At 30.9% G+C, this 230,686-nt stretch carries 173 protein-coding genes, 5 tRNA genes, 3 rRNA genes and 1 riboswitch (1 of these 182 running past the window's edge); of the genes, 90 read left to right on the top strand and 91 right to left on the bottom strand.

All coding sequences use genetic code 11. The features are described 5' to 3' along the window. From WHD07_RS17865 to WHD07_RS17835, 7 genes are all read left to right on the top strand, one after another. Positions 1 to 30 carry the 3' portion of a hypothetical protein gene (locus tag WHD07_RS17865; RefSeq protein WP_343329476.1) on the top strand. It extends 1,362 nt beyond the left edge of the window, so 30 of the gene's 1,392 nt are visible here — the last part of the coding sequence; its start codon lies beyond the left edge, outside the window; the stop codon is at positions 28 to 30. 133 nt (positions 31 to 163) lie between these two features. Beyond that, positions 164 to 1,975: a DEAD/DEAH box helicase gene (locus WHD07_RS17860; RefSeq protein ID WP_105048100.1), complete on the top strand. Its 1,812-nt coding sequence runs from the start codon at positions 164 to 166 to the stop codon at positions 1,973 to 1,975. A 413-nt stretch (positions 1,976 to 2,388) separates the two neighbouring features. Beyond that, positions 2,389 to 2,823 carry a hypothetical protein gene (locus tag WHD07_RS17855; protein ID WP_105048099.1) on the top strand — a complete coding sequence of 145 codons (435 nt, stop codon included), beginning with the start codon at positions 2,389 to 2,391 and terminating at the stop codon, positions 2,821 to 2,823. Between the two features lie 147 nt (positions 2,824 to 2,970). Continuing rightward, complete coding sequence (locus tag WHD07_RS17850; RefSeq protein ID WP_105049340.1) at positions 2,971 to 4,047, top strand: efflux RND transporter periplasmic adaptor subunit; 1,077 nt, start codon at positions 2,971 to 2,973, stop codon at positions 4,045 to 4,047. Positions 4,048 to 4,069: 22 nt separating this feature from the next. Continuing rightward, positions 4,070 to 7,321, top strand: coding sequence for an efflux RND transporter permease subunit (locus WHD07_RS17845; RefSeq protein WP_343329475.1), 3,252 nt, complete (start codon positions 4,070 to 4,072; stop codon positions 7,319 to 7,321). Beyond that, positions 7,311 to 8,747 carry a TolC family protein gene (locus WHD07_RS17840; RefSeq protein ID WP_343331026.1) on the top strand — a complete coding sequence of 479 codons (1,437 nt, stop codon included), beginning with the start codon at positions 7,311 to 7,313 and terminating at the stop codon, positions 8,745 to 8,747. The genes WHD07_RS17845 and WHD07_RS17840 overlap by 11 nt, the downstream gene beginning before the upstream one ends. A gap of 223 nt (positions 8,748 to 8,970) precedes the next feature. Then, positions 8,971 to 9,768: a carbonic anhydrase family protein gene (locus tag WHD07_RS17835; RefSeq protein WP_343329474.1), complete on the top strand. Its 798-nt coding sequence runs from the start codon at positions 8,971 to 8,973 to the stop codon at positions 9,766 to 9,768. Between the two features lie 88 nt (positions 9,769 to 9,856). Here WHD07_RS17835 and WHD07_RS17830 read toward each other — a convergent pair whose 3' ends face one another. From WHD07_RS17830 to WHD07_RS17820, 3 genes are all read right to left on the bottom strand, one after another. Further along, entirely contained in the window at positions 9,857 to 11,104 is a 1,248-nt protein-coding gene (locus WHD07_RS17830; protein ID WP_343329473.1) for an aminotransferase class I/II-fold pyridoxal phosphate-dependent enzyme, read from the bottom strand. A gap of 83 nt (positions 11,105 to 11,187) precedes the next feature. Continuing rightward, entirely contained in the window at positions 11,188 to 12,183 is a 996-nt protein-coding gene (locus WHD07_RS17825) for a cysteine synthase family protein (RefSeq protein ID WP_343329472.1), read from the bottom strand. A gap of 164 nt (positions 12,184 to 12,347) precedes the next feature. Continuing rightward, positions 12,348 to 14,456, bottom strand: a complete 2,109-nt coding sequence (locus WHD07_RS17820) for a S9 family peptidase (protein WP_343331025.1) — start codon at positions 14,454 to 14,456, stop codon at positions 12,348 to 12,350. 138 nt (positions 14,457 to 14,594) lie between these two features. On the opposite strand from WHD07_RS17820, the gene WHD07_RS17815 reads away from it, so the two are divergent. From WHD07_RS17815 to WHD07_RS17800, 4 genes are all read left to right on the top strand, one after another. Continuing rightward, positions 14,595 to 14,918: a YbaB/EbfC family nucleoid-associated protein gene (locus tag WHD07_RS17815; RefSeq protein WP_343329471.1), complete on the top strand. Its 324-nt coding sequence runs from the start codon at positions 14,595 to 14,597 to the stop codon at positions 14,916 to 14,918. Positions 14,919 to 14,923: 5 nt separating this feature from the next. Further along, a complete protein-coding gene (locus WHD07_RS17810; protein ID WP_343329470.1) occupies positions 14,924 to 15,223 on the top strand; it encodes a DUF2752 domain-containing protein in 300 nt (99 codons plus the stop codon). Between the two features lie 8 nt (positions 15,224 to 15,231). After that, a complete protein-coding gene (locus WHD07_RS17805; RefSeq protein ID WP_105048091.1) occupies positions 15,232 to 15,564 on the top strand; it encodes a CCC motif membrane protein in 333 nt (110 codons plus the stop codon). Positions 15,565 to 15,720: 156 nt separating this feature from the next. Then, positions 15,721 to 18,336 (top strand): AsmA-like C-terminal region-containing protein, encoded by a 2,616-nt coding sequence (locus WHD07_RS17800; RefSeq protein WP_343329469.1) that lies wholly within the window; start codon positions 15,721 to 15,723, stop codon positions 18,334 to 18,336. Positions 18,337 to 18,407: 71 nt separating this feature from the next. Here the strand turns inward: WHD07_RS17800 and WHD07_RS17795 are convergent, their stop codons facing one another. After that, positions 18,408 to 18,848 carry a hypothetical protein gene (locus tag WHD07_RS17795; RefSeq protein WP_245893467.1) on the bottom strand — a complete coding sequence of 147 codons (441 nt, stop codon included), beginning with the start codon at positions 18,846 to 18,848 and terminating at the stop codon, positions 18,408 to 18,410. Between the two features lie 139 nt (positions 18,849 to 18,987). Next, positions 18,988 to 20,232 (bottom strand): ornithine--oxo-acid transaminase, encoded by a 1,245-nt coding sequence (gene rocD, locus WHD07_RS17790; protein ID WP_343329468.1) that lies wholly within the window; start codon positions 20,230 to 20,232, stop codon positions 18,988 to 18,990. A 204-nt stretch (positions 20,233 to 20,436) separates the two neighbouring features. Here rocD and WHD07_RS17785 point away from each other — a divergent pair, with 204 nt between their 5' ends. The 5 genes from WHD07_RS17785 (at position 20,437) to WHD07_RS17765 (ending at position 24,068) form a co-directional block, all read left to right on the top strand. After that, positions 20,437 to 20,808, top strand: a complete 372-nt coding sequence (locus WHD07_RS17785; RefSeq protein WP_343329467.1) for a c-type cytochrome — start codon at positions 20,437 to 20,439, stop codon at positions 20,806 to 20,808. A 212-nt stretch (positions 20,809 to 21,020) separates the two neighbouring features. Further along, positions 21,021 to 21,503, top strand: coding sequence for a hypothetical protein (locus tag WHD07_RS17780; RefSeq protein ID WP_343329466.1), 483 nt, complete (start codon positions 21,021 to 21,023; stop codon positions 21,501 to 21,503). Between the two features lie 8 nt (positions 21,504 to 21,511). Continuing rightward, complete coding sequence (locus tag WHD07_RS17775) at positions 21,512 to 22,207, top strand: OmpA family protein (protein ID WP_343329465.1); 696 nt, start codon at positions 21,512 to 21,514, stop codon at positions 22,205 to 22,207. 99 nt (positions 22,208 to 22,306) lie between these two features. Further along, positions 22,307 to 23,758, top strand: a complete 1,452-nt coding sequence (rlmD, locus tag WHD07_RS17770; protein ID WP_343329464.1) for a 23S rRNA (uracil(1939)-C(5))-methyltransferase RlmD — start codon at positions 22,307 to 22,309, stop codon at positions 23,756 to 23,758. Between the two features lie 85 nt (positions 23,759 to 23,843). Then, positions 23,844 to 24,068 (top strand): type II toxin-antitoxin system ParD family antitoxin, encoded by a 225-nt coding sequence (locus WHD07_RS17765; protein ID WP_343329463.1) that lies wholly within the window; start codon positions 23,844 to 23,846, stop codon positions 24,066 to 24,068. 351 nt (positions 24,069 to 24,419) lie between these two features. Here the strand turns inward: WHD07_RS17765 and WHD07_RS17760 are convergent, their stop codons facing one another. After that, a complete protein-coding gene (locus WHD07_RS17760) occupies positions 24,420 to 24,881 on the bottom strand; it encodes a DUF6702 family protein (RefSeq protein WP_343329462.1) in 462 nt (153 codons plus the stop codon). Beyond that, on the bottom strand, positions 24,878 to 27,460 hold the full coding sequence (locus WHD07_RS17755; protein ID WP_343329461.1) for a sulfatase-like hydrolase/transferase: 2,583 nt from the start codon (positions 27,458 to 27,460) through the stop codon (positions 24,878 to 24,880). The genes WHD07_RS17760 and WHD07_RS17755 overlap by 4 nt, the downstream gene beginning before the upstream one ends. A gap of 250 nt (positions 27,461 to 27,710) precedes the next feature. Between WHD07_RS17755 and WHD07_RS17750 the strand changes: the two genes are divergently transcribed. The 11 genes from WHD07_RS17750 (at position 27,711) to WHD07_RS17700 (ending at position 35,824) form a co-directional block, all read left to right on the top strand. Then, positions 27,711 to 28,001 carry a 4a-hydroxytetrahydrobiopterin dehydratase gene (locus WHD07_RS17750; protein ID WP_105048083.1) on the top strand — a complete coding sequence of 97 codons (291 nt, stop codon included), beginning with the start codon at positions 27,711 to 27,713 and terminating at the stop codon, positions 27,999 to 28,001. A gap of 1 nt (position 28,002) precedes the next feature. After that, a complete protein-coding gene (locus tag WHD07_RS17745; RefSeq protein WP_343329460.1) occupies positions 28,003 to 28,491 on the top strand; it encodes a DUF6452 family protein in 489 nt (162 codons plus the stop codon). Then, complete coding sequence (locus tag WHD07_RS17740; protein ID WP_343329459.1) at positions 28,472 to 29,179, top strand: DUF6048 family protein; 708 nt, start codon at positions 28,472 to 28,474, stop codon at positions 29,177 to 29,179. The genes WHD07_RS17745 and WHD07_RS17740 overlap by 20 nt, the downstream gene beginning before the upstream one ends. A gap of 60 nt (positions 29,180 to 29,239) precedes the next feature. Next, positions 29,240 to 30,187, top strand: coding sequence for an isopenicillin N synthase family dioxygenase (locus tag WHD07_RS17735; RefSeq protein WP_343329458.1), 948 nt, complete (start codon positions 29,240 to 29,242; stop codon positions 30,185 to 30,187). A 226-nt stretch (positions 30,188 to 30,413) separates the two neighbouring features. Further along, positions 30,414 to 30,737 carry a translation initiation factor gene (locus WHD07_RS17730; protein WP_105048079.1) on the top strand — a complete coding sequence of 108 codons (324 nt, stop codon included), beginning with the start codon at positions 30,414 to 30,416 and terminating at the stop codon, positions 30,735 to 30,737. A gap of 52 nt (positions 30,738 to 30,789) precedes the next feature. Continuing rightward, positions 30,790 to 31,734 (top strand): DUF1835 domain-containing protein, encoded by a 945-nt coding sequence (locus WHD07_RS17725; RefSeq protein ID WP_343329457.1) that lies wholly within the window; start codon positions 30,790 to 30,792, stop codon positions 31,732 to 31,734. Next, positions 31,735 to 32,604: a nucleoside phosphorylase gene (locus WHD07_RS17720; RefSeq protein ID WP_343329456.1), complete on the top strand. Its 870-nt coding sequence runs from the start codon at positions 31,735 to 31,737 to the stop codon at positions 32,602 to 32,604. Then, positions 32,605 to 33,465 carry a substrate-binding domain-containing protein gene (locus tag WHD07_RS17715; protein WP_105048076.1) on the top strand — a complete coding sequence of 287 codons (861 nt, stop codon included), beginning with the start codon at positions 32,605 to 32,607 and terminating at the stop codon, positions 33,463 to 33,465. Between the two features lie 18 nt (positions 33,466 to 33,483). Beyond that, positions 33,484 to 33,624, top strand: coding sequence for a hypothetical protein (locus tag WHD07_RS17710; protein ID WP_170062861.1), 141 nt, complete (start codon positions 33,484 to 33,486; stop codon positions 33,622 to 33,624). A 302-nt stretch (positions 33,625 to 33,926) separates the two neighbouring features. Then, positions 33,927 to 34,805: a UDP-2,3-diacylglucosamine diphosphatase gene (locus WHD07_RS17705; RefSeq protein WP_105048075.1), complete on the top strand. Its 879-nt coding sequence runs from the start codon at positions 33,927 to 33,929 to the stop codon at positions 34,803 to 34,805. Positions 34,806 to 34,810: 5 nt separating this feature from the next. After that, on the top strand, positions 34,811 to 35,824 hold the full coding sequence (locus WHD07_RS17700) for a glycosyltransferase family protein (protein WP_343329455.1): 1,014 nt from the start codon (positions 34,811 to 34,813) through the stop codon (positions 35,822 to 35,824). Here WHD07_RS17700 and WHD07_RS17695 read toward each other — a convergent pair. Next, on the bottom strand, positions 35,808 to 36,470 hold the full coding sequence (locus WHD07_RS17695; RefSeq protein ID WP_105048073.1) for a uracil-DNA glycosylase: 663 nt from the start codon (positions 36,468 to 36,470) through the stop codon (positions 35,808 to 35,810). The two genes, WHD07_RS17700 and WHD07_RS17695, sit on opposite strands and share 17 nt — an antisense overlap. Before the next feature lie 208 nt (positions 36,471 to 36,678). On the opposite strand from WHD07_RS17695, the gene WHD07_RS17690 reads away from it, so the two are divergent. The 8 genes from WHD07_RS17690 (at position 36,679) to WHD07_RS17655 (ending at position 51,507) form a co-directional block, all read left to right on the top strand. After that, positions 36,679 to 40,041 carry a DUF7619 domain-containing protein gene (locus tag WHD07_RS17690; protein WP_343329454.1) on the top strand — a complete coding sequence of 1,121 codons (3,363 nt, stop codon included), beginning with the start codon at positions 36,679 to 36,681 and terminating at the stop codon, positions 40,039 to 40,041. Positions 40,042 to 40,298: 257 nt separating this feature from the next. Then, positions 40,299 to 42,659 carry a T9SS type A sorting domain-containing protein gene (locus WHD07_RS17685; RefSeq protein WP_343329453.1) on the top strand — a complete coding sequence of 787 codons (2,361 nt, stop codon included), beginning with the start codon at positions 40,299 to 40,301 and terminating at the stop codon, positions 42,657 to 42,659. Positions 42,660 to 42,703: 44 nt separating this feature from the next. Continuing rightward, entirely contained in the window at positions 42,704 to 45,544 is a 2,841-nt protein-coding gene (locus tag WHD07_RS17680) for a sensor histidine kinase (protein WP_343329452.1), read from the top strand. Positions 45,545 to 45,546: 2 nt separating this feature from the next. Then, positions 45,547 to 46,290 carry a LytTR family DNA-binding domain-containing protein gene (locus WHD07_RS17675; protein WP_343329451.1) on the top strand — a complete coding sequence of 248 codons (744 nt, stop codon included), beginning with the start codon at positions 45,547 to 45,549 and terminating at the stop codon, positions 46,288 to 46,290. A 12-nt stretch (positions 46,291 to 46,302) separates the two neighbouring features. Next, positions 46,303 to 48,510, top strand: a complete 2,208-nt coding sequence (locus tag WHD07_RS17670) for an endonuclease MutS2 (protein ID WP_343329450.1) — start codon at positions 46,303 to 46,305, stop codon at positions 48,508 to 48,510. Between the two features lie 307 nt (positions 48,511 to 48,817). Beyond that, positions 48,818 to 49,390 (top strand): Crp/Fnr family transcriptional regulator, encoded by a 573-nt coding sequence (locus tag WHD07_RS17665; RefSeq protein WP_343329449.1) that lies wholly within the window; start codon positions 48,818 to 48,820, stop codon positions 49,388 to 49,390. An 83-nt stretch (positions 49,391 to 49,473) separates the two neighbouring features. Beyond that, complete coding sequence (locus WHD07_RS17660; RefSeq protein WP_343329448.1) at positions 49,474 to 49,962, top strand: heme-binding protein; 489 nt, start codon at positions 49,474 to 49,476, stop codon at positions 49,960 to 49,962. 24 nt (positions 49,963 to 49,986) lie between these two features. Continuing rightward, positions 49,987 to 51,507, top strand: coding sequence for a Dabb family protein (locus WHD07_RS17655; protein WP_343329447.1), 1,521 nt, complete (start codon positions 49,987 to 49,989; stop codon positions 51,505 to 51,507). Between the two features lie 347 nt (positions 51,508 to 51,854). Here the strand turns inward: WHD07_RS17655 and leuB are convergent, their stop codons facing one another. The 4 genes from leuB to leuC form a co-directional block, all read right to left on the bottom strand. Further along, positions 51,855 to 52,910 carry a 3-isopropylmalate dehydrogenase gene (leuB, locus tag WHD07_RS17650; protein WP_105048070.1) on the bottom strand — a complete coding sequence of 352 codons (1,056 nt, stop codon included), beginning with the start codon at positions 52,908 to 52,910 and terminating at the stop codon, positions 51,855 to 51,857. Between the two features lie 101 nt (positions 52,911 to 53,011). Beyond that, positions 53,012 to 54,532 (bottom strand): alpha-isopropylmalate synthase regulatory domain-containing protein, encoded by a 1,521-nt coding sequence (locus tag WHD07_RS17645; protein ID WP_343329446.1) that lies wholly within the window; start codon positions 54,530 to 54,532, stop codon positions 53,012 to 53,014. A 23-nt stretch (positions 54,533 to 54,555) separates the two neighbouring features. Next, positions 54,556 to 55,155, bottom strand: a complete 600-nt coding sequence (gene leuD, locus WHD07_RS17640; protein ID WP_105048068.1) for a 3-isopropylmalate dehydratase small subunit — start codon at positions 55,153 to 55,155, stop codon at positions 54,556 to 54,558. Positions 55,156 to 55,247: 92 nt separating this feature from the next. Next, the gene (gene leuC / locus WHD07_RS17635) at positions 55,248 to 56,645 is read right to left on the bottom strand and encodes a 3-isopropylmalate dehydratase large subunit (protein ID WP_105048067.1); all 1,398 of its coding nucleotides are present in this window, start codon (positions 56,643 to 56,645) and stop codon (positions 55,248 to 55,250) included. Between the two features lie 525 nt (positions 56,646 to 57,170). Here leuC and WHD07_RS17630 point away from each other — a divergent pair. Then, positions 57,171 to 59,474, top strand: a complete 2,304-nt coding sequence (locus tag WHD07_RS17630) for a DUF1566 domain-containing protein (protein ID WP_343329445.1) — start codon at positions 57,171 to 57,173, stop codon at positions 59,472 to 59,474. A 264-nt stretch (positions 59,475 to 59,738) separates the two neighbouring features. Here the strand turns inward: WHD07_RS17630 and WHD07_RS17625 are convergent, their stop codons facing one another. Next, a complete protein-coding gene (locus tag WHD07_RS17625; protein WP_343329444.1) occupies positions 59,739 to 60,659 on the bottom strand; it encodes a 1-phosphofructokinase family hexose kinase in 921 nt (306 codons plus the stop codon). 196 nt (positions 60,660 to 60,855) lie between these two features. On the opposite strand from WHD07_RS17625, the gene WHD07_RS17620 reads away from it, so the two are divergent. The 4 genes from WHD07_RS17620 to WHD07_RS17605 are packed head-to-tail and all read left to right on the top strand — an operon-like array spanning position 60,856 to position 62,937. Beyond that, on the top strand, positions 60,856 to 61,536 hold the full coding sequence (locus tag WHD07_RS17620; protein WP_343329443.1) for a hypothetical protein: 681 nt from the start codon (positions 60,856 to 60,858) through the stop codon (positions 61,534 to 61,536). After that, positions 61,537 to 62,073: a YfiT family bacillithiol transferase gene (locus WHD07_RS17615; RefSeq protein ID WP_343329442.1), complete on the top strand. Its 537-nt coding sequence runs from the start codon at positions 61,537 to 61,539 to the stop codon at positions 62,071 to 62,073. Positions 62,074 to 62,129: 56 nt separating this feature from the next. After that, on the top strand, positions 62,130 to 62,597 hold the full coding sequence (locus tag WHD07_RS17610; protein ID WP_343329441.1) for a DUF962 domain-containing protein: 468 nt from the start codon (positions 62,130 to 62,132) through the stop codon (positions 62,595 to 62,597). Position 62,598: 1 nt separating this feature from the next. Next, positions 62,599 to 62,937, top strand: a complete 339-nt coding sequence (locus tag WHD07_RS17605; RefSeq protein WP_343329440.1) for a tRNA-binding protein — start codon at positions 62,599 to 62,601, stop codon at positions 62,935 to 62,937. Here WHD07_RS17605 and WHD07_RS17600 read toward each other — a convergent pair. From WHD07_RS17600 to WHD07_RS17590, 3 genes are all read right to left on the bottom strand, one after another. Then, positions 62,934 to 63,317, bottom strand: coding sequence for a hypothetical protein (locus tag WHD07_RS17600; protein WP_343329439.1), 384 nt, complete (start codon positions 63,315 to 63,317; stop codon positions 62,934 to 62,936). The two genes, WHD07_RS17605 and WHD07_RS17600, sit on opposite strands and share 4 nt — an antisense overlap. A gap of 29 nt (positions 63,318 to 63,346) precedes the next feature. Continuing rightward, positions 63,347 to 63,505: a YqaE/Pmp3 family membrane protein gene (locus tag WHD07_RS17595; RefSeq protein ID WP_105048061.1), complete on the bottom strand. Its 159-nt coding sequence runs from the start codon at positions 63,503 to 63,505 to the stop codon at positions 63,347 to 63,349. A gap of 161 nt (positions 63,506 to 63,666) precedes the next feature. Then, entirely contained in the window at positions 63,667 to 65,211 is a 1,545-nt protein-coding gene (locus tag WHD07_RS17590; RefSeq protein ID WP_343329438.1) for a hypothetical protein, read from the bottom strand. Between the two features lie 339 nt (positions 65,212 to 65,550). On the opposite strand from WHD07_RS17590, the gene WHD07_RS17585 reads away from it, so the two are divergent. Genes WHD07_RS17585 through WHD07_RS17575 form a run of 3 tightly spaced genes read left to right on the top strand, consistent with a single transcriptional unit; the run spans position 65,551 to position 68,270 of the window. Then, positions 65,551 to 66,216, top strand: a complete 666-nt coding sequence (locus tag WHD07_RS17585; RefSeq protein WP_343329437.1) for a DUF6796 family protein — start codon at positions 65,551 to 65,553, stop codon at positions 66,214 to 66,216. Beyond that, a complete protein-coding gene (locus tag WHD07_RS17580) occupies positions 66,209 to 67,873 on the top strand; it encodes a CRTAC1 family protein (RefSeq protein WP_343329436.1) in 1,665 nt (554 codons plus the stop codon). Before WHD07_RS17585 ends, WHD07_RS17580 begins: the two co-directional genes overlap by 8 nt. Beyond that, entirely contained in the window at positions 67,857 to 68,270 is a 414-nt protein-coding gene (locus WHD07_RS17575) for a hypothetical protein (RefSeq protein WP_343329435.1), read from the top strand. The genes WHD07_RS17580 and WHD07_RS17575 overlap by 17 nt, the downstream gene beginning before the upstream one ends. Before the next feature lie 34 nt (positions 68,271 to 68,304). On the opposite strand, the gene WHD07_RS17570 is transcribed toward WHD07_RS17575, so the two are convergent. Both WHD07_RS17570 and WHD07_RS17565 read right to left on the bottom strand, forming a co-directional pair. Continuing rightward, the gene (locus WHD07_RS17570; RefSeq protein WP_343329434.1) at positions 68,305 to 68,919 is read right to left on the bottom strand and encodes a LysE family translocator; all 615 of its coding nucleotides are present in this window, start codon (positions 68,917 to 68,919) and stop codon (positions 68,305 to 68,307) included. Positions 68,920 to 69,030: 111 nt separating this feature from the next. Further along, positions 69,031 to 70,065 (bottom strand): quinone-dependent dihydroorotate dehydrogenase, encoded by a 1,035-nt coding sequence (locus WHD07_RS17565; protein ID WP_343329433.1) that lies wholly within the window; start codon positions 70,063 to 70,065, stop codon positions 69,031 to 69,033. Between the two features lie 372 nt (positions 70,066 to 70,437). Here WHD07_RS17565 and WHD07_RS17560 point away from each other — a divergent pair, with 372 nt between their 5' ends. Further along, positions 70,438 to 71,331 (top strand): transporter, encoded by an 894-nt coding sequence (locus tag WHD07_RS17560; RefSeq protein ID WP_343329432.1) that lies wholly within the window; start codon positions 70,438 to 70,440, stop codon positions 71,329 to 71,331. 204 nt (positions 71,332 to 71,535) lie between these two features. Here the strand turns inward: WHD07_RS17560 and WHD07_RS17555 are convergent, their stop codons facing one another. Together WHD07_RS17555 and WHD07_RS17550 are read right to left on the bottom strand one after the other, a co-directional pair. Further along, a complete protein-coding gene (locus WHD07_RS17555) occupies positions 71,536 to 71,844 on the bottom strand; it encodes a GIY-YIG nuclease family protein (RefSeq protein ID WP_343329431.1) in 309 nt (102 codons plus the stop codon). A gap of 436 nt (positions 71,845 to 72,280) precedes the next feature. Continuing rightward, complete coding sequence (locus WHD07_RS17550) at positions 72,281 to 73,552, bottom strand: DUF1343 domain-containing protein (protein WP_343329430.1); 1,272 nt, start codon at positions 73,550 to 73,552, stop codon at positions 72,281 to 72,283. A 3-nt stretch (positions 73,553 to 73,555) separates the two neighbouring features. On the opposite strand from WHD07_RS17550, the gene WHD07_RS17545 reads away from it, so the two are divergent. The 5 genes from WHD07_RS17545 (at position 73,556) to WHD07_RS17525 (ending at position 86,196) form a co-directional block, all read left to right on the top strand. Beyond that, positions 73,556 to 74,791 (top strand): ABC transporter permease, encoded by a 1,236-nt coding sequence (locus WHD07_RS17545; protein ID WP_343329429.1) that lies wholly within the window; start codon positions 73,556 to 73,558, stop codon positions 74,789 to 74,791. A 288-nt stretch (positions 74,792 to 75,079) separates the two neighbouring features. Further along, positions 75,080 to 76,438 carry a pyridoxal-phosphate dependent enzyme gene (locus WHD07_RS17540; RefSeq protein WP_343329428.1) on the top strand — a complete coding sequence of 453 codons (1,359 nt, stop codon included), beginning with the start codon at positions 75,080 to 75,082 and terminating at the stop codon, positions 76,436 to 76,438. A 656-nt stretch (positions 76,439 to 77,094) separates the two neighbouring features. Further along, complete coding sequence (locus tag WHD07_RS17535; protein ID WP_343329427.1) at positions 77,095 to 81,216, top strand: hybrid sensor histidine kinase/response regulator transcription factor; 4,122 nt, start codon at positions 77,095 to 77,097, stop codon at positions 81,214 to 81,216. A 391-nt stretch (positions 81,217 to 81,607) separates the two neighbouring features. Continuing rightward, the gene (locus tag WHD07_RS17530; protein WP_343329426.1) at positions 81,608 to 84,640 is read left to right on the top strand and encodes a SusC/RagA family TonB-linked outer membrane protein; all 3,033 of its coding nucleotides are present in this window, start codon (positions 81,608 to 81,610) and stop codon (positions 84,638 to 84,640) included. Between the two features lie 17 nt (positions 84,641 to 84,657). Beyond that, positions 84,658 to 86,196 (top strand): RagB/SusD family nutrient uptake outer membrane protein, encoded by a 1,539-nt coding sequence (locus tag WHD07_RS17525; RefSeq protein WP_343329425.1) that lies wholly within the window; start codon positions 84,658 to 84,660, stop codon positions 86,194 to 86,196. Positions 86,197 to 86,945: 749 nt separating this feature from the next. Here the strand turns inward: WHD07_RS17525 and bglX are convergent. The 3 genes from bglX to WHD07_RS17510 form a co-directional block, all read right to left on the bottom strand. Then, positions 86,946 to 89,198 carry a beta-glucosidase BglX gene (bglX, locus tag WHD07_RS17520; protein WP_343329424.1) on the bottom strand — a complete coding sequence of 751 codons (2,253 nt, stop codon included), beginning with the start codon at positions 89,196 to 89,198 and terminating at the stop codon, positions 86,946 to 86,948. An 8-nt stretch (positions 89,199 to 89,206) separates the two neighbouring features. Next, positions 89,207 to 90,190 (bottom strand): SMP-30/gluconolactonase/LRE family protein, encoded by a 984-nt coding sequence (locus tag WHD07_RS17515; RefSeq protein ID WP_343329423.1) that lies wholly within the window; start codon positions 90,188 to 90,190, stop codon positions 89,207 to 89,209. A 70-nt stretch (positions 90,191 to 90,260) separates the two neighbouring features. Then, positions 90,261 to 92,423 (bottom strand): beta-glucosidase, encoded by a 2,163-nt coding sequence (locus WHD07_RS17510; RefSeq protein ID WP_343329422.1) that lies wholly within the window; start codon positions 92,421 to 92,423, stop codon positions 90,261 to 90,263. Between the two features lie 319 nt (positions 92,424 to 92,742). On the opposite strand from WHD07_RS17510, the gene WHD07_RS17505 reads away from it, so the two are divergent. Next, entirely contained in the window at positions 92,743 to 94,848 is a 2,106-nt protein-coding gene (locus WHD07_RS17505; RefSeq protein ID WP_343329421.1) for a thioredoxin domain-containing protein, read from the top strand. A gap of 170 nt (positions 94,849 to 95,018) precedes the next feature. On the opposite strand, the gene WHD07_RS17500 is transcribed toward WHD07_RS17505, so the two are convergent. Next, a complete protein-coding gene (locus WHD07_RS17500; RefSeq protein WP_105048046.1) occupies positions 95,019 to 95,543 on the bottom strand; it encodes a YkgJ family cysteine cluster protein in 525 nt (174 codons plus the stop codon). 88 nt (positions 95,544 to 95,631) lie between these two features. On the opposite strand from WHD07_RS17500, the gene argS reads away from it, so the two are divergent. From argS to WHD07_RS17485, 3 genes are all read left to right on the top strand, one after another. After that, positions 95,632 to 97,407: an arginine--tRNA ligase gene (gene argS / locus WHD07_RS17495; protein WP_343329420.1), complete on the top strand. Its 1,776-nt coding sequence runs from the start codon at positions 95,632 to 95,634 to the stop codon at positions 97,405 to 97,407. A gap of 157 nt (positions 97,408 to 97,564) precedes the next feature. Further along, a complete protein-coding gene (lpdA, locus tag WHD07_RS17490; protein ID WP_105048043.1) occupies positions 97,565 to 98,953 on the top strand; it encodes a dihydrolipoyl dehydrogenase in 1,389 nt (462 codons plus the stop codon). Positions 98,954 to 99,147: 194 nt separating this feature from the next. Continuing rightward, positions 99,148 to 99,522 (top strand): LysM peptidoglycan-binding domain-containing protein, encoded by a 375-nt coding sequence (locus tag WHD07_RS17485; protein ID WP_211296697.1) that lies wholly within the window; start codon positions 99,148 to 99,150, stop codon positions 99,520 to 99,522. 56 nt (positions 99,523 to 99,578) lie between these two features. On the opposite strand, the gene WHD07_RS17480 is transcribed toward WHD07_RS17485, so the two are convergent. Further along, positions 99,579 to 101,051 (bottom strand): hypothetical protein, encoded by a 1,473-nt coding sequence (locus WHD07_RS17480; RefSeq protein ID WP_343329419.1) that lies wholly within the window; start codon positions 101,049 to 101,051, stop codon positions 99,579 to 99,581. A gap of 191 nt (positions 101,052 to 101,242) precedes the next feature. Here WHD07_RS17480 and WHD07_RS17475 point away from each other — a divergent pair, with 191 nt between their 5' ends. Then, entirely contained in the window at positions 101,243 to 101,911 is a 669-nt protein-coding gene (locus WHD07_RS17475; protein WP_343329418.1) for a hypothetical protein, read from the top strand. 67 nt (positions 101,912 to 101,978) lie between these two features. Continuing rightward, positions 101,979 to 102,581, top strand: coding sequence for a hypothetical protein (locus tag WHD07_RS17470; protein WP_343329417.1), 603 nt, complete (start codon positions 101,979 to 101,981; stop codon positions 102,579 to 102,581). Positions 102,582 to 103,148: 567 nt separating this feature from the next. Here WHD07_RS17470 and rlmF read toward each other — a convergent pair. From rlmF to bshC, 3 genes are all read right to left on the bottom strand, one after another. Continuing rightward, positions 103,149 to 104,003 (bottom strand): 23S rRNA (adenine(1618)-N(6))-methyltransferase RlmF, encoded by an 855-nt coding sequence (gene rlmF, locus WHD07_RS17465; RefSeq protein WP_343329416.1) that lies wholly within the window; start codon positions 104,001 to 104,003, stop codon positions 103,149 to 103,151. A gap of 769 nt (positions 104,004 to 104,772) precedes the next feature. Next, a complete protein-coding gene (locus tag WHD07_RS17460) occupies positions 104,773 to 106,320 on the bottom strand; it encodes a LuxR C-terminal-related transcriptional regulator (protein WP_343329415.1) in 1,548 nt (515 codons plus the stop codon). Positions 106,321 to 106,359: 39 nt separating this feature from the next. Then, on the bottom strand, positions 106,360 to 107,952 hold the full coding sequence (gene bshC, locus WHD07_RS17455; protein WP_343329414.1) for a bacillithiol biosynthesis cysteine-adding enzyme BshC: 1,593 nt from the start codon (positions 107,950 to 107,952) through the stop codon (positions 106,360 to 106,362). Positions 107,953 to 108,150: 198 nt separating this feature from the next. On the opposite strand from bshC, the gene WHD07_RS17450 reads away from it, so the two are divergent. Then, entirely contained in the window at positions 108,151 to 110,628 is a 2,478-nt protein-coding gene (locus WHD07_RS17450) for a M14 family metallopeptidase (RefSeq protein ID WP_343329413.1), read from the top strand. 159 nt (positions 110,629 to 110,787) lie between these two features. On the opposite strand, the gene WHD07_RS17445 is transcribed toward WHD07_RS17450, so the two are convergent. The 4 genes from WHD07_RS17445 to rimO all read right to left on the bottom strand — a co-directional run bounded on the left by WHD07_RS17445 (position 110,788) and on the right by rimO (position 115,381). Further along, entirely contained in the window at positions 110,788 to 111,975 is a 1,188-nt protein-coding gene (locus tag WHD07_RS17445; RefSeq protein ID WP_343329412.1) for an HYR domain-containing protein, read from the bottom strand. Positions 111,976 to 112,394: 419 nt separating this feature from the next. Then, positions 112,395 to 113,120 carry a hypothetical protein gene (locus WHD07_RS17440; RefSeq protein ID WP_343329411.1) on the bottom strand — a complete coding sequence of 242 codons (726 nt, stop codon included), beginning with the start codon at positions 113,118 to 113,120 and terminating at the stop codon, positions 112,395 to 112,397. Positions 113,121 to 113,253: 133 nt separating this feature from the next. Continuing rightward, positions 113,254 to 113,979, bottom strand: coding sequence for a diphthine--ammonia ligase (locus tag WHD07_RS17435; RefSeq protein ID WP_343329410.1), 726 nt, complete (start codon positions 113,977 to 113,979; stop codon positions 113,254 to 113,256). 49 nt (positions 113,980 to 114,028) lie between these two features. Next, on the bottom strand, positions 114,029 to 115,381 hold the full coding sequence (gene rimO, locus WHD07_RS17430; RefSeq protein ID WP_105048033.1) for a 30S ribosomal protein S12 methylthiotransferase RimO: 1,353 nt from the start codon (positions 115,379 to 115,381) through the stop codon (positions 114,029 to 114,031). Between the two features lie 106 nt (positions 115,382 to 115,487). On the opposite strand from rimO, the gene WHD07_RS17425 reads away from it, so the two are divergent. After that, on the top strand, positions 115,488 to 116,561 hold the full coding sequence (locus tag WHD07_RS17425; protein WP_343329409.1) for a serine hydrolase domain-containing protein: 1,074 nt from the start codon (positions 115,488 to 115,490) through the stop codon (positions 116,559 to 116,561). A 13-nt stretch (positions 116,562 to 116,574) separates the two neighbouring features. Here the strand turns inward: WHD07_RS17425 and WHD07_RS17420 are convergent, their stop codons facing one another. Together WHD07_RS17420 and WHD07_RS17415 are read right to left on the bottom strand one after the other, a co-directional pair. Next, positions 116,575 to 117,390 (bottom strand): lysophospholipid acyltransferase family protein, encoded by an 816-nt coding sequence (locus tag WHD07_RS17420; RefSeq protein ID WP_105048031.1) that lies wholly within the window; start codon positions 117,388 to 117,390, stop codon positions 116,575 to 116,577. 53 nt (positions 117,391 to 117,443) lie between these two features. After that, positions 117,444 to 118,070: a CoA pyrophosphatase gene (locus WHD07_RS17415; RefSeq protein WP_343329408.1), complete on the bottom strand. Its 627-nt coding sequence runs from the start codon at positions 118,068 to 118,070 to the stop codon at positions 117,444 to 117,446. A gap of 93 nt (positions 118,071 to 118,163) precedes the next feature. Here WHD07_RS17415 and WHD07_RS17410 point away from each other — a divergent pair, with 93 nt between their 5' ends. Then, positions 118,164 to 118,433, top strand: coding sequence for a hypothetical protein (locus WHD07_RS17410; RefSeq protein WP_105048029.1), 270 nt, complete (start codon positions 118,164 to 118,166; stop codon positions 118,431 to 118,433). Here the strand turns inward: WHD07_RS17410 and WHD07_RS17405 are convergent. The 4 genes from WHD07_RS17405 to cysS form a co-directional block, all read right to left on the bottom strand. Next, positions 118,430 to 118,741, bottom strand: a complete 312-nt coding sequence (locus WHD07_RS17405) for a DUF6787 family protein (RefSeq protein WP_105048028.1) — start codon at positions 118,739 to 118,741, stop codon at positions 118,430 to 118,432. The genes WHD07_RS17410 and WHD07_RS17405 overlap by 4 nt on opposite strands. A gap of 5 nt (positions 118,742 to 118,746) precedes the next feature. After that, entirely contained in the window at positions 118,747 to 119,607 is an 861-nt protein-coding gene (lgt, locus tag WHD07_RS17400) for a prolipoprotein diacylglyceryl transferase (protein WP_343329407.1), read from the bottom strand. 84 nt (positions 119,608 to 119,691) lie between these two features. Further along, entirely contained in the window at positions 119,692 to 119,925 is a 234-nt protein-coding gene (yidD, locus tag WHD07_RS17395) for a membrane protein insertion efficiency factor YidD (RefSeq protein WP_105048026.1), read from the bottom strand. A 117-nt stretch (positions 119,926 to 120,042) separates the two neighbouring features. Next, complete coding sequence (gene cysS, locus WHD07_RS17390) at positions 120,043 to 121,521, bottom strand: cysteine--tRNA ligase (protein WP_343329406.1); 1,479 nt, start codon at positions 121,519 to 121,521, stop codon at positions 120,043 to 120,045. A 199-nt stretch (positions 121,522 to 121,720) separates the two neighbouring features. On the opposite strand from cysS, the gene WHD07_RS17385 reads away from it, so the two are divergent. The 3 genes from WHD07_RS17385 (at position 121,721) to nrdD (ending at position 124,729) form a co-directional block, all read left to right on the top strand. Continuing rightward, positions 121,721 to 122,047, top strand: coding sequence for a DMT family transporter (locus tag WHD07_RS17385; protein ID WP_105048024.1), 327 nt, complete (start codon positions 121,721 to 121,723; stop codon positions 122,045 to 122,047). 116 nt (positions 122,048 to 122,163) lie between these two features. Beyond that, positions 122,164 to 122,363: riboswitch (cobalamin riboswitch) on the top strand. Between the two features lie 119 nt (positions 122,364 to 122,482). Next, complete coding sequence (gene nrdG / locus WHD07_RS17380; RefSeq protein ID WP_343329405.1) at positions 122,483 to 122,935, top strand: anaerobic ribonucleoside-triphosphate reductase activating protein; 453 nt, start codon at positions 122,483 to 122,485, stop codon at positions 122,933 to 122,935. A 3-nt stretch (positions 122,936 to 122,938) separates the two neighbouring features. Then, a complete protein-coding gene (gene nrdD, locus WHD07_RS17375) occupies positions 122,939 to 124,729 on the top strand; it encodes an anaerobic ribonucleoside-triphosphate reductase (RefSeq protein WP_343329404.1) in 1,791 nt (596 codons plus the stop codon). 86 nt (positions 124,730 to 124,815) lie between these two features. On the opposite strand, the gene recG is transcribed toward nrdD, so the two are convergent. Both recG and WHD07_RS17365 read right to left on the bottom strand, forming a co-directional pair. After that, positions 124,816 to 126,912 carry an ATP-dependent DNA helicase RecG gene (gene recG / locus WHD07_RS17370; protein WP_343329403.1) on the bottom strand — a complete coding sequence of 699 codons (2,097 nt, stop codon included), beginning with the start codon at positions 126,910 to 126,912 and terminating at the stop codon, positions 124,816 to 124,818. 220 nt (positions 126,913 to 127,132) lie between these two features. After that, a complete protein-coding gene (locus tag WHD07_RS17365) occupies positions 127,133 to 132,109 on the bottom strand; it encodes a T9SS type A sorting domain-containing protein (RefSeq protein WP_343329402.1) in 4,977 nt (1,658 codons plus the stop codon). A gap of 1,048 nt (positions 132,110 to 133,157) precedes the next feature. Here WHD07_RS17365 and WHD07_RS17360 point away from each other — a divergent pair. The 7 genes from WHD07_RS17360 to WHD07_RS17330 all read left to right on the top strand — a co-directional run bounded on the left by WHD07_RS17360 (position 133,158) and on the right by WHD07_RS17330 (position 153,794). Continuing rightward, positions 133,158 to 133,745, top strand: coding sequence for a hypothetical protein (locus WHD07_RS17360; protein ID WP_343329401.1), 588 nt, complete (start codon positions 133,158 to 133,160; stop codon positions 133,743 to 133,745). Next, positions 133,711 to 142,689 carry a T9SS type A sorting domain-containing protein gene (locus WHD07_RS17355; protein ID WP_343329400.1) on the top strand — a complete coding sequence of 2,993 codons (8,979 nt, stop codon included), beginning with the start codon at positions 133,711 to 133,713 and terminating at the stop codon, positions 142,687 to 142,689. Before WHD07_RS17360 ends, WHD07_RS17355 begins: the two co-directional genes overlap by 35 nt. A gap of 330 nt (positions 142,690 to 143,019) precedes the next feature. After that, positions 143,020 to 144,231, top strand: a complete 1,212-nt coding sequence (locus tag WHD07_RS17350; protein ID WP_105048019.1) for an RsmB/NOP family class I SAM-dependent RNA methyltransferase — start codon at positions 143,020 to 143,022, stop codon at positions 144,229 to 144,231. Between the two features lie 77 nt (positions 144,232 to 144,308). After that, positions 144,309 to 146,519 (top strand): endonuclease, encoded by a 2,211-nt coding sequence (locus WHD07_RS17345; protein ID WP_343329399.1) that lies wholly within the window; start codon positions 144,309 to 144,311, stop codon positions 146,517 to 146,519. A 63-nt stretch (positions 146,520 to 146,582) separates the two neighbouring features. After that, positions 146,583 to 148,631: an endonuclease gene (locus WHD07_RS17340; RefSeq protein WP_343329398.1), complete on the top strand. Its 2,049-nt coding sequence runs from the start codon at positions 146,583 to 146,585 to the stop codon at positions 148,629 to 148,631. Positions 148,632 to 148,802: 171 nt separating this feature from the next. Further along, on the top strand, positions 148,803 to 152,474 hold the full coding sequence (gene purL, locus WHD07_RS17335; RefSeq protein WP_343329397.1) for a phosphoribosylformylglycinamidine synthase: 3,672 nt from the start codon (positions 148,803 to 148,805) through the stop codon (positions 152,472 to 152,474). Between the two features lie 90 nt (positions 152,475 to 152,564). Then, positions 152,565 to 153,794 carry a threonine/serine ThrE exporter family protein gene (locus WHD07_RS17330; RefSeq protein WP_343329396.1) on the top strand — a complete coding sequence of 410 codons (1,230 nt, stop codon included), beginning with the start codon at positions 152,565 to 152,567 and terminating at the stop codon, positions 153,792 to 153,794. A 65-nt stretch (positions 153,795 to 153,859) separates the two neighbouring features. Here the strand turns inward: WHD07_RS17330 and WHD07_RS17325 are convergent, their stop codons facing one another. The 6 genes from WHD07_RS17325 to WHD07_RS17300 form a co-directional block, all read right to left on the bottom strand. Beyond that, on the bottom strand, positions 153,860 to 154,591 hold the full coding sequence (locus tag WHD07_RS17325) for a DUF2971 domain-containing protein (protein WP_343329395.1): 732 nt from the start codon (positions 154,589 to 154,591) through the stop codon (positions 153,860 to 153,862). A 145-nt stretch (positions 154,592 to 154,736) separates the two neighbouring features. Further along, positions 154,737 to 155,105 carry a glyoxalase gene (locus tag WHD07_RS17320; RefSeq protein ID WP_343329394.1) on the bottom strand — a complete coding sequence of 123 codons (369 nt, stop codon included), beginning with the start codon at positions 155,103 to 155,105 and terminating at the stop codon, positions 154,737 to 154,739. Continuing rightward, complete coding sequence (locus WHD07_RS17315) at positions 155,098 to 155,577, bottom strand: hypothetical protein (protein WP_343329393.1); 480 nt, start codon at positions 155,575 to 155,577, stop codon at positions 155,098 to 155,100. The genes WHD07_RS17320 and WHD07_RS17315 overlap by 8 nt, the downstream gene beginning before the upstream one ends. A 95-nt stretch (positions 155,578 to 155,672) precedes the next feature. Further along, the gene (gene fabV / locus WHD07_RS17310; protein ID WP_343329392.1) at positions 155,673 to 156,860 is read right to left on the bottom strand and encodes an enoyl-ACP reductase FabV; all 1,188 of its coding nucleotides are present in this window, start codon (positions 156,858 to 156,860) and stop codon (positions 155,673 to 155,675) included. Between the two features lie 121 nt (positions 156,861 to 156,981). After that, positions 156,982 to 157,926 (bottom strand): phosphoribosylaminoimidazolesuccinocarboxamide synthase, encoded by a 945-nt coding sequence (locus WHD07_RS17305; protein WP_343329391.1) that lies wholly within the window; start codon positions 157,924 to 157,926, stop codon positions 156,982 to 156,984. Between the two features lie 63 nt (positions 157,927 to 157,989). Further along, the gene (locus tag WHD07_RS17300) at positions 157,990 to 158,943 is read right to left on the bottom strand and encodes a PhoH family protein (protein ID WP_343329390.1); all 954 of its coding nucleotides are present in this window, start codon (positions 158,941 to 158,943) and stop codon (positions 157,990 to 157,992) included. A gap of 129 nt (positions 158,944 to 159,072) precedes the next feature. Here WHD07_RS17300 and WHD07_RS17295 point away from each other — a divergent pair, with 129 nt between their 5' ends. From WHD07_RS17295 to gldG, 5 genes are all read left to right on the top strand, one after another. Beyond that, positions 159,073 to 159,933, top strand: a complete 861-nt coding sequence (locus tag WHD07_RS17295) for an SAM-dependent chlorinase/fluorinase (protein ID WP_343329389.1) — start codon at positions 159,073 to 159,075, stop codon at positions 159,931 to 159,933. A gap of 4 nt (positions 159,934 to 159,937) precedes the next feature. After that, a complete protein-coding gene (locus tag WHD07_RS17290) occupies positions 159,938 to 160,234 on the top strand; it encodes a putative quinol monooxygenase (protein WP_105048006.1) in 297 nt (98 codons plus the stop codon). Between the two features lie 27 nt (positions 160,235 to 160,261). Continuing rightward, entirely contained in the window at positions 160,262 to 160,789 is a 528-nt protein-coding gene (locus WHD07_RS17285) for a GNAT family N-acetyltransferase (RefSeq protein WP_105048005.1), read from the top strand. A 136-nt stretch (positions 160,790 to 160,925) separates the two neighbouring features. Then, positions 160,926 to 161,642: a gliding motility-associated ABC transporter permease subunit GldF gene (gldF, locus tag WHD07_RS17280; RefSeq protein WP_343329388.1), complete on the top strand. Its 717-nt coding sequence runs from the start codon at positions 160,926 to 160,928 to the stop codon at positions 161,640 to 161,642. Continuing rightward, positions 161,635 to 163,275: a gliding motility-associated ABC transporter substrate-binding protein GldG gene (gene gldG / locus WHD07_RS17275; protein WP_343329387.1), complete on the top strand. Its 1,641-nt coding sequence runs from the start codon at positions 161,635 to 161,637 to the stop codon at positions 163,273 to 163,275. Before gldF ends, gldG begins: the two co-directional genes overlap by 8 nt. Before the next feature lie 90 nt (positions 163,276 to 163,365). On the opposite strand, the gene WHD07_RS17270 is transcribed toward gldG, so the two are convergent. Next, complete coding sequence (locus WHD07_RS17270; RefSeq protein ID WP_343329386.1) at positions 163,366 to 164,127, bottom strand: NAD(P)-binding domain-containing protein; 762 nt, start codon at positions 164,125 to 164,127, stop codon at positions 163,366 to 163,368. A 114-nt stretch (positions 164,128 to 164,241) separates the two neighbouring features. Here WHD07_RS17270 and WHD07_RS17265 point away from each other — a divergent pair, with 114 nt between their 5' ends. The 3 genes from WHD07_RS17265 to WHD07_RS17255 all read left to right on the top strand — a co-directional run bounded on the left by WHD07_RS17265 (position 164,242) and on the right by WHD07_RS17255 (position 167,390). Then, a complete protein-coding gene (locus WHD07_RS17265; RefSeq protein WP_343329385.1) occupies positions 164,242 to 165,090 on the top strand; it encodes a DUF2911 domain-containing protein in 849 nt (282 codons plus the stop codon). A 116-nt stretch (positions 165,091 to 165,206) separates the two neighbouring features. After that, positions 165,207 to 166,472 (top strand): chloride channel protein, encoded by a 1,266-nt coding sequence (locus WHD07_RS17260; protein ID WP_343329384.1) that lies wholly within the window; start codon positions 165,207 to 165,209, stop codon positions 166,470 to 166,472. Between the two features lie 237 nt (positions 166,473 to 166,709). After that, positions 166,710 to 167,390 carry a hypothetical protein gene (locus WHD07_RS17255; protein WP_343329383.1) on the top strand — a complete coding sequence of 227 codons (681 nt, stop codon included), beginning with the start codon at positions 166,710 to 166,712 and terminating at the stop codon, positions 167,388 to 167,390. 30 nt (positions 167,391 to 167,420) lie between these two features. On the opposite strand, the gene WHD07_RS17250 is transcribed toward WHD07_RS17255, so the two are convergent. After that, on the bottom strand, positions 167,421 to 167,828 hold the full coding sequence (locus WHD07_RS17250; protein WP_343329382.1) for a DUF2721 domain-containing protein: 408 nt from the start codon (positions 167,826 to 167,828) through the stop codon (positions 167,421 to 167,423). Between the two features lie 120 nt (positions 167,829 to 167,948). Between WHD07_RS17250 and trmD the strand changes: the two genes are divergently transcribed. Then, entirely contained in the window at positions 167,949 to 168,635 is a 687-nt protein-coding gene (trmD, locus tag WHD07_RS17245) for a tRNA (guanosine(37)-N1)-methyltransferase TrmD (protein WP_105047998.1), read from the top strand. 33 nt (positions 168,636 to 168,668) lie between these two features. Then, the gene (locus tag WHD07_RS17240; RefSeq protein ID WP_343329381.1) at positions 168,669 to 170,162 is read left to right on the top strand and encodes a glycosyltransferase family 39 protein; all 1,494 of its coding nucleotides are present in this window, start codon (positions 168,669 to 168,671) and stop codon (positions 170,160 to 170,162) included. Here the strand turns inward: WHD07_RS17240 and WHD07_RS17235 are convergent. Beyond that, positions 170,137 to 171,636, bottom strand: a complete 1,500-nt coding sequence (locus WHD07_RS17235) for an ArnT family glycosyltransferase (RefSeq protein ID WP_343329380.1) — start codon at positions 171,634 to 171,636, stop codon at positions 170,137 to 170,139. The two genes, WHD07_RS17240 and WHD07_RS17235, sit on opposite strands and share 26 nt — an antisense overlap. Continuing rightward, a complete protein-coding gene (locus tag WHD07_RS17230) occupies positions 171,636 to 172,337 on the bottom strand; it encodes a phosphatase PAP2 family protein (RefSeq protein WP_343329379.1) in 702 nt (233 codons plus the stop codon). The genes WHD07_RS17235 and WHD07_RS17230 overlap by 1 nt, the downstream gene beginning before the upstream one ends. Before the next feature lie 263 nt (positions 172,338 to 172,600). Between WHD07_RS17230 and rplS the strand changes: the two genes are divergently transcribed. The 7 genes from rplS to WHD07_RS17195 all read left to right on the top strand — a co-directional run bounded on the left by rplS (position 172,601) and on the right by WHD07_RS17195 (position 181,520). Then, the gene (gene rplS, locus WHD07_RS17225) at positions 172,601 to 172,951 is read left to right on the top strand and encodes a 50S ribosomal protein L19 (RefSeq protein WP_105047994.1); all 351 of its coding nucleotides are present in this window, start codon (positions 172,601 to 172,603) and stop codon (positions 172,949 to 172,951) included. A gap of 734 nt (positions 172,952 to 173,685) precedes the next feature. Then, complete coding sequence (locus tag WHD07_RS17220; RefSeq protein ID WP_343329378.1) at positions 173,686 to 175,911, top strand: NADP-dependent isocitrate dehydrogenase; 2,226 nt, start codon at positions 173,686 to 173,688, stop codon at positions 175,909 to 175,911. A gap of 161 nt (positions 175,912 to 176,072) precedes the next feature. Next, on the top strand, positions 176,073 to 178,451 hold the full coding sequence (locus WHD07_RS17215) for a TonB-dependent receptor (protein ID WP_343329377.1): 2,379 nt from the start codon (positions 176,073 to 176,075) through the stop codon (positions 178,449 to 178,451). A gap of 4 nt (positions 178,452 to 178,455) precedes the next feature. After that, positions 178,456 to 179,286, top strand: coding sequence for a DUF4249 family protein (locus WHD07_RS17210; protein ID WP_343329376.1), 831 nt, complete (start codon positions 178,456 to 178,458; stop codon positions 179,284 to 179,286). A gap of 181 nt (positions 179,287 to 179,467) precedes the next feature. Further along, positions 179,468 to 180,280, top strand: a complete 813-nt coding sequence (gene murQ, locus WHD07_RS17205) for an N-acetylmuramic acid 6-phosphate etherase (protein WP_343329375.1) — start codon at positions 179,468 to 179,470, stop codon at positions 180,278 to 180,280. Then, the gene (locus tag WHD07_RS17200; RefSeq protein WP_105047989.1) at positions 180,277 to 180,519 is read left to right on the top strand and encodes a DUF6095 family protein; all 243 of its coding nucleotides are present in this window, start codon (positions 180,277 to 180,279) and stop codon (positions 180,517 to 180,519) included. The genes murQ and WHD07_RS17200 overlap by 4 nt, the downstream gene beginning before the upstream one ends. Beyond that, complete coding sequence (locus tag WHD07_RS17195) at positions 180,519 to 181,520, top strand: DUF6695 family protein (protein ID WP_343329374.1); 1,002 nt, start codon at positions 180,519 to 180,521, stop codon at positions 181,518 to 181,520. The genes WHD07_RS17200 and WHD07_RS17195 overlap by 1 nt, the downstream gene beginning before the upstream one ends. Here WHD07_RS17195 and WHD07_RS17190 read toward each other — a convergent pair. After that, the gene (locus tag WHD07_RS17190) at positions 181,517 to 182,017 is read right to left on the bottom strand and encodes a DinB family protein (protein ID WP_343329373.1); all 501 of its coding nucleotides are present in this window, start codon (positions 182,015 to 182,017) and stop codon (positions 181,517 to 181,519) included. The genes WHD07_RS17195 and WHD07_RS17190 overlap by 4 nt on opposite strands. 238 nt (positions 182,018 to 182,255) lie before the next feature. On the opposite strand from WHD07_RS17190, the gene WHD07_RS17185 reads away from it, so the two are divergent. After that, positions 182,256 to 183,200, top strand: coding sequence for a hypothetical protein (locus WHD07_RS17185; protein ID WP_343329372.1), 945 nt, complete (start codon positions 182,256 to 182,258; stop codon positions 183,198 to 183,200). Positions 183,201 to 183,361: 161 nt separating this feature from the next. Here WHD07_RS17185 and WHD07_RS17180 read toward each other — a convergent pair whose 3' ends face one another. From WHD07_RS17180 to WHD07_RS17165, 4 genes are all read right to left on the bottom strand, one after another. Then, the gene (locus tag WHD07_RS17180) at positions 183,362 to 183,589 is read right to left on the bottom strand and encodes a hypothetical protein (RefSeq protein WP_105047985.1); all 228 of its coding nucleotides are present in this window, start codon (positions 183,587 to 183,589) and stop codon (positions 183,362 to 183,364) included. A gap of 194 nt (positions 183,590 to 183,783) precedes the next feature. After that, complete coding sequence (locus WHD07_RS17175; protein WP_105047984.1) at positions 183,784 to 184,452, bottom strand: response regulator; 669 nt, start codon at positions 184,450 to 184,452, stop codon at positions 183,784 to 183,786. A 2-nt stretch (positions 184,453 to 184,454) separates the two neighbouring features. Continuing rightward, a complete protein-coding gene (locus WHD07_RS17170) occupies positions 184,455 to 186,254 on the bottom strand; it encodes a hypothetical protein (RefSeq protein ID WP_343329371.1) in 1,800 nt (599 codons plus the stop codon). A gap of 36 nt (positions 186,255 to 186,290) precedes the next feature. Next, positions 186,291 to 186,482: a hypothetical protein gene (locus WHD07_RS17165; RefSeq protein WP_343329370.1), complete on the bottom strand. Its 192-nt coding sequence runs from the start codon at positions 186,480 to 186,482 to the stop codon at positions 186,291 to 186,293. Positions 186,483 to 186,900: 418 nt separating this feature from the next. Here WHD07_RS17165 and WHD07_RS17160 point away from each other — a divergent pair, with 418 nt between their 5' ends. Continuing rightward, on the top strand, positions 186,901 to 187,596 hold the full coding sequence (locus WHD07_RS17160; protein ID WP_343329369.1) for a hypothetical protein: 696 nt from the start codon (positions 186,901 to 186,903) through the stop codon (positions 187,594 to 187,596). Positions 187,597 to 187,648: 52 nt separating this feature from the next. Here the strand turns inward: WHD07_RS17160 and ettA are convergent, their stop codons facing one another. From ettA to WHD07_RS17055, 21 genes are all read right to left on the bottom strand, one after another. Next, complete coding sequence (gene ettA / locus WHD07_RS17155) at positions 187,649 to 189,340, bottom strand: energy-dependent translational throttle protein EttA (RefSeq protein ID WP_105047980.1); 1,692 nt, start codon at positions 189,338 to 189,340, stop codon at positions 187,649 to 187,651. Between the two features lie 48 nt (positions 189,341 to 189,388). Further along, the gene (locus tag WHD07_RS17150; RefSeq protein WP_105047979.1) at positions 189,389 to 189,571 is read right to left on the bottom strand and encodes a CAL67264 family membrane protein; all 183 of its coding nucleotides are present in this window, start codon (positions 189,569 to 189,571) and stop codon (positions 189,389 to 189,391) included. Positions 189,572 to 189,683: 112 nt separating this feature from the next. Next, positions 189,684 to 190,676 (bottom strand): UDP-3-O-(3-hydroxymyristoyl)glucosamine N-acyltransferase, encoded by a 993-nt coding sequence (gene lpxD / locus WHD07_RS17145; RefSeq protein WP_343329368.1) that lies wholly within the window; start codon positions 190,674 to 190,676, stop codon positions 189,684 to 189,686. Between the two features lie 144 nt (positions 190,677 to 190,820). Beyond that, the gene (locus WHD07_RS17140) at positions 190,821 to 191,330 is read right to left on the bottom strand and encodes a hypothetical protein (RefSeq protein WP_343329367.1); all 510 of its coding nucleotides are present in this window, start codon (positions 191,328 to 191,330) and stop codon (positions 190,821 to 190,823) included. Positions 191,331 to 191,438: 108 nt separating this feature from the next. Continuing rightward, complete coding sequence (locus WHD07_RS17135) at positions 191,439 to 193,463, bottom strand: NADPH-dependent 2,4-dienoyl-CoA reductase (protein WP_343329366.1); 2,025 nt, start codon at positions 193,461 to 193,463, stop codon at positions 191,439 to 191,441. Positions 193,464 to 193,582: 119 nt separating this feature from the next. Continuing rightward, positions 193,583 to 194,290, bottom strand: a complete 708-nt coding sequence (locus tag WHD07_RS17130) for a pirin family protein (RefSeq protein WP_343329365.1) — start codon at positions 194,288 to 194,290, stop codon at positions 193,583 to 193,585. A 331-nt stretch (positions 194,291 to 194,621) separates the two neighbouring features. Beyond that, on the bottom strand, positions 194,622 to 195,059 hold the full coding sequence (locus WHD07_RS17125; protein WP_105047975.1) for a MarR family winged helix-turn-helix transcriptional regulator: 438 nt from the start codon (positions 195,057 to 195,059) through the stop codon (positions 194,622 to 194,624). A gap of 323 nt (positions 195,060 to 195,382) precedes the next feature. Continuing rightward, positions 195,383 to 195,631 carry a glutaredoxin family protein gene (locus tag WHD07_RS17120; protein WP_105047974.1) on the bottom strand — a complete coding sequence of 83 codons (249 nt, stop codon included), beginning with the start codon at positions 195,629 to 195,631 and terminating at the stop codon, positions 195,383 to 195,385. Between the two features lie 2 nt (positions 195,632 to 195,633). After that, positions 195,634 to 196,167 carry an NAD(P)H-dependent oxidoreductase gene (locus WHD07_RS17115; protein ID WP_343329364.1) on the bottom strand — a complete coding sequence of 178 codons (534 nt, stop codon included), beginning with the start codon at positions 196,165 to 196,167 and terminating at the stop codon, positions 195,634 to 195,636. Between the two features lie 74 nt (positions 196,168 to 196,241). Continuing rightward, on the bottom strand, positions 196,242 to 196,637 hold the full coding sequence (locus WHD07_RS17110) for an OsmC family protein (RefSeq protein ID WP_343329363.1): 396 nt from the start codon (positions 196,635 to 196,637) through the stop codon (positions 196,242 to 196,244). Further along, positions 196,624 to 196,989, bottom strand: a complete 366-nt coding sequence (locus WHD07_RS17105; RefSeq protein WP_343329362.1) for a DoxX family protein — start codon at positions 196,987 to 196,989, stop codon at positions 196,624 to 196,626. Before WHD07_RS17105 ends, WHD07_RS17110 begins: the two co-directional genes overlap by 14 nt. A 121-nt stretch (positions 196,990 to 197,110) precedes the next feature. Further along, on the bottom strand, positions 197,111 to 198,109 hold the full coding sequence (locus WHD07_RS17100; protein ID WP_343329361.1) for a lipoate--protein ligase: 999 nt from the start codon (positions 198,107 to 198,109) through the stop codon (positions 197,111 to 197,113). A gap of 229 nt (positions 198,110 to 198,338) precedes the next feature. Further along, positions 198,339 to 200,078: a hypothetical protein gene (locus WHD07_RS17095; RefSeq protein WP_343329360.1), complete on the bottom strand. Its 1,740-nt coding sequence runs from the start codon at positions 200,076 to 200,078 to the stop codon at positions 198,339 to 198,341. A 110-nt stretch (positions 200,079 to 200,188) separates the two neighbouring features. Beyond that, positions 200,189 to 200,701 carry a hypothetical protein gene (locus tag WHD07_RS17090; RefSeq protein ID WP_343329359.1) on the bottom strand — a complete coding sequence of 171 codons (513 nt, stop codon included), beginning with the start codon at positions 200,699 to 200,701 and terminating at the stop codon, positions 200,189 to 200,191. Between the two features lie 42 nt (positions 200,702 to 200,743). Then, positions 200,744 to 201,979, bottom strand: a complete 1,236-nt coding sequence (locus WHD07_RS17085) for a DUF6638 family protein (RefSeq protein WP_343329358.1) — start codon at positions 201,977 to 201,979, stop codon at positions 200,744 to 200,746. A gap of 99 nt (positions 201,980 to 202,078) precedes the next feature. Then, positions 202,079 to 202,663 (bottom strand): NUDIX domain-containing protein, encoded by a 585-nt coding sequence (locus WHD07_RS17080; RefSeq protein ID WP_343329357.1) that lies wholly within the window; start codon positions 202,661 to 202,663, stop codon positions 202,079 to 202,081. Next, positions 202,656 to 204,614 carry an AAA family ATPase gene (locus WHD07_RS17075; RefSeq protein ID WP_343329356.1) on the bottom strand — a complete coding sequence of 653 codons (1,959 nt, stop codon included), beginning with the start codon at positions 204,612 to 204,614 and terminating at the stop codon, positions 202,656 to 202,658. Before WHD07_RS17075 ends, WHD07_RS17080 begins: the two co-directional genes overlap by 8 nt. A 154-nt stretch (positions 204,615 to 204,768) precedes the next feature. Next, on the bottom strand, positions 204,769 to 205,017 hold the full coding sequence (locus tag WHD07_RS17070) for a four helix bundle protein (RefSeq protein WP_343331024.1): 249 nt from the start codon (positions 205,015 to 205,017) through the stop codon (positions 204,769 to 204,771). Positions 205,018 to 205,247: 230 nt separating this feature from the next. Then, positions 205,248 to 206,273 carry a hypothetical protein gene (locus WHD07_RS17065; RefSeq protein ID WP_343329355.1) on the bottom strand — a complete coding sequence of 342 codons (1,026 nt, stop codon included), beginning with the start codon at positions 206,271 to 206,273 and terminating at the stop codon, positions 205,248 to 205,250. A 204-nt stretch (positions 206,274 to 206,477) separates the two neighbouring features. Continuing rightward, positions 206,478 to 207,818: a microtubule-binding protein gene (locus WHD07_RS17060; RefSeq protein WP_343329354.1), complete on the bottom strand. Its 1,341-nt coding sequence runs from the start codon at positions 207,816 to 207,818 to the stop codon at positions 206,478 to 206,480. A gap of 239 nt (positions 207,819 to 208,057) precedes the next feature. Beyond that, complete coding sequence (locus WHD07_RS17055) at positions 208,058 to 208,714, bottom strand: rhomboid family intramembrane serine protease (RefSeq protein ID WP_343329353.1); 657 nt, start codon at positions 208,712 to 208,714, stop codon at positions 208,058 to 208,060. Between the two features lie 84 nt (positions 208,715 to 208,798). Here WHD07_RS17055 and WHD07_RS17050 point away from each other — a divergent pair, with 84 nt between their 5' ends. Then, complete coding sequence (locus WHD07_RS17050; protein WP_343329352.1) at positions 208,799 to 209,692, top strand: lipid A biosynthesis acyltransferase; 894 nt, start codon at positions 208,799 to 208,801, stop codon at positions 209,690 to 209,692. A 30-nt stretch (positions 209,693 to 209,722) separates the two neighbouring features. Here the strand turns inward: WHD07_RS17050 and WHD07_RS17045 are convergent, their stop codons facing one another. The 3 genes from WHD07_RS17045 to rpsA all read right to left on the bottom strand — a co-directional run bounded on the left by WHD07_RS17045 (position 209,723) and on the right by rpsA (position 214,198). Beyond that, on the bottom strand, positions 209,723 to 210,568 hold the full coding sequence (locus tag WHD07_RS17045; protein WP_422897644.1) for a hypothetical protein: 846 nt from the start codon (positions 210,566 to 210,568) through the stop codon (positions 209,723 to 209,725). Between the two features lie 4 nt (positions 210,569 to 210,572). Then, the gene (gene glmM, locus WHD07_RS17040; RefSeq protein WP_343329351.1) at positions 210,573 to 211,964 is read right to left on the bottom strand and encodes a phosphoglucosamine mutase; all 1,392 of its coding nucleotides are present in this window, start codon (positions 211,962 to 211,964) and stop codon (positions 210,573 to 210,575) included. Between the two features lie 422 nt (positions 211,965 to 212,386). Further along, entirely contained in the window at positions 212,387 to 214,198 is a 1,812-nt protein-coding gene (gene rpsA / locus WHD07_RS17035) for a 30S ribosomal protein S1 (RefSeq protein WP_105047956.1), read from the bottom strand. 244 nt (positions 214,199 to 214,442) lie between these two features. Here rpsA and WHD07_RS17030 point away from each other — a divergent pair, with 244 nt between their 5' ends. Beyond that, positions 214,443 to 215,072 (top strand): 7-carboxy-7-deazaguanine synthase QueE, encoded by a 630-nt coding sequence (locus WHD07_RS17030; protein ID WP_105047955.1) that lies wholly within the window; start codon positions 214,443 to 214,445, stop codon positions 215,070 to 215,072. Between the two features lie 189 nt (positions 215,073 to 215,261). On the opposite strand, the gene cmk is transcribed toward WHD07_RS17030, so the two are convergent. The 12 genes from cmk to WHD07_RS16970 form a co-directional block, all read right to left on the bottom strand. Further along, positions 215,262 to 215,954, bottom strand: coding sequence for a (d)CMP kinase (gene cmk, locus WHD07_RS17025; protein ID WP_343329350.1), 693 nt, complete (start codon positions 215,952 to 215,954; stop codon positions 215,262 to 215,264). A gap of 2 nt (positions 215,955 to 215,956) precedes the next feature. Then, complete coding sequence (gene porQ, locus WHD07_RS17020) at positions 215,957 to 216,985, bottom strand: type IX secretion system protein PorQ (protein ID WP_343329349.1); 1,029 nt, start codon at positions 216,983 to 216,985, stop codon at positions 215,957 to 215,959. A gap of 168 nt (positions 216,986 to 217,153) precedes the next feature. Beyond that, a 5S ribosomal RNA gene (gene rrf / locus WHD07_RS17015) occupies positions 217,154 to 217,263 on the bottom strand. 174 nt (positions 217,264 to 217,437) lie between these two features. Further along, positions 217,438 to 220,323: ribosomal RNA gene (locus WHD07_RS17010) — 23S ribosomal RNA — on the bottom strand. Between the two features lie 184 nt (positions 220,324 to 220,507). Further along, positions 220,508 to 220,581: transfer RNA gene (locus WHD07_RS17005), tRNA-Ala, on the bottom strand. A gap of 83 nt (positions 220,582 to 220,664) precedes the next feature. Beyond that, positions 220,665 to 220,738: transfer RNA gene (locus WHD07_RS17000), tRNA-Ile, on the bottom strand. Between the two features lie 85 nt (positions 220,739 to 220,823). Further along, a 16S ribosomal RNA gene (locus WHD07_RS16995) occupies positions 220,824 to 222,341 on the bottom strand. The 16S, 23S and 5S rRNA genes sit together here with 2 tRNA genes alongside, the layout of an rRNA operon. 1,380 nt (positions 222,342 to 223,721) lie before the next feature. Beyond that, a complete protein-coding gene (locus WHD07_RS16990; protein ID WP_343329348.1) occupies positions 223,722 to 226,700 on the bottom strand; it encodes a DEAD/DEAH box helicase in 2,979 nt (992 codons plus the stop codon). Positions 226,701 to 226,926: 226 nt separating this feature from the next. After that, positions 226,927 to 227,000: transfer RNA gene (locus WHD07_RS16985), tRNA-Arg, on the bottom strand. 30 nt (positions 227,001 to 227,030) lie between these two features. Beyond that, positions 227,031 to 227,105: transfer RNA gene (locus WHD07_RS16980), tRNA-Pro, on the bottom strand. Positions 227,106 to 227,120: 15 nt separating this feature from the next. Further along, positions 227,121 to 227,202 (bottom strand) — tRNA-Ser (locus tag WHD07_RS16975). 104 nt (positions 227,203 to 227,306) lie between these two features. Continuing rightward, a complete protein-coding gene (locus WHD07_RS16970) occupies positions 227,307 to 229,370 on the bottom strand; it encodes an HDIG domain-containing metalloprotein (protein WP_343329347.1) in 2,064 nt (687 codons plus the stop codon). Positions 229,371 to 229,503: 133 nt separating this feature from the next. On the opposite strand from WHD07_RS16970, the gene WHD07_RS16965 reads away from it, so the two are divergent. Continuing rightward, complete coding sequence (locus WHD07_RS16965; RefSeq protein ID WP_343329346.1) at positions 229,504 to 230,682, top strand: acetyl-CoA C-acyltransferase; 1,179 nt, start codon at positions 229,504 to 229,506, stop codon at positions 230,680 to 230,682. Positions 230,683 to 230,686: the final 4 nt, after the last annotated feature.

Raw genomic sequence — 230,686 nt, 5'->3', positions numbered from 1 at the left:
TCAGAACTAAAGAAATTAAATAATCACTAATATTTTGGTTTAATCAATATATTATTTGTAAATTTGCACGATTTTTATTTTGAGTTTAACTCATTAATAATCAGGTCGAATTTTATAATCGGGTTTGCAGGTGGGCGTTCTGTGAATCCAAAAAAACACAGTAATGTCAACATTTTTAGAATTAGGTTTAAAAGAACCGATTAACAAAGCATTGACGGATTTAGGTTACGAAAAACCTACCGTTATTCAGGAAAAAGCAATTCCACAAATTATTTCATCAACAGACGATTTAAAAGCATTTGCACAAACAGGTACAGGTAAAACTGCTGCTTTTAGTTTGCCAATATTAGAGCTTTTAGATACTAGCAGTAAGAACGTACAAGCTATTATTTTATCACCAACAAGAGAACTTGCAGTTCAAATTGGTAATAACATTAAAGATTTTTGTAAATACTTACCAGATGTAAAAGTAACTACCGTTTATGGTGGTTCTAGTATGGAAGATCAAATTAGATCTTTAAAAAGAGGATCTCAGATTGTTGTTGGAACTCCGGGTAGAACCGTAGATTTAATTAACAGAAGAGCCTTAAAATTAGGTAACGTTCAATGGTTAGTCTTAGACGAAGCGGATGAAATGTTAAATATGGGCTTTAAAGACGAGTTAGATAAAGTCTTAGAAGCTACTCCAGACACAAAACAAACCTTATTATTTTCTGCTACATTTCCTAGAGAAGTAGAAGCAATTGCAAGAAACTACATGACCAAACCGGTAGAAATTACTTCTGGTCAAAAGAATTCTGGTTCAGAAAACGTAAGTCATGAGTATTATTCTGTTACAGAAAGAACTCGTTACCCTGCATTAAAAAGAATTGCAGATTTAAACCCTGATATTTATGCCATTATTTTTTGTAGAACTCGTAGAGAAACACAAGAAGTTGCAGACAATTTAATAAAAGATGGGTATAGTGCAGACGCTTTGCATGGAGATTTATCTCAAGCGCAAAGAGACTCTGTAATGGGTAAATTCCGTAAAAAAACAATTCAGATATTAGTAGCTACAGATGTTGCTGCTCGTGGATTGGATGTTACAGAATTAACACACGTATTAAATCATAAATTACCAGATCAAATAGAAAACTACACACACAGAAGTGGTAGAACTGGTAGAGCAGGTAATAAAGGTATTTCTATTGTTTTAGTAAATGGAAAAGAGAAAGGTAAATTACGCCAGATCGAAAAAATCATTCAAAAGAAATTTATAGAAACAAAAGTTCCTTCTGGGAAAGAAATTTGTCAGAATCAATTAATGAACTTAATTGATAAAGTGCAAAATATTGAAGTAAACGAAACTCAAATTAATGAGTTTTTACCAAGTATTTACGAAAAATTAGAAGCTTTAGACAGAGAAGAATTAATTAAAAAATTCGTTTCTTTAGAATTCAATACCATGTTAGCGTATTATGAAAACGCTAAAGATTTAAACGATTTATCTTCTAGAGACAATTCTAGAGCTAGAACGGTTAATGAAAACATGACACGTTTCTTTATCAATATTGGTAGAAAAGACAACTTAAACCCTGGTAAATTAATTGGTTTAATTAACGATCAAAATATTGGAGACAAGATAGAAATAGGCTCTATAGATATCTTAGATACTTTTTCTTTCTTTGAACTTGATAAAAATTTCGAAGACCAAACTTTAGAAGCTTTTGCTAGCAATCAACCAGATTTTGATGGACGCTCTGTAAACATAGAGATTACTAAGAAAGAACGTTCTGGTGGTGGACGAAGAGGTGGTAAAAAACCTTTTGGTAAAAAAGACGGAGGTTTTGGTAGACGTAGAAGCTCTGAAGGTTCTTCTTCTAGAGGAAGATCAGACAGACGTTCTTCTGATAGATCAGATAGAAACTCTGGCGGAGGTTCTGGAGAGAGAAGATCTTCTGGAGGTTTCGGAAGAAAACGTAGAGAAAGCTAAATAGCACAAATACTATACAAAGCCTCATCATTTAAAAATGATGAGGCTTTTTTTTTGGATTATAAAAAGATCTTGCTATTGCTCTTTTAGCTCCACTATCTATAAAAATCATTTTCTTTTACGTAAAATACCTAAAGAACATCAATGTTGATTTTTAACCATGTTAAATAAAAACTAAAGAGCGTTAATAAAGTTAATTATTCTTTAAAAAATCAGAAATTAAAAAGACGAAACAAGAAAAGATTAAAAAAATAAGCCTATTTTTTTTAGAATTACAAGAATCTATCATCACATTTAAAATTTATTATAAAAAAAATCTTAAAAAATAATAGCATTCATAAAACTAAGCCTTTAAACAACTTAGCACTTACTTTGTTTGGTTAAAATATTCCATTCCTATATTTTTGTTCCAAATGAGAAGAAAAATTCAATTTTATTTGTTTTTGGCATTGGCAGCACTTTTAGTTAGTGTTACTAATCTACATGCTCATACTACAAATAAAAATCAAAAAAACACTCATTTTAAACAACAACTCAACGTTGCAACAACCAACTACCTTGCAACAAGCAAAATAGTTAAACACCTATTTTTTAAACCTTCTACAGGTGTAAATACAGATTTACATTTTTCTACAGAAGTAAATATTGAAGAATTTGAAGAAAGTGAAGAGCACGTAACTTTATACAAACAAAAGCCCTGTTTTGATCATAGTATACACACTGTTTCTCATCAATATTTTATTAAAAACAATTCTATAAAAACCCAAGAAAGAACTGTTTATCAAAATTTTAATACAAGAACTACTCATGTAGGTTTGTATGTGAAATTTGAAGTTTTTAGAATTTGATTCTTAAAAATAGACACGCATTTACTTCTGTCTATTAAAAAAAAAATTTAACCATTATTATTTATTTCAGAAAAGACTTCCTTTTAAATATTGGAAGAATTTTCTGCAACCTTTTATTTACAAAACAACCATTATACTATGACACCTATGAAAAAAATTTTCATTGGCTTGTTTATCTTGTCTATATACACAAGCTGCAAACACAAACAAGAAGTACACCACGAAACTGCCAAATACTTAATAACTAGTCCTATAAAACAAGACACCATTATTACAAAAGACTATGTAAGTCAAATTCATTCTATTAAGCACATAGAAATTAGAGCTCTAGAAAGAGGATATTTAAAGCATATATCTGTAGATGAAGGGCAACATCTTAAAAAAGGACAGAAAATGTTTAACATTATGCCCAATGTTTACAAAGCAGAACTACAAAAAGCAAAAGCAGAAGCACAAGTTGCCGAAATAGAATACAAAAACACAAAACTATTAGCCGATGAAAATGTAGTTTCTAAAAATGAACTCGCCATGTCTAAAGCTAATTATGATAAAGAAAAAGCAGAAGTTTCTTTAGCCGAAACTCATTTAGGTTTTACAGATATTAGAGCTCCTTTTGATGGAATAATGGATCACTTACACGTAAGAGAAGGTAGTCTATTAGACGAAGGAGAACTACTAACCACTTTGTCTGATAATAGTAAAATGTGGGTCTACTTTAATGTGCCAGAAGCAGAATATTTAGATTATATAATTAGTACTAAAAGAGATAAAAAAGAAGAAGTATCTCTATTAATGGCCAACAATAAGTTATTTAATCAAAAAGGAATTGTAGAAACTATAGAAGGTGAATTTAATAACGAAACCGGAAACATTGCTTTTAGAGCTACTTTTCCTAATCCTGATGGAATTTTAAGACATGGTGAAACAGGTAGTATTATAATGACCATCCCTTTTAAAGATGCCATTATTATCCCTCAAAAAGTAACCTTTGAAATTTTAAATAAAAAGTATGTCTATATCGTAGATAAAAACAACACCGTTAAACAACATGAAATTGAAATTGGAGCAGAGTTAGAAAACCTTTTTATTGTAAGTAAAGGGCTTTCTAAAGATGATAAAATTTTACTGGAAGGAATTAGAAAAGTAAAAAATAACGAAACCATTGCTACGGAATTTGTAGCTCCAAATTCGGTACTATCAAACTTAGCGCTTTCTGCAGAATAACTAGAATTTAAATTTCAAAAACATGTTTAGTAAATTTATAAAAAGACCCGTTTTAGCAATTGTCATTTCTGTGATGATTGTTTTTATTGGCTTGCTTGCAATTAAGCAATTACCCATATCTCAATTTCCACAAATTGCACCTACCACCGTAAATATATTTATAGCCTACCCTGGTTCTAGTGCAGATGTTTTGGTAAATTCTACCCTTATTCCTTTAGAAACCGCCATTAACGGAGTACAAGGAATGCGTTATATAGCTTCGGATGCTACTAGTGCTGGAGAAGGAACCTTACGCGTAATTTTTGAACCCGGTACAGACCCCAATCAGGCAGTAGTTCGGATAAAAACTAGAGTAGACCAAGTAATGCCCTTACTACCAGAACTGGTGCAGAGAGAAGGTGTTATTATTACACCAGTACAACCGAGTATGTTAATGTATGTAAACCTTTTTAGTAAAGAAAAAAAGAATGACGAAAAGTTTTTATACAATTATGCCTACACCAAAATTATTCCAGAAATACAGCGTATTAATGGTATTGCAAGTGCTAAAATTTTAGGTAGTAGAAAATATGCCATGAGAGTTTGGTTAAAACCAGACAGAATGAGAGCCTATAATATTTCTGCCGAAGAAGTTTTAGAAGCAATGGAAGACCAAAGTATCTTGGCAAGACCTGGTCGTTTAGGTAGAAGTTCTGGTAAAACAGCACAATCATTAGAATATGTTTTAACCTATGAAAACAGGTATAACAAAGCAGACCAATACAAAGAGATTATTGTAAAAGCAAATGAAGATGGTCAACTCGTAAAATTATCTGACATTGCTGATGTAGAACTAGGAAGTGAGTTTTTTGATATTTATTCTAATTTAGATGGTCATCCCTCTGCCTCTATCGTACTAAAACAAACTTTTGGCAGTAATGGTAGCGATGTTATTAAGTCTGTAAAAGAAAAATTAAAAGAGTTAAAAGTTGATTTACCTCCTGGTATAGAATTTAAAATTAGTTACGATGTATCTAACTTTTTGGATGCTTCTGTAGAACAAGTTTTACATACGCTTAGAGATGCATTTATACTGGTAGCTATTGTTGTTTTCTTATTTTTAGGTGATTGGCGCTCTACATTAATTCCTATTATTGCAGTACCTGTTTCTTTAGTTGGCTCCTTTTTTGTGATGCAACTATTCGGGCTTTCTATTAACTTAATTACACTGTTTGCATTGGTATTAGCCATTGGTATTGTAGTAGATAATGCCATTGTTGTTGTAGAAGCTGTTCATGTTAAAATGGAAGAAGAAAATCTTAGTCCATACAAAGCTTCTTACGAGGTATTAAATGAAATTGGAGGGGCAATTATTGCAATTACTTTAGTAATGGTTTCTGTATTTATCCCTATTTCATTTATGACAGGGCCAGTAGGTGTTTTTTATCGTCAATTTTCTATTACCATGGCAGGTTCTATTGTTATTTCTGCAATTGTAGCTTTAACATTAACACCTGTACTTTGTGCAATGATGTTAAAAAATAATCATGGAAAACCAAAAAGTAAATCTCCTATAGATAGATTTATTCGTTGGTTTAATGGTGGTTTCGAAAAACTTACAGGAAAATACGTTCTAATTTTAAATAAAATTGTTGCACGTAGAATTGTAACCTTCGGAATTTTAATTGCTTTTTGTTTGGGTATTTTTATCACCAACAAAACACTACCTGCTGGTTTTATTCCGAATGAAGACCAGGGAATGATTTACGCAATTATACAAACGCCTCCTGGTGCTACTTTAGAAAGAACCAATGAGGTTGCTAAAAAATTACAACAAATCTGCGAAGACACAGAAGGAGTTGCCTCTGTTTCCTCTTTGGCAGGTTATGAAATTATGACAGAAGGTAGAGGATCTAATGCAGGTACTTGTCTTATCAACCTTAAATCTTGGCATGATCGTGAACATTCTGTACATGAAATTATGGAAGAATTAGAAGAAAAAACCAAAGATTTAGGAGCCATAATTGAATATTTTGAACCACCTGCTGTTCCTGGTTTTGGTTCTTCTGGAGGATTTTCTATGCGTTTGTTGGATAAAACAAACTCTACAGATTATCATGAGTTTGAAAGGGTAAATAACGAATTTATGAAAGCCTTATCTAAACGTAAAGAAATTACAGGTTTGTTTACTTTCTTTTCTGCAAATTATCCGCAGTATAAATTAAAAATAAACAACAAAATAGCCATGCAAAAAGGGGTTAGTATTGGTAAAGCCATGGAAAACCTAAATATTTTAATAGGTAGTACTTACGAACAAGGATTTATTCGTTTTGGTCGATTTTTTAAAGTATACACACAAGCTGCACCAGAATACAGAAGGCTGCCAACAGATTTAGATAAATTATATGTAAAAAATGAATCGGGTAAAATGGTACCGTATTCTGCTTTTATGACCATCACAAAAGAATTAGGTCCTAATGAAATTACAAGATATAACTTATACAATTCTGCAGCAATTAGAGGTTTGCCTGCAAAAGGCTTTACCAGTGGAGATGCTATTAAAGCTATAAAAGAAGTTGCTGCTAAAGAATTGCCAAAAGGATATGATATTGGATGGGAAGGTTTAACTTTTGATGAAGCACATAGAGGTAATGAATCTTTATACATTTTTATTGTTGTATTAATATTTGTCTATTTTGTATTAGCTGCGCAATATGAAAGTTTTTTATTGCCATTAGCTGTTATTTTATCTTTACCAGTAGGTGTTTTTGGCTCTTTTTTCTTATTGAAGACAATGGGACTTGCCAATGACGTATATGCACAAATAGGAATTATAATGTTGGTTGGATTACTAGGTAAAAATGCCGTATTAATTGTAGAATTTGCCGTTCAAAAAAGACGACAAGGCGCCACCATTTTAGAGGCAGCCATAGAAGGTTCTAAAGAAAGATTTAGACCTATTTTAATGACTTCTTTTGCGTTTGTGGCTGGTTTAATTCCGTTAGTAGTTGCCACAGGAGCGGGCGCAATTGGTAACAAAACTATTGGAGGGTCTGCACTTGGAGGTATGTTTATTGGTACTGTGTTTGGTGTATTATTAATTCCGGGGCTTTACTATGTATTTGCTAAAATGGCAGATGGTAAAACCCTCATTAAAGACGAATCTAGTCAACCTTTATCCGAAGAATTAATGAAAAATATACAAGAAGATAGTACAAGTAAGTTAAAACTTAGACTCAACGAGATTTCTAAACTATTGAAAAAATTAACAAAAAGAAAAGATGATGAACAATAGTATAAAAAACAGCCAACTCTTTTTAGTAGCTATTTGCGCAGTAATGCTTTTGCATTCCTGCGCGCCTACTAGAAAGATACGTAAAGAAAATACAGTGGTTCCAGAAACGTTTCTGCATAAAAACGTAGACACTTTAAATACAGCAAAAACAGAATGGCGTACTTTTTTTTCTGACCCTTATTTAATTTCTTTAATTGATACTGCACTGGTACACAATCAAGAATTAAATATAATGTTACAAAGTGTAGATATGTTTAAAAATCAGATTCAGGCTAAAAAAGGAGAATACCTTCCTTTTGTAAATATTTTTGCTGGAGCTGAAGTAGAAAAAGTAGGAGAACACACCAGAAATGGTTCAGTAGAAAAACAATTAGAAATTGATGGGAAAGAATTTCCTGAACCTCTAACTAATTATTCTGTAGGTCTCTCTGCTTCATGGGAATTAGATATTTGGAAAAAACTAAGAAACGAAAAAAAAGCGGCTGTATATGAATATTTAGCTTCTGTAGAAGGTAAAAACTTTATGGTTACTACTTTAGTTTCTGAAATAGCAGATACCTATTACGAATTAATGGCCCTAGACAATCAATTAGACATTGTTAATCAAAATTTAGACATTCAAAAAAATGCTTTAAGAATTGTAAAACTACAAAAAGAAGCTGCAAAAACAACGGAGTTGGCAGTGAGACGATTTCAGGCTGAAGTGCTTAAAAATCAAAGTGAAAAATATGAAATAGAGCAAAAAATTGTTGTTACAGAGCATAAAATCAATTTTTTAACTGGACAAAAACCTCAGCATGTACATAGAAAATCGAAAGAGTTTTTAACAACTAAAATAGATACAATGTATACTGGAGTTCCTATTCAATTATTACAAAATAGACCTGATATTAGAAAAGTAGAATTAGAATTAGCTGCTTCTAAATTAAATACAAAAGTAGCAAGAGCCAATTTTTATCCTTCTGTAGGTATCAAAGCAGGTGTAGGTTTAGAATCTTTTAAATCTAAATTTTTAACCAACACTCCAGAATCTCTAGCCTATTCTCTAGTAGGAGATCTTGTTGGTCCTTTAATTAATAGAAATGCAATAAAAGCAGCTTATAAAAACGCAAGTGACCAACAGTTACAAACGATTTTTGAGTATGAAAAAACCATTTTAAGTGCATATATAGAAGTAGAAAATGGTCTTTCTAACATTAAAAATCTAAAAAAGATCTATAATTTAAAAGCCAATCAAGTACAAATGTTAACAGAATCTATAGCCCTTTCTACACGTTTATTTAAATCTGCTAGAGCCGATTATTTAGAAGTTTTATTAACACAAAGAGAAGCCTTAGATGCTAAAATTGCATTAATTGAAACGAAAAAAGAACAATTAATAGCAAATATTCATATTTATAAATCTTTAGGAGGAGGATGGAAATAAAATAATTCTAACTATTCTTTCAATAAAAACACTATAAAAGTAGTTTTTTTTTGATGATTTCCCTATAAATTGAGTACAAAGCCTCATCATTTAAAAATGATGAGGCTTTGTAAATAATAACGAAACCGATTTCTTACTTTTCTTTAAAATATGACCAATGTTATAAAATAAACCTTGCTTCTAGTCCTACTTTTGTTTCTTATAAAAATAAATTATAAAAAACATGTTAAAGTTTATTACACTATGCGCCATTATTACATTGATAAGTTTTACTTCTTGTAAATCCTCTAATAAAGAGAAAGAGTTTCATAAAAAAGAACATCAAACTCATTGGACATATGCCGGAGAAACAGCTCCAGAACACTGGGCAGAAATAGAAAAAAACTCAGATTGTGGTGGTAAAAAACAATCGCCAATTAATATTATTGATGTTGATACAAAACCACAAGTAGAAAAAGAAAATCCATTAAATATTTTATATTCTCCTTCAACAAAATTAAAACAAGCCATTAATAATGGACATTCGATTCAGTTTGATTTTGAAACAGGAGATTCTATACAATATAAAGGAAACACCTATTTTTTATTGCAATTACATTTTCATGAACCCTCAGAACACACTATAAATGGCGTACGATTTCCTTTAGAAATTCACTTAGTACATAAAAGTAAATCTAACAAGTATACAGTAATGAGTATTTTAGCTAAAGAAGGCACAAAAAGTCAGTTATTTGAATTTTTTGAAAGCTTTTTACCTATTAAAGAAAATGAAACGAAAGAAATTCACAAACCTCTAGATTTAAGCACTTTATTTCCAAAAAACACCAATTTTTACTCTTACGGAGGATCTTTAACAACACCTCCATGTACAGAAAGTGTAAATTGGATGGTTTTTAAAGAACCTATAATTATTTCTGTGGATGAAGTATTAAAACTTAAAAGTAATATGCCTAAAGACAATTATAGAAACGAACAACCCTTAAATGACAGAGTAGTTACTTTAAACAAGTTTAATGAGTAAGATTTAAACTTATTATTTTAAATCCTTTAAAAAACAAAAACCTCACATTAATAATGTGAGGTTTTTAAGTTATCGTTTTATTTAAAAATTACACCATTGAAGCTGCAATTTTTTTATACGTACCATTTTCTAACAATTCTCTAATTGCAGAAAAAGCTGTAATTGTTTCATCAATATCTTCTTGCGTGTGTGTTGTAGTTGGTATCAATCTTAAAATGATTAATCCTTTTGGTATTACAGGATAAACTACAATAGAACAGAAAATTCCGTGGTTTTCTCGTAAATCATTTACCATTGCCATAGCCTCTGGTATATCTCCTTTTAAATAAACCGGAGTAATACATGTTTGTGTCGTACCAAGATCGAAACCTGCAGCACGTAAACCAGATTGTAACGCATTAGTGTTTTTCCACAATGTTTCTTTTAACTCTGGCATTGTACGCAACATATCTAAACGTTTTAAAGCTCCTTTAACCATTGCCATTGGTAATGATTTTGCAAACATTTGAGAACGCATATTGTACTGTAAATACTGTATTACTTCTTTGCTACCTGCAAAAAACGCACCAATACCTGCCATTGATTTTGCAAACGTTGCAAAATATACATCTATTTCATCTTGTACACCTTGCTCTACACCTGTTCCTTTACCGTCTTTACCTAAGGTACCAAAACCATGTGCATCATCTACTAACAATCTAAAATTGTATTCCTTTTTAAAAGCAACAATTTCTTTTAAACGACCTTGCTCTCCACGCATACCAAAAACACCTTCAGAAATCACTAAAATTCCTCCACCAGTTTTTTCTGCCATTCTTTGAGCACGCTTAATGTTTTTTTCAAAACTTACCATGTCATTATGCTTATAAACAAAACGCTTACCTGCATGTAAACGAACACCGTCTATAATACATGCATGTGTATCCATATCATAAACAATAACATCGTGTTTTGTAACCAATGCATCAATTGCAGACACCATTCCTTGGTAGCCAAAGTTTACTAAATATGCAGCATCTTTTTCAACAAACTCAGCACATTCTTGCTCTAATTGTTCATGAAATTTAGTATGACCAGACATCATTCTAGCTCCCATGGGGTAAGCCATACCATGCTCTGTAGCTGCGGCTCCATCTACTTTTATAACTTCAGGGTGATTTGCTAAACCTAAATAATCGTTGATACTCCAAGTAACAACTTTCTTACCATTAAAAGACATTCTATTAGAAATTGGTCCTTCTAACTTAGGAAAAACATAATAGCCTTCAGCTTGTTTTGCCCACTTACCTAAGGGACCTTTATCTGCTTCTATTCTTTCAAATAAATCTTTCGTCATGTGCTCTATTTTATATTATTCTTCTAACTGCAAAGTAACCGCTTTTTTTGCAGTTTATCAAATTGTGTACGGTTCTATCCTATTTACAAAAAATCGTTTTGTTTCATCCAATCATCGCTATAAATTTTATTCATATAACGAGATCCGTGATCTGCAAAGATTAATACCACAAAACTATCATCATCAAACATATTTTTTTCTGCATATTGCTTTGTGGCCTGCATTACAGCTCCACTTGTATACCCTGGAAAAATACCTTCTTTCTTTACAATATTTCTTGCTTCTAAAGCAGCTTCTTTGTCTGATACTTTTTCGTAGATATCTATGATATCAAAATCGGTAGCCGTAGGAATTAGGTTTTTACCTAATCCTTCAATTTTATACGGACTTACCTCATCTAAATCTAGTTCTTTAGTTTCGTGGTATTTTTTTAATACAGAACCAATAGCATCTACTCCTAAAATTTTGATATCAGGATTTTGTTCTTTTAAATATTTTCCTGTTCCAGAAATAGTACCTCCTGTTCCACTTGCCACTACTAAATGTGTAATTTTACCGGCAGTTTGTTCCCAAATTTCTGGCCCTGTACTTTTGTAATGAGCTTCTATATTTAACTCATTAAAGTACTGGTTTATATAAACTGAATTCTTTGTTTTTTTATGGATTGTTTTAGCAACTTCATAATAAGATCTGGGGTCGTCTGGAGCTACATTTGCAGGACAAATATGTACTTCTGCTCCCATAGATTTTAGCAAATCAATTTTATCTTTAGAAGATTTATCACTTACCGCTAAAATACACTTGTATCCTTTTACAATACTTATCATTGCCAAACTAAACCCTGTATTACCAGAAGTTGTTTCTACAATAGTAGCACCTTTTTTAAGGATACCTTTTTTTTCTGCGTCTTGTATAATGTGTAATGCAATTCTATCTTTTGCTGAATGACCTGGATTAAAAGCTTCGAATTTTGCGTAATACGAACCAGGTAAATTCTTTGTAATCTTATGAAGTTTTATTAGTGGGGTTTCACCTACTAAATCTAATATTGAATTTGTAATTCCTTTATTTCTAGTCATTCTCTCACTATTCTCAAAGTAAAACTCATTACAAGATAACGTGACGATTTTATTTGTTGCTATAAAAAAATAGCTTCGTTACGCTTGTAATGTTATTTATTTTATCTTTGATTCTTGCGGCAAAAGTACGGTTAATCCTTAAATACTGAAACTGTTTTTAATACTTAATTTTTTTTAACATCTAATTTATCTTCTAAGGCCAAAAAGAAGGTGTACATTTTAGCGGTTTCTTTTAAAGCATCAAAACGCCCAGAAGCACCACCGTGACCTGCCTCCATATTGGTTTCTAATAACAATAAATTAGTATCTGTTTTTAATTCTCGTAATTTTGCAACCCATTTTGCAGGCTCCCAGTATTGTACTTGAGAATCATGAAAACCAGTAGTTACCAAAATATTTGGGTAATCTTTTGCTGTTACTTGGTCATAAGGTGAATACGATTTAATATAATCGTAATATTCCTTATCATTAGGGTTCCCCCACTCATCATATTCTCCCGTAGTAAGAGGAATACTATCATCTAACATGGTAGAAACTACATCAACAAAAGGCACAGAAGCAATAATTCCGTTATACAATTCTGGGTTCATATTTACAATAGCACCCATTAACAATCCTCCTGCAGAACCACCCATAGCATATAAATGTTCTGAACAAGTGTAGTTATTATCTATTAAATATTGAGAACAATCTACAAAATCGTTAAACGTATTTTTTTTGTTTAACATTTTACCATCTTCATACCATTCTCTTCCTAAATACTCACTTCCACGTATGTGAGCTAATGCATACACAAAACCTCTGTCTAATAAACTTAAACGGGTAGACGAAAAACTATCTGGTATGGTATATCCGTAAGAACCATATGCATATTGTAACACAGGCGTAGTATTATTAAGCTCTGTATCTTTATGATACACCAAAGAAATTGCTACTTCTTTACCATCTCTAGTAGTTGCCCAAACACGTTTGCTGATATAATTTTCTTTTTTAAACTTTCCTCCTAAAACTTCTTGCTCTTTTTTTATTTCTTTAGATTGATCTTTCATATTAAAATCAATAACAGAACTAGGTGTTGTAAAAGAATTATATGAATAACGTATAACATCTGTATCAAAATCTGGATTTGCATACACTCCTACAGAATACGTTTCTTCGTTAAAAGGTAAATAGTAATCTTCAGTTTCATCCCAACGTTTAATACGTATTTTATTTAAACCATTGGTACGTTCTTCTAAAACTAAATAATCTTTAAATATTGAAAAATCTTCTAATAAAGTATCATCTCTATGCGGAATAACATCTACCCAATTTTCTTTTGTTGTATTTGTTATTGGTGTTTTCATCAACTTAAAGTTGATTGCATTGTCTTTATTTGTTAACAAGTAAAAATAATCTCCAAAATGTGCAACACTATATTCTAAATCTCTTTCTCTTGGTTGTAGCATTGTAAAGGCTCCTGTAGGATTATCTGCATCTAAATACTGTGCTTCTGTAGAAACCGTATTATAAGAACCAATAATAATATATTTATCTGATTTAGACTTGGTTACATACGTACCGAATGTATCATCTTCCTCATGAAATACCTCTACATCTTCGGATGTTGGCGTCCCCAACACGTGTCTATAAACACTTGAACTACGTAAAGTTACAGGATCTTTTTTTGTGTAAAAAATAGTTTTATTATCATTTGCCCAAACAGAACCTCCTGTAGTATTTTCTATAATATCTTTATAAATTTTGCCTGTTTCTAAGTTTTTAATTCTTAAAAAATACTGTCTTCTACTTACCGTATCGGTGGCAAAAACCATCAATTTATTATCCGAAGAAACATTTAAACCGCCTAATTGATAGTAATCGAAATCTTTTGCCATTTCGTTTACATTAAAAAGCACTTCTTCTTCCGCTTCTAAATTTTCTTTTTTACGGCTATAAATTGGATATTGGTTTCCTATTTCATAACGAGTAATATAAAAATAACCGTTGTCTTTATAAGGCACAGAAGAATCATCTTCTTTTATTCTACCTTTCATTTCTTCGAATAGAGCTTCTTGAAAAGGTTTGGTATAAGCTGTTACTTCTTTGTAATAGGTATTTTCTTCCTCTAAATAATCTACTACTTTTTGAGTATGAGCATCTTTTTCTATTGCATTTTTTTGTTCATCAGATAAACGCATCCAAAAATAATTATCTATTCTAACATCTCCGTGTTTTTCTAACTTAGTAGGTTGTTTTTCTGCTACTGGAGTTTTTGCATCTGTACTTTTCATGGTCTCATTTTTACAAGCGGTTGCAAATGTAAGACTTAAAATAACGAAAGGAATAACAATTTTTCTCATTTTTGGGAGATTTAAATTCTTATAAAAATACTAAATTTGTAGCGAACTAAATTATAATCAAGAAAAACAATGTTTGGAGACCTATCTGGAATGATGAATAAGCTGAAAGAAACACAGCAAAAAGTAGAAGAAACAAAAACAAGATTAAACTCTGTTTTAGTAGATGAAGTTGCTGCAGACGGAAAACTAAAAATAACCCTAACTGCCAATAGAGAAATAAAATCTATTTCTATTGATGATGCTTTACTTTCTGATGCAGAAGAATTAGAAGACTACTTAATTATTGCTTTAAACAAAGCAATTGAAAAAGCCACCAAAATTAACGAAGCAGAAATGGCTGTTGCTGCAAAAAGCGGTATGCCAAACATTCCAGGAATGGATATGTTTAAATAATAGCTATGTTTTTAACAATAAATGATTATTTACTACCGTGTTTAAACAAATCGCTCTTTGGTATCGATTGTTTAGGATGTGGAATTCAAAGAGCTATTGTGTTACTTATAAAAGGTGAGTTTGCCAATGCTTTTAAAATGTATCCTGCTGTTTATACTCTAATTTTATTCGGAATTTTCTTATTGATTAATAATAGACGAAAATTTAAAAACAGTAAAAAAATAATTATTTCTTTTGCTATTATAAACCTTCTAATTATTGTAATTAGTTATGGTATTAAAATGAAACCTATATTTGCACTTTAAAAAACAAAATGGAAAAACAAAATTTACCCAACGCAACCACTTCTTTAGTACTTGGTATTTTATCTTTAGTAACTTGTATTTGTTACGGAATTATTGGATTACCTTTAGGTATTATCGCTTTTATTTTAGGAAACAAAGCAACCAATCTATACAAACAAAACCCAGAAGAATACAACAGTGTAGGCAATGCTACTGCTGGTAAAATAACAGGCCTTATTGGTATTATTTTAAACACTATTTTTATCTTAGTTATGGTATGGTTCTTTTACAAGATTGGGTTAGATGCTTTGCAAGACCCTATTTTGTTAGAACAAAGAGTAAATGAAATATTTGGGCAGTAAATTACCTAAAAAAAATAAGCTCATAAATACTGTAATTCTTACTAAGAGTTACAGTATTTTTTTATGTACGATACTTATATATTTAACGTTCTATAAACATAAACCCAAGTGCCTAAATTGTACTTTTGCAGTTGACACTTAATCAAGTAGAAAAAAATGACAAATACCGAAAAAAAGAAAAAATCAATAGGAAAAAGAATTCTAAAATGGGTTTCTATTGTTGCGTTGCTGCTTATTATAGCCGTAATTTCAATTCCTTTTTTGTTTAAAGATAAAATTGTAGTAATGGTTACCAACACCATTAACAATAATATTAATGCTAACGTAACTTTTAAAGAAGCAGACTTAAGTATTCTTAAAAATTTCCCTTCGGTAAGTTTAACCGTTAATGATTTAGCGGTTGCTAACAAGGCTCCTTTTGTTGGCGATACGTTGTTTAATGCAAAAGAATTAAGTTTAGCTTTAAATATTACAGAACTTTTTAAAAAGTCTGATGAAACACTTGCAATTAAAAGCATTGCTTCTAAAGAAGGAAACATCAATATCATTTTTGACAAAGAAGGTAATGGTAATTTTGATATTGCTAAAGCTACAGAAGAAACCACTACTTCTAGTGATGAGAGTTCTTTTTCTTTAAATATTGATGGGTATGAACTAGAAGATATCAATTTTAATTATCTTGATAGAAGCACCAATACTAAATTAAGTATAGATAGTATTTACCATACTGGTGAAGGAAATTTTGCAGAAGATATTTTTAATTTAGACACCAAAACTACTGGTTTTGTTTCTTTTGATTTAGATAATACTAATTACCTAAATAAAGTAAAAATTTCTTTAGACGCAGTACTTGGTATCGACTTAAAGAATAGTAAATATACTTTTAAAGAAAATACAGGATACATTAATCAATTACCTTTAGAATTCGATGGTTTTATTCAACTAGTGGATGGAAATCAACTGTATGACCTAAAATTTAAAACACCAACATCTTCTTTTAAAAACGCTTTGGCCTTATTGCCAAAACAATATGCAGGTAATTTAGAGTCGATTAAAACAGAAGGTAATTTTGAAGTTAATGGTGTTGTAAAAGGAACTTTATCAGACAACACAATTCCGGCTTTTGATATAGAAATTAGTTCTAAAAACGCATTGTTTAAATATGCCGAATTACCAAAATCGGTTACAAACATAAACATAGACACCAAAATAATTAACAAAACAGGTCTTGTAAAAGACACTTATGTAAGTATTGATAAATTCAACTTTAAAATTGATGAAGATGTTTTTGCTGCCAATGGAAACTTAAAAAGCCTTACCACAAACCCAAGAATTAATATAGCTGCTAAAGGAACTATTAATTTAGCGAATATTGGTAAAGTATACCCTGCTCCTATTCAAAAAGAATTAGCAGGAATTTTAAAAGCAGATATTTCTACAAATTTTGACATGAATTCTGTAGAAAAAGCCAACTATCAAAACATTAAAAACGCTGGAGAAATTACAGTAACTGGTTTTAAATATGATGGTACAGATGTTGCAAATCCTTTTTTTATCAACAAAACCAAAGTTACTTTTAACACCAACGCCATTAAACTTAATGAGTTTGAAGCAAAATCAGGAACATCCGATTTATCGATAAATGGAAACCTAGATAATTTCTATGGATTTATATTTAAAAATGAAGTTTTAAAAGGAAACTTTCTTTTAAGCTCTAATAACCTTAAAGTAGCCGATTTTATTGATGCTGATGAAACGACAACAACGCAAGAAACAAGTACTTCTTCTTTAAAAATTCCTGCTTTTTTAGATGTTAAGTTTACTGCAAATGCTAAAAAAGTGGCTTATGATAATATAAACCTAACAAACATTTCTGGTGATCTTTACATTCATGATGAAACGGTGGATTTAAAAAACCTAAAATCTGATGTATTTGGAGGAAACATTGCTATGAATGGAAATGTTTCTACCAAAGGAAAAAAGGCTAGTTTTAAAATGGATTTAAACCTTTCTAAATTAAATATTGGCGAATCTTTTGGTGCGTTAGATATGTTAAAATCCATTGCTCCAATAGCTAAAACTATTGAAGGTAAAATGAACTCTACTATTACCGTTTCTGGGAACTTAAATGAAGATATGACGCCTAATTTAAAAACCATTTCGGGTGATTTATTAGGACAATTATTAGATACCAAATTAAAGGCGAGTAATTCTAAGATGTTAACTACCTTAAGTGAAAAAGTAAACTTTTTAGATATTAGCAAATTAAATTTACACGAAGCAACAGGGTTATTTTCTTTTAAAGACGGACAAGTAACGGTAAAACCTATTAAACTTAATTACCAAGATATTGGCATGCAAGTATCTGGTAAACATGGTTTTGATCAAACAATGGATTACGATATTGTTTTTGATGTTCCTGTAAAATATTTAGGTGCTGATGTAACTAATTTAATTGCAAAATTAACAGCTAAAGATGCTGCCAGCATTAAAAGTGTGCCTGTAAAAGGAACCTTAACAGGTAGTTTTGGAAGCCCTAGTTTTTCATCAAACATTAAAGATGCCACAGCAAACTTAGTAAAAGACTTAGTAGAAAAACAAAAAAATGCTTTGTTAGATCAAGGAAAAGACAAATTAAAAAACTTAATTGGTATTGATTCTAAAAAAGACACCACCAACCAAGAAGATGCAAAAGACAAAGTTACCGATAAAGTAAAGGATGTTTTAGGTGGCCTTTTCGGAAAAAAGAAAACTACTAAAAAAGAAGAATAATTTTACAGATTTAAGTTCATAAAAAAAGGGAAGCAGTATGCTTCCCTTTTTTTATATAATTAATTTACTTATTAAATTGCACCCAAGGCAGCAACTACAAATAATAAAGCATATAAGGATAAGGTTATAATTGTAAAGACACCAATAAATTTATAATGCGATTTTAGCATTTCTAAAGCTTTTGCTAAAGTTTCATCACTTTTTGTAGCCAATGCTTTTTTCATCTTTATAGAAAATTGTAATAAATAATACACCGGAAAAAAGTAAATAACTGATAAAACCAAGTAAGTAATAGTCATAGTTAACCCTAAACCTTTGGGTATATTTGGTTGCATTTGAGCAGCTAATTCAAAAATAGTAGTCGCAAAAATGGCAAAAATCAACATCAATCCAATTAATATAAAACCAATAATTGATAAAAACTTAGCCCATTTAGCGGTTTCTCTTAAAAAGCTTTTAGATGCACTTGTTATTGTTAATTGCTCTAATTGTGTAATAGGATTGTTTATCATAATTTAAGTTGTATGGTTTCGTTTGTTCAAAAATAAACAAAAAAAAGAAGCCACGAATTCACAATTATAACTTTGTGCATTCGTGACTAAATATTGATTAACTCGGTCTTTTTACTTTTGCAAAAAAACAAACATTGTTTTACTTTTTAAAATCAGAAATAGTTTTTTTAATAATAGCAATACAATCCATTAACTGCTCTTTATTCATCACCAAAGGTGGTGCAAAACGAATAATATTACCATGCGTAGGTTTTGCTAATAAACCATTGTCACGCAATTTTATACAAATATCCCAAGCAGTAGAACTATCTTCTGTATCGTTAATTAAAACAGCATTTAACAAACCTTTACCTCTTACAGATTTTACCAAATCGTTTTCTTTTGCAAAAGCGGACAATTCTGCTCTAAAAACAAGTCCTAAAGCCTCTGCATTATCTGCTAATTTTTCATCGGCAACTACCTCTAAAGCAGCAATAGCCACAGCAGCAGCAATTGGGTTTCCTCCAAAAGTAGAACCATGGTTTCCTGGTTGAATAACATCCATGATGCTATTATTTGCCAAAACAGCAGAAACAGGATACGCCCCACCACTTAATGCTTTACCCAAAATTAAAATATCTGGTTGCACGTTTTCATGATCTACGGCTAACATTTTACCTGTTCTAGCAATTCCTGTTTGTACCTCATCAGCAATAAAAAGTACATTGTAATCTTCACACATTTTTTTAGCAGCTGCTAAATAACCTTCAGACGGTACATAAACACCTGCTTCACCTTGTATAGGTTCTACTAAAAATGCTGCAATATTATTACTACTTTCTAAAACCTCTTGTAATTCTTGTAAATTATCATATTCAATTTTCAGAAACCCTTTGGTATATGGTCCAAAATTTCTTCTTGCAACTGGATCATTAGAAAAAGAAATAATTGTAGTTGTTCTTCCATGAAAATTATTTTCACAAACCACAATTTCTGCCTTATTTTCTTTAATACCTTTTACTTCATACGCCCATTTTCTGGCAATTTTTAAAGCCGTTTCTACAGCCTCTGCACCAGTATTCATTGGTAATAATTTATCAAAACCAAAAAGCTCTGTTGCAAATTTTTCATATTTCCCTAACACATCATTATAAAATGCTCTAGAAGTTAAGGTTAATGTTTTTGCCTGATTTACCATAGCATCCACAATTTTAGGATGACAATGACCTTGATTTACAGCAGAATATGCTGATAAAAAATCATAATATCTTTTTCCTTCTGCATCCCAAACATAAACACCTTCACCTCTACTTAAAACCACAGGAAGTGGATGATAGTTGTGTGCACCATATTTGTCTTCTAATTCGATTGCTTCTTTCGAAGTCAGTTTGTCTAAAACAGTCATTTTTTTTTCGTTTTAAATGTTTATAATTAAATAACCATTCCTGTTCTACCTTTATCCTTTCAGTGAAAACTGAAAATTCAGCGTGGGAAAGAAATCATCCCCGAAGTTTAACAAAAGTAATGAAATATTTTAACCTGACTTTTATCATAATAAAAGAAAAAACATCTAATTATTTTTACTATCGTTTTTAAATTTAAATTCACAATGAAAAAAATTGTATTACCCCTTGTAACTCTCTGTTTTGTTTTATCTAGTTTTACCTTAAAAACCGAGAAAGAAACAATACTTTATACAAAGTCTTCTTTAGAAAACGGAAAAAAACTATTTGCTAGCAAAACATGTAGTGCTTGCCATCAAGAAAAAGTAAAAGTTGTAGGACCTTCTTTAAAAGACATTGCGGCTAAATACAAAGCAAAAAAAGCAAGCATTGTGTTCTTTTTACAAGGTAAAGCAAAACCTATTGTAGAAACTGAATCAGGACAAACAGCAATTATGCAGGCAAGTCTTAGTATTACAAAACCTATGGAAATTGAAGATTTAAAAGACATTTCTGAATACATTATGAGTATTAAATAATAAAAAACCCCTTAATTTTTTAAAGCGTTGCCTCTGTAAAAAGTAGCAACGCTTTTATTTTTTTTTAGATTTTTTAATAAGTATTATTAATGAACATTTACTTAAAAAATAGTGACTATTTACAAGTAAATGTGTCTTATAAACTATAGCATATTAAAAAAGAAAATGCCAACAAGTATTCTTAACTTTACAAAAACTAATTTATATTATTTATGAAAAAAATTTTATGTATTGTCTTATTATTAGCAGCAATGATTGGGTGTAAATCTACATCAACAGTCAATACTAAATTAGACAATAAAACCGAACGTAGTTTAAAAGGAAATTTTACAATTACAGCAGTAAACTATCCAGGATCAGATTATTTAAAAGTAACTTCTTTTAATTTAGCGGACTCAAAATGTTTAATTGGTAGTAACTGGAGCTTTATCTCGAATAACAATAAAGGAGAAATGACACTAAATAGTCCAAGTACTTCTTGTAAAGAATTTAGTTCTCCTATAACTTGGTACGTAAATAAAGAAGGAAATTTTGTTTTAAAAATTATTAATGATTACAAAGCAAAAGAAGTTAACAATGGTTTTGTTTTAAAACTGACAAATTTAACTCCTACAAGTTTTGATTTAGTAGATAAAATTAACGTTGCAGGGCAAGAAAAAAACATTACTTATACATTTCAACAAACTAATCAATAAGAAAAACGATGAAAAAAACAATAATTTATAGTTTAGCAGTATTACTTATATCTTTTGGTACACTTACCTCTTGTGAAGCTGTTAAAAATGCAAATAATACGCAAAAAGGTGCTGGTATTGGTACTGCAGCAGGTGCTATTTTAGGTGCTGTAATTGGTAATAATGTAGGTAACGGTAAAAACTCTGAATTAGGAGCTGTATTAGGTGGTGTTATTGGTGGTGTTGCTGGTGGAGTTATCGGTAATAAAATGGACAAACAAGCTAGAGAAATAGAAGAAGCTTTACCTGGTGCAGAAGTAGAAAGAGTTGGTGAAGGAATTATGTTAACTTTAGGTGAAAATGCGGTTAGATTTGATACAAATAAAGCAACCTTGTCTGCAACTGCAAAAGCAAATTTAGAAAAGTTAGTTCCTATTTTTAATAGTTACGAAAATACTAATATTGTTATTTATGGTTATACAGATAGCACTGGTAGAGTTGAATATAACCAAACTTTATCTGCAAAAAGAGCAAGCTCTGTAAAAGACTTTTTAACAACAAAAGGCTTAAATAATGGAAGAATTGAAACCAAAGGTTTAGGTGTTAATGACCCTATTGCAACAAATGATACTGCAGAAGGAAGAAATAAAAACAGACGTGTAGAATTTGCTATTGTAGCGAACGAACAAATGATTGAAGCAGCTAAAAAAGAAGCTGGAAACTAAATAGAATCTTACATTTATAAAAAGGCTACTCAAATGAGTGGCCTTTTTTGTTTCATCAAACTATATTTTCCCTAATTTTGCAACCATAAACAATTAAGAATGCCACGTAGAGAACGAAATAAATTTGTAAAGAAGAATCAAGTTTTAGAATTAAAAATTGAAGATTACGCTTTTGGCGGAAAAGGAATTGCAAGAATAAAATCTGAAGACGGTAGTTTTGTGATTTTTGTACCCAATACCTTACCTGGTCAATTGGTAAAAGCACAAATAAGTAAGTCTAGCAAGAACTATGCAGAAGCGAAACTAATTGATGTTTTAGTACCATCTGAAGATGAAGTGGAAGTACCTTTTCAAGACATTCCTGGTGCACCTTATATTCAATTACCAATTGATTTACAACATCAATATAAAAAAGAAAGTACTTTAACTTTATTTAAAAAAATAGGAAAAGTAGAAAATATTGAAGATCTTTTTGATGAATTTGTTACCTCACCAAATGTATTTCATTACAGAAATAAAATGGAATATGGATTCTCTGCAATTGGTTACGATAGAGTTGCCAAAAGAGATAAAGACGAGTTTACACTTGGTTTTAAAAGACGTGGTGTTTGGTGGATGGGAGATAATTTAGAAAAAGACTCTGGTTTGTTTGATAAACAACTAGAAGACAATCTAAAAAACATTCGTCAATATTGTATAGATACTGGTTTAGAACCTTGGCACGGACCAAAAAAGACAGGTTTCTTTAGATATTTTGTAGTAAGAAAATCTTTTAAAACAGACGAATTACTTTGTAATTTAGTAACCACTTCTCCTGAGTTATCGAAGTTCGACCTACAAGCTTTTGCAGAATTTTTAAAAAATATTTTTGGCGAAAGATTAGCTGGATTATTACATACAATTAATGATGAAACTGGTGATAGAACTATTGCAACTGCTGGTAGTTTAGATTTGGTATATGGTAAAGATAAAGTTGTAGAAGAATTATTAGGTTTAAACTTTGAAATTAGCATGAAAAGCTTTTTTCAAACCAACCCAAAATGTGCCGAAAAATTATATAACAAAGTTGTTGAATATGTTTTAGAAGATAAAACGAAAGTAGACAATACAGTTGTAATGGATTTATTCTGCGGAACAGGAACAATCGGTCAGATTGTGGCTTCTAAAAGTGAAAACGCAAAAATTGTTGGTGTAGATATTGTTGCTTCTGCGATTGAAGATGCAAAGAAAAATGCCAAAAGAAATAATATTGAGGGCTTACAATTTTATGCTGCCGATGTTGGTAAGTTTTTAATTGCTCATCCTGAGTTTAAAGATAAAATTAAAACTATTATTTTAGATCCTGCTAGAGCAGGAATTGCGCCTAAAACATTGCAGAAAATCATCAACTTAAATGCAGACAGAATGGTGTATGTTTCTTGTAATCCTGCAACGCAAGCTAGAGATACAGAATTATTAGCGGAAGCTGGTTATCAAATTAAAAAAATTAGTTTGGTAGATCAATTTCCTCATACGAGCCATATAGAAACTGTGGTTTTATTTGAGAAATAAAAATAGTTACTTCCTGAATAATTATATCCATATTTGCTCAATATGGATACAATTTGCATTTTTATGTCTTTAAATTAATGAAATTATGAATATTAGTTTTACAAAACAGCAAGAAGAATACATATCTACTCAAGTAAAATCTGGCGAATATCAAAATAATAGCGAAGTTATTAGAGATGCTTTACGTCTTCATACAATTTATAGAAATAAAGTTATAAATGACTTAAGAACCGAAATTGAAAAAGGGTTTGAAAGCGGAATAAGCAAACGTTCGGTTAAGGATATTATAGCCTCTAAACGCAATAAATAGCATGGTTATTATCAAAAATTATGAGTTAACTAATGAAGCTGATGCAGATTTAGAAGCTATTTTTGATGATACAGAAAAAAGCCATAATCAATAACAAGCCATACTATATTTATCAAACATTGAATACTTATTTTTTAAGTTATGTAAACAACCAAAATTAGGTAGATTAAGAAACGATATTAAAGAAAATCTGTATAGTTTCCCTATTCAAAAACATCTTGTTTTTTTATAAAATAGACATCAATAAATTAATAATTATTAGGGTTTTACATGGCAGTAGAGATATGCCAAAACATTTAAAACCTAAATAAAAACCAACACTTATTCCCTACTCTAATTAAGTCTATTATTTTAATTATAACCTACTTTTATTTCTCTTCTTCCTTTATGCAATCTAAAGTCTTTAAACGTATTGTTAATGTCTAATTGAACAATGTTAGAGTGCGATGCTACATTCAATAAAAATTCATTTTTTATGGTAACTGACTTTATATGATCTGGATTTTTAGATAAGAAACAGATTACTTTTGTATGATGTTCTCCTGATTGTATATCTAAAATTTGGGGTATTAACTTTTCACCATCAAACTCCCAACTTGTAGTTTTGTTTAAATAGTTACCAAAATCATCTTTAGAGACATGTAAACTACTAGATTCACCAAACTTGATAAAGTTTTCTTCATCAAACTCAATTTCCAGCATTAAAACGTGTCCTCTTTTTATCACATTAAATGTAGCCGAAATAGATTCGTGCACATCATTTGTCATATTAATGTTTAAGAAAGCAAAACAGATTATTATTAAAATTCTCATTTTACAATAATTTTAGAAGTTCCTAATAGTTTTCCTTCTTTTAGAATACTCAAAACATAAACTCCGGCACCTGTTATGTTATTTATTTCTAAAACACCTATCCCCCTTTTGTCTTGAATTAACTTTCCATTTATGGAAAACAATTTAGCTTGAAACGATTCTGAATTGGTAGATATGATAGCAAAATTACCATTATTAGGGTTTGAGTTGATATAATATCCTAAATCTTTTAAAGCGAGCTCTTTTGTACCTAAAGTAGTACCACAACTTTCATCGAAACTTGTTGTAGGACCGTCTGTTGCAAACGGATTTATATTTGGGTTGGTATCATCACAATCATACGCTTTTACAAAACCATCGCCATCTGCATCCACGTCATTTAAAGCAGAAGAACTACTAATAAAACTATCGTTAAAATTTCCTTTCATACATCTAGAAATCTGAGGAAAATCTTGCGTTACCACATAGTAATATTCAAAAGTTTCTTCACCTTGGGCAGTTGTTAAAGTCACTGACGCTTCAATTCCGTTACATTCGTCTAAATCTCCTTTACCTGCTACGTAACCAAAATCATTCGTGTATTTTCCAGAATACGGACCACAAGGAGCACTAAGCCCGTCTCCTGGTCGTAAACCACTTTTTAATTGAAAACTCGGAAACATTTCTTTAATATTCCCTTCTTTATCCGGACCAAAACGATATAAAATAGGAAACCCATCTGAAGCCCAACCTACTTGTAAAACTTCTGTGGGTGGCGAATCTAATGTAGAAATTCCCGGATCTAATTCTTCTACATACTCAAACATATTTCCATGATAATGATAACCCGAATTAGGATTTACATGAGCAGAAGCGCAATCTAAACCAACAAAATCTCTTCCATCTCCAATATTTGTTGTAGGTTCAAAAACCCAATCCCAATTGTATTCTCCTGTATTTACATCTTCAAAAATAAAAGGTGTAGCTGGTGCAGGCATCATATAAACGCCATTTAAAGCAATCCCAAAAAAGTTAACAGGTCTGCCGTTTGTTCTAGAAATACTAGTAACTTGTTCTGATAATTTAGGTTTTAAATCGAACCTGTAAACCCTGTAATAAGGCTCTGGCGTTCTGTCTGCAACAAAACAAAAATTATGGTTTGGGTAATTGTTAGAATAAACAACTCTTTCGTTTTGTTCTACAAATTCGTAATAAACACTTGGGCTAGATGGTGTGCCACAACAATCTATATTATCATAACTTAAAACATCTGTAGTTCCGCAGGTATTATTACAATCATCAATGGTGGTTTCTGTTCCATTTTTAATTCCGTCGCTACAAGACCAATCATTTCTAATAATTTGAGCTTCTTGCTGCAACATCGTTTTAATAGTTTCTTGCGCTGTAGTTAAACTGCCTATTAAATTGGTTTCTTCTTTAATATCTGTAACAATATTATAAAACTCTTCGTTACCGTTATCATCTTCAATTAATTTATACGTATCGTTTCTTGTTGCCCAATATTGAACACCTCCATTTTCATAATCTGCATAATTTATTTTTTTTGAAACTTGGTTTTCAAATTTTAACGTCGGTTTTAAACTTAAACTATTTTCTGTACCTCCTAATAATTGCACTCCAGCTAACTCTAAAATGGTAGCATGTAAATCGGTAGCTTGCACCAAACTTGTTTCTACTTCATTTACTCTTTCTACAGATTTACCAGTAATAATCATAGGTACACGAATTCCTCCTTCATATATAGAAGCCTTTGCATGTCCTGATGGCCAATAACTATTTGCCTGACCAGGCGTACCATTATCACCAATAAAAATAATTACAGTATTTTCTAAAGTTTCTGCATCCATGCTTTTTATTAGCCTATCTATTTCATAATCCATAGACTCAATCATAGATAAATAAGTAGATCTGCTATCTGTAGGTGTTGTGGTGTAAGTTCCTGTTGGAGGCTCTTGAAAAGGCACATGTGGAGCAACATGAGCTAACCATAAAAACCAAGGTTTTGTTTGATTGTCTATCCAAGAAATTGCGCTATTGGTTAAATGTGTTGTTACATATTCTGTTACTTGCTCTTCATTTCCTTCAGAGTTTACTTTTGTCCAATTATAATAATCAGAAACCTGGCTTGTAAAAAGCCCTTCGTAATAAGGTATTCCAGAATCTTTTGGGTGACTGTAATTACTAACATCATTACCACCAATATGCCATTTGCCAATTAATGCCATGGCATAATCTGTTGTACTTTGTTCTTTTATCTTTGTAAATAATGACGTATGACTTGTATCTAAAATTAAAGGAGGCTTTGTAACTCCCGTTTTAACTCCAAATTTACCACTCATTATTGCTGCACGCGTTGATGTACATTGTGGAGTTGCCCAACAATTGGTAAAAGCAAGTCCTTTTTCTCTAAAAGAATCTAATGTTGGTGTAACAGGTAAATCATCATTTATACCAAATCCAGGAATAGCATCAATACCCATATCATCTGCAATGATTAACAATATGTTAGGAGATTGTTGTTGCCCAAAATAACTAGAAGTTGAAAAAAGTAGTACTAAAACAGGTATTAAAATTCTCATTTTTGTTTATTTTTGGTTGTTGATAAACATCAATTAGTATAAATACATTAAAATACCACTGATGTTAAATTAGTGCAATTACATGTTTAGACCTACTATTACGGCAAAAGTTTAATTGTATGCAGTTTTTTTTATATTTTATATTTCAAAAAGTAAAATTTGCCTTACAAATGTTAAATCGAATCATAATTTCTAAAAAAGTAGGCTTTATCTCTGAAAATGAAACTATTTTAGCACCTAAAACACCGATATGAAAAAACTTACAGATTTCGAAATTAATAGAAAATTAGAAAAACTACAAGATTGGGATTATTATGATGATGCATTGCACACCGATTTTGAGTTTGACAACTTTAAAGATTGTATGTCGGCCATGAATAGAATTGCTTTTGAGTGTGAAGCTTTAAACCATCATCCAGAATGGACAAACAATTACAATACCTTAGATATTAAATTAACTACACATGATGCAGAAGGTGTAACAAAATTAGATTTTAAGTTAGCAAAAGCCATCAATAAAATTGTAGAAGTTGAAGATTAATATGAGAAAAATATTTCTGATTCTAAGTTTCGTTATACTAATAATTACCTCTTGTGAAAAAGATGATTTTTGCTTAAAAAACCCAATAACACCTAATTTAGTATTGCGTTTTTATAATGATACAAGCAAAGAAACACTAAAAAAAGCAAGATTTTTATCTGTTTGGGCAGAAGGAAAAGATACCATAGCTGATTACACAAGTGTAAGTACAGATAGTATTGCCATTCCTTTAAATTCATTAACATCTGAAACTATTTATCATTTAAAAATAAATAATGAAGATGGTGCAAAAGCAGACAATCAGTTCACCACATTTACCATTAAATATACTCCAGAAGAAAAATACGTTTCTAGATCTTGTGGGTATCAAGTTATCTTTAATGATGTTTCTTTCGATTCAGATAACACAAATTGGATTAAAAATTTTACACCAGAAACACTAACCACCATAGACAATCAAAATACAGCACATGTACAAATATTTCATTAACATCTGTTTTCTTTTTGTTTTTGTTAGTGGGTTTTCTCAAGAACAAAAAAAAGATACGCTTATAAACGCCAAAACAGACTCAATTGTATACAAAACCAATTACGGTTTAAGATTGGGTATAGATATTAGCAAACCTATCTTAGCACAATTTAATAGTACGTATAGTGGGTTAGAAATTGTTGGTGATTACAGAATTAAAAAAAACTTATATATTGCTGCAGAGGTAGGTTATGAAGAAGAAACAACAGCAGAAGATTACACAAACTCTACTGCTAAAGGAAGCTATATAAAACTAGGTTTTAACTACAATGCTTACAAAAATTGGTTAGACATGAATAACGAATTATTTTTAGGATATCGTTATGGATTTAGCTTTTTCGATCAAACATTAAATAGCTATACACCAAATGTAAATTCAGTATATTTTCCGGCAAACCAAATTACTACACCGGTTACAACTACTGGTTTAAACGCACATTGGTCTGAATTTGTAATAGGTTTAAAAGTAGAAACTTTTAAAAATTTCTTTATCTCTTTTAGTGGATCTTACAAAGTTTTAATGAGTGTAAAAGAACCCGACAACTTTAAAACATTGTATTCTCCTGGATTTAATAGAATCTTTGAAAGCAGCACAGGTTTTGGTTTTAACTACACACTTACCTACCTAATTCCATTTAAAAAGAAATAAGAATTCCCTTTTATTGAATTTTTACTAACTTTATCGTCCCAATTTTTAAAACAAAATAGCATGAATAAAATACCAAGTGTAAATTTAGCAGATTTTTTATCATCTGATAAAAGCAAAAAACAACAATTTATAGATGAAATTGGTCATGCTTACGAAAACATAGGTTTTGTGGCCTTAAAAGGTCATTTTTTAGATGATAAATTAGTAGAAAGCTTATATACAGAAATAAAAAACTTTTTTGATTTACCTGTAGAAACAAAAGAAAAATACGAAATTCCAGGAATTGGAGGACAACGTGGTTACGTTTCTTTTGGTAAAGAATCTGCAAAAGGTAAAAAAGAGGGAGATTTAAAAGAATTTTGGCATTTTGGTCAATATGTAGATAAAGACTCTAAATACGCAAACGAATATCCAGAAAATGTAATTGTAAAAGAGCTCCCTAAATTTAACGAAGTAGGTAAAAAAACCTATCAAATGTTAGAAAAAACAGCCAAATACGTGTTGCGTTCTTTAGCATTACATTTAGGTTTAGAAGAAACGTATTTTGATAATTATATTAAAAACGGAAATAGTATTCTACGCCCAATTCATTATCCGCCAATACAAACAGAACCTAAAGGAGCAGAAAGAGCAGCAGCGCATGGCGACATTAATTTAATTACTTTATTAATGGGAGCACAAGGAAAAGGATTGCAAGTGCAAAACCACAATGGAGACTGGATTGATGCCATGGCAGAACCAGACGAAATTATGATAAATGTAGGAGATATGTTGTCTCGTCACAGTAATAACAAACTAAAATCTACCATTCACAGAGTCGTAAATCCGACCAAAGAAATGTGGGGTACCTCTCGTTATTCAATTCCATTTTTTATGCATCCAATATCAGACATGAAATTAGATGTTTTAGAAAATTGTATCGATGAAAAGAATCCCAAACAATTTGATGATATTACGGCAGGAGAATTTTTAGACGAACGTTTAAGAGAATTAGGTCTTAAAAAATAAATAAGCAGTCTTCAGTTGCAATTTACAGTACTTAATTAACTAAAAACTGCAACTGTAAACTGTTTTTATTAGAAGCTATTTCCAGCTTTACATTATATCTTTTTGTTGAAAAAACAAAAAGGATGCCATTTCAATCTGGGCTAAACTTGTTTGCCAACAAATAGAATAAAAAAAAGACAGTAAATTAAAGTAACAGCCTAAAAACTGAGAACTGAATACTAAAAAAATGGATTTAAAAGATCAATTAAAAAACTTATTTCCAGAACATCAGGAAACCGTAGAACCAGTAAAAGAAAAATCAGATATTTGGCTACAAGAAGACCCAATTATTTGTAAATACGAAAAACGAAAAGGAAAACCCATCACTATTTTAGAAGGCTACACAGGCGCAACATCAGATTTTAAAAAACTTGCCAAAGAAATTAAAACAAAATTATCTGTTGGTGGTAGTTTTAAAGATGATAAAATTATTATTCAGGGAGACTACAGAGACCGAATAATGACCCTATTAAAAGAAAAAGGATTTAAAGTAAAACGTGTTGGTGGTTAATTTTTTTTATCACCCACAATAAAAAAACAAAACAAACGTTAATACTTAGATTATGAACTCCTTAACACTACATATTACAAACGGAGATAGTACTACAAACTACCTTAAACAACTTCATTTTTCTGGAGACTTTATTACTTGGAGAGAAATGTTATGCGAAGGCAAAACAACAACAGATATAGGAAGTGAAACCTTTTGGAAACACAGGTTCGAATTCTTAAAATCTTCTTACAAAGTAAGTAAACAAAAGTTTATTAACTACACGTTAAAAGAATACAGAAACCTTTGTAAGAAAAAAGAAACCAAAGAAATCGTTTTATGGTTTGACCATGATTTATTTTGTCAAATTAACATGATTGCGGTAATTAGTTGGTTAAAAGTTTACAGAAAAGGATATGCCATTTCTCTAGTTACCAACAATAAACCAAAAGGAACAAAGAAACCAAAAAGTTTATCTGAACTTACCCAAAATCAAGTTCAGCAACACTATAAAAACAGAGTCAGTTTAACACAAGATGATATTGAGTATGCCGATTACATTTGGCAATTGTATTGCTCAGACAGTCCTTTAAGATTAGAGACCGTTTATAAATACAACCCAATGTCTCCTTTTACGCATTTAGCAGACGCTTTAGCCGCACATTTATTAAGATTCCCTTCTATAAAAAACGGGTTAAACCAACTAGAAAACACCATTCTAGAAACAGCAAATACGCATCAATTTTCTTCAAAAAAACAACTGGTACATCAATTAATAGAAACACAAACAACGTACGGGTTTGGAGATATACAATACGACCATCACATAGAACAACTCCATAAATTGTTTACCTCTTTTAACCCCGTAAAATTATCACGAAAGGGAAAAAAAGTACTAGAAAACCAATTAAATTTTTATGGTGAACTTCGTAATGAAAATTTGTATCTTGGTGGAGCAAAAAAATATAGTTTTCTATTCAATAATCAATCAGAAAAACTATTACAAATTACATCTTAAATGTCTATAAAACAATCTGAACTTATCTTAAATCCCGATGGTAGTGTTTATCATCTTAATTTAAGACCAGAACATATTGCCAACACTATTATTTTTGTTGGCGATCAAGATAGAGTTGATAAAATCTCTAAACATTTTGATTCTATTGAGTCTACAACTCAAAAAAGAGAATTTAAAACCACCACAGGTACCTATAAAAACAAGCGTCTTTCTGTTATATCAACAGGTATTGGACCAGATAATATAGATATCGTTTTAAATGAACTAGATGCACTTGTTAATATTGATTTAGAAACAAGAAAACCTAAAGAAAATTTAACTTCTTTAACCATTGTAAGAATAGGAACTTCGGGTTCTTTACAAGCAGATATTCCTGTAGATTCTTTTGTTATTGGTTCTCATGGTTTAGATTTAAACGGTATGCTGCACTCTTATCAAATTGAAACAATTTCTAATCCTGCTATAGAAGATGCCTTTGTAAAACATACCAATTGGAGTGCTAAAAAATCATATCCTATTGTAATAGAAAACAATAAAGAGTTAGCCAATAAATTAAAATCAGAAAAAACACATCTAGGTATAACGGCTACTGCAGGTGGTTTTTACGGCCCTCAAGGAAGAATTTTACGTTTGGCTTTACAAGACCATAACTTAAACCATAAAATTGATAGTTTTAATTTTAATGAACATAGAATTACCAATTTAGAAATGGAAACTTCTGCCATATATGGTTTGTCTAAATTATTAGGTCATAAAGCTTGTTCTATCAACGCAATTATAGCCAATAGAGCCAACGGTACTTTTAGTAAAAACCCGGGTAAAGTGATTGCCAATTTAATAGAATATACACTCGATAAAATAGTTAAATAAATGACCAATCTAAAAATTGGTGGAGTTCCTGAGCATTTTAATTACCCTTGGTATACTACCCTAAAAAATAAAGAATACAACAAGCAAAACATTAATCTTCGTTGGCAAGATTACCCTGGCGGTACAGGCGCAATGTGCAAAGCTTTAAGAAACGGAGAGGTAGATATTGCTATTGTATTAACAGAAGGTATTATTAAAGACATTGCTGCTGGCAATCCTTCTAAAATTGTACAAACTTTTGTACAATCACCATTAATTTGGGGTATTCATGTAGGTGCAAAATCAACTTTTAAAAACAGTAAAGATTTAGAACACGCAACCATTGCTATTAGTCGCTTTGGCTCTGGATCTCATTTAATGGCCATTGTAAATGCCTACAACCAAGGTTGGGATATTTCTAAGTTAAAATTTAAAGTTATTGGTAATTTACAAGGTGGAATTGATGCTTTAACTAACGGAGAAGCCGATTATTTTATGTGGGAACATTTTACAACAAAACCATTGGTAGACAACGGTACTTTTAGAAGAATTGCCGACTGCCCTACTCCTTGGCCTTGTTTTGTTATTGCTGTTAGAAACGAAGTTTTAGAAAACAATTTTAACGAAGTTAAAAAAGTTTTAGACATTATTAATAATGAAACAAAAGACTTTAAAAAGACTAAAAATATTGATAAAATTTTAGCCGAAAGATACGAGCAACAACTAGAAGACATACAAGAATGGTTAAAAATTACAGAATGGAATGCTGGAAAACCAATTACCAAAAACATAATTACACGCACTCAAAATAAAATGGTACAGTTTAACGTTATTGATGAGAAGAAAAATTCTAGCAGTTTCATAAAAAATATGTACATTTAACACGAAAATCCATTATTTATGAAAAAAGTAGTATTTATTGCAGTTTGTATTTTAGGAAGCATTTGTTTTTCTTCTTGTAGAAGCACTTCTAAACATTGTGGTTTAGCAGACAATACAACAACTATTCAAACAACATTAAAGCAGGCAGATTTAATTTAAATCGGCTTGTTTCTTAATTCCAAATTCAATGAATCCGCTTTTACAGCGGATTTTTTTTATCCGCTAACCACCTTATTCTCTTAATAGTAAGATAACTTTTAGTAAACTTTTAAATAAAGCTTACCTTACTTTTTTTTCATTTTTATTTTACGTTTACAACACATTCCTTTTTTATGTTTGAAAGAACATAGAATTAAGACCATTGTTTACCTAATAGAATTAAGATATCTCTTTCTTCTAAACCTTGTGTAAAAAACTCTTTTACACAAAAAACAATTCTTTTTCTTACTTAATTTATAAAAATGAAAAAGCAAAAAAAACGTAAATTAGATTATGTTATAATTTCTGATGTGCATTTAGGTACTTATGGTTGTAGAGCAAAAGAATTATTAAATTACTTAAAAACAATTCAACCTAAAGTTCTAATTCTAAATGGCGATATTATAGACATTTGGCAATTTAACAAACGTTATTTTCCGAAATCTCACATGAATGTTATTAAACACATTACCTCTCTTTTATCTAAAGGAACAGAGATCTACTACATTACAGGAAATCATGATGAAATGTTGCGAAAGTTTAAGGGTTTTAGGTTAGGAAACTTTAAAATTTTAAACAAACTTGTTTTAAATATTGATGATAAAAAAGCATGGATATTTCATGGAGATGTGTTTGATATTACCATGCAACACTCTAAATGGCTTGCTAAATTAGGTGGTAAAGGATACGATGTGTTGATTTTAATAAACACCTTTATTAATTGGATTAGCCATCTGTTGGGATATGGCAAATTATCGCTTTCTAAAAAAATAAAAAACAGTGTAAAAAGTGCCGTAAAATTTATCAATGATTTTGAAAAAACAGCTTCGGACATTGCCATTGATAACGAGTATGATTATGTAATCTGCGGACATATTCATCAACCAGAAATTAGAGAAATTGAAAATCAGAAAGGAAAAACTACTTATTTAAATTCTGGAGATTGGATAGAAAATTTAACAGCTTTAGAATATAAAAACAAACAATGGACTTTATACGAATACGCTTCTGATGAAATTGCTAAAAACAGCGATAAAAAGCTGAGTAAAGAAGAGTTAAAAGCCAAATACAAAGAAGAAAAAAACAACTTTCTTTTTGAAGAGTTGTTAAAAGAATTTGATATTGAAAAACCCCTAAAATAATACGTATGCGAATATTATATGCAATTCAAGGAACCGGAAATGGACATTTAACTAGAGCCAAAGAAATTATACCTATTTTACAACAGAAAGGAGATTTAGACATTTTAGTGAGTGGTAACGAAAATAATTTAGAATTAGGTTTCGAAATAAAATACAAACTAAAAGGCTTAAATTTTACATTTGGTAAAAAAGGCGGTATAGACTTTTGGGCTAGTTTTAAAAAGATGAAATTATCTCGTTTTTATAAAGAAATCAAAAACTTACCAATACAGGAGTACGATTTAATTATAAACGATTTTGAACCTGTTTCTGCTTGGGCTGCAAAATTAAATAACATACCTATTGTTTCTTTAAGTCATCAAAACGCTGTGTTAGATGCGGCATCTCCTAAATACGGAAAATATAAGTTTGAAAAATATATTTTAAAGCACTACGCTCCTTCTAGCGTTCGATTTGGTTTTCATTTTAAAAACTATAGTTCTGCTATTTTTGCTCCTATCATCAGAAAAAAAATTAGAACTAAAAAAACAAGTAACAAAGGTCATATTACGGTTTACTTACCGTCTTATAATATTGATAAAATTGTAAAAGTTTTATCTAAAATACCCATTATAAAATGGCATATATTCTCTAAAGAAGCTAAAAGTTTAATCTTTAAAAAAAATATGACCATTTATCCCATTAACGAATTCGATTTTATAGAAAGCATGGCTTCGTCTGCAGGAGTTCTTTGTGGTGCAGGGTTTGAAACTCCTTCTGAAGCCTTATATCTTAAGAAAAAATTAATGGTAATACCTATGAAAAATCAATATGAACAACAATGTAATGCTATTGCTTTAAAAGAAATGGGGGTTGCAGTAGTTAAAAAATTAAACAGAAAACAACTTAAAAAAATTGCAAAATGGATTCAGAGTGATACTATTATTGCTGTAGATTATCCAGATATTACCGAAGATATTTTAGAAGCAATATTATCTCCGTACTATACGCAACCTGCTTTCCCTACCATTCTATCTTAGCTATTTTTAAGTTTTTTAAAACCTTATTTGTTTTAGAAAAATGTTTACTGCCAAACCAACCTCTCCAAGCACCTAATGGAGATGGATGAGGAGCTGTAAACACGGTATGCTTTTTTGTGTTTATTAATTTTGTTTTACTTTCTGCAAATTTTCCCCAAAGTAAAAAAACTACGTTTTCTTTTTCTTCAGAAATTGATTTAATAACTGCATCTGTAAAAGTTTCCCACCCTTTTTTCTGATGACTACCGGCTTCATGGGCTCTTACGGTTAAAGTTGCATTTAATAGCAATACACCTTGTTTAGCCCATTTTTCTAAATTGCCACTTTGTGGAATCTCTTGGTTTAAATCTGTTGCAATTTCTTTAAATATATTTTTTAAAGACGGAGGTTGTTTTACATCATCTTTTACAGAAAAACACAAACCATTTGCTTGTCCTTCATCATGATATGGATCTTGCCCAATAATTACCACCTTTAACGCATCAAAAGAACAAAAATTAAAAGCTGCAAAAATATCATCTTCTTTAGGAAAACATTGATATTCTTTATATTCTGAAGTAACAAAAGCTGTTAATTCTTTAAAATATTCTTTTTCAAACTCAGGTTGTAAAATAGGTTGCCAAGATTTAGAGACTTTTTGCTGCATTTTAATTTCAATTTAATTAAGAGCGTAAAGATATTCATTTAATCAAAATAACCATTCCTTTAATGAAACTGGTCTTTAAACTTATAAGGTATTAAAGGCTTTAAAAATTAATATATCTTGATAAAAATTACACTTTTAAAAACAGTGTTTTGCCCCTAATTTTATCCGACAAGTAAAGCTAACTTTGAAAAAAATAAAAAGCCCAAATATGAAACTAAAACTACTTTCCATTGCACTTTTCTTTATCTCTAGTACAATTTTTTGCCAAATTGTAAACATTCCTGATAATGAATTTAAAAATGTACTTTTAACTTATTCGCCAAGTATAGATACAAATAATGATAACGAAATACAAGTAACAGAAGCAGCCGCTGTAACGAGTTTAGATGTTTCTGGTCATCAATCTTATGAAGATTTTGGTGGTGGTTGCGACCCTATTATGGATCCTGGATGTATAGGCGGCGGAGGTGGTGGCGGTATTTTTATCGACGGAATTTCTGATTTAACTGGTATAGAAGCTTTTGTTAATTTAACTTCTTTAAATTGTAGTTTTAACGATTTAACTAGTTTAGATGTTTCTGCTTTAACCCAATTAACAAATTTAGATTGTTCTTACAATATTAATTACTCTAATTATAATGCAAATTTTAATGGTATATCATCTTTAACATTGCCTACATCAAACACATTAGTAACATTAAACACAAGTCAAAATAACATTTCAACCATAGATGTATCTAACCAAACCAATTTAACATCTCTTAATACTAATAATAATATTTTAACAAGTTTAAACTTAACAAATACGCCTTTATTACAAAATTTAAAATGTGAGTATAATCAATTAACTTCTTTAAATATTGCTGCTTCTACACAATTAACAAATTTAGAATGTTTTAATAATCAAATTACAAGCTTAGATTTAACAAATCAAACTGCTTTAATTACTTTAAAAAGTTACAATAATAACCTTAACAGTTTAAGTTTACCTACTTCTAGTTCATTAACATATGTACACAGTTGGAATAATAGTATTACCACATTAGACGCTTCTACATTAACAGGTTTGGTAGAACTTGCTATTTACACTAATTCTTTAACAAGTTTAACCCTACCTGCTACAACTACTTTAAAAAAACTTTTGTGTTATCAAAATAACTTAACAACTTTAGATACTTCGGTTGCTACTGGTTTAATAACTTTAAATACATCAAGCAACTCTTTAACAAGTTTAATATTACCATCTACAGCAACTTTACAAGCCTTAATTTGTAATGCTAATAATTTACCTAGTTTAAATTTAAGCTCTTCTATAAATTTAACCACATTAAATTGCAATAATAACAACTTAAATATGCTTGATGTTTCTACAAATACAAGCTTAACTACCTTGTCTTGTGCTAACAATAACCTTACTGCTTTAAATACACTAACTAATACTACTTTAACTAATTTAGACTGTTCTAATAACCAAATTACAAGTTTAGATACTACTACCACCAACACTTTAACAAGTTTTATCTGTTCTGGAAACTTACTTACAGAATTAGATTTGTATAACTTTTCTAGTTTAAATAAAATTTACTGTAATAATAATTTACTAACCTCTTTAAATCTTAAAAACGGAAACTCAAACGCTTTAGCTTACAATACTTTTAGCACTAAAAACAATGCCAATTTAAATGCTATTTGTGTAGATGATGCTTTGGTTGCTGCAGGAAACTTAGGTAATGGCATCGATGCACACACTAACTTTACAGAGTATTGTTCTTTTGTACCCGTAAACTCTAATACAATAACGGGTACGGTTTCTTTTGATTTTAATAATGATGGCTGCGATGCTGCCGATACAAAATCTGTAAATACTAGAATTAACACAACAAGTACAAACGTAAGTGCTTCTTCTTTTAGTGCTGCAGATGGTACTTATACAATACATATAAACGACACGGATGTTACAACAGAATTAATACCAAACTTTCCTTCATTTTTTACAGCAACACCAACAACTCAGGCTACAAACTTTACAGGATCTGGTAATACAGAAACTATCAATTTTTGTATTACAGCAAATACTCAAGTAGACGATGTAGAGGTTTATTCTTTTACAACTTCTGAGTCTAGACCTGGTTTTGATACGCACTTAAGAATTTTTTACAAAAACAATGGTTCTACAATTATCCCATCCGGAACGGTTACTTTAAACTTTAATGAAAACCAAGAAGTTTTTAATAATGCAAGTACAACGCCAGATACACAAACAAGTAATTCTTTAAGTTGGAATTATACCAACTTACAACCTTTTGAAGAAAATTTTATAGATGTATACTTTACTATTAACACACCTATTGATGCTACAAACCCTGTAAATGGAGGAGATACAATTAGCTACACAACTACTATTACTCCTTTAACAGGAGATGCAACACCGACAGATAATTCGCATATTTTTTCTGACATTATTGTAAATGCATATGACCCAAATGATGTAGTTTGTTTTGAAGGTGATAAAATTAGTACTGCACAAGTACCTAACGATTTAACCTACAGAATTCGTTTTCAAAATACCGGAACAGCTTCTGCTATTAATATTGTGGTAAAAGACATTATTGATACCGATTTAGACATGGCAACTTTTACCCCAATTGCCGCAAGTCATTCTTATAGGACTGCTATTTCTAATACAAATAAAGTAGAATTTATTTTCGAAAACATACAATTGGCAGACAGTACTAGTAACGAACCTGCTAGTCATGGTTGGATTTTTTATAAAATAAAACCAAAAAATACTGCTGTAATTGGAGATGCCTTTGATACTACAGCAAATATTTATTTCGATTATAATGCACCTGTAATTACAAATACTTTTAATACCACAGTTTCTACAGAAACAACGATTCCTGACAATAACTTTGAAATGGCTTTAATAAGTGCCGGTTTAGATGCTGGCACACCAGATCAAAAAGTATTTACAGACAATATAAATACCATTACTAATTTAGATGTTTCTAATAAAAACATAACCGATTTAACAGGTATCAATGCTTTTACAGCCTTAACAACTTTAAACGTAAGCAATAATCAACTAAGTACTTTAGATGTAAGTACGCATAGTTTATTATCTTCTTTAGATGCACAATCCAATGTATTAACATCTTTAAAAGTAAAAAATGGAAACAACACTAATTTTACTCTTTTTAATACTATAAATAATCCTAACTTAACTTGTATTGAGGTAGATGACGCTGCGTACTCAACTTTAAATTGGACTAACATTGATACTACATCAAACTTTGTAAATAATCAGGCAGCATGTACTGCTTTAAGTACACATCTATATAATTCATTAGAATTTTCGTTATCTCCTAACCCAACAAACGGAAAAATAAATATTAATTCTTTAGAAAAAGCTACCTTAATTATTTATGCTATCACCGGAAAAGAAATTATAAATAGAGAAATAGCAATTGGTAAAAATGAAATTACCAATTTAAACTTAGCCAAAGGTATTTACTTATTTAAATTGGTTAGTGAAGACAAATCATCTACTAAAAAAGTGATTGTAAATTAATAATTTATAAACGCATATTGAAAAAGAGAACCTAGAATTGTAAGTATTGAAACTCCATATCCTTAAAAAAGTGATATGGAGTTTTCTTTGCTTTCATCAAAAGCGACTTTCTTTTAATGAAATTGTCATTTACATGGATGACACCTTATGAAACCCTAAAAAAGAGTTAATTTTAAATGTATATTTTCTAATTTAAAAACAACATACCATACTAAACATAAATTCAAATATTTAAAACAGCTCAACCCAAAAAAAGTATGAAACTAAAACTACTTACATTTATATTTCTGTTTATTACGGTTATTTCATTTTCTCAAGCAACGTATGTGCCCGATGATAATTTCGAAAATTATTTAGAAACACACAAAGCAGATGGAACGGCTGTTCCTTTTGGAAACCCAGACAGCATGGGAAATGGTATTGCAAATGATAATTATATAACTACTGCAAAGATTAATACAATTACACATTTAAATATTTCTTCAAAAAATATAACCAGTATAGTAGGTATAGAAGATTTTGTTTCTTTAACACATTTTTACTGTTACAATAATCAACTAACAAACATAGATATAACAAGTAATGTGCGTTTAAAATCTTTCTTTTGTTACGATAACCAAATAACAAGTTTAGATCTTACTCAAAATACATCACTAAATTGGTTATATATTTATAATAACCAATTAACAACAATAGAATTTACCCAAAACATCAACTATCCTTTAGTAGGATTGCGCTGTCAAAACAATCTATTAACTAGCTTAAATCTGAGTCATTTTGTTAATTTTCGTACTTTTAATTGTAGCAATAACCAACTAACATCTTTAAATGTAGCTAACGGAATAAACCATGTTTACAATCAATTTGTTACTTCAGGAAATCCTAATTTAAACTGTATAACAGTAGATAATAACGTTTGGAGCAGTAATAATTGGACCAATATAGATACAACAACAAGTTTTGCTAATGATTGCCATTCTGGAGAAACTTACGTACCTGATGATAATTTTGAAAACTATTTAGAAACTCATAACGCGCAAGGTACCATTGTTCCTTTTGGTGATATTACTAGCATGGGAAACCAAATTGCTAATGATAATTATGTAACTACAGCAAGTATTAATACCGTAACTAATTTAGATGTAAGTAGTAAAAATATTGCATACTTAAATGGTATAGAAGATTTTGTAGCGTTAGTAGATTTACGTTGTTCTATAAACGAATTAACCACTTTAGATGTTTCTCAAAACATAAACTTAAATGTATTACAAACTTATCAAAACCAATTAACAAATTTAAATGTATCTTTAAATACAGAGCTTAGAGATTTGCGATGTAACAATAATCTATTAACGAGTTTAGATGTTTCTCAAAACAATCATTTAGTTCGATTATACAATTATAGCAATCAAATAAATACGCTAGATGTTTCTTTAAATACTAATTTAGAATACTTATATTGTAGTAACAATCTAATAAGTAGTCTAAATGTTTCTCAAAATACAGCATTAACACATCTTTCTTGTTTTTCGAATCAATTAACAGCTTTAGATGTTAACCAAAATCCAAATTTAGCATACTTATATTGTAACTACAATCAACTAACAAGCTTAAACCTTTCTCTAAACCCAATGTTATTTAGGCTTCATTGTTTTGGTAACCAATTAACAAGTTTAAACCTTAAAAACGGAAACAATATAACAATTGTTAATCAAAATTTTAAAGCGCAAAATAATCCAGATCTTATGTGTATTGAAGTTGATAATGCTATTTACAGTACAACAAATTGGGCTTCGATAGATACACAAAGTTATTTTTTAGCCAGTTGTAGTCTTAATGAAACCTATGTACCCGATAATAATTTTGAAAACTACTTAGAAACTCACAATGCCCAAGGTGCTATTGTTACTTTAGGAGATGTTACAAGTATGGGTAATGGTATTGCAAATGATGATTACGTATACACCGCTAGAATTAATACAGTAAGCACACTAAATGTACCCGATTTAGATATTGCCGATGCTACAGGTATTGAAGATTTTGAACTACTAGAAGTTTTAAACATCTCTAAAAATCTATTAACGGTATTAAATCTTTCTCAAAATTCTATTTTAACAACCTTATATTGTTATGCCAACCAAATTACTTCGTTAGATTTATCGATGCATTCTCTATTTACAGCATTAAACTGCTATAGTAACAACTTACATCATTTAAATGTTAGAAACGGAAACAATCAAAACGTTACCGAATTTGAAATTGGTCATAATCCGGATTTACGTTGTGTTCAAGTAGATGAACCAGCTTATTCTAATGGTGCTTGGCCTAATAAAGATAATCAAACTTTTTATGATAATGATTGTGGTTATTTAAGTACAGATGTATCTAAGACATTACAATTTTCTTTATTCCCAAACCCTACAAAAGGAAAATTAACTATTACACCTTTAGAAAAAGTACAATTAATTGTTTACTCGATTATCGGAAAAGAAATTATAAAAAGAGACTTAAATATTGGTAAAAATGAAATTACCAATTTAAATTTATCAAAAGGGTTTTACGTATTTAAACTGGTTGGTAAAAACAAATCATCTACTAAAAAAGTGATTGTAAATTAGTCATTCAGAATCGTATATTTGAAAAAGGAAAATTAAAATTGCAAATGTTAAAACTCCATATCTCTTTACTATTAATTATGTTATGGGGTTTTTCCTTTTCACAACAATACACAAATATTACAGTTAAAGAAGGTTTACCAAGTAATCATGTCTATAAAATAATACAAGATACACAGGGTTTTATTTGGTTTGCAACAGATAAAGGTTTAGTAAAATACAATGGCAATACCTTAAAAAGTTTTACTACACGTAATGGTTTATCAACCAATGATGTTTGGGGAATACACCCTACTCCAGACGGAAAACTATGGTACCTTTCTAAAACATCAAAGTTAGGTTATATTAAAAATGATAGTGTTTATGCTTTTGAAAGTGAAGTTAAAAATGAAATATTTTCTCCCAATTACACGAGTCAAGTAGGAAATAAAATAATTTTAACAAGTAATAGCAGAACACATCATTTAGAGAACAACAAATGGAAATTATTACTAGGTAATAATTCTCCTAAAAACAAGTCTAAAATATACATACATCACCCTCTTGTTAGCTATCTAAAAAATACACCTACGTTAGATTCTGTTGAAATAATTTACAAAAGCGGAAAAATAAAAGAGATTAGTGGTTTAAAAAAAATTACAAATCCTATTAATAGAGGTCAAATAACAGACAGTTTATTTTATTGGGTCGGTGATAAAGAATACTCTATTTTAAATTTAAATACCAGCAAAGTATACAATCGAAATTATAAAGATGAAATACAACTAGAAAAATCTAAATACGCAAGAATAAACCTAATCAATAATCAAATTCAAATTACAGGAAAAGGGTTTGTAGGTGTTTTAGATGCTAATTATCATATTACAAAAACAGTGTTAATTCCTAAAAAATTTGACGCCCATTTTGCTATGATTGATAAAAATGAAACGTTATGGATTGCTTCTTTTTTAAATGGATTATATAAACTAACTAAAACAAAAGCTACTATTAAGTATTTATTTGATCACCAAAATGTTGCTAAAATAAATAACATTAACGGAAATATTATAGCAAATGTCTCTAATCATGGATTTTTTAAATACAATGTTAACACAAAACAATTCTTACCTTATATTGATGAAAAAGAGCACTTATTTAGTGCCACTTATATAGACTCCTTAAAAACGGAATTTTACATTTCTAAAAACAAAATTAAGCTTATAAAAAACAATACTAAAGCAACAAAATTAGACTTTACCAAACCACCTTTTTACACCAATGAAACGGCTAGAAATCTAGTATATTTTAATGCTTTTTTATATGGTAATTTTACAGGAGGAATCAATAAAATTGATCCACAAAATAAATTAAACATTCTTAACTCCTACAAACAAAGAGGTATTACCAAATTAATTATTTTTAACAATCAACTTTTAATTGCAACCACTAACGGATTAAAGCAATTTAAAAATGAAGAAATAAAAGAAGTAACGTTTAATGGTTTAAAATTTAACAAATCGATATTAAGTATTAATAAAATTTCTAACTCCCAATTGTTATTAAACACCGATGGTTTTGGCTCTTTTATAACCGATTTAAAAGATATATACCCATTACCAAAATCAGATTTTTTAATTGTTAATAATGCCTTTGTAGAAAATAAAACCATTTGGTTAGCTACCAATTCTGGGGTTTATAAATACGCTTTGTCTGAAAATAATTACCATCTCGAAAAAAAGCTTCTTTTACCCAATGGTTTGCCTTCTTTACAAGTTAACGATGTTTTTATTGTTAAAAACGACTTAATTGTTAGTACTAATAATGGCATTGCTATTTTGCCTAAAAACAAAAAAAACACCAATCATTTATTAGATATTTACATAGATAAATTAAGCTATAACAATCATCTTATAAAGCAGCACAACAACACATTTAAATATATAGATAATAATAATATTAATATTTCTGTTTCTAGCCTCGACTTTTCTGAAGGAAATGAAAACTTATCTTATCAATACAAACTAGCACCGCTTCAAAATAATTGGAAAAATACAGAAACTACAAATATAAATTTTAACGATTTACAACCAAACAAGTATACTTTTACGATTAAAGCCCGTAATTTTCAAAAGAAAACTGAATTTACAATATTGCCTTTATGGTATCAAACAATTTGGTTTAAAGCAGTTGTTGTTTTACTATTAATAAGTGTCTTTTTTAGAACAGTATGGTATTTAAGTAAAAGAAAGCAATTACAAAAAAATGAAAAACATTTACAAGAAAAGCAATTGTCAGAAATTCAATTGAAAGCACTTCGTTCTCAAATGAATCCGCATTTTGTTTTTAATTCTTTAGCAGCCATCCAGTATTTTATTAATGAAAACGACTTTGCTACATCAGAAAAATATTTGGTAAAATTTTCTAAACTAATAAGACGTTTTTTTGAGCTCTCTAAAGAAAACACCATTACATTATCCGAAGAAATAAAACTACTTACCAATTATTTAGAAATTGAAAAACTACGTTTTAGAGAAAAATTAGAATTTAAAATTAGTATAGAAGATAAAGTCGATTTTAATAAAACAAAGATTCCTACAATGTTATTACAACCCATAGTAGAAAATGCGGTTAATCACGGAATTTTTAATAAATTTAATACAGGGACAGTAACCATTAGTTTTACTAAAATAACCCCTAAAACATACAAAGTTTTAATTATTGATGATGGCGTTGGCTTTGTAAATACGAAATCGAAAAATAAAAAAATAAAATCTTCTAATGTTTTACAACAACGTTTATCGTATTTAAATGCTTCAGAAGAATGGGAAATTCAGTATTTTACAGAAGAGTTATATCCAGAAAAAGAAGAACGAGGAAACAAATCAACCTTTATCATTAAAAACAAATAAGCATGAGTACAATAACCGCAATTATAGTTGATGATGAAATTTCTAACCTAAAAGGGTTACAAAGAAAAATGACAAAACTGTTTCCTGAAATAGAAATAATTGCCACGCATCAAAATCCAGAAGAAGCCATTGTAAGTATCGAAAAGAATAAACCAGATATTTTATTTTTAGATGTAGAAATGCCCAGAATTGATGGTTTTGAATTACTTTCTAAATTACGAGAAATTAATTTTCAAGTAATATTTGTTACTGCTTTTAGCGAGTACGCCATAGAAGCTTTTAAAAAAAGTGCCATCGGTTATATTTTAAAACCAATAGATGATGAAGATCTTATAAAATCGGTTCTTAAAGCAAAAGAAAATATAGCTTTAAAGCTCGAAAATAAAAAAAACGTACACCTATTACAGTTTATTTTAGAAGCTAATTCTAACGCCAATAAACTAATTATCCCAACAATAAAAGGGGTTTCTTTTATTCCTTTAAAAGAAGTAATTCATGTGGAAGGGTTTGATGGTTACACAAAAATTCATTTAATTGATAATACAGAAATTGTAAGTTCCTATAACATTGGTAAGTACGAAAAAATGATGAGTAATTTATTTTATAAATGCCATAAATCTCACATAATAAACCTAGAAAAAGTACGTCATTTTGAGAACGAAGGATACCTTATTTTAGAGAATAAAAAAAGAGTGCCAGTTTCTAAAACCAAACGAAAAGAATTTATAGATTTGTGTTCGAAATAAAAACGATTTTTTTTGAATAAAAACATATCATCCAAGACATTACAAGACTTAGAGTTTTCTACCGTTTTACAACACGTTGCTGCCTATTGTATTTCTGGTTTAGGTAAAGAAAAAGTTACTGAAATTGAACCTATAGCAGATAAAGAAACACTTTTTAAAGAATTGTATTTGGTAAATGAATACGTGTCTTCTTTTGAGAGTGAAAATAGAGTTCCAAACCACAGCTTCGATAATATTACCGAAAACATAAAACGTTTAGCTATAGAAAATAGTTTTGTAGAAACAGATGCTTTTTTAAAAATAGCAACTACATCTCTTACTGTAAACGAATTGATTAAGTTTTTTAAGAAATTTAGCGTTCAGTTTCCTACTTTTTTCGAACTTTCTCAACAAATTGAATTCACCACTTTTATCGATGATGAAATCAAAAAAATAATAGATATTTCTGGAGAAGTAAAAAACAATGCGTCAGAAGTTTTAAAACAAATTAGAAAAGATATTAATAATGTTCGCGGTAAAATTGGTGCAAGTTTTTCTAGTGCTTTATCCAAAGCTATTTCTGCAGGATATTTAGATGATATTAAAGAAACCGTTGTAGACAATCAGCGTGTTTTGGCTGTTTCTGCCATGCATAGAAAAAAAGTAGCTGGTAGTTTATTAGGTTCTTCAAAGTCTGGTAACATCGTTTATATTGCGCCACAAGCAACACTTGCTTATGCCAGAGAATATCAAAATTTAATATATGATGAAAAGCAAGAAATTGTAAAAATTTTACGCACATTATCTGCAACTATTCGTCCTTATGTATATTTATTAGAAGAATATATTTCGTTTTTAATACATATTGATGTGGTAGGAGCAAAAGCAAAATATGCAAATGAAATGAATGCTGTTTTGCCAAAAATATCTAATGAAAAAAAGATTTATTTTAAGAATGCATTTCATCCCATTTTATGGAGAAAAAATAAACAACAAGATTTACATACGGTTTCTCAGAGCATTGAGTTAAATGAAAAGCAACAGATTATTGTTATTTCTGGTCCAAATGCTGGTGGAAAAAGCATCACTTTAAAAACCATTGGTTTGCTGCAAGTTATGTTACAAAGTGGAATTTTAATTCCTGTTGATGAACGCAGTCAAACTTATATTTTTGATACTATTTTAACAGATATTGGTGACAACCAATCTATAGAAAACCAATTAAGTACGTATAGTTATCGCTTAAAAAACATGCGTAACTTTTTGCGCAAATGTGGTAAAAACACCTTGTTTTTAATTGATGAATTTGGTACTGGTTCTGACCCTGAATTAGGAGGAGCATTGGCAGAGATTTTCTTAGAAGAATTTTATTATAAAAAAGCATTCGGAATTATAACCACCCACTACTCTAACTTAAAAGTTTTGGCAAACGAATTAGAGAATGTTACCAACGCAAATATGCAGTTTGATGAGCGTACTTTAGAGCCTTTGTATAAATTATTTGTTGGGCAAGCAGGTAGTTCTTTTACATTTGAAGTTGCTCAGAAAAACGGAATTCCGTTTAGTATTATCAACAAAGCAAAAAAACGTGTAGAAACCGAAAAAGTACGTTTAGATAGAACCATTTCTAAGCTACAAAAAGAACGAAACAGGTTACAAAAAACTTCTGAAAACTTAGAAAACCAACACTCTAAAGGTCAAAAACACCTGGATAACTTGCAAGAAAAAGAACAACGCATGCAAGATAAATTATCTGGTTTTCAAGAACTGTATGACCAAAACCAAAAGATGCTTTCTTTAGGTAGAAAAACAAATGAGCTGCTTAACAAATACTTTCAAACCAATAATAAAAAGGAATTAAATTCTAATTTTAATAAATGGGTGGCAGATTTAAAAGTAAAGCAGGTAATGAAAAATCCTGTACAACCTAAAACTAAGGCACAAAAACAAAAAGCTAAAGTTGTAGAAAAACAACAACAAGAAATTATAAAAAAAGTAGAAAAAGAGGTTTTACAAAAAGTAATAGAAGTTAGAAAGGAAAAGAAAATTGAAGCTGCCAAAATAGCCAAAGAAAAAGCAGAATATGTATATCAAATCAATGATAGTGTAAAAGTAGTAGGCTCTAACTCTGTAGGTACAATCGATAGAATAGACAAGAAAAAGGTAACCATTAACTATGGTTTTTTCACAACCAAAACAACCACAGATAAGTTAGAATTAGTAAAGAGAGCTAAAAAATAGAATGCACTATAAATCTTAATAAAATTAATATATGTTGTTTTTTTTATAACATTATCATTCTTAACTTCTAATGGTAAATCTAAAAAAACTTGTGTTACTTCTTAAAAATAAGGGGCACAATATTTTAAAAATAGAAGTGTTGCTTACCTATATATAAAAGCTTCCCTGAAAGATATCATCATTACATCTTGTTAAACAAATAGAATTAATAACTGGCCTACAAAAATGATATAAAATAAAACTGATATTTGTAACTTAGTAACATCAAAAAAAATTACATTACAATATTGAAACTAAGAAGCAATTAATGATTAACAATTTATTAATAAAACACATTGATAAAAATGCCAAATTTTCTAAAATAGAAAAAGAAGCATTCTGTAACCACTTTCTTCTTAAATCTATAAAAAAAAAGGAGTTTTTATTACAGCAAGGTCAAGTTTGTAAATTTGAAGGATTTGTTGTCGAAGGCTGTTTTAGAATCTTCACAATAGATAAAAAAGGTAACGAATACACGTTATATTTTGGAGCAAAAGATTGGTGGTTAATGGATATAGATAGTTTTATGAATCAAAAACCATCAGATCTAAACATTCAGGCTCTAGAAGATAGTAAGGTTCTTATAATTCATAAAAAAGATAAATTATCTCTATATAATTCAGTCCCTTTAGCAGAAGAATTTTTTCGTGTAATGTTTCAAAAATCTATAGTTGCATGGCAAAGAAGACTCATCCGAAATCATAGCTTAACGGCAAAAGAAAGATATTGTTATTTTATAGCCCATTACCCAGATATTGCCTCTAAACTTACAGACAGGCAAACATCTAATTACCTTGGTATTACACATGAGTTTTTAAGTAAAATAAAAAAACAGTTATAAATACAATTTTTATCTAGTTGAACAAGTTCAACTTTTTTCTTCAAATAGTTTATAATATTTGCAGTATAAAATTATAAAAAATTATGTCCTTACTTAAAAAAGTTAAATACTGTGTTATTACGCTAAGCTTAATATTATCATCTAATCTAATACAAGCACAAATTACTAATGATATTACCCATGATGAAGCTTTTAAAGCATTGCAAGCAGCAAAGAAAAAAGCAGAAGATTCTAATATATTGGTAAACATTGCTATTGTAGATGCTGGTGCTAACTTAAAGGCATTTATTAGAATGGATGAGTCTTTTTTAGGAAGCATTGATGTAGCCATAAAAAAAGCAAAAACTGCAAGATATTTTAATATTGATACAGGTAAATTAGGAGAATTAACACAACCTGGAGGAATAATCTATAACATAGAACATTCCAATGGAGGATTAATTACCTTTCCTGGTGGATTACCTATTAAAAACAAAGATGGTAAAATTATTGGAGCAATTGGTGTAAGCGGCGGTACCATAGAACAAGATAGAGCTATTGCAAGTGTTGGAGCTAAAGCAATTACGTATTAATAAAATTTGAAAAAGACTAAAATTATGAATAGTATAAAAAAAGGAGTTCTCTCTATAATATTGATGGTCTCTCAAATTTGTTTTGCTCAAGTTTCTAATGATTTGATGCTGTACAGAAAAGACTTTAAAAGCATATCCGGAAAAAATACCGTATCTGTTACAAGTTATAAAAAAGACGGTTCTCATTACGTATATGCAGGTGGTGTGGGAAATATAGATGTATATAGCTTAGACAAAAACGGTATACTAACTTCTATTAGCAATCATAAATTACACATGCAAAAAGGCCCCGCAAGAGGAATGGTTGCTGATCAGATTAACGGAACTGATTTTCTATTTGTAGGTAATAAACACGGAAATGTGATTGAAACCTTCAAAATATTAGACAATGGTTCGTTAAAACTGGTTTCTTTAACTAAGGATACTGATGAAACATTTCTAGGTACTGCCATTACTTTACAAGTTGTTCATATGAAAAAAGCATCGTATCTTTTTATTGGTGGACTAGAAGAAACACCAGGCTTAAGTTGTTTTAAAATTGAGAACGATGGAAAACTAACTCATGTACAATCTATGAAAGACAATGAAACCATACACACAGATGGAATCATTGGCATGTTTACACACAAAATAAACGGAAAAACCTTTTTATACACAGGCGGATTTCAAGATAATGGTGTAAGTAGTTTTAGAGTTTATGAAAACGGTAAATTTAAAAATATAAATAACATTAGCGATAATACAAAAGATAGATATTTAACAGGTGCATACCCTGTAACTGGTGTAACTTTGGGAGACAATAATTATGTAATTGTTGGTCACAGGCATCATAAATATTACAAAAGAAATGGGTTTATTAAAAGGACAAACTTTGTTTATCATGGTGATGGAGTAAGTGTTTTTAAGGTGAACAAAAAAGGTGCATTAATACCTCATTTTGTTTTAAAAGACGATGAAACTACTAAACTGAAAGGACAAACAAGAATTGAAGTAGTTTCTGCCGACAGTAATGAGGCTGTTCTTGCAGTTGGCACAAGAGACGATGCTAGTATTCAATTACTAAGACTAAATAAAAAAGGTATTCTTAGCCCTATAAACTATTTAGAAACTGGATTTTCTATTTACTACGGCTTAAAATCACATAAAATAGGTAACGAAAACTTCTTAATTGCTGGCTCTTTTAGATTTGATTTACAAAAAATAGTGAGTTACAAGGTTGCTCCAAAAATAGATGGGGATAGAAAAATTTTAAGACATATGGTAAGTCTAAAATATAAAGATAATGCTACAGCAACCCAAATAGATGAAGCCGTTAAAGCCTTTTTAAATCTTAAGAATGAAATTCCAGAAATTTCTAACATAGAATGGGGTTTAAATAACAGTACAGAAGGTAATAGCAAAGGCTTAACACATTGCTTTACCCTAAGTTTTAATAATGAACACGGCAGGGAGATTTATCTTTTTCATAAAGCACATTTAGACCTTGTAAATAAAATTGGTCCAATCATTGCTGATGTCTTAGTGTTAGATTATTGGGCAAAATAATAAGTTTATTTTCTAAAAAAGACCCCTAAAATAATAAAAAAAAATCTCTAAATTAAAACCTTTTAGCTTAGCCTATTTTATTCAATTTTTATGCTGACAATTCAACGTTAAGCTCTTAGTTAATAATGACCAAAATTTACACAAAGAGACTCTAGCTACTCTTTAAAAACATAATTAAAACTTGCAAAAAGAACAATTCTTAAAAGTGATACCTAATCCCCTAATTATAATGAAACCGTGAAAAAATTATATAACAACAAAGTATAAAATTATTCACATCATTAAAATAAAAACCTGTTAAGCTTTATACTTAACAGGTTTTTTAATATCTATTTGTTTTTTTAACTTTAGATGTTTTTTGCTAACCAGTCTCCTACCTCTTTCGTTCCGTAAGCTTTTCCTCCATCAGCTAAATCTTCAGTAACAAAACCTGCATCTAACGCTTTATTTACTGCCGCTCTAATTGCTTTTCCTTCTTCTTGTAAACCAAAGTTTTCAAACATCATCGCTGCAGATAAAACAGTAGCCATCGGGTTTGCAATGTTTAAACCTGTAGCTTGTGGGTAAGAACCGTGTATAGGCTCAAATAAAGCATTTTCAGTTCCTACAGAAGCCGAAGGCATTAATCCCATAGAACCAGAAATTACAGAAGCTTCGTCTGTTAAAATATCTCCGAATAAGTTTTCTGTAATTAATACATCATAACTATTTGGCCATTGTACCAAACGCATTGCAACTGCATCTACAAATTCGTAAGTAACCTCAACTTCTGGATAATCTTTTTCCATAGCCTGTACAGTTTCTCTCCATAAACGAGAAGTTTCTAAAACGTTGGCTTTATCTACACAACATAATTTTTTAGAACGCGTCATTGCCAATTCAAAACCTTTTACAGCCAATCTTTGTACCTCAGCTCTTGTGTACACACAATTGTCAAAAGCAGTTTCTCCTTCATCTCTTCTTCCCTTTTCACCAAAGTAAATACCTCCCGTTAATTCACGTAAAAAAACCAAATCAGTTCCTTCTATTCTTTCTCTTTTTAAAGGAGATTTATCTAATAAAGAAGGGAACGTAAATGTTGGTCTTACATTTGCAAATAAACCTAATTTTTTACGCATTTTTAACAATCCTTGTTCTGGACGAACCGTTGCAGAAGGATTATTATCATATTTTGGATGACCGATAGCACCAAATAAAACAGCATCTGAAGCGACACAAATATCATGTGTTTCATCCGGATAAGGTTCTCCAACTGCATCAATGGCAGCAGCACCTGTTAAAGCAGGTTTCCAAGTAATTTCGTGGTTAAATTTCTTAGCAATTGCATCAGATACTTTTACTGCTTGGTCAATTACTTCAGGTCCTATTCCGTCTCCTGCTAATAATGCGATATTTAATTTCATTGTTTTATTTTTTGTTTTTTGTCATTGCGAGGTACGAAGCAATCTATATATTAATTAAAACGATTCCTTCAGTCATACCTCCTTCAGAATGACAGATTGTATTAAATTATATTCAACATTTTCTCTGTGGCTTTAATTGCAGATACTGTTTGATCTGAATCTAAACCACGAGTTATAAATTCTTTTTCTTCTAATTTCCAGGTAATAATGGTTTCACACAAGGCATCAGAATTACTTCCTGGAGGAATTCTAACTGCATAATCAATTAAAGACGGTAAATCTCTTTTACTATGTCTTTTATACAATTTACGCAATGCATTCATAAAGGCATCAAATTGCCCATCTCCTTGCGCGTGTGCCTCATACTGCACGCCTTCTACTCTTAATTGTAAAGTTGTAGAGGGTTTCATTCCTTTTGCATGTCCTAAAACATAATTTTCTACAACAACACGTTTTTCTATCGTATCACTGTCTAAAACATCAGAAATTATATAAGGTAAATCTTCTTGAGAAACAACTTCTTTTTTGTCTCCTAATTCAATAATTCTTTGGGTAACCTTCTTAAGCTCTTCATCATTTAAACTGATACCTAAATCTTGTAAGTTTTTCTGAATATTGGCTTTACCAGAGGTTTTACCTAATGCATATTTACGTCTTCTACCAAAACGTTCTGGCATTAAATCATTAAAATAAAGATTGTTTTTATTGTCTCCATCTGCATGGATTCCTGCTGTTTGTGTAAATACATTTGCACCTACAACCGGTTTATTAACAGGAATTCTAAATCCTGAAAAGGTTTCTACAAGCTTGCTAATTTTATTTAATGCTTTCTCATTAACCGTGATTTTTACATCCTTTAAAAAATCATTTATCACAGCAATAACACTTGCCATTGGTGCATTTCCTGCACGCTCACCCATTCCGTTAATGGTTAAATGCAAACCATTAGCACCCGCTTTAACAGCTTCCATAACATTGGCAACTCCTAAATCATAATCGTTATGACCATGAAAATCGAAATGAGTAGTTGGGTATTTATGGCAAACTTCTTTTATAAAATCGGCCGTTTCTTCTGGCGTTAAAATACCTAAAGTATCTGGTAATAAAACACGTTCTACATTTTGAGCTGTTAAAAAATCTAAATATTCGAAAACATACTCTTTAGAGTTACGCATTCCGTTAGACCAATCTTCTAAGTACACATTGGTTTTAATACCATGTGAAGCTGCAGTCTCTATATTTGCTTTGATATCTGCAAAATGTTGTGCCGGTGTTTTTTTAAGTTGATGTGTTAAGTGATTTAAAGAACCTTTGGTTAATAAATTCTGAACTTTTGCTCCAGCCTCTAGCATCCAATCGATAGATTTACTGCCATCAACAAAAGTTAACACTTCTATATTCTCTAAAAAATTATGCTCTGTAGCCCAAGAAGTTATTTTTTTAACCGCTTCTAATTCCCCCTCAGAAACTCTGGCAGATGCTATTTCTAAGCGATCTACTTTTAATTCTTCGAGTAATAATTTTGCTATTGTTAATTTTTCAGAAACTGAAAACGACACTCCTGATGTTTGTTCTCCATCACGCAGTGTCGTATCCATTATTTCAATCTTTCTACTTGCCATATTGCAACCTTAAAAAATATTTTTTAAAATGGTCTTGTTTCAGCAAAAGAAGTAATCTCGTTTTCGATGTTTTTTAAATAATCGATATCATCAAAACCGTTTAACATATTGTCTTTTTTGTAAGTATTAATTACAAAAGATTCAGACTCACCTGTAGCCACTAACGTTACCGTTTGGTTTGGTAAATCAACCTTAATTTCTGTTTTAGGATCTGCCATAATTGCTGCAAATAAAGTATCTGCAAATTCCGCTGAAACTTGTACAGGTAAAACCCCTACATTTAAACAGTTATTTTTAAAGATATCTGCAAATGCTGATGAAATTACACAACGTAATCCAAAATCGTACACAGACCAAGCTGCGTGCTCTCTAGAAGAACCAGAACCAAAGTTTCTACCTCCTACTAATATTTTAGAACCTGCATAAATTTCTTTGTTTAAAGGAAAATCTGCTTTTGGTGTTCCGTCTGCATTGTATCTCCAATCACGGAAAAAATTAATATCAAAATCTTTACGCTCAGTAGCTTTTAAGAAACGAGCAGGAATTATTTGATCTGTATCTACATTCTCTGTAGGTAAAGGATATGCTGTACTTGTAAGTACTTCAAATTTATCGTAAGCCATGTTTTTATTGTTTGTAAAGTTGAAAGTTTAAAAGTTCTTAAAGTTTAAAAAACTTTATCAAACTACTTTCTAACTTTTGTACTTTATAACTTTTATACTAATAACGTTCTTGGATCTGTAACAACACCACTAACTGCAGATGCTGCAGCCACTAATGGCGATGCTAATAAGGTTCTAGATCCTGGTCCTTGTCTTCCTTCGAAGTTTCTGTTTGATGTTGAAACTGACAACTTTCCTGATGGAATTTTATCATCATTCATTGCCAAACAAGCCGAACAACCTGGTTCTCTTAATACAAAACCTGCGTCTGTAATAATTTTATCTAAACCTTCTGCTTTTATTTGATCTACAACTTTGTGAGAACCTGGTACTAACCAAGCCGTAACATTAGGTGCTTTTTGTCTACCTTTTACAATAGAACAAAAACCTCTAAAATCTTCGATACGTCCATTTGTACAAGAACCTAAAAACACAAAGTCAATCTCTTTACCAATCATAGAATCGCCTTCGTTAAAAGACATATATCCTAAAGATTTTCTGTAAGTATCTACTCCACCTTTTAAACTTTCTGCAGTAGGAATCGATTTTGTTACGCCCATTCCCATTCCTGGGTTTGTACCGTAAGTAATCATTGGTTCAATATCTGCTGCATCATAATTAAATTCTACATCAAATTCTGCTCCTTCTTCTGTATAAAGAGTTTCCCAATATTTCATTGCCTTGTCCCAATCTGCTCCCTTAGGAGTTTGAGCACGACCTTTTAAATATTCGTATGTTTTGTTATCTGGTGCAATCATACCACCACGTGCTCCCATCTCTATAGATAAGTTACACACAGTCATACGACCTTCCATAGACATGTCTTCAAAAACATCTCCTGCATACTCTACAAAATAACCAGTTGCACCAGAAGTTGTTTGCTTAGAAATAATGTATAAAGCAACATCTTTAGGCGTTACACCTAAACCTAATTTTCCGTTTACGTTAATACGCATCGCTTTAGGTTTTGGCTGCATAATACATTGTGTAGACAATACCATTTCTACCTCAGAAGTACCAATACCAAAAGCAATAGCACCAAAAGCACCATGCGTAGATGTATGAGAATCTCCACAAACAATAGTTGCACCAGGTAATGTAATTCCGTTTTCTGGTCCTACAACGTGTACAATTCCATTATTTAGATCTCCTAAACCCCAATGAGAAATACCGTGTTTTGCAGCATTTTTTTCTAAAGCATCTAACTGATTTGCAGATAAAGGATCTGCTACCGGTAAATGTTGGTTTATAGTTGGTGTGTTATGATCTGCTGTAGCGAAAGTACGCTCAGGATATAAAACACTGTTTCCTCTACTTTCTAATCCTAAAAAAGCTACGGGACTTGTAACTTCATGAATAAAATGACGATCGATAAAAAACACATCTGGTCCGTCTTTAACTTGACGAACAACGTGTGAATCCCATACTTTGTCAAATAATGTATTTGCCATTTGTTTGTTCTTTAATTATTTAAATGATAATCAGCTACCAAAAATAAGAATATATTCTGTTTTAAGTTGCTCTAAATATTTCTGAACATTATACCCAATCGCCAAACTCACCATTACAACATTGATAAACAATGATTTAACCTCTAAAAAAATACGATGTCTATTTATTTTATGAGGTCTTCATTTTTTATGATAATTCTTTCATTTTAATTCTATAAAAGAGGTGATATGTTTATTAAAAGCTTAAAACAAACACCACTTTTTGACTTATTCTTAATAACAAGCTACACGTAAAATAGCCCCCTTTTGTCATTTCGACAGAACGACGAAGGAGTTACGAGAAATCTAATAATGAGATTCCTCCTCGTGCCTCATTCGGAATGACAAGCTACACGTGAAATAGAACTCTTTGGCGTTTATAAATCTCCCCCAAACACTCCCCCTAATCAATTTAAATAGCGCTGTTTTACTGCTTTCAATTAAACCATTTACAAAAGTAGGTGTCCAAGAAACAAAAGGAATACAATGAAAAGACACTTCGCTTTCCTACTATTTTTTATAGGAATACAATTTTTCGCACAAGAAAACAACAACCATTTAACGGCCACAATTATTGGCTCTGGATCGCCAAAATTTAATACAGAACGCTCTGGTCCTTCAATATTAATTAGCTACAAAAACACACAGATTTTGGTAGACATGGGAAATGGAACTCAAGCCAATTTAAACAAAATAAACACCAAAATTAAGGACTTAGATGGCTTGCTTTTTACACATCATCATTTAGACCATAATGAAGAGTTTGCGCCAATTTTTATACAATCGCTTCTTGGACGAAACAAAACCATCATTGCAGGTCCTAAACAAACCACTTTAATCATTGACAATATCTTAGAAAGTTACGAAGAAGATATTGCGTACAGATTATCTAAATCAGGAAGAACTCTAAGTGATGCTACTTCTAATTACAATGCTAAAAACTTATCAGGAAATAACACTTTTAACATTGGAGATATTAAAATTTCTTACACACCAGTAAAACATGCCATTGCTACACTCGCCTATCGTTTTGATGTTGGTAACGAATCTATTGTAATTTCTGGCGATTTAACCTATTCCAAAACCCTTCCTATTTTGGCAAAAAATGCCGATTATTTAATTATGGATTCTGGTGGCGCCATTGCTTTAGGATCAAAAAGAAAAACGGGTAAAAGTAGCAACAATAGAAACCGTAAAACCAATAGTATAAAAGAACACGCGCATGTTAATTTGTCTGAAAGCTCACAAATGGCAAAAGAAGCCAACGTTAAAAATTTAGTCTTAACCCATTTTAACTTTACAGCTGTAGATGAAGAAGCCACAACAGCAGCAATACGCGAAAATTATTCGGACAACGTACTTTACGGAAAAGACTTAATGGTTCTACCATACACAGAAAACAGCATTACAAACCAGCCTTCTAATTTAAAAGTTAGCTACCCAATTGTAGACACCGGTATAAAAAATTCTTATTCTGATAGTGCAGAAATTACTACTCCAACAAAAGGAGCTTCTTTTTACGGACAAGATGCCAACTATAATGGTAATCAGCCTTCATACATCAACAACGGAGATGGCACGATAACAGATACCGTTACAGGTTTAATTTGGGAACAAGATATGGGAACCAAAATGACGCTTAAAGAAGCACTTTTAAAAGCAAAAAATTCTAAATTAGGTGGTTATAATGATTGGAGAGTGCCTACCCTTAAAGAATTATATTCATTGATTCTGTTTACAGGAAAAGTAAAGGGAGCCACAGCAATAGAATTATTTATAGATACCAATTATTTTAAACAACCTTTAGGAAATACACAAAAAGACGAACGAGAAATTGACGCACAAACATGGTCTTCTACCGAATACGTAGGGAGAACCATGAAAAATAATGAAACCATATTTGGTGTTAATTTTGTGGATGGTAGAATAAAAGGCTATCCAAAATACCAACCAAGAACAGGTACTGATAACAAAATGTATTTTCGTTTAGTACGTGGAAATACCGATTATGGAAAAAACAATTTTATAGACAATAGCGATGGTACCGTTAGTGATTATGCTACGGGTTTAATGTGGCAAAAAGCCGATGATGGAACAGGAAAAGACTGGGAAACATCTTTGTCTTATGCTGAAAATTTAGAATTGGCTTCACATACAGATTGGCGCTTGCCAAATGCCAAGGAGTTACAAAGTATTGTAGATTATACGCGTTCAATTCAAACAACGAATTCCGCGGCTATAGATCCTGTTTTTGAAACTACCGAAATTAAAGACCCGAATGGTAAAAAGCAATATCCTTATTTTTGGACAAGTACCACACATTTAGATGGTAAAAACCCCAATGCAGGTGCCGTGTACATTGCCTTTGGAGCATCTCAAGGAAAAATGAGAAATGAAATAATGGATGTTCATGGTGCAGGCGCACAAAGAAGCGACCCTAAAAGTGGTGAAAAAGAAAATTACCCTGAATATTTTGGTCCTCAAGGTGATGTAAGATACGTTTATAATTATGTAAGAGCCGTTAGAGATATAACACCTACCACTAAAATAAACACAAAAATTACAACGCCACAAACAAAAAAAGCAACCACACAAAATAGACAAAAGCCTACTAATAGAAATAATAATACACCACCATCTTTTTCTGAATTGTTGCAAAAAATGGATACCAATAAAGATCAAAAACTTAGCAACACCGAAGTAAAAGGAAGACTGAAAGAGAATTTTGATAAAAGAGATAGAAACAGTGATGGTTATCTTACCGAAGATGAAATGAGTAAAAGAAATTAATACAAAAAGCAAACGTTATTTAAAAGTAACCATTAGTAATCTCTTTTAAATAACGTTTGTAAATGAGACTATCCCTGATTGAATATTTTAACCTTACTTAAGACAGACTATTGATTTGCCCCCTATTTTTAGTTATCAGCTCTAGTGAATTATGAAGCATAAAAAATTTATATCAAGAACAAAACTAAAAAAACGAGTGTCTTTCCACTTCGCTCAAAATAAATTCCAAGCAGGAAATAACTTCAAAAAATTATAGAAAAAAGCTTAAACTAGTTTCAACATTTTATCAATATTTATTTTGTGAGCCAAATCAGATCCTTCACTTAAGGTGGCGGATACACCACAAGCAACTCCCCATCGTAACATATTTTTAGGCGTTTCGTTTTGTGTAATGGCATAAATTAAACCCGCCACCATACTGTCTCCCGCACCAATGGTACTTTTTACAGAAATTACTGGTGCGCTCACATAGTCTATTCCGTTTTTATGCGCAATAAATGCACCGTCTTTCCCTAAAGAAACCACCACATATTGAGCTATTTGATCTGCAACCATTTTTAAAGCGAAAGCTTCTTGCTCTTCTTTTGTTTGCGCTTCTACTCCTGCTAAACGTGCCAATTCTTTTTGATTGGGTTTTATTAAAAACAACTCATTTTTTAAAACTTCATTAAAAACGGGGCCAGAAGTATCTACAATTACTTTTACGCCTTTTGCTGTTAAATTCTGAATGAGTTTAGAATAGTAATCTGTTGGCAAACCAACTGGTAAGCTGCCACTAATTACAAAAATATCGTTGTTTTCTACTTGCTCATTTATCAACTTTTCTACCGATTCCATTTCTACTTCATTAAAAGGAGTGGTTGGCATACCAAATCTAAACTGCAAGCCTGTTTTCTCATCAAACACGGCAAAATTTTCTCTAGTCCAAATAGAAATCGGTGTTGCAAAAACATTGATATGTTGCGCTTTTAATAAATCTTTTAAATGCTCGCCTGTTTTACCTCCATAAGGAAACAAACAATGGCTATCTATAGCCAAACGATGTAACACCCTAGAAATATTAACACCTCCACCACCTGGATGATAGGTAATATCTGAACATTCTAATTTATCAAAAGGAGTCATTTCTGCAACTTTTGCGCTTTTATCTAAAGCAGGATTTATGGTAAGTGTTACAACTTTCATTTATTTTATTTTTTGATACTAGTAAAGATAGTTTTTAAAAAAATTAGTACCCTTTTTTTATTGATTTTTATTTGATAAAATCAAAAACTAATTTTCAATCTAATAAATGAATATTCATGGATTTTTTTGATAAAAAACTGTAACAATTTAAGGGTATTGGTCGTCTAAATAATGTACTCATTATAACCAACCTACCATGAAAAACTTTCTAACTCCTTTATTTTTCCTTTTTTTATTAGCTAGTTGTACTTCGCAAAAAAACTCTGAAGATTTTATAACTGCAACACAAGGACGTTATTTATTTAATGATAACGAAGTAATAGAAATCTATTTTAAAGAACACCTACTTTATGCAAAATGGCGTGGTAATAATGATTTAAAATTATTAAAAGTTAGTGACAGCGCTTTTTATATGAAAGAGTTAAACGAAAAAATACTCTTTGTGCGTCAACCAAAAATGCATATTGAATTGGCTGAAAAAAGAGAACACAAAGGTGTAAAATATCATTTTAGAAAATTATTAAATGATGAAAAAACGCCTCACGAATATTTTGAAGCCAAAGAATTTAGCAAAGCTTTGGAAGCTTTTAAAGTGATTCAACAAAAGGATTCTTTAAACCCAACCATTAATCAACACACATTAAACAAATTAGGTTATACATTTATTAAAAAAAATAATTTTGACGACGCTTTAGAGATTTTTAAAATAAATGCTATCTTATACCCAGAAAGTTCAAACGTTTTTGATAGCATGGGAGAAGCTTATTTATTAAAAAAAGATACAGTAAATGCAATTATCAACTTCAAAAAAGCGTTATCTATAAACCCAGAAAACAGCAGTTCTAAACGTTTTTTGAAAAAAATTATAAAGAAATAAATGACACTAGAAGAATTAAAATATCCAATAGGGAAAACAAATGTCCCTGAAAATATCACCAAAAAAAACATTGAAGACTGGATTTCTATTTTAGAACGTTTTCCTCAAGAATTAGAATTTTTAACAAAAGAATTATCTGACAACCAATTAGATACTCCGTACAGAGAAAACGGTTGGACTATTAGACAAGTGGTACATCATTGCTATGATAGCCATCAAAACTCGTATACCCGTTTTAAATGGGCATTAACAGAAGATAAGCCCGTAATTAAGGCCTATTACGAAGACCGTTGGGCAGAATTACATGATGCTAAAACTGCACCTATCTCTTTATCTATTGATGCTTTAAAGGCTTTACACTCTAGATGGGTTTATTTTTTAAATGGTTTAACAGAGGCCGAATTAAATACAACATTTATTCACCCTGTTGGTCATAAAGAGGTTAGTTTAAAAGAAAATATTTGTATCTATGCTTGGCACAGCAAACATCATTTTGCACATATAGAAGAACTTATGATTAGAAATGGTTGGAAATAACGGCGTATCCTTTTATTATAAAAATAGTTATCTTGTAGGTTTTTAATATCAATTTTATGAAAACTGCCAAAGAATATTTTGATGAATACGCTGTAAGTCATCAAAATGAGACAAACCAAGCCATACATTACGTTTGTGTTCCTTTAATTTTTTTTAGCGTTATTGGTTTACTAATGAGTATACCAACTAGCTTTTTAGAAAACACTTTTGCACTTTCTAATCCATTACTAGAAAATTGGGCAGTAGTTGTAGGGCTTGTTATTTCTATTTTTTATCTGCGTTTGGGCTTTTGGTATTTTATTGAAATGCTCTTTATTATTTTAATATCAATTATAGCTAATTTTTTAATAGGTAATCATGTAAACCTACTGTACACATCCATCATTATTTTTGTTTTAGCTTGGATTGGTCAGTTTTACGGGCATAAAGTAGAAGGTGCTAAACCCTCTTTCTTAAAAGATTTAGAGTTTTTATTGATAGGGCCATTATGGGTGATACAGAAATTAGGAATGAAGAAAAGATAATATGAAAGACGAAATAACCTTCGAAGATTTTTTAAAAGTAGATATTAGAATAGGAACCATTATAGAAGTGAATGATTTCCCTAAAGCTAGAAAACCTGCCTATCAATTAAAAATTGATTTTGGTGCTTTGGGTATTAAAAAATCGAGCGCACAAATAACAGATTTATACACCAAAGAAGATTTATTACACAAACAAGTTTCTGTTATTGTCAATTTTAAACCTCGACAAATTGCTAACTTTATGAGCGAATGTTTGGTTATTGGTGTTTATAATGTAGCAGGAGATGTGGTTTTATTACAGCCTTCTAAAGAAATTAAAAACGGAGAACAGGTTTCTTAATTCCTAATCGGTTTCAATACTATTTTATTATCATAGAAAGCAATTAACTTAAAACGTTTTTCATTACATAATATTGGTATTGATGAAATAAAAATTTTGTCTTTATCATTATACATCCAATTTCCAACTCCTTTTTTTACAGAACTAAAAAATCGAATGTCATTACCACAAGGAGCAGAAAAGGTTTCTCTTATTTTATATTGATCGAAAAGAATAATAGCACTACCAAAACCTTTTACATTCTTTTTTAAGATAATAAAGTCTTTATTAAAATCTTCTTTAACAATTTTCCAATTTCCAATAAAGTGAATGGATTTTATCTGCGCACTACTAATTATGGCAACTAAAAAACATAAAGGGAGTAGTATCTTATTTTTCATTTTAATAGTTTAACCTAAATAAACACTTCCTAATTCTTTGGGTTATTTAAAATTACCAAAGCGCCAATTACTCCAGGGATCCATCCACAAAGTGTTAGCAAAAAGATAATAAAGAAAGATCCACAACCTTTGTCTATTACAGATAATGGCGGAAAGAAAATAGCAAATAATACTCTTATAAAACTCATTTTTATATTTAGTTGGTTACATAAATAAGACGTTTGAGTATTCGTTTTGTTACAATGTAAAACATTATTAAACCATAAAACAGCAAAGTTTATTCGTTAAACCTTGCTGTTTTATGGTAATTGTATGCTTAGAAATAGTCTTCTTTAGACTTGACTTTTATCTATCTCTTTTTCTGCTTCTCTTTTTTAACTTTCTTTCCTTTCTTTAGCTTTTTAGCCTTTTTTCCCTTCTCTTTTTTATTTCCTTTTTCTTTTTTAGCTCCTCGAATTTCTGTGGTAAAATCTGCTGTTTTCTCACAAGTAAAATCACCTTTTATAGAAATTGTATCAACATTACTGCCAAAACCATGTGCTACTACCGTAGCTGTATCTATTTGAACTCTATAACCACCATCGCCAACTTCTAGCGCAGCCGCTGTGTAATGAAACGGAAATAAAGAAGGTCCAACGCGAGATTCAAAATCTAATCCATTTTCGGTGCTTAAACCTACGTTTTTACTATTTGTTCCTCTATCAACTCTTAACTCACACGGAATATATTTAAAATTTTTAGACTTAATTTGAGCATATTGCCCAAATACCGCAACAACATCTGTAATGGTAGAATTGCTGGCATAAGATCCTTTACCTATCTGAAATTTAGAAACTGCTAATCCTGCTTTTTCTTCTCTCTTAAAATTATTGATAAAACCCTTACTTACTTCTCCTGCTGCTTCACAACTTTCTGTTCTTATTTTTGATAAAAAAACACTTCCTTGTTTTACAGTGTGTGGAGACATTGTAAATGCTGCATGACCATTATTACAACTAATATTAGTACCATAAACTTGATTTATTTTAGGTTGCTTATCTATTGTTAATGGCAACTCAATTCCGTTTATATGATATATGGGTGCAGATCCTATAGGTCTAAAAAGCTGGTTTACATTTAAACCAGATTCCAACCTTAAAGAAACACCACCTACTCCACTTAAATCTCTATACACAATATTATTACCCGCTTGCATTTGCACAACTCCGTACCCATAACTCCCGTTTTCATTGTGTACTTTTTCTATAATACCTTTACTCGGTACACCAAATACTTGTTGAATTAAATTAGTTCTACCATTTTTAGAATTCTTTTTTGTCAATACATCTACACTACTCGTGTTTGCGGCTAAAACAATAGAAGATATTTTTGTGAAAGCATCTAGAATTTTAACGTTCGAAATTTTAAAATTACTTGTATAACCAAGTTTTAGAAAGCTATTCTTTTTAACATAATTAGACGTATTTCCATACTTAAAATGAATTGTAAAAGGTTCTTTATCTACACCAATGATACTAAAATTAGTAACTGGCTTACCTATTGTATTGCTTTCTGCAGTAAACAAAACTCCTTCATCATTCATATAAAAGTTTACGCCAGGTTCAACATGAATGTGCACATTACTTTTTATTGTTACACCTTCTTTAAATTTGTAGTTTCCATTCTTTATTGTAATAATTCCTCCACCTTTTTTATTTGCTTTATCAATTGCTTCTGAAAGTTTTTTATCTATAAATCCATCAGAACTTTGATTTGGTGTAATTGTTATCGTTTGATTTCCGTAAACCGGATTAAAATAAAACGCGTCTGCTTTTTGAGTTTGACCAAATGAATTAAACACCATACTAATGGTGAATAGAAAAACGCATAGCAATTGTTTCTTGAGATGATGCATAAGTTATTTTTTTAATAGAACGATTAGTTACCTACATGATTTATGGATGTAAATATCAAATGTTATTCCATATTATTTGTTTTCTTTAGTTAAAAAAATGTCTTTCATAGTACATATTAAAAAAACAGAAAGTTAGGTTGTTAATACTTAAAACAATAACTACTAATAATCTTTAGAGTATACCATATTACTAAGCTTAGGTATTGTTAATGATTATTTAATTCAATAAACACAGATAAAGTTCTTGTAAATGAATAAAGTATTCAAGTTTTTTTCTTCCGATTGAAATGATACCGTTTTCTTTTCGACCAACCTGAAGACTAACAAATTATCAACTAAATGAAACTGACCAAAATACTAGGTTATCTAGGTTTTCTTGCGTCTATTATTGTAGGCCTTGGAGAATATCTTTTACATTATTCAACAAACATTTTAGAAAATGCTAATGAATATGAATTTTTTAAATTTGTATCTCTAGACAACCTCACAACCGGACATTTCTTAGCGGTAATTGGTTTACCTTTCTATTTTGCAGGATATGTTCATATTTATAGAATGCTAAAATATGGAAATGATACTTTAGCTAAAGCAGTCTTAGCATTAGGTTTTATTGCCTTTGCTGTTGGCGGTGTTTGGATAGGTTCTAGAGCTTCTATAGGAAACATTGTTCATTTAAAAGATACAATGACACCTGCTACGTATCAAAATCTTTTAGAGCATTACACCAATCACATGGAAATATTAGTGCAAGCCTTACGCGTTGTAATTGCCAGTTTATCTATAGTATTTGCAACTGCCATACTAAAAGGTGGTACTTATTATAAAAAATGGATGGCCTTTTTTAATCCCATCACAATACTTATTCTACTCGTAATAATTGGTAAACTAATACCTGCTTTAGGAAAACACATGTTACCTATTTTAATGAATGTAACTCATTTTATCCTTTTCGGAATCTCATTATATCAACTTAACAAACACTCAAAAATCAATAAAAATGCTTAAAAAAATTTTAAAATCTGTTGGAATACTTGTCCTATTATTAATCGTTGTAATCTTAGGATTTTTCTGGAGAGATTCGGTATCTGACAAATATGATATTTCTATATCCGCAGAAAAAACACCTATTTTCGATGCAGTGCCTTTAGATTTTATACATCAATATAATGGCAATAAATCTTTACCAATTGCACCATCAGCATTAATAGACATTGATAATGACAATATCGATGAAGTTTTCTTTGGTGGAGGAATGAATCAAGAAGATGCACTATTTGCATACAGAAATAATAAATTTGTAAATATTTCTGAAGAAGTAAACTTACCTAAAAAAGGAAATACAATAACAACAGTTGGTGCTGTATCTGCAGATTTTGACAACAATGGTTTTACAGATATTATAGTGTCTAGAGAAGATGGATTAACCATTTTTTATAATACTGATGGAAAATTTACATCTAAAAAAATTGATACACCTATAAATGAAAAATCGACACCTGCAGGAATCACGGTTGGTGATATAGATAAAGATGGTGATTTAGATATCTTTTTAGCAACGTATCTTAAAAAGGAGTTAATGGAAGGTCAAACCATTTTTGAAGATTACACGTATGGTTCTACTAGTGAATTACTTTTAAATACTGGTATTGAAAACTATGTTAGTATTACAAAACAGGCTGGTTTAGATTATGTTCACAATACTTTTCAGGGTATTTTGGTTGATATCGATAATGATTCTTGGTTAGATTTAGTGGTTGCACATGATACTGGAGAAGTTAGAACTTACAAGAATAATGGAAACCTTACCTACACCATGAAATCGAATCCAACTACCAAAAAATTTGCGTACCCAATGGGAATTGCTGTTGGTGATTATAATAATGATGGTTTAGTAGATTTTATGTTTTCTAATACTGGTAGTACATTGCCTAGAATGTTAGCAAAAGGAGATATTAAAGACGCTTCTTTATTTAATGAAAAATGGATTCTATTTAAAAATGAAGGAAACTTTACATTCTCTGACGCAGCAGTAGAAACAAAAGTTGCTGATTATGAATTTTCTTGGGGAGCTACTTTTGCAGATATGAATAACGATGGTTTACAGGACTTAATGGTTGCTGAAAATTATGTGGATTTAGCACCAAACAAATTATTTAGATTACCAAGTAGGTTTTTAGTTCAGAAAGAAGACGGAACATTTGCACCTACAGAAGAAAAAAGTGGCGTTGTAAACCCGCATTATGCAATTACTTCTTTAGTAAGTGATTTTAATCAAGATGGGTATTTAGATATGATCTGGGTAAACATTGATACACCTGCTTTAGCTTACATTAACAAAGGCGGAACGAACAATTATATACAAGTAGATTTAGGAGAATCTGTAAATGTACAAGGTGCTAAAGTAACCATAACTACGGCTACAAAAACACTTACAGAATGGTTGGTTACTGGAGAAGGTTTGGCAAGTGATCAAACAGCATTGCTTCAATTTGGTTTGGGTAAAGAAACGGCTGTTTCTAAACTAACAGTACATTTAGCTAATGACAAAGAGATTACTATTGATAACCCAAAAGTAAATAGTGTTATCAATTTAAAAGAAATGATAACGGCAATTGATAAAGTTGAAACTACTGAAATTATAAACATTGAAACTCAAGAATAATACAACTTCAATAATAAAAAAGATACTAAATTATAGTATCTTTTTTATTTTAATTATAGGAATACTTGGTGCAGGAGGACTTGTTTTAGAAGAATTTAAAACAGGAGAAGGTTGCCCTAAAATACTAAGCATACCAATGTGCTTAGTCATTTTAATTTGTTTTATAATACCATTAATTGCGCACACTTTAAAAAGATGGAATTGGAGCTATTTTTTATGTACGGGATTTGCAGGAGCAATCGCCTTGTTAGCTTCTAGCATGCAATTTATAGGTAAAGCAGCATGTCCCAAAACAGCTTCCGGAACACCAATGTGTTATCATTCTTTACTTATCTTTTCTAGTTTAATTCTATTGAAAATTGTAGTAATCAATTATAGTAAAAAAATCAGGAGTTAGAATTATTTAATAACTGAAAATGCACAACAAGTAATTACAACAAAATCATAATTGCAATAAAGACAAATACTATTATTTGTCCCCATTTTAAATACACTCCTATTTTAGCGTGTTCTTTTAAGTAGTTAGAAATACTGCCTGCAAGAACAGCAATCATTCCAAAAACTAAAAAGGAAACTAAAATAAAGATACCTCCTAAAGTATAAAATTGAATAACGGTTGAGATTGTATTAGAAAACAAAAACTGAGGAAAAAAGGCTAAAAAGAACAAAGCCACTTTTGGGTTTAAGACATTCATGATAAACCCTTTCTTAAAGAGTGCTACGATTGATTCTTTTTTAACACCATCATTAGATAAAACAATTTTTGCATCACTTTTAAATACTTTGTACGCCAAAAATATTAAATAACTTGCTCCTATTAATTTAATGATAAAAAAAAGACTTTCATTTTCTTTGATGATTGCAGAAACCCCAAAAGCAACCAATGTAGTATGAACCAAACAACCAGTCATTAAACCTATAACTGTTGCCAAACCATATTTTGTTCCATTAACAATACTTTGTGTAAGTACAAAAATATTATCTGGCCCTGGAGAAAGTGATAAAATAGAAGTTGCTATTGCAAAAGAAATTAGAATTTCTATCATAAATTTTTAATCATTGAAATATCTTTCTGAAATGAAATTTATTTAACCCTTAAATATAAACTTATTTTCAGAAATTATAGTCGACACAAAAATGTCTACAATTGATAAAACCTATAATTCTTTTAAAATTGCTTTATTAATACGTTTCACCAAACCAGGTCCTTCATAAATAAAACCAGTATACACTTGCACTAAATCTGCACCTGCATTTAGTTTTTCTATAGCATCCTTTTCAGAATGAATACCTCCTACTCCAATAATAGGAAAAGATTTATTAGACGTGTCTGCTAAATATTTAATAACCGCTGTACTTTGGTTTTTTACTGGCTGACCACTTACTCCTCCATTACCAATTTCTGCCAAACGTTCTTTAGAAACTTTTAGATTATCTCTGTTGGTAGAAGTATTAGAAGCAATTACACCATCAATGTTAGTTTCGCTTACCAATTCTATAATTTCATCTAACTGAATATTATTTAAATCTGGCGCAATTTTAAGTAAAATTGGTTTCTGTATTTTTTCTTTAGCGTTCAGTGTTTTACAAGCAGAAATTAACTCTAACAAATAGTCTTTATCGTTTAATTTTGCATGACTACCAACATTTGGGCAACTTACATTTAGTACAAAATAATCTACATAAGGATGCAATTCTTTAAAAACTTCGCAATAATCTTCTGTATAATTTTCTGGAGTAGTTGCAGTATTTTTACCAATGTTTCCACCAATAACAACCTGTCCTTTATTCTTTTTAAGATTTTTAATGGCCGCTTCCATTCCGTCATTATTAAAACCCATTCTATTTATAATTCCTTGATCATCTTTTAATCGAAATAATCTTTTCTTCGGATTACCAACTTGTCCTTTTGGCGTTACAGTTCCTATTTCTATAAAACCGAAACCAAAATTTGCCAATTCGTTATACAAAACAGCATTTTTATCAAAACCAGCAGCTAAACCAACTGGATTTTTAAAAGTAATTCCGAATAAAGTTTTTTCTAAACGCTTGTCTTCAACCACATATAAGCTTCTAAAGATTGAAGAAACAAAAGGAATTTTACAAAGGGTTTTAACCAAAGAAAAGGTAAAATAATGAATTTTTTCGGGATCGAATAAAAAGAAAATTGGTCTTACAATAGATTTGTACATGCTTTACTAGAATTAATTTAAGTAGCTTATTTCTAGTTTTCAAAATTACACATTTTATAGCGATTAAACTCTAAAACATATTTCAATTTAACAAATTACGGATGATAACAAGTTAATTTCATCTAATAGATTAGAAAAAAAACAGACCTTTATTTATTCATAAAGACCTTTTAAAAAGAGTAACACAAATAATTTTAAAAAAAAATACAACTCATAAAATTCTTTATAAACCCCTTATAAAGAGTTTAAAATAAAAATTTAACTTGATAAATAAGCCCTATAATTCCTTTATTTTTCTCTCCAAGAAAAACTACGTTGTAATTAAAATAATTTGCCTTCGACCAAGCAACCGAACTATTAAAACCATAAAAAATGAAAACAACAAAATTAGTATCAGGATTAATTTTTGGTCTACTATTAACAACACAAACAAATGCCCAAGGCTTACTCGATGGATTTACTCCTAAAAAAGGAGATCTATCTATTACAGCTTCTTACACATCTAGTAATTATGAAAAATTTTATGCAGGAGAAACTAAAATGGATGCAGTTCCTGCTCACAATGAAATTGATCAAAACATATATAGTATATATGCAAAATATGGAATTACGAATAAACTATCTGTTGTTTTAAATGCTCCTTATATTTCGGCGGAAGGAAATGGTGTTTCAGATCCTTTTAACGGAACTACAAAACAAGACGGTTTTCAAGATATTTCTATCGGATTAAAATACAATGCGTATACTTTTAATTTTGATAAATTAAATTTAGACGTAATTACAGGTTTAAGTTTTGACATTCCTACTGATTACGAACCAAATGGAATTTTATCTCTTGGTAACAATGCCTTTTCTACCAACTTAACAGCAGGTTTACATTTACAAAACGATGCAGGACTTTTTGCTACTATTTTAAATTCTTACCAATTTAAAGGAGAAACAGACAATACTGCTGGCGGAGCAAAATTTGATGTCCCAAATGCATATTATGCAACAACAAAAATAGGATATGCTAGTTCTCTTATTTATGTAGAAGGTTGGTTAGATTATTTAGCTTCTACTGATGGTGTAGATATTACTGATACTACTTTTGCAGGTAATTTTCCTGAAACAAAAGTAGAATACACAAGAATTGGTGCAACTATTTACAAAAACATCATTCCAGAATTAGGTGCTAGCGTAGGTTTTAGCAGCGTAATTGATGGTCGTAATATTGGTAAATCTACCAACTTTTCTGTTGGATTAACTTACAACCTTAACATATAAGGTTCATTTAACAAAGATCAAAAAAAGCTCGTGATTTCTCACGAGCTTTTTTTGATCTTTATCATTCCTGCGAAAACAATAATCTATAATTGGTAGCCAAAATAGTACTTAAAATTCATTTAAGAAATTACTCTTTTTAAAAGTTAACATTTAGTCATTCTAAATAGTTAGTTTGAATTTCTTCGAAAGCAGAAATGACATACGCTATAAAATATCATCATACCAATCGCTAGCTAAATCTAGCCACTGAACATTCTCCTTCTCAATCAATTTAATTTTCCAATCACGTTTCCATTTTTTCATATTATTTTCTCTTGTAATTGCTTCCTCAATATTTTGGAACGTCTCAAAATAAACCAACCTATTTACACCGTACTTTTGTGTAAAACCCTTTTTGATTCCCATTTTGTGTTCATAAACTCTTCTTTGTAAATCATTTGTTACACCAATATATAACGTCCCTCTAATTTTACTTGCTAAAAGATAAACATAATATTGATGGATTATTTTCATTTATTTTTGAAGTTTGGGTTCTTGTATACTCGGGTATGACAGATTTATTAATTCATTTATATTTCTGATACTAATACTCATTTTGTCATTCCTGCGAAAGTAGGAATCTATAATTGGTAGACAAAATAGTACTTAAATCTTCATTAAAAAAACTACTTCTTTTAAGAATTAACAATTAAGCGTTCTTTCAGGTGCGTTTGGATTCCTGTCTACACAGGAATGACAGATATGCTTATTCTTTTTATATTTCTGATACCAGTCTTACTTTTTGTCATTCCTGCGAAGGCAGGAATCTATAATTGGTAAACAAAATAGTACTTAAATCTTCATTAAAAAAACTACTTCTTTTAAAAGTCAGCATTTAGTCTCTCTAAATAGTTTGTTTGGATTCCTGCTTGCGCAGGAATGACAAATGTTATAAAACAGCAACAACAGACTATTTATAAATCAAATATTTACTTCTAACCAATTTAAAAGCATCTAAATCTTTCTGCCAGGTTTTTCTAATTTCTTGCTCAGGTATACCTTTTTCTATTTGTTCTTGTAGTTTTTTTGTTCCTGCTAATTTGGTGAAGAAATTATTAAAAAAGTCTTTAGAAGTATTTTGCTTGTATGCTTTTATCAAAAAAGACAAATCTATTTTACTCAGATTGCCAATTTCTTGTAGGTTTTCTCCGTAACATAACTTGTTTTTAAACTTAGGGTATTTAGCACCTTCATTTGCTTGTGGAGTAAAAGTAAAATTGCTTTTGGTTAAAAAAGGAGAACCATAAATTTGGAATTGCATTTCAGTTCCTCTACCGGCCGAAACATTGGTACCTTCAAAGAAACACAAACTTGGGTATAGATTTATACTTTTATCATTTGGTAAATTAGGAGATGGTTTTATAGGCAAACTATATTCCGTTTGATGCGTATAGTTTTCTAACGGAATCACTTTTAAGTTACACTGTATTCCGTTTTTTAGCCATTTTTCTCCGTTAATCATTTGTCCGTATTCACCTATAGTCATTCCGTAAACTACCGGTACTTTATGCATGCCCACAAAAGAAGTATGTGCTGCTTCTAAAACAGGACCATCAATATAATGTCCGTTTGGGTTAGGTCTGTCTAAAACAATTACTTCTATGCCGGCTTCTGCACACGCTTCCATTACATAATGTAAAGAAGAAATATACGTGTAAAAACGCGCACCTACATCCTGAATATCAAAAACAACCACATCAATTCCGGCTAATTGTGCTGCAGAAGGTTTTTTATTTTTACCATAAAGCGATACTATTGGTAAACCTGTTTTGGTATCAAAACCATCTTTTACAACCTCGCCAGCATCTGCTTTTCCTCTAAAACCATGTTCTGGCGCAAAAACTTTTTTAACGTTTATTCCGTTATAACTAAATAAATAATCTACTAAATGATGGGTTACTTTTTTAGCCCCCATTACACTGGGTGCAACTTCTACTCTTTCTAAAACAGACAATACAGAAGTTTGGTTTGCAACCACAGCCACATTTTTTCCTTTTAATAAATTAAGATACAGATTGGTTTGCGCTGCACCTGTTTTAATTTCTAAAACCTTATTTTTTGAACTTTGAACATTCACTTTTGACTCTTGAACTTCTTTCTTTTGGGCACAAGAAATGAGCTGAAAATTCAGCATTAGAAATAAGAATAAATATGTACTTTTGAAAGGTTTAAAATTGATCATAATTTGAATTACGAGTTATTTATTGCAAAACGCATTATTGCTGGCAAAAAGTATAAAAGTAGCATTTCATCGCCAATAATAAAAATTGCAATCACTGCAATTGCGTTGGGAATTATAATTATGCTAATTGCTGTGGCAACTGGCGCTGGCTTGCAAAATAAAATTCGCGATAAAATGGCGGGGTTTAAAGGCCATGTTCAGATTGTAAACTACGATGCCAATAATTCTGATGTTTCTACAGTACCTATAAATAAAAATCAAGATTTTTATCCGAAGTTTAAAAACGTAGATGGTATAAAAAATATTCAGGTTTTTGCTAGTAAAGGCGGAATCTTAAGAACAAAAAACGACTTTGAAGGTATCATTTTTAAAGGTGTTTCTACAGATTACGATTGGTCTTTCTTTAAAGAATATTTGGTAGCAGGTAGCATTCCGAATTTAAATTTACCAAGAACCAAAGAAGTCTTACTATCGCAAACAGTTGTAAACCGTTTACAACTAAAATTAAACGATACTATTTTAGCTACTTTTTTAAAAATAGCTACTAGCAAATTACCTTCTAACAGAAAATATACCATTGTTGGTATTTACAATTCTGGTTTTGCAGAATTTGATAAAACCATGATGATTGGTGATCTTAGAGAAGTGCAAACTCTTAATAAATGGACAGAAAATGAAATTGGTGGTTTTGAAGTTATCTTAGATAGTTTTGATCATGTAGAAGAAAAAGGAGCCGAAATTTACAGTAATATTGGTGCAACTCTAAACAGTAAAACTATTTTAGAAGCCTATCCTGCAGTATTTGAATGGATTCAGCTTTTTGACAATAATGTGTGGTTTATTATAGCCATTATGATTTTGGTTGCAGGTATAAATATGATTACCGCCCTACTTGTTTTAATTTTAGAACGCGTACAAATGATTGGTATTTTAAAAGCCTTAGGAAGCAACAACACAAGCATCAGAAAAATATTTTTATACAATGCCTCTTACCTTATTTTAAAAGGACTTTTTTACGGAAACATCATTGGATTGTCTATCATTTTTATTCAACATTATTTTAAAATTATTACCCTAAACCCAGAAACGTATTATGTTAGCACTATGCCGGTTCATATTTCATTGATGTATGTTTTACTACTAAATTTAGGTACCTTAATTATGTGTTTTCTAATGTTGATAATTCCGTCTTACATTATTACAAAAATAAATCCATCTAAGTCTATTAAGTTTGCTTAACATTTGAGCGTTCCCTAAAAAGGTCGCGCTTGGAATTTATATTGAGTGTAGTCGAAATACTATATCTTTTTCTCGTACCTCTAAAAAGGATGCCGTTTCAATCGCTAACGCAAACATACTGTAAGCTTTAGTAAATACAAATTGCTAGCAGATAATTTGCGTTAGCGATTGAATGGCATGTTTAAGCTCTTTAACACTTCTTAAAAAGTGTTAAAAGCGAGTAATGAAAGCGCGACCCTTTTGGGAACGCCCAAAAAAAAATTACCTTTACCAAAGAAAATAGAGACCATGAAATACGCTAAAAATATATTAGAAACCATTGGTAACACACCGTTGGTGCAGTTAAATTCGGTAACAAAAGAAGTAGATGCTTTGGTATTGGCAAAGGTTGAAACTTTTAATCCGGGAAATTCTATTAAAGATAGAATGGCTTTAAAAATGATTGAAGATGCAGAGGCAGATGGTCGTTTAAAACCTGGTGGAACCATTATAGAAGGGACTTCTGGAAACACCGGAATGGGGTTGGCTTTGGCCGCAATTGTTAAGGGTTACAAATGTATTTTTGTAATATCGGACAAGCAATCTAAAGAAAAAATGGACATTTTACGTGCCGTTGGTGCAGAAGTAATTGTGTGCCCAACAAATGTAGAACCAGAAGATCCTCGTTCTTATTATTCGGTTTCTAAACGTTTGGGAGCAGAAACACCAAATTCTTGGTATGTAAATCAGTATGACAACCCGAGTAATGCTTTAACACATTATGAGCAAACGGGACCTGAAATTTGGGAACAAACAGATGGAAAAATCACTCATTTTGTAGTGGGCGTAGGTACTGGAGGTACCATTTCTGGAACGGCAAAATATTTAAAAGAGCAAAACCCTAACATTAAAATTTGGGGAATTGATACGTACGGTTCTGTGTTTAAAAAATATCATGAAACGGGTATTTTTGATGAAAATGAAATTTATCCATACATTACAGAAGGAATCGGAGAAGATATCTTACCCAAAAACGTTGACTTTTCTTTAATTGATAGGTTTACAAAAGTAACAGATAAAGATGCGGCTGTTTATACTAGAAAAATTGCCAAAGAGGAAGGAATTTTTGTAGGAAATTCTGCAGGTTCTGCCATAAAAGGTTTGTTGCAATTAAAAGAACATTTTACTAAAGAGGATGTTGTAGTGGTTATATTTCACGATCATGGAAGTAGATATGTGGGTAAAATGTTTAACGACGATTGGATGCGCGACAGGGGTTTTTTAGAAGAAGACATTAAAACGGCTGCCGGTTTAATTAAAAACCACGGTAACACTCCTTTAGTTGCAGCACAAACAGAAGAATTGGTTTCGCATGCAATTGAACGTATGAAAGAATATAAAATTTCTCAGATTCCGGTAAAAGACATTCACGGTTTTGTTGGTTCTATTAACGAGTCGGTTTTATTACACAATTTTATTGCCGATAAAAATATTGCAGACAAACCTCTTAAAGACATTATGGGTAAACCATACCCTATTGTAAAAACAACAGCCAAATTAGAGGATATTTCTAAATTGATAACCAAAGAAAATGATGCTGTTTTGGTTGATTTAGAAAATGGAAATCATCAGATAATTACAAAATACGATATTATTAGTGCTATGTAATTTTAGGTTGCGAAACTAGTTTCTGAATCTTATTATCTATGCATAAAAAAACACCTTTAACAAGGTGTTTTTTTGTACTCATATATCATTATAAATATACTACCTTACTTACGCCAAAACTATAAAAAAAATAAATTGAACTTAATTTTACAACTCTTTTCTGCTTTTTTAGCTAAAACGAATATTATTTTTAAAAAAAAGCAAACCTACTAATTGCTACTATTTTTTTAACAACTACTTTTCTTATCCTCTCACAAATAGAGGTTTATTTCTTTTAAGAGGAGTAAAAAACAACATCTCTGTTATTAGATGTTTAATTTGTTGCATCAAATTTTACTTTGTAAAACTATCTTTAAGTTCTAAAGGATAAGAATATTCTCTTTTATGCAACCAAACAAAAGTTAACTAAAATTGTAAGATGACAAACCAATAATTACTAAAATAAAAATTTTTAAAACTATTTTTATGAAACTCGATTCTCATTTAGAATAAACATGCTTTCATAATATTTAAGGACAGAATTCTGCTTTTTATCAGAAATATTTTTAATTTTAGAATAAAATCTATTTAAAGTGTTTAGGTTTACAAATGTTATCTTACAATATGTATTAAATTATTAGTCTATGAAGAACCTCTTGGTTTTAATACTATTTTTTTTGAGTACACTTTTTTATGCTCAAAAACCCAATAAAGAATATCGTTTTGTAAATATAAAAGAAGGAATACCCAAAGTTGGTGTGTCCTCTATTGTGCAAGATCACCAAGGATTTATTTGGATTGGTACCATTGGTACCGGTTTGTATAAATTTGATGGCATAGATTATACTTCTTATAAATTTGATGTAGAAGACATTAACTCCTTAAGTAATAATTTAGTGCAATGCGCCTTTATTGATAGTAAAAATAGACTTTGGTGTGGTACCGAAAATGGTTTAAACTTATATGATAGAGACCTCGATCATTTTAAAAGAATACATCTAAACAGCAAAAATTACTACAAAGAAAACGTATTAGCAATTGAAGAAGATTCTAAAGGAAATTTATTAATAGGAACGGATAATAAAGGCCTTTTTAAATTAAATGTTAGTACACTTAAAACAGATAGAATTCTAAATGAAGATTACCCTGATTTAGCAATTAACTCCATACAGCACACCAAACAAGGTAAAACATTTGTGGGGACAGATTTAGGCTTAAAAGAAGTTGATTTTATAGAAAACAAATTAATACATACTAACGTTTTTACAGACCATAAAAAGTCTATAGATGCGCCCATCGAAAACTTATATATAGATCATAAAGATAATTTGTGGATTGGTTTTGAAGGAAATGAAGGTGTTTATAAATGCGGTTTAACTAGCGATAGAAATAACAACATTATTAGCCTAAAGAAATTAAATTTTACTTCAAAAAAAATAATGCAAATTATTCAATTATCAGACAATACCATGATGATTGGTACCGAGAACGATGGGCTTTTTCATCTTGATGAAAATGACAACGTTATAAAAAATTATGTATCTAGTAAAACCGAAGAAAACAGTATTCTACACAATTCTATTTGGGAACTTTTTATAGATAAAGATGATAGAATTTGGATGGGATATTACAACAGTGGTGTTGCTGTTAGCGATAAGTTATATGATAAATTTAAAGGCATTAGAAGTTTACCTAACAAGCAAAATTCTTTAAAAATTCCTTCTGTAACCGGTATTGTAAAAGATACATCTGGTAATTTATGGATTTCTACAGATGGTGGAGGTATTGATGTTTACAATACGAATACTTCTAAAATAACTCATATCAACAAAAAAAATAGCGCTATTTATTCCGGACTTAGTTCTGACTATATTGTTTCTTTATTTTTAGATTCTAAAAACAATTTATGGGCAGGAAGTTGGGACAATGGTATTTTCCTTCTAAAAAATGGAACTAAAAAATTTATCAATTTCAGTAAAAAAAACACCTTAAAAAATTTTAACACCAATACCATTCGAAGTTTTTCTGAAGACTCTAAAGGTAATGTTTGGATTGCAACTTTCTTTGAGGGGTTATACTCCTACTCTCCAAAAACTGATACCTTTAAAAAACACAATACTAAAGAATTTTTAGAAAACAAATCTTTGTGTAACAAACTTATGGTGGTATTTGTAGATTCTGAAGATGTTATTTGGGTGGGTACTGCAGATGGATTGTTTAGAATAAAAGAGCTCGAAGATAAAACGTTTAATGTTGTTTCTTTAAGAGAAAGAATACAAAAAGAATTTGGCAATTCATCAGACGTAAGTCATATTTTAAGCATCTATGAATCTTCTGAAAAATATATTTATATAGGTACAAGAGGTTCTGGTCTTTGTAGATATAATAAAAAAGACGACACTTATACTTGGTACAATAAACCTAAAGGGTTATTAGAAGAAAATATTGCCGCAATTATTGAGGATAATGATCAGAATATTTGGGTTAGTGGTAATTCTGGACTCACAAAAATAGATTTAAAAAAGAATGATTATACAAATTACACATCTAATGATGGTTTATTATCTAACGATTTTAATTTTGGTGCTGCTCTAAAGGATGAGAAAGGAACCTTGTATTTTGGTAATTTTAAAGGGTTGGATTATTTTAACCCGAAAGAGATTAAAACAAACACTAGTTTACCTTCTTTACATTTAACAGACTTTAAATTGTTTAATGAAAAAGTAATTCCGAAAACCAAAAACTCTCCATTACAAAAAGTAATTTCAGAAACAAAAAGTATTCAATTATCTCATACACAATCTGTTTTTACTATTGAATATACAGGGTTAAATTACACAAGACCAGAAAAAAATAATTATGCCTATTATTTAGAAGGCTATGAAACAGCATGGAATTATGTAGGTCGTAAAAGAAGCGCTACCTACACTAACTTAGATCAAGGAAATTATATTTTTAAACTAAAAGCGGCTAATAATGATGGTATTTGGAACGAAGTTCCTCTAGAGTTAAAAATAACAATTCTGCCACCTTGGTGGAAAACAAATTGGGCTATATTATCTTATATTTTAGCTTTTCTTTTTTGTCTTTATTTACTAAACAGCTTAACCCAAAAAAGGATAAAAGAAAAAGAAATACTTAAAAACGAACGTTTAATACAAACACAAAACGACGATTTAAACAAAAAGAAACTTCAATTTTTTACAAATATTTCTCATGAATTTAGAACTCCTTTAACGCTAATTATCAACCCTATTAAAGATATTATTAGCAATAAAGAACTCGATTTACCACAAAGTGTTAAAAATAAACATGCTATTATTTATAAAAACACCAACAGACTCTACAGGCTAATTAATGAGTTAATGGATATTAGAAAATTAGAGCATAACAAAATGAAAATTAGGGCAAGTAAAATAAATTTAATTGAGTTTACTAAAAATATTGCCAACTATTTTCAGGAAGAAACCATCAAAAAAAATATTTTATTAAGCGTAGATTCTGATGTGCCAGATTTAACAATTTGGGCAGACGAAAAAATGTTAGAAAAAATAATTTTCAATCTCTTATCTAATGCTATTAAAGCGACTCCAAAAGGCGGTGCTATTAATATTGATTTGTTTTCGAATCATACTCTATACAATTTACCTTTAGTTGATAAAAAGAAGTCTGTAGAGGCTATAGAAATTGTAATTTCTGATACTGGAGCAGGTCTAAACGAAATAGAAGTAGAAAAAATATTTGAACGTTTTTATCAAGTAGAAGATCAAAACAAAACATACATAGGCGGAACTGGTATTGGTTTAGAGGTTGTAAAGAGTTTTGTATACCTTCATAAAGGAAAAATTGAAGTAGAAAGTAAAGTAGGCTCTGGTACCACATTTAAAATTTTATTTCCCACTGGTAATGCACATTATACAGAGGATCAGATTCTATATGAAAGCGAAAATACAGCCACTAAAAAAGAAGGTTTCCTTGTAATAAATTCAGATGAGATAGAAAATCAGTTAACAGAAGACACCGTTTTAAACAAAACAAAAACAGTGCTCATTGTAGAAGATAATGTAGAATTATTAGATTATTTAAAACTAGAATTAAGTAAAGAATACAAGGTATTTATTGCTAACAATGGTAAAGAAGGTATTAAAATGGCAAAAGAAACTTTGCCTGATGCAATAATTACTGATGTTGTAATGCCAGAAATGGATGGTTTTATTTTTTGTAAAACCATAAAAACAGATGCGTCTACAAGCCACATACCCGTTTTAATGCTTACAGCAAGAACCACCATAGAAAATAGAATTGAAGGAATAGAAAATGGTGCGGATGCCTATATGATAAAACCTTTCGATTTAAAACTCTTAAAATTACGTCTGTCTCAATTAATAACAAGTAGACAATTAATTTTTGATAAATTTTTTGGAGCTATTAGTGGAGCAGAAGAAAAAATAAACTCAAATTCTATAGACAAAGAATTTATACAGAAATTACTAAAATATATAAATGAGAATATTTCTGACTCTAATTTAAGTGTAGAAGAGTTGGCGGCACAATTAAAGCTAAGTAGAAGTCAGTTGTATCGAAAAATAAAAGCCATAACAGGTCAGACGGTTAATGAATTTATTAGAAAAATAAGATTAGAAAGAGCCAAACAAATTTTAGATTCAGGTAGAGGTAATATTAGCGAAGCTTGTTTTAGTGTAGGCTTTTCTTCTCCGTCTTATTTTTCTAAATGCTTTAAAGCCCATTTTGGAGTTTTACCATCTGAAATAGAAATTAAAAAAGATGTTAATATTTAATATTTAGAAGCTAATTAACACTATTAAAACACTTTACATATTTAAAAACACTTTTTTCAACTATACTTTGTTCCCCCCTAAAATACTGCTATAGAACAATTGTTGCGTTAAATGAATTAAATGTAGCATCTATGTTAATTAAAGGTTAAATAGCAACAATTGTTTTAAAAGCTGTTTTTTTTGTGTTAAAAAAGATGCTTTTGTTCTTCTACATTTGAAGAGTACAGCAATGTTTATGAAGCAAAAAGACTCTAAGAAAAAATTATTTTACGAGGTACTATTAGTAATTATAATGTTATTACTACTAGTGCTAATTCTTAATAATATATAACGGAAGTATTTGGTTTGTACATTGTCAATCAAAAAAAATTTAATTAACCAATTAATATGAATGATGATAAAATTTAAAGTCACGATTATTGCATGCCTACTTTTATGTGTGCAGAATGTTTTTTCGCAAAACAAGACAATTACTGGTCAGGTAACAGACTCTCAAGGAAATACTTTACCAGGAGTATCTGTTGTTATTAAAGGAACAACTAAAGGTGCCAATGCAGATTTTGAAGGAAATTACTCATTACCTGATGTGTCACCAAACGATGAGTTAGTTTTTTCATACTTAGGTATGAATTCTCAAACAATACTTGTAGGAAACCGAACTAAAATTAATGTAGTTTTACAAGATAATCTAGAATCTTTAGATGAAATTGTAGTAGTTGGATACGGTAGTAAGAAAAAAAGCTTAGTTACCGGAGCTATTTCAAGTATCGATTCTAAACAAATTAAAAGTTCTTCTAACCAAAGAGTAGAATCTGTATTACAAGGTAGAACATCTGGTGTTACGGTATCTTCTTCTTCTGGATCTCCTGGTTCGGGTGCAAAAATTAGAATTCGTGGTGCGGGTTCTAGTGGAAATTCAGAGCCTTTGTTTATAGTTGACGGCATGAAAGCCTCTTCTATTGCAGATATTGCTCCGTCTGATATTGCAAATATAGAAATCCTTAAAGATGCTGCTTCTGCTGCTATTTATGGTACAGAAGGTGCAAACGGAGTTGTAATTATTACAACAAAAAGAGGTAGAAAAGGAGGCTTACAAGTTTCTTTTAATTCTCAATTTGGTATTCAGTCTTTAAAAACAAATATGGAGTTAATGAATGCTTCACAATTTGTAACATATATGAATGAAGCTGGTTTAACAAGTGTGGTTGATAATGGTTATGATACAGACTGGATTGAAGAAACTTTCTCTACAGCAGTAATGCATAGAAATGACATTAATTTATCTGGTGCTACAGATCATTTTTCATATTATACATCTGCTTCTCACTTAGACCAAGATGGTATTGTGGGTGATGGAAGTACCTCTTTTAAAAGATCTACTTTTAGAGTAAACCTAAAAGGAGATGTTGCTAAATGGTTAGAAGTAGGTATTAATTCTACCTATTCTTCTTCTGATAAAAGCGGAATTCAAGAAAACAGTGATACTAGAGGTGTAATTCAAAATATGTTAATTATAGATCCTTTAACACCTGTAACTTATGCTAACGAAAGTGTACCACAATCGGTTACAGATCGTGCTACTGCAAACGGGGTACCTGTGTTAAAAGACGGTAACGGCAATGTATACGGATATCCAAGTTATTCTACAGGAGAAGTTATTAACCCAGTAGCATATGGAAACAACATCAATAGAACTACTGTAGACTCGTATCAATTTTTAACCTCAGCTTATTTAAAGTTTAAACCATTTGAAGGCTTTTCTTTTACTACTAGATTAGGATATGATAAAAATCAATGGGATACCAGAAATATGATTAATCCATATTATGTTTCTTCTGAAGCAGCCAATACAACATATGCCGGCTCTCAAACCATTGTAAAATCTAAAAGATGGTTGTGGGAAAACTTTGCCTCTTATGAAAAAGAAGTGGGTAACCATAACTTTAAATTATTAGCGGGGTATTCTGCAGAAGAAACCAGACTTACAACGCCAACATCTAGAAGTGGCTCTTCTTCTATTGCAGACTTTACAGGCTTTGATTTTGATTTACCAGATTTTAACACGCAAATAAACCAAATAGATCCATCACCAGACAATATGGTTTCTATGTTCGGTAGACTTTCATATGATTATTCTGGTAAATATTTATTTGAAGCATCTATTAGAAGAGATAAATCAGATAAATTTCCATCGGCAAATAAATCAGGTACATTTCCAGCATTTTCTGCGGGTTGGGTAGTTTCTAAAGAAGATTTCTGGAAAGAAGATTCTAAATTAGATTACTTAAAACTTAGAGCAAGTTGGGGACAAAACGGTAGTAGAAATAACTTAAACGGTAACTCAGACAGAACCTATATTACCTCAACAATTAACGGACAAAGTATCGATTATTTAGGAAATACTGGTTCACAAATTACCGCATATTCTAACCCTAACTTAGTTTGGGAAACATCAGAACAATTAGATTTGGGTATAGATTTAAGAGCTTTAGATAATAAGTTATCTTTCTCTGTTGATTATTATAAAAAAACAACAAGAGATGCCATTATTAATGATGGTACTTTAATTACACCAGGTTCTGCAGGTTTTAAATCTAACGAGTTTAATTCTGGTACTATAGAAAATAAAGGTTTCGAATTTGAAGTAGGCTACGGAGATACTACAGAAAGTGGTCTTAGATATAACCTTAATGCAAACTTATCTACTTTACAAAATAAGGTTACAGAAATTCTTTTTGTTCCAGAAGGAACTTCTCTTTCTGGAGCGGGTGCGCCTCAAAATGCTGATGGAATTACAAGGTTTACAGAAGGACAACCATCTTGGTATTTTTACGGATATAAAACAGACGGAATAAACCCTGCTAATGGAGAAGTTGTAATAATGGATACAGATGGTGTAGCAGGAATTACTTCTGCAGATAAAACAAATATAGGTTCCCCACACCCAGACGTATTATTTGGTGGAAATATAAGTTTAGGTTACAAAGCATTTGACTTTAACTTACAATTTCAAGGAACGATAGGTAATGATATTATTGCAACCTATCATCAACCATCTAGACCTATTACCAACAAACCGGTTCATTTCTTTAATGAGAGATGGCAAAAAGCAGGAGATGTAGCTAGTTTTCCAGGTGCTGCAAGTGTAACGGGGTCTTATGAAACAGATTTAATGGTAGAAGATGGTTCTTTTATGAGAATTAAACAGATTCAATTTGGGTATACTTTACCAGAAAACTTTACCAACAAAATACATATTAAAAACTTAAGAATGTATGTTTCTTTAGACGACTTTTTCACCTTTACAGGCTACAAAGGTTTAGATCCAGAAATAGGAAATTTTAACTATAATTCTATAGGTGTAGATAGAGGTTTTTACCCAACAGCTGCCAAAGCAGTATTTGGACTTTCTTTAGACTTTTAATAAAAAAACAACATATTATGAAAAAAACATTTTTAACAATTATAGGAATTCTTTTTTTAGGAGTCTTTTCTTGTACCGATGAGTTTACAGAAAACCCTAGAATTAATGTAGAAGAATTAGAAACTTACTTTCTTGAAGAAGAAAATGTAGAAACAGCAATTATAGGAATCTATGATTTAATGCAACATAATTACAGTAAAGACTGGAGCAGCGCCTTTTTAGTAAAACTACTTCCAGGCGATGATTCTAATGCTGCAGGTGGTAACTCTAACGATCAAAATCAACTACAAAACATTGATGATTATGCCAAAGTATCATCATCTAATGTATCTATAGCAAGTGTTTGGGATTTATATTATAGAACTATAGCGCTTTCTAATTTAGTAATTAATAACATTGCTGATAGCAATTTAGGAAATAAAGACAGAGCTTTAGCTGAAGCAAAATTTATGAGAGCTTGGTGTTATTTTGAGTTAACTACCATGTTTGGTGATGTGCCTTTAAGATTAACAGTACCTGAAAAAGCAGAAGATTTTGGAATAGAAAAATCTTCTAGAGCAACTATTTATACTCAAATTGAATTAGATTTAACTGCAGCAATTAATGGTTTACCTGCTAAAGGAGAATCTGACAGTTTTAGAGCAACATCTGAAACAGCTGAGGCTTTAATGGGTAAAGTATTGGTTTTTCAAGAAAAATATAGCGATGCTATCCCTTACTTTAAATCTGTAATAGACAATCCTGCTATAGACTTAGAAGAGAATCCGGAGGATGTTTGGAGTATCAATAAAGAATTCGGAAAAGAATCATTATTCGAAATGGGATACATTTCTACATCAGCTAGAGACTGGGGAAACCTTGCTTGGGGTGGTAGAAACGAAAGTAACTTACACATACAACTAATGGGCCCAAGAGGTGATGGAATTTTTGATGTTACTGGAACAGGACTTATTAACGGTTGGGGTTTTAACTTACCTACTAGTAAATTGGTAAAAGCTTTTGAAGCTGCCGGTGATACAAAAAGAAAAGCAGCAACGCTTATGACAGAAGCTGAATTAATTGCTGCAGGTGGTTCTGTAGACCCAACAGCAGCAACTGGTGGTGTAATTTGGGATTATGAAGGTGCTATTAGAATAAAATATGGTACAAAACTAGAAGACACAAGTAGTGATGGCGTTAAAGAATTAAATTACGGTACAAACTACAGACTGTTTCGTTATGCAGAAGTACTATTATTAGCTGCAGAAGCTTATAATAAAGACGGACAGGATGGTATGGCTAGAACAGAGTTAAATAAAGTTAGAAACAGAGCAGGTTTAGCAAATATTGATGTGAATTTAACAGGTGATGCGTTATTTGAAGCTATTGTAAATGAAAAATTCTTAGAATTAGCTCATGAAGGGCAACGTTTCTGGGATTTAGTTCGTTGGGGTAAAGCTGCAACAGAATTAGCAGGTACAGGATATAGCTCTACAAACAACCTATTCCCAATCCCGAATACTGAAATAGATAAAAATTCTAAGTTATCAATTACTGATCAAAACCCAGGATATTAATTATATATAACCCCCCATTTTTTTTTACTAATAGAGCAGTATGTCAAAACATTTCATACTGCTCTATTTTTTTTTAAATACTACTTCCCCTTCAAATACTTTTTTTACTTCTATTATACCTTTTACAACCATAATCGGTTACTCATTAAAAGAAAACTAAAACCATCTTGTTACAGTATTTACACAACTTTCTACAAACCAAATAATTTAACCATACCTATATTTATTTTCAGGTATTGATGTAGTAGATATTAATAACGATGGATCTTTAAATATTTATTACTCTGTAGCAGGTAAAACGGTATAAAAAACAAAAGAATATAACACAGATAACAATGCTAGCTGCCTTTTTTGATTACGTTAAGGATATTGATCTGTATGTGATAATTAGTGGTTATGAGTATAAAAAAAAACTGCCATGTTAAAAGATAGATTGCTTATAAATGATGCTAAAAGTACTTTTCCGAAAACACTAAACAGTTCTCCTTAATTTAATAGAAGCGGTTCTAAAGCATTTTAATTAGTTTATAACAAAAATCGGTAAGCATAGAGATATAGATTACCTATAAGGAAACAACATAGGGAAATTAAAATATATAGTCGTTGCAAAAAATAATGCAACACTACAATTTAATATAGTAGAAAGGTAAAAGCGTAAAATCAATCATAATATTACCTTTTAAATAAAATAACGAAGGTCAAAAAATAAAATATCTTTTGACCTTCGTTATTTTTGATTGAGTTATAAATTACTTTTTTAATAAAAAGGAAGTTTTTAAGCCTTGTGCGGCATTAGGTCCAACCCAAAGATTAAACGTTCCTTCTTCTGCAGCATTTACCAATTTATGATTTACAAATTCTAAATCTTTAGAAGAAATTTTAAAAGTAACCTCTTTGGTTTCTCCACTTTTTAAGAAGATATGTTTAAACCTTTTTAATTCTTTTACAGGCCTTGTAATACTCCCCACAATATCTTGTACATATAATTGCGCAATTTCTTTACCATCCTTTTTGCCTGTATTGGTAATAGAAACTTTAATTTCTAAGTCTTCATTAAAATTGATAATATCTTTAGAAATTGATACATTTTCATATTTAAAAGTAGTGTAAGACAAACCATAACCAAAAGGAAAATGAGGCGTAAAACCAACATCTAAATAATGTGACTTGTTTCCTAAAGAACTTTGCCATGCAGCGATAGGAATTTTATCCATAGCTATATAATTTGTGCTATCTGCAGGTCTACCAGTGTTTTTATGATTGTAGAAGTACGGCAACTGACCTGCTGTTTTTGGCCAAGAAACAGGCAACCTACCTTCTGGAAATTTTATACCATTTATAATTTCATATAAAGCCTCACCCCCCATTGTCCCTGGGTGCCATGCCATTAAAACAGCATCCGTTTTATCTATCAAATTTGTAATTGTAATAGGTCTACCTGCCATAATAATTAAAACAATTGGCTTTCCTGTTTTTGACAATTCGTTAATTAATTCTTCTTGTGCTCCAGGTAAATTAATGTTTGCTCTACTATGCGCTTCTCCAGATAAAATAGCTTCTTCACCACCAAAAAATAAAATAACATCAGATTTTTTTGCAATATCGATAGCTTCTTTAAATCCTTTTGTTGATTTATCTCTACTATAATCTAAGCCTTTTGCAAATTTAAAATTTGTATTTGCTTTTTGGTACGCATCTAAAGGAGTGTTGGTATGTTCTTTTTCTCCATCAAAAGACCAAGTACCTAATTGTTCGTGTGGTGCATTTGCCAAAGGACCAATAATTGCTACGTTTGTTTTTTCTGCTATTGGTAAAATAGAATTCTTATTTTTTAGTAAAACAGTACTTTCAATGGCAGCTTTTTTTGCTTCTGCTAAATGACTTTCTGCATAAAAATTACCCGTATGCTTTTTATTTCTATATGGATTATCAAAAAGACCTAATCTAAATTTAACCCGTAAAATATTACGTACAAATTCGTTTAATTCTTCTATACTTACTTTATTTTCTTTAATTAATTCTTTTAGATGATGCTCATAAGCCTCACTACTCATTTCCATATCTAATCCCGCTTTTGCGGCTAATTCTGCTGCGTGTTTATCATCTCTTGCAAAACCATGATACACCATTTCTATTACAGAATCCCAATCACTTACCACAAAACCATCAAATTGTAATTCTCCTCTTAAAACATCCTTTAATAGAAATTTATTACCAGTTGCAGGTATTCCATTTATCTCATTAAAAGCACTCATAACTGTTGCAGCACCAGCGTCTACAGCTGCTTTAAATGGTGGTAAATAAACATTTCTTAAAAGCGGTTCATTTAAATTTACGGTATTATAATCTCTACCGCCAATAGCGGCTCCGTAACCAATATAATGTTTTGCAGATGCTGCAATTCTATATGGATTACTTAAATCATCTCCCTGAAAACCTTTTACGTAAGCGGCTCCTAAAACAGCTGATAAATAAGGATCTTCTCCAGGAGACTCTGCTATTCTTCCCCAACGGCTATCTCTTGCAATATCTAACATGGGTGCAAACGTCCATCTTATTCCTGCTCCCGAAGCTTCAAAAGCAGCAATTTCAGAAGATTTCTCTACCATTTCTGCGTCCCAAGTTGCTGCTAAACCTAAAGGAATAGGAAACAACGTTTTAAAACCATGAATTACATCTCTACCAAAAATTAACGGAATCCCATTTGGGCTTTCTTCTACCGCAATTCTTTGTAATTCATCTACATATTCTAAATTCATGATGTTTAGAAAAGCGCCTACATTCCCTCTTTTTACAGATTCTTTTAAATCTGTAGGTAAAGATTTTGCACTACTAGAAACGCCTCTTAAATTGGTTTGTCCAATTTTTTCTTCGAGAGTCATTTTAGAGATAATTGCAGCTATTTTTGCTTCATGAGTGGTGTCTTTTACAAAAGAAACTTTGTTTTCTTTACAACCTATAATTGTTGATAGCAATAGTAATGAAAGGACTAATTTTCTCATAATATTATTTATTTGGTTGGTTTATTTTCGATATAAAAATTACTATTTACTCCTTTAACACCAGGTTTTACTTTAAAAACAGATCCCGCCAAAGGGTATTTCTCTATTTCTTTTGCAGTCATATCTACGCTTGCAGAAGTAATATAAAGGATGTCTAAATTTTCTCCTCCAAATGCACAGGAAGTAATATTGTGTGCCGGAACTTCTATTTTAGAAACTACTTTACCTGTTTTAGGATTAAATCTAATAACTGCATTTCCATTCCACATTGCTACCCAAAGCAGATCCTCATCGTCAATTGTCATTCCATCAGGAAAACCCAAAGAAATCGGAATTTCAACTGCAATTTTTCCGTTTGATATTTCGCCAGTTTCATTATTATAATCAAAAGATTTTATGGTTGATGTTGGCGTATCAATATAATACATCGTTTTTTTATCGGAAGTCCAAACAATTCCGTTAGAAATCGTTACGCTATCAATTTTCTTTTGTAAAATATTTTCTGATGTAATGGTGTATAAATTGGCTTTTGCTGTTTCTTGTTCTAAATGCATAGAACCTACCCAGAACCTTCCTGCTGGGTCACATTTTCCGTCATTTAATCTACTGCCTGGTAATTCACTTTTCATGTCTGTAAACAAAGTACTTTCTCCGGTTTGTAAATTCATTTTATGAATACCATCTTCTAAAGCAACCATTGCTTCTTTTTTTGTAAAAGGCACTACGGTACCAATTCTAGATGTTGTATTTAAAACTTTATTTATCTTAGAAACCGGGTTGTAAATGTTTAATTTTTTTCCTTCTATATCTACCCAATATAATTCTTGCGTTTTATAATTCCAAATTGCACCTTCTCCCAAAGTTGCTTTTACTTGATACTCTAAGACGGCTATTTTTTGAGGTTCTTTTACCATTTCTTCTTTCTTTTTAACTTTAGAATGGCAAGCAAAAAATAATATTGAAAAACTAATACATACTAACTTTTTTATCATCTTTTTTAATTCAAAAAAAAGGCAGTACAAAGTAACTTTATACTGCTTTTTTCACATTTATAAACTCAAATTAAAACAAACTAAATTTAATCTTTTTCACAATATTGTTTGATGCATTTCCTACATATAAATAATATGTTCCGTCTTCTACAGACCAGTCTGAAATATCAGTATTGTAATATGCTAATGTTGCAGCATCAATAGAAATTGTAACTGTTTTTTCCGCTCCTTTTTCTAAATTCACTTTCGTAAATCCTTTTAATTCTTTTAAAGCTCTTTTTACTTTAGATTTATGTTTACCTACATATACTTGTACAACCTCTGCTCCTTCTCTATCACCTGTATTAGCAACATTAAAAGTTACTTTTATTTGATCTTTTTTAGTATATTTTTCTTGATCTATCTTTACATCAGAAATTTTAAAATCGGTATAAGACATTCCATAACCAAAAGCGTATTGAGGTTTTATTTTTTGAGTATCAAACCATCTATACCCAACCAAAATATCTTCTGTATATTCTTGATTAACACCATCTCCTGGATACGAAATCTTACCAAATGTATGTGCTGCATTGTCATTTAATTCTTTTGGAAAAGAAAAAGGAAGTTTCCCTGAAGGATTTACATCTCCACTAACAATATCTGCAATAGCATGTCCTGCCATACTTCCTAAATACCAAGTTTGTAAAATTCCTTTTGTTTTAGAAACCCAAGGCATTTTTACGGCATTTCCCGTAACTAATAAAAATCCTAAATTTTTATTAACTTCATGAATTCCGTTTATTAATTTTTCTTGTCCGTAAGGCAATCCATAAATTTCTCTATCATCTCCTTCGCTATCTTGATGATGGCTTTTATTTAATCCTCCTATAAAAAGAACAATGTCTGCTTTTTTAGCTACTTCAATTGCTTTTACATACAAAGAATCTTGATTTAAAGTTGCAGGCAAAATTTCATCATACACAGAAGCTCCTGTTTCATATCCCATTGTATGAATAATGGTTGCGTTTTTATATCTTTCTTTAATCCCTTGTAAAGGAGAAATTTCAAAAAGAGGTTTTAATTGAGATGACCCTCCACCTTGCGTCATATCTCTTGTTGCATTTTCACCTATAACCGCAATAGTTACTCCTTTTTTATCCTGAATAGGGAAAAAATTATCTTCATTTTTCAGTAAAACAATTCCTTCTGTAGCTACTTTTCTAGCAACATTATGATGCTCTTCATTATTTAATTTACCTAAAGTTCTATTTGGGTTTAAATTTGTACGATAGATTAATCTTAAGATTCTACGTACTTTATCATCTACCAAATCTTCGCTTAATTCGCCATTTTTAATTGCTTCTAAAAACGGATTTGCTAAATAATAATGTTGATAATGGTTATTTGTCGTTGTACCCAAACCATCAGTTCCAGTCCCCATTTCCATATCTACACCATATAAAGCCGCTTCTTTTGTTGAATGTACAGAACTCCAATCGCTAATTACAACTCCATTAAAACCCCAATCTGTTTTTAAAATTTTATGAAGAATTTTATTATGTGTTGTGTACTGACCTCTAAATTTATTATAAGCGCCCATTAATGCCCAAACATTCCCTTTTTGCACTGCAGCTTTAAAAGCTGGCAAATAAATTTCATGCAATGCTCTGTCGCTTACTTCTACATTAATTTTATCTCTCCAATGTTCTTGATTATTTAAGGCAAAATGTTTTACACAAGCAGCAACACCATTTTCTTGAACACCTTTTATATAAGGAACAACCATGGTAGAAGCTAAAAAAGGATCTTCTCCTAAATACTCAAAATTTCTACCGTTCATGGGGGTTCTATAGATGTTTACACCGGGTCCAAGAAGTACATCCTTTTTTCTATACCTAGCTTCTTCTCCTAAACTAAAACCATATTCCCTTGCCAATTCTGGATTAAAACTTGCCGCTAAACACGTTAATGCTGGAAAAGCTGTAATAGCATCATTTGTCCAACCTGCATTTTCCCAAGCATCCCAACTAATTTCTGCTCTAACTCCATGAGGTCCATCAGACATCCAAACTTCTGGAATCCCCAACCTCTCAACACCTTTTGTGCTAAACTTAGATTGAGCATGCGTCATTGCTACTTTTTCTTCTAAAGTTAAAATAGCAATGATACTATCTATTTTGTTTTCTATAAAAGCGGTAGATACTTGATTTTTATCTAATTGAATTTGAGGAATCTTATTTTGTGCTTTCATATATGAAATCTGTAAGCACAAAATAAAAACGAGTAAGTAATTTTTTTTTTTAAACGCTAGTCTCATAATTAAAGTTTATTTTATTGTTTACTATTTTTGATAAAACTACTATTTAAGTAAATATCAGAATAAAACTAATTGAACTAAGATTAAAACATTTGTTGCAATTCTGCTCTTAATAGCCCATTTTACTAGACAATAACACATATGAGGTATTTGATGCTTTAGATTTTGCATCAAAAGAATTTTGTAAATTAGAGTTTTATAATACATTAGTGCTATTGAAATTTCATTTTAATTTTTAATAAATAATAAAAGTTTGAAACCGATCATTAAAAGCATCTTTTTTTTATACCTAACACTCTGTTTAAACTGTCATAAAAAAGGAGAAACAGTAAGCCAAAATGAATTGGCAAATGAAACAAGTCCTTATTTATTACAACACGCAAATAACCCTGTTAATTGGAAAGGTTGGAATGATAAAACATTACAACTTGCAAAAAACGAGAATAAGTTAATTATTATTTCTATTGGTTATTCTGCTTGCCACTGGTGTCATGTTATGGAAGAAGAAAGTTTCGAAAACGATTCTATTGCCAAAATAATGAACGACAATTTTATTAGTATCAAAGTTGATAGAGAAGAAAGACCAGATATTGATAATGTATACATGAACGCTGTACAATTAATGACTGGTAGCGGTGGTTGGCCACTAAACTGTATTGCATTACCAGACGGAAGACCCATTTTTGGCGGAACTTATTTTACAAAAGAACAATGGAAAAAAGTCTTGTTAGACCTCACTAAACTTTATAAAGAGAATCCTGAAAAAGCAGTAGATTTTGCAACAAAACTAACAGAAGGTATTCAGAAATCTGAATTGATTACTATTAGAAAAGACAAGGCTGATTTTAAGGCTACAGATATCAAAAAAGCCGTTTTAAATTGGCAACAAAACTTAGACAGTATTTATGGTGGTTCTAAAAGAGATCTAAAATTTCCGATGCCAAATTCTTTAGAGTTTTTAATGAGATATGGTTATCAATTTGATGATCTTAATATAAATAATCATGTAGAAACTACCTTAACAAAAATGGCTTTTGGTGGAATTTACGATCAAATAAACGGAGGGTTTTCTAGATATGCTACTGATAAAAAATGGCACATTCCTCATTTTGAAAAAATGCTTTATGACAACGCACAACTTGTTAGTTTGTATGCAAAAGCATATCAAAAAGATAAAAACGAGTTGTACAAAACAGTAATTGAAGAAACCTTAAGTTTTGTAGCACAAGAATTAACAGACCAAAACGGTGCCTTCTTTTCTTCTTTAGATGCCGATAGTAAAAACAAAAAAAACGAATTAGAAGAAGGGGCATATTATTATTTTACAAAACAAGAACTGCAAGCTTTAATTACTGATGATTACGCCTTGTTTAAAGAGTATTATAATATAAATGATTTTGGTTTGTGGGAAAAAAACCGATATGTTTTAATAAGAAGTACTACAGATAAAGCTTTTGCCAATAAACATAAAATAAGTGCGGATGCACTTTCATCAACCATAAAAAATTGGAAAGCAATACTTAAAAAAGCGAGAAAAGAAAAAGCAAAACCGAATTTAGATAATAAAGTTTTAACTTCTTGGAATGCTTTAATGATTAAAGGATATACGGACGCATATAATGCTTTAAAAAACGAAGCTTATTTAAAAACGGCTCTTAAAAACGCTAATTTTATTTTAAATAACCAATTACAAAAAGACGGAACTCTTTATAGAAATTACAAAAACGGTAAAAGTACTATTAATGCCTATTCCGAAGATTACGCTACTTTAATAGATGCTTTTATTAATTTGTATGAAGTTACTCTTGATGAAAAATGGTTGCATGAGTCTAGAAAATTAATGGACTTTACTTTAGAAAATTATTTTAATAAAGAAAACAATATGTTTTACTTTACGTCTAATAAAGATGAAAAATTAATTTCTAGAAAAGTAAAAGTTGATGATAATGTAATTGCTTCTCCTAATTCTATTTTAGCAAATTGTTTGTTTAAACTTAGCCTTTATTATTCAGACACTAACTTTAACAAAATTGCAAATCAGATGTTACATAATATAAAAGATGATGTTTTAACAAATCCTTCTAGTTATAGCAATTGGTTAAATTTAATGACCAATTATACAAGACCTTTTTATGAAGTGGCCATTGTTGGGCATAATGCAACGCTTCTTAAAAACGAATTGCAAAACTACTACATTCCTAATATAATTATAGCCGGAGATTTTAAAGAGAACAACACAATCCCTTTACTAAAAGATAAATTTATTACAGATGAAACCTTTATGTACGTCTGTAATTTAGGAACCTGTAAATTACCTCAAACAGAAACCAAAAACGCAATTGCATTGATAAATAAATAAATAAAGCACAAAAAAAACATCTCTCTCAAGATGTTTTTTTTTATTAACTAATTCAAATTATTAACACAATGAAAACAGTTTACTACGTTGTCTTCATTATTATAAAAAGCAACATCTGTGCCAAAATATAATTGAACTATTCTTTTAGATAAGTTTAACAGTTTTACAAACTAACTCCTCTTCTTTTTTACATTATACTCATAAGGTATGCGCTTTTTTAAAGCCTCTACAATATTATAAGCAGCAGGACAAATAGCAGTATTGGCCACGGTTAAATCGGTAATACCTATAAATTTCTTACGATTTGTATGTGGGTATTCTGCACAAGCTTTAGGGCGAACATCATAAATAAAACAAGTATTATCACTTTCATCTAAAAAAGAACAAGGCGCCGTTTTTAACACCATAAAATCATCTTCATCTCTTTGTAAATATTGCTTTTGAAAATCTGCCACTTTCATTTTTAAATGCTTAGCAATACGCTCTGTATCTTTATCTGTAAAAATTGGGCTTGTAGTTTTACAGCAATTTGCACACGTTAAACAATCTGTTTTTTTAAACTCTGCATCGTGTAATTCTTGCACAACATAATCTAAATTTTTAGGTACTCTTTTTTTAAGGTTCGTAAAATATTTTAGGTTTTCTTTTTTAGCATCTTCTGCTAATTTTGGTAGTTGTTTTAAGCGTTTTTCCATTGTGCAAAAATACAATTATTCTTAACCAAAAATCATTCTAAAAAACAAATAAAAATATGTAATTTTGCAATTCAATTTTCGATACTACATGAGCATTCAAAACATTATAGAAACCAAAGTAAAAGAAGGTTTTTTAGCTTTATACAATATAGAAATTCCAACTGTAGAATTTCAGGCAACCAGAAAAGAATTTGAAGGAGACATTACCGTAGTTGTATTCCCTTTATTGCGTTACAAAAAAGGAAATCCGGTACAAATTGGTGAGGATTTAGGAAAATATTTGGTAGAAAATATAACAGAAATTACAAATTACAACGTAGTTAAAGGCTTTTTAAACTTAGTAATAGACGATAGTTTTTACACAAATTTCTTTAATACCATTTATACAGATACTACTTATGGATCTGTTTCGCCAAAGGCAGATGAAAAAGCAATGATGGTAGAATATTCATCGCCAAATACCAACAAACCTTTACACTTAGGGCACGTTCGTAATAATTTATTAGGCTATTCTGTTGCAGAAATTATAAAAGCTGCTGGTAAAAAAGTCTATAAAACACAAATTATTAACGACAGAGGTATTCATATCTGTAAATCGATGTTGGCTTGGGAAAAATTCGGTAATGGAGAAACTCCAGAATCTACCGGATTAAAAGGAGATAAATTGGTTGGTAATTACTATGTAAAATTTGACCAAGAATATAAAAAAGAAATTGCGCAATTAATTGCGGAAGGAAAAACAGAAGAAGAAGCTAAAAAAGAAGCTCCGTTATTTGTAGAAGCACAACAAATGTTGCTAAAATGGGAAGCTGGAGATGAAGAAGTTGTAGCGCTTTGGAAAGAGATGAACTCTTGGGTGTATAAAGGTTTTGAGGTTACTTACAAAAATATGGGTGTAGATTTTGACACGTTATATTATGAAAGTAATACCTATTTATTAGGAAAAGATGTGGTTGCACAAGGCTTAGAAAAAGGTGTTTTCTATAAAAAAGAAGATGGTTCTGTTTGGTGCGATTTAACTGAAGATGGTTTAGATGAAAAAATTGTGTTGCGTTCTGACGGTACTGCCGTTTACATGACACAAGATATTGGTACTGCTATACAACGTGTAAAAGATTATGCAGATGTTGGTGGAATGGTATATACGGTTGGTAATGAGCAAGATTATCATTTTCAGGTATTATTTTTAATCTTGAAAAAACTAGGTTTCGATTGGGCTAAACAATTACATCATTTAAGTTACGGAATGGTAGATTTACCTTCTGGAAAAATGAAATCTAGAGAAGGAACTGTTGTAGATGCGGATGATTTAATGGTAGAAATGACAGAAACAGCTAAAACTATTTCTGAAGAATTAGGGAAATTAGACGGGTATTCTGATCAAGAAAAAAATGATTTGTATGAAGTTATTGGTTTAGGAGCATTAAAATATTTTATTTTAAAAGTAGATCCTAAAAAGAGAATTTTATTCGACCCAAAATCCTCTGTAGATTTTCAGGGAAACACAGGTCCTTTTATTCAGTATACCTATGCTAGAATTCAATCTATCATTAGAAAAGCAGATTTTGATTATTCACAACCTGTAACTATAGAATTACACGAAAAGGAAAAAGAATTGTTAAAACAATTAGAATTATATCCAGAAACGGTGCAACAAGCAGCTGCAAATTATTCACCAGCAATTATTGCAAATTACACCTATGATTTGGTAAAAGAGTTTAATTCTTTTTATCAGAATGTACATATTTTAGGAGAAGAAGATTTAGATAAAAAAGTATTTAGAGTTCAGCTATCTAAAAAGGTTGCCGAAACGATAAAAGCTGCTTTTTTATTATTAGGAATTCAGGTTCCGGAGAGAATGTAAATTAGTTAGCGCTAGCATTGGCTATAAGTATAAAAGTTAGTAAATTAGCCTGCGTTAGGGATTGAAGTGGCATCCTTTTTTGTTTTTACAAAAAAGATACAACGGAAAGCCTGTTAAAACGCCCAAAACAGAGAAATAAAAAGTTAAATATACAATTATGAAATACGACATCATTATTATTGGAAGTGGACCTGGAGGTTATGTTACAGGGATTAGAGCTTCTCAATTAGGCTTTAAAGTTGCCATTGTAGAAAAAGAACACTTAGGTGGGATTTGCTTAAACTGGGGATGTATTCCAACAAAAGCATTGTTAAAATCTGCACAGGTTTACGATTATTTAAAGCATGTAGACCAATATGGTTTAAAAGCGGAAGCTATTGATAAAGATTTTGAAGCTGTAATTAAAAGAAGTCGTGGTGTTGCCGAAGGAATGAGCAAAGGGGTTGCTTTTTTAATGAAGAAAAACAAAATCGATATTATTGATGGTTTTGGAAAAATAAAAACGGGTAAAAAAGTAGATGTTACTGCTGCCGATGGTACGGTAACAGAATATAGTGCAGACAATATTATTATTGCAACGGGTGCACGCTCTAGAGAGTTACCTAACTTACCACAAGATGGTAAAAAAGTAATTGGTTATAGACAAGCAATGAATTTACCAAGCCAACCAAAATCTATGATTATTGTAGGTTCTGGTGCAATTGGTGTTGAGTTTGCTCATTTTTATAACTCTATGGGAACTGAGGTTACTATTGTAGAATTTATGCCAAATGTAGTGCCTGTAGAAGATATTGACGTTTCTAAACAATTTGAGCGTTCTATTAAAAAATCTGGAATTAAAGTAATGACAAACTCTTCTGTAGAGTCTGTTGATACTTCAGGTGAAGGTGTGGTTGCTACTGTAAAAACTAAAAAAGGAGAAGAAACTTTAACAGCTGATATTTTATTATCTGCAGTTGGAATTAAATCTAACATTGAAAACATTGGTTTAGAAGATGTTGGAATTATTGTTGACAGAGATAAAATTTTAGTGAACGATTTTTATCAAACTAACATCCCTGGTTATTATGCTATTGGTGATGTGGTTCCTGGACAAGCTTTGGCACACGTTGCTTCTGCAGAAGGAATTACTTGTGTTGAGAAATTAGCTGGCTTACATACAGAACCTATAGATTATGGTAATGTACCTGGTTGTACGTATGCTACTCCAGAAATTGCATCTGTTGGTTTAACAGAAGCAAAAGCTAAAGAAGCGGGTTACGAATTAAAAGTTGGTAAATTTCCTTTTTCTGCATCTGGTAAAGCAAAAGCAGCAGGAACTCCTGATGGTTTTGTAAAAGTAATTTTTGATGCTAAATATGGCGAATGGTTAGGTTGCCATATGATTGGTGCTGGTGTTACAGACATGATTGCCGAAGCAGTTTTAGGACGTAAATTAGAAACTACTGGTCATGAAGTTTTAAAAACAATTCATCCTCACCCAACAATGAGTGAAGCTGTTATGGAAGCAGTTGCGGATGCTTATGATGAAGTAATTCACTTATAAAGTTACCGTTATTACAAGGAGACTAGAACAAAGTAATTTATTCTTTTAAATTACCAAATTACCACAGAAGGTAAAAAACTTTCTTAGTAATGACAGTAAACGATAAAAATAAACCATTAATCGAAAACCGAAGCACCTCGCTTCGGTTTTTTTGTAGTTTTGAATTCTAAGCAAAAAACTATAAAAGAATTAGAATGAAAGCAAAATATCAAGAAGTATTAAATTTAGGAGAACAATTAGCAATACAGAATGGAGATGTAAAAGAAGAAAATGGAGTTTTACATGTAACCGGAACTGCAAAAAATCAATATGAAAAAAACCTTCTTTGGGATAAAATAAAAGAAATTGGAGGAGAAAATCCTAGCGATATTATGGCTAATATTGATGTTGAAGACACTTCTGTATTTGCAATTCATACTGTAAAAAGTGGAGATACATTAGGTAAAATAGCCAAACAATATTATGGTAAATCAAATAAATACAATGCTATTTTTGAGGCAAACAAAAGTATTTTAAAAAGTGCAGATATTATTTTAGTGGGGCAAGAGTTAGTAATACCTAATTTATAGGGAACAATAAATTATATTTTTAAAACCGAAGTAATTTTACTTCGGTTTTTTTGTTTTTAAATAAGTGATTTTTCAAGTCCTTTTTCTATGTTTTTCCAAAAATAATTCCAAAAAGATCTTGTTTTATCTCTTTCTAGATTATCTACTGTTACTTTTACCAAACCATTTTTAGAAGAATCTTTTATAAACAGGTTTACAAGCCAACTTATAACAGTCTTCTTATCCTTTTCTTTATCTAAAATTTTAATATTAAAATTTTTAAAATCTACATCTAACTTTCCATTAGAAACAGAGTCATTCCCTTCAAAATCAAAAAACATTTTATCTATAAAACCATCCATTTTTACATTCATAGTTGGTAATAAAAAAGAACTCATATTTTTAGAAGTAATATGAAACAAACCTCCTCTTATTCTAAAATTATCATTTTTGTTAGTAATATCGAAAGTCCAAATTATTTCTAAAGGAGATGCTTTCATAAATTGAGATGTAATTTTAGCTGTAGTTAATTTTGTTTTTTTATTGGTTTTATTATTAATATTAACTATTTCGGCATTTAAATCATCAAAAATTAAGAAGCCTGCTTTGTTCCCCTTAATAGTATATTCTTTATAAACTAATTGAGAGTTTACTATATTTAACTTCTCTACATTTATATTAAAGGGTAAATCTCTTAAATTTTTACTGTATAAATCTTTTCTTTTGTTTGGGTGCTCTAATAAAGTAGCATCTAAATATAGATTAAAAAAAACCTCATCTAATAAAATATGTTTAGATGAAAAACTTAGCTTTTCTTTTTCCTCTATTTTAAGATCATTAATAATTATTTTTTTACTAAATAAAGTTAGTAATTCTTTTTCTTCGGATACAAAACGGATATATTCTTTCTTATTTTTTAAAGGAACAATTTCTAAACTATCTATAGATAAATTACGCTCTTTAAAGGTTAATTTAGAAAACTTAACTTTTTGAACTTTAGAATATTGCGTTTCTAAATAAGTAATAGAAGATTCTATATTTGAATATGAAAAAGGTATCGATTTACTTAAGGTTGAATCTAACTTAAAATTTTCTACTTTAAAATTAATGCTTTTAACCTTAAAAGGAAAATTATTATTTTTTAGTACATCAATTTTAAGGTTATCTATATAAATTCTACCTATCTCTAAGTCTACTACGCTATCTTTTAAAAAAGACTTTAGTGGTTTATCATTTTTTATAACTTTTCCGTTAACCTTTGGGTTTGTAGCTTTTAAACTAGCAACACGTATAGCATTATTTTTAATAAATTGATAGTAAGAAACTCCTTTTACTTCTATTTTTTCTACCTTAAAAATAAGACTATCTTTTTCTTTAAAAACGGTATTTAAAGTAATATTTCCTAAAAACAAATTCATAGAAATATTGCTGTAACTTATTTCTTTAGATTTTAAATAATCGGCTACTTTATCTTTTAGATAATTATCTGCTACCGCATAAATAGAGATAATCATAAATAAAAACAACATTAAATATCTTTTCTTTTTCATAATTATTAGTTTAAGGCAAATTTAGATTGATAATTAGTCTTTTATTATAGCAATAGATATTTTGTTTAACTGATATCATTCAATTTTAACTAAAAATAGAGCAAGCCTCAATTTTGTTCCTTATTTTACCTATTTAGCTTCAAAAATTAATTTTTATATTTGATTATCAACTAACTATAAAAAAATAAGCTATGAAAAATGAACATCAAACTGAAAATGATTTAATTATTTCTTACAAATTATTAAGAAAACTAATAGGTTCTATTGGTGTTTTTTTACCTGTAATTTTAGGGTTTGGAATGCTATACTTTGATAAAGCAGATTTTATAAAAGACTCTATAAGTGATTATTATGGCACTCAATTAAGAGATGTTTTTGTTGGTTTTTTATTTGTACTTGGTTTTTTCTTATTTTCCTATAAAGGATATAAAAGTGAAGGAAAAGGACTTTTATATAACGATAATTTTTTTGCTAATTTAGGCGGTGCATTTGCCATTTGTGTAGCATTATTTCCAACTACAAGTAAAATTGCATTTATAAGAACAATCCACCTAAGCTCTGCTGTTCTATTATTTGCCGTTTTTACTTACTTCTGTTTAGTTATTTTTAGAAGAGGTGTTGCTGTTGAAAAACGTTCTGAAATGAAAAAATTAAGAAATAAATTTTATTTAGGATGTGGCATCATAATTATACTATTTGTAGGTAGTGCAGGTCTTAGTTTTATAGTCATGACAGAAGAAGCTAGAAACGAAACAAACATTATCTTTTACTGCGAAACATTAGCTCTTTGGGCTTTTGGTTTTTCTTGGTTAATAAAAGGTGAAGCCGTTTTAGAAGATACAAGTAAAAAGCAAAATTGATAAAAATTTAAACTTACTTTCTAACCAATAAAACAAAAGCACTATTTTTGCCATTGAAAAAACTTACATGATTACAAAAAAAAACGTATTCTTAAAAGAAACGCTTAAAGCCCTCATCAAACTTATAATTGCAGGAATACTAATTGGTATTTTAAAACAATACGATGCTATTATTGCAGGTATATTAGTACTTAAGATTATACATAATATTTACAAAGAAATTATACTGCCAAAAACAAATAAGAATTGGTTGCTGTTAATAGGTATGATATTAACTGGCTTTGGTGGAATTGTTGGAGAAACTTGGGGCGTTGCAAATGGTTACTGGGAATATCATGAAGTTACAAGAGAACTACCTTTGTGGTTACCTTTTGCGTGGATGTTAGCTTTCCATTATTTATATAAACTAGAACGTAATTTAATTCCTTTATTAAAGGAGCAAAGTCAAAAAAACAAGATTTTATTAGCTATTTTATTAGCATTGATACTTCCTGCTTTTGGTGAGGTAATTACTATTTATTTAGGAGTTTGGACCTACTATTGGCCATATCAATTACTTGGTGTGCCATTATATGCTTTTATATGTTTAGTATTTGTGCACATGTTAGTCTATACTATTTTACACTTTATTTGTAAAAAGTATAAAATTAATGATGTAGTTTTTAACTAATTCCTCTTTTGTCATTTCGAAATGAGCCTTTTTAGCGATTAAGAAACCTCATAAAAACAATTAAAAAATCTACATTATTAAGATTAATAAAACACTTTCACTCAATTATGTGATTCCTCTTCGTTCCTCTTTCGGAATGACAAACTAAGTTTCCAACTTCAAATAACAAACCAAATGTCATTTCGAAATGAGCTTTTTCTGCGATTGAGAAATCTCATAAAATAACTATAGAAGCTATAATAATAAAATTAGTAAAAAACAGGATGAGATTCCTCTTCGTTCCTCATTCGGAATGACAGATTGAAATTCCAATTCCAAATAACAAACCGAGTGTCATTTCGAAATGAGCTTTATCGGCGATTGAGAAATCTATTATTTCAAACAAAAAAAAGGTTCAATCAAAATGAAATTTGATTGAACCTTTTTTATAAATATGTTTTCTTATTAAGAAAATAAAGAAGTTTAATCAACAACCTCGCACCAAGAGTACGAATTATGCTTCCGAAACATGTTTTTTCATTTCGAGGCAAGCCCCTGATAATTAAGACCTTGGCTATCGCCCTGCGATTAAAATCTCCAAGCAACAACTCTTGTTACTTTATTTCCTTGATGCATCGGAATAATTTTAAACTCTTTAGCTCCTAATTTAGCTGAAGATTTCTCTAAACTTTTTACGTTTTCTTTTTTAGAAACCAAACTTGTAAACCATTTACTAGTTTTAGGAAACAAAGAACTTTCATATAAATAATTATGTAAAAAAGCTTTCTCGCCACCAATGTACCAAAGTTCATTATTATTACCTGCAAAGTTTCTAACAGCGTTATTACCTAAATTTCTAGATTTTCTACCGTTTGCTCCTTGTGCTTCTTCTGCCGATTTGTAAAAAGGAGGGTTACACATTACAGCAGAAAAAGAATCACCATCTTTTAAAACTCCTTTTAAAATTTGCGCTTCATTTTCTTGGTGACGTAACTCTATGTTAGCACTAAGTTTATTATCATCCATAATATCTTGTACAGTATCTAAAGAATCTAAATCTATATCTGTAGCAACAAAATTCCAATCGTATTCTGCAATACCTAATAAAGGATAAATACCTGTTGCACCTGTACCAATATCTAAAATTTTAATTTTTTTTTCTCCAGAAAGTAAATCTGCTAAATGATGAATATAATCTAAACGTCCTGGTATTGGTGGACATAAATTTTTATCTCCAAAATGCCACGTAGAAATTTTATCAAAAGAAAATAATAAGGCTTTATTTAATTCTTTTACCGCTTCCGGATTCGAAAAATCGATGGTAACAGTACCAAATTCGTTTTTAGCAACAAATTCTTTTAATGCTGGGTTTATAACATTTAATTCTTCAAAATTATATCCCTTGTTGAATTTGTTTTTTGGATGTAGACCTTTATCTTTCATTTATTTATTTTATTTCTTATTAATTAAAATTGATATTTTAAACACTTCACTATTTTTTTCTTAAAAACCTAACGCTTTACAAGCGCACTTAACTCTCTAACAATCTTTACGTTAATTATTAAAATATAAAATGGGCATTCTTACTCACACTACATTATTACTACATCGTAATAATCAACCTTATAAACCTCTATATTTGAGTACATAAAAATCCCCCACATTACATGTAAACAAATGCCATTTTAGAATCTCTATAATGGCATTTTTTTTTATAATTTTTCTAAAAACAATGTATATAATATTGTCTTTATTTAGTTTTATTTTTTGTTGAACTAAATTTTTATAAAAACCCAAAAACAACTTCTTTATTTTTCTGATTCAGAACAAAATAAATTCATATTTTTTATCTGTAGCAACTATTAAGCTAATCATAAAAAACACGTCCGTTTATACACTAATTATACTTTTAAGTTTACCCTTTTTGTATTCAATAACGTTATTTTACCTCTACTATTTTTAGATAAACACCTTTTTTTAAATACTTCAAAAAAAGTTATTTAAAAAATTAACACAAACACAAAAAAAAATAAAAAACTAAATACCAGTACATTAATATAAAAAAAATAAAAATACGTAAAACTACTTCTACTACATAGATACTACATCTCTAAATAAAACAACATAGTTTTATACTTTTACAAAAAACAACACCCCCCTACTTGTTAATATATAATGTCATTTTAGATTTTCTAAGATGGCATTATTTTTTTTATAATTTACTTAAAAACTCCTGTAAGGTTTCGTTTTCTAGTTCTAGTTTTTTCTTAATTCTATACCTTGTGGTTTCTACACTTCTTGGAGATAAACTTAAAATAGTTGCTACTTCTTTACTCTTTAAGTTTACAGCTATATATGCACAATGTTTTTGCTCTGTTATAGATAAATTTGGTGATTTTTTTAATAACCTTTCAAAAAAATAGGGTCTGTTTTTGGTAAATTGAATTTTAAAATCCTCCCAAAAATCTTCTTCAGAAATAATTTCTTGTAAAGATCTGTTTATAGAATGCATTTTAACACTTTTTATACTTTCTTTTTCTTCTATAAGTGTAGTAATCTTTTTTATAACATTATTTACAGCATCTTTATAATTAGAAATTTTTAGTGTTTTAGTTAATAATGTATCTTCATTAAATTTTAATAAAGATTTTATTTCTTCATTTTTAGAAATCAATCCATTATTGGTGTCTTCTAATTTTGCGAAATTACATAAAAGTTGATCGTTTAAGGCTTCTTTTTCTTCTAAAGAAATTTTAAGTTTATTTGAAAACTGATAACTCCTTCTTATAAAATAGAAACTAATTAATAAAAATAAGATACTACCAACTGTAATTATTCTATGGTTATAAATAATCCTTTTATTACTTTTAAGTAATTCGTTTTCTAAAGCATTTTCAGTATCTAAAAAAACATTATTTTTTTCATTTTGATATTTAATTTTTAATAGCAACAAAGAATCAGAAGATTTCATAAATTGATAAGCTAAATCATATTTCTTTTGTTTTTTATTTAGTTCCGCATAAATAAGGTATATAGCCCTATAAGACTTTATAAGATCTTCTTGTTTTTCTTTTCCCTTAAGCTTTTTTGTAATTTTAATTGCTTTCGATAAATTAATTTCGGCTAATTGATAATCTCCCAAATTTACGTAAGCTTCTGCTAAAAATGTGTGAAAATATTTTAATCTTGTTTGCTTATAATTACTTTTCTCTATAGCAGCAATTCCTTTTTTAGCATTTGCAATAACTTTTGTCCAATCTTTTAAATTAGCATGCAACCTACAAAGGCTAAAATAAGTATCTACAACAAACGTTTTATCTTTATTTTTTTCTCCATAAAAAAGAGCTTTGTTATAACTATCAATGGCTAACAAGCTATCTTTCTTATTAGAATAAAATATTCCTAAAAGGTTGTTAAGAGCTGTTTTCACTTCGTAAGTATTACATTTTTCAGCAAATAAAACTCCTTTCTTTGCATTTTTTACAAGACTATCACCTTCGTTTAAAGTATAATGTTTTAATGCTCTTAAATGATATACTTTACTTAAAATACAGGGATCATTAAAAGTGATACTATTATTATCTATAAAAAATAAAACTGGTAATAAAGTACTTGTTTTATCTTCTAATTCTGAATCTAAAAAAGCTTGGTTTATTTTTTCTTCTAAAGTATTAGTAGTTATCTTTTTGTTGCTATTCTGATTAGAGCAATTAACAAAAGTTAGAATCAGTAAAAATAGATAAAGGCCTTTTAAATTCAACTTTAATAGTTTAAACAAACATTAAATAAAGCTTCTAATTTACAAAGTAATTACCGTAAATTCAAGTAACAATGGTTTTAATGTAGATTTTAATATCTCTATAAAAGAACCTCCATATTCTAAATAATATTCAGAAAAGTTACGTTGTCTCTCTTCTAAACTTTGGTTTGGTAAAATTTCATTTTGAAGTTGAGTAATTCTATCAACTAAATCTTTTTGTCTTTTCTTCTCTGCTTTTAACAAACGTTTTTGCAAGTTTTCTAAACCTTTAACCTGCTTTCTTTCTTGTGCATTTACTGCATTAACAAAAGAAATATCTGTTTTTTTTGCAACTTCCTTCAATTCTAAAAATTGCTTTTCTAAGAACTGAATCTTGGCATCAAAGTTAACCTTAATCTCAGAGTTTTCGGTTACTTTTTGAGACAATAAATCATATTGGTCTAAAAACAACTCTTCTAAAGAGATATTTAGTTTTTCTAGCTTGTTTACTTGCTTTTTAGAGACTACTTGTACAGAATTACGTAACAATAAAATAGGAAAAGGAATGGCTACTTTTTCAAAATAATCTTTTAATTCTAGCCAATACGCCATCTCTCCTCCTCCACCTAAATAGCAAAGGTTTGGTAAAATAACCTCTTGGTATAAAGGTCTCATAATTACGTTTGGCGAAAATGATTTAGGATTATCATCAACTTCTTTCAAAATTTCTGCCTTGGTAAAAGTAATATCGGTGTTGTTTACTTTATAAATTCCGTCTTCAAAAAGAATACGTTCTCTAAAATCAGCCCCCAAATAAAATAAATTAATCTCTCTTGGGTTAACCTGAATTTTATATGATTTTTCTAAATCTTTAATTGTTTTAGAAACTGCTTTAAAAGAAGTTTGGTTTTCTAATTCGTCTTTTACAATAGGACTAAATAATTCTTTTAAACTAGCATCATCACCATCTAAAATAACCAAACCATACGCACTAAACAATTCATTTGCAATATAACGCGTTGCATCGGCTAAATTGTTATGCTTTAAATAACCATCAGAAAATAGTTGTTTTAAAAAAGTTGCATTTTTAGAATTGCCTAAATGGTTAGAAAAAACATCAAAAACAGCATCTAAACCATCAGTAGAAAATCTACCAACAGCGCCACCATCTTCTCTATTCCACATTACTTTTTTACCATCAAAATTAAAGTAATTAATTTCCTCAAAATCATGATCTTCTGTTGCCATCCAATAAATTGGAACAAAATTTTGCTCAGGAAATTTAGTTGCCAACTCTTCGCACAAATTAATGGTAGAAAGAATTTTATACAAAAAATACAATGGTCCGGTAAACAAATTTAATTGATGTCCCGTAGTTACCGTAAACGTATTTTGGTGCTTTAAACTTTCTATATATTCATTCGTTTTCTCTGAAACGTTAAAACCTTGATACTGTTTTTTTAAAGCATCTACCAACACCAATCTAGATTGTAATCGAAAAGATTTTTGCTTTTCTTCTATCTGGTTATGAAAACCTGTGATATCTGGAAAATTATTATAAAATGGTTGTATGGCTTCTTTTTTCTCTAAATAATCTAACATTGTAGCAGAGAAAAATCCGGTTTTTTTAAAAGGTATCTGTGTTACTTTCATCTTAAAGAACACTTTTTTGGGAACAATCAGATTCTGTGGTAGAATTCATTTAGTTTAATTAATTTTTGATAAAAATACGAATAATTTATCCTTTGTCGTAAAGCTAAATTCAATCTAACAAAGTTTTAACATCAAAATATTCAATCTACTGAAAAACAAAAAAATATATTCTTACTTTTGGTTTCCAAACGCTTATTTATGAAATTTAAAGTCCTTTTTATTACCGCTTTCTTAACTATGGGAAGCATTTTTGCACAAACAGTACAATCTCCTTCCGAATTTTTAGGCTATGAAATTGGCGCTCGCTTTACAAGACATCATAAAGTTATTGATTATTTTAAATACGTTAGCAACACTTTAAGCAACGTAAAGTTAGAAAAATACGGCGAAACCAATGAGCACAGACCTTTGTATTTAAGTTATATTTCTTCACAAGAAAATATCAACAATTTAGAAACTATTAGAAAAAACAACCTTGCACAAACAGGTATTATTGCTGGAAATTCTAAAAACAACAAAGCCATTGTTTGGTTAAGTTACAACGTACATGGAAACGAAGCTTCTAGTACAGAAGCGGCTATGTTAACACTTTACGAATTGGTTACTACCAAAAAATCTTGGTTAGAAAATACCGTTGTTATTATAGATCCTGCTGTAAATCCTGATGGACGAGACAGATATGTAAATTGGTACAACCAAGTAAAAAGCACTCCTTTTAATAGCAATCAAGACGGAAAAGAACATGCAGAACCTTGGCCTTCTGGAAGACCAAATCATTATTTGTTTGATTTAAATAGAGATTGGGCTTGGGCAACACAAATAGAATCTGCACAACGTATAAAAATGTATAACAAATGGATGCCTCATGTACATGTAGATTTTCATGAACAATATATTAATAACCCTTATTATTTTGCACCTGCAGCAGAACCTTTTCATGAAATTATTTCTGATTGGCAACGAGCATTTCAAACTGAAATTGGGAAAAATCACGCTAAATATTTTGACAAAGAAGGTTGGTTGTATTTTACAAAAGAAAGTTTCGATTTGTTGTACCCAAGTTATGGAGACACCTACCCTACGTATATGGGAGCTATTGGTATGACCTACGAACAAGCAGGTCACGGAATGGCAGGTTTAGGAATTAAAACAGATAAAGGCACCGTGTTAACCTTAAAAGACAGAGCCATTCATCATTTAACTACAGGTTTATCTACCGTAGAAATTTCATCAAATAATGCAGAAAAATTAAATACCGAATTCAGAAAATTCTTTAACAATGCCTCTTTAGGATATAAAAGTTATGTTTTAAAAAATGAAAACCAAGACAAAACCAATCGTTTAAAAGCATTATTAGATACACATGAAATTAAATACGAAAACACAAAAAGTGGCATTGTAAAAGGGTATGATTATACCACGCAAAAAGAAGGAAAAATGACAGTTTCTTCTACAGATTTAGTTATACACACCAATCAACCGAAAGGAAAAATGGTAAAAGTTTTGTTTGAACCTAAAACAAAATTAGTAGATTCTTTAACGTATGATATTACTGCTTGGTCTTTACCATATGCACATGGTTTTAAAGCGATTGCTTCGCATACAAAAGTAAGTTCTACTACCACTAAAAGTTTAAATACTATTACAAATTCTATTGATACAAGTGCCTATGCCTACCTTGCTAAATGGAATAGTTTAGAGGATGCTACTTTTTTAGGTGCTTTACTACAAGCTAATATTACACCAAGTTTTTCTGAAAAACCTTTTTCTATTGCAGGAAAATCATACGAAAGAGGAACCTTAATTATTTTAAGAAATGATAATAGAAAAGAAAATTTTGATGCTACTTTAGTAAATATAGCAAACAAACATCAAAGAAAATTAACAGCTGTAAAAACAGGTTTTGTTTCTTCTGGTGGAGATTTTGGTTCGTATTCTGTAAAACCAATCAACCAACAAAAAATTGCAGTTTTATCTGGTAAAGGTACTTCTTCTTTAAGCTTTGGAGAAGTTTGGCATTTCTTTGAAACGCAATTACAATACCCAATAACCAACCTAAACTCAGATGTTTTTGGTTCTTTAGACTATTCTAAATACGATGTTATTATTATTCCTGACGGACGATATAATTCAGTTTTAACAAAAACTACTTTAGAGAAATTAAAAAAATGGACACGTTCTGGCGGAACTTTAATTGCTATTGGAAACGCTTTAAATAGCTTTGCAGAGACTAAAGAATTCGCTTTAAAAAAGAAATCATCTTTAGAGAAAATTAAAGATGCAGACTTAACTCCTTATGCAGATAGAGAGCGTAAAAGTGTTGCCAATTTAATTACGGGTAGTATTTTTAAAAGTACCTTAGACAATACGCATCCGTTAGCTTTTGGTTATGGTAAAGAGTATTTTTCTTTAAAACTAGGCGCAACTTCTTATGCTTATTTAAAAGACGGAAACAATGTTGCTTATTTTGATACAAACGCTATAAATGTATCGGGTTATGCCGGTAGTAAAGCGGTAAAAAACGTACCTAAATCTATTTTGTTTGCAGAAGAACAAATGGGCAATGGAAGCATTATTTATATGGTAGACAATCCTTTATTTAGATCTTTCTGGCAAAACGGAAAACTATTTGTTGCCAATGCAGTTTTCTTATTGAATTCAGATAAATTAAAATAAAGATAAAGACAAAAAAACCGCTCACTAGAGCGGTTTTTTTTAGTCAATTGTTTCTGAGTTTTATTAAAAACAAAAATAGTAGAAAGAATATATTTAATTTATGTCTTTATTTCTCCAATATTAAAGAAGCCTCAAATGCAATGTTAAAAAATTATAACTTTATATATCCTCTAATTTCCATGTTCTAATCCATTGGTATTGTGTAGAACGTTCATCTTTTGTTAACCCTTCCATTCCTTTTCCATCAGCATGTGGAGGATTCCAATCATAAGTTTCTACAGCTAAATTATAATACATCGGAATATCAAATGTGGTAGTAGGGTTTTCTATTTTATACGCCAATTCTCCATTATAATAAAACCATAGTTCAGTTTCAGATTTCCACCAAAATCCATAAACAGCATAATCTTCCCAATTTTTCCCTACGCCAATTCCTTGTTGTTTTCTTGTTTGCGTTTTATTTTCACAACTTGTTCTATGAAATGCATTCGAATGAAATATTTGATCCCATTTACCACTAACAACCCAACTATCTGCACCCGGTGTTATTTCTCCAACACATTCTTGTATATCTAATTCTAATCTTTTTGGACAAGCATTTTCTTCAGTCATCATCCAAAAAGTCGATGACATAAACGTTTTATTTGCTTTCATTGAGCATTCATAATACCAACCAACTTTACATTGCGCTTTAGATCTTACAATACCACCTGTATAATCATAATTCCTATTATTTTGAGTAATAGTAGCAGGTAACTTATCTGCCTCTATTTTAAGATTACCATCACTAACACTAATTGATTCTTCAATAAATAAACCAGGAGGTCTACCTTCCCAAAACCAACCAGAAGCTGTAACTTTTCCTTTAGTATGCCATTTTTCAGTATCTATACTAGCACCATCAAATTCATCGGACAATTCTGCAATACGGACCCATTTTTTATCTGTAGGACCGGGGTTAGTACCTAAAAAATTTGGAGTACTACCATCATTTACTCTCGTAACCGTTACATCAAAACTACAAGAAATTGTATTTCCACTAGGATCTTTTGCTACAAACGTATTCGTTGTAACTCCTACAGGAAATGATGCCCCAGAAGCTAAACCAGCAGTCTGTGTTGTTATTGCACTAATATTATCTACCCCAATCGGAGCAGAATATGTTACAATAGCAGCATTATCTAAAATAGGTATTTCCACTTCAATAGAACCAACACATTCTATAGTAGGTGCTATCGTATCCTTGTCCTCTATCTTAGCTATCTCTTCTCCCCCATTACTACTACAAGAAATTATAGTTAATAAAAAAAATAGAATGAACACATTTATAATCTTGTTTTTTAACATCTTTTAGGTTTATTTATTATAATTCAAAATTATCCTTAAAACAAGTAAACCAATACTACAAATGGTTAAATAAATACATTATAGTGCTTTTTAAAAACTTAATTAGTAAGAAAAACATTCTTGAATCTTTGCCTTTTTACAAAGAGAAAAGAAGAAGTAATAGCATCCTTTATTTTAGGTTTTCTTACAAAATGAAAAATAATTTGTTGCCAATACAGTTTTCCTTTTAAATTCAGATAAATTAAAATAGATTTTTAATTTGGGCGTTTAAACGGGCTTTCCATTATATCTTTTTTACAAAAAAGTAAAAAGGATGCCATTTCAATCCCTAACGCAAATTGCTCATACATCTCTAAAAAACAAATCTCGGAAGTTTTAAAACTTCCGAGATTTGTTTTTTAGAGTAAAGAAAGATAATTTTATTTATCGAAAAAATAATCATGTATATTAATTAAGTTTCCTCTACCAATCTGTACTAAATCCTTAGTTTCTTTTAAAAAAATACCTAAAGATCTTTCATTATAAATTAACTTCATTTCTTCAGAATAATCTGAAACTAAATACATATCACCTTCTAATTTATAAAATGGTATTTCCATTTTTCTATTTAACCGAACACCTTTATTAACAATTTTACCAGCAATTAAAGTTTCTTTAAGTGTAGACTCATTTTTCTCATTAGATGAAACCTTAACATAAGCCACCATCATATTCATCCATTCACTTTCATCAATTAAAAACCATTTAACTTTATCAAAGTTTATTCCATATTGACTTACCCAACCAGGACTTGTAAAACCAAAAAGAATCCTTTTCTTTCCATTGAAATCAATATCATCTGCTGGTGTAAATTCTTGTAATTTATAAGTTATTACAGACGTAGAAGACATATCTTTAAGTTTCTTACCATTAAAATCCATGGTTTTTAAAGAAAAACTTTTAAAATCATCATGGTTTGTTAAAATCCATTCTGTAGCAACTAACTCTGCTTGTTCTTCCATTTGTTTTACTGCTGCTATACCAGCACCAATAGCAACAAGACCTCCAACAACAGCTGCGGCTGCACCTCCATTACTTTGTGCTCTAACAGTGTTAGTTGGTAAAATAATTGAAATTAAAATAATAATTAAGGCTAATTTTTTCATATACTTTTTTTTAAAAAATTTTAAACGAAAGTAAAATACTTTATAAGAAAACTACTACGGAAAACCGTAAACAATTAACCTTCCAGGATAACAATAATTTATAATGAAACTACTTTTAACCTAAAAATTATAATTAACTTAAATCGCAATACCAAAAACTCGTATCGTGGTTAGCTTCTTCTTTTTTAGCTGCATAACAATTATCATCGTCATTATCATGTAACGTATAAGAACGAAGAACTTTTTCTCCTGTAGAAAAATCAATCGGGTTTTTAAAAATAGGTCCATCAAAAACAAAGGTATGAAACTCACCATTTTCTCCACAAACATCAACATTTTCTGGTAAGTCTTTTATAAATTGTTCATCGATAACTCTACCCACAAACTCCTTGCCTAGTAACTTTGCATTTACACAAACTGTAATTGCCTTAAAACCTAAATCTAAAAATTCTTGCAAGACTTGTTTGGTGTCTTTTTTCCAAAGTGGATACACACCTGTAATATTTACCTCAGCTAATTTAGTGTCTCTGTATGCTTTTAAATCTTCCAGAAAAATATCCCCAAAAATAGTATGAGAATATTTTTGTGCCACTAAAGAATCCATGGCTTCTTTCATTATTTTCGCATACAAATCCATGGTTACATCTGCAGGAAATTCTATGGTTTTTAAAGGAATCCCAATAGAATCAGCTTGTTTTAATAACAATTCGTTTCTAAGACCATGCATAGAAACTCTATTAAAATCTTTATTAATTGTAGTAACTAATAAATCTAAATTATACGTTGGGTCTTGTAAAATTTTATAAAGCGCTAAAGCAGAATCTTTACCAGAACTCCAATTAAAATACGTTTTTTTCATAAGAACAATTTGCATAAAAAAATCCTACATAAAGTAGGATTTTGATTAATTATTTTCTTTTTTGATTTAAAGAAACTGGTTTTTCAACTTTCGTTACAGGTGTTCCGTATAAATCGTAATCTCCAGCATCATGAATTTTAATATCTATAAACTCACCCACTTTTATATAATGTTCTTTAGCATCTACTAAAACATCATTATCTACGTCTGGCGAATCAGATTCTGTTCTTCCATAGAAAAATTCTCCATCTTTTCTATCAAATAAACATCTAAAAGTTTTCCCTATTTTTTCTTGATTCAATTCCCAAGAAATTTGAGACTGAATTTCCATAATTTCATTAACCCTTCTAAACTTTACATCTGCCGGTACATCATCCTCTAAAACATACGCTCCTGTATTTTCTTCATGAGAATATTCAAAAGCTCCCATACGTTCAAAACGCATTTCTTCAATCCAATCTTTTAACTCCTGAAACATTTCTTCTGTTTCTCCAGGGTATCCAACAATTAACGTAGTTCTAATTGCCATTTCTGGTACAACTTCTCTAAATTTATGAATTAAAGCCGTTGTTTTTTCGTGCGTTGTACCACGTTTCATCGACTTTAACAACTCGGTATTAATGTGTTGTAAAGGAATATCTAAATAGTTACACACTTTAGGCTCTCGTTTCATCACTTCTAAAACATCCATAGGAAAACCTGTAGGAAAAGCATAATGCATTCTAATCCATTCAATGCCCTCTACTTTTGCCAACGCTTCTAATAACTGCGCTAAAGATCTTTTCTTATAAATATCTAATCCGTAATAAGTTAAATCTTGCGCAATTAACATTACTTCTTTAATTCCTTTTGCTGCTAATTTGGTTGCTTCGGTAACAATATCTTCTATAGGTGTAGACACGTGTTTTCCTCTCATTAAAGGAATTGCACAGAATGAACAAGGTCTATCGCAACCTTCTGCAATTTTTAAATACGCATAATGTTTTGGAGTTGTTGTTAAACGTTCACCAATTAACTCGTGCTTATAATCTGCCTCTAAAGCTTGTAAAAGATTTGGTAAATCATGCGTACCAAAATACTGATCTACATTTTTAATTTCTGCTTCTAAATCTGGCTTATAACGTTCACTTAGACAACCAGAAACAAAAACTTTATCAATTTCACCCGCTTCTTTTCTTTTGGCATAATGCAAAATAGTATCAATAGATTCTTCTTTTGCTTTACCTATAAATCCACAAGTATTAATTACAACGATATTTCCATCATCTTCTGGATCTTCATGAACCACATCTTTACCGTTAGCTTTTAACTGTCCCATTAATACTTCAGAATCGTAAACATTCTTAGAACACCCTAAAGTAACAACGTTAATCTTATTTTTTTTGATGGTTTTTGTACGCATTATATCTTGTTTTAAGCAGATGCAAAGATACATAATGATTGTTGATTACCTATTTTGTTATATATTAAACTTTTAATCTTTATTACGGTCTAATTATAAAAAAAACATGAAACAACTTCTCTTCATTTTTTGCATTCTATTCTTATTTAATTGTTCTTCAAAAAATTCTGATGAAATTACTGAAGAACTTCCTATTATAGATTCTAATTATTTCCCTCCATTAAATTCTGACCTTTGGGAAACAAAAACATTAACAGAATTAAATTGGAATGAAACCGAATTACAATTCTTATTAGATTTTTTAGAAGAAAAAAACTCAAAAGGTTTTATCATTCTTCACAATGGTAAAATTGTTGTTGAAGCATATTTTAACAATCACACAGCCTCAAATAATTGGTATTGGGCTAGCGCCGGTAAAACATTAACCTCAACTATTATTGGCATTGCACAAGACAGAAATGAAATTGATATAAACAATAAAGTATCAGAATATTTAGGCACAGGTTGGACCAGTGCTCCTCTTGAAAAAGAAAATTTAATAACATGTAAAAATTTACTTTCTATGAATTCTGGTTTAGATGATTCTTTAGGTGACAGTGTTTCTGCTTCTAACTTAGAATATATCGCAGATGCTGGCAGCCGTTGGGCATATCATAATGTTTATGTAAAATTACAAGATGTTCTTGCTACCGCCGCAAACACCACCTGGAAAGATTATTTTAATTCTAACTTACGTAATAAAACAGGAATGAACGGTTCTTGGACTAACCTAAATAATTTAAATGTTTATTGGAGTAATACAAGAAGTATGGCTCGGTTTGGTCTGTTAATTTCTAATTACGGCAAATGGGAAAACAACCAAATTGTTTCAGAGAATTTTATTACCGAAGCTACCAATACTTCTCAAAATATAAATAAAGCCTATGGATATTTATGGTGGTTAAACGGAAAATCTAGCTATCATTTACCTAGTAGCCAATTAGAATTTAATGGAGCACTAATACCTAATGCACCCAATGATATGTTTGCTGCATTGGGTAAAAATGACCAAAAAATTTATATTGTACCTAGTAAAAAGCTGGTTATTATTAGAATGGGAGAATCCGCAGATTCCTCCAATTTTGCCTTATCTTCTTTTGATAATGATTTGTGGGAGAAAATAAATAATGTTATTAACTAAATTTAAACACTCCTTAGCTCCAAAATTTTCTTTTCTTATTTAGCTCTTCTTCCTCTTTCGTTAATTCTGCTAACTCTTTTACAGATAAGACTTTTAAAAATGAAGGATGCTGTTCTATAGCATACTCAATTTTAGTTACTATTTCTGCAACCGTTTCATTTTCATAGTCTATTTCTAATGGTTCTTTAATAACCATAGACTGTAAAACATTTCGTTTCTTAATATTCAATCCTTTTTTATCAAAAGAACGTCTAAAACCATCAATTACAATTGGCACTACAACAGGCTTATATGTTTTAATAATATGAGCAGTACCTCTTCTAATGGGTCTAAAAGGAGTTGTTGTACCTTGCGGAAAAGTAATTACCCAACCATCTTTTATTGCTTTTCCTATATTAGAAATATCAGAGTTTTTTACTTGTCTTTTTACATCTTTACCTCCACTTCTCCAAGTTCTTTCTATAGAAACAGATCCCATGTAAGCAAATATTTTAGGTAATAATCCGGCTCTCATGGTTTCTCCTGCCGCAACAAAATAAACATTCAATTTTGGTTTCCAGATATATCCAATATTTTTAATAGAATCATCTCTACCACTTAAAGTAGCGTTAAAAACATGATACATTGCTGCCACATCTGCAAAATAAGTTTGATGGTTAGAAATAAATAAAACTCCAGAATCTGGCAAGTTTTTAAGGTTTTCTGAACCTTCTATTTGTAGGTTATTGAATTTACGGTATCTACCGTGAGAAACAATTCCAAAAATTCTTATAAGCCATTTTTTCAAAATCAAAATATGACCAAATGGGTTCCTTTTAAATAAAGGCATTCTAAATTATTTTTAGTTATTTTAACAAACTTACAAAACAAATAAGAAAGAAGCTATTTTAAGAGTTCTTTAATTTCTGAAAGCATCATTGCTGTTGCACCCCAAACCACATAATCTTCTAATTTAAAGCAAGGTACCTCTATATTATCCATATAAGAAGTATTCATCTTAATTGAAGTAAAACTTGTATCATTTAACAAATCGCTTACCAAAACCTCTATGGTTTTATCAACTTCATAATTTAAATTAAAATTAGGTCGTTGGTTTACAAAGCCTAAAAAAGGGGTTGCTAAAAAATTACTTGGTGGTATATAAACATCTGTTAACTCTCGTATTATTTCTATTGATGTTTCTGCCACACCTACTTCTTCAAAAGTTTCTCGTAAGGCTGTTTTTTTGAGGTTTTTATCTGTCTTGTCTCTCTTTCCCCCTGGAAAACTTATTTGTGCAGAATGCGTGCCCTTATAACTTGCTCTTAAGGTGAGTAAAAAACAAGTTTCATTTTTTATATTGGGATAAAAAAGTGCCAAAACAGCTGCTTTTCTAGGGTTGTTTGCTATTATTTTATCTGCATCATATTTTAGACGCATTTTAGGCGCTAATTTAAATTGAGCATTTAATCCGCCCAACTTACTCGTTTTAAGTTTCGTTATTTTATTCTTAAAATCATTAAAATTCACGGATAAACATTTAATTTTAACAAAATTATCAATTTCACTTTTAAATCAATGGTTTTTGGCAAGAATTTTGTTTTATCTTAGTTAAAAATAAACATGAATAAGAAATATAAAAAATTAATTTTAAGTATTGTATTAGATATTATTGGTATTATTCCTATACCCTTTTTAGACGTAATTTGGGCACCGCTATCTGGATACTTAATGACCAAAATGTATAAAGGCAAACAAGGTAAAGTAGCCGCAATAATTAGTTTTATAGAAGAAGCAGTTCCTTTTTTAGATGTTGTACCAACTTTTACAATAATGTGGATATACTCTTATGTATTTAACAAAGAAAAGGTAGAAAAAATTATAGAATTCTAATTCTCTTTTTTAAATAAAAAGCCCAAGCCCAATCTACCTAAAAACTTTTTCTCAAAAGCCCAAAAGAATTTAAATTGCCCAAATACCCAACCAACTAAAGGAAGTGTAGCTTGATAAATAGGGAAAATCAACATAATTCTTAAAGGCCAAAATACCCAAGGATTTGTTGTTTCTTGCGAAAGCCCTATAAAACTGGTTAAAGGTTTTGCAACCCAAGTAGCAAAAGACCCATTTATAGAAAAAACTAGAATTATAGCTATAATAGACCAATTATTCTTTACTCCCCAACGTTGCCTTAATTTTTCCATAAAGTTTATTGTTTTGCCGTTTGTTTGGATTTCTTAAACATTAACCATAAACCTATTAAAACTAGAGGTATACTTAAAACTTGCCCTGTATTTAATGAATTAAACACCCAATCTTCACGTCCGTCTACTTGAGCTTCTTTTAAAAACTCTATAAAGAATCTTAAAGACCAAAGTACTACCATAAAAAGACCAAAAAGGTAACCTGTTTGTTGTTTCTTATCTGTTTTCCAATACAAATGCCACATCACAAAAAACAAAGCTAAATAACTAAACGCTTCATATAATTGTGTAGGGTGTCTTGGTACTGTTTCTCCTGCTGCTTTAAAAATAACACCAAAACTAGAACCTGTTTCTTTTCCATAAATTTCTGAATTGAAAAAATTTCCAAAACGAATAAAGAAACCTGCCAAAGCAACCATAATTGCCAATCTATCTAAAATAAACAACCACGGTTTTTGTAAGTGTTTTTTTGCGTAAAAATATAAAGCGATAGGAATTCCTATTGCTGCACCATGACTAGCAAAACCAGTAAATCCTGTAAATTTCCATCCTTTTATAATACCAAATAAAGAATCGTTTGCACTTTCTTTAATTGGTAAAAATATTTCTAATAAATGATTTTGATAATAAGACCAACTGTAAAAAAATACATCTCCCAAACGCATACCAACAAGCATAGATACAAAGACATACATAAATAATACGTCTAGTTTTTCTTCTGGAATTTTATCTTCTACATAGATTTTTTTCATCAGTCTTAAACCTAATAAAAATGCTGCTACAAACATTAAACTGTACCAACGAACGGTAAAAAAACCTAAATCTATTCCTATTGAAGGATTCCATGTAATTGCTAAAAAGCTCATATTTTAATTTCTATGTCTGGTCGAGCGCAGTCGAGACCTAATTATTAACTATAAACCTCTCGACTGCGCTCGAGGTGACAATTATTATTCTTTCTTTTCTGGAACAGGATCATACCCACTTCCTCCCCAAGGATGACAACTAAATATTCTCTTTAAGGCTAACCATCCACCAGAAAATAGACCATGTTTTTGTAACGCCTCAATTGTGTAATGTGAACACGTAGGACTGTATCTACAAGTAGCTGGTGTAAATGGTGAAATTGCGGCTTGATAAAAACGAACCAACAATATAAATGGAAAAGACAATATTTTTTTCAATGATTAAAATTTATGAATTAAATGAATAAATCTAGATTAAGAGATTTCTCAATCGTTTCTCTTTCGAAATGACAATTACACTCAAAAACTTGAAATTCATAATTCGTAATTACCTTTTTAATTTATTATAAAAGAAGTACCTTCTTTACCATCTTTTAGTTGAATTCCTAATGCAATTAGTTCATCTCTAATTTGGTCTGACAAAGCCCAATCTTTATTTTCTCTTGCTTCTTTTCTTAATTTAATTAACAATTCTACAACGCCATTTATTTTTTCTGAATTGTCTTGAGAATTTTCATTCATCAACCCTAAAACATCAAAAACAAATGCGTTAAACGTTGTTTTAAATTCAGCTAAATCAACTGCCGTTAAACTTGCTTTATGTTCTTTAATTTGATTAACAACCTTTACCGCTTCAAATAATTGCGGAATTAACATTGGTGTGTTAAAATCGTCGTTCATTGCTGCATAACAATCTTTTTTCCATTTTTGCACATCAAAAGTAGATGTTTTACCTGATTCAATCTTATCTAAGAAATTAACAGCTTCCATCAATTTAGAATGTCCTTTTTCTGATGCTTCTAATGCATCTCCAGAAAAATCTAAAATACTTCTATAATTGGCCTGCATATTAAAAAAACGAACCACACTTGCAGAAAATGCTTTTGGCAAAATAGTGTTTTCTCCTGTTAAAATTTCATTAGGTAAAATAAAATTCCCTGTAGATTTTGCCATTCTCTGCCCATTTAAAGAAAGCATATTTGTATGCATCCAATAATTTACAGGCGTTACGCCACTACAAGTTTTAGATTGTGCAATTTCGCATTCGTGATGCGGAAATTTTAAATCCATTCCACCACCATGAATATCAAAACTTTCGCCTAAATATTTTGTACTCATTACAGAACACTCTAAGTGCCACCCCGGAAAACCATCGCTCCAAGGAGAAGGCCAACGCATAATATGTTTCTCATCGGCTTTTTTCCAAAGTGCAAAATCTTGCGGATTTTTCTTGTCAGACTGCCCATCTAAAGTTCTTGTATTATGTAGTAAATCTTCTACTTTTCTACCAGAGAGAATTCCGTAGTTTTCTTTTTTATTGTATTCATGCACATCAAAATATACAGAACCATTTACCTCATACGCAAAACCTTTTTCTATGATTTCTTTAATCATTTCTATTTGCTCTACAATATGACCTGTTGCAGTTGGCTCTATACTTGGTGGTAAAAAGTTATAGTTTTTTAAAACATCATGAAAGTCTACCGTGTAACGTTGTACAACTTCCATGGGTTCAATTTGTTCTAAACGTGCTTTTCTTGCAATTTTGTCTTCTCCTTCATCTGCATCATTTTCTAAATGGCCAGCATCGGTAATATTACGTACATAACGCACCTTATAGCCTAAATGTAGTAAATATCTATACACAACATCAAAAAACATAAAGGTTCTAACATTACCTAAATGTGCGTTGCTATAAACCGTTGGACCACAAACGTACATACCTACATATCCGTCTGTTATGGTTTTAAAATCCTCTTTAGATTTGGTTAAAGAGTTGTATACTTTAAGCTGATTTTCTTTGTATAATTCCATTAAATAAGTGACTAATTACAGCCGATAAAGATAGACACTTTAAAAAGAATACCGAAATGGAATTTGTTAGAAGTTTGCTAAGATTTAAAGTCGCTGAAAAAAAATATAATTGTTATTCTTTTATTTATACAAATTACTTCTTAAAATTATAATTAAATTTACATTTCAATTTTTAAAATTGATAAAACCCCATCTTAAAATGAATTGGATACTATTAATTATAGCGGGACTTTTTGAAGTTGCTTTTGCTGCTTGCTTAGGTAAAGCTAAAGAAAGCACAGGTACCGAAACTACCTATTGGTACATTGGTTTTATAGTATGTTTATCTGCAAGTATGTTGCTCCTTTTAAAAGCAACACAAGAATTACCTATAGGAACTGCTTATGCTGTTTGGACGGGAATAGGTGCCGTTGGAACCGTTTTATTAGGTATTTTTATATTTAAAGAGCCCGCTACGTTTTGGCGTCTTTTTTTTATTTCTACTTTAATAATTTCTATAATTGGTTTAAAAGTAGTGTCTCATTAAAAACAAATTTCTTTGTTTTCTATACTCTTACAATCCTAAAACTTATTACCTATAAATATGTTTATAAGTAGCTAATAAGTTCTTCTAAATATTAGACACAAAAGGTAAATGATTTTTAAATTTGAATAGAATTTGGTTTTAATAACAATATCAATTGTTAAAATTAAAAGGGAAATAGGTGTAAAACCTATACTGTTCCCGCAGCTGTAAGCTCTATTAAAAGTTTTACATTCTTTGTCACTGTTTATCTATTTATAAACGGGAAGACGTAAAAACCAGAGTAAGTCAGAAGACCTGCCAACTTCTAATTAGTCAAACTTTCGGGATAAAAGTTATGGCACGATGTATCTACTTATACCATTGGGTTATCGTACCTTTTTTGACACATTTTAAACCATCAATAAGTAAGCCTTATTGGTTATATTATTAATGAAAATGAATTATTCTAGCATTCAGGTTGTACTACAAGAAGTGCCTGGTGAAATCAGTATTTGTTTTAGCATTTGTGGATGTAAAATTCGCTGCAAAGGTTGTCATTCTCCTATTTTATGGAAAGAAGAAAACGGACAACAACTTTCTATAAAATTATACAAACAAACATTACTAAAATATAAAGGATTTGCAAGTTGTGTTTTATTTATGGGTGGAGAATGGCATCAAAAAGAACTCATAGATTATTTAAAATACGCCCAAAAAGAAGGATACAAAACATGCCTTTATACAGGTAAGGAACATATTGATAAAAATTTACTACAACACCTAACTTGGATTAAAACCGGCAAATGGATTGCCAAAAAAGGAGGCTTAGATAAACCTGATACCAATCAGCAATTTATAGAAGTACAAACAAATAAAAATTTAAATCATTTATTCTTAAAAAACTATTAAGCTATGATTCGATTAACGGAAAAACAGGTAAACCAAAAAATTAATTTTATTCAGAATTACATTAATGCAAGCAATGCTGCTGATGGCTCTAAAATAGACGCCAACGCCAATGTTTCTTCTAAAAACATAGCTACTATGGAAGCTGAACTAAATAAGGATATTAACGTTCAGGTAAATAGGCAATTGGTAAAAAATAAAATTGAACAACTATTTGATAAAAATTTGGCCAATGAATATGTAAGGCAAATAGAAGCTCATGAAATTTATGTACATGATGAAACCTCTTTAAAACCTTATTGCACTTCTATTAGTATGTATCCATTTTTATTTGACGGACTTACCAAGCTTGGAGGTGAAAGTAAAGCACCACAACATTTAGAGAGTTATTGTGGCGAATTTGTAAACCTTGTCTTTGCCATTAGCTCTCAATTTGCAGGTGCTTTGGCAACTGTAGAATTTTTATTGTATTTTGATTATTTTGCTAGAAAAGATTTTGGAAACGATTACCTAAATTCTAACACCAAAACAGTTTCTAATCATTTACAACATGCGGTTTATGCAATTAATCAGCCTGCTGCTGCAAGAGGTTATCAATCTGTTTTTTGGAATATCTCTTTATACGATGAAAAATATTTTGACAGCTTATTTGGTGAGTTTGTTTTTCCTGACATGACAAAACCGCAATGGGAAAGTCTTAAAAAATTACAACTATTTTTTATGAAATGGTTTAATAAAGAAAGAGAAAAAGCTGTATTAACCTTTCCTGTGGTTACCGCTGCAATGCTTGTAAAAAAAGGCAAACCTGTAGATACTGAATTTGCCAATATGTGCGCCACTGAGTTAAGTGAAGGAAATTCATTTTTTATCTATCAATCTGAAAGCGCAGATAGTTTGGCTTCTTGTTGCCGATTAAGAAATGAAATTAGCGACAATACTTTTAGCTATTCTTTGGGTGCAGGTGGCGTTTCTACAGGCTCTATAAACGTTATTACACTAAACATGAATCGCTTAATACAGCAAGGAAAAGATCTTAAAACAGAAATAAATAAAATTCAAAAATACCAAATAGCCTACAGAAAGTTAATTGAAGAATATAAAAATGCCGGAATGCTGCCTGTTTATGATGCTGGTTTTATATCTCTAGACAAACAGTTTTTAACCATTGGCATAAATGGTATGGTAGAAGCTGCAGAAAGCCAAGGTATAAAAGCCGAAAATAGCACTGTTTATAAAGATTTTGTAGCAAAACAGCTCAAAATAATTTATGATGCCAATAAAGAAGCCAAAAAAGAATATGGCTATTTATTTAATACGGAATTTGTACCTGCAGAAAATTTAGGTGTAAAAAATGCAAAATGGGACAAAGAAGATGGTTTATTTGTACCTAGAGATTGCTACAATTCTTATTTCTACCCTGTAGAAAATAATTCGATAAATTCTTTAGATAAAATAATTTTACATGGCACAGATATTATAAAATACCTAGATGGTGGCTCTGCTCTTCATTTAAATTTAGAAGAGGCTCCTAATAAAAATGGCTTTTTAAAATTAATTGAGGCCACAGCATTAGCCGGTGGTAATTATTTTTGCTTTAATGTAAAAATAACTATTTGTAATAAATGTGGTCATATTGATAAAAAAACACTTGTAAAATGTAGCTCTTGCAGCTCTAAAGATATAGATTATGGTACGCGAGTAATTGGGTACTTAAAACGTGTTTCTAGTTTTAGTTCTGAAAGACAAAATGAACACGATTTAAGGTTTTATCATTTACAAAACGCTAAAGCGTCATAATGCCCCTAGATAAGGAATGAGTTTCATTTATTTTGATGAAACTTGTTCCTTTAATTTTTAAAACTGTAAAGCTCCATTTAATAGGGCTAACTAATGTTACTCCAAATTTTAGACGTTTTAGACAGTGCTAAATAGGTAGTTTTAATATTTTTGTTTTCTGGTTTCGACAAATTAGAATCTTCTTGTAAAACATCAATAGCCGTATTTCTGGCTGCAACCAAAATTTTGGAGTCTTTTACAACATCTGCAATTCTTAAATTTAAAACACCACTTTGTTGCGTCCCCATTAAATTACCTGGGCCGCGTAATTTTAAATCAACCTCAGCTATTTTAAAACCATCTGTAGTATCTACCATTGTTTTTAAACGTGTTTTTCCTTCTTCGGAAAGTTTGTAACTAGAAAGTAAAATACAATAACTTTGGTCTGCTCCTCTCCCAACTCTTCCTCTTAATTGATGCAATTGCGAAAGCCCAAATCGTTCTGAACTTTCAATAATCATAACACTAGCGTTTGGCACATTTACCCCAACTTCAATAACAGTTGTTGCCACCATAATTTGTGTTTCTCCTTTCACAAAACGTTGCATTTCGTGTTCTTTATCTGCCGGTTTCATTTTTCCATGAACAATACTTATTTGGTATTTGGGCGTTGGAAAATCTCTAGAAATACTCTCATAACCATCCATTAAATCTTTATAATCCATGGCTTCAGATTCTTGAATTAAAGGATATACAACGTAAACTTGTCTTCCTTTTTCTATTTCATCTCTCATAAACTTAAAAACAGACAATCTATTACTATCAAATCGATGTACGGTTTTTACCTCTTTTCTTCCCGGAGGTAATTCATCTATAACAGAAATATCTAAATCGCCATAAACAGACATAGCCAAGGTTCTTGGTATTGGTGTTGCTGTCATTACTAAAATGTGCGGAGGCAAAGAATTTTTAGACCATAATTTAGCTCTTTGCGCAACACCAAATCGATGTTGTTCATCAATAATTGCAATACCAAGGTTTTTAAACTTTACTTTATCCTCTATCAACGCATGTGTACCTATTAAAATATGTAAGGTTCCGTCTTCTAAATTTGCATGAATTTCTCTTCGCTTTTTGGTTCTAACAGATCCCGTTAATAAATCAACATTAATATCCATATCTTTTAACATTTCTGAAATTGCATGATAATGCTGTGTGGCTAAAATTTCTGTTGGTGCCATAATAGTAGCCTGAAAACCGTTATCTATTGCCAAAAGCATGGTTAACAAGGCTACAATTGTTTTTCCTGAGCCTACATCTCCTTGTAAAAGACGATTCATGTGTGCACCAGAAGCTACATCTTTTCTTATTTCTTTTAATACTCTTTTTTGAGCATTTGTTAAATCGAAAGGTAAATAATCTTTATAAAAAGTATTAAAATAATCGCTTACATTCTCAAAAACAAATCCTTTTATTTTTGTTTTGTTGATGAGTTTCTTGCGTAATAATTGTAATTGAATAAAAAATAACTCTTCAAACTTTAAACGGTTTTGTGCTTTTGCTAAATTTTCTTGACTTTTAGGAAAATGCGCATTTAATAATGCGTCTCGTTTTCCCATCAATTTAAAACTATCAATTATTTCTTGCGATAGGGTTTCTGTTATGGTTTCAAAAAACTGTTGTAACAAATACTGTACATAGGTTCTCATTAATTTATTAGAAACACCAGAATTTGTTAGCTTTTCTGTAGAAGGATAAACGGGTTGCATTTTAGTTTGCAACTTTTTCTTATATTCTGTAACCAGCTCCATTTCTGGATGCGGAATGCTAAAATTGCCATTGTAGTGGTTTGTTTTACCATACACCACATAAGGTTGGTTAATTTTAAGCGCATCTTTTATCCATTTTTGTCCTTTAAACCAAACCAACTCCATGGTTCCTGTAGCATCTTGAAAAGTAGCAACTAATCTACTTCCTCTTTTTTGAGCAACTGATTTTACATGAGTAATTCTGCCTACAATTTGTACTTCAGAAGAATTAGGCTGTAAATCTTTTATGGCATAAAAGGTAGTTTTATCAATATATCTAAAAGGAAAAAAATTGAGTAAATCATTACATGTTTTTATACCCAATTCGGTATACAAAAGCGCTGCTCTTTGTACACTAATTCCTTTAATATATGTTATTGGATAACTTAAATTCAATTGATAAAAATATAAAAAACGAAAATACAGAAATCTGCAGGAATAAAAGAAAAAATAACACTTTTTGAAGGTTCTTGTATTTCACAATAAAAGGAATCCTTGATATTCTTACAAAAAAAATAGCCCCATTGATTTTTATGAAAAAAACCAATAGAACTATTTTAAACAAATAATTAATCCCAACGTTTGTGAATTACAAAACGTCATTTCGCCCCACGCGCTACTCTAATATAACTTTTTTAGAAATTTTTCCTTTTTCTGTTTCAATATTGATAATGTAAATAGCATCAGATAGTTTGTTTGTTTTTAACCTCTGTTGTGTAGCTATTTGATCTAGGTTATTCCATTTACCAACTTCTTGTCCTAAAAGATTGTATAATTTTACATTTTTAAGTTGTAAATTATTTTCATTATTAATTACAATTTCTTGTGTATTATTATCTAAATAAACCGCAATATTCTTATTTAACACAGTAGTATTATCTGATACACTTAACGTATTACTCTCTTTAAACGTTAAGAAAAATCTATCTGTATAACTACCACCTGCAAGTTTTAAAGAAAAACTACCGTTGTTAATTAAATACGCTTGGTTTGTTAATTTATCTTTTATATACACGTTTCTATCAATAGCATCCCATTCATCAATACCTATAACGACAGTACCTTTGTGAGCCAATGAGATATATAAAGGAACTTCTAAATCATCTGATATACTTTGTACACCAGTAATTGCATATTTACCTTCACTATTAGGAAATTTCCAATAAAAATCAGTTTCTCCTACATCAAACATTGCAGAATCATATCCATTATCATATCCAAAAGAATTTTCACTTTTAAAAGAAACACCAATTTGTCTATGCAACCCTAAACCTTCTTCATTTGTGTAATCCATTCCTAATTTAATAACAGGAAGTTTACTTGTACTAGTTCTACTTTTTCCTGCTGATTTTTTATCACTTTTAAAGAAAATAGATTCTGGTCCTTCTACTTTATATTCTCTTTGACTATTATTAAACACTATTGGACCACCATCAGAATCTCCCTGAATAAAAAATCCCTGTGCCATAGCAATATATGCTTTAGGTACATTATAAATACCCGTACCAACAGCAGGTACTCCTTCTGTTACAACACGACCTTTTAATACGAATGAATCTAAATATAAGTTATGTGCTCCTGAATTATCTGTGTATATAACCTCTATAACATCATTCACTTTTATGTCATTTATAAAGCAAACATGTGTATACTGACCACTCGAAATATTTAATGGAACTGATTGTAAATTACCATTAACCTTAACTCCTATAGACCCAGTACTTATAGTTTTATAGTTGATAAATAATGAATCTGCTGCTATTGTACTTGTAAACGAAACACTTTCATTTAAAGCTCCAAGTACCACACCAGAAACGCCATCAGAATAATCTTGTGCACCATTATTTTTTGTTGCAGTTTCCGCTTCTATTAAACTAGTTGCTTTTTCTGCACCATTATTAGACATTACTTGATTTGCAGACAACCCCATTGAAATATTTCTAATAGCATAACCTCCAACATAACCAGCATAATAATGTCCACCTATACCTTCGCTACTCTTTTCCCCTGCATGCTCCCAGAAATATAAACTACCTGTTATAGAATTTACATTGTCTTCTATAAATTTCTTAGCACTAATTGCTCCTGAGAAAGGATTACCAACTAAATAAGACTGATCACCACCAATAGCCGTATTTAAATCTCCATCATTTGGAGTACCTACAAATGTATAATTCTGCTTTGGGTCGGCAGGTCCTTTAAAAATAAAACCATCAGTTAAACCAATTGTTTCATTTTCATATTTATGCTCCCAATTAGATTTACCTCCTGCAGAACTACCATAAGTATAAATCCAATAATCAGCAATAGATATTGGCGCTGTATTACTACCATTATATCCTGTTACAAAATTTATATCTTTAGCAAAATCTAAAGCACCTTGACCAATCGTACCTGTTGCTTGTAAGCGATTCGTACCATCTTTTAAAACACTTGAAACTGAATAAGTACTTTCTCCAATGGTCTTTACTGGAGACCCCATATAACTATATCTGAACGTATTTGGTGCTTTAGACTCTTGATCTACTAATAACTTACCTGTTCCTGTAACTTGTTGTATCCCTTTATGCGTTTGCACCAATTGCGCTTTATTTGTTTCATCTGTACTTACCAATCTAATTTCTCCATTTAAAACAATATTATTTGTTACTACTAATAAATGATCTGTAATACTGAAGATAGCACCTGTATTAACCTCAAATGTACGTGCACTTAATTTTTCTAAATGATTGTAGTCTTCAGAAATTTTTACTTCTCTAGATCTATCTGGATACCCATTAGACCAAACTGAACCTACTCTATTTGTAAAACCAAAGTTGTGTAATCCTGGTTTTATATTTGCATCATCGTTTGCAGTTGCTATTTCTGATAATAAAGGATCATGAGGGTGACGCTCTGTAGTGTCATCAAATTCTAAATCATTGTATGTTATAATATTATCGTTGATAAAGGCAACCCATTCTGCTGAATCAAAGGTTGTATTTGGTTCTAAAATCATATCACTACGAACATAACTGGTAGTATCTGCAATGTTTTCTATAACATCTATTCTAGAATTCCAAGCACTACTGCCTGATGCTTTTATTAATGCTAAAATATCATTTGCTCCCTCAAAATCTGTTGTAGCTGCACTTATTACTTCTGATGTACCTGTTAATTTATTAGTTACTGTTCCTGAAGAAATAATAAATGATTCTCCTGGGTTTATTTCTGCTGTATTTGTTGCTGTTGCTGTTGGCACAACTCCATCTTGATCTCCGGATTTGTTTTGAAATAAAGCAACATGCGCGGTATTTGCTCCAACAATTTTATCAGAAGAAATATTGGTTATTTCTATCCAACGTTCTGTAGGTGTTTGGTATACCTGAGTTATCATTGCTGTACCACAAGCGTTTTTAGCACCGTCTAAGGCATAAGCACTATAATTGGAAGCATAAGTTGTATTGGCTGTAACTGTATCATCTGTTTCAATGCTTGCTACTAAACCATTATCTCCAACGTCTTGTCCAGAAGTTGCTATATCAAAAATAGCTCCAGACATATTTGTTGTAGTATTTACAGAATCATCTGTTCCGTTTCCGTTAGTTACAATTGCACTTATCAATATACCTGGCACTCCTGCTTCTGCTGCATCAGGACAACCATCTCCATCAGAATCTAAATCTAAATGATTTGGTATACCATCATTATCTGTATCCAACTCAAGGCAGTTATTAGGATCTGTACAATCTTTTTCATCAGTATCTAAAATACCATCATTATCATCATCTAAATCTACACTATCTATAATACCGTCTACATCTGAATCTAAACAAGCATCAAATGCTGTAGTACCTGTAACGCCTCTTGTATCTACAAAGGCTCCGTAAACTCTAAACTCACTACTACCAAGAACACCACTTAAATCTACTCCTACAAATTTTGTGGCAGTAATTTTAATTCCATGGTAAGGTAATGTTGTTTTAAAACCAACATTAACACTACCTGTCCCTGAAGTTCCCAATACGGTACCCCCTAATAAACCCAACCCGATTAAATCGCTTCCCGATTTACTTTCAGACGCAGAACCATCACTTTTTAAAGTTGTTATTGTAATAGCATCATATAAAATATCTAAACTCAATAAAGAATCATCAAAATTCACATTAAAACCGGCATAAGAACCTGCAGGAAATGTATTTGTAGCATCTCTAACAGCTAAACTAACAGAACCTGCAACACTCACTGCTGCATTCATTTTCACATAATCTGTATTACTACTTGTTAATACATTATTAGCATCTTCTACATTACAATCTATACAAGCTACACCAGAAGTTCCTGTTTGCGCAAAATCTACATAGGTAGAAAAGTCTGGAGAACTTAAGTTGTGAGTTGTATTACACTCTAACGTTGTTTCACACATTTTTTGAATAAAACTATTGTAGATTTTAATAGTTCCTACATTTGCATTAAGCGTTGAACTAAATTTAATTCTAACTTCATCAAATTCTTGAGTAGCTAAAAACCCTATTGTTTGTTTACTTGAAGCTGTTAACAAAGGGACCCCTAAAAGCATAGATGAACCTGATGCTGTTTCTACTAGCCCTGTACCTTTTTTATAAGTAGAAATTGAAATATTATTTAATAAATTTACATCTGCTATACTTGCTACCTCAATATCGAAACCTACAAAGTTAGCTCCTGTATAATTATCTAAAACATCATAGACTCCTATTTCTAAATCATCAAGAAGATTTACACTTAACCCTAGTTCAGCATAATCTGTAGTGCTTGCACTTATAATATTTTCTAAATTAGTTACTCCATTTCCAACTCCTAAAAGTCCTGAAGTATTTGGTGTATAAACCTCTACTGGATAAGCTGTATTTGTCCAAGCGACTTGTGTATTACAATTTGAAGTATCCGTATTATTTTCATAAACCTTTACAAAGGCATTATAAACTATTAAGCTAGTTGTTAAACTACCAATAAGACCAGTATCATAAGTAATTCTTATTTTATTAAAGGGTTTTGTGGTTACAAAACCAACATTATAAGGATTACTACTTGTAAGATCTAACAACATTAAAGAGGTATCATTACTTACTACATGGGTTTCCTGCAAAGTAATACCGTTATAGGTTGTTATCGTTACTCCATTTAAAAAACTTAATAAATTTGATATGGAAGACAGCAAAGAATTTGATCTTATTTTTGCCCCTGCATAACTACCCGCAGGCATTGTTAAGAGAGAAGTAATTGTTAGATCAGAATCACTGTTTGTAGATGTATAGTCAGAAGTGCTAGAAGTTATTGCATTTTCTTTATTATTAAATTCATCAACATAACTCAAAGATAATGTTGACCACCTCTGACTACTACTAACCGTAACTCCACTAAAATTAGTACCATCATTTACCAAAGGTACAATTTGATTTTTAGGAAGCACGCTAATATCATTAGGCGCAAAAATTGTTGTTGTTGTTGTTGCTGTTGCTGTCTTAGCTGGATTTGTAAGACCTTTTACCTCTTTTTTATCTATAGCATAAATATTTATAATATTTAATACTAATAAAAGGGTTAACCATTTTAAAGTAGTCGTTCTTTTCATTTTTACGGGGGATTAAAAATTGTTTAAACTTTTGTTTTAATAAAATACACTTTTAGATTATAAATTATAATATAAAAGAATAGCACCATCATTTATTAGATGTACAAATTGATTTTTTACGAAGCGTGCTAATAATAATATTAGTCGCGAAAATTTTTTTATTTTTTTATTGCCTTAGCTAGATTTGCAAGACCTTTTACCTCTTTTTTGTTTATGATATAAATATTTATCATATTTAATACTAATACAATTGGGTAAGCATTTTAATGTAGTCGTTCTTTTCATTTTTACGGGGGATTAAAAATTGTTTAAACTTTTGTTTTAATAAAATACGCTTTCATCCTACAATTTATAAATAAACTATAATCTAAAAGAGATGAACTTCACTATGTTGTTTGTATGAATTTTATTAAAATGACATAGCAACCATTTTAATAAAATTAGTGTTTGTTTTCTTTCAAAACACTTAAATAAGTCAATAAAGCCTTAAACTTGAAGTAAATATAATAAATATTATTTAATAACAAAACTATTTTCTTATTAAATTCATAATAATTCTAAAAAAACACGTAACATAACACTTAGTTAACCAAAAATTCAGAAACCACTGCTTTTAAGCTCATTAGAAACTCCATTGTTTATTTTGTTAGGTTTTCATTTAAGAAATTAGAATTTAATAAAACAACAACATTTACCCCCTACCCAACTTAAACTTTAGTCTCACAAATTTACTTATTAAAAAAGAGTACTTAAAAGTTACTCCCACTAATAAACAAGCCTAATTTTTATCATTATTATTACAATATCACTTTATTAAAAATAAAAGACTCTAACCTTAATTTATAAAAAAAACTATTTTAACTCCAAAAGCAATGGATAATATAACAGCTAAAATGTTCTTGTGACACTTAACATTCTACTTCTACAAACCTTCAAAAGGTAATTATTTCTAATTCAATAAAATAAAAGTGACTTTTTAAATTTAATAGTGTCTTAATAATGGTGTCTAATTAATAATAACCATATGGCGCTTTTAAAATTTTTCTAAATGATTACATATTTAAAAAAAACGAAATTATTTGCGGGGATAATTCGTTTTAAATTAAGGCCTCTGGCTTTACACCTATTCTCTTTATTTGCATTGTTCTATTTTATAAATACCAATGCGCAATGTGATAATTATGACTACACTCTAAGTAGCAATCAAAATAATGGTTATACTTTTCAATCTGGTGTTACCCGTATTGTAGGTAATGTTAGTATTTTTAATTCAACAGGCGCTACCTTTAACGATGGAGCTGTAATTTGTATTTCAAACGGAAGTACTTTAAAAATATCAAACTCTGCTTCTACAGGGAATGTGTCTTTTATTGTAGAAGAAGGGGAATTAATTTTTGATCAAAACCCACAATTTAATGCTAGTGTAAATATAAAAGTAAGCAGTAAGGGAATACTTACCGCTTCTAATACAATTAGTTTTAATGGAACTAAAAATACTATTTATAATGAGGGAATTATAAACGTTAATCAATCGTTACAATTTGGATCATCTACTATTAATGAATTTGATAACCTAGGTAAGGTAACTTATTGGCGGAGAAATGAATGCTGCATCTGCTGGTTTAAGTCATTTTAGAAATCAAGACGAAATGGTTATTACTAATAATTTTCAAACAAGTTCTGAAACAACTTTTGTAAATTGTAGTAAACTAACCTCTAAAAACTCACTTAACAATAAAGGTCTATTTGTAAACACAGGTACGTTTAACATTCTTTCAGGAGCATTGTCTTTAGGAATAGATTCATCTGCTTTTAAAAATTATGGTGTATTTTCTGTAAACGGAGACTTTAATTTAACAGGAGAATTTTACAATGAAGGATCTGCAGATATTAAAGGTAAAATACAAGGTGGCGGAGACGTGACAGGTCCTTTAACCTCAGAATCGAAAACAGGTTATATAAAAATTGGTAGTCAATCTAACATTTCTGGTATTGTTGGTCCTAATTTAGATTTCTCTTATACTTTTAATGGAACCCCAATACAAAATGCTACAATAGACGCAACCGTATCCTATATTTGTAGTGGTGCCAATTGTGCAAACCCAGAAGATTCATCTGAAACTTGTGCTAATTTAGACGGAACAATCCCTTGTTCATTAACGTCTCCTGGTACTTTAATAGGTTCTTGTACTAATAATAACGATTTACAATTTACATTAAACTTAGAAGGAAGTAAAATCGGTGCATCTTATACAATAACGGGCACAACCACAACTACAGGTTTTTACAATACGGATACCGTTTTTGTAATTACTGATGGTGCAGATGGTTTAGATAAAACGATAACAGTTACAGATATAGATGACCCTAATTGTAATTTAACAATAACGGTTTCTGGAGCTGCTTCTTGTTTAGATACAGATGGTGATGGAGTTATTGATATTGTTGATTTAGACGATGATAATGATGGTATTTTAGATACTGAAGAATTAGCTTGTCTAACCAACTCTTCTTACATTGATCTTGGTCAAACTTTTACACAAGCGAGTACAAATACATCTACAAGCAGTACAACTTCTGGATCAGAAACAAATCTATACAACTTTAATGGTGTAAGCGCTACATTTGCTTACCAAGTAACAAATTCTGCTAATTGGGGTAGCGGAGTTGAAAGCAAAGGCCCTACAAATAATGTAGATGGTAATTACATTAATGTACAAGTTAAAAATTCTAGTTTTCCTAATGGATCTTTCTATCCTGAAAATGCTGCAGATTTAAATGTTGTAATTTATACTATAACTTTTACAGAACCAGTTTATAATTTAGAGTTTAAATGGGGAGGACTAGACAACAGCGATAGAGCAGATATTTCTGCTAATTTAGACGGTGTAAATGTTCCTTTATCTGTTTTAAACAACTCGTTAAGCGCAGGTAACTATACAATTATTAATCAATCTGTAGTAAGTACTACGAGTGCGGCAAATGCACCAAACAATAGTGTTATTGTTTCTTCCGCAAATCCTATTAAGCAAATTGTAATTGTAGGTGGTAAAGAAGATAGTACAGGTAGAGTTGCTACAATGCAATTATTCGAATTAAAATATTGTAGTGCACCCGATACAGACGGAGATGGAATTCCTAATCATTTAGATTTAGATTCAGACAACGATGGTATTCCTGATGTTATAGAAACAGGCGGTATTGATGCAAATTATGATGGAATTGCAGATGGAACGGTAGGAACCTCTTTAACAACAAACGGAATTCCATCTTCAGCAAACGAAGGTAACACACCTACAAATGCCGATGCAGATAATAGTCCTGATTATTTAGACATAGATGCAGATAATGATGGTATCCCGGATAATATAGAAGCACAAAGTACCGCTAATTATATTGCTCCTAGTGGAGTTGGTTCTGATATGATTGATATCAATAAAAATGGTATCGATGATGCTTACGAAACTGACGGTATTGGTTTTGTTCCTGAAAACACAGACAATACAGACAAACCAGATTATCTAGATTCAGACTCAGACAATGATGGTATTGCTGATATTATTGAAAACGGAGATACAAATAATGTAATCATTGACATAAATGCCGACAAAGATAACGATGGTTTAAATGATATTTTTGATGATAACGACGATTCTAATATCAATGGATCTACCATAAATGATGGATCTATTACAACTCCTAAAGTAACAAACACTGTTGATATAGCAAATGCTTATGGAAATACTGATAATAAAGGAGATGTAGATTATAGAGATTTTAGCGATAATGATAATGATGGTATTGCAGACTATTTTGATTTAGATGATGATAATGATGGTATTTTAGATACCGATGAAGGTTGTGGAAATTTAATAACAAACGGTAACTTCGAACTTCAAGACTTTTCAAGCCCTACAGAATTTCCAAACAGTGATACAAATCCTTCTGGTACTTTTATAGGAACTACATTCAATACAAACACATTAAAAGGATGGAACTACACTCAAAACCTAGATGGATGGGTTGGTGGAGAATCTCCTACTTGGTCAACTAGTACTTTTGCAGATGCATATAGTGGTGCACAATACCTAGACGTACTTGGCAACAATGATAAAAGTGCAGGAGGTGTTAGTAACGTCCTTTCTCAAACAATTTCCACAGTTCCTGGAACAACTTACACCCTTAGTTTTTATTGGGGAGAAGATATTGGACATTTAACTGGACAAGGAGTTACTTTAAATTTAAATATTAAAAATACATCTAACTCAAGTATTTTTAACGAAACCCTAAATGCCATTGCAGAAGGAAATATAAACGGAATTGTTGGTCCAAAAAAATGGTATCGCTTCAGTACCGTTTTTGTTGCTATAGACTCACAAACAACCATAGAATTTAAAGCAACCCCTCCTAGTGGCGGATCTTTAGGTGCAGGTGCTGCATTAGACCTTGTAAGTGTTTTTGCTAATAATTGTGCAGATACAGATGGAGATGGTATTCCTAATGCTTTCGATTTAGATTCAGATAATGATGGTATTCCAGATTTAGTAGAAGCTGGTGGAGTTGATACTGATGGTAATGGTAAAGTAGATGCTATCAATGCTGATGGTACTTTAATAAATGACACTAACGGTGATGGTTTAGACGATCATTACGATGTAGATAATGGTGGAACCGCTATTACAAACCCAGATTCTGATGGTGACGGTATACCAAATACGCAAGATTTAGATTCAGATAATGATGGTATTCCAGATGTTATAGAGGCAGGTGGTACAGATGCAAACGGAAACGGTATTGCAGATAACTTTGTAGATACTGACAACGATGGTTTTAACGATGTTGTTGATGGTGATGTTGGACAAAATGGTACTTCAGAAAACACTGCAAACGCTTTAGTTGTAACAGGTAGCGATACTGATAATGATGGTAAACCAAACTCATATCCTAACGGAGACATAGATAAAGATGGCCTTCCTAATTATGTAGATTTAGATGCAGACAACGATGGTATCCCAGATGTTATAGAAGCCGGTGGTGTAGACACCAATGGAGATGGTAAAGCAGATGGTTTTACAGACAATGATAATGATGGTTTTAATGATGTTGTAGATGGAGATCCAACAAATTCTTTAGCCATCGCAGATGATTCTTTAGTTACAAACACAAATCCGTTACTAGTAACAGGAATAGACAATGACAGTAATGGTACTCCAGACACAATACCAACAGGTGATACAGATGGAGACGGAATAAGAGATTTCTTAGATTTAGATGCAGATAACGATGGTATTCCAGATGTTATAGAAGCTGGTGGTACGGATGCAAATGGAGATGGTTTTGCAGATAACTTTGTAGACGCTGATAAGGATGGTTTTAATGATGTTGTAGATGGAGACCCAACAAACTCTTTAGCTATTGCAGACGATTCTTTAGTAGCAAACACAAATCCGTTACTAGTTACTGCTACAGATAAAGATCCAGCAAATTCTTCAGACGTTGCAGATGGTAAACCTTATACAATTACAACTGGTGATACGGATGGAGACGGAATAAGAGATTATTTAGACTTAGATTCAGACAACGATGGTATTACAGATGTTCTAGAAGCAGGTGGTACCGACGGTGATAAAGATGGTAAACAAGATACTACAACCGATGCTGACAATGATGGTTTTGATGATGCAGTAGATGGAGACACCAACAATAATGGTACTTCTAATAATATTGCAAATGTTTTAGTACTTACAGGGCCAGATTCAGATGCTACAAACACCACTTTAGATGGAAAACCAAATTCTTATGTAAAAGGTGATGCTGATAGTGATGGAAAACTAAATTTTATTGACATTGATGCAGATAATGATGGTATTCCTGATAATATAGAAGCGCAAACTACAAGTGGTTATATTGCTCCTACAGGAACTACAATTGCAGATACCAACAACAATGGTGTAGATGATGTTTACGAAAACTTATCAACAGGAGTAATAACAATAATTCCAGAAAATACTGATATTTCTAATGATGCAATACCAGATTATTTAGATACAGATTCAGACAATGATGGTATTTTAGATATCGCAGAAAACGGACATACAGCAAATGTTGCATTAGGAACTGATTCTGACAACGATGGTTTAGATGATGCTTTTGATGATAATAACGATTCAACAATAGCAGGTGCTACTGTAAATGATGGTGTAAACACTAATAATAAAGTAACAGACCTTACCTCTTTAGAAAATTCTTTTGGAGATGAAGATAATGACTTTAATCCTGGTACAGGTGATCTTGATTATAGAGACATTAAAGATAACGACAATGACGGTATTGCAGATAGCATCGATTTAGATGATGATAATGATGGTATTCCTGATACTATAGAAAATGGTGGTAACAATGCAGAGGGTGATGAAGATGGTGATGGTATCCCTAATTATTTAGATACTACAGACAATAATGGTACTGGAGACGGTAGCACAACAGACTACACAGACAGTGATAATAATGGTATTCCTGATGTATATGATACAGATGGTGATGGCATTCCTAATCATTTCGATTTAGACTCAGACAACGATGGTATTCCAGATATCGTAGAAGCTGGCGGAGTAGATACAAATGGAGATGGTGTTGTAGATTACCCAATTTCTGGAGACCCAACTTCTATGGTCGATTTAGATAATGACGGATTGGATGATAATTATGACAGTACAGACACATCAGGAAGTACTCCTAGTTTTACGGCAGGAACTCCAATTACAAACCCAGATACTGACGGAGACGGAATTAAAGATGCTCTAGATTTAGACTCAGACAATGATGGTATTCCAGATTTAATAGAAGCTGGTGGTGTAGATACTGACGGTAATGGTAAAGTTGATACTATTGATGCAAATGGTAAACTTCTAAACGATACTGATAACGATGGATTTGATGATGCTGTAGATGGTGATGTTGGTCAACTTGGTACAGACAACAATAAAAACAATGCTTTAGTACTTACCGGAACGGATACAAACAACGATGGTACACCAAATTCTTACCTTACTGGTGATACAGATGGAGATGGTATTCCTAATCATTTAGATTTAGATTCAGACAACGATGGTATTACAGACATTATAGAAGCAGGTGGTACAGATACCAATAAAGATGGTAAAGTAGATGCTATCGCTACAGATGGTACATTAACAACAGACATCAATAATGATGGGTTTGATGATAATGTTCAGAACGCACCTTTAGTTACTACAGGATCAGATACGGATAATGATGGTAACCCTAACTCTTACACAAAAGGAGATGCAGATAGCGATGGTATACCTAACTTTTTAGACATCGATGCAGATAATGATGGTATTCCTGATAATATAGAAGCACAAACTACTAGTGGCTATATTGCTCCAAGTGGCGTTGCTACAGGTATTACAGACACTAACAACAATGGTGTAGATGATGTCTACGAAAATTTATCTACAGGAGTAATAACAATAACTCCAGAAAACACTGATATTTCTAATGATGCAATACCAGATTATTTAGATACAGATTCAGACAATGATGGTATTTTAGATATCGCAGAAAACGGACATACAGCAAATGTTGCATTAGGAACTGATTCTGACAACGATGGTTTAGATGATGCTTTTGATGATAATAACGATTCAACAATAGCAGGTGCTACTGTAAATGATGGTGTAAACACTAATAATAAAGTAACAGACCTTACCTCTTTAGAAAATTCTTTTGGAGATGAAGATAATGACTTTGATCCTGCAAGTCCAAGTACTGGTGATCTTGATTATAGAGATGCACCAGAAGCTGCAGATGCCATGATTACACAAGTATATCAATTTGGTACAGAAAGATGGATAGAAATTACCAATATAGGTACAACGGATATCCCTGCAAATACAATTAGAGTTCAATTGTACAAAAATAAAACAGGAGATCAAACTGGTGTAGAACCAGACGCTGATGGTATTGTAAATTTAGAATTAAAAGTAGGTAAATCTGTTTTATTCAAAAACAGTGGTGCTTCTTCTATTACAAATTTAGGGACTACAAACATCATTATTAATGAAGACTTAACAAATATTGATGGTGGTGTTGATATGATTACGCTTTCACCACTTAGCAATGTAAATTCATGGGCAAATAGATACGATGTTGCTTCTAATATTGATAACAAAACATCTGTTGTAAGAATTGATGAAACGTTAGTTCCTAATGCTACTTATACAGAAAGTGAATGGGTTGTTTTTATAGACGATGCAATAGCTACTTATGATATCGTAAACAACTCTATCTCTACAGACATTAGCCCTAGAAGACATCCGCAAGATTTATTAATCTCAGAAATACTAAGTTCTAATATCGAAGCAAACACATTGTTAGGGTTGCATAGAATAAATGAGACTACTAGAAATTTAGATGGTACTTGGGATAACGGTTTTCCAGACCGATCTCGTTACGTTGTAATTGATGAAGATTACAATCACACTATAGATAGGTTAAGTGCTAGAAAAATAAAAATAGACACAACTAAAGAATTAATAGTTACAAATCAATTATTAGTAGTAACTAATGGTATCGAATTAAACGGAAACATCCGTTTATCAGGAACTTCTCAATTGGTACAAACCCATACAAGTTTAAGTACTGTATCAGGTTCTGGTTTACTTTTTGTTGATCAAAAATCTGAAGTACCTAGCACATATCGTTATAACTACATGAGCTCACCAGTTACTACTATAGGAGAAAACACGTATACACTAGAAACTGTTCTTAGAGATGGAACTACCACAAATAGCCCAAAAGAAATTACTTTTGTATCTGGATATGATGGTTCTTTTAATGGAACTAATATCTCACTAGCTGATTACTGGGTGTACACATATGCAGCAGGTAGTAATGGAAGATCTAATTGGGAACATAAATATAAAACCGGAGAGATTAACAGAGGAGATGGTTATATTTTTAAAGGACCAGGAAGAGTACAAAATTATACTTTTGTTGGTACACCAAATGATGGTGAATTTAAAACAGAGAATGAAATAGGTCCTGGAGAATCTTATCTAATAGGAAACCCTTTTCCTTCTGCTATGAATGCAAGAAAATTTATAGAAGACAACGAAGCTTCTATCACAGGAACGTTATACTTTTGGCAACATGTAGGAGAAGACAATCCTAATGGTACTGCTGGACATAATTTTGCAGGTTATGTTGGCGGATATGCTACTCAAAACAAAAGAATGGGTACAGCCGCAAATACTACTAATCTAGTTGAACCAGTAAACTATACACTTCAAGCAGAAGATGCTATTGAAGGAACCGGATTTGAAATATCACTACTTGGTTTTGGTAATTCTGTAGTTTCTTTAAATCACACAGATTATATCAAATATTCTAATATTTCTAGAGGAGTAGATTCGTTAAGAATAACATACGCATCTTTTTTTGATAAAAAGCTAAAAATCAAAATCAATAATCAAGAAACAGAAGAAATTATATTTTCTAAAACGGCTGGATTTTACATCGAAAAAAAGATAGCTTTATGTATAGAAACAGGTAGTGACGTTACCTTTACTTCTATTGATGATTCACATAGTGTTTTTATAGATAAAATAGTTTTTAAAGATCAAGATGGTCAAATAGCTTGCGCACCTAGTACAGGTGATGCTACTTATGCTGATAAATATATAGCTCCCGAACCTTACATTGCAATTGGTCAAGGATTTTTTATAGAAGGTAATGGTACTAGTGGTAAAATTGTTTTTAACAATAGCCAAAGAGAATATATTACCAAAGAGTCTGGAGAGTCTGTCTTTTTTAGAAGTAAAAAGAAAACAACGGCTAAAACATCTAACACAGGGTTACCCGTTTTAAAATTAGGAATGAACTATTCTAATACTGTGGGCAACAATTTACACCGTCAAATAGGAATTTCTTTTGATCCAGCAAACTCTTTTGAGTACGAAAAAGGATCTGATTCTAAAATGTATGATGTAAACCCTACTGACTTCTATTGGAAATTTCCAAATGATTACAATAGTTACGTAATTGCTGGAGTACAACAAATATCAAATGATTTAGAAGTTCCTTTAGAAATTATTGTAAAAGCAAATAGTGTTATTAATATTAAAATTGATGAAATCAATAACATCAGTCAAGATGTGTACATTAAGGACAAATTAACAGGTAAAACTCAAAAAATAAACGACGCCAATGCTACCTATCTATTAAAAGAAGGTACATATACAAATCGATTTGTTTTGGCTTTTTTACCATCAGAAAATACTGTACTGAGCGTAGAGGATGATATTCTATTAGACAAACAAACTAGTATTTATGCTGATAATGAAAATCACAACATTGTAATATCTAAAAACCAGGAAGTAAATATCAATAATGTAGAATTATTTGATATCCTAGGTAAAAAAGTAAACCTTTGGACTATTAAAGAACAAAAAGAGGTGTATCAATTAGAAATCAAAAAACAAGTACCAACAGGTATTTACATTGTTAAAGTAAATACAGATAAAGGCACAATGAATAAGAAAGTAGTAATTGAGTAATAATTCAGCGACTTCTTACTACTTAAAAGTAGAAGTCGCTTTATAAAAATTGACTTTAATAGAAAAGATTATTTAAAAGAGGATTTTTAAGAAAATGGCCCCCTTTTATTGTAATTATTAGTTGAGTCCCCACAAAACTACTCTCTTTTCTATGAAGTCTTTTTTGTATTATAAAACAATTAAATAATAATTGCTACCTCTTTAGGTAGCAATTGTTTTATAGAACCCCCAATTTACCTTTATGGAATTCACCTTCATTTAAAAACAACTTAAAATAAAGGATTGGTAAAACAGAATTCGTACATTTGTGCCCCATATTCAAAAGAAATAATGAGATTACACAGAAACTTAACTTTTGCTGTTATAGATAGTATTAGAGATATCTTTAATGAAGGCGTATATGCAGACAAAGCTGTAGAAAAGGCACTAAAACGAGACAAACGTTGGGGTGCTAGAGATAGAAAATTTGTTGCAGAAACCATTTACGACATTGTTCGTTGGAATAGGTTGTACGCAGAAATTGCCGAAGTTAAAGCACCTTATGATAGAGATAATATTTGGAGATTATTTTCCGTTTGGTGTATTCTAAGAGGAATTGCATTACCAGATTGGAACCAAATTGGTGATGTCCCAGAAAGAAGAATTAAAGGTCGTTTTGCTGAATTATCTAAAACTAGAAAATATAGAGAATCTATACCAGATTGGATGGATGAAATGTGTGCTAAAGAATTAGGTGAAGAAATCTGGACCAAAGAAATTGCCGCTTTAAATGTACAAGCTAGTGTAATTTTAAGAACCAATACGTTAAACATTACTAGAGATGTTCTGCAAAAGAAATTAAGAGCAGAAGGTGTTATTACAGAATTTCTACCCAATCATCCAGATGCTTTAATATTGCCAGAAAGAGCCAATGTTTTTAAAACAGAAGCTTTTCATGCTGGATATTTTGAAGTTCAAGATGCATCATCGCAACTTGTTGCTGCTTATTTAGATGTAAAACCAGGTATGAAAGTGATAGACACTTGTGCTGGTGCAGGAGGTAAAACCTTGCATTTATCTGCCTTAATGGAAAATAAAGGGCAAATTATTGCCATGGATATTTACGAAAGTAAATTGCGTAAATTAAAGGTTAGAGCAAAAAGAAACAAAGCGCATAATATAGATATGCGCGTAATTGATTCTACAAAACCAATTAAAAAATTACATGGTAAAGCAGACAGAGTTTTAATTGATGCTCCATGTTCTGGTTTAGGTGTTATCCGTAGAAATCCAGATTCTAAATGGAAACTTCAACCAGAATTTATAGAAAATATAAAAAAAATACAACAAGACGTTTTACAACAATATTCTAAAATGGTTAAACCTGGTGGAAAAATGGTGTACGCAACCTGTTCTGTATTACCATCAGAAAACCAAGAACAAGTTAATCATTTCTTAACATCAGAAGCAGGAAAAGACTTTACTTTTGTCTCTGATAAAAAAGTGTTAGCGCATATTTCTGGTTTCGACGGATTTTATATGGCACTTTTAGAAAAAAAATAAAACGCTATATTTTTGCTGATGTAGTGTGTAATTGCTGAAAAAGAAAAGATTTATTTTTTAATTTAACTTCAATTTACATGGTAAAAAAACTACTTCTTTTATTTTTAACAATTACATCTTTTATTTCATTTTCTCAAGAAGACTATTATGATGATGTAAATTTACAATTAACAGGCATTGCTTTAAAAGAAGCTTTAGCTACAAAAATTATTAGTACGCATTCTAAAATGTTAACCTATACACCTGGTGTTTGGGAAGCTTCTAAAATTACAGATAGAGATACCGATGAACCAGACAATGTTGTTTTAATTTATGGTTGGGAAAATGGTTCTGACCAAGATGCTACCAATGATAGAACTAGAGACAACTCTTTACAAGATGCAGGAACTGGCGCAAACTTTGTTTGGAATAGAGAACATGTATTTTCTAAATCGCTTGCAGAACCAAGTTTAATAACAGACAACCCTGGTTCTGGGACTGACGCTCATAACTTAAGACCCGCAGATAAAAATAGAAATTCAGAAAGAAACAACTACAAATTTGCATTAGGTAGTGGAAACTCGGGGCGCTCTTCTATTACTTACAATGGTCCTGATGGTGCAGACACAAGAGGTTGGTATCCGGGAGACGAATGGAAAGGAGACGTTTCTAGAATTATAATGTATATGTACTTGCGTTATGGAAACCAATGTTTACCAACTTATGTTGGTGTTGGAGACACACAATTTACGCCAGATGATATGATTGATTTATTCTTAAAATGGAACAGAGAAGACCCTGTTTCAGACATTGAAAAAGCAAGAAATACGTATCATGAAAACACTTCAAACACCTATGCACAAGGAAATAGAAATCCGTTTATAGACAACCCGTTTTTGGCTACCAGAATTTGGGGAGGAGAAAATGCAGAAGATACTTGGGGAATTTATAAAAACAGTGATACTGAGGCTCCTACTGCTCCAACCAATGTTACTTTAAGCAACACCACATTAACATCAATAGATATTTCTTGGTCTGCTTCTACAGATAACATTGGTGTTACACAATATCAAGTATATGTTAATGATGTTTTAACAAAACAAACAACAACAGCTACCTCTGCCTCTATTACAGGTTTAGAAACAAATTCCACTTACAACTTTAAAGTAATTGCTAAAGATCTAATTAATAAATCTGACGCAAGTATCGTGGTTACAGGGAAAACCTTGGCAGATACCACACCTCCATCAGTACCTACAAATGTTACCATTACAGACATCACAGATAGTTCTTTTAACATAAACTGGTCTACTTCTTCAGACAACAATAAAGTAACTGGTTATGATGTTTTTGTTAATGGAACTTTTAAAGCAACTACTACAGCAACTAATTATGCACTTATTGGTTTAGCAACATCTACAACTTATAACGTAACCGTTTTAGCAAAAGACAAAGACAATAACAAATCGGCACAAAGTATTGCTGTAAATGCCACTACAACAGACGGAGCTTCTGGAGGGGTTGCATCAGAGTTATTTTTCTCAGAATATTTTGAAGGAGACGGAGGAACAAACAAAGCATTAGAAATTGTTAATTTAACAGGAGGTACAGTCAATTTATCTGGTTATACAATAAAACTAGACAGAAATGGTACTGGTGTATGGGTTTCTCCTTTAGAACTAAATAGTGGAACTGTTAAAAATATTGTTCCTGGAGATGTTTTTGTAATAGGAAATGGAAAGAACTCTTACCCAGAATTACAACCTTACTCTACAACAAATACCATCGGTCAGGTAGATTTGGTACAACCAGTTATTGAAGAAACTAATTGGGGGCAACCCGTAAACTTTACAGGTAATGATGCCATCGGTTTATTTAAAGACGATGTATTAATAGATATTATAGGAGAATTTGGTAACGGTGCTAATTTTGCTGTAAATAAAACACTTAGAAGAAATGGAAATATCACCGCACCAAATATCGCTTTTGATCTGCAAGGAGAATGGACTTCTTTCCCTGCAAATACTGTTGACGGTTTTGGTAGCCACACAACAACATTAAATACAAAAAACTTTATTTTTGAATCTTTTAAAATGTATCCAAATCCTACAAACGGAAGCAGAATTTACTTTAGTTTTACAGAAGATGCAAAAATTAACATATACAATCTATTGGGTAAATTAATATCAACATCAGTAATAAACAAAAGTAAAAACAATATTGATATTTCAAATTTATCTAAAGGAGTCTATTTAGTAAAAATTAATTCTGGTAAACAATTTATTACAAAGAAATTAATTAAAAACTAGCTTCTTAAAATTAAACTTTAACAAAAACGATTCCGAAACGAGTCGTTTTTTAAATTCAAAAAAATGAAAAAAATAGTACTCTTAGCGTTTCTATTAGTTACATTAATAGTTTCTGCACAACAACCTTATTATTCAGATGTTGATTTATCTAAATCTGAATTTGATTTAAAAGAGGAATTATCCCTAAAAACAATTGCGGCACACACAAACCTTTTAAGCTATACACCTGGTATTTGGGAAGCTAGCAAGATTACAGACAAAGACCCTTCTAATGCAAATAACATTTTGCTTATTTACGGATATAATGATAACGACGGAAACTATGTTACCGACAGATCTAGAAGTCAAAATTTAAACGGTGGTGATTCTGGTACAGATTGGAATAGAGAACACACCTACGCTAAATCTTTAGGAAACCCCAATTTAGGTACTTCAGGTCCTGGTTCAGATGCACATCATTTACGTCCGTCTGATGTAAGTTTTAATAGCCAAAGAGGAAGTCTAAAATTTGCAGATGGTTCTGGTAATGCGGGTCCTGTTTCTGGTGGTTGGTACCCTGGAGATGAATGGAAAGGAGATGTTGCAAGAATGATGATGTATATGTACATCCGCTATGGAGACCAATGTAAACCAACGACTGTTGGTGTCGGAAACCTTGTTGGCCCTGACGATGAAATGATCGACCTATTTTTAGAATGGAATGTAGAAGATCCTGTATCTGATTTTGAACGCCAAAGAAATACCTACCACGATTCTAATGAAACTTACGCACAAGGAAATAGAAACCCTTTTATAGACAATGCGTATTTAGCTACAAGAATTTGGGGAGGAGAAAATGCAATAGATTCTTGGGGACTATACCTAACTCCAGATGAAGAAGCACCTACAGTACCTACAAACCTTGCACTAAATAATATTACAACTTCTAGTATCGATGCTACTTGGACTGCTTCTACAGATAATGAAGCTGTTACAAAATATGAGGTATTTGCAAACGGAACTTTAAACGGAGAAACTAAAAATACAACTTATACACTTACCAATTTAACCCCTAATACGGCATATAGTATAACAGTTTTAGCAAAAGATATTGCTAATAACAAATCTGCAGAATCGGCAAAAGTAGAAGCTACCACTTTAGCAGACACAACGCCACCTACGGTACCTACAAGCATTATTATTTCTAGTGAAATAAGTACTGGTTTTAAAATAGATTGGGCAGCCTCTACAGACAATTCTAGTGTAGCTAGCTACAGTATTTATATAAACGGAATCTTAAACGGAACAACACAAACTACAACCTATCAAGCTACAGGTTTAACGGCTTCAACCACCTATAATGTAACAATTTCTGCAAAAGATATTGCTAACAATGAGTCTGAACAATCTATAGCTGTGCAAGGAATTACAACTGAAGAAAACACAAGTACATCTTGTGGTTCTGAAACTTTTGATTTGATACCAGCTAACAGTAGTTCTTATTCTACTAGAATCTGGACCGGTGATAATGGTTTAGAATGGACCGCTACATCAGCTAGAACAGATCAAACATTAAATGAAAGAGCAATTACCCTTGATGTTAGAGATAGTAAAACAGGCTCACTTACTTCATCTACATTTGCTAACGGAATAGGAAGTTTAACGGCTTCAACTAAACGTGCTTTTACCGGAGGATCAGGTACTTTAGATGTTTTAGTGAATGGAAATAAAGTAGGGACATTACCTTATGGTGACGAAATTGAAACAACAACAATTTCGAATATTAAAATTTCTGGAAATGTTATTGTTGTTATAAATGATTCTAGCGCTGGCGGCGAACGAGTTATTATAGATGATTTAACCTGGACATGCTACTCTACATTAAGTACAGAAGAAGATCTATTTAATTCTTTTAAAATGTATCCAAATCCAGTACCTGGAAACAAAATCTACTTTAATACCATTGATGACGTTAACGTAAACATTTATAATGCTTTAGGAAAACTAGTAAAATCTACAGAAATTTCAAGTTCAAAAAATAGTATCGATATTTCTAACTTTTCTAAAGGTGTTTATTTAATAAAAGTATATTCTGAGAATCAATCTATTACTAAAAAATTGATAAAAAATTAAGCTCACTTTAATTTTTATAAAAAAAAGGCGCCTTTTATTACAAAAGGCGTCTTTTTTTATGGTTTATAACCACGTGAATAACTCTTAAATTTCACTGAATTAATTCATTAGAATTAAGATGAAAAAAAGTAAATTTGCATTTTTACAACAACACACAAATAAAACACAATAATGATTCATTTCTTTGGAAAGATAGACAGTAAAGTATTTGCTGTTCAAACAACAAAAAAATTAAGTACAGAAACGATTGCTAAATTAACTTGGTTATTTGCAGATCAACCAAAAATAGAAGAAACCTCAATTGATGCTTTTTTTGTGGGGCCAAGAGCGGCAATGATTACGCCTTGGAGTACCAATGCTGTAGAAATCACTCAGAATATGGGGATTTCAGACATCATCAGAATAGAAGAATTTACAGCTTGTACAGAAGATTTTTCTGATTTTGACCCAATGATTTCTGAAAAATTCAAAGGTTTACATCAAGAATCATTTGACATTCATATTCAACCAGAAGCCATTTTAGAAATTGAAGATATTGCAGCCTATAACAATCTAGAAGGTTTATCTTTAAGCGACGAAGAAGTAGCGTACTTAGAAGGTGTTGCTACAAAAATCGGAAGAAAATTAACAGATTCTGAAGTATTTGGTTTTAGCCAAGTAAATTCTGAGCACTGTAGACATAAAATATTTAATGGAACTTTTGTAATTGATGGTGAGGAAATGCCAACATCATTATTTAAGTTAATCAAAGAAACCTCTAAACAATTTCCTAACGATATTGTTTCTGCTTACAAAGACAATGTTGCTTTTGTAAAAGGTCCTAAAGTAGAACAGTTTGCTCCTAAAACGGCAGACAAACCAGACTTTTATCAAACAGAAGAATTTGAATCTGTAATCTCTTTAAAAGCCGAAACACACAATTTCCCTACAACAGTTGAGCCTTTTAACGGAGCAGCAACCGGTTCTGGAGGAGAAATTAGAGATAGACTTGCTGGAGGAAAAGGTTCTTTACCTTTAGCGGGTACAGCTGTTTATATGACTTCTTATTCTCGTTTAGAAGAAAACAGATATTGGGAACATAAATTTGAAGCTAGAGATTGGTTGTACCAAACACCTATCGATATTTTAATAAAAGCATCAAATGGTGCCTCTGATTTTGGTAACAAATTTGGACAACCCTTAATTACGGGTTCTGTATTAACTTTTGAGCATGAAGAAAATTCATCTTCTAGCTCTTCTAAACCTAGAAAATTAGGTTTTGATAAAGTAATTATGCAAGCTGGTGGAATTGGTTACGGAAAAGCAGAACAAGCTTTAAAAGAAACGCCAAAAGAAGGAGATAAAATTGTAATTCTTGGTGGTGAAAACTACAGAATTGGTATGGGTGGAGCTGCAGTTTCATCTTCAGATACAGGAGAATTTGCTTCTGGTATTGAGTTAAACGCTGTTCAACGTTCTAATCCAGAAATGCAAAAACGTGCTGCAAATGCAGTTCGTGGTATGGTAGAAAGCAATGAAAACTTTATTGTTTCTATTCATGATCATGGGGCTGGTGGACATTTAAATTGTTTATCAGAATTGGTAGAAGATACTGGTGGTAAAATCGATTTAGACAAATTACCTGTAGGAGACCCTACTTTATCTGCAAAAGAAATTATTGGTAACGAATCTCAAGAAAGAATGGGATTAGTAATTGCTGAAAAACATTTAGAAACTTTACATAAAATTGCAGATAGAGAACGTTCTCCTATTTATGACGTTGGTGAAGTTACAGGAAACGACCGTTTTACTTTTGAATCTAAATCTACAGGTAAGAAACCAATGGATTTAGCTTTAGAAGATATGTTTGGTTCTTCTCCTAAAACGGTTTTAACAGATACAACTGTTACTAGAAATTATAAAAATTCGAGATATAAAATTAAAAATTTACAAGTATATTTAGAACAAGTTTTGCAATTAGAAGCTGTTGCTTGTAAAGATTGGTTAACAAATAAAGTAGACCGTTGTGTTGGTGGTAAAGTTGCCAAACAACAATGTGTTGGTCCATTACAAATTCCGTTAAACAACGTTGGTGTAATGGCTTTAGATTATAAAGGTAAAGAAGGTGTAGCCACTTCTATTGGCCACTCTCCTATCGCTGCATTAATAGATCCTGCTGCCGGTAGTAGAAATGCCATTACAGAATCTCTTACAAACTTAATCTGGGCACCATTAAAAGAAAATTTAACAAGCGTATCGCTTTCTGCAAACTGGATGTGGCCTTGTAAAAACGAAGGTGAAGATGCTCGTTTATACAAAGCTGTAAAAGCTGTCTCTGACTTTTCTATCGATTTAGGAATCAATATACCTACCGGAAAAGATTCTTTATCTATGAAGCAAAAATATGCTAATGATGAAGTAATTGCTCCAGGAACGGTTATTATTTCTGCTGCAGGAAACTGTAACGCTATTAGTAAAGTTGTAGAACCTCTTTTAAAGGTTGATGGAGGAAACATCTATTATATTAATATTTCTCAGGATGACTTTAAATTAGGAGGTAGTTCTTTTCACCAAGTTTTAAACACCATTGGTAATGAAGCGCCAGATGTAAAAGATACAACTTTTGTTAAAAATACTTTTAACACCATTCAAAACTTAATTAAATCTGATAAAATTACTGCAGGACACGATGTTGCTTCTGGAGGATTGATTACAACTTTATTAGAAATGTGTTTTGCTGATGTTAATTTAGGGGCCAATTTTAATATCTCTGCTTTAAATGAAGAAGATTCTATAAAAGTATTATTCTCAGAAAACTCAGGAATTGTTTTTCAAGCAGATGCTTCTGTAGAAACAATTTTATCAGAAAATAATATTGAATTTTTCAATATTGGAACTGCTAACAATTCAGGGACTGTAAATATTCAAAATAGTGAAGAAAACTTTACGTTTGATGTTGCTGAAATGAGAGATGTTTGGTATAAAACTTCTTTCTTATTAGATCAAAAACAAACCGCTAATAATTTAGCTCAAGATCGTTTTGATAACTATAAAAAGCAACCTTTAACCTATAAATTCCCAGAGAACTTTACAGGAAAGTTACCTGTAATAGGAAAAGACAAACCTAAAGCTGCTATCATTCGTGAAAAAGGTTCAAACTCAGAGCGAGAAATGGCAAATGCCATGTATTTAGCTGGTTTTGATGTAAAAGATGTACACATGACAGATTTAATTTCTGGTCGTGAAACATTAGAAGACATTCAGTTTATTGGTGCTGTAGGAGGTTTCTCTAATTCTGATGTTTTAGGTTCTGCTAAAGGTTGGGCTGGAGCATTTAAATACAACGAAAAAGCAAATACGGCTTTAAAAAACTTCTTTAAAAGAGAAGATACTTTGTCTGTTGGTATTTGTAACGGAGCACAATTATGGATGGAATTAGAATTGATTAACCCAGAGCATAAAGTACATGGAAAATTAGGTCATAATGATTCTCAAAAGCACGAAAGTTCTTTTACCTCTGTAAAAGTACAAGAAAACAACTCTGTAATGTTATCTAGTTTAGCAGGTACAGAATTAGGTGTTTGGATTTCTCATGGAGAAGGTAAATTTAACTTACCTGAAGCTGAAGAAAATTATAATATTGTTGCTAAATATGGTTATGAAGGATACCCAAATAACCCAAATGGTTCAGATTTTAACACAGCTATGATGTGTGATACATCTGGAAGACATTTAGTTACAATGCCACATATAGAACGTTCTACTTTTCAATGGAATTGGGCAAACTATCCTGACGGAAGAAAAGATGAAGTTACACCTTGGTTAGAAGCATTTGTAAATGCTAAAAATTGGTTGACTAAATAATTTAATAAAAAAGTATATCTAAAAGGGCTTTTTTAAAGCCCTTTTTTTGGCGCTAATAATACATAAAATAGCCCTCTTTAATTAGTACAAATGAAAGTTCCAGAAAAATATTATTTCATAATTGAGCTTGGAAAAGCGTTACATATTTACGGTATTCCTTCCTATAAAATCCAAACTTACCTAACAGAAGTTGCTAAAACGCAAGGTTTTACAGGTAGCTTTATGGACTCCCCTACATGGATTAATTATGTTTTTTATGAGGATGAAAATTCTTATAATTATATAGAATGTATTCCTCCTGGATCATTAAATTTAGGGGCATTTTCTAGAATAGCAGAGTTAACCAATAAGGTTATCGATTTAAAAATTGATAACGACTCCATAAGTAATGAATTAAAAATTATTCACTCTAAAACTAAAATAGTAAATCATTATTACTTAACGTTGGCCTATGCTTTTGGAGCAGGTTCTTTTAGTATTATGATTGGTACCAATTGGATTTCTTTTGCTTTTTCTATTTTATTAGGAGGGTTAATATATCTTTTGGTTTATTTAGCTACAAAATCTAAATATATAGAAAATGTATTCGAATCTTTAAGCGCCTTAGTGGTAACCATTATTTGCTGCCTTTTAACTCTAGTTTTTCCTACCTTTAACTTAGGTTTAACCATTATTGCTTCCATTATTATTTTTATTCCTGGTTTAGCAATTACAACCGCTTTAGAAGAAATAACATCTAAAAGTTTAGTTTCTGGAGGTGCAAAACTTTTCGACTCTATCCTCTTACTATTTAAACAATTTTTTGGTGTATTACTAGGCTTAGCATTAATGACCTCTTTGGTAGATATCGATTTAACCTATCATGTATCTTCGATGCCAAAATGGACTATATTTTGTGCTGTTCCTATATTTTCAATTGCTCTTTTACCAATCTTTCAAGTACGAAAAAAAGACATGCTTTTTGGAGTACTTACAGGAGCATCTGCCTTTTTTACAACCGTTCTATTATCTGGATACGGAGTTTTAGTAAGTACTTTTTTTGGAACATTGGTTGTTGTAGGAGTCAGTCGATTATTTGGTAGAATTTCTAAAACACCAAAAACGGTCTATTTAATTCAAGGTGTTATTATGCTTGTTCCTGGAAGTAAATCTTTTATGGGATTAAGTAACTCCTTTTTTAACCCATCTACCACTACTGGTTCTGCAAATTTATTTGAACAAGTAGCTTTTATTTTAATGGGTATTATTGGGGGACTTCTTTTTGCGGGAACATTTAGAGAAAGACGCCCAAGAAAAACCACTATACAAACAAAAAAATAAAATATTTACTTTATAAAAAAACAGCTTTTAGAAAAATCTAAAAGCTATTTTTTTGATCTATTTAATTATAATTCTTTTATAATCATTTCCGTCTTTTCAATGTGTTTATTTGATGTATAAAGCTTAACATTATTATACTTATTGAATTCTGTTATAAGATTTTTGATCGTTTCTAAATTGTCGATTCCTATTCGTGCACCAAATATTATTCCTACTAAACTTTCGCTATCAAATTTTAGCCTTCTATCTGGAAATAAATCAAAGTTTTTATTAATCAATAACCTCGTCTCTTCTTCTTCACTCCAACTACATAGTTTATTAAATAAAAATGGTCCTTCTTCTCTAATTCCAATATAATCGTCGGAATCCTCATTAGCGTCATGATTAACTAACTCGACAAAAGGAAGTTGATTAGAATATTTAATTTTATTCATTGAAACATTTGGTTGTTTACTTATACCTGTTTTCAACTTTACTTCGTCAAATATTAAACATACTCCTTTATGAGAGTCTGCGTAATGAGACCACATTTTTAGACTTTCAGGATTCTTTGTGAAACATGAAATTCCAAATTCACTCATAATCAAACTATTAATATATTCAGATAAAATATTAGAAAAATAATATTCATCATTCATTGACTTATTTAAATCTTCATCATAGTCGTAATCATCCAAAATGGTTTTTCTTTTAAATTTTAAAAGTTTTTTTATGAAGTATTCATTTTGATACTTTTTTATATTCTTAATTCGAAAACCACCTTCAAACGGATCATTTAATTTATCAGGTGGTCCCATCCAAAAACAGTTATTTATTAATAAATGTAATAAGAACTGATTACATGATGAATACTTAAAAAGTAATCCTTCATTTAAAAATTTTGACATTATCTAAATTATTTATTATAAAAATTATCTTTATTTATTATTAATTGGAACTAACTTATATTTCGGCAATACTATCTTTAATTCTTTGAGCCGTTATTTGTAAAATTCTTTTATTAATTTCTGATGAATTATCACTATAAAAAGCAAATTCATCCGTAGAAAAATGACCAATAATTACACCCAAAGTAAAATTCTTATAATTATTATCCGTTTTATAAATAGCCGTTACTTTACTTCTCTTTTTCTTATCTGGTAAAACAGTAAAATCAACCTTTCTTTTTTGAAGATAGTTTTTAAATGAACTAATTAACAAAGCATGTTGCATCTTTATAATTGGCCTTAAAACTTCGTTTTGAAACTTTTCCATCTCAGAAGTTCCTGCGTTTACTAAATCCGATAAAATGGGTCTTTCTTTCTTATTCATCTAATAATTCGTTTAGTTCTAATTGATAATCATATTGTAAATCTTCATGAAAAGTAGCAATCGCTTTTTTAATTAAAAGCACTTGCCTATCAAAAGTAGCCAATAACCTTGCACTCTGTTTCATTGATGGTCTAAACTCTTTTAAAAGACGGCAAAAATGGAGTAATAATGCTACTTCTGTTTCTTTCTTTTTAGAATACCTAATAAACTTTTTTGTGAGTGTTAAAATCTTTCTCACACTTTTTCTAATATAAAAAAAGCTCTTAGTATTTATTTCAGAAAAAAGCACCTCCATTTGGTCTTTTACACTCTGTATATATTGCTCTTCGTTATGAGATTCAAACAACAAATACGTAAGTAATTCTTTATTCTCTTTCTTAAATTTAGACAAATGCAAACACAACTCTTTTAACTCATCTGCAGATTTATAAGAGAGTTCATCTTTTAATTGTTTTAAAGTAACAGCCTTCATTTAGGATATTTTTTTTACAAGATAAAAAAGAAAACCTCACAAAGTAAAATCTGTGAGGTTTATATTTAAAATTCCGCTATCGCGGGATAAAATTCTTACTGAATACTAGGTATGCTTACCACTTCATTTACATCAGCATCATAATCTACTCCATCAACTTTAAAACCAAAAAGGTTGTAAAAATCGTTACTATATCCTTCTAAATCTCCTATTTCAGATAAGTTCTCTGTAGTAGCTGTTTTCCAAAGTTTGTTAACTTCTGCTTGTACATCTTCTCTCATTTCCCAATCGTCAATTCTAATTCTTCCTTTTTCATCCAAGGCTAAATCTCCGCCAAATAAACGCTCACTATACAAACGCTGAATTTGTTCTATACATCCTTCATGAATCCCTTTTGCTTTCATCACTTTATACAATAAAGAAATATATAAAGGAATTACAGGAATTGCAGAACTTGCTTGGGTAACTAACGCTTTATTTACAGAAACAAATGCTTTACCACCGATCGATTTTAAATCGTCTGCAATTGTAAAAGCTGTTGCTTCTAAATGATCTTTTGCAGCACCAATGGTTCCGTTTCTATATACTGGTTTTGTTACTTCTGGGCCAATATAAGAATAAGCAACTGTGGTAGCTCCTTCTGCTAATAAGTTTTCAGATTGTAACGCGTCCATCCACATTTTCCAATCTTCACCACCCATTACGTTTATGGTGTTTTCTACATCTTCTCCTTCTGCCGGATTGATAGAAATTTCTGATACTTTACCTGTATGAAAATCTACTGTTTTGTTAGAAAAAACATCGCCAATTGGCTTTAAAACAGATTTATATCTTTTTCCTGTTACAGGATGTGTTCTTACTGGTGAGGCTAAACTGTAAATTACTAAATCTACTTGACCTAAATCTTCTTTAATTAAGTTTACAACTTGCTCTTTTATTTCGTTAGAAAAAGCATCTCCATTAATACTTTTTGCATATAAACCTGCTGCAATTGCTTGTTTTTCAAAAGCTGCTGTATTGTAAAAACCTGGCGACCCTGGTCTTCCTTCGGTTGCTGGTTTATCAAAGAAAACACCAATTGTAGCTGCATCAGAACCAAAAGCACTCGATATTCTTGAAGCCAACCCAAACCCTGTTGAAGCTCCTATGACTATTACTTTTTTAGCGCCTTCTATTTTTCCTTTTGATTTTACATATTCTATCTGATTGATCACGTTTTGCTCACAACCCGTTGGGTGCGATGTTAAACAGATAAATCCTCTTGTTCTTGGTTCTATAATCATGGTTGTTTATTTTGTTTACTTCGTCATTACTAGGAAGTATGACGAAGTAATCTATTGATTTTTAACTAATATTGATAAGATTGCCGCGTCGTTCCTCCTCGCAATGACACAAACAAATATATTATTTTAAGAATTGAAGTACATTCTCTTCAATTCTTTGTAATACATTTTCTGTAGAAGCCTTTACAAAAGTTTCTCCAGTAATTTGTTCGTATAACTCTATATATCTATTAGAAATTTCGATAATTTTTTCATCATTCATTTCTGGAACTTGCTGCCCGTCTTTTCCTTGAAAACCGTTTTCAATTAACCACTGGCGTACAAATTCTTTAGATAATTGTTTTTGACTTTCGCCTTTATCTTGTCTTTCTTGATATCCGTCTGCATAAAAATAACGAGAAGAATCTGGTGTATGAATTTCATCAATCAATACTATTTTTCCTTCTTTAGTTTTACCAAATTCATATTTAGTATCTACTAAAATCAACCCTCTTTTTGCTGCAATTTCTGTTCCTCTAGCAAATAATTTACGTGTATAATCTTCTAAAACTAAATAATCTGCTTCAGAAACAATTCCTTTTGATAAAATGTCTTCACGAGAAATATCTTCATCATGATCGCCATTATCTGCCTTGGTAGAAGGTGTTATTAAAGGTTCTGGAAATTTATCGTTTTCCTTTAATCCTTCTGGCATTTCAACACCACATAAAGTTCTTTTACCTAATTTATATTCACGCGCTGCGTGACCAGACATATAACCACGAATAACCATTTCTACTTTAAATGGTTCGCACAAATGCCCTACTGCTACATTTTCATCTGGGTTTGCAATTAACCAATTAGGAACAATATCTGCGGTATCATTCATCATTTTTGTGGCAATCTGATTTAAAATCTGACCTTTGAACGGAATTTGACGTGGTAAAACAACGTCGAAAGCAGACAATCTATCTGTTGCAATCATCACCAAAAGTTCATCATTAATATTATAAACTTCTCTTACTTTCCCTATATAAACAGACTTCTGATTCGGAAATTTAAAATTCGTATCGTTAATTGTATTCATTATATGTTATGTTGTTGTGGCCGCAAAAATAAACTAAAGACTAGTTACTAACAACTAAAATTTTTATTCTGTTTCTATACTTTTATAAGCACTAATAATTTTTCTTACCAAACGGTGTCTTACCACATCTTTATCATCTAAATAAACTTGGGCAATTCCATCAATATCTTTTAGCGCTAATAAAGACTCTTTTAAACCAGAAACTTGCTTTCTAGGTAAATCTATCTGACCAGGATCTCCTGTAATAATAAACTTAGCACTTTTACCCATTCTTGTTAAAAACATCTTCATTTGATTATGGGTAGTATTTTGCGCTTCGTCTAAAATCACAAAGGCATTGTCTAAAGTTCTACCACGCATAAATGCCAAAGGTGCAATTTGTATGACTCCTTTTTCTATATGAGATTCTAATTTTTCATGCGGAATCATATCTCTTAAAGCATCATATAAAGGTTGCATATAAGGATCTAACTTTTCTTTTAAGTCTCCTGGTAAAAAACCTAAATTTTCTCCAGATTCTACCGCAGGTCTTGTTAAAATAATTCTTCTAACTTCTCTTTCTTTTAATGCTTTTACCGCTAATGCAACAGCGGTATAGGTTTTTCCTGTTCCTGCTGGCCCTACGGCAAACAACATGTCATTTTTATTCATTAAGGTAACCATCTTACGTTGGTTATCTGTTTGGGGTTTAATTAACCTACCACCAACACCATGTACTAAAACTTCTCTCGCATTTTTTGCCGAAGCTGTTTTTTCATCATTTCCGTTAGAAGTTAAAATACGTTCAATACTATTTTCATCTAACTTATTGTAGGTATTAAAATACTTTATTAAGCGTTCTAATCTAGTTTCAAACTCATCTAAAATTTCTGGGTCTCCATAAACTTTAAGTTTAGATCCGCGAGCTACGATTTTAATTTTAGGAAAATACTTTTTTAATTGCTCTAAAGTACTGTTTTGTGCTCCAAAAAAATCTTTCGGATTGATTTCTGTAAGCTCTATAATGCGTTCGTTCAAATGATTAATTTTTATTAATAGATTACATTTATATTTCAACTAAAAATAACCAATAATTTTTTTAAAATGATTAGATTTGCGTTAAATAGTTAACAACTTTTACACAATTAATTAACAGCCCATTTTTTAATGTCTATAATCACTTTAACAACAGATTTTGGAACAAAAGACCACTTTGTTGGCGCTGTAAAAGGAGCTATTTACTCAGAACTTCCGGATGCTAAAATTGTTGATATTACACACGAAATTTCTCCTTTTAACATTACAGAAACGGCTTATATTTTAAAAAACTCTTACAAAAGTTTTCCTGATAGCACCATACACATTGTTGGTGTAGACTCTGAATTAAGTAACGACAATAAACATATTACCATAGAATTAGACAATCATTTTTTTGTTTGTCCAGATAATGGCTTAATCTCTATGATTGCTTCTGAAATTAATCCTACAAAAATTGTAGAAATTAATATTCATGACAGAATAGAAAGTAGTTTTCCTGTTTTAGATGTTTTTGTACAAGTTGCTTGTTTTATCGCCAGAGGCGGAAATTTAACAGTGATTGGTAAAGAAATTCAGGATTATAAAAAATTAATTGAAATTCAACCTAAGGTAAATCAAGAAAAAAATAAAATTATTGGAGGCGTTGTTTATATTGATAATTATGGAAACGTAATTAGTAATATCAGTAAAAAAATGTTTAACTCCATTGGTAGAGGACGTCGTTTTAAAGTAAGTGCTAGTCGTTATTTTTTTACAAAAATATTTGCAAAATACAATGAAGTAACCGGAGATAATGCTCACGATAGCATACAATATGACGGCAGTAGATTGGCTATTTTTAATTCTGCCGGATATTTAGAAATTGCTATTTATAGAAGTAATTTAGAAACCGTTGGAGGGGCATCTACTCTATTGGGTTTAAACTATAGAGACTCTATAACCATTGATTTTATTAATGACTCACAGCCAGATTTTTCACCTTTAACTTAAAAATATGTTTGTAAGAATCGTAAAAATGAGCTTTCACAAAGAACATATCGAATCATTTTTATCAATATTTGAAGAGAAAAAAACATTAATTAGAGCTTCTAAAGGATGCACCTTATTAGAACTATATCAAGACAAAACAACCCCTGAAATCTTTTTTACTTATTCTTACTGGGAAAAAGAAGAAGATTTAGAAACATATAGAAACTCGCTACTTTTTAAAGAAGTTTGGGCAAAAACAAAGGCGCTTTTTAATGATAAACCTTTGGCTTGGAGCGTAGACAAAAAAGTGAGTTTACAATAAAAATTAAGACAAATAATAAACATAAAAATGGATTTCGACTTTACTACTTTCCCTGTTTTAGAAACAGAAAGATTAACATTAAGAGCAATAAACTTAGAGGATGCAAAAGCAATTTTTGGTTTAAGAGCAAACAAGGAGGTGAATGAATTTATAAGCAGAGTACCACCAAAAAATTTATCGGAATCTAGAGCTTTTATCGATGAAATTTCTAATTTAGTAGCCGAAAACAAAGGGATTTTTTGGGTATTACAATCTAATAATAGTTCTGAATTATTAGGAACCATTGGATTACGTAATTTTGATGTTGCAGATAATTATGCAGAAATTGGGTACGAAATTCATCCTGATTATCAAGAAAGAGGTTACATGACAGAAGCTTTTGAAGAGGTTTTAGAATTTGGTTTCGAAAAAATGGGATTAAAAACCATAGAAGCTTTTACACATAAAAATAATACGGCTTCTATTGCGTTATTAGACAAACTAGATTTTGATTTGCAAACAGAAAGAACAGACGAAAATTTTGAAGACAACAGAATTTACAAGTTAGAAAAATAGAAAATCTGAATAAAATTAAAACAATCAATTGTCATTTCGAATGAGGAACGAAGAGAAATCTATATTCTATACGTTTTTTAGTAAAATTTGAAATGACAATTGTTTGTATACTTTTAGAAATATAAAAATTTAACATTTGATAGCAATCCTAAAAAAAGAATTCAACTCATTTTTCGCAAGTACCATTGCCTATTTGGTTATTGGTGTTTTTTTATTGATAAACGGTTTATTTTTATGGGTTTTTAAAAATGATTTTAATATTTTAAATGCAGGTTTTGCAGATTTAAATTCATTTTTCTTTTTTGCTCCTTGGGTCTTTTTATTTCTGATTCCGGCTATTACCATGAAAAGTTTTGCCGACGAATTTAACAGCGGAACCATAGAACTCTTAAAAACAAAACCAATTTCTGATTGGCAAATTGTTTTAGGTAAGTTCTCGGCTTCACTCCTATTAGTTATCGTTGCACTAATACCCACTTTAACCTATGTTTACACCGTTACTCAATTAGGAAACCCTGTTGGAAACATCGATTTTGGCAGCACTATTGGTTCTTATATTGGTTTATTATTTTTAGCAGCAGCCTATACTGCCATTGGTTTATTTACATCTACAATTTCTAAAAACCAAATTGTAGCTTTTATATTAGGCGTTTTTATCACCTTATTTTTATACTACGGTTTTGATGCCATTTCAGACTCACTTGGTAATGATTTAACCGTTAAACAATTGGGATTTAATGAACATTTTAAAAGTATTTCTAGAGGTGTAATTGACACACGAGATATTATTTACTTTTTAAGCATAACAGTATTCTTTTTATTCATCACTAAAACACGTTTAGATAATGAATAAGAAAATAAAAAACATCGCAATTCTAATTGTAGGCTTAATCGTTTTAAACATCCTTAGCCAATCCTTTTATAAACGATTAGATTTAACAGCAGACAAACGTTACACACTTTCTAAAACTACAGAAAACATTGTTTCTAAAGTTGATGAATTTCTATTTATCACCGTTTATTTAGAAGGAGATTTTCCTTCAGAATTTAAAAGGTTACAAGTAGAAACCCGTCAGTATTTAGAAGAATTAGCAGCAACAAATACAAATATAAAAATCAATTTCGAAGCACCAGATAATCAGCGAGAAGCGTTAATAAAACGAGGTATGTTGCCAAGTCAATTAACTGTAGAAGAAGAAGGAAAACTTTCTGAAGCTATTATTTTTCCTTGGGCAGAAGTATCTTATGGTAAAAAAGCAACCATCGTTTCTTTGTTACCCAATGCCATTGTAGCATCACAAGATGAACAACTACAAAAAGCCATCGAAAATTTAGAATATAGTTTTTCTAATGCTATTAACAGTGTTATTCAAAAGAAGCAAAAAAGAGTTGCTGTAATTACAGGAAACGGAGAATTACAAGACATTTACCAATATAGTTTTTTAAGTGAAGTTGCTAAAAAGTACAGATTAGCTAAATTCACGTTAGATTCTGTGGATACAAAACCACAACAAACGTTAAAAGATTTAATGTCTTTAGATTTGGCAATTATTGCAAAACCTACACAAAAATTCACCGAGAAAGAAAAGCTAACTTTAGATCAGTTTATCGCCAATGACGGAAAAACATTGTGGATGATAGACAATGTGCAAGCAGATCAAGACAGTTTATTTACAAACGGTAAAATGTTAGCCTATCCAAGAGATTTAAATTTAACCGATTTATTATTTTCTTACGGAATACGAATAAACACCACATTGATTAAAGATTTATATGCCGCTCAAATTCCGTTAGCAACCGGAAAAGTAGGCAATCAAACGCAGTTTAAAAATTTAGATTGGTATTTTCACCCTTTAGTTGGTGGCAATCCAAATCATCCCATAACAAAAAATGTTTCTCCGGTAAGATTACAATTTGCAAACCAGATTGATACGTTAAAAAACAACATCAAGAAAACACCTTTATTGATGAGTTCTTTATTGACCAAAAAAGTTGGAACACCTAGTTTTATAGAATTGCAGTCTATTGCTGATGAAGTTGTTGAAGAAGATTATAATAAAGGGAATCAACTATTTGCAGTTTTATTAGAAGGTAATTTTAAATCGGCATATAAAAACCGAGTAAAACCTTTTGAAACTCCTATTTTTAAAGAGAACGCTATCGATAATAAAATGGTTATTATTTCTGATGGTGATGTTGGAAAAAATCAAATTTTAAAAGAACAACCTTTCGATTTAAATAGAGATAAATGGACAAACCAACAGTTTGGAAATAAAGATTTTCTTTTAAATACGGTTGATTACTTATTAGATGATGAAGGCTTAATTCAACTAAGAAACAAAACATTACAGATAAGAACACTAGACAAGCAAAAAGCCTTTAAAGAGCGTACTTTCTGGCAGTTTTTAAATATTGTTTTACCGCTACTTCTATTGTTTGCTTTTGGTTTTGTTTTTAACTACTTAAGAAAGAAGAAGTATTCTTAGCAGTTAGCAGTTAGCAGTTAGCAAAAATTGAAACTTTTTAACTTTGAACTTTGAACTTTAAACTTTAAACTTTAAACCTTAACCTTAACCTTAAATAGAAAGTAAATCATCATGAATAAAAGTATAGCCTAACACTTCTTGTACTTTTTTAGAACTGATAATTTTCCATTCATACACTTCATTCTCTTCAAATTCAGGCACCTCAAAACCGTTACTTAGTTTTGCTATGGTATAAAACTCCCTTCTAGTTGGGTGATGATTAGAACAGGCATTAAACGTTTCATTCCAACAATTTTGATCAATAATTTCATGTATAATTTCGATACAGTCTTCTTTATGAATCATGTTTACAAATCCTTTTGGCTGCGGAATTTTTCGTCCATTTTTAAACCAATTACTAGGTTGTCTTACATCGCCAAATAAACCCGCAAAGCGAATAATTGTTGTCTCAAAAAAAGTATTTTCTCTAAATAAGTTTTCAATTTCTGTTAACGGAGTTTTTAAAACAGCATCCTCTTCTGTCATCACTTTATTTAATCTTCCGTAAACAGATGTAGAACTGATAAAAATTACTTTTTGAATCTCAGAATTTTCTATTTGCGAAATTAAGTTTTCGAAACCATCCACATCTTTAGAGGTAATAGCTATAATTAAAATATCAGCAGATAAGAAATCATCAAACTCTTCAAACTCAGAAATATTAACAATATAAGGATCAATATTATTCATTTCTAACAACTCTAATTTATCTTCTGAAGTAGTAGAACCTTTTACAGAATACCCTTCATCTAATAATGAAATTGCTAATGATTTACCCAACCAGCCACAACCTAAAACACTTACTCTCTTCATAAAAAATGTATCAATAAAAACAAAGATACATCAGTTTATTTTAAGGTTTTGTTAACGTTATACGTTTTTTGAAATCGTAATTTTGAAAATAACTAAAACTAAAAACCAATTAGAATGAAAAAAATTATATTATCCTTATTTGTTGCGGCATGTACACTTACTTCAAATGCACAAATTAAAACACCAGCACCTAGTCCTTCTCAAAAAATAGAACAAACAGTAGGATTAACAGATGTTACTTTAGAATACTCTAGACCAGGAATGAGAGGTAGAACTATTTTTGGAGATTTGGTACCTTTTAATGAAGTTTGGAGAACTGGAGCAAATGCTAACACAAAAATCACTTTTTCTACAGATGTTACCATTGATGGTAAAGAGTTAAAAAAAGGAACCTACGCTTTATACACAAAACCAGGAAAAGAATCTTGGGATGTAATTTTTTATGCTGATGCTACAAACTGGGGAAATCCAAAAAATTGGGATGACACTAAAGTGGCTGCACAAGCAAAAGCAACTGTGCAAACAATGCCAATGAAAATAGAAACTTTTACCATTACCTTTGATGACATTACAAATAGTTCTGCTGTTTTAGGTATTTTATGGGAAAACACGTATGTTGGTTTAAAGTTTGAAACACCAACAGAAGCAATGGTTGCCAAACAAATTAACGCTATTATGAATGGTCCTTCTGCAAACGATTATTATGCATCTGCTTCTTATTATTTAGAAGCTGGAAAAGATATTAAAAAAGCACAAACTTGGATTGACAAGGCTGTAGAAATGAGTTCTGACGATCCAAAATTCTATTTTTTACGCAAACAATCTTTAATTCATGCTAAAGCAGGAGACAAAAAAGGCGCAATTAAAGCCGCTAAAGAGTCTTTAAAATATGCTGAAAAAGCAGGAAATGCAGGTTATGTAAAAATGAACAAAGCCTCTTTAAAGGAATGGGGAGCAATGTAAATTGTAATCCTTTTTAAAAACAAAAAAATCTCAAGCCGAAAGCTTGAGATTTTTTTGTTTCTGTATTATTTTCAACTAATTTCGTCGTTTACTATTACTAAAAAGACACATCAAAAGTGAAACTTAAAAGGAGAAGAAAATTAGTATCATATTCTAGTATACTAGACCAACCTATAAAATTTAATCCATTTGTTCTTAATCGTACTTTTTTACTTTGGGCACTGCTTGGTTTAATTGGTGGAGTTATTGCAGGAGCTTATTGGATTGTATTAGAATTTTTAATTCATAAAATTGCTTTTTTTGATGGTTGGTTGGTAATACCAACCATGGCTATTTGTGGTTTATTGGCAGGTTACATTATTCATTTTATTGGCGATCCTGGGGAAATTCATTTAATTGTAGATAATATTCGTTTTAATAAAGGAAAGCTAGACCCAAAGAACAATCCTTCAATGATACTTTCGTCTTTGCTTTGTGTTGCTTCTGGCGGTAGTTTAGGCCCTGAAGCTCCTTTAGTACAAATAACAGGATCTACAGGTACTTGGTTAGGTAAAATATTTCGATTAAAAGGAGAAGAATTACGCTCTTTAAGTATTGCAGGTATGGCATCTGGTTTTACCGCCTTATTTGGCGCCCCATTAGGTGGAAGTTTATTTTCTTTAGAAATATTACATCACAAACATGCCGTAGAATATTATAAAGCCATTATTCCTGCATTAGTAGCGAGTTGTTTTAGTTATATTGTATTTGCCCTAATTATTCATTTAGGATTAGGAGCAACTTGGAGTTTACCTACTTATGAGTATTCTGGTACTTTTGATTTTGGAATTGCTGTTCTATTAGCAATCGTAGCAACAATGGTAGGTTGGCTATTTATTTATTGTACAAAATTTTTAAAATCTCTTTTTAAAAAAATCAATACTCCTATTTACATTAAAACCTTACTTGGCGGAATAATACTTGGTGTAATTTCTTATTACTTTCCTTTAACAAGGTATTTTGGGCACGAAGAAATTAACGCTTTATTAAATAATGATTTTTCTATTAACGCTTTATTTTTAATCCTAATTTTTAAGCTTCTAGCTATTTCTGTTACTGTAACTTCTGGCTGGCGAGGTGGTTTTATTATTCCTTTATTTTTTATAGGCACCACACTTGGTTTAATAATACATCATTTTTTTCCAGCTATAAATGTTTCTTTAGCCATCATTAGCTGTATGGCAGCTATAAATGCCTGTGTAACAAGAACACCAATGAGCACCACCATTTTACTAGCAACACTAACAGGTTTTTCTTATTTTATCCCTATTTTATTTGCGAGTTTAACGGGTTACTTTTTGGCTCCTAAAACAGCCTTTATTGGTTCTCAAATGGATAAATAAAAATTATATTTTGTGAATTTTTCTTCAATATCAGCTAAAATTAGACTTATAATTCGATTAGAAATTTCTTTAAAGTTAAGAAAAACCTTTTATCACAATTAGGTCACTTATCTACCTAAATTAAGAAATAGTTAAATTTTAAATAAAAAAACATTTTAGTAATAAGTACAAGATATTATTCTCTTAATTTCGCCATTATTAATAATTCTGCATTAGAAATCATTTACGCAAAAAAAAATGAAGTTACTTTTTAAAAAAAGTCTAAAAAATAAAGTACTAATACTTTTTATAACAATTATTTCGCTTTTTTCTTGTGAAGAGAAAGAAACATCTCAAGTTTGTTTTGAGCCTATTTTCTCTTCAGAACTAATTGCTGGAACAACCTATAATTTTACACCTGAATTTGAAATAATAGATGTAAATTCTACTGTAAATAGCATTAAAGAAGGTTACATATTAAAATTTTATGTAGATGGTATTTATCAATCCGAAGCATTGGGTGCGGCTTGGGATAATGGTAGTTTTACTCATACCTTTAGTAAAGGTATTCACGAAGTTTGTTTTGAGTTAAGTACCAATGACTGTGCAGACGTACAAACGAGTTGCCAAACAATAGAAGTTAAAGATTGTTTTGAACCTCAATTTTCATATCAAATAGATGCTTCCTCTAAACAACATGTTTTCACTCCAAATTTTGAAATAATAGATAAAAACTCTACTGTAAATGCAATTAAAGAGGGCTATATCTTAAAATTTTATATAGATGGAGTTTATCAATCCGAAGCATTGGGTGCATCTTGGGACAATGGTGATTTTAAACATAAATTTGAACCAGGAACTTACGAGATTTGTTTTGAATTAAGTACAAACGAATGTACTGAACTGCAAAAAAGTTGTAAAACGATTACCATATTGTAATAAGCAAAACTATTTATTACAAACTGATATCTATTTCTGTTTTAAATGCTCTTCTATATCTGCAATATGATGTTGTAATGCTTCCGAAGAAATCTGTATTTCTTTAATCAATAGAGAAAGAGAAATAATTAATAAGATTAAAGCAAAACCAAATACCCAAACAGCCATTGTGTTTAAATGTACGTAAATTAAAAACATAGTTACCACACAAAATAATAAACTAGATATTCCGAATATTTGCATCCATCTTGTTAAGTTTAAACGCAATTTTAAGTTCTTAATTTGCCTTAGTAAAGAATGGTCTTGTCTTTCTAAATAAATATCATGCAAATTTCTAATTACTGCTGCATACGCTAAAAATCGATTTGTATATGCTAACATAATTAAAGAGATTGCAGAAAATAAAACGGCGGGTGTTGTTAATGTTAATTCTTCCATATAAATATCAAATTTAAGGAATAATCAGCGGCAAGTAAAGGAAATAATTTTTAATTTTAATCGCTTAGATATCTAAAATCAAGTATTTCGAATACCCAACAAAAACATTACATTTGCCACATGCGAATAGATATTATTTCAGTTGCCCCAGATTTATTAGAGAGTCCGTTTAATCACTCAATTATTAAACGCGCAAAAGACAAAGGTTTGGCAGAAATTAAAATTCACGATTTACGTGAATATGGTTTGGGAAATTACAAACAAATAGACGACACCCAATTTGGTGGTGGCGCTGGTATGGTTATGATGATTGAGCCTATTGCAAATTGCATTAAAAAACTGCAATCAGAGAGAACGTACGATGAAGTTATTTATATGACTCCAGATGCCAAAACACTAAACCAATCTACTGCAAATACACTCTCTTTAAAAGAAAACATATTAATTTTAACGGGGCATTATAAAGGTGTAGATCAAAGAATTCGTGATAAATATATTACCAAAGAAATTTCTATTGGAGATTATGTTTTAACAGGAGGCGAACTAGCGGCAGCCGTTTTAGTAGATGCTGTTGTACGGTTAATACCTGGCGTTATTGGCGATGAACAATCTGCACTTACAGATTCTTTTCAGGATAACTTATTATCTCCGCCTGTATATACAAGACCCTCAGAATTTGAAGGAATGAAGGTGCCAGAAATATTGTTATCTGGTAATTTTCCTAAAATTGATGATTGGAGAAGCGACCAAGCCTACAAAAGAACAGAAGAAATTAGACCCGATTTATTAGACGACGAAACCTCTTAGTGGTTTTTAAGTATAAATTTAAAAACCAATACTTTGAATAAAATAAAAACACTCATAACAAACAATAAAGCCATTTCTTGGGTTTTAGGTTTTCAAATCTTTAGATTGCTATTACTCCCATTTATGGGTTTAATGCCACAAGACGCTTATTACTATTTATACGGACAAAACTTATCGCTTTCTTATTTTGATCATCCAGGAATGATTGGATACATTTTAAGAATTTTTACAGAAATTTTTGGACACTCTATTTTTACCATAAAATTTGCCGATTTTGTAATTACATCATTAACTATATTCAGTTTTTATAAACTGGCTTCTTATTTTTTATCAAAACAAAAACTGCAAAGAGCCATTGTTTTATTAGCCTCAACCATTTTTGTTTCCATTTTATCGTTTAATTCTACTCCGGACGTTCCGTTATTATTATTTTGGACCTTAAGTTTAATCTGTTTGTACAAAGCAATATTTGAAGAAAAAAAGTGGTTTTGGATTTTAGGCGGAATTGCAATGGGACTGGCATTCGACAGTAAATACACTGCATTATTACTACAAATAGGACTAATTGCCTTTCTAGTATTTTCTAACAAATACAGAAAACTATTACTATCTCCTTGGGTTTGGATTTCTTTAATTATTTCTGCTGCTGTTACATTTCCGGTTTGGTATTGGAACTACCAAAATGACTTTGCATCATTTATGTTTCAATCATCAGATAGAACAAATTCTATTTCAGAATTTAAAATATCTCCTAAAAACTTCTTTGGCGCTATTGGTCATCAAATGTTTTTATTAGTACCTGTTTTATTTTTAGTCTTTATTACGTTTACCTATGAATATATAAAAAGAGCCTTATTAAAATTTAAAATTCCTACCGCTAAAACATTATTTTTATTAGCGTTTTTTATCCCAACTTTTGTTGGATTTTTTAGCCTTACTCCTATTTATTGGGTAAAACTAAATTGGATGATGCCTTCTTATATTACAGGAATCATTTTAGCGGGTATGTTTATCAACAAGAAATTATTAAAAATTCAAGTTGTTATTTCAATCGTTTTTCATGTACTTTTTAGCTTGCAAATTATATTTTATTTAGTACCTATTAAAAGTGATGATACTTGGGTTGGATGGAAAGAATTGGCTTTAGAAACCAAAAAACTACAAGAAACACATTCAAATACGTTTGTTTTTTCTGATGATAATTATAAAACATCTGCTTGTTTAAACTTTTTTATGGACGAAAAAGTGTATGCGCAAAACATTATCGGTTTACCTGCCTTACATTTTGATTATTTAGGAGATGATTTATCAACTTTAAACACTAAAAACGCTTTATTTATAGATTCAGACAAGCGTTTTAAAAACAGTAATAAAAAAGGCGATTATCCTACTTTATTAGATAATTATTTCGAAAAAGTAACAGAATTAACACCAATCATTATTAAAATTAACGGAAAAGAGTCTCGTAAATTCTGGGTATTTTATTGCGAAAATTACCAACCTAATCCCTTATCAACAGATAAATAAAAACATATTTTACTGTTTCTTTATTTCTAAGAATTGGTATGGTTTCTATTAATTTAAACTGATTGTATTTTTTACTATAAACTTTTGCAGGGTTTCTAAAGTTTCTGCTGTCTGTTATATACAAAACTTTATGACTTGTTAATGCTCTATTTTGACTATTAATCCAATAATATTTATGAATTTTAGTCAATGCTCCTACTCCATATACTAACATATTATTAGGTTTTGCTATATAATAATCTATATGTGCAGCAGGATACCATTGATCGGAAATTATTGGTAAATTGGTTAAATTATGAGCCTGTAAAACTTTTGTTACTTTTTTAGAAGCTTGTTGCCAACCATACAAATCCATTAACGCATCTTTTCTGCCTAAAGTTTCTTTTGTTTCTGTAATTTGGACTGGTAAAACCCATCCATTATTAATTTCTAAAGCAATACCACTTAACAAAATCATTAAAAAAGCACAACCTATTATTAAATTTCTTCGAATATTTTTATTTGTGGAGATATATACTGCCAATAACGGTAGTAAGGTTAAATAGGATACACTAGACCAGTGCGGTAACGTATCTCTAGATAAAGATAAGTAAATAGTTGTTGCCATTAACGGAATAGAAAACAACAAAAAGAAACGTACTATTTTTTTATCAAAAAAGAAATTCTTCTTAATAAAAGCAACAATCATTAAAATAATAGTTACAAAAACATATGGATTGTTATAGATAATTTGCCCAACAATTTCTCTAAGAAATGAAGCTTGACGGAACTTTAAATTAAAAAAAGAAACTCTTTCATTATGGAATTTGTAACTTATAAAATCATTTTGATAATTCCAATAAACAATAAGTCCAACTGCTACAAAAGGAAAAATAAAAGCAACATAAAATTGCCATTTAAGCAACCACTTTCTATTAAAAAACAATACATACAAACCAACACCTAACAATAAATAAATTGCTTGGTATTTAGAGTAGATAGCTAAACCAATACATAAAAACCCTAAAAATAGTTTTAGCAAATTCTCTTTTTTAGGTTGATATGGAACTACCTGAATCAGAAAATAAAAAGCCAACAACCAAAACAAAACCATGGGTGCATCGGGTAAAATAAATGTTCCAGAAATAATTAATCCATAAATACTAATATTATAAAGTAAAACACTTAAAAGACCTACAAAATCATTTTTTAGATACCTTCCTATCAAAAAAACAACATACATAGCAATACTTGTAGGTAAAATTGCAGCTAACCGAATGGCTAATTCTGAATCGAAATATAAATTCGCTGTAAAAAACTGAATAAAAAAACCAACCATACTCGGATGATCAAAATGACTTAAATCTGGGTATTTTGCATACAACCAGTAATACACCTCGTCGTTACCAAACTCTAACTGACTAGCCCAAAAGAGCCTAAAAATGGTGCTTATTATTATTACAAAAAAAGCAGTTTTTTTATAAGGTATGTGCATTAACCAATATTTTTGTGCTCTTTAAAAATTGCCATACTAACAATCCCTATTAAAATACCTATAAAAGAACCTACAAAAATATCAATCAAAAAATGTTGCGATAAATAAACTCTAGATAAACCCGCTATAATTGCTAAAGAAATCCATATATATTGCGATTTACATTTGGAGAAATACAAACATAAAATTGTAAAAATTGCAAAAGCAGTTGTAGTATGACCAGACGGAAACGAGTTCATCATTGCCATTTTTACTCCCTCAATTAAATGTAAACTTTCTTCTCCCAAAGCACCTACTGGTCTTAATATTCCTTTAAATAATATCTTTTTAAAAAGATGTGTAATTAATAAAGTTAAAACACCACTTACAAGAAACACATAAGTCATTTTTCTTTTGATAAAAAAGAAGACAACACCTAAAATAGCAAATAGAACTCCATCTCCTAAAAAAGTACTATATTTAAAAAGTAGATCAAAAAAAGAAGAATGAAATTGATTGATTTTTAAATGCAATGTAAATTTATTAAAAAGCAATACAAAAGTTAATAGCAATAAGAAAAACAAGCTATAAATAATAACTATTTCTTGTTTGATATCTAACAAAATTATAGACAGATTATCTTTTACTTTTAAAAAATTTCTTAATGCTTTTTTACTTCTTTTTTTATTTAAACGTCTATTTAGAGTAATTACTTGTTCCATATTATATTGGTTAGTTGATGCCTCAAAACTATTTTACCTATATAACAATAACATTAATATATCTTTAAGCCTATATAAACGATTAGAAGACAATTATTTGAAAGACAATGTTTTCTTAATTTTAAGCGAATAAAAATTAATATAAAATAAATCTAATTTTAAGTTTTCAAATAAAAAAAATATTATAAATTTGCAACCGCTAAATTAACCTCTGACGAAGAAATCGTGAATGTTGCTTTACAAAACCAATTAAATTAAAAGATATGGAATCTTTAGTAAAATTTGTACAAGACGAATTTGTAACAAGAAAAGAATTTGCAGAATTTGCAGCAGGTGATACAATCACTGTTTATTACGAAATTAAAGAGGGAGAAAAAGTACGTACTCAGTTTTTTAGAGGTGTAGTTATTCAAAGAAGAGGAGTTGCAGCTTCTGAAACATTTACAATCAGAAAAATGTCTGGTACTGTAGGTGTAGAAAGAATTTTCCCTGTAAACTTACCTTCTATTCAAAAAATTGAAGTTAACAAAAGAGGTAAAGTACGTAGAGCTCGTATTTTCTACTTTAGAGGTCTTACTGGTAAAAAAGCTAGAATTACTGAAAAAAGAAGATAATCTCTTTTACATAAAAGTATTTAAAAAGCGTTGTGAGAAATCACAACGCTTTTTTAGTTAACAAATGTTTACAACTAAAGTTTATAACATGTTAACAACAAATATGTTAAAAACACACATATCCATTATAAAAATAATATATTTATAGTATAATTTATAATTAATTAAACCTATTGGTATATAAATACCAATAAAAAGATTACATATAAAGTAACGTTCTTTATACCTGTTAATTTAAAAACATAACCAAAATTTCCTTTTATTAAAAAATAAAACTGAAACTAAAAATTACTGATTGTCTAAATAATTAGCAATTTAAAAAAGGTTTAATTTTTAAGATTAACAACAGAAACATTAATAAAAATTCTAAAAAAGTAAAATGCTTGATTAAAATTAAGGATGTTTCAAAAACCAGAAATAGTAGTAAGTAATTTCTTTATTAAAAAAGAAATATAAAAGGTAACTTTTATTTGATATTGTAGTAATACAAACAGTACAAAAACACTATTTTTAAGAAGCCATATCACCACAAGAGATTGTATGATATGGCTTTTATTTTAAAATACACTAACATTCACATCAATACTCATAATTTATTATTAAAAACACACAAAAACAACCTAATTAATAATAATTAATCAACAAAAGTGTCGCTTTTAATTCATAAATTTGTTCCACTTTTTTACGAAAAGCATTTCGTACAAAAAAAATAATATCTAAAATAATATCTCAAAATGAGTAAAATAGCAAAAATTGTTTATACAAAAACTGATGAAGCTCCTGCTTTAGCAACACGCTCTTTCTTACCTATCGTAAAGGCTTTTACAAAATCTTCTAACATAGAAATAGAAGTAAAAGATATCTCTTTATCTTCGAGGATACTTGCCAATTTTTCAGCTTATTTAACCCCAGAGCAAAAAGTAGAAGATGCTTTAGCTTTTTTGGGTGATTATGCTAAGAACCCAGAGGCAAATATTATTAAATTACCAAACATTAGTGCTTCTGTACCTCAGTTAAAAGAAGCTATCTCTGAATTACAAGAAAAAGGATTTGCGCTTCCAGATTACCCTGAAGAAATTAAAACAGATGATGATAAAGCTGTATTGGCTTTATATAACAAGGTAAAAGGTTCTGCTGTAAACCCTGTTTTACGTGAAGGTAACTCAGACAGAAGAGCACCAAAAGCAATAAAGAATTATGCTCGTAAAAATCCTCATTCTATGGGGGCTTGGTCTGCAGATTCTAAAACGCATGTTGCAACAATGACAGAAGGAGATTTTGCTAATAACGAAAAATCTGTAACTATAAAAAAAGCAACTTCAATAAGTATTGTACACATAGCTACAGACGGAACTAAAACCGTTTTAAAAGAAAAATTAGATCTTTTAGATGGTGAGATTATTGATGCTACTATAATGAGTAAAAAAGCATTAATTGCTTTTTTAGAAGAACAATATGAAGATTCTTTAGATAAAAATGTATTGTTTTCATTACACATGAAAGCAACGATGATGAAAGTTAGTGACCCAATTATTTTTGGTCATGCTGTTCGTGTTTATTTTGCTGATTTATTTAAAAAGCATGGAAAAACTTTTAAGAAAATTGGTGCTGATGTTAACAACGGTTTAGGGAACCTACTTTCTAAATTAAACGAGTTGCCTAAAGAAAAACGTGATGAAATTAGACAAGAAATAAGATATGCTATAGATCACGGACCTGAATTAGCCATGGTAAATTCTGATAAAGGAATTACTAATTTACACGTACCATCTGATGTAATTATAGATGCTTCTATGCCTGCTATGATTAGAACATCTGGTAGAATGTATAATTCTGATGGTAAATTACAAGACACAAAAGCAATTATACCAGATAGTGCCTATGCAGGTATTTACTCTGCAACTATAGATTTCTGTAAAAAACATGGTGCTTTTGATCCTACAACTATGGGAACAGTACCTAATGTTGGTTTAATGGCTCAAAAAGCAGAAGAATATGGTTCTCATGATAAAACTTTTGAAATTGCTTCTGACGGAAAAGTAGTAGCTATAGACGCTTCTGGAAAAACACTTTTAGAACACACAGTTGAAGAAGGAGACATCTGGAGAATGTGTCAGGCAAAAGATTTACCAATTCAAGATTGGATTAAATTAGCCGTTACAAGAGCTAGAGCTTCTAATACTCCTGCTGTTTTCTGGTTAGATAAAAACAGAGCACATGATGCAGAAGTTATTAAAAAAGTAAAAAAATATTTACCAGAACATGATACTGATGGTTTAGATATTAGAATTTTATCGCCAATAAAAGCTACTGAATTTACTTGTGAAAGACTTATAAAAGGAGAAGACACTATTTCTGTTTCAGGTAATGTATTACGTGATTATTTAACAGATTTATTCCCTATTTTAGAAGTTGGTACTTCGGCAAAAATGTTATCAATAGTTCCATTAATGAATGGTGGAGGATTGTTTGAAACAGGTGCTGGTGGTTCTGCCCCAAAACATGTACAACAATTCTTAGAAGAAAATCATTTACGTTGGGATTCTTTAGGTGAATTTTTAGCCTTAGCTGTTTCTTTAGAACATTTAGGAACCGCAAATAACAACTCTAAAGCTTTAGTGTTAGCAGAAACGTTAGATGATGCTACAGATAAGTTTTTAGTAAACGATAAATCTCCTTCTAGAAAAGTGGGTGAATTAGATAACAGAGGAAGCCATTTTTACTTAGCAATGTACTGGGCAGAAGGCTTAGCTAATCAAGATAAAGATGCTGAATTAAAAGCTACTTTTTCTAAAATTGCGACAGAATTAAAAGCTAATGAAAACAGTATTGTTACAGAATTAAATGAAGTTCAAGGAAACGCTGTAGACATGGGTGGTTACTATTTACCTAGTGATAGTTTAGCAGACGCTGCAATGAGACCTAATTCTACTTTAAATATTATTTTAAATTCTATTTAGTTTTTAATAGAAAAACAATATATATTTTTAAAAAGTCGATGTTAAAAGCATCGACTTTTTTTTTATTTATAATAGTAATACAAAAAACTTATTTACTTTACATTATATTAAAGATTAGTATTGTATTTTTGTTTAAATTATAAACTAAATCATTAAACAGAATGTTTCGTTTTAAAAAATTGCTTTTTTTAGTATTCTTACTAAGCTTTACAGCCTTTAGTCAAGAAAAATATACAGTTAGTGGTACTATTTATGATGATAGTAATAATGAAACTTTAATAGGAGTTTCTATTTACTTTCCCGAATTAAACACCGGCACCACAACCAATGAATACGGATTCTATTCTGTAACTTTCCCCGAAGGCACTTACAAAGTACAAGTAAGTTACTTAGGCTATTCTACCCTTGTTGAAACTATCAATTTTAAAGAAAAGGGAACTAAAAACTTTAAATTAAAAGAAGAAGCAGAAAGTTTAGATGAAATAGTAATAGAAGGCAATGTAGAAAACCTTAATGTTAGAACGCCACAAATGAGCGTAAACAGACTTACCTCTGCAACCATAAAACAAATACCTGTTGTTTTAGGAGAAGCAGATATTATTAAATCTTTAATTCTATTACCTGGTGTTACAAGTGCTGGCGAAGGAGCTTCTGGTTTTAATGTTAGAGGTGGAGCTGCAGACCAAAATTTAATCTTATTAGATGAAGCCATTGTATTTAATTCTTCTCACCTTTTTGGTTTTTTCTCTATTTTTAATCCTGATGTTATCAAGGATGTAAAATTATATAAAGGAGGAATTCCTGCAAAATACGGAGGAAGATTATCATCCGTATTAGATATTTATCAAAAAGAAGGAAACAGTAAAGAATTTAATGTTACAGGTGGTATTGGCTTGGTTTCCTCTAGATTATTAATAGAAGGTCCTATCAAAAAAGAAAAAGTTTCATTCTTAGTAGGTGGTAGATCTTCTTATGCACATTTATTTTTACCGTTATTTGATAATGATAACACCGCTTATTTTTACGATTTAAATACAAAGGTAAATTACCGTATTAACGATAGAAATAGCCTTTTCTTTTCTGGGTATTTTGGTAAAGACGTTTTTGGCATTAGTGATAACTTTGTAAATACCTACGGAAACAAAGTAGGTAACTTACGTTGGAATCACCTTTTTTCTGACAAGCTATTCTCTAACTTATCTTTAATTTATTCTGATTATTTCTACGGATTAACCTTAGATTTTGTTGGTTTCGAGTGGGACTCTGGTATTACTAATTACAACCTTAAGTACGATTTTAAGCACTACCTTAACAATAAAATAAAACTAAGTTATGGTATTAACAATATCTACAACAAATTTAATCCTGGAGAAATTATTCCTAACAGAGATGACTCCGGAATTGTGCCTGAAAAATTAATTGATAAATATGCCAACGAATTTGCTGCTTATATAGATGCAGAACACAAAATAAACGACAAACTGAGATTGCAATACGGAATTCGTTACAGCAACTTTACAAGATTGGGGCAAGATGAATTAAATATTTACACCAATGATGAAGCTGTAATTTATAATAACGAATTTAAAAAATATGAATCTGCAGAAGCAATTGGCACAGAATCGTTTAAAAGAAGTGATGTAATAAGTAGTTTTAACAACTTAGAACCAAGAGTTTCTATGTCTTACATTTTAGATGATAATACCTCTCTAAAAGCCAGTTATAATAGAATGGCACAGTACTTACACCTATTATCTAACACGTCATCTCCTACTCCATTAGATGTTTGGACACCAAGTGGAAAATATATTAAACCTCAACTATTAGATCAATATGCTATTGGTTATTTTAAATCTTTAAAAGGAGGAGATTATTCAATAGAAACCGAAGTTTTCTATAAAGACATTCAAAATAGAATCGATTATATAAATGGTGCTAATTTAATTGCCAATAATGAAATTGAAACCGTAATTTTAAATGGAAAATCTAGAGCTTACGGTTTAGAACTTCTATTAAAAAAGAATTCTGGAAAACTAAATGGTTGGCTTGCCTACACCTTATCTAGGTCAGAGCAATTAACACAAGGTAGAACAGCAGATGAACCAGGAATTAATAGTGGTCAATGGTATAATACTCCCTATGATAAAACACACGATTTTTCTATAAATGCCAGTTACGAGCTAAATGAAAAATGGAAATTCAATACAAATTTTGTTTTTCAAACTGGGCAACCTACAAATTACCCTGTTGGTCAATATGAAGTGCAAGGTTTAAATGTACCTATTTATGATGATAATAGAAGAAATGCAGATAGACTTCCTACATATCATAGATTAGATGTTTCTGCTACATTGACTCCCGAAAAAAATAAAAATAGAAAATGGCAAGGAGAATGGGTATTTGGTATTTACAATCTATATGGTCGTCAAAATGCAGCTTCTATCAACTTTACACAAAATAGAGAAACCTATAGAAACGAAGCCATACAAACTTCTATTTTTGGTTTAGTGCCTTCTGTTACTTATAATTTTAAATTTTAAATTGATGAAAAAGATATATATACTTCCTATTTTAATCATATTACTTTTTGCTAATTGCGAAAAAGTAATAGATGTTGATCTACCATCAATAGCACCAAAATTAATTATAGATGCTTCTTTTGATGTTTTATTTGATGAAAGCCCAGTTACTGCAAATACTGTTGTAAAATTAAGTTTGTCTGCAGATTATTTTGATGAAGAAATCACTAAAGTTACCAATGCAATTGTCTTTGTAACAAACCTATCTAACAATACAGTAATTAATTTTTCTAATATTGATTTAGATGGAAATTACACTCCAATAACTTCATTTATTCCTGCGGATGACATTCAGTATGAATTAACCGTAATTTATAATAATGAAACTTATAAAGGCAAAGCAACCAAGGTAAAATCAACACCACTTACAAGTGTTGTTCAGGGAGATGAAACCTTATTCTCTGGAGAAGAAACCGAATTAAAAGTAACATTTAAAGATACTCCTATCATAGAAAATTACTACTTGTTTAATTTTGATAGAGATTTATTTTTATCTATTGATGATCGTTTTTTTAATGGATCTGATTATAATTTCTCTTTTTTCTATCAAGAAGATGATATAGAATTACCAACCACAACAACTATTAAAATGTCTGGTATTACAAAAGATTATTATACGTATTTCGAAGTTTTAAGCAGTCAAAGTGGTCAAGGTGGCGGTGGTCCTTTTCAATCTATTCCCTCATCTCTTTTAGGAAATATGATTAATACAACGAATGAAACTAATTTCCCTTTAGGCTATTTTTACATTTCAGAAACAGATACTTATACCATAGACTTGGTTGAAAAAAACTAAAATTTAATTTTTAACGAGTCTATGCGTTAGGGATAGAAACGGCATCCTTTTTCTGTCAGTTCGAGTGAATTTTGAAGAATGAAAAATTTGAATCGAGAACAGAAGAAAAAGATATCGTGTAAAGCCCGTTAAAACGCCCAAAAATAATTGAGTATAAACTAGAATTCTGTATTTTTGGACAATGACTTTTATAAGAACAACAGAGCAAGATTCTAACTACAATCATTTAGAAAAAATGACTGTAAAAGAATTATTAAACAACATTAATAACGAAGATAAAACAGTGCCTTTTGCAGTAGAAAAGGCTTTACCACAAATTGAGGCTTTAACAGAACAACTTGTAATGAAGTTACAAGATGGCGGAAGATTGTTTTATTTAGGAGCTGGTACTTCTGGTAGATTAGGTGTTGTAGATGCCTCTGAATGTCCGCCAACTTTTGGCGTACCGCATGAACTTGTTGTGGGTATTATTGCAGGTGGAGATATTGCTATTAGAAAAGCCGTTGAATTTGCAGAAGATTCTACAAACCAAGGTTGGCTAGATTTGCAAAAACATAACATTACTAATAAAGATGTTGTTGTGGGTATTGCTGCATCGGGCACAACGCCGTATGTTATTGCGGCTTTAGAAGAATGTAATAAAAACAACATTACTACAGGTTGTATTGCTTGCAATAAAAACAGTCCTTTAGGGCAGGTTTCTCAATTTCCAATAGAAGTTGTTGTGGGACCAGAATTTGTTACAGGAAGCTCTAGAATGAAAGCAGGAACAGCACAAAAGCTAGTTTTAAACATGCTTTCTACCGCTACAATGATTCAATTAGGAAAAATTAAAGGCAATAAAATGGTAGACATGCAGCTTTCTAATAAGAAATTAGTAGAAAGAGGTGAAAAAATGTTAGCTAAAGAATTAAATATCGACCTATCGGAAGCAAGTAAATTGTTAGCTGAATTTGGTAATGTTAGAAACGCTATTACAAACTATAAAAAATGAGTACTAATTTAAATTTATTAGGTAAAGGTTTAAAATACTTAGGTCTTTTAATTTTTCTTTTTATAGCCTCGCCAATAACACTAACTATGGGGTTTAAAGCTTTAAAAAAGTTTAACAATACCCCTCAAGAATATGTAGCTTACCTAATTCTTTTAGCAGCAGCTATTTTAATAATTTTTACTATTTACTTTGCTTTTAAAACTTTTAATATACTACTAAAAGCTATTTTTAATAATTAATGAGCGTACAAAATACCGACGGGATTATAGTAATACTATCTTACCCAGACACCATTGTAAGGCCCGCTTATTGGGAAACCTTAAGTAATTTTTGGCCAATGATTGGTATTGGCGGTAAACATGCGGTACAAGCGGGTCATGCTGCTTTATTACTGATTAAAAAAGGATGTTCTGAAATTAATTATTTTGATTTTGGACGCTATATTACCAGTTACGGAAATGGTAGAGTTCGGTCTAAAGAAATAGATCCGGATGTTGCCATTTCTATAGAAGCTAAATTTAAAGATGATAAGCTAAACAATCTTAAAGAAATTTTACTTTGGATAGAAAATCATCCAGAAAAAACACATGGTGATGGTAGATTAGTGGCTAGTATTCACACAGAAATTGATTTTACCAAGGCTTATAACTTTATCCATCAATTAATTAATCAAAAAGAAATTCCTTATGGTGCTTTTATAAAAAATGGCACCAATTGTGCACGCTTTGTAACGGATACTATTATTGCATCTTCAGCTAATAAAAAGATTAATAAGTTGTTAAAAAAGTCGAACTTATTTACGCCTAGCCCTATTGGAAATGTAATTAAAGGAAATACAAACAATAGTATTTACAACATCTACAAACAAGAAATTACAACGTACAAAAATAGGTCTATCGTTAAAGAATATAGAGCTTCCTTTTTTAATAAGTTTGAAGGAGAACCGAATTTAATTGGTACAGAATTACCAAATAAACAGGTGTTTGAGCTTAACAACGGAACTTGGTTAGGCGGAATTGGAAGTGGCGCTTGGTTTAAAATAGAAGCAAAAGTAAATACAGCTACTTATAAAATAGCGAGATATACTGCAGATGGAAAAAAAGATTTTGAAGGTGTTTTCTCTATTAATAAAACATGTTTTAATCCCTTAACAGTACATCAATTTATGCACCCTACAAATTGTAAAGAAGTTTTTATTCAACAAAAAGATAAAACATACCACTTAAAAAGATTTCATTAATTTTTTAAACACATACCTTTTTTAGGCGTAGTTGGGTTGTAACCAAAATCTGCATTTGGCAACTCAATACCTAATTGATAAATAAGGTAACCAATACTTGCATAATGATGTATTGCATGGCTTTGTGCTTGCATTAATGCTGCTGCAAGACTATAATTAGCCGTTTCTTTACCCAAGCCCATATCGTCAGAAACTTTAATAATTGTATTAAAATCTTCTTGTTTTATTTTTTTAAGTTGATGAATTACAGATTCAAAATATTCGATTCCTACACGTGTTTCTTGTTCTGCACATTCATTTCTTTCTCTTACAGAAAAATCGACACTTTTGGCGTCTAAACCTTTTAAAAGACAAGAAAAAACATCTAAAACATGACGCATATGGCAACCAATACTAGAATTATAGGGAGGTATTGTTTTGTTAGAATATTGTTCGTCTGAAATATTTTTTAATAGTTGAATACCTCTTTGTAAGTTTTGCTCAATCGCTTCAATCATAAATTATCTGTTTGATACTTTAGGTCGTTAAAAGATGAACAAATTTACGCGTTCTTAACTATTAATACTAAAATATTTTTAAAACACTATTTATCAAATAAATAGAACTAATTACTCAATAAAATACAATCTTAAATAACACTCTTTTAATTTTATGGCACGTTGTTTGAATATATCATAATCAAATACGATAGCCGAAAAGTATATTAGAGTAGGCAAAACCCTAAAACCATACATTATGAAAAAAGGTTTACTTATAGTATTAGGCATGTTCCTAATGACTTCTACAATTGAAGCAACAAACAGCAAAGAATCAGCAACCAACATTGGATATAATTACGCATACGAAAACGCCGTAAATTTTGAAGAACGTGGTATCGAGTTTTTTATTTTTACCAATGGTGAATTTGATTTTAATACTCAATTTAATGATTCGTATTATGATTACAACGGAAATCGTATAAGAAGAGAGAGTAACATACGCATCTATAGAGATTATAGAGGTAGAATTGAAAGAATAGGAAACTCTTCTGTAAACTATGATCATTACGGAAACGTAACCAGAATTGGAAACGTTTTTATGAGATACCATAGAGGTAGGTTAACAGAAGTTGGGCATTTAAAAATAAGATATGATGCTTGGGGAAATCCTAATTTTTACGGGAATGTAAAAGACAATTATTATAGTTATAATGGTCTTAGAATTAATCTTAATATTGGTGATATTTTTGATTATAATCATGCTTATTTTTCTCACAGAGATTTTTCTAGAAATTATTCTAAAATTAGAGAAGACAGAAATTATTACTACTACAGAGCCAACCCAAACTCTAAAATTGGTAGTAGAAGTAAAATATTAAGAAGAAGAAAATCAGTTGCTAGTATTTTACACAAAAAACCAATTATTAGAAGAAATGTTACAACTTACAGAAGACCTAGTACAGTAAACACCAAGAGAATAACATCAAATGGAAAAAGAACAAATAATACTACTTATAGAAGGCCTTCTATTGTAAATAAAAAAAATAATACCTCAACAAAAAGACCATCTAAAGTGACTGAAGGTAGAGTTATTTCGGAAAAAAGAAATGCAAAGAGTAGCTCTCCTAGAAATGCTACTACTAAAAGAACTATTGATAAAACAAAAAAAGAAAGAAGAACTACAGGTAATAGAAGAGGTTAAAAACAGGTATTAATACGGGTACATAGTGAAATTTATTTTTTTACCTTGCAACCTACTTCTTTAAATTAAGTAACAGTTAACTAATTCATTGTGATAGAAAAAGGAGAAGTTAAAAGCCTCATTTCTTTATAGAAATGAGGCTTTTGTATGCTTATAATATTTTAATTCGTTTTTTTTGATTCTAATTTACACCAACCCCTTCCTACTCTTTCTGCTTTAGACTTTGTTATTTTTTTAATTTCAGACTTACATTTTTTTAAACCAATACAGTCTTTTTTTAAATGATAGGTTTTACTTGATTTAGTTGTACAAATAAAAACGTCTTTTTCTTTTGTTTGAAATGCTGTTAAAAAAGTAAACAGGATAAGCGATAAAATCAATTTTTTCATAATTATTTTTTATACTATAAAAGTACTTTATAATTTATTGTTTTAAAAAAAACCTTACGGAATTCCGTAAGGTTTAAATTTTCACTTTTCTTTTTTCATAGTTTCTTCCCGAAATTATTACTTCAAATGTAAAGTAGTAAAACAACAAAAGTTTACGGAAAACCATATTCTAACTAAATAAATATATAATTTATCTAAATAAGCCCAAAATCTTTAGCAATAGCTACCAAATGCGCAGGATTATTTGCGTTAAAATGTTCTTTTAAAATTTTTAATCTTTTTTCAATAGCACTAATACTAGAAGGAGACATTCCTTTTTCTTTTAAATTCTTACTAATAGCTTCTTGAACCAGTCCTTTAGATAAGGCATCTATTATAAAAATATCAAAATCTGTAATTTCAATCGTTTTTTTAGGATGAATTGCAACATTTAAATCGGGTGAAATGTAAAATTGATCTGAACTAGATACTATTTTAATAGCGTTTTTTAATTCTTTTAATCCGTTTCTACTTTTCCAAACATAACCCTGAATTTTTAAATTCTTGTATAAATTTTGAATTCGGTAAGATTTGTCTTCCACAGAAAAAACTATAATTTTTAAATCAGGAAATTCTTCACGTATTTTTTCTATAAGTTCATCTCCAGAATTTAACTCTTGTGGAGTACCATCATTTTTAAAAGATAAATCAGAAATAACTAACTGGTAAGGTTTACCATCTAAATTGGCTTTTTTAATTTTTAATAAAGCTTCATCACAATATGAAATAAAATCTACTTGTTTAATGTTAAGCTCGTCTAAAGCAATTTTAATTCCGCTATTAATAACATCAAAATCTTCTACAACTAAAATTTTTTCTAACATTTTTAATTTTTAAAATGGATATTAACTTTTAAACCTTTATTGGGCTTGTTTTCAAAATTAATGGTTCCTTTAATAGTTTTTATACGGGTTTCCATATTTTTAAGTCCATTTTTTAAAATAATGGTATTCTCGTTAAATCCTATTCCATTATCAGCATAAATCATTTCTATATTATGCTTTGTTTTCTTACAAGATAAAACCACTAAACTCGCTTTACTGTGCTTTTTCATGTTTACAAACAACTCGTTAAAAACTCTATAGATTACAACTTGTTTCTCTTTCTTTAAATTATTTAAATCTAACACGGATAAATCTTTTAAAATAATTTTACAGGTGTTAGAATTATATCCTGCTACAAGGTTTCTAAAATAATTTTCAAAATCAGATCCTGTTTCAATGCAATCGTTCTCATGTGAAATTGCCCGAGTTTGTAAGTATATTTTATCTAAATCGTTTATAATTTCTGCTTTTTTAATTTTAGCATTTTGCACCTTTGTAAGGGTATTAAAAATATCATTACCTAGTTCATCATGTAATTTTTTTGCAATTCTAGTTTCCGTATCATACGTCTCTTGCAAAATTCTTTTTTGGTATTGATATTTTCTTCTATAAATTAAAAATATGAATCCAAAAGTTAACAAAACTCCTATAATAATAATGTTTTTTTTCTCACTACGTTGTTGTTCTACAACTAATTTACTTTCTGTAGCTAGGGTTTTAAATTTTTGTTTTTGCTTTTGTTCTTCTTCGTAATTGTATTTAATTTTAGCAAATTTATATTGACGCTTTGTTTCTTCTTCTTGTAAACTATCTCTTAAATGAATGCTTTCTTTATAATACTTTATTGATTTTTCTGGTTTTTGAAGTGATACAATTATATCTATAGATTCTAAAAGCCCATTGGTAGCTTTTTCCTTTTTAGCAACTTCATACATCTTATTTGCATAAAAAAGTGATTGTAATTTATTATTGTCTCTAAAATAATCTGATAAATGATTATAACTGGCAATTAAACCAGAATTATCATTTAGCTTTTCTCTAATGGATACTGCTAACAGTAATTCTTTTAAAATATTTTCTTTTGATTTATTTAACCATTTAATATGAGCTAAATTATCAATAATTCTAGCTTTTGTTTTTTGATCGGTAATTGAATCTTTTAATAAATTTTCTAGAATTAAAATTGATTTGGGATAGTTTTTAAGTTCTTTATAAACATTAGCCAAGTTATTTTTATAAATGTTTTTTGAGCTTTTTTTTGTTGAAAACTCTAGCGCTTTATTGTAATAAGTAATTGCATCGGTATATAAAAACCTATCTTTTGCATTTATGGCTAAACAATTATAAGCAGAAGCCATGGTTCTATCTCTTTTACCTTTTACATATTTTATAGACTCCACCAATGTAGAGTCACTTGCAGAATAGCTTCCATAATCAGACTCTATAATACCTATATTTAATAGATTCATACCTATATTTATACTGTCGCCTAATTGTATATATAGTTCTTTAGATTTTCTATAATAATAGAACGCGCTATCATTAAAATTTTCTCTATAATTATAAATTGCTAGTTTGTTATATGACTTAGCTTGTTGCTTTATATTTTTATTCTTTTTTGCTTCTATAAGCAATTGATGTGCATAAAATAAAGCCTTGTTATTTTGTCTTTTTTTACTGTGATGAAGAACTTTTTTATAAATACTATCAAAAGTGCTATTTATTGATTTATCTTGAAAAGAAAAAAGATTATTATTTAGAAAAATAATAAAATAAAAGAGGAATAAAAATTTTAATTTCATTCCTCTAAAATACTATAATTATTAAAAATAAAACCCTTAATTCTTTACAAGAATATCACCTTCTTCTTCTTCATCATCACCCTCATCTGGATCTTGCCCGTCTTCTCCTACTGTTACTAAAATCTCAGATTTTACGGGTTCATTTTCTAAATTTTCATCTAAATCTGTACAAGATGTAAAAACACTATTTGCAAGTAATATTGCAAATACTAAACATACTTTTTTCATGTTACTTTCCTTTAAAAATTAAACAAAAGTGTTGCTCTCCGAATTTTAGAATTCAGCTTTTTATAATTAGAAACACATTAAAATTTAAAAGAGTCGCGCGCCTCTTTTGCGGGAAGTTGTAGAATGAAATAGTGGTATAATCTTGTTTTCCCAATCAAAAAAACACTACTAGGTCATGCTGTTTTTTAGTAATAATTTTCTTTCTATTTTTAGAGAACTATTGCTTCTGCAAATATCTAAAGAGAAGAAAACCTATCAGTAACCAAGGTTTAGACAATTTAAAATCAACTATAAATTGTCTATTTTTAGACAGTTTGATAGCTATTTTGTCTAAAATGTCTACTTTTAGACAACCAAACAACTAACAATGATTAAAGTACTTTTGACAGATTTTTTCAATAAAATTGAAAAAAAAGAAATGAAGAAAAATAAAAATGCTCAAGCTACTTTTTGGGTAGAAGAATTACAAGAAGTTACCCCTACTGATAAAAACTATATTAGTGTTAGAAAGGCAACCCGTTTGTATAATAAATATATTGAAGAAAGAGAACAGGTAATTGTTAAAGAACCTAATAAATATCTTTTAGATTTTATGTCTCAATATTTGGGCTACAATGGGTTTGAAGAATACCTAACTAAACAAGAATCTACAAATGAAAATACTGGAAAAAAAAAGACTATTATTCCTAAAAAAATCGAAAAAAAATCATTCTTAAAAAGAAATAAAAAAATGGTTGTTATTGGGCTAGGTTTCATCTCTTTTCTATTACTGTTTTCCCTAGTTAAAAACACTACAAATAAATCTGAAACCTGTATTATTTGGAAAGAAACTCATTTTGAAAAAAGCAATTGTACTTTAAATAAAACAATAGATAATTCTTTATATAAGATTGATATCGAAAATTTTAAAAAAGTTAAAGTTACTAAAGAAACTCCTTTTTTTAAAAATGGAAAACCTCAAATTTGGTATGGAAAATCATCTAAAAGAAAAATGGAATACTTTACACAAAGAGGAGTTCATCCAGAAACATTAAAAGAACTAGATCCTATTACAGAATATATCATTAATAAATATGTATTCACGGAAAAAACAGATAAAACTATTTTAAACTAAAAAAGCAGCTAATAAAATTAGCTGCTTTTTATAAAATATAATTTAAAGAAAATTATCTAATTAACTTTCTATATTTAATACGTTTTGGCATTAAATCTCCACCCAAACGTTTCTTTTTATTTTCTTCATATTCAGAGAAACCTCCTTCAAAGAAGTACACCTCACTATTACCTTCAAAGGCTAAAATGTGTGTACAAATTCTATCTAAAAACCATCTATCGTGACTAATTACAACTGCACAACCGGCAAAGTTTTCTAAACCTTCTTCTAAAGCTCTTAGAGTATTTACATCCAAATCATTTGTTGGCTCATCCAAAAGTAAAACGTTTCCTTCTTCTTTTAACGTCATTGCTAAATGCAAACGGTTACGTTCTCCACCAGAAAGTGTGTTTACCTTTTTGTTTTGCTCGCTTCCAGAAAAATTAAAACGACTTAAATATGCACGAGAATTTACTTGCTTACCTCCCATCATTACTAAATCTTGTCCGTCAGAAAAGTTTTCCCAAATTGTTTTTTCTGGATCAATATCTGAGTGTGCTTGATCTACATATGCAATTCTAGCGGTTTCACCTACCTTAAAGCTTCCTGCATCAGGTGCTTCTTCTCCCATAATCATTTTAAAAATAGTGGTTTTACCAGCACCATTGGGACCAATAATACCAACAATTCCTGCTTGTGGAAGATTAAATTCTAAATTATCGTATAACAACTTGTCTCCAAATGCTTTAGAAACACCACTTGCTTCAATTACATTTGTTCCTAAACGTGGTCCATTTGGAATATAGATTTCTAATTTTTCATCTACTTGCTTTTGGTCTTGACTCATTAACTTGTCATAATTTTTCAAACGCGCTTTTTGCTTTGTTTGACGACCTTTTGCACCTTGACGAACCCAATCTAACTCTCTTTCTAAAGTTTTTTGACGCTTAGAAGCTGTTTTACTTTCTTGTGCCATTCTCTGAGATTTTTGATCTAACCAAGAAGAGTAATTTCCTTTCCAAGGAATTCCTTCTCCTCTATCTAATTCTAAAATCCAACCAGCAACGTTATCTAAGAAATATCTATCATGCGTTACAGCAATTACGGTTCCTTTATATTGTGCTAAATGATGCTCTAACCAGTGTACAGACTCTGCATCTAAATGGTTGGTAGGCTCATCTAATAATAAAATTTCTGGTTCTTGTAATAATAATCTACACAGTGCAACACGTCTTTTTTCTCCTCCAGAAAGTACTCCAATTTTTTTATCAGAATCTGGAGTTCTTAAAGCATCCATGGCAATTTCTAATTTGGTATCTAATTCCCAAGCATTAGCTGCATCAATTTTATCTTGCAACTCAGCTTGTTGTGCCATTAGTTTTTCCATCTTGTCTGCATCAGAATATACTTCTTCTAACCCAAACATGTCGTTTATTTTATTGTACTCATCTAAAATTGCAACAGTTTCTGCAACTCCTTCTTTTACAATTTCTAAAACGGTTTTTTCTGGATCTAACTGTGGTTCTTGTTCTAAATATCCTACTTTATAACCTGGTGAAAAAGTAACATCTCCTTGATAGTTCTTTTCTACACCTGCTATAATTTTTAATAAAGTTGATTTACCAGATCCATTTAAACCTAGAATACCAATTTTTGCTCCATAAAAGAAACTTAAATATATATCTTTTAAAACTTGCTTTCCGGTTGATTGATAAGTTTTAGACAACTTATTCATCGAAAAGATTACTTTCTTATCGTCGCTCATTATTTTTTTATTTTATTTTTTGAAAACTATTACTAAAAACTGTAGCCTTTATACTCTTCCTTTTAAGGCATTAAACACCCATGCAATACAAAAGAAACCAATACCTACAGTTGCAAAACCCCAACCAGCAACATCTTCATATCTATAAGCTCCTAATAAAATTAGAACAATCCCCATTAATAGCATTAACATGGTTGCCCATCCTAACACTGTATTTTTATTCATTCCCATAATTCGTAATTCGTTAGTTTGATTGGCAAATATCGGTATTTATTTGGTATTGTCAAATTATACCCATTAGTAAAAAGGGTATAATTTTAGTATCTTACAAAGTATTAAATGCTTAGTTTCTTGCTAGTTTGCGCAAAGCCACCCACTGTTTCATTTTTTCTCTAGAATTACAAGCCGGATAACCAACTACCGATGTACCTGCTGCTACATCACTAATAACACCAGAACCTGCACCAACCTTTGCGCCAGAGTGTATGGTAACATGATCTTTTATAGAAGCACTTCCGCCAATAATTACACCATCTCCTAAAGTAACAGACCCCGCTAAACCACTGTGTCCTGCCATAATACAACACCTTCCTAACACACAATTATGACCTATTTGTACCAAGTTATCAATCTTGCAACCATCTCCTAAAATAGTAGAACTAAATTTACCTCGATCTACACAAGAATTTGCACCAATTTCTACCGCATTACCAATAACTACATTACCAATATGTATTATTTTAACCAAACCTCTACCATCATTACTTGGTCTATAACCAAAACCATCTGCACCAATACTTACATTGATGTGAAAAATACAATGACTTCCTATTTTACTGCGTTCTCGAATAACAGTACCAGACCAAATAACAGTTTCGTTTCCAATAGTAGTGTCATCAAAAATAGACACATTTGGGTAAACGGTTACATGATCACCTAAAACTACATCTTTACCTATATAAGAATTCGCGCCAATTTTACATCCTTTTCCTAATTTTGCTGTTTTATCTATTACGGCTGTTGGATGAATGTCTGTTTCAAAATACGGTGGTTCTGGTTCAAATGCCTCTAATAAAACGGCCATTGCCAAATCTGCATTTTTTACTTTTATAAATGCTTTTCCTTTTCCCGGTAAAATTTTTATTCCATCGTAAACAATAGCTAAACTCGCATTTGAGTTTTCCCATAAACGCGCATATTTAGAACTTCCTATAAAAGTTATATTACCTTTAATGGCATTTTCTATTTGCGCTGGAGCATTAATGATATCTTTACAATGACCAATTTGCTCACCGCTTACAAGTGTTGTTATTTCTTCAATGGAAAATAATTTCATAAATGTTTTTTATATTTTTTCTAAATGTACTCTTTTATTATTGATCTTAAAAAAATCCTATAAACATAGGATTTAATTTACTTACTGCCTTCTCATTCCGCCGCCTCTATTGGGTCTAGAACCTTCTTTATTATTTTCAGCCTTTTAGGGCTGTAAACTTTCTATTTTATTTTGTTGATATTTTAACCACTTCTTATCTTGTTTTTCTGATAAAACACCTTTTAAAATGCCATTAAGTTCTTTTTCATTTTTATGAACACTATCTTTTATTGGACGAATAACCTCCCTAACCTTTTCTCTAATATTTATACTACTCTCATTATCTTTACCTTTAGAAATTGAGTTCATTAAAAGATCTAAATCCGTAAATTTTGTAGTATTTAAGAATAAAATTTCTTTTATTTTAAAATTGTAATTTCTTAATGCTCTTGTTAGCGAATATTGTTTGTCATCATCTTTAACCTTTATTTTTTTTATTACTTCATCAACATCATAATAAAAAATACCAGCAATTTCTTTTGCACTCAGTTTTTTTATCTCTTTTGTTCTATTCGCTTCTGGGTTTTGTCCCTGTTGTCTTCCGCCACCTCTAGATCGTTGTGCTAAGAGATTAAACGTAAAAAAAAGGATTGTAATAAAAAGTATTTTCTGCATTATGAATTTTATTTATAGATATATACTTTTATTTAGATGCTAGCTACCTAAAAAACTTGTATATTTATTTTTTTAGAATAACCACCTCAACTAAAATATTCTTTAAACTTACAGATTTGCAGCTAATCTTGCCCCTTGGTTTATGGCTCTTTTTGCATCTAATTCGCTTGCAAAATCTGCTCCACCAATAACATGTACATTTTTGCCTGCATCTAATAAAGGTTGATATAATTCTTTAAAAGGAACTTGACCAGCACAGATAACAATATTATCTACTTCTAAAATTTTTGCTTCATCATTCTGAATATAATGCAAGCCTTGGTCATCAATTTTTGTGTAAGAAACTTCACCAATAAATTGCACTTTTTTCTTTTTTAAGGTAGATCTATGAATCCAACCGGTAGTTTTACCAAGATTGCCTCCAAACTTTCCTTTACTTCTTTTAAACATAAAAACTTCTCTTGGCGATGGATGAAATTCTGGCTTTACATCTTCAATTCCTGCTCTTGCTTCTAAAGATTTATCTATTCCCCATTCTTTTAACCAAGTATCTATATTTAGTGATGTAGATTCGCCTTCATGCGTTAAATACTCTGAAACATCAAAACCAATTCCTCCTGCTCCAATTACGGCAACTCGTTTTCCTACTGGTTTTTTCAATTTTAATACATCAATATAACTCAACACTTTTGGATGCTCAATTCCTTCTATTTTTAATGACCTAGGTTTAATTCCGGTTGCAATTACAATTTCATCAAAATCAGATTTCAGTAAATCATCTGTTGCAACTCTTGTATTTAGTTTTAAAGTTACCTTATGTATTTCAATTTGTTTTTTAAAATAACGTAACGTTTCATAAAACTCTTCTTTACCAGGAATTTGTTTTGCAATGTTAAATTGACCTCCAATTTCTTTTTCGGCATCAAACAAAGTAACAGCATGACCTCTTTCTGCCGCAATGGTAGCTGCAGCTAATCCTGCAGGACCTGCTCCAATTACCGCTATTTTCTTTTTAAACACAGTTTGATAATAAACCAATTCTGTTTCATGACAAGCTCTTGGATTTACCAAACAACTGGCTACTTTTTGTTGAAATACATGATCTAAACACGCCTGATTACAACCAATACAGGTGTTTATTTCATCACTTTTATCTGCTGCTGCTTTATTTACCCATTCTGGATCTGCTAAAAAAGGACGTGCCATAGAAATCATATCTGCATCTCCTTCTGCTAATATTTTCTCTGCAGTTTCTGGCATATTTATTCTATTAGAAGTTATCAAAGGAATTGATAATTCTTCTTTCATTTTTTTTGTAACCCAAGTAAATGCAGCTCTAGGAACTGATGTGGCAATGGTTGGTATTCTTGCTTCGTGCCAACCAATACCCGTATTAATAATAGTTGCTCCTGCTTTTTCTATCTCTTTTCCTAATTGAACAACCTCTTGCCAAGAACTTCCATTTTCTACCAAATCTAACATTGATAATCTGTAAATGATGATAAAATTTTCACCAATAGATTCTCTAATTTGTTTTACAATTTCAATAGGTAAACGCATTCTGTTTTCATAATCTCCTCCCCAATCATCTGTTCTCTTATTGGTTCTTTTGGCTATAAACTGATTGATTAAATACCCTTCGGACCCCATAATCTCTATACCATCATAACCTGCTAAATGCGCTAGTTCTGCTGAGTTTACAAAATCATTAATGGTTCTTTTAATTCCAAATTTTGTTAATTTAAATGGTTTAAAAGGTGTTATTGGCGATTTTATTTTTGATGGAGCAACACTAAATGGATGATAGCCATACCGACCAGCATGTAAAATTTGCATACAGATTTTACCACCTTCTTTATGAACTGCTGCTGTTATTTTTTGATGTTGTTTTGCATGTTTTTCTGTAGACATTCTAGAAGAGAAAGGCCCTGTCCATCCTTGTACGTTAGGTGCAATCCCTCCTGTAACAATTAAACCTACGCCACCTTTTGCTCTTTCTGCATAATATGCTGCAATTCTATCTAATCCGTTTTTTTCTTCTTCTAAACCGGTATGCATAGACCCCATTAGAATTCTATTTTTTAAAGTTGTGAATCCTAAATCTAATGGTTCAAAAATGTGTTTATATTTCATAAGCTTGGAATTAAATTTACTATGCATGCATAATACTTTGCAAGATATGTTTATTTTTTGAAAAGAAAAAGCCAAAGAAATTCATTCTTTGGCTTTTAAATCAATAATTATGGTAACTTTTAAAACATAGGTACATCTACAACTAACAACTTACTTGAACTATTTGCCTTAATAGAAATATTTTTTGCATCTGTAATTCCTATAGCATCTCTTTTTTCTAGAATCTCGTCTGCTACAATAACTTCTCCTTCAATTAAGAAAAAATAGACTCCTTTTTTTGGTTGATATGTAATTTCTGAATCTTTATCTAAATCTACCAAAGAAATATAACCTTGCTGGTTTATAGGTAAAGAACCTTCTACTAGCTTGTCTTTTGGAGAAACCAAAACTTGAAATTTATTTTTTCGTTCTGCTTCATCAAACATTTTTTGATTGTAATATGGTGTTACATTTTCTGCTTCAGGAATAATCCAAAGTTGTAAAAAATTAACTTCATCTGTTTTACTATCATTAAATTCTGAATGCGTTAAACCGGTTCCGGAACTCATTACTTGTACTTCTCCAACTTCTATTGAGCGTTTATTATCCATACTATCTTTGTGAGATAAGCTTCCTGAAATAGGTATAGAGATAATTTCCATATTTTTATGAGGATGTGTGCCAAACCCCATTTTTGGCTGTACAACATCATCGTTTAAAACACGTAACATACCAAAATTCATTCTTTCTGGATTTTGATAATTTGCAAAGCTAAATGTGTGATGAGATTTTAACCAACCATGGTTTGCATATCCTCTTGTTGCTGATTTGTGAAGTATTTTTTTCATGATTTTTATTTTTTAAAGACACTTATAGTACCTTGTTATTATCTGTTGTTTTTGCGTTAGGGATTGAAACGGCATCCTTTTTTCTGTCAGTTCGAGTAAATTTTGAAGAATGAAAAATTTGTATCGAGAACAGAAGAAAAAAGATATAGTGAAAAGCCCGACCTTTTTAGGGAACGCCCTAATATAAATTCCCTATTTTACCTTGATTAAAATAGCAGATTACTACTAAAATATCTCCCACTAACACATACATTAAAGGTTAATGGCTTTCTGGAATATTAATTTCTAGTTATTTTGAATATTTTCCATGGAAAATATAAGTGTAATTTTTTTAGCGCAATTTATCTAACAAATTACTTAATGTTAAAGCTTCTTCATCGGTAAGATTATCTAAAAAAGACAACGTTTTATTTTCATCGATATTTGTTAATAATTCTAAACCCAACTTTGTTATTCTAACATATACTACTCTTCTGTCTTCTTCGCAACGCTCTCTTTCAATTAAGTTTTTATCGTAGAGCTTATCCATTAAACGTGTTGCATTTGGCGCTCTTTCTATCATTCTATCTTTTACTATCTGTACTTTAATTCTGTCTTTTGCACCACGTAAAATTCTAAGAATGTTATACTGTTGTGGCGAAATAGCATACGGTTTAAAGAACTCATTTTCTCTACTGCTAATCCAATTTGCCGTATATTTTATATTGATAAAAGCTTTTAATTTATTGCTTTTAAACGTAGATTTTATGTCTTTAGAAATATCTCCCATGTATTCAGTATTTAGTAATCAGTAATCAGTAATCAGTAATCAGTAATCAGTAATCAGTAATCAGTAATCAGTAATCAGTAATCAGTAATCAGTAATCAGTAATCAGTAATCAGTAATCAGTAATCAGTAATCAGTAATCAGTAATCAGTAATCAGTAATCAGTAATCAGTAATCAGTAATCAGTAATCAGTAATCAGTAATCGAAAATTAAAAAAAATTAAGTGATGTACATTAAAAATTATTGATTTTTTTAAATTAATCCTTCACTCTTTATTCTCTTTTCTCTTTTCTCTTTTCTCTTTTCTTAATCCCAAAATAAAAACTTACGCTCTTAAATTTAAATCTTGCATAATTTTATTAAACTCTTCCGTTGTTGGTGTTAAATACACTTTATCATCTACAAACAATGTTGGAAATTTAGCTACGCCACCATACAATTCTTTGCTGTGTTCTCTTGCTTCTGCATCTTTAGAAATGTCTTTGTAAACATAAGGTTCATCGGTTGAGTTTAAGAAATTTTTAAAAGCAACGGTGTATGCATGTCCTTGTTTACCGTATAATACAATCTTCATTTTTATGAATTTACAGTTTCTTCAAATTGACTTACTTGTAATTTTAAAGCCGTTAAAAGTTCTTCATTTTCAATTTTACCTTCTTTAAAATTATCATAGAAACTTGGTAACGAAAAAGAGATTAATTCTTTTGCGCCTTGTCTCGGAAATCTAGAAATTGCTGCTTCTAAAACTGATTGTCCGCCTCTAGCTCCTGGAGACGTTGCCATTAATAATAAGGGTTTGTCTCTAAAAACGCTTGCTTCTACTCTAGAACTCCAATCAAAAATATTTTTAAAAGCAGCTGTATAAGAACCATTGTGTTCTGCTAAAGACAAAATAAAACCGTCGTAATGATCTAGTAATGCAGAAAACTTTATTGCATCTTCTGGAAAACCATTTTTTTCTTCATCTTCACTATAAATTGGCAATGCAAAATCTCTTAAATCGATGACATCAAATTCAGTCTCTTTTAAATTTTCTGCTGCAAATGTTGCTAATTTTTTATTGATAGAAGTAGAACTTGTACTTCCTGCAAATGCTAATATTTTTTTCATAATTTAAAAATGTTTATTTGTGTAATTGTTTAACTGTGTAATCGTCTCAGTAAACTATTAAATTACAATCTTAACTATTGGATACTCGTAACTATTTTTGTTTCTCCTTTTATCATTTTTGCAACCGGACATTTGCCTGCAAATACCAATAATTTCTTTCTTTGTTCTTCCGTTATTTCTTTTTCAAAGGATATTTCTTCGGTTAAGTATTTGGCACTTTCATCTTGTTGTTGCGTAACAGTTACTGTTATTTCTCCAATATCCCAACCTCTTCTTTCTGCATACGTTCTTAACGTCATAGCAACACAACCGCCAATTGCCGTTAATAAAAATTCTACCGGTGTTGCGCCGCTATCATCACCTCCAGCAGCAACAGATTGATCCATTGTTAAAAAGTGATTTCTTGTTTTTGCTTCGGCTAAATAGTTTCTGTTTGTTAAAACTACTTCAGATTTTTTAAGCTCTGCCATTTGTTATTTTCTTATGAGTAATATAAGAGGTAATTAAAAAAACCATGGCTGCTATAGCTGCACCTTGTTCTCCATCATTAATCATAATATGTGCAAAAAAAGCAAAAATAAATGCAAAGAAAAAACCTGCATATGCCCACTCTTTTATCGTTTTGTTAGCTACAAACCACAACGCTACTAAACCTAATAATTTGGCTATGGCATACGGATAAATAATATACGTTGGATACCCAAAATTGGTAAACATACCAGCTACTGCTTCATGATTAAAAATATACATACCGGCAGAAAAAAGCATGATCAATGTTAATAAACTTGTAGAAACGTAATATATAATTTTTGTTGTTTTCATCTTAATTAGTTTTAAATTCTATGCAAAGTTACAACAAATAAATTTATTTTCCAAGGAAAATAAACCCAAGGATTTATTTAGTAAAAACAAGAAAAATTTTTATCCGATTAATTTTTAAAAATTAATCATTACCGTAAACTAAGTCTATAAATTCTGATTTTTCTAATTTTCCAAAATAATCGGAAATAGTTATTTGACGTAACTTCTTGGTAATTTCATTTTTATCATAAGGAACTCCTATTAACAAATTTTCAAGATGAACAACGGGTTGTCTACCAAAGAAATCTCCATAAATTTTAAAGTCAGAAATATGCCCTTTTTCAACAAAAATACGCAGATCTATCTCTCCTATTGAAAATCGTTTGTTACGTTGAATATTAAACTTTGGCGAGTTTCCAAAATTCCAATCCCACAAATCGTATTTTGCTTCTTTTAATTCATGTACAGCTTTCCATTCTGCTTCGGTTAGTTTATGAATTTCAAAATCTTCCTTAGCTTCATACAACCCCGTTAGTAATTGCTTTTTAAAATGATCCATTGTAATTGGTTCTTTTAAAAATTCACTAATATTTGCAACACGACTTCTTACCGATTTATGTCCTTTTGATTGAATTTTACTCATTTTTACATGAAGTGCTTTTCCTACTTCGCTCATATCTGTATCGAACAATAAAGTACCATGACTAATCATTCTTTTTCCTGTAGAGAATTGGGCTGTTCCAGAAATTTTCTTTTCATCAACCAAAATATCATTTCTACCTTTTAACTCGGCAGTAACCCCCAATTCATTTAAAACACGAATTACAGGTTCTGTAAACTTTTTAAAATTACTGATACTTTTTCCGTCGTGATTGGTTATAAAACTAAAGTTTAAATTTCCTAAATCATGATAAACTGCTCCTCCGCCAGAAATACGCCTCACTACTTTTATATCATTTTGATCTACATATTCTTGATTAATTTCTTCTATAGTATTTTGATTACGACCAATAATTATAGATGGCGCATTAATATAAAATAATAAATAATCTGTTGAAGCATCAAAATTTCTTAAGGCATATTCTTCTAATGCCAAGTTTAGTTTAGGATTTGTACACCCCTCATTATCAATAAAAATCATAGGTTATATCTATTAATTGTAGCTAACAAATATAAAGATTTCTTAAACCTGTTTTAAGTATTTAAACCTAAAATAACAGCATAAAATGTCTATTTAAACAAGGTAGAAATAGATTTTTTAAATATGAATTGGCAAACAAGTTTAGCCCCGATTGAATGGCATGTTTGAGCTCTTTTTTGTTTTTTTAACAAAAAAAGCGAGTAATGAAAGCGGGAAATAGCTACAAAAACTACTGATTATCTTTAATTGAATCTATTTTTCTCTGAAGCTTTTCTATCTCTGTTCGTTTTTTTTCTTGTGTAGAAATTAGTTTAATAGAGTCTAATATTTGCTGATTTCTATCTTGGTTAGAAATTAATTTTATGGAATCTAAAATTTGTTTGTTCTGCTCTAAAATTGTTTTTTCTTTTTCGAAATAAATATTTGTGCCTTCACTGGTTCTCCAAGCTTCATTTAATTGGTTGTAAATTTCTTCGTTCCAAGTGCTTGGTTTTTTAGCGTTAATCCAAACTACATCTCTGTATTCGCTATCTACCAAAGCTAAATCGGGCGTAGCAGAACCGTCAAATTGTTCTGGGTTATCATCACTAATTGTAGAAACGGTACCTAGAAAAAACATACGTTTTCTACCAGCTATGTTCTTAATATAAGGTCTAAATTCTACTGGAGTATTAGAACTCCAATCGTATTCTTTTTTAGATTCTTTTACTTTTAAAGGCATTGCAGAAACGCCTGCATATCCTTGTTTTTTAGATGCGTGATCGTAATAATATAATTTATCGGTTCCGTCTGCAGGAATAAACACACTAAAGCTTAAACTGGTTCTTTCCATACCCACTGGCTCTAAACCAAACCAATGATACAAACCACTAAAAGCATCTGTTTTAGAGTCTGAAAAATCGAAATCGGTTACATAAGGTTGTGCATTTTGATCTTTTGGTGCCGTAGGAATCTTTACAGCACTTTCCATGTTCCAAGGCAAAGGATCTGAAAAACCTGCCAAAAACTTTAAACTTTCTGCTTGCAAACGAGATATTTTCTCTGCCAACGTATTTTGTTTTGTTAGATATGCATAGTTTTTCATTTCATCTGGAGAAATATAAGTTCCTTTTCCGATGGTAATTCTTTCTATATAATCTTTTATATCGTGTTCTCCGTTTTCAATTACCATTACACCTCCAAAACTTGGATACGGAAAAAAGAATCCTTTCCATTTAATTAAACTCACCACTTCTACCCAAGCGCCTTTATCATTTTTCATATAATAGGTATCGCTTGGCTCGTAATTAAACAGCATCCAAGGGTTTAAACGTTGCACAACGGCATTGTAAGTATTTCTACTAAACTTTAAAGACTCACCAATAGAAAATGTTACAGGAATTCTATTTTCTGATGAAAAACGAGGAAAAGGAGTTGTACTTGACACAGAAAAAACTTCTTCTGTATTGTCTTTTAATCCTTGCCAATAATATTTTTCGGTAGGCTGAATCGCCATCGTCCATTGATTATGACCATCAACTCTTACCAAATGAGGTAAAGAAACATCTTTAGTTTCGCCTACAGATTCATTTGCCATAGAAAAAATGTTTCTTAATGGCTGAATTCTTTCGTTTTGAGTAAGCGGTAATTCGTTAATTTCTATTTTATTTAAATCGTTAAAAACATTATAGGTTTTCATATAATCGTAGAATTTTAAATTCCAACCTACATAATATAAGATTCCGAAAAAAACGGATAAGAAAAATAAAATTCCGATTCTTTTACCTACTCCAACAGATTTTCTAAAACTTCTTACCCCTAAAAACAACACCGCAAAAGATAATAAAATGATGAAAATAAATTTTCTAACAAATATTAATGCAGGCTGATAATCGTCTCTAAAGAAGAATAATAATGCCAATAATATTATAAAAAATAGAATGACTCTTTTCTTTTGCTTTGCGCCTTTACTCCAATAATTTTTTAACATAATATACATCTGTCATTGCGAGACTTTTGATAAAAAGTCGTGGCAATCTGTTAATTTTTAGTTTTCATTTAAAAGATTACTTCGTCTAAAACTCCTCGTAATGACGTTTTTTATAATAACCCTTTGTCTTTCAATCGTTCTCTTGCACTTTTCTCGTTTACTTTAGGAACTTCTTTAGTTACCTCTACATCTTTAGTTTCTTTTGATTGAAAATCCTCAATAAAATCTTTTCCTTTTTCTACAACCTCATTAAACTTTTCTTCGATAGATTCTGTTTGTTCTTCTATCATTTCTGATGATTTAAAAATGGCTCCTGCAATATAGGTTCCTATCAAAGTTCCGAAAATCATAGACGCAAACAATGAAATTGTTGCATAATTTATCGGAATTAAAAATTGCACAATTAAAATACCCACTAGAAAAAAAACAGCGATATAAACAAATCTTAAAATAAGGTTTTGCTGATATACAAATCCTTTTGTGTCTGTATCTTTCATTTGTAATTCTTTCGAATTCATTATTTTATTGAAAAATAAATAGATTTTATTTCCTCTAGATTCTCTCCAATAAATGACAACTCCCAATAAAATTGCTGCGATAAATATGATGATTTCTATGGTCATAATTTTTGATTTGAAGTTCTATATAAAATTAGTCTATTTTTTCTAAAAATTGTTACAAATTGTCTCTATTACCCAATCTTGTAAAGATGCATCTAAAGTTTTAAAAAGCGTATAAAACTGCTCTTTATCATACCAATACAAAAATAACACATCTTTCGGAGCAATATTAACTAATAAATGCCAAATTAAATCTTGATGATTAGGTTTTAATGATGAATGTGGTTTGTGCAACGCAATATACATTTCTTCATCAATAAGATCTTTTGGATTTGTATTTTTCGAAATTTGCTGTTTTTCTAAAAAACGTTCTAAACCCATCACTTTTTTTCTTGATGAAATATCTATTTTATTCAAATAGCTTTTAAATAAAATTCCGTCTTGTAAAATTTCTTTTATAGGATGCGCTGTTTCCTTTAAAAAGGATGAAAACATAAATTTCTGGATTCTCTTATATCTTTTTTTAGTGGTTTCCTCTTGTAAATCTAATTCTAGAACGTTATAACTCAATAATTTTTCAATCATTTCTGAGTGAGAAATATGATACATCAAAACATCGTATGTTGTATCTTTTATCGCTTCTTTATAAGTTGCTTCATTCTCGAAAATAAGCACAGGTGTTACCAAATCTCTTAATAAATAAATACCCCCAAAAGCTTTTGTATAAAAAGAATCTGTGGTAAAAATAATTTCTTCTATCGTTAGATTTCTTTCTCTTAAATCTCCATATTTTTTAGCCGAACGTATCAGTTCTTTATGAATCTCTTCATCAATAAAATTATATTCATAATTAAATTGCTCTATTAACTTTAATTGGTCTTCCTTGGCTTTATTTAAATTATCAATTAAATGAAATCTAATGGTAATATCTTTATATCGTAAAACATCTAAAGGCTCGTAAAAAACATCTATTTTTTGATCAAACTCAATACAAATTGCAGAATCTCTTGTTATCTCATTGATGGTTTTTTCGTGATGTTTAAACACCAATTTCATCAATTCTCTATCAAAAGAATTAAAGGGATTGTACAAAGGCAATCCTTTTTGCTTTGGCGTAATAATTATTGCATGCGTATTTGCCTCTCCATTATTTAGATAAAAAGGCTCTCCTTTTTCTTCGGCTATTTCCGGACTCCAACCTACTCCATCAATAGAAAAAGAAGTCAATTTAGTTTTTGTAAACCCTAGTTTTACCAAACATTTATTATAACGCTCTACCAATTTTCCACTCACGGAAATGGATTCGCTTCTATATAAATTGGATTGTATTAATTTTTGCATAGTATTGTTACACTGAGTTTCACTGAGAACCTACAGAGTTTCGCAGAGTTTTTTCAACAATACTCTTAGTGAAACTCTGTAAAATATCTGTGTTATATTTTATTTTATCAAATTATGAATAATAGCATATTGCAATAATACAATAGTTCTTGTATCTACAATTTCTCCTTCATTTAACATTCTTACTGCTTCTGTAAACGGAATTTCTAAAATCTCAATATCTTCTGTTTCACTCTCCAATCCTCCGCCTTCACTCACTTTCATATCGTCTGTATATTCGCCAATAAAAAAGTGCATTTTTTCTGTTAACACCCCAGGTGATGAATATCCTTCGTAAATCTTTTTTACCGATTTTAAACGAATTCCTACTTCTTCTTCGGTTTCTCTAATGATACATTGATCCGGATTATCTGCATCTAATAAACCTGCAGGAATTTCAATTATAAAACCATCTTTATTATCATGTAAAAAAGTAGGCAATCTAAATTGTTTGATTAAAACCACTGTTTTTTTTGTGGTATTGAATAACAAAATTCCTGCTCCATGTCCACGTTCATAAACTTCTCGCATTTGGTTTACCCAACGTCCGTCAGACATTTGATACTTAAATTTGAATTTGTTTAACGTGTAATAATTATCAGACAGTAATGACTTTTCGATATCTTTTATTCGCTTGTTACTCATTATCAAATGTTTTTCTAGCTTCTAAATCAATATTCATTTGGTTGACTCTTGCATCTACTTTTCTCTTAAAATCTGTATCTGCAATGGTAGCAACATTGTCTAAGTAACGCACCACTTCTTGTCTTCTAACCTCAGAGAAGTTTAAACCTTTCATATTACTTTTCATCAACTCTTGCAACATGTTAAACTTTGTTTGATAGTCTTTTTTGAAATACGTTTCAGGATTTTCGAACCAATCTTGTTCTAAATCGAAATCTGTTAATCGCAACGATATTGCAGACTGAATATTACGCACATCTCTTGATGAAAAGAATGGAAATATTTTCTGAATTTCTTTATATAAAATCGCAAAGAATAAATGCTCATTAGATCTATGGTTTTTCTCTGCTCTGTCATACGCTTCTAAAACTCTTTCTTCGGATGGTTTTTCTACAGAACTCAAAATTTCTCCCATGCTTTTAGCCAGTCCTTGATCTTTTAAAAACTCATAATTAGACGGGGTTTGCATGTTTACAAAGTCGGGCATGGTTTTTTCAAACTTTTTCCACCAAATATAATCCTGATCTAAAAAATCGTGTTCTGTTCTTGCTCCATCAATTTTAAACCTTCCTTGTACACGAGAAATTACAGCTTTGTCTAACATTTCTGGCAAATTGGTAAATAATCCGATAGAAGAATTTCCATAATTTACAGCATAAGCGCCTTCTGTGTATCTTAAGAAAACTCCAATAACTTCTTTAACTCCGGCAGAAACGCCTTGTGCTGTTCTTTCTTGTAAATTGTTTTCAGCATCATCAATGGGTGCAAAAATCAATTTTGTCGGGTCTTGCATTGGTTTCATCCATTCTACCATTTTTTCTGCAGATCCTCCTTGAAAAGTAGAAATCAACGTATCTGGCATTGGATGAAATAAAAACGGAATGTCTAAATGATCTGCGTGTTCTTTCAGTCTTGTTGCAATCGCTGCAATTAACATCGATTTTCCTGTTCCTGGAATTCCATATCCCATAAAAACAGGCATAAAACCACCCAATTCTTGAAACGGATTTTTCTTTGCGTCAAAATCGTAACTCAACATTCTTTCTGTTAATCTACGTGCAAAATGTTTGGCGTCTTTATTACCAACAATTTGCTCGAACTGAATTTTATTAAACTCAATACTTTTTGCGGTTCCTGAAAATGCATTTTCCCATCCTGATACTGCAAAATCAGAATTTTCTAATTTATAGGTTCTATCAACTATGGTTTCTGTATATTCTAAACTGCTTTTACGCAATTGAATTTCATCAATTAAAGCTTCAAAATAAACCATAGTAAAATCAATAACATCTTTGTCTGACTTTACGATATCTGGATGTCCTAAATATTTATCAAAATAAAATAAAGTACAGGCAATTCCTTTTAAAGGTGATAATAAAGATACTTCCGGGATACCTGCAAACTTCTGCTTCATTACAGATAAATCATCTGAAGCATGTGGTTTTAAATCGTGTAAAATTTTATACGAAATTGCAAATAATTGAAAAGCAGTTGCTGTTTGCATCTTGCTTTCAAACTCACGTTTTCCTTGAGTATCTAATGCCGATTTCCGTTCATGTAAACTAGACAATCCTGAAGCATCGTAATAATTATCCTTAATCCAAATTCCTAAAGTAAGTCCTTCTTGAACGGCATATAAAGTCTGATTCAAATAGACAGGAATTGCAATAGAATCTGGTAATAATCTCTTTTTTAAAGCTAAAATAGTTTTAGAGACTGATGTAATTTCTACATTACTGCCATTATTTGCTCTTGACAAATACAATAAAATTGATGCGTCTTTTGTATCTTTATCTTTATTCTTTGCTCTATTACTTTGCTCCCACTGAATACTTTTTAAATAACCAGAAGCTTCATCTCTGAGCATATCTAGTTCATTCTGTTTTATAGGAAAAGTTGAGTTGTGATTCATAGTTTTTCAGTATGCAGTTAGCAGTCTTCAGTTGGCAGTTTTACGCTGCTGTTCCTATTCTGCTTATTATTTATTTTATTTTTCTTCTTTCTCTTTTTTTTATTTCACAAATTTGCTGACTGTAAACAGCCTACTGAAGATAGTTTACTTATAATTATCTAAATTTATCAGAGTTATTCATCATATAATTTAGAAGTTTACCTACTTCTTCACTTTTATTTTGTAATTCAATTTTCTTTTCTTCTGAAATATAATCACATGCTAGTGCAAAATCTAACCATAACTGAGTTTCTGAATTTTCACTATCAGCATCTGATATTTTACTTTTAAAATGCTTTTCATATTGTCTTTTTCTATATCCTTCAGAAATATTAGAACAAACAGACCTACTTGAACGAACAATTTGTGAAGTCTAACTAAACAATTCAGACTTTGGAAACGTCTTTGACAAATGAAAAATTTCCATAGCCAAAGCAAATCCTTTTTTATAAGCTAATAACGTTTTAAAACTCATTTTATAATGTTTAGTCGACAGTTTACTCTGCTTATTTATATTTCTATTTTCTTATTTTTCTCCTTTTATTTTTTATCCACTAACTTGATAACTGCAAACTGCCTACTGAAGACTGCTCACTAAAGTGAACTTACTTCAATCGGAGGTTTTGCCAATTTATCTAACGTTCTTGGTGTTTGATTATGTAATAATTGAATAATTCTGTGAGGTGCAAAAACATATTTTTGTGGAATAACATCACTCCATTTTTGTAGGGTTTGTTTAGAGAAAAAACTTCCTTCTGTAAAAGTATCTCCAGAAAAAACTTCGTCAATTTTTAATGATAAAGCGTACGATTCTAAAGCAATTTCTTTTTTAGCAATTCCACTTAAAATAGCATGTGTAATTTCGTTTTCATCTTTTGCAAATACATTATGAAACGGTCCTAAATCTATTCTTTTAAGATGTTTTGGCTGAATATCTGGTAATTTTCGATCGATATTGTAGGCCATTGTATCTAAGGACATTTCTCTATCTGCGCTTTCTTTTAAGACTTCATAGATTTTTTCTTTGTCTATTTTTCCATCATAATTAAAATACATATAACATATAAAAGGTCGGTTATGACTTACGTCGTAAAAACTCCAACTTGTCATATATTGAAAATTCTGACCTTCTTTAGCGGTTAGAATTTTACCTTGTACAAATCTGTTAAAAATGTATTTTTTTTCTACAGAAGTATAATAAACAAAAGAAGACGCTTTAAATAAATCTAACCTTTTAATGGGTTGTTTTTTTACTAAAAGTGTGTTTAAAAATTCAGCTTTTAGAGTATCTACATCTTTTAATTTATCTAAATACTGATTTCTTAACTCTAAATCGTTGTACAAAAATCGAAATTCTAAATAATTAGGAAACCCCGAATCTGTTAAATCGACTTTCATATGATCTTCTTCGTCATACATATATTTAATACGCATGGCTTCGATAGAATATAAAAGTAAATCTGAATATTGTTTAAAAAGTAACAATTCTTGATGTGTGCATAATTTTTCTTGTTGCACACTTACAATGAGTTCTTTTAATACAAAATCTACCATTTTATGATAAAAAACATATTGTTCTTTTGAATCTAAAAGTGCAGAATCTAAAGGTGTTGTAATCATTTTTTAGTTGATAATCTTTTAACTTTTTTACAATGAATTTATTTGGCAAGTATACCTGCGTTAAGGATTGAAATGGCATCCTTTTTTGAGGTACGAAAAAAAGATATAATGAAAAGCCTGACCCCAATTTTTCATTGGGGTAACGCCCAAAATAATATTTATTATAACTAACAGATTGCTTCGTCATCCTTCCTCGCAATGACGTTAACTTAACAAATCGTCGTTAGAAGTATCTGTTTTTGGTTTTGCTGCAGGAGCATCCGTTCCTTTTGGTGCAGTTGCATCTGCTTTGTAATAGTCTTCGAAAATCTCTTTCATGTCTATTCCGTAACGGTCTGCAAAATTCTTTTGAATATCTACATCTTTCTCTCTAATTTCGTGCAAAGCCTCTGCGTAAGAGCTATAAACACCGGTCATCACTTTTTCGTGAACCGGAATATTATCCATCATTTCTTGACGCGCTCTAGCACTTGCAGAATGCATAGACGCTAAAGTTTCTCCGATATGCTCATCTGTTTTTACACCTAAATGCTCTAAAATGGCTGCAAATTCTTGATCTGTCCTCGCTTTTAACGCCACCACATAACCATCATAATACTTTAATCTTTCTTCTGTATCTGACTTTAATTTTGCTCTATGCGTTTGTAAATTAGAACGTAAAGAAGTTAATACTTTAATGGTTAAATTGTGTTTGTGTACAAAACTATCTTTACTGGCAGCCAAGGTTGTGTAGGCGTTTTTTAGCCCTTCTAACTCCTCTACTTTTTGCTCAATAGCAGTCATTTTTCCAATTGCTTCTGAATAGGCAGTAGATTGTTTGTCTACAATTTCTTCTAATTCTTGGCGAGATTGTTTTAACAACGCATATTGCTCTTCTAATTGCGCTTCTACTTCTTTCTTTTTTGCTAACGCTTTTGTGTGATTTTTAGAAGCCTCTACAATAGCATCTTTTAACTTTTCTTCTACTTCTTTTATTTCTACTTCTCTATTTTTTAAACGTGTAACGGCTGCTTGAGATTTGTAGGAAAGCTCACTTAATAACGTTTGAATATCTGCACTTTCTATACGTTGCTGAAACAGTGCTTTTGCTTTATTATCTGCTCCTGCACGTACTTTTTCTGCGGCTGCAAACTCTGCTTCTTCTTTTTTAATTTTAGATTTTCTTCCCCATAAATTGTTCCACCAAGTGTCTGCTTTATTTTGGGCATCTTCTAGTTCTATTCTTGCTCTTTCTAATGCTTTTTGAGCATCGTCTATTACTTTTTGTTCGTCTGAATTTAAAGCCGAAAACTTCTCGAACATAATACCAACTTCGTCTTGGTAATCTGTTAAGTCTTTAATAGCATCTAAAAGCGTGGTTCTGTCTTTTTCTGCCATGTGCACAACATCATCTAAGGTTGCGTTTAGAATTTTTTGACGCGATTCGGGGTCGTCTTCTTGTGCCAATTTAGATTTCATGGTGTCAATCGCTTTCCCCCAGTTTACATCTACTTTTTCAGTTTTTTTGTTAGAATTTGTTTCTAGTAAATCAAAATCATCAGACATAGTTATTTTTTGTTTTTTTTAAGTTGAACAATTTTTAGACAAGCAATTTCGTTAAAAATTTTGAAATAAAAACAATATCGCCTTTAAATATATGTAGCTCAGATTCTTTATTTGTTACAACACAAAGAATATTTATTATTTATTGATGGATGAACCCTCTGTTTTTCTAATTAAATTCATAGAGGTTATTGAACATGATTCATAAAAAAACCGAAACTAATTAGTTTCGGTTTTTATTTTTATAAGTTTTTAAGTTTGTCTCCAAAAAGTAACAACAGTATAATTGGTATTCCTAAAGATATTACCAAAAGTTTATTTGTAATAAATAAAGAGGGATGCAATAAAAGTGTTACCACAAATCCACCAATTGCGCCACCTAAATGTGCCGAATGCCCCACATTACCAACTTGCTTTTTCATCCCGTAAATAGAGTATAAAAGATAGCCTACACCAAAAATATAACCCGGAATTGGTATCGGAATAAAAAACAAATACAACTCCATTGCTGGATATAAAAGTATCGATGCATACACAATACCAGAAACGGCTCCAGAAGCACCAACGGCACTATAATAAGGTTCCTTTTTATGATAATATAATGAATATAGACTCCCTGCTAATAAACTACCAAAATAGATAATTAAAAAATAAGGCATGCCTAAAAAACCTGCTACAATATCCCCAAAAAGATATAATGCATACATGTTAAATCCTAGGTGCATCCAATCTACATGCAAAAAACCAGATGTTATTGTTCTTAATTTTTCACCAGATAAAACTTTACCTACTTGAAACTTATATTTATCTAAAAAAGAATAATCTTTAAACCCTTTCATAGAAACCAAAACATTGGCTATTATAAGAATTAAAACTGCTTGATTTATATTGTTCATCATAAAACAAACATACTAAAATCTGATTTACTAATACTACTTCATTTTAAATTTATATCCGATATTTGCAATACCAAAAAGTACTGTATGCAATTTATCATTTTTACACTTATATATCCTTTTATTTGGTTATTTTCTAAACTACCAATGAGGGTTTTGTATTTTATTTCTGATGGCTTATTTTTACTAAACTATTACATTATTGGCTATCGAAAAAAAGTAGTTTTAGAAAACTTAAGATTGGCTTTTCCTGAAAAAAGTGACGAAGAAATAACTAAAATTAGCAAAGGTTTTTTTAAACATTTAACTGATTTTTTAGTAGAAACAATGAAATCTTTTACCATTTCTGAAAAAGAAATTTCTAAGAGAATGAAATACAAAAACATTTCTCTACTAAAAAAACTTTCTGAAAATGGAAAAAGTATTGCTTTGGTAGGGATACATCAAGGAAATTGGGAATGGCTAACAGGCTTACCTCTAAAAATTAAAGATCCTGCATTTTTTGCTGCGTATACCAAAGTAGAAAATAAGCATTTTGAAAAAGTGGTTAAAATGTCGCGTTCTAAATTTGGAGGAACCTTGTACAGATCTACAGATACCATAAGGCAAATTCACAGAAATTTTGTTAATAAAAAACAAGGAATTTATATTCTCTTAAGTGATCAATCTCCACAAATGAGTAAGGCTCATTATTGGGCGCCGTTTATGGGGGTTAAAGTTCCTGTACATACTGGTGCAGAAGCGCTTTCTAAAAGGTATGATATGAGTTTTGTTTATTGGACCTCTAGAAGAGTAAAAAGAGGGCATTATGAGGTAGAATTTGAATTGGTTACAGAAACACCAAAAGATTACAAAGACTACGAACTTACTGATAAATTTTTAGAAATAACAGAAAGAAATATTAGAAACCAACCTGAAGTATATTTATGGTCTCACAAACGTTTTAAACATAGAAATAAAGTACCAAAAGAGTTTTTATAAACCTTTTGATACTTTATTTTGTTTTAATTTTTAAAGATTAAACCTTCCTCCAATAAGAATATTTCTCTGAAAAAAAGTAAAACTTTGAGTAGCTCCATCAGTTGGATCTATAGTGGTTCTTACATCTGGCATATTGATATACCCAAATTTTAAATCAGATTGAATGAAGAAGTATTTAAAGAATGTTAAATCAAGTCCTACTACAGCTGATGCTCCCCAACCTGCAATATGAAACTCATCGTGTCTTTCTTTATTTAATAAAGTTACGTCTGTTCTTGGATATAAAATACCTGCTCCAAAACCTTCTGTAAGGTTTATTTGAAAGTTCTTATGATTGATACCAAAGTAATGACCAATTTCATCAAATCTTCTAAACTCTACATTTACATAGTTTAAACCGTCTGTATGTTCTAATTTTAAAAAATCTTCAGCCAACACAATGTCGTCATTATTATAATCTCGGTCATAACTTGTACCCTCATTAATTTTTCCATCAATTTTTACGGTTTGGTTTGGTACCATAACATATTTCATGTGGTCTACACCAATAGAAATTGTATAATTTTCCTTTAAGAAATATCCTATTCTATAATTGTTTTGAGGAATGGTAATTCTTCCTGGATTAAAATAATCATTAAAACTAAACGGAGTTTGCCTATCTTTGGCTTTTACATCATGTAGGGTAAAATCGTAATTTTTCCCAGTAAAATGTATATCAGAATTAGAGTAATTAGCTCTGTTCCATCCCCAATAAAGAAAGAATTTCCCTTTATTGGTTATTTTGTTTGTTTGTTTTAAATCTTTTGTATCATTTTCTTGAGAAAAAGTACAAATTGTCATCAATAAGGATAAACCTACTATTACTTTTGTTTTCAAAACGTTACGCTATTATTTCTTTAATTTCGTTGATAAATCTTACTGCTAAATCATCTGCTGCTTGTTGCGATTTAGCTTCTGTATAAATTCTAATAATTGGCTCTGTATTCGATTTTCTTAAATGAATCCATTCTTCTGCAAAGTCAATTTTTACACCATCTATTGTATTTACATCTTCGTTTGCATATTTAGAAGCCATCGTTTCTAAAATTTTGTCAACATCTATTTCTGGTGTTAACTGAATTTTATTTTTACTCATAAAATAACTTGGATACGAATCTCTTAATTCTTTACAAGACATTTTTTTATTAGCTAAATGCGATAAAAATAAGGCAACCCCCACCAAAGAATCACGTCCATAATGAGAAGCAGGATAAATAATTCCACCATTTCCTTCTCCACCAATTACTGTATTGGTTTCTTTCATTTTAATCACCACATTTACTTCACCAACTGCTGATGCTGTATATGTTCCGCCATGTTTTTCTGTAACATCTCTTAAGGCTCTAGAAGATGATAAATTAGAAACAGTATTTCCACCACCTAATTTCCCTAAAACATAATCTGCACAAGCAACTAATGTATATTCTTCTCCAAACATAGAACCATCTTCAGAAATTAAAGCCAAACGATCTACATCTGGATCTACTACAATTCCAAAATCTGCTTTCTTTTTTACTACTAGTTCTGAAATATCAGTTAAATGTTCTTTTAAAGGCTCTGGGTTGTGAGGAAACTCACCGTTTGGTGTACAATATAATTCGATACATTTTACACCTAATTCTTTTAATAAAGCAGGAATAAAAATTCCTCCTGTAGAGTTTACACCATCTACAACTACTTTAAATTTTGCTTTTTTAATGGCTTTTACATCCACTAAATCTAGCTTTAAAACTTCTTTAATATGCTTTTTTAAGTATTTTTTATTCTTTTTATAAGAACCTAAATCATCTACTTCTGCAAATGAAAAATCTTCACTTTCTGCTAAAGCTAAAATTTGTTCTCCTTCTGCTCCGTTTAAAAACTCTCCTTTTTCGTTTAATAATTTTAAAGCATTCCATTGTTTAGGATTGTGAGATGCTGTTAAAATAATTCCTCCATCTGCATTTTCTAAAGGTACTGCAACTTCTACGGTTGGGGTTGTAGATAATCCTAAATCGATTACATCGATACCTAAACCTACCAAAGTATTTGCTACTAAACTAGATATCATTTTACCAGAAATACGAGCATCTCTACCAACTACTACTTTTATATTTTTTTTGTTAGCGTTTCTTGCTTTAATAAATGCTCCGTAAGCAGATGCAAATTTTACAGCGTCTATTGGTGTTAAGTTATCGGCAGTTTTACCACCAATTGTTCCTCTAATTCCTGAAATTGATTTTATTAATGTCATAATTTATATTGTCTTTTTTAGCAGGACAAATATAATTCTATTAAGTGATAAAATAGATTAGTAAACTGTTATTTTTGATTTTGTAATATATCTACAAGTAGGCTGCGTTAGGGATTGCAACGGCATCCTTTTTATAGCGCTTTTTAACAAGCGTTATTGCGAGGAACGAAGCAATCTATTAATTATGAGATTCCCACAGTTTACAAAAAATAAAACTTCGCAATGACAGCTATAAAAAGATATAGTGGAAAGCCCGACCTTTTTAGGGAACGCCCAAAATGAGTATTCAGTATTCAGTATTCAGTATTCAAAAATTAAAATTTTTGAATAGTAACATCTACAAATTTCATAGAAACTTTAAAGCACAAAAAAAGCCGATACAAATTGTATCGGCTTTTAAAATATATTAGAAATGTAAATAATTATTTACCTTCTTCCATTTTTTTCTTTAATGCTGCAAGACCACCAATATCTCCTAAGGTAGTTTTTTCTGCTTCTGCTGCTTTTTTAACAGCAACTTTTACATTTCTTTTCTCTTGCTCTTTAAATAAAGATGTATGAGAAACAACAACTCTTCTGTATTCTTTAGAGAATTCTAAAACTACAAATTCGATTTTGTCTCCTTTTTCTAATTTAGAACCATCTTCTTTTTCTAAGAATCTTGTAGGTGCAAATCCTTCTACTCCATCAGCAAAAGTTACAACTGCTCCTTTATCATTCTTTTCTTTGATTGTTCCTTCATGTTTAGAACCGATTGCATACGTAGCTTCATGAGCATCCCAAGGGTTATCTTGTGTTTGCTTATGACCTAAGTTTAACTTTCTGTTCTCTACATCTAATTCTAATACTTGTACTTCTAGTTTATCACCAACAGTTACAAAATCAGATGGATGTTTCACTTTCTTAGTCCAAGATAAGTCTGAGATATAAACTAAACCATCAATACCTTCTTCTAACTCAACAAAAACACCAAAGTTTGTGTAATTTCTTACAGTACCTGTATGCGTTGAACCAACTGGGTATTTAGTAGTAATATCTGTCCAAGGATCTGGGTGTAATTGTTTGATACCTAAAGACATTTTACGGTCTTCACGATCTAAAGTTAAAATTTGAGCTTCAACTTTATCTCCAACTTTTACGAAATCTTGTGCAGAACGTAAGTGAGTTGACCAAGACATTTCAGAAACGTGAATTAACCCTTCTACTCCTTGTTCTACTTCTACAAACGCACCATAATCAGCTAAAACAACAACTTCACCAGTTACTTTATCACCAACTTTTAATTCGTTGTTTAAAGCTTCCCAAGGATGAGCAGATAATTGTTTTAATCCTAATTGAATTCTAGATTTGTTATCATCAAAGTCTAAAATTACAACGTTTAATTTTTGATCTAATTCTACAACCTCATTTGGATGATTGATTCTAGACCAAGATAAATCAGTAATATGTACTAATCCGTCTACACCACCTAAATCAACAAAGACACCATAAGAAGTAATGTTTTTAACAATACCTTCTAATACTTGTCCTTTTTCTAATTGACCAATAATTTCTTTTTTCTGTAATTCAATATCAGCTTCAATAAGAGCTTTATGAGATACAACAACGTTTTTAAATTCGTGGTTGATTTTCACAACTTTGAATTCCATAGTTTTCTCTACGTATTGATCGTAATCTCTAATTGGCTTAACGTCAATTTGAGATCCTGGTAAAAATGCTTCGATTCCGAAAACATCTACAATCATACCACCTCTAGTTCTACATTTAACAAAACCGTTAACTACTTCACCAGTTTCATGAGCATTGTTAACACGTTCCCATGCTTTAATAACTCTTGCTTTTTTGTGAGATAATACTAATTGACCAGAAGAATCTTCTCTTTTATCAACTAATACTTCTACTTTATCTCCAACAGCTAAACCTTGGTTGTAACGAAATTCGTTTAAAGAAATAACTCCTTCAGATTTAGAGTTGATATCGATGATTGCATCTCTATCAGTAATTCTGATTACAGTTCCTTCAATTACGTCACGTTCGTTTACAAAACCTACAGTTCCTTCTAACGCTTTTTCAAATGCTTGTAATTTTTCTTCATCAACTGCTTCAATACCTTGTTCGTACTTGTGCCAGTTAAAATCAGCTAAAAATTGTTTTGGATCTACAGCAGGAGTTGCTGTTTCTTGTACATCAGCAGCAACAACTTGCGCTTCAGTGTTTTTTGTTTCTTCAGACATGTGTCTAAAATAATTTTGTATCTTATTGTTTACCAGATTTTAACGATAAAAACGCAAAGAGTTGTTTTTATAAATTGTTTTATACTTTTCCTTTTATAAATCTGTTATCGTAAAAAGGAGTGCAAATTTACAAAATTGTTTTGATTATTAAGCAATTAGAATTAATTTATTATTCCTTTTATTCTTGATATACAAAAAACTACCTTTGCACTCTTAAAACCGTTATGGGTAGATTTTAATGAAGATGGATAAAAATACAAAAGATTTAGTAAATAAAGGAATAATGCTTCCGTTAATGGAAGAGTTTTATACCATACAAGGTGAAGGTGCACACACAGGTACAGCCGCTTATTTTATAAGAGTTGGCGGTTGTGATGTAGGTTGCCATTGGTGCGATGTTAAAGAGAGTTGGAATGCAGAATTGCACCCACCAACACTAGCCGATACCATTGTGAATAACGTTAAAAAACACGCCAACACCGTTGTTATTACGGGTGGTGAGCCTTTAATGTGGTCTATGGATTATATTACAGAATCGTTACAAAAAAACAATATTAGAACACATATAGAAACTTCTGGAGCTTATTCTTTTTCTGGAAAATGGAACTGGTTTTGTCTTTCTCCCAAGAAAACAAAAATGCCTTTGGCAGAGTGTTACCCAGAAGCAGATGAGTTAAAAATGATTATTCACAATACCTCAGATTTTGCTTTTGCAGAACAAGAAGCGGCAAAAGTGGGTCCTAAATGTCAACTTTATTTACAACCAGAATGGAGTAAAAAAGAAAAAATGACCGCTTTAATTGTAGATTATGTCATGAAAAATCCAAAATGGAAAATTTCTTTACAAACACATAAATATCTGAATATTCCATAATATTCAGATATTTTATATTTTTTAGAAGCTATTTCCTGCTTTCCACTATATCTTTTTATAGAGGTCACTACAAAATTCAATTTTTTGTAAACCGTGTCAACCTCATTATTAAAAGTTACTTAAGTTTTTACAGAACTATAAAAAGGATGCCGTTTCAATCAGGGCTAAGTGTACCTGTAAACTTATTAGCTAAACAGAAAGTTTGGCATCTACTAAAGCACAAATTCTTTCAAATTGTTCTGTTATTCCCATATCAGAATTATCAAATTCAATAGCATCATTCGCTTTCAATAATGGAGAATCTTCTCTTGTAGAATCAATTCTATCACGTTCCTCCACATTAAAAAGAATATCTTTAAAATCTACTTTATCCCCTCTATCAATCAATTCTTTATAACGTCTAGTAGCTCTTTTATCAGCAGAAGCTGTCATAAATAATTTCAATTCAGCATCCGGAAAAACAACCGTTCCAATATCTCTACCGTCCATCACTATTCCACTATCTTCCCCCATTAATTGTTGTTCTGCAACTAATTTTGTTCTTACCTCAGAAATAGCCGCTACTTTACTAACTAATTGAGAAACATCCAATGTTCTAATTTCCTTCTCCACATTTATACCATTCAAAAACATTTCTGCAAAACCTAACTGTTCATTAAATTGAAAAGTAAGTGAAATATCTTTTAAACTCGAAACCAGATTTTCTTTATCTAAAAAATCTTTACCTACAAAACTGTTTTGTTTTGCAAATAAACTAACAGCTCTGTACATTGCTCCAGTATCAACATAGATATAATTGTACTTATTAGCCAATAATTTAGCGATTGTACTTTTTCCTGTCGATGAAAACCCATCAATTGCAATTATAATTTTTTTACTCATATTTATCTTCTACTATCTAAATCTATTAATAAACTAAAAGTACTCGCATTTGCTGCAGAATGAAATTTAGAATATGCATAATTGAATTTTAATTTGTTCATTTTTATTCCAAAACCAAAAGAGAAACCGCTAAATGCTCTTGCATTCTGTAGTTTTAATTCAGCTGCCCTTCTAAAATTATATCCCAATCTTAAATTGATTGCACTTTCAGGAAACAACTCTCCACCAATCACCAAATGTCTAAAAGTATTGGCAATAAAACTCACTTTTTTTTCAGTAACATTGCCTTCTAAATCTGTTGTTTGTTCAGAAGGGTTAGGTACAGATACATCCCATTGTTGTAAATTATCAATAGTTGCATACCATTTTAACGGAACATGTTCTAATTTATAAGAACCACCTAAAGCAATTTTAAATGGTAATTTTTCTTTTACTCCATTGTAGGTTTGTATTTGAGTACCAATATTTCTAGCCACCAAAGTAATTGCAAAAGGTTTGTAAGGACTTGTATATAAAATGGCTAAATCTGTAGCAGCACCAGTAGATGTATAATTTTCAATATTAGAATTAATCACTCTAACGTTAGCACCAATAAAAAAATTAGAATAAGGAATATTTATAGCATACCCCAAAGAAACAGCAATATCATTAGCTCCAAAATTCCCCTTTTCATTACCTTGTTCATCAGCTCCAATTAAAGAACCATAATCAATATATTTAATACTACCGTGTATGGTACCAAACCTCCTAGAAATTGTTTTAGCATAAGCCAAAGATCCAATATTTATTCCAGCTAAATAACTCGTATAATTTACAGAAACTTTATTATCTATATCTTCACTAATTACAGAAGGGTTCCATATAGGTTGATTTACATCATCCATCAATACCAAAACTTCCCCACCTAAAGCTACTTGTCTAGCAGAAGTAGAAACATTTAAAAATTGATATACTTTCTCTCCTCCAACTTGTCCACTAATAGCACAAAAAGAAAATAAAAAAGTAAAAAATAAGATGTTTTTATAATTCATTAAAAAATAAATAACGACTGCTAAATAAATAACGAAAATAAACTATATTATTACAATTACCTTACACAAATATGATAAAAGTGCGATATTGTCGTTAAATTTATCGCATAAAAAAACCTCATATCGTAAGATATGAGGTTTAATTTGTCTTGATTACTCAAGATTAAAGAAAGGCGGCGACCTACTCTCCCACATAAATGCAGTACCATCGGCGCTATTGGGCTTAACTTCTCTGTTCGAGATGGGAAGAGGTGAGCCCCAATGCTATAACCACCCTAAGATTTTAGTTCTAAGTTTAAAGTTCTAAGTTTTAAAGTTTTTCAACTCATAACTCAACACTTATAACTCATAACTCTTTAGCTATTGCTAAAGTATAAGTTAACATATGGTAAAATAATATCTAAATCGTCTTATAAATAAAGAGTCTGTGCTCCCGCCTTTCGGCGGGAAGCGTACATAAGTCTATGGGTTATTAGTATCACTTGGCTATGACATTACTGCCTTTACACCTATGACCTATCAACGTTGTAATCTCCAACGACCCTTTAAAGAAATCTCATCTTGTGGTGGGTTTCGCGCTTATATGCTTTCAGCGCTTATCCCTTCCCGACGTAGCTACCCTGCTATGCTTCTGGCGAAACAACAGGTACACTAGAGGTCAGTCCAACTCGGTCCTCTCGTACTAGAGTCAGATCCACGCAAATTTCTAACGCCCACAGCAGATAGAGACCGAACTGTCTCACGACGTTCTGAACCCAGCTCGCGTGCCACTTTAATGGGCGAACAGCCCAACCCTTGGGACCTTCTCCAGCCCCAGGATGTGACGAGCCGACATCGAGGTGCCAAACCCCCCCGTCGATATGAGCTCTTGGGGGAGATCAGCCTGTTATCCCCGGAGTACCTTTTATCCTTTGAGCGATGGCCCTTCCATGCGGAACCACCGGATCACTATGCTCTTGTTTCCAACCTGATCGACCTGTATGTCTCTCAGTCAAGCACCCTTATGCCATTGCACTCTACGTACGGTTACCAAGCGTACTGAGGGTACCTTTAGAAGCCTCCGTTACTCTTTTGGAGGCGACCACCCCAGTCAAACTACCCACCAAGCACTGTCCTCATCTCTGAGTTAGACTCTAGATAAGCAAAGGGTGGTATTTCAAGGACGACTCCACAACGCCTAGCGACGCCGCTTCAATGTCTCCCACCTATCCTACACATTACTTATCCAAAGCCAATACTAAGCTATAGTAAAGGTTCACGGGGTCTTTTCGTCCCGCTGCGGGTAATCGGCATCTTCACCGATACTACAATTTCACCGAGCTCATGGCTGAGACAGTGTCCAGATCGTTGCACCATTCGTGCAGGTCGGAACTTACCCGACAAGGAATTTCGCTACCTTAGGACCGTTATAGTTACGGCCGCCGTTTACTGGGGCTTCATTTCAGATCTTCGCCGAAGCTAAACCCTCCACTTAACCTTCCAGCACCGGGCAGGTGTCAGGCCTTATACATCATCTTTCAATTTAGCAAAGCCCTGTGTTTTTGATAAACAGTCGCCTGGACCTTTTCACTGCGGCCCTGTATTGCTACAGGGCGACCCTTCTCCCGAAGTTACGGGTCTATTTTGCCTAGTTCCTTAGCCATGAATCTCTCGAGCACCTTAGAATTCTCATCCCAACTACCTGTGTCGGTTTACGGTACGGGTTCTTATAATCTGAAGCTTAGAGGTTTTTCTTGGAAGCCCTTAGACACACTATCCAATTGTCCGAAGACGCTTGGTACTATCACACTTCACCTAATTCTGCGGATTTACCTACAAAACTAATAGCTACATGTTTCAACGAACTATTCCGTCAGTTCGCGGTGCTTTCATTACTCCGTCACCCCATCGCAATTATAAGAAGTACAGGAATATTAACCTGTTATCCATCGACTACTCCCTTCGGATTCGCCTTAGGACCCGACTAACCCTCAGCTGATTAGCATCGCTGAGGAAACCTTAGTCTTTCGGTGTGGGGGTTTCTCGCCCCCATTATCGTTACTTATGCCTACATTTTCTTTTGTAACCAGTCCAGCATACCTCACAGTACACCTTCTACCCAGGTTACAATGCTCCCCTACCACTAACGTGTCTTTCAACGTTAATCCATAGCTTCGGTAATATGTTTATGCCCGATTATTATCCATGCGAAATCGCTCGACTAGTGAGCTGTTACGCACTCTTTAAATGAATGGCTGCTTCCAAGCCAACATCCTAGCTGTCTAAGCAATTTCACCTCGTTTTTTCAACTTAACATATATTTGGGGACCTTAGCTGATGGTCTGGGTTCTTTCCCTCTCGGACATGGACCTTAGCACCCATGCCCTCACTGCTGAGAAACATTTTATAGCATTCGGAGTTTGTCAGGAATTGGTAGGCGGTGAAGCCCCCGCATCCAATCAGTAGCTCTACCTCTATAAAACTTTTACTCAACGCTGCACCTAAATGCATTTCGGGGAGTACGAGCTATTTCCGAGTTTGATTGGCCTTTCACCCCTACCCACAGGTCATCCAAAGACTTTTCAACGTCAACTGGTTCGGTCCTCCACTGTGTGTTACCACAGCTTCAACCTGCCCATGGGTAGATCACTCGGTTTCGCGTCTACTACTACTAACTAAAGCGCCCTATTCAGACTCGCTTTCGCTACGGCTCCTTGACTTAATCAATTAACCTTGCTAGAAACAGTAACTCGTAGGCTCATTATGCAAAAGGCACGCCGTCACAACTCGAAGTTGCTCCGACCGCTTGTAGGCGTACGGTTTCAGGTTCTATTTCACTCCCTTACTTAGGGTTCTTTTCACCTTTCCCTCACGGTACTAGTTCACTATCGGTCTCTCAGGAGTATTTAGCCTTACCGGATGGTCCCGGTGGATTCATACAGGATTACTCGTGTCCCGCACTACTCAGGGTACCACTATCTTAAATTCGCTTACTTTTACGGGACTATCACCCTCTATGGTCTGTCTTTCCAAACAGTTCTAATTCACTTATCTTCGAATATCGTGGCCCTACAACCCCAAAATTGCCGTAACAACTTTGGTTTGGGCTAATCCGCGTTCGCTCGCCACTACTAACGGAATCACTATTGTTTTCTCTTCCTCCGGTTACTTAGATGTTTCAGTTCACCGGGTTTACCCCACTTACGTGGTGACATGTCTTCAACATGACGGGTTGCCCCATTCGGATATCTACGGATCAAAAGGTATGTGCCCCTCCCCGTAGCTTTTCGCAGCTTATCACGTCCTTCGTCGTCTCTGAGAGCCTAGGCATCCGCCATACGCCCTTACTTAACTTATTGTACTTTTTGCTGTAGAATTGCTTCTACAATGAACTCTTTTATATTTTTATAAAAAAATTTTTGATTAGATAAATCTAATCGTTCTCTATCTATTTGATTCTTACGATATCATTTTACCAATATGTCAATGAACTTGTGGCGAATCGCCACTGATAATTAAATCAGCAACAACTATAAGCCGTTGTGGAGAATATCGGAGTCGAACCGATGACCTCTTGCGTGCAAGGCAAGCGCTCTAGCCAGCTGAGCTAATCCCCCATTATGAAATTCAGAATAAATCCTAAATTATGAATGTAGAATCCCCTTACTTCCAGAATTTCCTTAAGTATCTTGCTTATTTGTAGTCCCGGGCAGACTCGAACTGCCGACCTCTACATTATCAGTGTAGCGCTCTAACCAGCTGAGCTACGAGACTAGAATAGCTTAAATACTTTTTTATTTTAAAATTAACAGCAAAGAGTAAAAAAAACCTTTTTTTGTAACTCACCATCTTTCTCTAGAAAGGAGGTGTTCCAGCCGCACCTTCCGGTACGGCTACCTTGTTACGACTTAGCCCTAGTTACCAGTTTTACCCTAGGCGGCTCCTCACGGTGACCGACTTCAGGCACTCCCAGCTTCCATGGCTTGACGGGCGGTGTGTACAAGGCCCGGGAACGTATTCACCGGATCATGGCTGATATCCGATTACTAGCGATTCCAGCTTCACGGAGTCGAGTTGCAGACTCCGATCCGAACTGTGATATGGTTTATAGATTCGCTCTCTGTTGCCAGATGGCTGCTCATTGTCCATACCATTGTAGCACGTGTGTGGCCCAGGACGTAAGGGCCGTGATGATTTGACGTCATCCCCACCTTCCTCACTACTTGCGTAGGCAGTCTCGTTAGAGTCCCCATCATAACATGCTGGCAACTAACGACAGGGGTTGCGCTCGTTATAGGACTTAACCTGACACCTCACGGCACGAGCTGACGACAACCATGCAGCACCTTGTAATATGTCCGAAGAAAAAACTATCTCTAGTCCTGTCATACTACATTTAAGCCCTGGTAAGGTTCCTCGCGTATCATCGAATTAAACCACATGCTCCACCGCTTGTGCGGGCCCCCGTCAATTCCTTTGAGTTTCAGTCTTGCGACCGTACTCCCCAGGTGGGATACTTATCACTTTCGCTTAGTCACTGAGCTAATGCCCAACAACTAGTATCCATCGTTTACGGCGTGGACTACCAGGGTATCTAATCCTGTTCGCTCCCCACGCTTTCGTCCCTCAGCGTCAGTACATACGTAGTAGACTGCCTTCGCAATCGGTATTCTGTGTAATATCTATGCATTTCACCGCTACACTACACATTCTATCTACTTCCATATGACTCAAGTCAACCAGTATCAAAGGCAGTTCCATAGTTGAGCTATGGGATTTCACCTCTGACTTAATCGACCGCCTGCGGACCCTTTAAACCCAATGATTCCGGATAACGCTCGGACCCTCCGTATTACCGCGGCTGCTGGCACGGAGTTAGCCGGTCCTTATTCTTACAGTACCGTCAAGCTGGTATACATACCAGTGTTTCTTCCTGTATAAAAGCAGTTTACAACCCATAGGGCAGTCTTCCTGCACGCGGCATGGCTGGGTCAGAGTTGCCTCCATTGCCCAATATTCCTCACTGCTGCCTCCCGTAGGAGTCTGGTCCGTGTCTCAGTACCAGTGTGGGGGATCTCCCTCTCAGGACCCCTACCTATCACAGTCATGGTAAGCCGTTACCTTACCATCTAACTAATAGGACGCATAGCCATCTTTTACCAATAAATCTTTAATTAATTAATCATGCGATTAATCAATACTATGGAGCATTAATCTTCATTTCTAAAGGCTATTCTCCAGTAAAAGGTAGGTTCTATACGCGTTACGCACCCGTGCGCCGGTCGTCATCTGTGCAAGCACAATGTTACCCCTCGACTTGCATGTGTTAAGCCTGCCGCTAGCGTTCATCCTGAGCCAGGATCAAACTCTTCATTGTATATTTTAAATATTTTAATGAATAAGTTTCAAAAGAATTTTACATTAATCTAATAATGTGGTCATTCTACTCTTTAATTACGCTGTCAATTTCAATATTTTCAATGAACTTTGCCGAGTCGGAAATGACAAGTTTTAACACTCTATCAATCCCCTTTTAATCTCGAACTTTGTAGAAACGTTAGAATCGAACTAACTGATTTTTTTTTAAATCATTCCAAATTTTCTCTGATCGTTTTGCTGTATTTCTTAGCGGCTGCAAACATACAAACTATTTCTAATCTGACAATAAAAAAAATAAAGTTTTTTTTATTTTAATTTGCTTGTGAAAAATGCTGAATTTTTTGCCGAAAATTTCGGACTGCAAACATACAACGTTTTTTACAAAGAAACCTCATAAAAATCAAAGTTTTTTTTGATAAAATCCTTATAACTTTATCAGCTTAACTCCTTAATTTTTAATCCCTTTACAACTTCTCAATGAACGAAACTAACGAAGCAATATTGCTGTTAGCGGGTGCAAACTTACAACTCATTTTTAATCTAACAACTATTTTTTAACCCTTTTTTTTTGTTTATTTCACATACTTCTCCTAATTATTTTGTTTCTAGTAAGTTACATGAAATGTTTTTTTGGTTATTTTTTTAAGGATCTTGGGTTTTAGGTGGGGTTTGGGGATAATTGCTACTTTTTAAAACATAATAGTATTAAAAACGGGAAAGAGTGTGCGCTGATTTTTTGTCTTAATAGGTTTGAAATAACTTTACTTGGTTACTTGGATTTGTTTTTTTGCTTTTAAATAAGGTCGGTAAATGATTATTTTTTTTAATTTAGTAGAAAAGAAATTCCGAAAAAGGTCTATTATAGTTGAAGTAGAAACTTTGTAAATAGAATTAAATCTAAAAAAAACGGTTTTATACAAAGCTTCGATTTGCTCAGAAGCTTAATTTACTAGAATAAAGGGATTGCTTCGTGCCTCGCAATGACGTTTTTTTTATATGAAGAACAAATGAGGTGGCTATTTGTTAAAATTTCTCTTTGTAGGCTTGTTTTCTTCTTGCTAATTACAATTATAGGCTTTGTGTTAGGGATTGAAACGGCATCCTTTTTGCTTTTCGCAAAAAGATATAGTGGAAAGCCCGACCTTTTTTATTCTATAAGTTTATTTGAATTGCAAAAGTGTACCTATATATAAACCCTACTCTTTTTTATATCTCAACAAAAAAAAGGGAACACCCAAATGGAAATTTATACGGATACTTTTTAAAATTATGTCTTTAATTGCTTTTTAAGGGGCGAAAAAATACTAAAACAAGTTCTGCACGACAAATGTTATACTTTTAGTTGCACTTCTTGTACTCTATATTACTGAAACTGATTTTAAGTAGGCATTTCGAACATATTTAAATGTTTCTTTAAAATTCCTGATGGTGTGTTTTTGGTTTCATCAAAGATTCTAGTATCTCCAAATAATATAAAACTATCTCTAGCTCTTGAAACCGCCACATTTAACATATTTGGTTTATTGTCTCTATCGAAAAACAATACACCTTCGTCCTCATTACTATATACAGAACTAAACAGTACAATATTGCGTTCTGCTCCTTGAAGTGCGTGTACGGTTCCTAATTTTATGTCGTTAACTTTAAAGCCAGATTCTATTAATGCTTTAGACAATTCTGTTTTTTGACTTGCAAAAGGTGTAATTATACCTAAAATATTTTCTATAGCATCTACATTGTAGGCTTTTTCGATATCGGCTTTATGCATGTTTAGCCATAAAATAATGGCTTTTACTTCATTTAAGTTATGACGACTGTTAAATTTACGTTCGCTATACCCCTCTACATGATAAGCCATCATTGAAGAAAATATTTGATCTTTATGGGCTTTTCCTTTCATTGGTTTTAGAATACCATCGTAAGCGAGTTCGTTACAAAAGCCAATAATTTCATCATTACACCTTCTGTGCTCTAATAACAGTAAGCCATTTTCTTTTTTGGTGACTAATGGTGTTTCGTATTCGCAGGCATTTTGAGCCATTTTCATGATACTACCACTAGAAGCTAAAAAACCAATGTTATTTAAATAAGCAATATGAGATGGATCTGCTACTATATTTTGATTGGTTAAATTACCATAATCGATTTTTAAAGGAATAGACCAAATAGGTTCTATTTGCTTTAAATCTCCCACAACAATTGCTTTTTTTGCTAATGAAAAGATAGGAATACTAACTTCTGGAGTTACTTGCCCCGCTTCATCTATAATTAATAAGTCTAAAAAATTAAATAAAGGAAGGTATTCAAAAATAGGTCTGCCTTCTTCATTTTCTCCTTGAAACTGACTGTACAAAAAGTGTGTAGGTGCTGTATATAAGGTTGCCACAAAACAAGGTGTAAGCATTGCTCTCCGTTTCCATTTAGCAATAACTGTATTTTCTCCGGTTCCTTTTTCTGTTTCGTTTACTAAAACATCTTCTGTTTCTAAAATCCACCTTGCCTCCCAATAATGAGTTGCTAATAAAAAAGCCTTGTGTCTTAGACTTAAGTCTATTTCATCATAAAAGAAACGGTGCGTTTTATCATTCGATTCCATTTTTTCATACTCAAACTCCCACATTTGTTCTTCTGAAACAAAAGGATATCCTGTAATATCATTTTGACGTTTCCAGTTGTGTAGTTTTAAGTTTGATGACAATGCCAAATTAAGATCGGCAATACAATTTTTGATAAATACAAGCGCTGTTTTATCACTGGAAAGTGTTTCTTTATTTATTCTAAAAAGGTGTTCTGAATTTGAGCTCCCCTCTTCTGAATCGGCTTTAAAATAACGTTTTATTTCACTAATAAATTGATCGTCTTTAGCAAGTGCTTTTATATCGACTATAATATCTCTCCATTCTTGTAATTTTGAGATTTGAATTACATTTTTTTTAATGTGATTGTTCTTGTCTAGCAATAAATTATTTACCTTTTCTATAGAAATTAAGTAGTTCTGAGAAATTTGTCCCCCTTCTATTATGTTATCTTCTATTACCGTAATTTCTTCTTGAAGGTGGTTGCAGGCATCTTCTAAGGATTCTGGATGAAACCCAAAATAATCTGAATAACTACTAAAATAGAAGTTTTTGGCATCATATAAATAATTTTCGTTTTCTAAATCACACAAAGTACCTTCATTACCAAACATGTTTCCTTTTAGGTAATTGATATTTTTTAAGCTTTTTTCACTTTTTGAATTGGAAGGTAAGTAGGTTGCATAACCATTAAAACCAGGAATCCAGCGTTGTGCTAAAATCCCCATATCACTTTTAGAGTTTATAAAACTATCTATAATATTGGTTACCGCTTGGTTGTTTGTAGAGCATGCTAAAATAACAGGCGCTTCTTCTCCTTTAATAGCCGCTCTTACCACTTCTGTAGCCACTAAACTTTGCAATAATGTTGTTTTACCTGTACCTGGAGGTCCGTTTACTGCTGTAATGGCATTTTCTTCTGCCGTAAAATAAGACAATAAGGTTTTACGCTGACTTATTGATAATGGAAACTCATTAGACATTTGCCCTAAATGCAAATGATTGTAATCTAAAAAGCCTTTATCTGTAATCGGTTCTCTTCGTTCTCTATTTACGGGATTTATAATTTTTGAAATTAACGGAAGCTCTTCTGTTTCATTTATTAAGTTTTCGTACAAAAAGAGAATGCTTTTTGCTGCCGAAATTTTAGAGCTCCTTGCAAAATAAGTGGCTTTATGATTTGTATTATACCCTACTGCTCTATAACTATCTATAGCTCCGTCTGTAATTTCAGAAAAAACCACATTGATATATTCCCAGTAAGCTGCCCAAGGGATGTTCTCTTCCTCCTCTTCTTTTTCTGGCTGTTCTATTTCTCTTGCTTCTGTAACTGTTTCTATTGATGAAAAAATAAAATCGTTTCCAACTTCTGCAATAGGATCTAAATAATTACGGACAATTAACGGAAAAACATCTCTTGGAGCAGATAATTGCCCTAAACGATTTACTCTTGCAGTAATCCAAAATGGATAGATGGTTTTTTGCTTAAAATTAGGGTCACTCGATTCAAAATCTAACTGAAAAGGCGCAATGATAATTTCGGCATCAAATACTTTGTGGTAATTGTCACTGTCTTTTTTTGTGATTCCTTTTAACCTATTTATCCTTTTTTCTTCTACATCTAACATTTCGGAAGCATTCTTTGGATTGATGGTTGCCGAACTTAAATCGCAATAGTTTTGATGGAATAAGTTTTTGATTCTAGAAATGTCTACAGCCAAGTTTTCACTATCAGTTAAACTGTTTTTGTAATAATTTAACCAGTTTTTTACGTTGCTCATGTATTTTTTTAGAATTCGTAGTTAGTAAAAAAATTGTGCGCGAATATATACTTTTAGAAGTGTATTCTTATTGAATTAGATGCTGTTGTTCTTTAAAAAAAGATAAATTAATCGCTAATTACTGAAAGTTAAGAGGTTAGTCTACTTTAAATTTATTAACAATTTATAGCTTGTTCTAAATAGTTTCTAAAAACAAAAAACCTTCACATTTCTGTGAAGGTTTAAGTGAGCCCTGAAGGATTCGAACCTTCGACCGCCTCCTTAGAAGGGAGGTGCTCTATCCAGCTGAGCTAAGAGCCCGTAATTTTTAAGTTGTTACGACCAACTGTGTCGGGGTGGCAGGATTCGAACCTGCGACCTCCTCGTCCCAAACGAGGCGCGATGACCGGGCTACGCTACACCCCGAGTGCAATTTCTTAGCGGAGAGACAGGGACTCGAACCCTGGCGACCCTAAGGTCGACAGATTAGCAATCTGCTGCATTACCACTCTGCCATCTCTCCTTTCGGAAACAGACTTAAAAGCCTGTACTGAAATTGCGAGTGCAAATTTAAGACTAGAAAAAGGATTATACAAGACTTTTTTGATTTTTTTTTAAATATTTTTTTTATTCAGGATATTCAACTCGTAAATGATAGATATTCATCAGTTTTTTCTTGATTACTTTTTTTATAATTTCTATTTCTCTAAAGGTAATATCTGAATTTAAAAACTGATTATCAGCCATTTGCTTAGCCATGATTTTATCAATCAAATTACTAATAGACATTGCTGTTGGTTTTGTTAAACTTTTAGACGCAGCTTCGGAGGCATCACACATCATTAGAATAGCAGTTTCTTTAGAAAACGGAATTGGACCTTGGTATTGAAAATTTTTAATATCTACTTCTGCATCCGGGTTTAATTCTTTTTCCTTCATATAAAAGTAATAGGTAGAACTGGTTCCGTGATGCGTTCGTATAAAATCTATAATTCTATCTGGTAAATTGTACTTTTTAGCCAACTCTACTCCTTTTATTACATGATCTGTAATAATTTTAGAGCTATCCCTTGGCGACAAATCATTGTGTGGATTAACACCTGTAGATTGATTTTCTGTAAAATACATTGGGTTTAACATTTTACCAATATCATGATACAAAGCTCCTGTTCTAACCAACATAGAATTGGCTCCTATTTCATTTGCTGCGGCTTCTGCTAAATTTGCTACCTGCATAGAGTGTTGAAACGTACCTGGGGCTTTCTCGTTTAATTCTCTTAAAAGCTTTGCATTAGTGTTAGAAAGTTCTAACAAGGTAACATCAGACACCAAACCAAATACTTTTTCATACATATAAATTAATATGATAGATAAAAAAGACAATAACCCATTTGCCGCAAAAAGCATAAAGTAGGTCCAATTTATCTGAGAAGCATTTCCTTCTCTAATAATAGAAAATGCAAAGTAGGTAAGCATATAAATTAATGTAATTTGAGCTACTGAAATAAATAAATTTGCTCTCTTATATAATTCTGAAACCGTTAAAATAGTTACAATACCTGCAATAATGTGTAAATAAATAAACTCGAAACTATTAGGTACAATATAACCTAATAGCAATACGGTTAAAACATGGGCAAACAAACCTAAACGAGCATCAAAAAAGGCTTTTAAAACTATTGGAAGTACACTTAAAGGAACCACATATAAATAATCTGAATTGTACTTTATAACCAATGTTTGTATAAAAATCATTGAAAATACATTGAAAAATATAAAGGTAACCTTGTTATTGTTATCAAATATTTCTAATCTATACTTATGTAAAAACAATAATAACATTAATAAAGCCAGTGCAACTAAAATAGTATATCCTAAAATAATCCAATTATAATTAGAATCTGTCCAAACCTTAGATTCAGACTCACTTTTTAAAGAATTTAAAATGGCTAGTTTTTTTCCTTCTACAATATCTCCTTTTAAAATAATTAACTTACCTGCCTCTACCTTACCTTTAGTATAAGAGATGTTTTTAATCTCATTGTCTATTACTTTTTCGCTGTAAAGGGCGTCAAAAGATACGTTCGGTTTTATGATTTCCGTCAACAAGTCTAACAGCACCTTTTTAGCATAAACATTTTTTTCTATCTCTAAATTACTTCTAATTATCTCTAAAACTTCTTTAGAGCTTAAAAGGTTTTTAAACACTACATCTTCTACTTCGTTTCCTTTTCTAACGGCTACTATTTCATTTTTATTAGAAACTCTATCTTGACTTGACACTTCTAAAAAACCTTTCTTGTAAACAAGATCTATAACTTTTTGACCAATTCTAGACAAATCTTTAACATCTTCTAGATTCAAAGAATCTGATTGTTTTACAAGAGCAACCCTTTCTAAAAAATTAGATTTTACTGTATTTTCAACATCAAAATTATGCGTAAAATATAATTTTGAGTTTGCCGAAATCTCCTTTTTTTCTATGGCAATTTCTTCTGCTGTTTTCTGAATAGCAAAATCAAAAGGTGCATATAAATTATCATATTTCCATAGCTGCCCGTTGTTAAAATCGTATTTAAATTGTCCTCCTTTTGGAAACAAATAAACAATTGCAACTGTGGTTACTAAAAACAAAATTACCTTATAAATAATGGCATTGTTTTGGTACAATTTATTAACTATATTACTCATAGATTCTATCTTCTTACAACAAACTTACCATAAAAAAGTCAAGCTCAAAAATTCAAGTAGAATAATAAAACTTAAATTGATTAAAAATAGTTAATTTAGCACACAAATCTTACTTAAAATAAACACTCTATTTATGAAAGAAGTCGTAATTGTATCTGTAGCAAGAACTCCAATAGGAAGTTTTATGGGAAGTTTATCAACAATACCAGCCCCTAAATTAGGAGCTATTGCTATAAAAGGAGCCTTAGAAAAGATCAATTTAACCCCCAATTTAGTTGAAGAAGTTTTTATGGGTAATGTAGTTTCTGCTGGCTTGGGTCAAGCTCCAGCAAGACAAGCATCCATTTATGCAGGTATCCCAAATACAGTTCCTTGTACAACCGTAAATAAAGTATGTGCTTCTGGTATGAAAGCCATAATGTTAGCTGCACAAACCATTGCTTTAGGAGATGCATCTATTGTTGTTGCTGGTGGTATGGAAAACATGAGTAGTATTCCTCATTATCAACACGCTAGAAAAGGATCTAAATTTGGACCAATAACCATGGAAGATGGCTTGCAAAAAGATGGTTTGGTTGATGCTTACGACAATATGGCGATGGGTGTTTGTGCTGATGAATGTGCAAGTGAGTATGGTTTTTCTAGAGAAGATCAAGACACTTTTGCAATACAGTCTTATAATAGATCTGCCAAGGCTTGGAGTGATGGAAAATATGCTGATGAAATTGTACCTGTAGAAATTCCACAAAGACGAGGAGAACCAATTATATTTTCTGAAGATGAAGAATACAAGAATGTTAGAATGGATAAAATTCCAACATTAAGGGCAGCTTTTACAAAAGACGGAACTGTTACCGCCGCAAATGCTTCTACTATTAACGATGGTGGTGCTGCCTTAGTATTAATGTCTGCAGATAAAGCAAAAGAATTAAATATTACGCCTATTGCAAAAATTAGAAGTTATGCAGATGCTGCTCATGAACCAAACTGGTTTACAACGGCTCCGGCAAAAGCAATACCAAAAGCATTAGCAAAAGCAAACTTATCTATTGATGATGTAGATTATTTTGAATTAAATGAGGCGTTTTCTATTGTAGGTTTGGCTAATATGAAAATTTTAAACATTACTGATGACAAAGTAAATGTAAATGGTGGCGCTGTTTCTTTAGGACATCCACTAGGTGTTTCTGGAGCACGAATTGTAATTGCTTTAACCTCTATTTTAAAACAACAAAATGCTAAAATAGGAGCAGCTGCAATTTGTAATGGTGGCGGTGGTGCTAGTGCATTTGTTATAGAAAGAATTTCGTAGAAAA

This window comes from Polaribacter staleyi (assembly GCF_038024045.1).
GTDB lineage: Bacteria > Bacteroidota > Bacteroidia > Flavobacteriales > Flavobacteriaceae > Polaribacter > Polaribacter butkevichii.
The sequence above is the reverse complement of the archived record's forward strand: the minus strand, read 5'-3'. Positions and strand labels throughout refer to the sequence as shown.

What these genes read in the sequence shown, in the direction of transcription:
- WHD07_RS17860 (WP_105048100.1), top strand. Translation starts at nt 164, where the DNA reads ATGTCAACATTTTTAGAATTAGGTTTAAAAGAACCGATTAACAAAGCA.
- WHD07_RS17855 (WP_105048099.1), top strand. Translation starts at nt 2,389, where the DNA reads ATGAGAAGAAAAATTCAATTTTATTTGTTTTTGGCATTGGCAGCACTT.
- WHD07_RS17850 (WP_105049340.1), top strand. Translation starts at nt 2,971, where the DNA reads ATGAAAAAAATTTTCATTGGCTTGTTTATCTTGTCTATATACACAAGC.
- WHD07_RS17845 (WP_343329475.1), top strand. Translation starts at nt 4,070, where the DNA reads ATGTTTAGTAAATTTATAAAAAGACCCGTTTTAGCAATTGTCATTTCT.
- WHD07_RS17840 (WP_343331026.1), top strand. Translation starts at nt 7,311, where the DNA reads ATGAACAATAGTATAAAAAACAGCCAACTCTTTTTAGTAGCTATTTGC.
- WHD07_RS17835 (WP_343329474.1), top strand. Translation starts at nt 8,971, where the DNA reads ATGTTAAAGTTTATTACACTATGCGCCATTATTACATTGATAAGTTTT.
- WHD07_RS17830 (WP_343329473.1), bottom strand. Translation starts at nt 11,104, where the DNA reads ATGACGAAAGATTTATTTGAAAGAATAGAAGCAGATAAAGGTCCCTTA.
- WHD07_RS17825 (WP_343329472.1), bottom strand. Translation starts at nt 12,183, where the DNA reads ATGACTAGAAATAAAGGAATTACAAATTCAATATTAGATTTAGTAGGT.
- WHD07_RS17820 (WP_343331025.1), bottom strand. Translation starts at nt 14,456, where the DNA reads ATGAAAAGTACAGATGCAAAAACTCCAGTAGCAGAAAAACAACCTACT.
- WHD07_RS17815 (WP_343329471.1), top strand. Translation starts at nt 14,595, where the DNA reads ATGTTTGGAGACCTATCTGGAATGATGAATAAGCTGAAAGAAACACAG.
- WHD07_RS17810 (WP_343329470.1), top strand. Translation starts at nt 14,924, where the DNA reads ATGTTTTTAACAATAAATGATTATTTACTACCGTGTTTAAACAAATCG.
- WHD07_RS17805 (WP_105048091.1), top strand. Translation starts at nt 15,232, where the DNA reads ATGGAAAAACAAAATTTACCCAACGCAACCACTTCTTTAGTACTTGGT.
- WHD07_RS17800 (WP_343329469.1), top strand. Translation starts at nt 15,721, where the DNA reads ATGACAAATACCGAAAAAAAGAAAAAATCAATAGGAAAAAGAATTCTA.
- WHD07_RS17795 (WP_245893467.1), bottom strand. Translation starts at nt 18,848, where the DNA reads ATGATAAACAATCCTATTACACAATTAGAGCAATTAACAATAACAAGT.
- rocD (WP_343329468.1), bottom strand. Translation starts at nt 20,232, where the DNA reads ATGACTGTTTTAGACAAACTGACTTCGAAAGAAGCAATCGAATTAGAA.
- WHD07_RS17785 (WP_343329467.1), top strand. Translation starts at nt 20,437, where the DNA reads ATGAAAAAAATTGTATTACCCCTTGTAACTCTCTGTTTTGTTTTATCT.
- WHD07_RS17780 (WP_343329466.1), top strand. Translation starts at nt 21,021, where the DNA reads ATGAAAAAAATTTTATGTATTGTCTTATTATTAGCAGCAATGATTGGG.
- WHD07_RS17775 (WP_343329465.1), top strand. Translation starts at nt 21,512, where the DNA reads ATGAAAAAAACAATAATTTATAGTTTAGCAGTATTACTTATATCTTTT.
- rlmD (WP_343329464.1), top strand. Translation starts at nt 22,307, where the DNA reads ATGCCACGTAGAGAACGAAATAAATTTGTAAAGAAGAATCAAGTTTTA.
- WHD07_RS17765 (WP_343329463.1), top strand. Translation starts at nt 23,844, where the DNA reads ATGAATATTAGTTTTACAAAACAGCAAGAAGAATACATATCTACTCAA.
- WHD07_RS17760 (WP_343329462.1), bottom strand. Translation starts at nt 24,881, where the DNA reads ATGAGAATTTTAATAATAATCTGTTTTGCTTTCTTAAACATTAATATG.
- WHD07_RS17755 (WP_343329461.1), bottom strand. Translation starts at nt 27,460, where the DNA reads ATGAGAATTTTAATACCTGTTTTAGTACTACTTTTTTCAACTTCTAGT.
- WHD07_RS17750 (WP_105048083.1), top strand. Translation starts at nt 27,711, where the DNA reads ATGAAAAAACTTACAGATTTCGAAATTAATAGAAAATTAGAAAAACTA.
- WHD07_RS17745 (WP_343329460.1), top strand. Translation starts at nt 28,003, where the DNA reads ATGAGAAAAATATTTCTGATTCTAAGTTTCGTTATACTAATAATTACC.
- WHD07_RS17740 (WP_343329459.1), top strand. Translation starts at nt 28,472, where the DNA reads ATGTACAAATATTTCATTAACATCTGTTTTCTTTTTGTTTTTGTTAGT.
- WHD07_RS17735 (WP_343329458.1), top strand. Translation starts at nt 29,240, where the DNA reads ATGAATAAAATACCAAGTGTAAATTTAGCAGATTTTTTATCATCTGAT.
- WHD07_RS17730 (WP_105048079.1), top strand. Translation starts at nt 30,414, where the DNA reads ATGGATTTAAAAGATCAATTAAAAAACTTATTTCCAGAACATCAGGAA.
- WHD07_RS17725 (WP_343329457.1), top strand. Translation starts at nt 30,790, where the DNA reads ATGAACTCCTTAACACTACATATTACAAACGGAGATAGTACTACAAAC.
- WHD07_RS17720 (WP_343329456.1), top strand. Translation starts at nt 31,735, where the DNA reads ATGTCTATAAAACAATCTGAACTTATCTTAAATCCCGATGGTAGTGTT.
- WHD07_RS17715 (WP_105048076.1), top strand. Translation starts at nt 32,605, where the DNA reads ATGACCAATCTAAAAATTGGTGGAGTTCCTGAGCATTTTAATTACCCT.
- WHD07_RS17710 (WP_170062861.1), top strand. Translation starts at nt 33,484, where the DNA reads ATGAAAAAAGTAGTATTTATTGCAGTTTGTATTTTAGGAAGCATTTGT.
- WHD07_RS17705 (WP_105048075.1), top strand. Translation starts at nt 33,927, where the DNA reads ATGAAAAAGCAAAAAAAACGTAAATTAGATTATGTTATAATTTCTGAT.
- WHD07_RS17700 (WP_343329455.1), top strand. Translation starts at nt 34,811, where the DNA reads ATGCGAATATTATATGCAATTCAAGGAACCGGAAATGGACATTTAACT.
- WHD07_RS17695 (WP_105048073.1), bottom strand. Translation starts at nt 36,470, where the DNA reads ATGCAGCAAAAAGTCTCTAAATCTTGGCAACCTATTTTACAACCTGAG.
- WHD07_RS17690 (WP_343329454.1), top strand. Translation starts at nt 36,679, where the DNA reads ATGAAACTAAAACTACTTTCCATTGCACTTTTCTTTATCTCTAGTACA.
- WHD07_RS17685 (WP_343329453.1), top strand. Translation starts at nt 40,299, where the DNA reads ATGAAACTAAAACTACTTACATTTATATTTCTGTTTATTACGGTTATT.
- WHD07_RS17680 (WP_343329452.1), top strand. Translation starts at nt 42,704, where the DNA reads ATGTTAAAACTCCATATCTCTTTACTATTAATTATGTTATGGGGTTTT.
- WHD07_RS17675 (WP_343329451.1), top strand. Translation starts at nt 45,547, where the DNA reads ATGAGTACAATAACCGCAATTATAGTTGATGATGAAATTTCTAACCTA.
- WHD07_RS17665 (WP_343329449.1), top strand. Translation starts at nt 48,818, where the DNA reads ATGATTAACAATTTATTAATAAAACACATTGATAAAAATGCCAAATTT.
- WHD07_RS17660 (WP_343329448.1), top strand. Translation starts at nt 49,474, where the DNA reads ATGTCCTTACTTAAAAAAGTTAAATACTGTGTTATTACGCTAAGCTTA.
- WHD07_RS17655 (WP_343329447.1), top strand. Translation starts at nt 49,987, where the DNA reads ATGAATAGTATAAAAAAAGGAGTTCTCTCTATAATATTGATGGTCTCT.
- leuB (WP_105048070.1), bottom strand. Translation starts at nt 52,910, where the DNA reads ATGAAATTAAATATCGCATTATTAGCAGGAGACGGAATAGGACCTGAA.
- WHD07_RS17645 (WP_343329446.1), bottom strand. Translation starts at nt 54,532, where the DNA reads ATGGCAAGTAGAAAGATTGAAATAATGGATACGACACTGCGTGATGGA.
- leuD (WP_105048068.1), bottom strand. Translation starts at nt 55,155, where the DNA reads ATGGCTTACGATAAATTTGAAGTACTTACAAGTACAGCATATCCTTTA.
- leuC (WP_105048067.1), bottom strand. Translation starts at nt 56,645, where the DNA reads ATGGCAAATACATTATTTGACAAAGTATGGGATTCACACGTTGTTCGT.
- WHD07_RS17630 (WP_343329445.1), top strand. Translation starts at nt 57,171, where the DNA reads ATGAAAAGACACTTCGCTTTCCTACTATTTTTTATAGGAATACAATTT.
- WHD07_RS17625 (WP_343329444.1), bottom strand. Translation starts at nt 60,659, where the DNA reads ATGAAAGTTGTAACACTTACCATAAATCCTGCTTTAGATAAAAGCGCA.
- WHD07_RS17620 (WP_343329443.1), top strand. Translation starts at nt 60,856, where the DNA reads ATGAAAAACTTTCTAACTCCTTTATTTTTCCTTTTTTTATTAGCTAGT.
- WHD07_RS17615 (WP_343329442.1), top strand. Translation starts at nt 61,537, where the DNA reads ATGACACTAGAAGAATTAAAATATCCAATAGGGAAAACAAATGTCCCT.
- WHD07_RS17610 (WP_343329441.1), top strand. Translation starts at nt 62,130, where the DNA reads ATGAAAACTGCCAAAGAATATTTTGATGAATACGCTGTAAGTCATCAA.
- WHD07_RS17605 (WP_343329440.1), top strand. Translation starts at nt 62,599, where the DNA reads ATGAAAGACGAAATAACCTTCGAAGATTTTTTAAAAGTAGATATTAGA.
- WHD07_RS17600 (WP_343329439.1), bottom strand. Translation starts at nt 63,317, where the DNA reads ATGAAAAATAAGATACTACTCCCTTTATGTTTTTTAGTTGCCATAATT.
- WHD07_RS17595 (WP_105048061.1), bottom strand. Translation starts at nt 63,505, where the DNA reads ATGAGTTTTATAAGAGTATTATTTGCTATTTTCTTTCCGCCATTATCT.
- WHD07_RS17590 (WP_343329438.1), bottom strand. Translation starts at nt 65,211, where the DNA reads ATGCATCATCTCAAGAAACAATTGCTATGCGTTTTTCTATTCACCATT.
- WHD07_RS17585 (WP_343329437.1), top strand. Translation starts at nt 65,551, where the DNA reads ATGAAACTGACCAAAATACTAGGTTATCTAGGTTTTCTTGCGTCTATT.
- WHD07_RS17580 (WP_343329436.1), top strand. Translation starts at nt 66,209, where the DNA reads ATGCTTAAAAAAATTTTAAAATCTGTTGGAATACTTGTCCTATTATTA.
- WHD07_RS17570 (WP_343329434.1), bottom strand. Translation starts at nt 68,919, where the DNA reads ATGATAGAAATTCTAATTTCTTTTGCAATAGCAACTTCTATTTTATCA.
- WHD07_RS17565 (WP_343329433.1), bottom strand. Translation starts at nt 70,065, where the DNA reads ATGTACAAATCTATTGTAAGACCAATTTTCTTTTTATTCGATCCCGAA.
- WHD07_RS17560 (WP_343329432.1), top strand. Translation starts at nt 70,438, where the DNA reads ATGAAAACAACAAAATTAGTATCAGGATTAATTTTTGGTCTACTATTA.
- WHD07_RS17555 (WP_343329431.1), bottom strand. Translation starts at nt 71,844, where the DNA reads ATGAAAATAATCCATCAATATTATGTTTATCTTTTAGCAAGTAAAATT.
- WHD07_RS17550 (WP_343329430.1), bottom strand. Translation starts at nt 73,552, where the DNA reads ATGATCAATTTTAAACCTTTCAAAAGTACATATTTATTCTTATTTCTA.
- WHD07_RS17540 (WP_343329428.1), top strand. Translation starts at nt 75,080, where the DNA reads ATGAAATACGCTAAAAATATATTAGAAACCATTGGTAACACACCGTTG.
- WHD07_RS17530 (WP_343329426.1), top strand. Translation starts at nt 81,608, where the DNA reads ATGATGATAAAATTTAAAGTCACGATTATTGCATGCCTACTTTTATGT.
- WHD07_RS17525 (WP_343329425.1), top strand. Translation starts at nt 84,658, where the DNA reads ATGAAAAAAACATTTTTAACAATTATAGGAATTCTTTTTTTAGGAGTC.
- bglX (WP_343329424.1), bottom strand. Translation starts at nt 89,198, where the DNA reads ATGAGAAAATTAGTCCTTTCATTACTATTGCTATCAACAATTATAGGT.
- WHD07_RS17515 (WP_343329423.1), bottom strand. Translation starts at nt 90,190, where the DNA reads ATGATAAAAAAGTTAGTATGTATTAGTTTTTCAATATTATTTTTTGCT.
- WHD07_RS17510 (WP_343329422.1), bottom strand. Translation starts at nt 92,423, where the DNA reads ATGAAAGCACAAAATAAGATTCCTCAAATTCAATTAGATAAAAATCAA.
- WHD07_RS17500 (WP_105048046.1), bottom strand. Translation starts at nt 95,543, where the DNA reads ATGGAAAAACGCTTAAAACAACTACCAAAATTAGCAGAAGATGCTAAA.
- argS (WP_343329420.1), top strand. Translation starts at nt 95,632, where the DNA reads ATGAGCATTCAAAACATTATAGAAACCAAAGTAAAAGAAGGTTTTTTA.
- lpdA (WP_105048043.1), top strand. Translation starts at nt 97,565, where the DNA reads ATGAAATACGACATCATTATTATTGGAAGTGGACCTGGAGGTTATGTT.
- WHD07_RS17485 (WP_211296697.1), top strand. Translation starts at nt 99,148, where the DNA reads ATGAAAGCAAAATATCAAGAAGTATTAAATTTAGGAGAACAATTAGCA.
- WHD07_RS17480 (WP_343329419.1), bottom strand. Translation starts at nt 101,051, where the DNA reads ATGAAAAAGAAAAGATATTTAATGTTGTTTTTATTTATGATTATCTCT.
- WHD07_RS17475 (WP_343329418.1), top strand. Translation starts at nt 101,243, where the DNA reads ATGAAAAATGAACATCAAACTGAAAATGATTTAATTATTTCTTACAAA.
- WHD07_RS17470 (WP_343329417.1), top strand. Translation starts at nt 101,979, where the DNA reads ATGATTACAAAAAAAAACGTATTCTTAAAAGAAACGCTTAAAGCCCTC.
- rlmF (WP_343329416.1), bottom strand. Translation starts at nt 104,003, where the DNA reads ATGAAAGATAAAGGTCTACATCCAAAAAACAAATTCAACAAGGGATAT.
- bshC (WP_343329414.1), bottom strand. Translation starts at nt 107,952, where the DNA reads ATGAAAGTAACACAGATACCTTTTAAAAAAACCGGATTTTTCTCTGCT.
- WHD07_RS17450 (WP_343329413.1), top strand. Translation starts at nt 108,151, where the DNA reads ATGAAATTTAAAGTCCTTTTTATTACCGCTTTCTTAACTATGGGAAGC.
- WHD07_RS17445 (WP_343329412.1), bottom strand. Translation starts at nt 111,975, where the DNA reads ATGTTAAAAAACAAGATTATAAATGTGTTCATTCTATTTTTTTTATTA.
- WHD07_RS17440 (WP_343329411.1), bottom strand. Translation starts at nt 113,120, where the DNA reads ATGAAAAAATTAGCCTTAATTATTATTTTAATTTCAATTATTTTACCA.
- WHD07_RS17435 (WP_343329410.1), bottom strand. Translation starts at nt 113,979, where the DNA reads ATGAAAAAAACGTATTTTAATTGGAGTTCTGGTAAAGATTCTGCTTTA.
- rimO (WP_105048033.1), bottom strand. Translation starts at nt 115,381, where the DNA reads ATGCGTACAAAAACCATCAAAAAAAATAAGATTAACGTTGTTACTTTA.
- WHD07_RS17425 (WP_343329409.1), top strand. Translation starts at nt 115,488, where the DNA reads ATGAAACAACTTCTCTTCATTTTTTGCATTCTATTCTTATTTAATTGT.
- WHD07_RS17420 (WP_105048031.1), bottom strand. Translation starts at nt 117,390, where the DNA reads ATGCCTTTATTTAAAAGGAACCCATTTGGTCATATTTTGATTTTGAAA.
- WHD07_RS17410 (WP_105048029.1), top strand. Translation starts at nt 118,164, where the DNA reads ATGAATAAGAAATATAAAAAATTAATTTTAAGTATTGTATTAGATATT.
- WHD07_RS17405 (WP_105048028.1), bottom strand. Translation starts at nt 118,741, where the DNA reads ATGGAAAAATTAAGGCAACGTTGGGGAGTAAAGAATAATTGGTCTATT.
- lgt (WP_343329407.1), bottom strand. Translation starts at nt 119,607, where the DNA reads ATGAGCTTTTTAGCAATTACATGGAATCCTTCAATAGGAATAGATTTA.
- cysS (WP_343329406.1), bottom strand. Translation starts at nt 121,521, where the DNA reads ATGGAATTATACAAAGAAAATCAGCTTAAAGTATACAACTCTTTAACC.
- WHD07_RS17385 (WP_105048024.1), top strand. Translation starts at nt 121,721, where the DNA reads ATGAATTGGATACTATTAATTATAGCGGGACTTTTTGAAGTTGCTTTT.
- nrdG (WP_343329405.1), top strand. Translation starts at nt 122,483, where the DNA reads ATGAATTATTCTAGCATTCAGGTTGTACTACAAGAAGTGCCTGGTGAA.
- nrdD (WP_343329404.1), top strand. Translation starts at nt 122,939, where the DNA reads ATGATTCGATTAACGGAAAAACAGGTAAACCAAAAAATTAATTTTATT.
- WHD07_RS17365 (WP_343329402.1), bottom strand. Translation starts at nt 132,109, where the DNA reads ATGAAAAGAACGACTACTTTAAAATGGTTAACCCTTTTATTAGTATTA.
- WHD07_RS17360 (WP_343329401.1), top strand. Translation starts at nt 133,158, where the DNA reads ATGATTACATATTTAAAAAAAACGAAATTATTTGCGGGGATAATTCGT.
- WHD07_RS17355 (WP_343329400.1), top strand. Translation starts at nt 133,711, where the DNA reads ATGAATGCTGCATCTGCTGGTTTAAGTCATTTTAGAAATCAAGACGAA.
- WHD07_RS17350 (WP_105048019.1), top strand. Translation starts at nt 143,020, where the DNA reads ATGAGATTACACAGAAACTTAACTTTTGCTGTTATAGATAGTATTAGA.
- WHD07_RS17345 (WP_343329399.1), top strand. Translation starts at nt 144,309, where the DNA reads ATGGTAAAAAAACTACTTCTTTTATTTTTAACAATTACATCTTTTATT.
- WHD07_RS17340 (WP_343329398.1), top strand. Translation starts at nt 146,583, where the DNA reads ATGAAAAAAATAGTACTCTTAGCGTTTCTATTAGTTACATTAATAGTT.
- purL (WP_343329397.1), top strand. Translation starts at nt 148,803, where the DNA reads ATGATTCATTTCTTTGGAAAGATAGACAGTAAAGTATTTGCTGTTCAA.
- WHD07_RS17330 (WP_343329396.1), top strand. Translation starts at nt 152,565, where the DNA reads ATGAAAGTTCCAGAAAAATATTATTTCATAATTGAGCTTGGAAAAGCG.
- WHD07_RS17325 (WP_343329395.1), bottom strand. Translation starts at nt 154,591, where the DNA reads ATGGGACCACCTGATAAATTAAATGATCCGTTTGAAGGTGGTTTTCGA.
- WHD07_RS17320 (WP_343329394.1), bottom strand. Translation starts at nt 155,105, where the DNA reads ATGAATAAGAAAGAAAGACCCATTTTATCGGATTTAGTAAACGCAGGA.
- WHD07_RS17315 (WP_343329393.1), bottom strand. Translation starts at nt 155,577, where the DNA reads ATGAAGGCTGTTACTTTAAAACAATTAAAAGATGAACTCTCTTATAAA.
- fabV (WP_343329392.1), bottom strand. Translation starts at nt 156,860, where the DNA reads ATGATTATAGAACCAAGAACAAGAGGATTTATCTGTTTAACATCGCAC.
- WHD07_RS17305 (WP_343329391.1), bottom strand. Translation starts at nt 157,926, where the DNA reads ATGAATACAATTAACGATACGAATTTTAAATTTCCGAATCAGAAGTCT.
- WHD07_RS17295 (WP_343329389.1), top strand. Translation starts at nt 159,073, where the DNA reads ATGTCTATAATCACTTTAACAACAGATTTTGGAACAAAAGACCACTTT.
- WHD07_RS17290 (WP_105048006.1), top strand. Translation starts at nt 159,938, where the DNA reads ATGTTTGTAAGAATCGTAAAAATGAGCTTTCACAAAGAACATATCGAA.
- WHD07_RS17285 (WP_105048005.1), top strand. Translation starts at nt 160,262, where the DNA reads ATGGATTTCGACTTTACTACTTTCCCTGTTTTAGAAACAGAAAGATTA.
- gldG (WP_343329387.1), top strand. Translation starts at nt 161,635, where the DNA reads ATGAATAAGAAAATAAAAAACATCGCAATTCTAATTGTAGGCTTAATC.
- WHD07_RS17270 (WP_343329386.1), bottom strand. Translation starts at nt 164,127, where the DNA reads ATGAAGAGAGTAAGTGTTTTAGGTTGTGGCTGGTTGGGTAAATCATTA.
- WHD07_RS17265 (WP_343329385.1), top strand. Translation starts at nt 164,242, where the DNA reads ATGAAAAAAATTATATTATCCTTATTTGTTGCGGCATGTACACTTACT.
- WHD07_RS17255 (WP_343329383.1), top strand. Translation starts at nt 166,710, where the DNA reads ATGAAGTTACTTTTTAAAAAAAGTCTAAAAAATAAAGTACTAATACTT.
- WHD07_RS17250 (WP_343329382.1), bottom strand. Translation starts at nt 167,828, where the DNA reads ATGGAAGAATTAACATTAACAACACCCGCCGTTTTATTTTCTGCAATC.
- trmD (WP_105047998.1), top strand. Translation starts at nt 167,949, where the DNA reads ATGCGAATAGATATTATTTCAGTTGCCCCAGATTTATTAGAGAGTCCG.
- WHD07_RS17235 (WP_343329380.1), bottom strand. Translation starts at nt 171,636, where the DNA reads ATGCACATACCTTATAAAAAAACTGCTTTTTTTGTAATAATAATAAGC.
- WHD07_RS17230 (WP_343329379.1), bottom strand. Translation starts at nt 172,337, where the DNA reads ATGGAACAAGTAATTACTCTAAATAGACGTTTAAATAAAAAAAGAAGT.
- rplS (WP_105047994.1), top strand. Translation starts at nt 172,601, where the DNA reads ATGGAATCTTTAGTAAAATTTGTACAAGACGAATTTGTAACAAGAAAA.
- WHD07_RS17220 (WP_343329378.1), top strand. Translation starts at nt 173,686, where the DNA reads ATGAGTAAAATAGCAAAAATTGTTTATACAAAAACTGATGAAGCTCCT.
- WHD07_RS17215 (WP_343329377.1), top strand. Translation starts at nt 176,073, where the DNA reads ATGTTTCGTTTTAAAAAATTGCTTTTTTTAGTATTCTTACTAAGCTTT.
- WHD07_RS17210 (WP_343329376.1), top strand. Translation starts at nt 178,456, where the DNA reads ATGAAAAAGATATATATACTTCCTATTTTAATCATATTACTTTTTGCT.
- murQ (WP_343329375.1), top strand. Translation starts at nt 179,468, where the DNA reads ATGACTTTTATAAGAACAACAGAGCAAGATTCTAACTACAATCATTTA.
- WHD07_RS17200 (WP_105047989.1), top strand. Translation starts at nt 180,277, where the DNA reads ATGAGTACTAATTTAAATTTATTAGGTAAAGGTTTAAAATACTTAGGT.
- WHD07_RS17195 (WP_343329374.1), top strand. Translation starts at nt 180,519, where the DNA reads ATGAGCGTACAAAATACCGACGGGATTATAGTAATACTATCTTACCCA.
- WHD07_RS17190 (WP_343329373.1), bottom strand. Translation starts at nt 182,017, where the DNA reads ATGATTGAAGCGATTGAGCAAAACTTACAAAGAGGTATTCAACTATTA.
- WHD07_RS17185 (WP_343329372.1), top strand. Translation starts at nt 182,256, where the DNA reads ATGAAAAAAGGTTTACTTATAGTATTAGGCATGTTCCTAATGACTTCT.
- WHD07_RS17180 (WP_105047985.1), bottom strand. Translation starts at nt 183,589, where the DNA reads ATGAAAAAATTGATTTTATCGCTTATCCTGTTTACTTTTTTAACAGCA.
- WHD07_RS17175 (WP_105047984.1), bottom strand. Translation starts at nt 184,452, where the DNA reads ATGTTAGAAAAAATTTTAGTTGTAGAAGATTTTGATGTTATTAATAGC.
- WHD07_RS17170 (WP_343329371.1), bottom strand. Translation starts at nt 186,254, where the DNA reads ATGAAATTAAAATTTTTATTCCTCTTTTATTTTATTATTTTTCTAAAT.
- WHD07_RS17165 (WP_343329370.1), bottom strand. Translation starts at nt 186,482, where the DNA reads ATGAAAAAAGTATGTTTAGTATTTGCAATATTACTTGCAAATAGTGTT.
- WHD07_RS17160 (WP_343329369.1), top strand. Translation starts at nt 186,901, where the DNA reads ATGAAGAAAAATAAAAATGCTCAAGCTACTTTTTGGGTAGAAGAATTA.
- ettA (WP_105047980.1), bottom strand. Translation starts at nt 189,340, where the DNA reads ATGAGCGACGATAAGAAAGTAATCTTTTCGATGAATAAGTTGTCTAAA.
- WHD07_RS17150 (WP_105047979.1), bottom strand. Translation starts at nt 189,571, where the DNA reads ATGGGAATGAATAAAAATACAGTGTTAGGATGGGCAACCATGTTAATG.
- lpxD (WP_343329368.1), bottom strand. Translation starts at nt 190,676, where the DNA reads ATGAAATTATTTTCCATTGAAGAAATAACAACACTTGTAAGCGGTGAG.
- WHD07_RS17140 (WP_343329367.1), bottom strand. Translation starts at nt 191,330, where the DNA reads ATGCAGAAAATACTTTTTATTACAATCCTTTTTTTTACGTTTAATCTC.
- WHD07_RS17135 (WP_343329366.1), bottom strand. Translation starts at nt 193,463, where the DNA reads ATGAAATATAAACACATTTTTGAACCATTAGATTTAGGATTCACAACT.
- WHD07_RS17130 (WP_343329365.1), bottom strand. Translation starts at nt 194,290, where the DNA reads ATGAAAAAAATACTTCACAAATCAGCAACAAGAGGATATGCAAACCAT.
- WHD07_RS17125 (WP_105047975.1), bottom strand. Translation starts at nt 195,059, where the DNA reads ATGGGAGATATTTCTAAAGACATAAAATCTACGTTTAAAAGCAATAAA.
- WHD07_RS17120 (WP_105047974.1), bottom strand. Translation starts at nt 195,631, where the DNA reads ATGAAGATTGTATTATACGGTAAACAAGGACATGCATACACCGTTGCT.
- WHD07_RS17115 (WP_343329364.1), bottom strand. Translation starts at nt 196,167, where the DNA reads ATGAAAAAAATATTAGCATTTGCAGGAAGTACAAGTTCTACTTCTATC.
- WHD07_RS17110 (WP_343329363.1), bottom strand. Translation starts at nt 196,637, where the DNA reads ATGGCAGAGCTTAAAAAATCTGAAGTAGTTTTAACAAACAGAAACTAT.
- WHD07_RS17105 (WP_343329362.1), bottom strand. Translation starts at nt 196,989, where the DNA reads ATGAAAACAACAAAAATTATATATTACGTTTCTACAAGTTTATTAACA.
- WHD07_RS17100 (WP_343329361.1), bottom strand. Translation starts at nt 198,109, where the DNA reads ATGATTTTTATTGATAATGAGGGGTGTACAAATCCTAAACTAAACTTG.
- WHD07_RS17095 (WP_343329360.1), bottom strand. Translation starts at nt 200,078, where the DNA reads ATGTTAAAAAATTATTGGAGTAAAGGCGCAAAGCAAAAGAAAAGAGTC.
- WHD07_RS17090 (WP_343329359.1), bottom strand. Translation starts at nt 200,701, where the DNA reads ATGACCATAGAAATCATCATATTTATCGCAGCAATTTTATTGGGAGTT.
- WHD07_RS17085 (WP_343329358.1), bottom strand. Translation starts at nt 201,979, where the DNA reads ATGCAAAAATTAATACAATCCAATTTATATAGAAGCGAATCCATTTCC.
- WHD07_RS17080 (WP_343329357.1), bottom strand. Translation starts at nt 202,663, where the DNA reads ATGAGTAACAAGCGAATAAAAGATATCGAAAAGTCATTACTGTCTGAT.
- WHD07_RS17075 (WP_343329356.1), bottom strand. Translation starts at nt 204,614, where the DNA reads ATGAATCACAACTCAACTTTTCCTATAAAACAGAATGAACTAGATATG.
- WHD07_RS17065 (WP_343329355.1), bottom strand. Translation starts at nt 206,273, where the DNA reads ATGATTACAACACCTTTAGATTCTGCACTTTTAGATTCAAAAGAACAA.
- WHD07_RS17060 (WP_343329354.1), bottom strand. Translation starts at nt 207,818, where the DNA reads ATGTCTGATGATTTTGATTTACTAGAAACAAATTCTAACAAAAAAACT.
- WHD07_RS17055 (WP_343329353.1), bottom strand. Translation starts at nt 208,714, where the DNA reads ATGATGAACAATATAAATCAAGCAGTTTTAATTCTTATAATAGCCAAT.
- WHD07_RS17050 (WP_343329352.1), top strand. Translation starts at nt 208,799, where the DNA reads ATGCAATTTATCATTTTTACACTTATATATCCTTTTATTTGGTTATTT.
- glmM (WP_343329351.1), bottom strand. Translation starts at nt 211,964, where the DNA reads ATGACATTAATAAAATCAATTTCAGGAATTAGAGGAACAATTGGTGGT.
- rpsA (WP_105047956.1), bottom strand. Translation starts at nt 214,198, where the DNA reads ATGTCTGAAGAAACAAAAAACACTGAAGCGCAAGTTGTTGCTGCTGAT.
- WHD07_RS17030 (WP_105047955.1), top strand. Translation starts at nt 214,443, where the DNA reads ATGGATAAAAATACAAAAGATTTAGTAAATAAAGGAATAATGCTTCCG.
- cmk (WP_343329350.1), bottom strand. Translation starts at nt 215,954, where the DNA reads ATGAGTAAAAAAATTATAATTGCAATTGATGGGTTTTCATCGACAGGA.
- porQ (WP_343329349.1), bottom strand. Translation starts at nt 216,985, where the DNA reads ATGAATTATAAAAACATCTTATTTTTTACTTTTTTATTTTCTTTTTGT.
- WHD07_RS16990 (WP_343329348.1), bottom strand. Translation starts at nt 226,700, where the DNA reads ATGAGCAACGTAAAAAACTGGTTAAATTATTACAAAAACAGTTTAACT.
- WHD07_RS16970 (WP_343329347.1), bottom strand. Translation starts at nt 229,370, where the DNA reads ATGAGTAATATAGTTAATAAATTGTACCAAAACAATGCCATTATTTAT.
- WHD07_RS16965 (WP_343329346.1), top strand. Translation starts at nt 229,504, where the DNA reads ATGAAAGAAGTCGTAATTGTATCTGTAGCAAGAACTCCAATAGGAAGT.